The following is a 211,675-nucleotide window of genomic DNA, read 5'->3' on the forward strand; positions in this document are numbered from 1 at the left end:
ATGGGCGGAATCATGGGAAACGCTGCTTGCAACGACTGTTGCCGCGATAACGCCGGCGTTGACCTGGAAGGCCCGGACCGTCCGCAACCAGCCCGCCAGTTTCCTGGCGGGCTTCTCGTTTGTGGGGCTGGCGGTTCTGCAAGCCGCTCTGGGTGCAGGCCAGCGATGGCTGGGTGCTGGTGCCCGAGCGCTGGGACGGACGCGGCGACGGCGGCTACGGCAAGAAAGACAAGGGCTATCACTGTCCCCCGGGGCACGCCAGGAAAGGCGAGTGCTGAAGCGGGGGCGGCGCGTTTCTTGGGCGGTGAGGATTTTGATATACTCCGGCCTGCTCCGGGATCCGCGCCGCCAAGGCGCGCTCACCGATCCGGGAGTGTCTATCGTCTCGCCGTAGTTCAATGGATAGAACACGCGCCTCCTAAGCGTGAAATGCAGGTTCGATTCCTGCCGGCGGGACCACCCCACGGGTCTCAGCGGTCCATCAAAGCTCCCCCGGTTGAAACGCAGCGGCTTGCCGTCGCACGGCGCACGCGTCTCAATGCGTCCCCATCTTCGAAAACAGCTGAATCACCGCCACCCCCGCGATAATCAGCCCAATCCCCACCCAAGCCGCCAGATCCGGCACTTGCCGATACAACACGCTGGCAATCAGCGTCACGAGCACGATCCCCGCGCCGCACCAGATCGCGTAGGCGATGCCCACGGGCACGGTCTTCATGACCTGCATCAGCAGGACGAAGGCGCTGACATAGCCGGCCACGACCAGCACGCTTGGCCACAGGCGCGTGAAATTCTCGGCGGCCTTGAGGCTGCTGGTGGCAATGACTTCGGCCGCGATGGCGAGGGCCAGTAGTACATAGGCATTCATGGATGGGTCCTTGACGTTGGCTGTCGCTGGGGCCACATTTTCCCATAGCTGCCCGGCGGGCCTTGCTAGGTGTACAGTGCAAAGCATGGTCGAGGCCGCTTTGCGGGCGGACGATCCCTCCTTTCAGGTGGTTGTCCCGTGCCGGGATGCCATCTTCAATCGAGGTAGAGCGCGTTGTTCAAGCGCCGGTAGTCCGGAACATCGTTGTGGGGTGGTCGCGGTAGCCCCGACCAGCTGGCAGTTGTGATAAAGCCAGAGGCGGGTGAGTCAGGTTCGCAGGGGGGGGACGCCATGAAAGGCGAGGATGAGGTTCAGACCGTGTGGCCGCAGGTGGATGGCCAGACGACGGGTCAGGGGCTCTGGCAGAACACGATTGCCGCAGCGGATGTGGCACTGGAAGAGGCGTCGCGCATACAGCGAGGCGTGCAGCACAACCTGAAGCTCCAGCAAGAGGTGAGGGCGCTGCGCGAGGAGTTGCGCAAGGCGCACGGCGAGCTGGATCGCTACCGTGGCATGCATGCGCGCGTGGTGGTCGGCATGCGTCAGCTGGAGGAGGACAACGCGGGCGAAATTAGCCGGCTGCGCGCGGAGAGCGAGATGCTGATGGTGCGCCACCGGGTCTACAAGCTGCTCTCCGAGCACTATGCGCTCACCGCGCTGCGCTTTGATCCCGCCACGTTTGCCGAGCACCGCGACCGGGTGCTGCAGCACATCCTGTTCCAGCGGCGCAAGGGCACACCGGTTTCCGGGATCGGCGCCGCGGACATCGCTTTCCTGCTGCTGTAAGCGCTCGCGCTTATCCGGCCTTGGCGGCAGTACGCGGTCGCAAGACGATCAGCGCCAGCATGCCGCCCACCACGCCCCAGAAGGCCGACCCCACGCCGGCCAGCGTCATGCCTGAGGCGGTGATCATGAACGTCAGCAGGGCGGATTCACGCTCGGCCGGCGTTTGCATGGCCGTGGTCAGGCCACTGGCGATCGAGCCAAGCAAGGCAAACGCGGCCACGGCCACGACCAGCGCTTTGGGGAACGCTGCGAACAGCGCGGCGATGCTGGCTGCCAGCGCCCCCGCAACCAGATAGCCGATGCCGCAAACCACCGCTGCCGTATAGCGCCGGTTGCGGTCGGGATCGGCTTGCGCGCCGGTGCAGATGGCCGCGGTAATGGCCGCCAGGTTGATGCCGTGGGAGCCGAACGGGGCGAGCAGGGCGGAGGCGATGCCGGTGACGGTGATCAGCGGCGAGGCCTGTACGTGATAGCCGTCGGCGCGCAGCACCGCCAGCCCGGGAATATTCTGTGACGCCAGCGCCACGATGAACAACGGTACCGCGATGCTGACGAAGGCTTGCAGCGAGAACGCCGGCGTGGTCCACACCGGCTTGGCCAGCGCGAAATGGAACGATTCGAAATGCAGCTGGCCAAGCGCGCCGGCCAGCGCCACGCCCGCCAGCAGCACGCCCGGCACCGCGTAGCGTGGCCAGAAGCGCTTGCCCAGCAGGTACAGCGCGAACATCACCAGCAGGAGCAAGGTCTGATGCTGGGCTTGCACGAACACGTCGACGCTGATGCGGAACAGGATGCCGGCCAGCAGCGCTGAGGCAATGCTGGCCGGCAGCGCGCGCATCAGTTTGTCGAACCAGCCGGTCATGCCGGCGGCGGTCATCAGCACCGCCGCCATGACGAAGGCGCCGATGGCCTGCGCGTAGGGCACGCCAGGAAGGCTGGCGATCAGCAGTGCGGCGCCAGGGGTCGACCAGGCAACGACGATGGGCGCCCGCGTCAGCAGGGACAGTCCGATGGTGGTCACGCCCATGCCGATGGACAACGCCCAGATCCACGAGGCGACTTGCGCGTCCGACAAATGGGCTGCCTGGCCGGCCTGGATCATCAGCACCAGTGAGCTGGTGTAGCCGGTCAGCATGGCGATCAGCCCGGCGACCAGGGCGGAGACGGAGAGATCGGTCAGCTTCAGGGGCGTGGTGGATGCAGGGCTGGACATGGCACTCGACGCAACGCGTGCGGAAAAAGCGGCTGGGCCGCCATCTTCGCACGAGTTGCGCCGTTCGGGATGCGCGCTCAGTCGGCGACCTTGTCGCTAGGAAACTTGAAGGAATCGCGCAGCAGGTAGCTCATCGGGATGTCGAGGTTGACCCCTTGCGGCGGGATCGGCGACTGGAACCATTTCTTGTAGAGCTTCTGGGTATCGAGCGAATAGATGGAGGCGACCAGGGTCTTGTCGACCAGCCGCTTGAACTCGGCGTCCTGTTTCGACAGCATGATGGCGTAGGGCTCGATCGTCAGCAGCTCGCTGGTGACGGTGTAGCGGGCTGGGTCGCGCGCATTGGCGCGCAGGCCGTAGAGCAGCACGTCGTCCATCACGAAGGCGTCGGCCTTGCCTTGCTCGACCATGGCGAAGGCCTCGGCATGATCCTTGGCTTCCACCACGTGGATCTGCATGGCGCCGGAGCCGTTGATCTGGCGCACCACGGCGAGCGACGTGGTGCCCACCGTGGAGACGACCGTCTTGCCGCGCAGGTCACCCAGCTTGCGGATGCCGGAGTCGGTCTTGACCAGCATGCGGCTGCCGGCGATGTAGTGCGGAATGGTGAAAGCAACCTGCGCGCGCCGCTCGCGGTTGTTGGTGGTGGAGCCGCATTCGAGATCGGCCTTGCCGTCGACGATGGCGGCGATGCGGCTAGCCGGCGTGACAGGAACGAATTCCACTTTTAGGCCCGGGAGCCGGAGCGCGCCGCGCAGGGCGTCGGCCACCCGCAGGCACAGGTCGATGGCATAGCCGTAGGGCTTGCCGTCGGCCACGAAGGAGAACGGCACCGAGCTCTCGCGGTGGGCGATGCGCAGCACGCCGGTTTGTTCGATGCGCTGCAGCACTGGCGTGCTGCCGGACTGCGCGGCGGCGGGCATGGCGCCGGTGGCGAGCGAAAGCGAAAGCAGGGTCGATAGCACAAGCAGCAGCGGCAAGCGCTGCGCACACGGATGGATCATGGAATTCCCCGTACAAAGAAAAAGGCATCAAGCGGAATTGGCGTTGGGTCGCCTCTCACCGGTTCTGACCGGTTCTTGTAGTGCTGCCGTTGTGCTGTGGCCTGCTGGCCGCAGGCCATTGTTCCATGGGGCAAAGCGGGCCGGCAATCGTCACGGCGGGGGGTGTTGCGCGGCGCGCAACAGGCGGGTGGCAGACGCGTGGCAGACATGTAAGCGGCGCCCCGCAGGGGGCGTTGACGGGACTTTCCCTTACGGACTTGTACGACTAGAGCCAGTCCGGGGCGCTTGCTATGCTCCTTCCCGTGCCTTGCGAGCAGGGCACCGAGGAGAGACTCTTGGGCCCGCGCGAGCGCGGGCCCTTCTTTTTTTGTGGCAGTGCGCGGGCCAGGGGTTTGCGCCGCCTCCAGCGAGGGCGGGCGCCGGTGGTCTACAATGCCGGCTACCTGGCACCCCGCCGCCCGGTTGCTGTCCGACGCCGGCGCGCGGCCGCGGGTTCAAGCCGCTTGAGTTGCCGCCTTGAACGGCCTCCTTTTCGCTGTCTCCTTTCGCATTGCTCCCATGGCCCTGTTTTCGATTTCCGACGCCCAGCTTGCCTTCGGGCATGTGGCCTTGCTCGACCACGCCGACTTCTCGCTGGAAGCCGGCGAGCGCGTCGGCCTGATTGGCCGCAACGGCACCGGCAAGTCGTCGCTGCTCAAGATCGTGGCCGGCCTGTCCGCGCCGGACGATGGCCTGATCGCCCGCCAGAGCGGTGTGACCTCGGCGTATGTGCCGCAAGAGCCGCAGTTCGAGGCGGGTGTGACCGTGTTCGACGCCGTGTCCCAGGGCCTGGGCAAGATCCACGACCTGCTGGTCGCCTATGAAGCGGCGCTGGCGGGGCTGGACGATAACCATGACGAGGATTCGCTGGCCGAGCTGCACCGGCTGCAGTCGGAAGTCGACGCCGCCGGTGCCTGGGGTTTGCGCACGCGGGTCGAAACCACGCTGGCGCAACTCAGCCTGAGCGCCGATGTGCGCGTGGATGCGCTATCTGGCGGCATGCAAAAGCGCGTGGCGCTGGCGCAGGCCCTGGTGGCCGAGCCTGACATCCTGCTGCTGGACGAACCGACCAACCACCTGGACGTGGAAGCGATCCGCTGGCTGGAAGACCTGCTGCTGGCCTTCCGCGGCAGCGTGCTGCTGATCACCCACGATCGCGCCTTCCTGGACCGGGTGGCCACCCGCATCATCGAACTCGACCGTGGCCGGCTGATTTCCTTCCCTGGCAATTTCGCAGCCTATCAGGCGCGCAAGGCCGAGCTGCTGGCCGCCGAGCAGGTCGAGCAGGCCAAGTTCGACAAGCTGCTGGCGCAGGAAGAAGTCTGGATCCGCAAGGGTGTGGAAGCGCGCCGCACGCGTAGCGTGGCGCGTATCCAGCGCCTGGAGACGATGCGCACGGACCGCGCGGCCCGCCGCGACGTGCAGGGCAACGTCAAGCTGGAAGTGTCGCAAGGCGAGCGCTCCGGCAAGATCGTTTCCGAGTTGACGGATGTCAGCAAAGCCTTCGGCAGCAAGATGGTGGTGCGCGACTTCACCGGCACCATCATGCGCGGCGACAAGGTCGGCCTGATCGGCGCCAATGGCGCAGGCAAGACCACGCTGCTGCGCCTGATCCTGGGCGAGCTGGCGCCGGATGCCGGTACGGTCAAGAACGGCAGCAACATGCAGGTGGCGTATTTCGACCAGATGCGCACGCAGCTGGACCTGGAGCGCTCGCTGGCCGATACCATCAGCCCTGGCAGCGACTGGGTCGAGATCAACGGCCAGCGCAAGCACGTCATGAGCTACCTCAGCGATTTCCTGTTCGCGCCGGAACGCGCGCGCTCGCCGGTCAAGTCGCTGTCCGGCGGCGAGCGCAACCGCCTGCTGCTGGCGCGCCTGTTCGCGCGCCCGGCCAATGTCCTGGTGCTGGACGAGCCGACCAACGACCTCGACATCGACACCCTGGAACTGCTCGAGGAGCTGCTGCAGGACTACAGCGGCACGGTGTTCCTGGTGTCCCACGACCGGGCCTTCCTGGACAACGTGGTGACCTCTACCATCGCAGCCGAAGGCGACGGGCGCTGGCGCGAGTACGTGGGCGGCTACTCCGACTGGCAAGTCCAGTCGGCGCGCAGCGCGGCCATGCAGGACGCGCGCGGCGGCGAGGGCAAGGCCGCAGCGGAAAGCGCGAAGCCGCGCGAAGCCCGTGCGGCCAACCGCCTGGTCAAGCTGTCGTACAAGGAACAGCGCGAGCTGGACACGCTGCCTGAGCGTATCGCTTCGCTGGAAAGCGAGCAGAAGGCCGTTGGCGCACAGCTGGCGGACGGCTCGCTGTATGTGAGCGACGCGGGCAAGGCCGCGCAGCTGGCGGCCCGCCACGACGAGATCGACCTGGAACTGCTGGAGGCGCTGGAGCGCTGGGAAGTGCTGGAAGCCAAGACCAAGGCCGAGGCGCAGTAGGACCGCTGCGGCTGTGGCTCTGCAGGGGGCCGCAGCCGTCGTCATTACCGACGGCTTTGGCGCATCCTCACCCGCACCAGGCGAGCACCATGTTCGTCAGGTCCACCATGAAAGCCGGCCGCAGGTAGGCCATGAAGGCCAGCGCCAGCACCCCGGCCAGCGCCGTGAAGCCTGCTGCCCGTAGCGCAAGGCCGGCGGGGCGTGCCGTGATCATGCCGAGGCCCCTTGTGGCCGTGCGATCGCATGCTCGCGGATCGGCAGGTTGACCAGGGCGGCCGCTACGCCCAACCCGATCGCGATCATCCAGACCGTGTTGTAGGTGCCGGTCCGGTCATACAGGAAGCCACCCAGCCACGCGCCCAGGAAGCTGCCGATCTGGTGCGAGAAAAACACCACGCCCGACAGCATCGACAGGTACTGCACGCCAAACACCTGCGCGATGATGCCGTTGGTCAGCGGCACCGTGGACAGCCACAGGAAACCCATCATCGCGGCGAACACCCAGGTGCTGGTGGCCGTGAGCGGCAGCAGCAGGTAGCCGGCAATCACCACGGACCGGGTGATGTAGATCAGCGAAAGCAGGAAGCGCTTGGGCACGCGCTGCCCCAACGCGCCCGCGCTATAGGTCCCGAACACATTGAACAGCCCGATCAGCGCCAGCGCCACGGTCGCGATCTTCGGGTCGGTCAGGCCCCGGTCCTTGAGATAGGGCGCCAGATGCACGCCGATGAACACCACCTGGAAGCCGCAGACGAAGTAGCCCAGCGTAAGCAACTGGAAGTTGCGGTTGCCAAACGCTTCGCGCACGGCCTGGCCGATGGTCTGCTGGAAGCCGGGCGCTTGCGTCGCGCCCTGCGGCTCGCGCAGGCTGAGGGCCAGCGGCAGCATCAGGCAAGCCAGCACCGCCAGGATGAACAACGCGTTCTGCCAGCCGGCAGTCGAGATCAGCGTCTGCTCCACCGGGATCATCAGGAACTGCCCGAACGAGCCCGCGGCCGCCGCAATGCCCATGGCCCACACGCGCTTCTCGGGGCTGGCCACGCGGCCAATCACGCCGTACACCACGCTGTAGGTGGTGCCGGACTGCGCAATGCCGATCAGGATGCCGGCGCCAGAGGCGAAGGCGGTGCCGGAGGTGGCCATGGCCATCACGACCAGGCCCGCCACGTACAGCGCAATGCCGACCAGCATGATGCGCAAGCCGCCGAACTTGTCGGCCAGCGCGCCCGTGAACGGCTGGGTCACGCCCCACATCAGGTTTTGCAGCGCCAGCGCGAAGGCAAAGGTCTCGCGGCTCCAGCCGTGGGTCTGCGTGATCGGCAGGTTGAACAGGCCGAAGCCGTGCCGGATACCCATCGATAAGGTGACGAGCAGGCCACCACAAATCAATACGGTAGTGAGGGTGAGTGGTTTTCTTGGTGTGGGTTGAATCGTGTTCTGCATGGCGTCCTGCATCCTGGCTGGGTGTGCGTAGTGCTGTTTTAGTTTTGTCGGCGCGGTCCGCAACCGCCTTGGCCACGCCGGTGCGAGCGAGTGTACCCCGCATCCCGGGAGGACGTCGGGCGTCACTTCGGCGCCGCCCGGGACACCGGATGTGCCGAATCGCGCACGGCAATTGCTGGTGACGATTGGCATCAAGACGGCTACCCGCTTCCATTACAATGCAGGCTGCCCGGCCCCCCTGGCTGGCGTGCGGCAACCGCGCCCCCGCCAAGGCTGGCCGAGAATCCCACTAAGCAAGCGACTCCATGGCGAGCAAAATCAGTCAGTACAGCGAATCCTCCATCCGGGTCCTGAAGGGCTTGGAGCCGGTCAAGCAACGACCCGGCATGTACACCCGTACCGACAATCCCCTGCACATCGTGCAGGAGGTGATCGACAATGCCTCCGACGAGGCCCTGGGCGGCCACGGTTCCGAGATCATGGTCACCCTGCACCGCGACGGCAGCATCAGCGTCGAGGACGATGGCCGCGGCATCCCGGTCGGCATCCATCCCGAAGAACAGGTTCCGGTGGTGGAAATCGTGTTCACGCGCCTGCACGCGGGCGGCAAGTTCGACAAGGGCAAGGGCGGTGCCTATGCCTTCTCGGGTGGCCTGCACGGTGTGGGCGTCTCCGTGACCAATGCGCTGTCGACCCGTCTCGACGTGACCGTATGGCGTGACGGCAACTGCTCCACGCTGACCTTCTCCGGCGGCGACGTCACCGTGCCGCTGGCCACGCGCAAGCTCGAGCGCGGCGAGAAGAAGGGCGGCACGCGGGTGCAGGTCTGGCCCGATGCGAAGTATTTCGATTCGGCCGCGATCCCGATGGCCGAGCTGCAGCGCCTGCTGCGCAGCAAGGCGGTGCTGCTGCCGGGCGTCAAGGTCACGCTGCTGCAGGAGAAAAACGGCGAGCGCCAGACCTGGCAGTACGAGCAGGGCCTCAAGGGCTACCTGGTGGAAGCGCTGGCGCAGGGCAGCGGCGCCGAGCTGGTGGTGCCGATGTTCGAAGGCGAGCACTTCGCCGACCCGGACGCCAACCCGGCGGAAGATGGCTTTGCCGAGGGCGAGGGCGCTTCCTGGGTGGTGGCGTGGACCGAAGATGGCGCGCCGGTGCGCGAGTCCTACGTCAACCTGATCCCCACCCCCGCTGGCGGCACGCACGAGTCCGGCCTGCGCGAAGGCCTGTTCCAGGCGGTCAAGAGCTTTATCGAGATGCATGCGCTGCAGCCCAAGGGCGTCAAGCTGATGAGCGAAGACGTCTTCGCCCGTGCCTCGTTCGTGTTGTCCGCCAAGGTGCTGGACCCGCAGTTCCAGGGCCAGATCAAGGAGCGCCTGAACAGCCGCGACGCGGTGAAGCTGGTGTCCACCTTCAGCCGCCCCGCGCTGGAGCTGTGGCTCAACCATCACGTCGAGTACGGCAAGAAGCTCGCCGAGCTGGTGATCCGCCAGGCGCAGGCGCGCACGCGCGCGGCGCAGAAGGTGGAAAAGAAGAAGGGTTCCGGCGTGGCCGTGCTGCCCGGCAAGCTGACCGACTGCGAATCCACCGACGTCACCCGCAATGAACTCTTCCTGGTCGAGGGCGACTCCGCCGGCGGCTCGGCCAAGATGGGGCGCGACAAGGAATTCCAGGCCATCCTGCCGCTGCGCGGCAAGGTGCTCAACACCTGGGAGACAGAGCGCGACCGCCTGTTCGCCAATAACGAGGTGCACGACATCGCGGTGGCAATCGGCGTGGACCCGCACGGCCCCAACGATGAGCCCGACCTGTCCAACCTGCGCTACGGAAAGATCTGTATCTTGTCCGACGCTGACGTGGACGGTGCGCACATCCAGGTGCTATTACTGACCTTGTTCTTCAAGCATTTCCCCAGGCTGATCGACAACGGCAACGTGTGCGTGGCCCGCCCGCCGCTTTACCGGGTGGATGCGCCGGCACGCGGCAAGAAGCCGGCCCAGAAGCTCTATGCGCTGGACGACGGCGAGCTGGTGGCCATCCAGGACAAGCTGATGAAGGATGGCATCAAGGAAGGCGGCTGGCAGATCTCGCGCTTCAAGGGCCTGGGCGAGATGAATGCCGAGCAGCTGTGGGAAACCACCATGAATCCCGACACGCGCCGCCTGTTGCCGGTGGCGCTCGGCCATTTCGACCTGCCGCAGACCGTAGGCGTGATGAATATGCTGATGGGCAAGGGCGAGGCCGCGCAGCGGCGCACCTGGCTCGAGGAGCGCGGCAACGAGGTGATCGCCGATATCTAGGCGGCACGAATCGAACCGTTCGATACCCGCATGACGCAAGGAGTCCCGATGGCTAAGACCAGACCTGGCAGCACCCGCGCGCGGCAATGGATTGCCGCCGGCATGCTGCTGGCCGGCTTGGCCGGCCTGGGCTTCATGCCAGCGGCCCACGCTGCGTTGTATGGCTATATCGACGACGACGGCGTGGCGCATTTCTCGGACGAGAAACTGGACGAGCGCTACACGCTGTTCATGAAGAACGGCGGCGAGCTCAAGAACCCGCTGCCGTACCGTGCCGGAGCCGGAGCCGGCAGCCAGATCGACCTGGAGACGCACAAGCTTTACCGCTATGTCGTCAACCATCCCAATATCGCCACGGTCGAGCCCATGATCCGCCAGATCGCGGCGGCGCAGAATGTCGACCCGGCGCTGGTCAAGGCAGTCATGGCGGTAGAGTCCGGCTTCAACGCAGGCGCGGTCTCGCCCAAGGGCGCGATCGGGCTGATGCAGGTGATTCCCGACACCGGCGCGCGCTTTGGCGTGAGCGCCGATGCCCGGCGCACGGTCGAGCAGAAACTGGCTGACCCGCGCACCAATATCTCGGCCGGCGTGCGCTACCTGCGCTGGCTGATGGAGCTGTTCCCCAACGACCTCGAGCTGGTGCTGGCCGCGTACAACGCGGGCGAGGGCGCGGTGCAGCGCTACAACAACAAGATTCCGCCTTTCCCCGAGACCCAGCAGTATGTCAGCACGGTGCTGCAGTTCTATCGCTTCTACCGGCCGGGCGGCGCGCCCGCGGGGTTGGGCGGGGCGGGAGTCAATCGCGTCAAGATGGTAATCGGCGGCCGCCGCAACATGCCCTGATCCCATCCCGAACCATACGACGAACCGCATAACGAACAACATGCAACCGGCGCACCGGCCAACGATGCGGTGCGCCGTCTTCTTGCCAATCCATGGAACAACAAGACATTCCGCTTGACCCAGGTTCGCCCGACAACGGAGCGGACTCGCTGACCCTGGCGCACTATGCCGAGCGCGCCTATCTCGACTACGCCATCAGCGTGGTCAAAGGCCGCGCGCTGCCGGAAGTGGCCGATGGCCAGAAGCCGGTGCAGCGCCGCATCCTGTACGCCATGCACGAGATGGGGCTGCGCTCCGACGCCAAGCCGGTGAAGTCGGCGCGCGTGGTGGGCGATGTGCTGGGTAAATTCCACCCGCACGGCGACCAGTCCGCCTATGACGCGCTGGTGCGCCTGGCGCAGGACTTCTCGCTGCGCTACCCGCTGATCGACGGCCAGGGCAACTTCGGCTCGCGCGACGGCGACGGCGCGGCGGCCATGCGTTACACCGAAGCCCGGCTCACGCCGATCGCGCGCCTGCTGCTCGACGAGATCGATCAGGGCACGGTGGACTTCATCCCCAACTACGACGGCTCGATGGAAGAGCCCCGGCTGATGCCGGCGCGCCTGCCCTTCGTGCTGCTCAACGGCGCATCGGGCATTGCCGTGGGCATGGCTACCGAGGTGCCGCCGCACAACCTGCGCGAAGTGGCGGCAGCCACCGTGGCGATGATCCGCAACCCCAACATCACGCTGGCCGAGCTGCTGGCGCTGATGCCGGGTCCGGACTATCCGGGCGGCGGCCAGATTATTTCGCCAGCGGCCGACATTGCGCAGATCTACGAGAACGGCCGCGGCAGCCTGAAGGTGCGCGCGCGCTGGATCATCGAGGAAATGGCGCGCGGCCAGTGGCAACTGGTGGTGACCGAGCTGCCGCCGAGCACCTCGTCGCAAAAGGTGCTCGAAGAGATCGAGGAAATCACCAACCCGAAGGTCCGCGCGGGCAAGAAGTCGCTGACGCCCGAGCAGTTGCAGCTCAAGCAAGGCATGCTGGCGGTGCTCGACGCGGTGCGCGACGAATCCGGCAAGAACGCGCCGGTGCGGCTGGTGTTCGAGCCCAAGAGCAAGAACATCGAGCAGCAGGAGTTCATCCAGACGCTGCTGGCGCACACCAGCCTGGAGTCCGGCGCCTCGATCAACCTGGTGATGATCGGCACCGATGGCCGCCCGCGCCAGAAGGGCCTGGCCGACATCCTGCGCGAGTGGATCGCCTTCCGCTTTGCTACCGTCACCCGCCGCACGCGCCATCGCCTGGGCAAGGTCGAAGACCGCATCCACATCCTCGAAGGCCGGATGCTGGTGCTGCTCAATATCGACGAGGTGATCCGCATCATCCGCGAGAGCGATGAGCCCAAGCCGGCGCTGATGCAGGCCTTCGGCCTGTCGGACCGCCAGGCCGAGGACATCCTGGAAATCCGCCTGCGCCAGCTGGCCAGGCTGGAAGCGCTGCGCATCGAGCAGGAGTTGAAGAGCCTGCGCGACGAGCAGGCCGAGCTGGATGTGCTGCTCAAGTCCGAGACCATGATGCGCCGGCGCATCATCAAGGAGATCGAGACCGACGCCAAGCAATACAGCCCGGAAGACAAGGATCCGCGCCGCACGCTGATCCAGGAAGAGCGCCGCGCCAACGCCGAGGTGCGCGTGGTCGACGAGCCCGTCACCGTGGTGGTCTCCCAGAAGGGCTGGGTGCGCACGCGCCAGGGACACGGCCATGACGCGCAGCAGTTCACCTTCAAGGCGGGCGATACGCTCTATGGCACCTTCGAGTGCCGCAGCGTGGACGTGATGCTGGTGTTCGGCACCAATGGCCGCGCCTACACGGTGCCGGTGGCCGGCTTGCCGGGCGGGCGCGGCGATGGCGTGCCAGTGACCACGCTGATCGAGCTGCAGCCCGGCAGCCAGATCGCCCACACCTTTGCCGGCAGCGTCGACCAGCGCCTGCTGATCGCCACGCGCGGCGGCAATGGCTTCCAGACCAAGGTCGGCGACATGGTCAGCCGGCAGAAGGGCGGCCGCGCCTACCTGACGCTGGACGAGGGCGACGCGCCGCTGTTGCCCGCGCCGATCGGCGAGGAGGCCACGCACGTGGCCTGCCTGTCGGCCAACGGCCGCATGCTGCTGGTTGCGCTCGACGAGATCAAGTCGCTCTCGGCCGGTGGCCGCGGCGTGATACTGATGGAGCTGGAACCCAAGGAGACGCTGCAGCAGGCGATTGCCGTGGGCGCCCCTGGGCTGGTGGTGTCCGGTGCCGGACGTGGCGGCAAGCCGAGCTCGCAGAAGCTCTACGGCCAGCTGCTGCTGCCTTATGTGGGCAAGCGCGCCCGCAAGGGCCGCGCGCTGGATCTCAAGCTCAAGGAGCCTAGCATCGAGCCGGTACGGATCGTGCCGCCGGCGAGCGGCAACTAAGCCGCGTCCACCCGAACTGGCCCTGCGCGACAATGCGCGGGGCCTTTTTCTTTCCCGGCATGCCGGACCGCCCCGGCGGCCATGCCTCTCCCGTTACAAGCGATGCCAGTTACTCCCTCTCCCACCGGCGACGATCCGATGGTAGCGCTAGCACCCCCACCTACGCCGCGGCGCCTGTTTATCGAATTCGCCCGCATGGGGCTGTCCGGCTTCGGCGGCGTGCTGCCGTTCGTGCGGCGTGCCGTGGTCGACCGCAACCGCTGGCTGGGCGACCGCGAATTTGTCGAACTGCTCAGCCTCGGGCAGGTGCTGCCCGGCCCCAACGTGATCAACCTCGCCCTGATGCTGGGCTTGCGCTTTGCCGGACTGCGCGGCGCGCTGGCGGCCTTTGCGGGGCTGGTGATGGTGCCGATGGTGGGCGTGCTGGCGCTGATGCTGCTGTACGAGCACTACCGTGACGTGGCGGCGGTGCAGCGCATGCTCACGGGCATGACGGCGGTGTCGGCGGGCCTGGTGCTGTCGACCGGCTTCAAGCTGGCGCAGAGCCAGCCGCGCACCGTGCGCGGGTTGATGATCGGCGGCGCGGCGTTTGTCGGCATCGGGCTGTTGCGCTGGCCGCTGGTGCCGGTGATGGCGGTGCTGGTGCCGATGGGGCTGGTGCTGGAGTGGCGCAGCGAGCAGCTTGCGCGGCGCGCACAGGCGCTGGCTGCTATCGAGGTGTCGTCCATGCCGCCCGTGCCACCCGTGCCACCCGTGCCACCTGTACCCGGGGAGCCGCGGCAATGAGCTCACCGAACGTGCTTTCCAGCCTGCTCACGCATTTCCTGATGCTGTCGTTCCTTGCCATCGGCGGGGCCAGCACCACGATTCCCGACATGCATCGCTTCCTGGTGGAGTCGAACGCCTGGATGAGCGACGCGCAGTTCTCCGCCATGTATGCCATCTCACAGGCCGCGCCCGGGCCGAACATCCTGTTCGTTGCCTTGTTCGGCTGGCAGGTGGCCGGCCTGGCCGGCGCCATCGTCGGCATGATCGGCATCTGCGGGCCATCCAGCGTGATCGCGCTCGGCTTCGAGTATTTCGCCGGCCGCTCGCCGCAGGCGCGGTGGCCCGGCCTGATCCGGCGCGGCCTTGCCACGCTGACCATCGGGCTGCTGTTTTCCACCGGCTGGATCCTTGCCGCGAGCGTGGATCACCGCTGGACCGCCGTGGCGGTGACCGTGGTCACCATCGTGCTGATGCTCAAGACGAAGGTGCATCCGCTGGTGCTGGTGGCGTTGGGGGCTGGGGCGGGGGTGATGGGGTTGGTTTGAGGATACGGTTGTTGGCTGTTTTTTTACGGCGTTGGTTTTTGGACCCAAGAGCCGTACGACATCTCCCTTGCGGGGTTGGTTGCTGTTTCTTTGATCGGTGTTGGTTTTTGTACCCAAGGGCCATACGACATCCCCCTGCGGGGGCTGCCGGTCACTTTTCTTTGACCGGCAAAGAAAACTAACGAAAAGAAAGCCGCCCTGCCGGGAGCAGAGCAATAAGGCTGTTTTTGCCTCTATGGTTGCGTCGTACGGCCCGGAGTGCTGGCTAGCGAATCCTACCGGCCCCAAGGACATCATTTTTGCATGACCCATGGGTTACGTCGTGCAGCCCCTGACCTCGCTTGCGGTGACCATTCACACATCTGCCGTTCGCGGGGCGAAGTGCTGCGCCGTTTCGGGTGTGGCTGGTTTCGTGGTTTTGTCTCGGAGGACGAGCGCGGTGATGTCCGAACGTGTGTGTGAGCGCGGCCCTCGCGCACGGGCCACGGTGCCCACCACGAAACCAGGGGAGTTGAGAGTAAGGCACCGCTCGCGCCGGTACGGCAGGGCATCAAATAGCCGGGCGCCCGCCGCCAGAGACAAAACCACGAAACCACCAAGGCAGGCAGGATCGCGGCGCTGCGCACCGCGAACGGCAGATGCCCGAACGCGCACCGAGCAAAGCGATCAGGGGCACCACCCCGTGACCATTGGGTCATGCCGTAGCGATGACCTCCAAGCCGGTTGGACACGCCAGCCAACACTCCGGGCCGTACGACGCAACCACCGCCCCACATAAGCCTTATTGCTCTGCTCCCGGCAGGGCGGCTTTCTTTTCGTTAGTTTTCTTTGCCGGTCAAAGAAAAGTGACCGGCAGCCCCCGCAGGGGGATGTCGTATGGCCCTTGGGTGCAAAAGCCAACGCCGCACAAAGAGACAGCGACTAACCCCGCAAGGGCGATGTCGTATGGCTTTTGGGTCCAAAAACCAACGCCGCTCAAAGAAACAGCGACCAACCCCGCAAGGGCAATGCCGTACGGCACCTTGGGTGCAAAAACCAACGCCATATCAATCAACACCCCCCACATCAAACCTCTACTCCACCCCCACAAACCCCCCAGTCTGATGCGCCCACAACCGCGCATACAGCCCCCCACGCGCCAGCAACTCCGCATGCGTGCCGCTCTCGGCGATCCGCCCGTCCTCCAGCACCACCAGCCGGTCCATGCGCGCGATGGTGGACAGGCGGTGCGCGATGGCGATCACCGTCTTGCCTTGCATCAGCGTCTCCAGGTTTTCCTGGATGGCGGCTTCCACTTCGGAGTCCAGCGCCGAGGTGGCTTCGTCCAGGATCAGGATCGGTGCGTTCTTCAGCAGCACCCGTGCCACGGCAATGCGCTGGCGCTGGCCGCCTGACAGCTTCACGCCACGCTCGCCTACCTGCGCATCCAGCCCCGTTGCCCCATGCGCATCGCGCAGGCGTGGAATGAACTCGCCGGCATGGGCGTCGTTGGCCGCGGTGAGCAGTTCGGCCTCGCTGGCGCCGGGGCGGCCGTAGCGCAGGTTGTCACGGATCGAGCGGTGCAGCAGCGACGTATCCTGCGTCACCATGCCGATCTGCGCGCGCAGGCTTTCCTGCGTGACGCTGGCGATGTCCTGGCCGTCGATCAGGATGCGTCCTTGCTCCACGTCGTACAGCCGCAGCAGCAGGTTGACCAGCGTCGACTTGCCGGCGCCGGAGGGGCCGACCAGGCCGATCTTCTCGCCCGGGCGCACCACCAGGTCGATGTTCTCGATCACGCCCGAGCCCTTGCCGTAGTGAAAGCCCACGCCTTCGAAGCGCACCTCGCCGCGCGTGACGCGCAGCGCTTGCGCGTTGTCGCGGTCGCCGACCGTGCGCGGCACGGCGATGGTCTGCAGGCCATCCTGCACCTGGCCGATGTTCTCGAAGATGCCGCTGATCACCCACATGATCCAGCCCGACATGCTGACGATGCGGATCACCAGCCCGCTCGACAGCGCAATCGCACCAACGCTGACATGGCCCTGGCTCCATAGCCACAGCGCCAGTCCCGTGGTACCGGCGATCAGCAGGCCATTGAGGGAGGTCACAGTGAAGTCCATGGCGCTGACCATGCGCCCGGACAGGCGTGCCTTGTCGGTCAGGTCGGCCATGGCTTCGCGCGCGTAGTCCTCTTCATGGCGCGTGTGGGCGAACAGCTTGAGCGTGGTGATGTTGGTATAGCCGTCGACGATGCGTCCCATCAGCCGCGAGCGCGCGCCGGTGGCGGCAACCGAGCGCGCCTTCACGCGTGGCGTGAAGTACAGCATGGCGGCCACGTAGCAAGCGATCCACGCCACGAGGGGAATCATCAGGCGCCAGTCGGCTTGCGCGAACAGGTAGAGGGAGCTGGCCGCGTAGATCAACACATGCCAGATGGCATCCACGGCCTGCACCGCTGAATCGCGCAGCGAGAAGCCGGTCTGCATGATGCGCTGCGCGATGCGCCCGGCAAAGTCGTTCTGGAAAAACGACAGGCTCTGCTTGAGGACGTAGCGGTGGTTCTGCCAGCGCACCAGGTTGCCCAGGCTAGGGTTGATGACCTGGTGCACGAGGATGTCGTGCAGGCCGTTGAAGAACGGACGCAGCAGCAGCGCCACCACCGCCATCCACACCAGCTCGACACGGTGGCGCGCGAAGAAATCGGCGGGCGGCGTTGCTTGCGCCAGGTCGACCAGGCGGCCGAGAAAGCCGAACAGCGAGACTTCGATCAGCGCGCCAGCCAGCCCCACGCCCAGCAGCAGCGCGAAGACCGGCCACACTTCCCGCAGGAAATAGGCGTAGAAGCGCCAGATCTGGCTGGGCGGCTGGGTGTCGGGGAGGGCGCGGAACGGGTCGATCAGCCGTTCCAGGAAACGCATCAGCATGGGAGTCCAGGGGGGTTGCGCGGCGATCGCCTTGTCCGGGTCGCAGGCGTGCTCGCGAGGGCCGTATCGATGCCATGGGCATGCGGCGGATCAGGAACATCATACCGCGCTTGCGCATCGCCGATGTCCGTACCCGCGGGCGGGTCGTCCCCGTCGCGGTGCCTGGGTGCGTGCTCCGGAACGGCGAGCACTTTACGTCGCTCCCATCATTTTAGTAATCATAGGTGCACTTTCTTGCCCATGCATGCGGCTTGTCTCCGGGAATACCCCAATTTATCCTAGCTTGTCTATACAACACTATACATACCTAGCATGGCTGAACAGACCGGTTCGAGCCGGCCTTACTGACCCAGGGAGTTCCCGTGAGCAACACCGACCGCTTTCGCGATGTAGAGATCCGCGCCCCGCGCGGCAACCAACTGAACGCCAAGAGCTGGCAGACCGAAGCGCCGCTGCGCATGTTGATGAACAACCTCGACCCGGAAGTGGCGGAGAACCCTAAGGAGCTGGTGGTGTACGGCGGCATCGGCCGCGCCGCGCGCAACTGGGCGTGCTACGACAAGATCGTCGAGACGCTCAAGACGCTGAACGACGACGAGACCCTGCTGGTGCAGTCCGGCAAGCCGGTCGGCGTGTTCAAGACCCATAGCAACGCGCCGCGCGTGCTGATCGCCAATTCCAACCTGGTGCCGCACTGGGCCACCTGGGAACACTTCAACGAGCTCGACGCCAAGGGCCTGGCCATGTACGGCCAGATGACCGCCGGCAGCTGGATCTATATCGGCAGCCAGGGCATCGTGCAGGGCACCTACGAGACCTTCGTGGAAGCCGGGCGCCAGCACTACGACGGCAACCTCAAGGGCCGCTGGGTGCTGACCGCCGGGCTGGGCGGCATGGGCGGCGCGCAGCCGCTGGCCGCCACGCTGGCCGGCGCCTGCTCGCTGAACATCGAGTGCCAGCAGACCAGCATCGATTTCCGCCTGCGCACCCGCTATGTCGATGAACAGGCCACCGACCTCGATGACGCGCTGGCGCGCATCGCCAGGTACACCGCCGAAGGCCGCGCCGTTTCCATCGCGCTGTGCGCCAACGCCGCCGAAGTGCTGCCCGAACTGGTGCGCCGCGGCGTGCGCCCGGACATGGTCACCGACCAGACCAGCGCGCACGATCCGCTCAACGGTTACCTCCCGGCGGGTTGGACCTGGGGCCAGTACCGCGACCGCGCGCAGACCGAGCCGGCTCGTGTGGTCAAGGCCGCCAAGCAATCGATGGCGCTGCATGTGCAGGCCATGCTGGACTTCCAGAAGATGGGCGTGCCCACGTTCGACTACGGCAACAATATCCGCCAGATGGCCAAGGAAGAGGGTGTGGCGAATGCCTTCGATTTTCCTGGCTTCGTGCCCGCCTACATCCGCCCGCTGTTCTGCCGCGGTGTCGGCCCGTTCCGCTGGGCCGCGCTGTCCGGCGATCCGCAGGACATCTACAAGACCGACGCCAAGGTCAAGGAGCTGATCCCCGACGATGCGCACCTGCACCGCTGGCTGGACATGGCGCGCGAGCGCATCAGCTTCCAGGGCCTGCCGGCGCGTATCTGCTGGGTTGGCCTTGGCCTGCGCGCCAAGCTTGGCCTGGCGTTCAACGAGATGGTGCGCAGTGGCGAGTTGTCGGCACCGGTGGTGATCGGCCGCGACCACCTCGACTCCGGCTCGGTCGCCAGCCCCAACCGTGAAACGGAAAGCATGCAGGACGGCTCCGACGCCGTGTCCGACTGGCCGCTGCTCAATGCGCTGCTCAATACCGCCAGCGGCGCGACCTGGGTCTCGCTGCATCACGGCGGCGGCGTGGGCATGGGCTTCTCGCAGCATTCGGGCGTGGTGATCGTGTGCGACGGCACCGACGAAGCGGCCGCGCGTATTGCCCGCGTGCTGCACAACGATCCCGCTACCGGCGTGATGCGCCATGCGGATGCCGGCTACGACATCGCCATCGACTGTGCACGCGAGCAGGGCCTGAACCTGCCGATGCTCAACAGCAAGAAGGAAGCCTGAACGTGAACGTGCTGAACCTCAAACCTGGTCAACTGACCCTGGCGCAGCTGCGCCAGGCCTATCTGCAGCCGCTGCGCGTGAGCCTGGATGCCGGGGCTGCCGAGGCCATCGCCGCCAGCGTGGCCTGCGTCGAGAACATCGTTGCGCAAGGCCGGACCGCCTATGGCATCAATACCGGCTTCGGCTTGCTGGCGCAGACTCGCATCGCCCGCGAGGATCTGGAGAACCTGCAGCGCTCGCTGGTGCTGTCGCATGCTGCCGGTGTGGGCGAGCCGCTCGACGACGCCATGGTCCGCCTGATCATGCTGCTAAAGATCAATAGCCTGGCGCGCGGCTTTTCCGGCATCCGCCGCAAGGTGATCGATGCGCTGATCGCCCTGGTCAATGCCGAGGTCTATCCGCATATCCCGCTCAAGGGCTCGGTGGGCGCCTCTGGCGACCTGGCGCCGCTGGCGCATATGTCACTGGTGCTGCTGGGCGAAAGCCGTGCCCGGTACCAGGGCGAATGGCTGCCGGCGCGCCAGGCGCTGGCCCGTGCCGGCCTGGAGCCGCTGACCCTGGCCGCCAAGGAAGGCCTGGCCCTGCTCAACGGCACCCAGGTATCCACCGCTTACGCGCTGCGCGGCCTGTTCGAGGCCGAGGATCTGTTTGCCGCGGCCATGGTCTGCGGCAGCCTCAGCGTCGAGGCCATGCTCGGCTCGCGCGCGCCCTTCGACGCGCGCATTCATGCGGTGCGCGGCCAGCGTGGCCAGATCGACGCGGCCGCCACCTATCGCGGCCTGCTGACCGATACCAGCGAGCTGGCGCGTTCGCATGCGCAGTGCGACAAGGTGCAGGATCCCTATTCGCTGCGCTGCCAGCCGCAGGTGATGGGTGCCTGCCTGACGCAACTGCGTCAGGCAGCCGAGGTCCTGGAAGTGGAGGCCAACGCGGTCTCGGACAACCCCTTGGTGTTTGCCGCCGAAGGCGATGTGATCTCAGGCGGCAATTTCCACGCCGAACCGGTGGCGATGGCCGCCGACAACCTGGCGCTGGCCATCGCCGAAATCGGCTCGCTGTCGGAGCGCCGCATCTCGCTGATGATGGACCGGCACATGTCGCAGCTGCCGCCTTTCCTGGTAGCGAACGGCGGCGTCAACTCGGGCTTCATGATCGCCCAGGTCACCGCCGCGGCGCTGGCCAGCGATAACAAGGCACTGGCCCATCCGCACAGCGTCGACAGCCTGCCGACCTCGGCCAACCAGGAAGACCACGTATCGATGGCGCCGAATGCCGGCAAGCGCCTGTGGGCGATGGCCGAAAACGTGCGCGGCATCCTTGCCGTGGAGTGGCTGGGCGCCTGCCAGGGCCTGGACTTCCGCGAAGGCCTGAAGAGCTCGCCCAAGCTCGAACAAGCACGCAGCCTGCTGCGCGCCGAAGTGCCCTACTACGAGAAGGATCGCTTCTTCGCGCCGGATATCGAGACGGCGAGCCGGTTGCTGGCGGCCGGCACCCTGAACGCGCTGCTGCCGGCGCGGTTGCTGCCCAGCCTCTGAGGCTTGGGGCATGACGCCCGGGGGTGGGACGCCTGCCACGCAGCACCCCGCGCCCCGGGCGCGATAAAAAATAAAGATTCGGAGACAAATCAATGCAAGAGCAGTCGCAAGGCCTGCAGCGTGGCCTCAGCGCGCGTCATATCCGCTTCATGGCGCTCGGATCGGCCATCGGCACAGGGCTCTTTTACGGTTCGGCCTCGGCCATCCAGGCCGCCGGACCGGCGGTGCTGCTGGCCTACGTGATCGGCGGCGCCGCAGTCTATATGGTGATGCGCGCGCTGGGCGAGATGGCGGTGCGCAATCCGGTGGCGGGTTCGTTCGGCCAGTACGCCAGCACCGGCCTGGGACCGCTGGCGGGCTTCCTGCTTGGCTGGACCTATGCTTTCGAGATGATCGTCGTTTGCCTGGCGGACGTGACTGCCTTCGGTATTTACATGGGCTTCTGGTTCCCGGACGTGCCGCGCTGGATCTGGGTGCTTGGCATCGTGTTCCTGATCGGCGGGCTCAACCTGCTCAGCGTCAAGGTATTCGGTGAGCTGGAGTTCTGGCTTTCGCTGCTGAAGGTCGGCGCCATCGTCGCGATGATCGGCGGCGGCGTTGCCATCATGCTGTTCGGCTTCGGCATGGCCGACGGCGGCGTTGCCACCGGCATCCACAACCTCTGGGCGCACGGCGGCTTCATGCCCAACGGCATTGCTGGCGTGATCGCCTCGTTTGCCGTGGTGATGTTCGCCTTTGGCGGCATCGAGATCATCGGCATCACGGCCGGCGAGGCGCGCGACCCGGAGCGCGTGATTCCGCGTGCGATCAACGCGGTGCCCCTGCGTATCCTGCTGTTCTATGTGCTGACGCTGGCAGTGCTGATGTCTCTTTATCCTTGGCACCGCATCGGCAGCGAGGGCAGCCCCTTTGTGCAGATCTTCAGCCGGCTGGGCATTGGCTCGGCCGCGGCGTTGCTCAATGTCGTGGTCATCTCTGCCGCGGTATCCGCCATCAATAGCGACATCTTTGGCGCTGGCCGCATGCTCTACGGCATGGCGGTGCAACGGCAGGCGCCACGCATCTTCGCCAGCGTATCGCGCAAGGGCGTGCCCTGGATGACGGTGGTGGTGATGGCTTTCGCGCTGCTGGCCGGCGTGGTGCTCAACTACGTGATGCCCGAGGACGTGTTCACGCTGATCGCCTCCATCGCCACCTTTGCCACGGTCTGGGTGTGGCTGATGATCTTGCTGTCGCAGGTCGCCCTGCGCAGGCGCATGAGCCGCGCCGAGGTGGCGGCGCTGAAGTTCCCCGTGCCGTTCTGGCCGGTAGCGCCGCTCGCGGCCATCGCCTTCATGCTGTTCATCTTCGGCGTGCTTGGCTGGTTCCCGCAGACCCGCGCAGCGCTGCTGGTGGGCGCGGTGTGGCTGATGCTGCTGGTGGTGGCGTGGTGGTGCTGGGGACGGCCGCGCGGCCAGGAGGGTGCGCCTGCTTCCTCCTTTGCGGCGGACTGATACATGCGCGGGCCCTGCCTCGGCAGGGGCCGCGTTGCCTGGCATCCGTCTAGCCGGATGCCAGGGTAGCGGGCAGCGCACGCCAGCCACGCGCGCTGCCGTAGTGGCGCGACGAACACCCTGTCTGGGTTGCGCTCACCGCCCGCGTGCGGGCGGCCAGGATTATTTTGCTTCGGAGTTACTTCATGTCCATTGACAACACCATTGCCGGCATCGCGGCCCCACATGCCGCCACGGCCCAGCCGCTGTCCAGGTTCAAGTCCATCGCTGCCATTACTATCGGCAATGGCCTGGAGTTCTACGACTTCGTGGTCTACAGCTTCTTCGCCACGCTGATCGGCCGGCTGTATTTCCCGGTTTCCGATCCCACCGGGCAGTTGCTGTTGTCTTTCGCCACCTTCGGCGTTGGCTTCCTGATGCGCCCGCTGGGCGGCCTGCTGATCGGCATGTATGCCGACCGTGTCGGGCGCAAGCCGGCGGTGGCGCTGACGCTCTGGCTGATGGGCCTGAGCTCGGTGATCTTCGTGGTGACGCCGACGTATGCGCAGATCGGCATGTTCGCGCCGATCATGATCCTGCTCGCGCGCCTGGTGCAAGGCTTTGCCATCGGCGGGGAGATGGGGGCCTCCACGGCACTGCTGCTGGAGTATGCCGACGACCGCTCGCGCGGCTTCTACACCAGCTGGCAGCCGTTCAGCCAGGGCCTGGCGGCGCTGTTCGGCGCTCTGGTTGGCTTGCTGCTCAGCAACGTGCTGGAGCAGCAGGCACTGGAGGCATGGGGCTGGCGCCTGGCCTTCGTGATCGGCATCCTGGTGATCCCGGTGGGCCTGGTGATTCGCCGCCGCCTGGAAGAGACGGCGCCAGCTGCCGGCGAGTCGGAGCGCGGCTCCACGCTGCAACTGCTGCGTGAGCACGGGCGTGCGCTGGTGGCCAGCATCCTGCTGATGATCGGTGTGGCTTCGTCGACTTATATCGTGGTGTATTACCTGAGCAACTATGCCGTCAGCCAGCTGCATATGCCGCTGTCGCTGGGCATCTGGGCCGCTTGCGTGGCCGCTGCCGTGCAGGTCGTGCTGTCGCCGTTCGCGGGCTGGCTGAGCGACCGGGTGGGGCGGCGCCCGGTGGTGCTGTGGTCGCGCGTGGCCTTGCTGCTGATGATCTATCCCGCTTTCGTGCTGATCAACGCCGAGCCCGGCCTGACGCGCCTGCTGCTGGTGGTGGGCTGCCTTTCGGTGCCGATGTCGATGACTTCGCCTGCGTCGATGGTGCTGGTCAGCGAGGTGCTGCCGCAGCGCATGCGCGCCACCGGCCTGTCGATTGCCTACTGCGTGGCGATCGCCATCTTCGGTGGTTTCGCGCAGTTCTTCTCGACCGAGCTGATCCATCTCACCGCCAATCCCAACGCGCCCGCGTTCTACGTGATCGGCTGCGGTCTGGTCTCGCTGATCGGCCTGGCGATGGTGCCGGAAACCCTGGGTCGCCGCTTGTCATGAGCGGAAGGGATCCAACGGCCGCGGCGCCGGGCAGCATCTGGCACGGCCGCAGCGATGCGGGCGAGCTGGGCGACACGCGCCGGCTGTTCAATGTCGTGCGCGCGCAAGGCACCGAACGCGTGCCCGGCGCGCCCGTGCTGCTGGGCTTTTGCTGCGACGCCGGCGTGCTGCGCAACCAAGGCCGCGGCGGCGCGGCGGGTGGCCCGCGCGAGATCCGCCGCGCGCTGGCCGGCATCCCGGCCCATGGCCTGGAGGCGTTCCACGATGCGGGCGACGTCGTCTGCCACGATGGCGATCTCGAGACGGCGCAGCAAGCGTTGGCAACAGCGGTCGCAGCCGAACTGGCGCAGGGTGCATTCCCGCTGGTGCTCGGTGGTGGCCACGAGATCGCCTGGGGCACCTGGCAGGGGCTGCGCACGCATCTCGATGCGCGCGGCGACCACGGCCGCGTGCTGGTGATCAACCTCGATGCGCACTTCGACCTGCGCACCGGCCGTCCCGGCAGTTCGGGCACGCCCTTCGACCAGATCGCGCAGGCCTGCCATGAGCGCGGCGAGCGCTTCGAATACGCCTGCCTGGGCGTCAGCCGGCTCGGCAATACCGCCGCGCTGTTCGCGCATGCCAAGGCGCTCGGCGTGCACTACGTCGAGGACGTGCAGATGCAGGAACGGCACCTGGACGCGCGGCTTGCCGAGTTGCACGGGCTGATGGATGCGGTCGATCACGTCTACCTCACGATCGACCTCGACGTACTGCCGGCGGCAGTCATGCCGGCAGTCTCGGCGCCCGCCCCTTATGGCGTGCCGCTGCCCGTGGTCGAGGAGGTGGTGGCGCTGGTGCGAGCCAGCGGCAAGCTGCGCGTGGCGGACCTGGCGGAGTTCAATCCGCTCTATGACCGCGACACTTGCGGCGCTCGGGCTGCGGCGCGGCTGGCTTACCGGTTGATGACCTGAGGGCCGTGGTCATCGCCATTGCCATCGCTGTAAAGAAAACCCCCGCCTGCAAGGGGCGGGGGTTCTTCATGGCCGCTGGTTTGCCAGCTCAGTGAATCACCATCTGCGTGAACGGATGCACATACGCCTGCAGCGTAATGAACAGCCCCACCAGGATCGCCAGCGCGATCGAGTGGAAAAACACATAGCGCAGGATCTCACCTTCGTGTCCGTACCACTTGGTGGCGGTGGACGCCACCACGATGGACTGCGCATCGATCATCTTGCCCATCACGCCGCCCGAGCTGTTGGCCGAGGCCATCAGGATCGGCGATAGGCCCAGCTGCTCGGCCGTGGTTTTCTGCAGGCCGCCAAAGAGCACGTTGGAGGCGGTGTCGGACCCGGTCAGCGCTACGCCCAGCCAGCCCAGCATGGTGCCGAACAGCGGGTAGAGCACGCCCGTGTGGGCAAAGGCCAGGCCCAGCGTGGCATCCAGGCCCGAGTAACGGGTCAGGTAGCCCACGCCGAACATCGCACAGATGGTCAGCAGCGAATACTTCACCAGCTTGATGGTCTCCCAGTATTCCTTGACGAGGCGCGGCACGGAATAGCCCATCAGCAGGCCGCCGAGAATGCCGGAGACCAGGATGCCGGTGCCGGCCATCGACAACACGTTGAACGTGAAGACGGCGCCTTCGGCAGTGGCCTTCGGCACCACCGGCGGCACCTTGAACACGGCTTTGTCGAGGCCGGGGATGGGGAATTTCCATTGCCACAGGCCGTCCATCAGCTTCTTGAATTCCGGCACGCCCCAGACAAAGACGAACACGGTCAGGATCACCCAGGGCATCCAGGCCTTGACCACCGAGATGCCGGCGGAGGCGGCGCTGGCGCGGGCTTCGGCGGCTACCGCTTCAGGGTCGTCGACCTTGGAGTCGTCCTTGCGGCCGAGGATGCGCGTGGAGGTCCAGATTTCCTTGGGCTTCCAGACCTTCAGGAACAGCGTCAGGCAGCCCATCGACACCAGCGCGGCAATCACGTCCACCAACCAGGGGCCGTGGTAGTTCGACACCAGGAATTGCGGCACGGCAAAGGTGACGCCGGCCACCAGGATCGCCGGCCAGATCGCCAGCATGCCGCGCAAGCCGGCAAAGGCCCAGATCAGCCAGAACGGCACGAGCACCGAGAAGAAGGGCAGCTGCCGGCCGACCATGGCCGACAGATGCAGCAGGTCCAGGCCCGTCACCGCGGACAGGCCGATCAGCGGCGCGCCCAGCGCACCGAAGGCCACTGGCGCGGTATTGGCGATCAGCGCCAGGCCGGATGCCGCCAGTGGCGAGAAACCGAGGCCGATCAGGATGGCGCCTGTGACCGCCACCGGCGTGCCGAAGCCGGCGGCGCCTTCGAAGAAAGCGCCAAAGCTGAAGGCCACCAGCAGCAGTTGCAGGCGACGGTCTTCGGTGATGCCGGAGATTGAGTTCTGCAGCACCTTGAAGGAGCCGTTGATGGTGGTCAGCCGGTGCAGGAAGATGATGTTCAGCACGATCCAGCCGATCGGGAACAGGCCCGATGCGATGCCCAGGCCGGCAGCCTTGCCCGCCATCGCGGCGGGCATGCCGAACACCGCGGAGGCAATGACCACGCCGACCACCAGGGCCAGCCCCGCGGCCAGGTGGGCCTGCAGGTGAAAGAAGGCTAGCGCCGCCAGCAGTACGGCGACGGGAATCCCCGCTGCCAGCGTGGACAATGCCAGGCTGCCTAACGGGTCATAGACTTGAGTCCACACGATGAGTCCTCCTCTGGTTGGGGCGACAGGTTTCTTTTGTATTAGCCCAGGCTGCCGTATCGTCTTTTTGTCCGGGCGCGCATTGCCAACCTGCCCGCCGCGCGACCAGCAAACTTCGGATTTTAAGGATGGGTTCCTGCCGCGCTACCCTAAATCCGGTCACCGCCATCGTGAGCGGGATTCATGGATCAGGGTTTGCCTGGGGGCAGGTTGGCGCACTCGCTGCCTGATTGGCAGAGTACTCCAAACCACTCGATACGCAAATGTATGCTGGCCAGGCCCGTGGTGGCAGAATGTGCCGGTCGTCCTTTTGCGCCTTGGCGCTGCCGATAGGCTGACCGGCCCGGCATGAAAGGCGGCGTTCCTGTTTCCGAAGGCGCATTGCCATGCTGCACATCCTACCCGGCGGTCACGTGCTTGCCGCTTTCCTGCTGTCCAGCCTGTTGCTTGCGGTGACGCCGGGGCCGGCGGTGATCTACATCGTCGCGCGCACGCTGTCGCTAGGCCGGCTTGCCGGCCTGGCTTCGGTGACGGCCGTGGTCTTGGGCAACCTGGTCAATGTGCTGGCGGCCGCGCTGGGGCTGGCGGCGCTGTTCGCGGTGTCGTCGCTGGCCTTTGCCGTGATGAAGTACGCCGGCGCGGCCTACCTGGTCTACCTGGGGGTGCGGGCGCTGCGCGCGCGACCGGCCGCTGCTGCGCAGACGGACCCGGCTGCAGGCAGCGCCGGGCTGCGGCGGGTGTTTCGCGATGGCTTCGTGGTGGCCTTGTTCAACCCCAAGACCACATTGTTCTTCGCGGCCTTCCTGCCGCAGTTCATGGACCCGGCCATTGCGGCGCTGCCGCAGAGCGCGGCCCTGGGCGGCACCTTCGTCCTGATCGCCGCCACCACCGATTGCTGCTATGTGCTGGCCGCGGCGGCGTTGTTGCCCCTGCTCGCGCGCGCCAGGGGCGCGCAGGCCGTGGGCCGCTACCTGACGGGCGGCGCGCTGATCGGGCTGGGGGTGCTTGCGGCGGTGTCGGGCGGGCGCAACAGCAGGTAAATCAGCAGGTAAATCAGCGGGCAAATCGGCAAATAAGGGGGCGGCTCAGACCAGCGGCAGCGTCAGGATGGTGCGGGCGGCAGGCCGTGCGCGCATGGCCACTGCCCAGCGCTCAAGGTGCGGGCGGGGCTGGTGTGTGACAGGCAGGCCCAGCCAGCGGTGCGCGGCGCAGGCAACCGGGATGTCGGCCATGGTGAAGCGGTCGCCGCAGATGAATTCACGCTGCGCCAGGGCTTCGTCGAGCCGGGCCGCGAGCGGTTCGGTGCGTTCCAGGGAGCGGGCGATCAGGTCGGCGTCGCGCTGCTCGGCGGGCAGCCGCACCAAGTGGCGGAATGCGTCGACCATGGCCGGGCTGAAGGCGTTGGTCTGCCAGTCCATCCAGCGGTCGGCCAGCGCGCGCGCCTTGACGTTGCCGGGCCACAGGGTGTCCTCGCCGTCGTGCGCGCAAAGATAGCGCACGATGGCGTTGGATTCCCACAGCACAAAGGGCTCGCCGCCCACGTCGGTGCCGCGGAAATCCTCGATCACCGGGATGCTGCGGTCGGGGTTGAGCCGGACATAGGCCTCGGTGTCGAGGTCGCCCTCGCTGACGCCAATGTCGATGCGTTCGTGGTCCAGGTGCAGCTCGCGCGCGCACCAGACCACTTTTTGCACGTTGATCGATGAGAGTCGACCCCAGATACGCAGCACGAAAACCTTCTCCTCAAGGCGTGGGCCGCGCATGCGCAATGCCTGCGCGTTCGTGGCCCGGACTGACAGGCGATGGCCGTTATCTTGCCATGAAGCCCGCCAGCCCGGTATCAGCCGGCAGACGTCTGCGTGCCATGCGTGTCGTTCAAGCGACGCTCAGGCAGCCTTGGCTTGCGGCGCGTGCTTGGCGATGGCTTCGCGGAACAGCGTGCCGAGGATGGCCACGCCTTGCTCGATGCGCTCTGGCGCCACCGTGACAAAGGCCAGGCGCAGCGCATTGCGGCGCGGGTTGCTGGCGTAGAACGGCGCGCCTGGCACATAGGCCACATTGCGGTTGACCGCTTCCTGCAGGATCTCCATGCTGTCCAGGCCCTCGGGCAGCTCCATCCAGATGAACATGCCGCCTTCCGGCGCGTTCCAGGTCACGCCTTCGGGCATGTGGCGCGCAAGCGAATCCAGCATGGCCTGGCACTGCGCCGCGTAGAGCGTGCGGATGGTGGGGATGTGCGAGTCCAGCAGGCCATCGCGCACCACTTCATAGGCAAGGCGCTGGGTGAAGCTGGGCGTATGCAGGTCCGATGCCTGCTTGGCCTGGCAGAGCTTGAAGTGCAGGTCGGGCGGGGCGATCACAAAGCCCAGGCGCAGGCCGGGGGCCAGGATCTTGGAGAACGAGCCCATGTAGATCACGCCGTCGGGGTTCATCGACAGCAGGCTCGGCAGCTGGTCGCCGCAATAGCTCAGTTCGCCGTAGGGATCGTCCTCGACCAGCAGCACGCCGAGCTCGCGGGCGCGGGCCACCAGGGCCTGGCGGCGCTCCAGCGGCATGCGCCGTCCGGTGGGGTTCTGGAAGTTGGGCAGGGCGTAGAGGAAGCGCGCGCCTGCGGTCAGCTCGGGCGTGAGCGCTTCCGGCAGCAGGCTCTTGTCGTCGCCCGGCACCGAGACGAACTCGGGCTCGAACAGCGAAAAGGCCTGCAGCGCGCCGAGGTAGCTGGGCGTTTCCACCAGCACCGGGCTGCCCGGGTCGATCAACACCTTGGCGATCAGGTCCAGCGCCTGCTGCGAGCCGGTGGTGATCAGCACGCGCTCCACGTCCACGTGATGGCGCTTGGCGATGAATTCGCGCAGCGGCATGTAGCCTTCGGTGGCGGCGTACTGCAGGGCGGCTTGCGGGTTGTCGGCGAAGATCCGGGCCACCGCCTGTTCCATGGCCGCTACCGGGAAGGTGGCCGGCGACGGCAGGCCGCCCGCGAAGGAAATAACTTCCGGACGCTCGGTCACTTTCAGGATTTCGCGGATAGCCGAGCTGGTCAGCTGTTGCGCCCGGCGGGAAATGGCCCAGTTCATGATGTTCTCTTGGTGTGTGGGGAGTCGGGTTGGCTCGACTCAGTCAACAATAAAAAGCCGCGCCCCGGTCGGGGTGGACGAACGGTGCGGCTCGGCCTGGTCGGCGACCTGGTAGCTCGTGCCCGCGCGGAGCACGAAATGCCGGCCGTCTTCCAGCTCGGTATGCAACTCGCCTTCCAGCACAAAAAGGATGTGCCCTTTGGTGCACCAGTGATCGGCGAGGTACCCGGCAGAATACTCCACCATGCGAACGCGGATGTCGCCGAACTGGCGGGTGCGCCAGAGGGCTTCCCCGGTGTCGCCGGGGTGGCGGGTCGGGGTGATGTCAGACCAGTCGGTGGTGCCGAAAGGCAGGTTGTCGATGCGCATGGGTGGGAGGTGCCTTCAGCTGGTTGGGCGCAGGGCGGGGGGCGCCCCCGGTCCCTGGCCTGACTTCAATTCACTTGGTTCTGCCTTCTCGCGTCTCGCTGTCTCGCTTCTCGCCGGCTTACTTCACTTCGACGATCATCTCGATCTCGACGCAGGCGCCCAGCGGGATCTGCGCTACGCCAAAGGCGCTGCGCGCATGCTTGCCGGCTTCGCCGAAGACTTCAGCCAGCAACTCCGAGGCACCGTTGGTCACCAGGTGCTGCTCGGTGAAGTCTTCCGTGGAGTTGACCAGGCTCATCACTTTGACGATGCGGGTGACGCGGTCCAGGTCGCCGCCCAGGTGGGTGTTCAGCGTGGCCAGCAGGTCCACGGCGATGCCGCGCGCGGCAACCTTGCCGTCTTCGGTGCCCAGGTCCTTGCCCAGCTTGCCGACCCAGGGTTTGCCATCCTTGCGGGCAATGTGGCCCGAAAGGAACACGGTGTTGCCGGTTTGCGCGGCCATGACGTAGGCGGCGGCAGGTGCGCCAGCGGTCGGCAGTGCGATGCCGAGGCGGGCAAGGGTGTCGTGAACGGACATAGGGTCTCCAGTCAGAGGGATCGTGCCGTAGGGGCAGGGTGGGGTTCTTCGACGGCGGGCGCGGGCATGGGACTCGCGGGGGCGCTGCGCACGGCGGTTCGGCGGCCCAGGGCTACCACGCCGATCACCGCCACCGCAAACGCCAGGGTGACGGCATCGAGCGGCTCGGCCAGCAGCAGGGCGCCGCCCGCCAGCGTGAGGAACGGCTGCAGCAATTGTATCTGCCCGACGCGCGCCACGCCGCCTTTTGCGAGCCCGGCGTACCAGAACAGGAAGCCGATGAACATCGAGAAGACGGAAACATAGCCCATGCCGAGCCAGGCGCGCGGCGAGGCGGCTGCGATCTGGCCGGCATGCGCAAGCCCAAGCCAGGCCACCACCGGCAGCAGCAGCGGCAGCGCCACGGCCAGTGCCCAGCTGATGGTTTCCAGCCCGCCAAGCTCGCGCGACAGCTTGCCGCCCTCGGCATAGCCCAGCGCGCCCAGCACCATCGCCGCGAACAGCAGCCAGTCGGCATGCTGCAGCCCGCCGGCGCCCTGCCACAGGGCAAAGGCGACCACCAGCGCGCTGCCGGCGGCGGCCGACAGCCAGAACGCCGGCGACGGCCGCTCGCGGCCGAACCAGGCGGCGAAGACCGCCGTGGCCAGCGGCAGCAGGCCGGTAATGATGGCGCCGTGGCCGGCCGGCACTTCACGCATGGCCAGTGAGGAAAACAGCGGAAATCCCACCACCACGCCCAGCGAGGTCACCCCCAGGCGCCACCACTGGCCGCCCCGGGGACGGCGCGCGCGGGCGAATGCGCCGCGCTGCCATAGCAGCACCAGCGCCAGCAGCGCAGCCACCACCGCACGGCCGAGCGCGACGAAGGTAGCGTCCAGCTCGGCCACGGCCATGCGCGTGAAGGGCAAGGTCTGGCTGAACACGGTCACGCCGATAAAGCCGAGCAGCATGCCGCCGCTGTGGGTGTCGATGGATTGAGCAGGGGTGGTCTTGGCAGCCATGGCGTTTGAATTAGTGCAGGGTGGGCCGGCCAGCCAGCGCAATCCACAGCGCCGTGAGTGCCAGCGCCAGGCCCATTGCGCGGTTGAACCAGCGGATGCGGTGGCCCACCTGCAGCCATTGCCGCAGCGTGGCGCCGATCACGCCATACACGCCATTGCTGACAAAGCCGAACACGCCGAACACCGCGCACACCAGCATGGCCCGATGCACCGGCGACTGCGCGCCCGCCATATACGAGGCGGCCGTCGCCAGCGCCAGCATCCACGCCTTGATATTGGCGTACTGCAGCACGGCCGACTGCCACACCGACAGCGGGCGCAGCACCTGTTTGTCCGACAGCACGGTACTGCGCGCCAGTTTGAGCGCCAGCCACAGCAGGTAAAGCACGCCGGCGGCATGCACCAGCAGCGCCAGCGCCGGGCTGGCCAGGACCAGCGCGCCAATGCCCGCCGCGCACAGCGCCAGGATGCTGGCAAAGCCGAACGCGACGCCCACGCAGTGCGGCAGCGTGGCGCGCAGGCCAAAGTTGGCGCCCGTGACCGCGGCAATCGTTGTGTTGGGGCCGGGCGTGAAGGCGCCGACTGCCATCAGCGACAGCAGCGCGGCGAACTGGGCGGCCGACAGCCCGGTGAGCAGAGCGGGATCCATCTATCGTCCTGCCGCTCTCACGCCGCGAACTGCACGACCACGCGGCGGTTGGTGCGGCTCTTCTTCTCGATCTTGGTCACCAGCACGGCGCCGATCTCGCCGGTGGCCGCCACATGGGTGCCGCCGCAAGGCTGGCGGTCCACGCCGGGGATGTCGATGATGCGGATGACGCCGCTGCCCGCGGGCGGCGCCGCGCCCACCGTGCGCACCAGCTCGGGCTGCTCGGCGAGTTGCTCGGACGTGATGCGCTCCACCTGCACGCGGCTGTCGGCGTCGATCAGCGCATTGAGCTGCTCGGTGAGCACGGCCTTGTCGAGCGTGGATTCCGGCAGGTCGAAGTCGATGCGCGCCGAGTCGGGCGAGATGCCGCAGCCAGTCACTGGCGCCGGGATCAGCGAGCCCAGCAGGTGCAGGCAGGTATGCAGCCGCATCAGCCGGTGGCGGCGCTCCCAGTCGATCGTGACGGCCACGATGTCGCCCACCTCCGGCAGCGCCGTACCCGGCGCCGGGACGTGCAGGATATGGCTGCGGTCCGGGCCGTACACGGTTTCCAGCAGTTCGATGGTCGCGCCGTTGGCCAGCTTGAGCGTGCCGGTATCGCCCGCCTGGCCGCCGCTGCGCGCGTAGCACACGGTCTGGTCGAGCTCGATGCCGTCAGCGTGCACGGCTACCACGGTGGCGGTGCAGCTGCCGAGATAGGCGTCGTCGTCGAAGCGTTTGCGGGTGGCGGACATCAGAGGGGCTCCTTGGTGGTTGTTCTTGTTGTGAAAGTTCTTTTGCGTATTGCGTATTGCGTATTGCGGCGTGCGGCGTGCGGCGTGCGGTTCAGCGCAGCGTGCGCACGCCATCGGGCGTTTCTATCTCCGCGCTCAGTTCGGCGAGCGTGGATGCTTCCGGGACGAACGGGGTGCCGCCCAGCCATTGCAAGGCCTCGGCCAGCCGCGCGGCCTGCGGATGGCGTGCCCGCAGCGAGCGCAGCGCCAGGCCCTGGTTCGGCAGCCGGGACGACGGATGGGTCGATACATCCCACTGGATCAGCGTGGGGAGGATGCCATCGCCCGCCGTCGCCGCGCCGTGCGTGCCATCCGCATCGTCGGCCGGCCACGCGGGCAGGCTGCCATCTTCCGGCACGGTGATGCGCCAGCGCAGGTCGCCACGGGTCATCGGGATGACCGGCGGGATGCGCGTGGGGTACTGCGCCTGCCACAGGGACAGGTCGGTGGGGCGTTCCACCCGCGCGACCCAGTGCATCAGGAAGGGACCATGGCGCAGCCGGGCCTGCACTGCCTCGGTGTCCAGGCCAAACCAGCGCGGCCGCGTGGGGGCCGGTGCCTCGGGGTCGATGGCGATGACTTCGAGGTAGATGCCGCCGAACAGGCCGAGCAGGCAATTGTGGGTGCCCATGCCGGGGTGCGCGCCGCCCGGCTGGGGCATCACGCCGAGCGCGTCGGCGACATGCTGCGCCCCCGCTTCAAGCGTGGGGGCGGCGATCACGAGATGGTCGAGGGCAATTGTCATTGTGTGTTGATGGTAGACAAGGTTGTCGGTACAGTACCGATACAGTTATGCAGAACATTCTCAGTACAGTGGCGGGAGCAAGGCATGAACAGCAGGGAACCGGTTGCGCCAGGGCTCAAGGATAAAGGAGCCGGGGCGGGTAAACAGGAGGGCGCGGCTCCCCAGGCTGGCGAGCAGGTGCGCTCATTGCGCCTGGTCATGCCGCCCCCCACCGAGCGCATGCCCGACCCGGTGCCCTCGGCGCAGATGACGCTGGTGGAGCAGTTGACCGAGTGGGCGCGGCTGCGTATCGACGAGCGGGTCTTCCGCGCCGGCATGCGCATGCCCTCGATCCGCCAGCTCGCGCAGGAAAAGGGCATCTCGCGCTTCACCGTGGTCGAGGCCTATGAGCGGCTGGTGGCGCTGGGCTACCTCGAGTCCCGCCGCGGCTCGGGCTTCTATGTGCGCGAACGCACGCCGCTGGTGGCGGCGGTAGCGCCCGTGGCTACCGGCGCGCGCAATATCGACGTGACCTGGCTGCTGCGCAGCATGTTCCACTCCACCGAGCCGCATAAGTCTCCGGGGATGGGCTTCCTGCCCAACGACTGGCTGGACGGCGAGCTGATCGCCAGCGCGCTGCGCGGCCTGGGACGCCAGCCGGGCAGCCACTTCCTGGCCAGCGGCACGCCGCAGGGCTTCCTGCCTTTGCGCCAGCAACTGCGCAACCGCCTGGCCGAACTGGAGATCGGCGCCACCCCCGAGCAGATCGTGCTCACCTCCGGCATCACCCAGGCGCTCGACCTGATCGCCCGGCTCTACCTGCGCCCCGGCGACGCCGTGCTGGTGGGCGACCCGGCGTGGTTCGTCATGTTCGGCCGCTTCGCCGCCCAGGGCGCGCAGCTGATCGGCATGCCCTACACCGCCGAGGGACCGGACCTGGAGGCGCTGGAGCGCATCCTGCAGGCGCGCCGCCCGCGCCTGATGGTGATCAACTCGGTGCTGCACAACCCCACCGGCACCTCGCTGTCGGCCGCCAAGGCCTTCCAGCTGCTGCGCCTTGCCGAGCAGTACGACCTGCTGATCGTCGAGGACGATATCTATTGCGACCTGTGCCCGCCGGGTCACTCCGCCACCCGGCTGGCCAGCCTGGACCAGTTGCGCCGGGTGATCTACCTGGGCAGCTTTTCCAAGACGCTGGCCGCCAACCTGCGCGTGGGCTTTATCGCCGCCCACCCGGAGCTGGCCGCCAGCCTGACCGACAGCAAGCTGCTGGCGGGCCTGGCTTCGCCGGAGATCAACGAGCGCGTGCTGTACAAGGTGCTGACCGAAGGCCATTACCGCAAGCACGTGGAGCGCGTTCGCAACCGGCTCGACCGGGCGCGCGACGAGACCCGGCGCACCATCGAGCGGATGGGCCTGTCGCTCTTTCCGGGCCAGCACGCCGGCATGTACCTGTGGGCGGACACCGGGCGCGATACCAACGCCATTGCCGTTGCCGGGCATGAGGAGGGCTATCTGTTCGCCCCCGGCAGCTTGTTCTCGCCGTCGCAGATGCCGTCGGGCTGGATGCGCTTCAACGTGGCCAGCAGCCAGGACCCTGCCATGCTGGCCTACCTGGCGCGCCAGCTGGAGCGGCGCTAACCGGGTCCCAACCGTGGCCCAACCGGGCCATGTCTTGAAAACCGCTCGGATGCCCTTATGTCTCGGGTCACCGGCCTGACGCCAGCCTGCAGCCCCCCGGCTGCAGGCGCGTCACATTGCCTAGATTCCCAAATCAGCCAAGTTAGCCAAGATTGTTAAGAGGAGAACCATGACCGCACCGCACGAGACGATGAGCTTCCAGGCGGAAGTGAAGCAACTGCTGCACCTGATGATCCACTCGCTGTACAGCAACAAGGAAATTTTCCTGCGCGAGCTGGTTTCGAATGCTTCCGACGCCACTGACAAGCTGCGCTTCGAGGCGATTGCCAATCCGGCCCTGCTCGAGAACGACGCCGACCTGGCGATCCGCATCGAGGCCGACGCCAAGGCCCGCACGCTGAAGATCACCGACAACGGCATCGGCATGAGCCGCGACGAGGCGATCCGTAACCTTGGCACCATCGCCCGCTCGGGCACCAAGGAGTTCTTCCAGCAGCTCTCCGGCGACCAGCAGAAGGATGCCGCCCTGATCGGCCAGTTCGGCGTGGGCTTCTATTCGGCGTTCATCGTGGCTGACAAGGTCACCGTGGAAACGCGCCGCGCCGGCCTGCCCGCCAGCGAAGCCGTGCGCTGGGAAAGCGCAGGCGACGGCGAGTTCACCGTCGATGCCATCGATCGTGCCGAGCGCGGCTCCACCATCACGCTGCACCTGCGCGAAGGCGAGGACGATTTCCTCTCCGCCTGGAAGATCAAGGGCATCATCCAGAAATATTCCGACCACATCTCGCTGCCGATCCGCATGCCCAAGGAAGTCTGGGATGCCGAGACCAGCGCCTACAAGGAAACGGGCGAGTGGGAGAGCGTGAACCAGGCCAGCGCCCTGTGGACCCGCTCCAAGTCGGACATCACCGAAGAGCAGTACACCGCTTTCTACCAGCACATCGCGCACGACAACGAAGCGCCGCTGGCTTACACCCATAACCGCGTCGAAGGCCGCAGCGAATACACGCAGCTGCTGTACGTGCCGGCGCGCGCGCCGTTCGATATGTGGGACCGCAACCACAAGGCCGGCCTCAAGCTCTATGTGAAGCGCGTCTTCATCATGGACGATGCCGAGCAACTGCTGCCGGCTTACCTGCGCTTCGTCAAGGGCGTGGTGGATTCGGCCGACCTGCCGCTCAACGTCTCGCGCGAACTCCTGCAGGAAAGCCGCGACGTGAAGGCCATCCGCGAAGGCTGCACCAAGCGCGTGCTGTCGATGCTGGAAACGCTTGCGGACAGCGAGGACGAAGCCGAACGCGCCAAGTACACCACCTTCTGGCAGCAGTTCGGCCAGGCGCTCAAGGAAGGCCTGGGCGAAGACGCCGCCAACCTGGAGCGCATCGCCAAGCTGGTGCGCTTTGCCTCCACGCATCAGGACAGCGCCGAGCAGAGCGTGGCGCTGGCTGCCTACGTGGGCCGCATGAAGGAAGGCCAGGACAAGATCTACTACGTCACGGCCGATAGCTGGGCCGCGGCCAAGTCGAGCCCGCACCTGGAAGTGTTCCGCAAGAAGGGCATCGAAGTCCTGCTGCTGACGGACCGCGTGGACGAATGGATGCTGTCCTTCCTGCGCGAGTTCGATGGCAAGGAACTGGTCTCGGTGGCACGTGGCGACCTGGAGCTTGGCGCGCTGGCCGACGCCGACGAGAAGGCCGAGCAGGAAAAGGCCGAAGGCGACTGGAAGGACGTGCTGGAACGCGCCAAGGCCGTGCTTGAAGGCAAGGCCAAGGACGTGCGCGTCACGCTGCGCCTGACCGAGTCGGCATCCTGCCTGGTGTCGGACGAAGGCGACATGAGCGGCTACCTGCAACGCCTGCTGAAGCAGGCCGGCCAGAAGGCGCCCGACGCCCAGCCCATCCTGGAGCTGAACCCCGACCACGCGCTGGTGAAAAAGCTGCGCGCGCTGGTGGAGGCCGGTCCCACGGACGACGCCTTCGGCGACCGCGTGCACGTGCTGTTCGACCAGGCCCTGCTGGCCGAGGGCGGCACGCTCGAGGATCCGTCGATCTACGTGCGGCGCGTCAACAAGCTGCTGGCGTAAGCGCAGCGGGTTTGCTCCCTCCCCGGTCTGCGGGAGGGACCGGGTGAGGGCGGGCGCCGGCGGCAAGCATGATGCATGCAAGCCGCGCAGGCGCTTGTCCGCTCCCGGGGCCAAGTACACTCACCCCATGCCCGTCCCATCTCCCGCATCCCCTCTGGTTCTTCCCCCCGATCTACAGCAAGGCCTTGCACCGGTCATCGATCGGCATATCCGCGTGCTGGTGCTGGGCAGCTTTCCCGGGGCGGCGTCGCTGGCGGCGCAGCAGTATTACGCGCATCCGCGCAACCAGTTCTGGCCGCTGCTGGGCGCGCTGACCGGCGAGCCCCTGCCTGATTTGCCTTACGCCGACCGGTTGGCGCGGCTCCTGTCTCACGGCATCGGCGTGTGGGATGTGCTCGGCGCCTGCGTGCGCGAGGGCAGCCTGGACAGCAATATCCGCCGTCCGCAGGCCAACGACTTCGTGCGGCTCAAGGCGCTGGCGCCTGCGTTGCGCCGCGTCGGCTTCAACGGCGGTACGTCGGGTCGTTTCGCCGCGCAGTTCGAGGCGGCAGGCTATGAGACTGTGGTGCTGCCCTCATCTAGCCCGGCACATGCGGCGCGCAATTTTGAGCAGAAGCTGGCGTTGTGGCGTGCGCTGCTGAACTAAGCGCTGATATTCGTGCCGGCGGGCAAGCCGTCGGCTGCCGCAGAGGGGCAAATTACCGCAAAGCCGCTCAGGCGTCTATGATCGAAATCTCGATATGCCAACCGGCGCGAAGCCGCGCCGGGCGCCCAAGGCCGTTGTTCTGTTCGCAGTCAATTCAGTGAAGGTTCCCATGCCACGCTCTGACTGGACCCGCGAAGCGATTCGCAAGATCGAAGCCGACTTCAACCGCTGCGCCGATACGCACCTGATTCCGCTGGACCTGCCGGGATATCCGCAAATCCGCTTCTATTTCAAGGATGAATCCAGCCATCCGACCGGCAGCCTGAAACATCGCCTGGCGAGATCGCTGTTTCTCTACGCGCTTTGCAATGGCTGGCTGAACGAAAAAAGCACCGTCGTGGAGGCGTCCAGCGGCTCGACGGCCATTTCCGAAGCTTACTTTGCCAGGCTGCTCGGCTTGCCCTTTGTGGCGGTGATTCCGGCGGGTACCTCAAGGGCGAAAATCGAGGCGATCGAATTCTATGGCGGGCGCTGCCAACTGGTTGCCAATCCGGCGGACATCTATACGGAGTCGCACTGCATAGCGGTGGAAACCGGGGGCCATTTCATGGACCAGTTCACCTATGCGGAGCGTGCTACCGACTGGCGCGCCAACAACAATATCGCCGAGTCGATTTTCAAGCAGATGGCTGACGAGGAACACCCGGTTCCGACGTGGCTCGTGGCCAGCGGAGGTACCGGCGGCACTGTAGCAACATTGGGCCGCTACGTAGCCTACAGTCGACATAGAACCCGCATTCTCTGCGCCGACCCGGAGAACTCCGTATTTTTTGACTATTTCAAAAGTACGCTGGCGGGCCAGCCGGACAGCAGCCTGAGCCTGGATGTCGGATCTAGGATCGAAGGCATCGGCCGCCCGCGTGTCGAGCGCTCCTTTATTCCGACGTGCATCGATGCGATGCTCAAGGTGCCCGATGCCTTGTCCTTTGCCGCAATGCGCTATCTGGCCGCGCGCTTCGGGCGTCGCGTGGGCGGCTCGACAGGCACTAACTTCGTCGGTGTGCTGTACCTGGCCGAGCGGATGGCGGCGGCGGGCGAGCAGGGCGCCATCGTTGGCCTGCTGTGTGATAGCGGTGAACGCTACGGCACTACTTACTATGATGATGCATGGTATCGGGCGCAGGGAATTCCCGTCGCGCAGCCCGATGCCCTGATCGCTCGCGCAGTCAACGGCGAACCGCTGCTGACCCGGCAGGCTCATGCGGGGATCGAGGCTGCCGGGCTTGGGATTCGGGGCGCACCCTAGCTGCCGAGATCAACTGGCAGCGCTTCCACTCACAACGCCAGCGCAGCCATCTCCCCATACGCCCGGTTCAGCCAGACCTTGACGCGCTGGCGCTCCAGCATGCCGAGCCCGGTGGCGGCGCGATCCGGATGATTGACCGCGGCCCAGAAGCTGGTGCTTTGCTGGTCGATCTTCTGCATGGTCGTGTCGGGCAGGTGGCGCAGCGTCATCACGCTGGCGCCCAGCGCTTCGGCGCGGGCGCGTTCGCCCGAGGCTTCCAGGATCTCGAAGCGATCGCCGCGGACTTCATTGAGGACCAGCACCAGCTTGATACGGCCGCCAAACTGGTCAAGCCATTGGCGCAGCAGGTCGACCGAGTCGCGGCCCGCATCCATCACGTGCCACCAGGTGAGCGTCAGGCCATGCGCTTCGGCCAGCGCCAGTACGTCGGCATCGTCCATCCATTTTGCAAGTGCGTGCTGCGTCTGGGCCGCGAGGTCGACCAGGATGCGCCGCTGTGGATCTTCCACGGCGTGCTCGATAATGGGGTCCAGGCTGTCGTGCTTGTCCAGCACGGCGGGCGCGGCAAAGTCGGCATAGAAGCGCAGCAGGGCGCCGTGCGATTTGTCGGTGTCGAAGCCAAGGAACGGCATGCTCCGGTCGATAAAATGCTGGGCTAGCAGGCGGGCGACGAGCGATTTGCCGACGCCGCCTTTTTCACCACCGATGAAGTGGATGTAGCTCATATTTACGGATCCTTTGTCGTGGAGGGCCGGGTTGGAGGGAGCGTCTCGGGTTTTGGTGAGGCAAGCCAGGCAGGTAAGCCAGGCAGGCCGGCCGGGAAGCCAGGCGCAGAACGTAAGCGCAAGACAGCCTTACCGTAAAAGGCATTTGTGACAGTAGCAAGTAGCATGCCGCATCGGGCACCCCGGCCGCATCTGTCACAATCACGGCTATGCATGCCGGTGGGAAGTCCGCCGGCCAACGCTTTGCAGGATAGATAGACAATGCCGTATCTAGGAATTGGTTTTCACGTCATCATCGCCGTGTTCTTCGCCGTGCACGCGGTGCGCACCCAGCAGAACATGTACTGGTTGCTGATCCTGTTCGCCTTCCCGGGCCTGGGCAGCGTGGTGTATTTCCTCGCCATCTACCTGCCCGGGCTGCGCCAGACGCGGGGTGCGCGGGCCGCCAAGCGCGCCATTGGCCAGTTGGTCGACCCCAACCGCGCGGTGCGCGAGGCGCGCGACGCGTTCGACCGCGCGCCCACCGTGGATCACCGCATGCGCCTGGGCGCCGCCTTGCTCGAGGCCGGCGAGCCCAAGGCCGCGCTGGAACACTATGAGGCCGCCGCCAGCGGGCCGTTCGCCACCGACCCGGCGCTGCTGCTGGGGCTGGCGCGCGCGCAGTTCGCCACCGGTGGCCATGCCGCTGCCGTGGCTGCGCTGGAGCGCTTGTTCGCCTCCCAGCCCCAGGCCCGCCAGCAAGCGGACCCTGCATTGCTGTACGCTCGCGCGCTGGCCGCATCGGACGCGCCCGGCACGCGGGCCGCATTCGAGCAGGCGCTGACCTGCGCCAACGATGCCGCCGCGCGCTGCCTGTTTGCCGACTGGCTGACGGCCCAGGGGGAGCCAGCTGACCGCGAGCGCGCCCAGGCGCTGTACGCGGAGATCGTGCACGACGGCAAGCACTGGCCGCGCCACGCCCGCGAGCACAACCGGGAGTGGCTGCAGCGTGCCCAGGGCGCGCTCGGCAAAGCCTGATCCCGGATCGATCCGAACTGACTTACGTGCCGCCCCGCTGGGCGGCACGCTTACACGCATTCTTCCTGACCACCATGACTCTTCTCAAACGTAAATCGATTGAAGCCGTGGCCTCGCGCCGTCCCGCGCGCGGCGCGCGCAGCCCCGAGGACGGACGCGGTGCACGCGGCGCGCAAGCTGCGCAGCGCGAGGAAAAACGCATGACACCACGCTTCGCGCCGGTGACCTTCTCCGAGATGGACGGTGTGCGCTACCTGCATTTCGGCACCGAATGGGTGCAAGGCGCCATGCGCCTGCGCAAGCCCGATGCCATCGAGCTGGAGTACGCGCAGCAGATGATGGCGTGGCTGTTGTTCCTGTCGCCCTCGGCGCCGGAGTTTCACGTGACGCAGCTGGGCCTGGGCGCGGCTGCGCTCACCAAGTTCTGCCATCGCCAGTTCAGCCGCGCGCGCGTGACGGCGGTGGAGCTCAACCCGGCCGTGATCATTGCGGGCCGCAGCATGTTCGGCCTGCGTGAAGACGACGAGCGCCTTACCGTGCGGGAGCAGGATGCGTGGGATTACGTGATGGATGGCGCGCACACCGGCGCGCTGGATGTGCTGCAGGTGGACCTGTATGACGCCACCGCGCGCGGGCCGGTGCTTGACACCACGGCGTTCTACAAGGCGTGCCGCCGCGTGCTCAAGGCGCCGGGCGTGATGACGATCAACCTGTTCGGCGACCACGACAGCTTCCCGAAGAACATCGTGCGGATCTGCGAAGCGTTTGATAACCGCGTGCTGGTGTTCCCCGAAGTGCACGACGGCAATGTCATTGCGCTTGCCTTCAATGGGCCGGCGATCGATGTGTCGTGGGATGTGCTGGAGATTCGCGCGAAGGTGCTGGAGGATACGACCGGGTTGCCGGCGCGGGAATGGGTGAAAGGCTTGCGCGCGGCAAACGCGAACCAGGAAGACGGCCTGCGGATCTGATTCAAGCCGCCAGGTAGCTGGCGGCGCCGGGTTCAACGCCCGGCGCCGCCTCGCGAGACGCCGCTCTGCTCTCTCGCTTACTGCTTGTGGAAGAACTGCGCCAGCGACCATTCGTCGGTGCGCGCTTCGTATTTCAGGTCCTTGCGCATGGCCCACATCGCCAGCTGGCTGTGCGAGGGGATGATGGCGTGGTCGGCCAGGGCGAACCTGGCTGCGGCGCGGGCGTTCTCCTCGCGGGCCTTGTCGCTGGTCACCGTGGTCAGCGATTTCTCGATCAGCTGGTCGAGCTGGGTATTGCTGTATTTGCCCCAGTTCCACGTGCCGTATCCCGTCTTGGGGTTCGGCGTGCCAGTGATCGATCGCAGCGCCACGTCGGCCGCTGCCGAACCCCAGCCCAGCATCTCGAAGGCAAAGTCGCCCTGGCGTGCGCGGGTGAAGTACGCGGCGACCGGTAGCGTTTCCACCTTGGTCTGGATGCCGATGCGCGTGAGCATGCTGGCGGTGGCCTGGGCCACGGCGGCATCGTTCAGGTAGCGGTTGTTGGTGGCGTGCAGCGTCAGGCCGAAGCCATCCGGATAGCCCGCCGCGGCCAGCAGCTTCTTGGCGCCTTCGGGGTCATAGGCATCCGGCTTGGTGCCGGGGTGGCCGAAGATCTGCGGCGAGACGATCGACGAGGCCGGCACGGCCAGTCCTTCCATGATGCGGCTGACGATGGCGTCGCGGTTCAGCGCGTGGCTGATGGCGGCACGCACGCGTGCGTCCTTGAAGGGGTTCTTGCCCAGCGGCTTGCCGGCCTTGTCGGTGACGTAGGGCGGGTTGTCGCGCGACTGGTCCATCTGCCAGAAGATGGTGCGCCACGAGACCTGCTGCTCGATGCGGAACTTGGGGTTCTGCTTGAGCTTGGCCACGTCCGCGGACGGCACGCTTTCGATCACGTCGACGTCGCCGGACAGCAGCGCCGCGCTGCGCGCGCCATTGTCCGTGATGATGCGAAAGATCGCGCGATCCCATTCCGTCTTCGGGCCCCAGTAGTCGGGGTTCTTCGCCATCACGATTTCCTGCCCGCGCGCGAAGCGCACGAACTTGAACGGGCCGGTGCCGATCATCGCCTTGCCGGAGTCGAAATCCGCCTGGCTCAGCGTGGCAGCTACCTTCTTCGGCATGATCGGCACGCTGTTAAGGTCGTTGGCCAGGTTGGCATAGTTCGGCACGCTCATGGTCAGGCGCACGGTCAACGGGTCGGGCGTGTCGATGCGCGCGATCGGCTTGGTGTAGCTGGTGAAGGAGCCCGGGCTGTTGGTGAGCTTGTCGGGGCGCTCGAGCGAGGCCTTGACGTCTTCGCTGGTAAACGCCGTGCCGTCATGCCATTTCACGTTGGGGCGCAGCTTGATTTCCCAGGTGATGGCGTTGACCGGTTTCCATGACAGCGCCAGGCCGGGGATATAGCGGGCGTTCTTGTCGAGGAACACCAGCGACTCGAAGATATGCAGCGCGATGGCGTTGTTGGGGCCGGAGTTGTTCCACTGCGGGTCCATCGAGGTCACATCGGCGGACAAGCCGATGCGCAGGTCTTCGGCCTGCGCGGCATCGGCGGGCAACAGCATCAGCGCGGCACTGCCGAGCGCGAGCGCGGCACCGGCTTGCAGCAGCGCGCGGCGCGGCATCATGGCGGTGAGGCTGGAAGTGTGGCGTGTGCGGCGTGTGGCGGTCATCGGGATGCGCTCCTCGTACGGGCCGCCGCCCGGATGGGATGGCGGCGGCGGGTTCTCAGATGGGGTGGCGGGACACGCTTGGGCGGCCCGCTTGTCCACCCCGGTTGCCCGCATTGTGCCGTCAAAACGACATCTGCGTGCGACATCGACGTCATATCCTTATGCTCGCAGCAGTGGATGGCATTTGTCCACGCCCGTCGCCAGAGCCGCAATCCCCGGCAAGCCCGCGGCGCTCGGCGGCCGGGTAGAATCCCGCCCATGTTTGCTAACTCCCGCACCATCACCTCGGCCCAGGCCGATGTCCACGACCACCTCGAGGCGCGCCTTGCCCGCCACCTGGCAGAGCCCTTTCGCAAGCCCATCGGCGAGCCAAGCCGGCGCGCGCTGGATCTTGCGTTGCAGCAATGGCAGCAGGCCGGGGCGGCCCCGCTGATCCTGGACGCAGGCTGCGGCGTGGGGGAGAGCACCTTGCGCCTGGCCACGGCGTTCCCCGGGCATTTTGTGATCGGCGTGGACCAGTCGGAAAAACGGTTGACCGGGGGGAAGGACTGGTGGGATGGCCCGATGCCGGGCAATTTTGCCTGGGCGCGCGCGGACCTGGTCGACGTCTGGCGGATGCTGCAGTCCGATCGCATCGCGGTGGACCGCCACTACGTGCTGTATCCCAACCCCTGGCCCAAGATCGGGCACCTGGGGCGGCGCTGGCAGGGGCATGCGGTGTTCCCGGCGCTGGCTGCGTGCGGCCGGTACCTGGAGTGCCGCAGCAACTGGCAGGTCTATATCGACGAGTTTGCCCAGGCCCTGGCGCTGGTTGGCCGGCCTGCGCAGGTCGAACTGTGGCAGCCGGCCGAGGCCATCACACCGTTCGAGCGCAAGTACGCAGCCTCCGGCCATGCGCTGTGGCGCTGCATCAGCCCGACGGCCGCCGGCTGAAGAAAAAACAGCCCGCGCAAGGCGAGCCGTTGGTCAGGCAGGGCGAAGCGACGCAGCTTAGTGGAACAGCGGCTGCTGCGTGGGCGCGTCTTCCGGCAACTCGGCGTGGACGATCTCGCCAGAGCGGTCGGCGTAAAGCGGCGTGCCGCAGTCTTCGCAATACTCGGGGTCGAACAGCGCGGCGTGGCGGAAGATGTCTTCCACCCCGGCGTTGCGCAGTTCCTCGCAGATCTGCTCCAGCGGGTTGTCCTTCTCGCTGGCATCGATCTCGCCGGACTCACGGCCGTACACCGGCCAGACGATGCCGTAGATCACATCCTTCTCGCCGCGCATGGTGAAGCCTACACGGTATTCCTCGACTTCCTCTTCGCCGAATGCCGCCACCACGGCCGCCATCTGGCCGGCCGGCACATCCAGCGTGCCGCACAGGTAGTTGACGGCGGCGCGCACGGTCAGCGGGCGGATGCTCTTGTCGGATTCGCGACAGGACAGGAAGAAGGCGTCGGGCAGCAGCAGGTCGAACTCGCAGCCGGGCATCAGCAGCGCGATCGAGGGCTGCACCTGGGTGCGCCATTGCTCCAGGCAGACGCTGCGCTCGGCATGGTGTTCCTTGGCGTCTTCCTGCCAGCGGAACAGGGCCTGCTCGTGCGGCGCCACCACCACGGCCAGCAGATAGCGCGGATCAGCCAGGATCGGCGCGGTTTCCGGCAGGTCCCGCAGGTCGACCTTGGGCGTGGTGCCGGCCATGGCAGCCGATACCAGCTTGTAGGTCAGGGCAAAGGTGTCGCTGTGCGTGCGCGGCAGCTGGTCGATGCTGTACAGGTAGGGCGATAGCGCCATCTTGGTGTTGGCCGCCAGCACATGCGCCTGCATGTGCACAGCCAGCGTCTGCGACAGCTCGGGCTTGAGCGCGCCGGACGGGATGGCGTAGCGGGTGTGGGCCAGGATGGGCGCGGCGATCAGCAGGGCGTCGTAGCTGACGCCGTCGATTTCGACGGTAGCCGATTCGGCCAGGGTCTCGGCTTGCTCGGCAAGCACGTCGGAGGCGTCGGCGTTGTGCTTGAACAGGTGTTCGAGCGCTGCGTCGAGCGCGGATTGGCTGCCGTTCTTCAGGAGCCGGCCCAGGCGTTGCGAAAGACGCCGCTCCCAGTAGCCATCCTCCATGCGGCTGCCCGAGGCATCGAGCGCAAGCGCATCGGCCACCAGACGCTCGGCGTCAGGCGAAAGACGTTGGGTAGCCTTGGGGCGAAAACCTGCCATAAGTCGAAATCATCCGTTTTTCGGTAAAACGGTATTCTACTCGCTGCGTTGACAAAAAAAGCCGCCAGGGGGCCGGGCGGCTGTATTGCGGTGCGTCAGGCAGCGCCGCGCAGCGGCGGAACCGGCCGGGTTTTACTTCTGCGCGGGCGCTTGCGCAGCCTCCGGCGCGTGGGTTTCCACGCCGTGTTGCTCGCCGCCCATCGAGATGTCGCCGCCTTTTGACAGCATATACAGTGCGGCGCCGGCAATGACGGCGAATGCGATGAAAATCTTTGCCATGATGTCTCCTGTGCGTTTCAGGCGGGGTTGGCCGGCATGGCTGTCCCGCGCAAGGCGTTTTCTTTGTGGATGACGGGCAGTTTGGCAGGGCAGCCTTGCGTGGAACTTACACCGGTCAACACTTGGGGTAAGCCCGGTACAAGCGACGGCTGATGCGCTTTAGGGCCAGCGCGAATGGCGCCCCAAAGAAAAACGCCGCTGGCCATGGCCTCCGAAAGAGGCGCAGAGCCAGCGGCGTCACCCCTTGGCCTCGAAGGGCCAGGGGCACTCCGGTCAGGCAGCCAGCAACTGACGCAGCACGAACGGCAGGATGCCGCCGTGGTTGTAGTAGTCGACCTCGATCGGGGTGTCGATGCGCAGCAGCACCGGCACGCGCTGCACGTCGCCATTGGCGCGCTTGATCACCAGCGTCACGTCCTGCTGCGGCTTCAGGTCGCCTTCGATGCCTTCAATGTCGAAGGTCTCGTTGCCGATGATGCCCAGCGTCTGCACGCTGTCGCTGCCCTTGAACTGCAGGGGCAGCACGCCCATGCCGACCAGGTTGGAGCGGTGGATGCGCTCGAAGCTGCGCGTGATCACGGCCTTCACGCCGAGCAGCTGGGTGCCCTTGGCGGCCCAGTCGCGCGACGAGCCGGTGCCGTACTCTTCGCCGCCGAACACCACGGTGGGCGTGCCTTCGGCGATGTACTTCATGGCGGCGTCGTAGATCGACATTTCGTCGCCGGTGGGCTGGTGCAGCGTGACGCCGCCTTCCACGCGCGAGCCGTCTGCCTTGACCGGCAGCATCAGGTTCTTGATGCGCACGTTGGCAAAGGTGCCACGCATCATGACCTCATGGTTGCCGCGGCGCGAGCCGTAGCTGTTGAAGTCCGCCTTGAGCACGCCGTTGGCCAGCAGGTACTTGCCCGCGGGCGACGTTTCCTTGATGGAGCCAGCCGGCGAGATGTGGTCGGTGGTCACGGAGTCGCCGAAGACGCCCAGCGCGCGCGCATTGCGCACGCTCGACTGCGTGGCGGCCGGCTCCATGCCGAAGCCGTCGAAGAAGGGCGGCTCGGCGATATAGGTGGACTTCGGCCAGTCGTAGACCTGGCCCTTGGTGCCCTTGACCTTGGCCCACAGCTTGCTCGGCTTCTTGACCTGCTCGTAGTTGACCTTGAACACCTTCGAGTCCATCGCGTACTTCATCAGCGCGTGGATTTCTTCCGAGGTCGGCCAGATGTCGCCCAGGTAGATCTCGCGGCCGCCCTTGCCCGTGCCCACCGGCTCGGTCATCAGGTCGCGCGTGACGTTGCCGGCGATGGCGTAGGCCACCACCAGCGGCGGCGAGGCCAGGAAGTTGGCGCGGATGTTCGGGTGGATGCGTGCTTCGAAGTTGCGGTTGCCCGACAGCACGGCGGCGGCCACCAGGTCGTTCTTGGTGATGGCCTCGTTCAGTTCCGGCGTCAGGTCGCCGGCGTTGCCGATGCAGGTGGTGCAGCCGTAGGCAGTCACGCCGAAGCCCAGCTTTTCCAGGTACGGCAGCAGGCCGGCGGCTTGCAGGTATTCCGTTACCACGCGGCTGCCAGGGGCCAGCGACGTCTTGATGTGCGGCGCCACCTTGAGGCCGGCTTCCACCGCCTTCTTGGCCAGCAGGCCGGCGGCCAGCAGCACGCTCGGGTTGGAGGTGTTGGTGCAGGACGTGATGGCGGCGATCAGCACGTCGCCGCTCTTCACGTTCACGCCGTCGGCCGTGGTGTAGGTCTTGTCGAGTTCCGCGATGTCCTTGTTGAAGCCGTTCTCGGCGGTCGGCTTGGCGAACAGCGAGGCAAAGGTGGACTTGACGTTGCCGATTTCGATACGGTCCTGCGGGCGCTTGGGGCCGGCCAGCGAGGGGGCCACGGTGCCCAGGTCCAGCGTGACCACATTGGTGTAGTCGATTTCGCCGGCCTTGGGCACGCCGAACATCTTCTGGGCACGGAAGTAGCCCTCGAAGGCGGCAATTTCTTCTTCGGTGCGCCCGGTCCCCTTGAAGTAGTCGATGGTTTTCTCGTCGACCGGGAAGAAGCCCATGGTGGCGCCATACTCCGGTGCCATGTTGCCGATGGTGGCGCGGTCCGGCAGTGCCAGGCTGGCCGTGCCTTCGCCGAAGAACTCGACGAACTTGCCGACGACCTTCTCGCGGCGCAGCATTTCGGTGATGGTGAGCACCAGGTCGGTTGCCGTCACGCCTTCGCGCAGCCGGCCCTTCAGTTCCACGCCGACCACGTCGGGCGTCAGGAAATAGACCGGCTGGCCCAGCATGCCGGCTTCCGCCTCGATGCCGCCCACGCCCCAGCCGACCACGCCGATGCCGTTGATCATGGTGGTGTGGCTGTCGGTGCCGACCAGGGTGTCGGGGTAGTACACGCCGTCCTTCTTGTGCACGCCGCGGGCCAGGTACTCCAGGTTCACCTGATGCACAATGCCGAAGCCCGGCTGCACCACGCCAAAGGTATCGAAGGCCTGCATGCCCCATTTCATGAACTGGTAGCGCTCGTTGTTGCGCTGGAACTCCAGTTTCATGTTCAGGTCCAGCGCGTTCTTCTCGCGGAAGTGGTCAATCTGCACCGAGTGGTCGACCACCAGGTCCACGGGAACCAGCGGCTCGATCTTCTTGGGGTTCTTGCCCATCTTCTCGGCCACGTTGCGCATGGCGGCCAGGTCGGCCAACAAGGGCACGCCGGTGAAATCCTGCAGCACAACGCGCGCAACCACGAAGGGGATCTCGTCGACACGCTCGGCGACGGGCTTCCAGTGGGCGAGCTGCCTGACGTGCTCCTCGGTGACCTTTTTGCCGTCGCAATTGCGCAGCACCGATTCCAGCACGACGCGAATCGACACCGGCAGGCGCTCGACCGCCACGCCTAGTGCCTTGCCCAGTTGCGGCAGGGAGTAGAACTGGCCCTTGCTCGACGGGCCGGTCTTGAATTCTTTTAGCGTCTTATTGAGATTGTGGGGCATTGCCTTACTCCAATCGAAGGATGGTGCGGACTTGCTTGGACTCGTAAATCGTCTATCGCCGCCGGCTGCCGGAGAAGCAGGGTTGCCGCGCGGCGCGCGGCGCGGGTCGCGCGCCGTGTTCATGCCTACTGCTTTTCTTGCTGATCGATCTTGCAGGACTGCTTTGCTGCTGAATCGCTAAACCAAGGTACGTGCCGCGTGGATTTTAGGCCAATGCGTCAGCCGCCGTCAGCCCCCATTGGCTTTGGCGCGCGCGAATCCGCACTGTTTTTTGCTCAGGCCACCCAGTTCACTCAGATCACGTACAGGTCGACATACTCATTGACCGGCATGGCCTCCAGGCGCGCCTGGTCCAGCGACACCGCCAGGATCGCTTGCTGCTGCCTGGCCGGAAAACGGCGGGCCAGGTTGGTCTTGAACTTCTCCACCAGCAGCGGGATGCCCTCGTCGCGCCGGCGCTTGTGGCCGAGCGGGTAGTCCACCACGACTTCGGGCAGCACCGTGCCGTCGTCCAGCGTAACGGTCAGCGCATTGGCGATGGAGCGCTTCTCCGGGTCGTGGTAGTCGGCGGTGAACTGCGGATCCTCCACGCACACGATCTTGTCGCGCAGGGCGTCGATACGCGGGTCCGCCGCAATCTTGTCTTCATAGTCCTCGGCGGTCAGCCGGCCGAACAGCAGCGGCACCGCCACCATGTACTGGATGCAGTGGTCGCGGTCGGCGGGGTTGGCCAGCGGGCCCTTCTTGTCGATGATGCGGATGCAGGCCTCGTGGGTGCGGATGGTGACCTGCCCGATCTGCGCTGCCGTCTTGCCCGCGGCGGACAGCTGGCCGTGCAGGGTCATGGCGGCCTCCACCGCGGTTTGCGCGTGGAATTCGGCCGGGAAGGCGATCTTGAACAGCACGTTCTCCATCACGTAGGTGCCATACGGGCGCTGGAACCTGAAGGGCTGGCCCTTGAACAGTACGTCGTAGAAGCCCCAGCCCTTGGCGCTCAGCACCGAGGGATAGCCCATCTCGCCGGTCCGGGCGATCAGCGCCAGGCGCACCGCGCGGCTGGTGGCGTCGCCGGCGGCCCAGCTCTTGCGGCTGCCGGTATTGGGGGCGTGGCGGTAGGTGCGCAGCGCTTGCCCGTCGACCCAGGCAAGGGACACCGCGTTGAGGATTTCGTCACGGGCGAGGCCGAGCATCTGCGCAACCACGGCGGCGGAAGCCACCTTGACCAGCACCACGTGGTCCAGGCCCACCTTGTTGAATGCGTTTTCCAGCGCGATGCAGCCCTGGATCTCATGGGCCTTGATCATGCCGGTGAGCACGTCCTTCATGGTCAACGGCTTGCGCCCGGCGGCCACGTTGTTGCGCGAGAGCCAGTCGGCGGTGGCAAGGATGCCGCCGAGGTTGTCGGACGGGTGGCCCCATTCGGCGGCCAGCCAGGTGTCGTTGAAATCGAGCCAGCGGATCATGGCGCCGATATTGAAGGCGGCCTGGATCGGGTCGAGCTGGAATTGGGTGCCGGGCACCTTGGCGCCGTTGGGGACTACCGTGCCGGGCACGATCGGGCCCAGCAGCTTGGTGCAGGCCGGATACGACAGGGCTTCCAGGCCGCAGCCGAGCGTGTCGATCAGGCAGTTGCGGGCCGTGTCGTAGGCCAGCGCGCTCTTGACCTGATACCTGGTGACGTAGTCGACGATGTCGGCCAGGACCGGGTCCGGTTCGGGGCGGACGTTCGAAATAGGCGCGGACATGGGGTTCCCTCGGATGTTTGTGCTTCCTGGTGCCCATGGTGCCGTAGCCGGACAATGCCAGGCTACGGCCCCTTACTACTGATTACCGCTTACTGCTCTTGCTGCTTACAGGTTGGTGCTTACTGCTTGGGGGCGGCCGGTGCTTGGGAGGCATCGGCTGCCGGTGCCGACGGGGCGATCAGCAACGGGGTGGCTACCGGAGCGCGCAGCGCGCCTGCCTGGGTCGGGGCCGAGCCGCCAGCCTGCATGTCCGCGGTCTGGCACTCGTCGGCCAGGCGCTGGCCGGCGTTCTTGTTGAACAGCATGGCCTTGCTCGGGATCACGACCAGGTCCAGGCCGGAGCGGGCGTCGAAGTAGCGGTCGGCGCCGGTTACGGTGGACAGGCGGGGCAGGCGGTATTCCTTGCCCTCCCAGTTCACGGTGATGACTTCATCGCGTTGCATGTTGCCGCCGATGTACAGGACATGGCCCAGTTCACACTGCCATTTTTCACCGCTCGGGACGACTGCGGGTGCTGCGGCCGCGGTCTTCTTGGTGCTTTTCGCAGGGGCCTTCTTGGCGGGAGCGGCCTTCTTGGCCGGTTCCTGGGCCATCGCAACGCCAGCGGTGGTCAGCGTAAAGGCGCCGATGCAGGCGGCGAGGACAAGATGCTTCATTCTGTGGGTTCCTTCTGGAGTTGGGTCAATGGCGGTGGCTTGCCGGCAAGGCCGGCAGTCATATCCGCCGCTATTCTCTACGATTTGAAAGTCGGGGCGTAGTGCCCCTACCATCCGTTACATAATTCGCGGCAGCCCCAGGCCGGGCAAGGGGGCGCCTTCGCTACATGGCAAGCCGGTTTGCGGCCTGCCCAGCCTATTTCCGTTTTCCGATCGGCACGAACTTCAGGTTTTCCGGCCCGGTGTAGTTGGCGCTGGGGCGGATGATCTTGTTGTCGATGCGTTGCTCGATGATATGCGCAGCCCAGCCCGAGGTGCGCGCGATCACGAACAGCGGGGTGAACATGGCGGTGGGCACGCCCATCATGTGATAGCTCACCGCGCTGAACCAGTCCAGGTTGGGGAACATCTTCTTGGCGTCCCACATGGTGGTTTCCAGGCGCTCGGCGATGTCGAACATCTTCATCGAGCCGGCATCCTTGGACAGGCGCCGCGCCACTTCCTTGATCACCTGGTTGCGCGGGTCGCCGGTGGTGTACACCGGGTGGCCGAAGCCGATCACCACTTCCTTGTTCTCCACGCGGCGCGAGATGTCGATATGCGCCTCGTCCGGGCTGTCGTAGCGCTTCTGGATCTCGAACGCCACTTCGTTGGCGCCGCCGTGCTTGGGGCCGCGCAGCGCGCCGATGGCGCCGCAGATCGACGAGTACATGTCCGAGCCCGTGCCGGCGATCACGCGGCCGGCGAAGGTGGAGGCGTTGAACTCGTGCTCGGCGTACAGGTTGAGCGAGGTCTGCATGGCGCGCTCCCACAGCGCGGAGGGCTTCTGGCCGTGCAGCAGGTGCAGGAAGTGCGCGCCGATGGTGTCGTCGTCGGTCTCGACTTCGATGCGCCGTCCGTTATGGCTGTAGTGGTACCAGTACAGCAGCATGGAGCCCAGGCTGGCCATCAGGCGGTCGGCGATGTCGCGCGCGCCGGGGGTGTTGTGGTCGTCTTTTTCCGGCAGCACGGTGCCGAGCACGGACACGCCGGTGCGCATCACGTCCATCGGGTGGGCGCTGGCGGGCACCCATTCGAGTGCGGCCTTGACGTTGGCGGGCAGGCCGCGCAGGGCCTTGAGCTTGGCCTTGTAGGCAGCCAGTTCGGCGCGGGTGGGGAGCTTGCCGTGCACCAGCAGGTGGGCGATTTCCTCGAATTCGCAGGTCTCGGCGATGTCGAGGATGTCGTAGCCGCGGTAGTGCAGGTCGTTACCGGTACGGCCGACCGTGCACAGCGCGGTATTGCCGGCGGTCACGCCCGACAGGGCGACGGATTTCTTCGGCTTCGGGGCGGCTAGCGGTTGCGCTTCGGACATGGGGGAAGTCTCCTTGGGGTTGCTGTGCTCGTGTGCTCGTGTGCTGTTCGGGTGCTGCTGATGTGCTTACTTGGCCTTGCCCTGGGCAAACAGGGCGTCCAGTTTCTGCTCATAGGCGTGATAGCCGATGCTTTCGTACAGCTCGGCGCGCGTCTGCATGGTATCGACCACGTTTTGCTGCGTGCCGTCGCGGCGGATTGCAGCGTACACGTTTTCGGCGGCCTTGTTCATGGCGCGGAAAGCCGACAGCGGGTAGAGGACCATCGACACGCCGGCACCACCCAGTTCCTCGGTGGTGAATAGCGGCGTAGCGCCAAATTCGGTGATGTTCGCCAGCACCGGCACCTTCACGGCGTCAACGAACTTGCGGTACATGGCCAGGTCGGTCATGGCTTCCGGGAAGATGGCGTCGGCGCCGGCTTCCACGCAGGCCACGGCCCGCTCGATGGCCTTGTCCAGGCCTTCCACGGCCAGTGCGTCGGTGCGGGCCATGATGACGAAGTTCTCATCGGTACGGGCATCGACGGCCGCCTTGATGCGGTCGACCATTTCGCCCTGCGAGACGATTTCCTTGCCCGGACGGTGGCCGCAGCGCTTGGCGCCGACCTGGTCTTCGATATGCATCGCGCCCGCGCCGAACTTGATCAGCGACTTGGTGGTGCGCGCCACGTTGAAGGCGGAGGCGCCAAAGCCGGTGTCCACGTCGACCAGCAGCGGCACATCGCACACGTCGGTGATGCGGCGCACGTCGGTCAGCACGTCGTCCAGGTTGGAGATGCCCAGGTCCGGCAGGCCGAGTGAGCCCGCGGCCACGCCGCCGCCAGACAGGTAGATGGCGCGGTAGCCCGCCCGCTTGGCCAGCAGGGCATGGTTGGCATTGATCGTGCCGACGACCTGCAGGGGATGCTCATCGGCCAGTGCCTGGCGGAAACGGGCGCCGGCGGAGCGGGCGAGGTCGGAAGTGGAGAAGGTCATGATCATCGCTTTAGGAGTGGACGGCTGATAAGCGCAAGGGGTGTGCCAGCTTGCATTTGGCTGCGCATCGGGCCTCACCCAGGAGCGCGGGCGTAGGGCAGTGCCCTTGTCAGGCCTGGGCTGGCGGCGATTCCCGAGGCTTCGTGGCCGGCCCCTGCGTTGCGTCCCTGATGTGTGGTGAATTTCAAATTTGAAAGGATTGCATTTCAATATTGAAATGCAATCCGCGGGGGCGCACAATCTCAAGATTAGCGCCATCCGGCGTCTTTGCAGCGTTTTCCGCCTCCATGCAATCCGGCATCCTCCCGTCCATTCCCCCCTCCGGCGCCGCCACGCCGGCCCGCCCGCGGATCTGGGCGATCGGCATCAGCCGCCTGTCCCGGGCCTTTGCCGACCTGATCCCGGCCTACGCCGCGCAAGCCGAGTTCCGCATCGTGGGCAAAGGCTACGCGGCGGCGGCCAGCGCCGTCGCCCGCGAAGCGCGCGAGGGCAGGCTCGATGCCGTGGTGGCGGGCGGCTCCAATGGCGCCTACCTGCGCCAGCACGTCGATGTGCCAGTGGTGCTGGTCAAGGTGACGGGCTTCGATGTCATGAGCGCGCTGGCGACGGCGCGGCGCATCTCGCCGAAGGTGGCGCTGGTGACACACGCCGCCACCTATCCGGAGGTGGACGAATTCGTGCGGTCTTTTTCGCTGTCCATCCCCGCCTACACGTACCTGACCGAGGACGATGCCGCCGCCCGCGTGAAGGCCCTCAAGCAAGAGGGCGTGAAAGTGGTAGTAGGGCCCGGCATGGTGACCGACCTGGCGGACAAGATCGGCCTGATCGGCGTGTTCCTGTACTCAGGCAATTCGGTGCGGGGCGCGCTGGAGGATGTGATCGAAGCGGCTCGCTTGCGCCGCATCGAGTCCGGCCGGCGCGACTACGTCAACACCATCCTGGCTCACCTGAACGAAGGCGTGGCCGCGGTCGACGCGGATGGGCGCATCCAGACATACAACCCGGCCATGGAGCGTTTTCTCGGCACGGCGCCGGCCGCCGCGCTGGGCCGCAAGCTGCAAGCGCTGGCCCCCGCGCTGTCGCTCGATGGCGTGATGCAGAGCGGCAGCAAGGAGCTCGAAGCCATCCACAAGCTTGGCGACAAGATGGTGGTGGTCAACCGCATCCCCATCGTCACCGAGAGCGGCGCCACCGGCGCGGTGCTGACGCTGCAGGATGCCAATGCCATCCACCGGGTCGACCGCAACCTGCGCTCGCGCAGCCGTGCGCGGCCGGCTGGCGTGCGCTACAGCCTGGACGACCTCGCCGGCGCATCCCCTGCCATGCATCACCTGCGCGAACTGGCGCGGCGCTATGCGGCGGTGGATTCCACCGTGCTGGTGGGCGGCGAAAGCGGCACCGGCAAGGAGGTGCTGGCCCAGGGCATGCACGACGCCAGCCCGCGCCGCGTATTCCCGTTCGTGGCGGTCAATTGCGCGGCGTTCCCCGAGACCCTGCTGGAAAGCGAGCTGTTCGGCTACGAAGAGGGCGCCTTTACGGGCGCACGCCGCGGTGGCAAGGCGGGCTTGTTCGAGTCCGCCCACAATGGCACGCTGTTCCTGGACGAGGTGGGCGATATGCCGCCCGCGCTGCAGACCCGCTTGCTGCGCGTGCTGCAGGAAAAACAGGTGCTGCCGATCGGCGGCCTGGATGCCGTGCCGGTCAATGTGCGGGTGATCGCCGCCACGCACCGCAACCTGGGCGAGCTGGTCCGCCAGGGCAGCTTCCGCCAGGATCTCTACTACCGCCTCAATATCCTGCGCATCGAGATGCCGCCGCTGCGCGAGCGCGCCGGCGACCTGCCCGAGCTGGCGGAACTGCTGTACCGCCGTGCCCAGGAGCGCCTGGGGCAGCAGGCGCCGCAGCCGCTGCCGCAAGCGGTGCGGGCGAGGCTGGCGGGCTATGCCTGGCCGGGCAATATCCGCGAACTGGAAAACGTGACCGAACGCATCGCCGTGCTGGTAGCGGGGCGCAAGCTGGCACCCCGGGATTTGCTGGAGGAACTGCAGGCGGCGGCGCCGGAGTTGTTTGGCACGGAGCCGCAAGGTGATCCTGCGCCGCCGGCTGGTGGGTTGCGCGGCGCGGCGGATAAGACAGACGCGGGAGGCACGGGAGGTAGGGGGGGGCACGATTCGACTGAGGCCGGCTCGCTCGCAGGTGTGGCACGCGTCAGCCAGGCCGAGCATATCCGGCGCGTGCTGGCGCAATGCGGGGGCAACCGTGCCGCCGCCTGTCATCAGTTGGGCATCAGCGCCACGACCCTGTGGCGGCGCCTGAAAGAGGCGCCGTAGTCATGTCACTGCTGCGCTGAGTGCCGTGGCACGACGGGCTGCGGCGTCAGCCCCTTGGCCGCCAGCCAGTCGGCATTGAACAGCCGCCCGGCGTACAGGTCGCCGCGGTCGCACAGCAGGGTGACGATGGTGTGGCCCGGCCCCATTTCGCGGGCCAGCCAGGCCGCCGCCGCCACGTTGATGCCGGACGAGCCGCCCACCCATAAGCCTTCCTCGCGCAGCAGCCGGTAAACCATGTCGACGCAGGTCTGGTCGTCGATCCGGACCGCATCGTCGATCGGGGTGTCCGCCAGGTTGGCGGTGACGCGGCTGGAGCCGATCCCCTCGGTGATGGAGTTGCCCTTGGCCTTGACCTCGCGGTGCTTGACGAAGTGATACAGCCCGCTGCCGTGCGGATCGGCCAGCACGATGCGCACGGGCGGGTTGCGCTCCTTTTCCTTCAGGAAACGCGCGACGCCGGCCAGCGTCCCACCAGTGCCGGTGGCACAGACAAAGGCATCGACCTTGCCGGCGGTGTCGTGCCAGATTTCCGGGCCAGTGGTTTCGTAGTGGGCCTGGCGGTTGGCCAGGTTGTCGAACTGGTTCGCCCAGATGGCGTTTTCCGTCTCCTGGGCCAGGCGCCCGGCCACCTTCTGGTAGTTGTTGGGGTCCGCGTAGGGCGCCGCGGGCACCGGGCGCACCTCGGCGCCGAGCAGACGCAGGCGGTCCATCTTTTCCGGGGACTGGGTGTCGGGGATCACCACGATGCAGCGGTAGCCGCGCGCGGCGCAGAGATGCGCCAGGCCGATGCCGGTATTGCCGGCGGTGCCTTCCACTACGGTCCCGCCGGGCTTGAGCGCGCCGCGCCGCTCGGCGTCGCGGATGATGTAGAGCGCCGCCCGGTCCTTGACCGAGCCGCCCGGATTCAGGAACTCAGCCTTGCCGAGGATTTCGCAGCCGGTCTCCTCGCTCAGGCCTGCCAGCCGGATCAGCGGTGTATGGCCGATGGTGCCTACGAACCCATCCTTGACGTCCATGATGCACTCCGGGTGTTGCGCTCCGGATGTCTTGGAGCGTCACTCAAAGTGATAGATCGGCGTTGGGGGAATGACAAGCCGTGCCGGGGAAACCCGCATGGCGGACGGGTTCGGCCTTGGCTGGAAAAGCGGGTCTTGCACTACTTTGGGGTAGCGGCGCCAGGGTGGCCGTCAGGCAGCGTTCAGCCACCGGAAATTGATGTCGCCCTCAAGAAATTCCTGTCGGGTGGCGTGAAAGTCACGCACATATTCGCTGTTGAGGTGCGATTCCAGCGCATGCCTGGAATTCCACTCCATATAGAGCACAAACACCTCGGCATCCTCGGCATCTTCTCCCACGTGGTAGCGCAGGCAGCCGGGTTCCATGGCGCCGCGCAGGCGCAGCGCGGCCAGCTTGGCAACCAGGACTTCACGGCGGTGAGCCTTGGCGCGCGCAATTCCGACAAGCGTGTACGTCGTGGACATGGTGTGAACGGCAAGCGTGTGGCGCGCCATTGTAGCCGTGCGGCGGGGCCCTGGGCTGAATGTCCGAGGGCATTGGCCGGATAATTTAGACGGGTTGACAAGTCCCCGCCTGGGCGATAGTGGTGCGGCCAGCGGCCCCGGCAGGGGCCGGCTGGCATGCCGTCGCGCTGGCTAGTCCAGCCGTGCCTGCCGTGTGATGACCTGCCCGTTGCGCGCTCCGCTATGCGTGCCGTGCTGCCAGGTAATGGCGCCGTTGACGATCACGGTGTCGATCCCTTCGGCCGGGCGGGTGGGGGTTTCGTAGCTGGCGGCATCGCGCACGTTCTCGGCATTGAAGACGACGATATCGGCATGGTGGCCCACCTCCAGCGTGCCGCGTTGATGCAGGCCGAAGTTGCGCGCTGTCAGCCCGGTCATCTTCCAGACTGCCGTTTCGAGCGGGAACAGCCCGATCTCGCGGCAATAGTGGCCGAGTACGCGTGGGAAGGTGCCCCACAGGCGCGGATGCGGGCTTTCGCCAACGGGAATGCCGTCGGAGCCGATCATGGTGTCGTCGAAGGCGAGGATGCGCTGGACGTCGTTCTCGTCCATCAGGAAGTAGACCGCGCTGCCGGGCTGCAGGCGGCGCGCCGCCTCGTCCTTGGCCACGCCCCATTCCCTGGCGATGTCGTCGAGATCGCGCCCCGCGCATTCGGGGTGCGGCTGGCTGGCGGAGATCAGCACCCGGCCTTCGAGCATGCCGCGGTCGGTGCGGATCATGGTGGAGCCGGCCGTGTACGGGTAGCAGTCGAGCGAGACGCACTGGTGCTTCATGGTTTCACGGATGAAGGGCAGCGTGACCTGGCTCCTGCCGAAGTTCGCCGTGTTCTGCACCTTGTGGTGCGACACCACCACCGGCACGTCGAGCTCACGGCCGATGCGGAAGGTTTCTTCCAGCGACTGCATGACATGGTCGGATTCGTCGCGCATATGCGTCACGTACAGCGCCTTGCGCGCGCTGAGCGGCCGGCAGACCTCGATGATCTCCTCGGTCGTCGCCTTGGCGGCGGGCGGGTAGAAGGTGCCGGTCGACAGGCCGATGGCGCCGGCCTGCATGGCTTCCTCGACCAGTGCCCGCATGGCGGCAATCTCTTCGGCGTTGGCGGGCCGGTCGAGCGCCGGCATGGTGACCGCGCGCAAGGTCGAATGCCCGACCATCGCCGCCACGTTGACCGAGCTTGGCGTGGCGCGCAGCGCATCGAGGTAAGCCGCGAAGGTGGTGAAGCGGCCCTCGGCCGGCGAGTCGATCAGGCTTAGCGGCATGGGCAGGTCCATGTCGGGGCGCAACGGGGCGGCGCTGATGCCGCAGTTGCCGGCGATCACGGTGGTGACGCCCTGCGAGATCTTGAAGGGCATGGTGGCCTGCGACAGCACGGCCTGGTCGTCATGCGTGTGCGCATCGATGAAGCCGGGGGCGACGATCTGGCCCGCCGCGTCCAGCGTCCGGTCGGCGGTGTGCCCGGTCAGGTTGCCGATCGCCGCGATGCGGCCGCCGCGCACGCCGATATCGGCGCCGAAGCGGGGTGACTTGCTGCCGTCGATCACGGTGCCGCCAGCGATCAGCAGGTCGTAGTGCATGGAATCAGGGTTGGACATCGGGTTCCTTTTTCTGCTTTGCAGCGGGTCGGTCGGCGGGTCGGCGGGTCAGCGGGTCAGCGGAAGTGGCAGGCCACCTGATGCTCACCGCCGGCGGAGGGCCGTTCGGTGAGGGCGGGCGCCTGTTCCTTGCATACGGCTTGCGCCAGCGGGCAGCGCGTGTGAAAGCGGCAGCCCGACGGCGGGTTGGCCGGGCTCGGCGGGTCGCCTTGCAGCAGCAGGCGCCGGGCCGGCGTGCGCGGATTGGGCACTGGCACCGCGGACAGCAGGATCTCCGTGTATGGGTGGCGCGGCGCGCTGAACAAGGTGTCGCGGTTGGCCAGCTCCACGATCTGGCCGAGGTACATCACAGCGACCCGGTGGCTAATATGGCGCACCACGGCAAGATCGTGCGCGACGAACAGGTAGGCGATGCCGAGTTCGGCCTGCAGGTCCATCAGCAGGTTGACCACCTGCGCCTGCACCGAGACGTCGAGCGCCGACACCGGTTCGTCGCAGACGATCAGCTTGGGGTTGAGCGCGAGCGCGCGCGCGATGCCCAGCCGTTGCCGCTGGCCGCCCGAGAACTCGTGCGGGAATTTCCTGGCCGCCTCCGGGCGCAGCCCGACCTTGCTGAACAGCCACTGCACGCGTTCGCTGCGCTCGGCGCGCGAATGCATGCCGAAATTGCGCAGCGGCTCGCTGACGATCTCGCCGGCCGTCAGCCGCGGGCTTAGCGAAGCGTAGGGGTCCTGGAAGATGATCTGCAGATCCCGCCGGCGCAGGCGCATGGCGTTTGCCGACAGGCCCAGCAGTTCCTCGCCATCAAGCTGCACCGAGCCGGAGGTGGGCTCGACCAGGCGCAGCACCGACTTGGCGGTGGTGGTCTTGCCGCAGCCGGATTCGCCAACCAGCGAGAGCGTCTCGCCGCGCTCGACGGTGAAGGACACGCCGTCCACCGCCTGGATAGGCGGCTTGCGCGGTGCCAGCCAGCGCTGCGGCGCGATGTAGTGCTTCTTGAGCCGGTCGACCTTTAGCAGGGGCGAGGGCGGGGCAGTGGGGGTGCTCATGCAATGGCTTCCTGGGCTGGCTGGTTGCATTCGATGCGGCCTTCCTCGATCGCGAAGCAGGCCACCGCATGGTCTGCGCCGTGGCGCGTGAGCTGGGGGATCTCGCGTGCGCAGCGCGTGTCGGCATGCGGGCAGCGCGCCGCGAACGCGCAGCCGCGGCGCGCTTCCTGCGGCGATGGCACCAGCCCGGGGATTTCGGCCAGGCGCTGGCTGCTGGTGTTCATCGAGGGCATCGAGGCCATCAGCGCGCGGGTGTAGGGGTGCAGCGGGCGGTCGAACAGGTCGATGACGCTGGCTTCCTCGACCTTGCGCCCGGCGTACATCACGATCACGCGGTCGCAGCACTCCGCCACCACGCCGAGGTCGTGCGTGATCATCACTACCCCCATGCCCAGCTCTTTCTGCAAGCGGCGGATCAGGTCCAGGATCTGGGCCTGGATGGTGACGTCGAGCGCGGTGGTGGGCTCGTCGGCGATCAGCACCTCCGGGTTGCAGGCCAGCGCCAGCGCGATCATCACGCGCTGGCGCATGCCGCCGGAGAGCTGGTGCGGGTATTCGTTGACGCGGCGCTCGGGCTCGGGGATCTGCACCAGCCGCAGCATTTCCACCGCGCGCTTCAGCGCATCGGCACGGCTTGCGCCTTGGTGCAGCTGCACCGTCTCGGCAATCTGCCGGCCGATCGTGAGCACCGGGTTCAGCGAGGTCATCGGCTCCTGGAAGATCATCGAGACACGGTTGCCGCGGATGCGGCGCATCTCGCGCTCGCTGAGTTGCAGCAGGTCGGTGCCGCGCAGCCGCACGGCGCCGCGAATACGTGCCGGCGGCGTGGGCAGCAGCCGCATGATCGACAGCGCGGTCACGCTCTTGCCGCAGCCGGACTCGCCGACCACGCCAAGCGTCTGGCCGGCGCGCACGGTGTACGACACGCCGTTGACCGAGCGGGCCGGGCCGGTGAGCGTGTCGAAATGGGTGTGCAGGTCATCCACCTCGAGCAGCGGCTCCCCGGTGGCCAGGGCGACGCGGGACATTGTTGTCGTCATTGGTGAGCCCTTCATCAGAGTTGCCGCGCCAGGCGCGGATCGAGCGCGTCTCGCAAGCCGTCGCCCAGCAGGTTGATCGCCAGCACCGTCGCGGCCAGCAGGATGCCGGGGTAAAGGATGATATGGAACGCCACCGCCACGAAGTTGCGGCCCTCGGCCATCATGTTGCCCCAGCTCGGTGTCTGCCCGGGCACGCCGACGCCGAGGAAGGACAGGGCCGCTTCCGTCAGCACGGCGGCGGCGGCCACGAAGGTGGCCTGCACGATCAGCGGCGCCACCATATTGGGCACCACATGGCGCGCGAGGATCACCGGCAGGCGGGTGCCCACCGCATGCGCGGCCTCGACGTAGAGCTGCTCGCGCAGCGTGAGCGCTAGCGAGCGCACCAGCCGCACCACGCGCGGGACTTCGGGGATGGTGATGGCGACGATCACGGCCGTGAGGCTGGCTTGCGTGACGGCCATCAGCGCGATCGCCAGCAAGATGCCCGGGATGGCCATCAAGCCGTCCATCACGCGCATCACGAAGGAATCGGCCCAGCGCACGAAGCCCGCGGCGAGGCCGAGCAGCACGCCGAAACCGGTTGCCAGCAGGCCGACCGAAAGCCCGACGACCATCGAGACGCGCCCGCCCCAGACCGCGCGGCTGAACACATCGCGGCCCAGCGCGTCGGTGCCGAACCAGTGCTCGGCCGAGGGCGGCTGCATGCGCGCCAGCGGATCGATATCCAGGGGATCGAAGGTGGCGATCCAGGGCGCGCCGATGGAAAGCGCGGCAATCGCGGCCAGCAACAGCGCGCCGACGATCAGCGTGGGGTGCTTGCGCGCCCAGTGCCAGCGCGGCAGCACGAAGGGGGCGTCCTGCGGCGCCGCCGCGCTAGGGGCGGCGCCATCGGTCACGGGCAGGGAGGTGGACATGGTGGCAGCTCTCGCGGCAAGGATGGGGTTGGTACCGGATGTCAGTACTTGATGCGCGGATCGAACAGGCGGTAGCTCAGGTCGATCATCAGGTTGATCAGCACGTAGACGCCGGCCGAGATCAACAGCACGCTCTGGATCACCGGATAATCGTGGCGTTGCACCGAGTCGACTACCAGGCGGCCGACGCCGGGAATCGCGAACACCGTCTCGGTGACGACCACGCCGCCAATCAGCAGCGCGATGCCCATGCCGATGGTGGTGGCGATCGGGATTGCCGCGTTGCGCAGCGCATGGCCCAGCACCGGCAGCACGCCCAGGCCTTTGGCGCGCGCTGTGCGGATGTAGTCCTCGTGCAGCACCTCAAGCACGGTGGCGCGCGTCATGCGCGTCACCAGCGCGATATAGACCAGCGCCAGGTTGACGCAGGGCAGGACCAGGCTGCGCAGCCATTCGCCGAGGCCGTCGGCCAAGCGCGCATAACCCTGCACCGGAAACCACGGCAGCTGGATGGCGAAGGCATAGACCAGCAGGTAGCCCACCAGGAACACCGGCAGCGAAAACGCCAGCACCGCGAACAGCATCACCAGCCGGTCGATCCAGCTGCCGGCGCGGTAGGCCGCAAGCGTGCCCAGCGGCACCGCGACCAGCAAGGTCAGCAGCATGGTCAGCGCGGCAATGGAGGCCGTGGGTTCCAGCCGCTGCGCCAGCAACCGGGCCACCGGCACCTGGGTGAAGATGGAGGTGCCGAGGTCGCCGGTGGCGAGCCGGCCGAGCCACAGCACGAACTGCCGCCACAGCGGCAGGTCCAGGCCAAGCGCGCCACGCAGTCTGGCGATGTCGTCGACCGTGGCAAGGTCGCCCGCGATCAGTGCAGCCGGGTCGCCCGGCGACAAGTGGATCAGCAGGAACACCACGATGGCGACTACCGCCATCACGGGTAGCGTTGCGGCCAGGCGTCGGAGCAGGTAGCCCATCGTCGTGTCTCCTCGGTGGGTCGTTCTTCGTTTTTCGTTCGTTGCTTTTTACTTGTCGAGCATCCAGACCGTGGGCATGCCAGCCCACAGCTTGTCGACGCCCTTGAGGCTGGCGCGCGCCGCGAAGGCCGCCGAGTACTGGCCGGCATTCACATAAGGCACCGCCTCATAGGCGCGCTTCTGGAAGGCGTCGAGCAACTCCTTGCGCTTGGCCGGCACCGTCTCGCGGATCCAGGCGGTGCGTAGCGCATCGAGCGGCTTGTCGCAGGGCCAGCCCGGCAGGCTGCTGCCGCAGGCGGCGCTGAGGTAAGCGTTGGTGATCGGCGAATTCGAATCGAACTCGCCCGCCACCGTCACGTACATGCTCCAGCCGCCGGCCTCGGGCGCATCGCGCTTGGCGCGGCGCGCGCCAATGGATGCCCAGTCCATGTTCTGCATGTCCACGTTCATGCCCATGCTGCGCATGGTCTGCGCTGCCATCAGGGCCTCGGCGTTGAGCTGGGGCACGTCGGTCGGCACCAGCAGCACCACCTTCTCGCCCTTGTAGCCGGCCGCGCCGAGCAACTGCTTGGCGCGCGCCAGGTCGGCCTTGCGGTACGGCTCGGCGCCGGCCGTCGTATCGTTGGGGCCACCACAGATGAAATAGGTGGCGCAGTAGTTCATGCGCATATCCAGTGGATAGCCCATGGCCGCGGTGAAGCGCTCCTGGCTCACCGCCTGCAGGAAGGCTTGGCGGACCTTCGGGTTATTGAAGGGCGGATGGAGCTGGTTCATCACCAGCACGCCCTGGTAGGCGCCGCCCGAGCCGATCTTGATGCTGGCGTCGGCGCGCAGCGGGGCGATGTAGTCCGGCGGCACCTGCTCCACCAGGTCGACCTCGCCGCGCTTGAGCGCCGCGATGGCGCTGTTGGCGTCCGGCAGGTAGAGCCATTCCACGCGGTCGAACTGGCTCTTCTTGCTGCCGGCGAGACCGCTCGCCGGTTCGCTGCGCGCGACGTAGTTCGGGTTGCGCACGAAGACCGCCTTGTTGCCCGGTACCCATTCGTCGCGCTTGAAGACAAAGGGGCCGGAGCCCATCACCTCGGGCAGCGGCGCGGTGGCGGGCATCCTGGCCAGGCGCTCCGGCAGGATCACCGGCGGAAAGCCCGATGGCTTGGCCAGCGCATCCAGCACCATGCCAAAGGGCTCCTTGAGCGTGAGCGTGAAACTGCGCGCGTCGAGCGCCTTCCATTCGGCGCCAGCGTCGCCCATGGCGCGGCCCAGGCTGTCGCGCGCGCCCCAGCGCTGCAGCGATGCGACGGCGTCTGCCGCGGTGACTGCGCTGCCATCCGAGAACTTGAGGCCGGGGCGCAGGGTGAAGCTCCACTGCTTGCCGTCCTTGGCACTGCTGTACTTTTCCACCATCTGCGGTTGCGGCTTGCCGCTCGCGTCCTGCGCGAACAGCGTGTCGTAGACCATGTAGCCGAAGTTGCGCGTGATGTAGGCGGTGGTGAAGGTCGGGTCGAGGATCTTCAGGTCGGCATGGGCCACGACCTTGAGCGTCTTGGTCTGCGCCAGCACGGGAAGGCTGGCGCTGGCCAGGGCAAGGGCGCTCGCCGCGAGGGCGGCGCGCAGGGCGGGATTCAGTTTCATGGGCGGGTCTCCTTTCTTGTTGTCGTTGTTATGGTTGTAGCCGTTGCGAACCGGCGCGCGGCGCTCAGGCCGCCGCTGCGTCGAGCGGCCACTTGGGCCGGCGCACCTTGCGGTAGGGCAGGGTCGTGAGGTCGAGCGTCACGGCGCCGGGGGCGCCCGCGTAGATCACGTGCCTGGCCACCTTCGAGAACGAGGCGTAAAAATGCTGCGAGGACTTCACCACGATGATTTTCTTGCGCGCGAGGTCGCAGCCCAGCTGCGTGAACAGATCCGTGCCCATCGCCTGGTTGCGCAAGGTAATCAGCACGATGTCGATGCCGTTGGCTTGCACCAGCGCGCAATCGCCCATCTGCACCGGCGTGTTCGACAGGCCGGTCATCACCATGTTGGGCAGCAAGGCCTTGATCGTGCAGTCCAGGTCCAGCGGATCACCCGAGAGCGGGCTGATCTTGCCGCCGATGCGCATCGCCAGGCGCGCGCCCACACCCGCATCGAAGGCGATGCGCACCGCGATCGGGTCCCACAACGGGCCGACGGCGGCGTTGGCGATGCCGCGCTCGATCATGCGGCGCAGGATAAAGGTGGAGTCGCTCGCCGCGCCGCCCCCGGGATTGTCGGCGCCGTCTGCCAGCACCACCGGGCCGCCGTCGAAGGCCAGGGCCTCGTCGAGCGAGGTGTCGATGTCCGGATAGCGCACCGTGAGCGCCTCGCGCATGCCGATCAGCTCGTCGGCCAGCTGGCGGGCCAGCGCATCGGCCTGGGCCTGGTTGCCATCGGTGTAGACCAGCACCTTGGTGCCCATGCCGGGCACGTCTCCCCACGAGAAGCCGTGCGCGATGGAGATCGACAGTACGCCGTCGCGGCCTTCCAGCGACTGGATGCGGTCCACGAATCCGCGCGCCGGCTCGCGCGAGGTATGAATGGTCACGATCATCTCGCAGTCGACCACGGCAGCCACGGGACGGACCTTGCCTTGCACCTTGGCCGCGCACAGGTCGGCCAGTTCCAGGGCGCGTTCCAGCACGTCGGTGTGCGGGTATTCCTTGAAGGCGATCAGCACGTCGGCATGCGCCACCATCTCCGGCGTCAGGTGGCTGTGCGGATCGAGTTCCGCGCCGATCACCACCTCCGGCCCGACGATGGCGCGCACGCGCTGCAGCAAGTCGCCTTCGCAGTCGTCGTAGCCATCGGCCACCATCGCGCCGTGCAGGCCAAGCAGCACCATGTCCACGGGCAGCGCCGCGCGCAGGTCGGCCAGCAGCTCCTCGCGCAGGGTTTCGTAGGCATGGCGCGTGGTCGTGCCGCTGGGCTGCGCGCCAGCTACCATGCCTTCGGACAACTGCCAGCCGCTCTCCTTGCCGCGTAGCCGGGCGGCCCACAGCGGGCCGGAGAAGAACGTCATCTGCTCTGGGTGCTGGCCGGCCGGGAAGTAGCCGCGGTCCCTGAAGGACGCGAGGCCAGTCGGCATCGGCCCGAAGGTGTTGGTTTCGGTGGCGAGGGAGGCACTGAAGACACGCACGGTGATGAACTCCTGGTCTGGTTGGCGATTGGCGATTGGCGATTTGGTGGGCAAGTACGATTCAGGTCGAGCCAGCCAGGCGGCGCAGCCGCGCGGGCCCCAGCATCTCGGCGGTCAGGCCGAACGATGCGGGATGCGCGGGCACGGGCAAGCCGCGCGCAAGCGCGGCGCAGGTTTCGCCCATGGCGGCCGAAGTCTGGATGCCATAGCCGCCCTGGCCCGCGACCCAGAAGAAGCCGGGTGCCGCGTCGTCAAAGCCGCCGACCAGGTCGCCGTCGGCGACGAAGGAGCGCAGCCCGGCCCAGGTGCGGGTGGGGCGGCGGATCGCGAGCGAGGTGGCTTCCTCGATGCGGTGGATGGCGAGCGCGATATCCATTTCCTCGGGCTGGATGTCCTGCGGCTCGACCGGATCGGCATTGGCCGGCGAGCCCAGCAACATGCCGGCATCGGGCTTGAAGTACCAGTCCTCGTCGGCGCCGAAGACCATGGGCCAGTGGTCCGTGTCCATGCCCGCGGGCGGCGCGAAGATGAACGCGGAGCGGCGGCGGGGCTCGATTCCAAGCGGCTGCACGCCAGCCAGCCGCGCAATGGCGTCGACCCAGGCGCCGGCGGCATTGAGCAGCACGGGCGCTTCGTACACCGCTGCGCCCGCCTCCACGCGCCAGTGGTCCTGCACGCGCGCAATGGCGCTGGCTTCGGCATCGCACACCAGTTTGCCGCCGGCCTGGCGCATGCCGCGCAGATAGCCTTGGTGGATGGCATGCACATCCATGTCCGCAGCATTGGGCTCGTACACGGCGCCTAGCACCTGTTCTGGCCGCAGCGCCGGCACGCGCTCGCGTGCTTGCTCGGCGCTCAGGCGGCGCGCATCGGGGTCCATGGCGTGCAGCACTTCCCAGTGCGCTTCGAGCAACGGCAGTTGTCCGGGGCCGGCGATCATGAGCGCGCCGCGCGGGGTGAGCAGCGGATGCGCGGCAAAGCCCGGCGGCGGGTCCTGCAGGAAGGCGCGGCTTGCCATGGTCAGTGCGCGTACCTGCTGGGTGCCATAGCTCTCCATGAACAGTGCCGCCGAGCGGCCGGTCGAGTGGTAGCCAGGCTGGGCCTCGCGCTCGAGCACGATGACGCGGCCATGCGGCGCGAGCCAGTGCGCGACGGACGCGCCGGCAATGCCACCCCCGATGACAAGGTAGTCGGCTGAGATCGTCGAAGCAGCGTGAGTTGTGCGCATGATGGTGGTGGGACTGAGCGCGCTCGAGGGGCGCTGGTGCTTTGGAATGCGAGTGAGTGTATTCAAGAATTTGCGAATATGCAAATTGCGGATACGCAAATTTTGCACTAAAGTGAGCGGCATGGGATGTACCCGGCTGCGCCGTCTGATAGCATCCGCTCCAATGGAAAAAAGGACGCAGGCTTGAAAACACACATCGCCCCGGGGCGCGGCAGCGACGATAGCGAAGAGTCGCGCACGCTCGACCGCGAGACCTTTGGCAAGCGTCTGCGCAGTGCGCGCAAGGCCTTTGGCTGGACGCTGGCACATCTGGCCGAGCTGTCAGGCGTGTCGATCACCACCATCTCGCGCGCGGAGCGCGGGCAGTTGGCATTGGGCTACGAGAATTTTGCCGCGCTGGGCAAGGCGCTGCAGATGGACATGGGCTCGATGTTCGCGGGCGCCGGCGCGAAGACAGCGCCATTCCAGGGACCCGTCGTGACGCGGGCAGGCGAGGGCGTGACGTATCGGGGCGTGTCGTTTTCCTATGAGTTCCTCGGCACCGAGGCGGTGGGAAAGCAGATGATTCCGGTGGTCAGCACCGTGCACGCGCGCCGTATCGCAGGACCCGAGGATTTCGCGCGCCATCCCGGGGAGGAGTTCGTGTACGTACTCTCCGGCGAGATCGAGGTGCATTTCGACAGCGGTGAACGGGTACATCTGGCGCGCGGCGATTCGCTCTACTTCGATGCCCGCATGGGCCACGCCTACATCAGCCTCAGCCGCCAGCTCGCGCGGATCGTCGGCGTGATGACCAGTGAAAGCAGCTTCATGAAGTCCGCCCAGGCCGGGGAGACAGACGCCGCGCCGAAACCTGCCGCCAAGCGGCCGCGGGGTAAGGGTTGATGGGCTGAAGGGTTGAACGGTTGAAGTGCTATTTGTGCCTGCCCCCGGCCGCCTTGATGTCATAACCGTTCTGCATGGCGGTGGTGCCGGCCCTGGCCGAGCCGCGGGAATGCCCGTCAGCCCTAAAGTATTTCGTCTCCTTGCCGTTAAGCGGCCACGCCTTATTCAATCTGTACGCGAGGAGCTGGCATGCTGAAACGGATCAAGACCCAACAGCTTCAAGTCGGAATGTTCGTGGCCAGGGTGGGGGGGCCATGGCTGGAGCATCCTTTCTGGCGCTCCCGGTTCCTGGTGAACAGCCGGGAACAGATCGACCAGATGATCGCCTCCAAGGTCGAGGAGGTCTGGATCGATCTGCTCAAGGGCAAGGGTGTGCCGCCGCCCGTGCAACTGGCGGCGTCGGGGTCCTTGAGCGTGAAGCCCGTTGCCGACGAGCCGGCCGGCGCCGTGCCGCAGTCGGGAGTGCCGCTGGAGGTGGAGTTCGGCCTGGCCCGGGAGGTGATGAAGAATGGCAAGGCGGTGGTCGGGTCGATGTTCACGAATGCCCGCATGGGCCGGGCGCTGGAGGTGGAGGGTGCCCTGATGCTGGTCGATTCCGTATCGAATTCGCTGACCCGCCATTCGCAGGCCCTGATCGCGCTGGCGCGGCTCAAGGTGCGGGACGACTACACCTATCTGCATTCTTTCGCGGTCTGCGCGCTGATGATCGCGCTCGGGCGCACCCTTGGCCTGGACAGTGCCGCAGTGCAGCAGCTCGGGCTGGCGGGCCTGGTGCACGATATCGGCAAGATTTCCGTGCCCACGCACGTGCTGCACAAGCAGGGCGAGATGAGCGCCGCCGAGGTAGCGATGGTGCAGCGCCATCCTTCGGTGGGCTACCGCGTCCTCAACGAGGCCAAGCTCTACAGCAATATTCCCCTCGATGTCTGCATGCACCACCACGAGCGCATCGACGGGCGCGGCTACCCGTTTGGCCTGCATGGCAACGAGATCAGCGTGCACGCCAAGATCGCTGCGGTGTGCGATGCCTATGACTCCCTGACCTCCAACCGGCCCGGGCACCAGGCGTGGACGCCAGCGCGGGCGCTGGAGTACATGGCGGTGCGGGTGGATACGCTGTTCGATCGTACCGTGTTCCAGGCCTTCACCCGGTCCATTGGCATCTATCCGCTGGGCACGGTGCTGCGCTTGCGTTCCGGACGGCTGGCGGTGGTCTTCGCGCAGAACGACAACGAGCCGCTGCGCCCGCAGGTCAAGGTGTTCTACTCGGTGAGCGAGGCTGCCCACCTCGGCCCCGAGACGCTCGATCTGCGCGAGACGCAGGACACCGTGGTCGGGTTCGAGGATCCGGCGCAATGGGGCTTTCGCGACGAGCAGTTGCTGGAGCTCTGCGCGGCTTGATCCCAGCCACGGTGCGGCAATGCCATGCTGGCATTTGTTACAGCGGTATGCCGCTTGCGCAAATGAAAACCGGCGCCATCGGCGCCGGTTTTCCCGTCACGGCAAGCCCGAGTCCACTTACTGGATCTTGGCCTTGTCCTTGAGCGACTTCATCATGGCCTGGAACTGCTCGCGCTGCCAGTTCTGGTCGCCCATCAGCATCTGCACCAACTGCGGCTTGACTTCCTCGAACGTCGGGATCTTGGCGTCGCGGGTGTCGTCGAGCTGGATGATGTGCCAGCCGAACTGGGTCTTGACCGGGGTTTCGGTCATCTGGCCCTTCTTCAGCGCGGTCATGGCGGCCGAGAATTCCGGCACGTAGCTGCTGCTGTTGGCCCAGTCGAGGTCGCCGCCGTTGGCTGCTGAGCCCGGGTCCTTGGACGAGGCCTTGGCCATGTCTTCGAACTTGGCGCCGGCCTTGATCTTGGCGATGATGGCGCGCGCGTCGGCTTCCTTCTCGACCAGGATGTGGCGGGCGTGGTATTCCTTGCCGCTGCCGAACTGGGACTTGATCTTGTCGTACTGCTTGCGCAGTTCGTCGTCGCTGGCGCCGTGGGTCTTGACGTAGTCCTCGAACACGGCACCGGCCAGCACGTTCAGCTTGGCTTGTTCCAGTTGTTCCTGCAGGTCGTCGCGCTGGGTCAGGCCGCGCTTGTTGGCTTCCTGCAGCAGCAGCTCACGGTCGATCAGCATGGTGCGGGCACGGTCGCGCAGTTCTGCGCTGGGAGGCTGTCCGGTGCCGGCTACGAGCTTGTCCAGCTTGGCCGAGGGGATCGCCTTGCCATTCACGACGGCAGCGTTCTGGGCGAGGGCGGGCAAGCTGCCAGCGGCAAGCACAGCCGCCAGGCTGAACGAGAGGACTGTGGTCTTCATGGAATCAGATCTGAGAGTTGCTCGAGGAATCGCGGGAGGTTTCGCGGGATTCAAGTTCTTGGTCAGTCAGCGCGGTCACCGCCAGCGCGTGGATTTGCGCGGGGAATAGATCGCGCAGCGCATCATACACCATGCGATGGCGCGCCACCCGGGTGCTGCCGGCAAATTGCGCGCTGACGATGGTGACGTGGTAATGCCCGCCGCCGGAGGCGGCACCGGCGTGGCCGGCGTGCAGCGCGCTGTCGTCGCGGACTTCGATGCTGGAGGGCGAAAGGGCTGCGCGCAGCAGGGCTTCGATTTGTGCGGGTTCTGCGGCCATCGGTGAATGCGTATCCTGGTGGGGGCCGGCCGGAGCCGGGAGATCAATCGAGGCAGGCGCGGCGGGCAGGGCCCGCCGGTGCGCTTACTCGGGGGTGTTTTCCTGCATGTGGCGGGACAGCCAGACGCTTTGTGCCAGGATGAACACCAGCATCAGGCCCATGCTGCCGAACAGCTTGAAGTTGACCCAGGCGTCGGTGGAGAACTGGTAGGCCACATAGAGGTTGACCACGCCCATCACGGCGAAGAAAGCGGCCCAGGCGGCGTTGAGCTTGCCCCAGGCGGCTTCCGGCATGGTGACCTGCTTGCCCAGCATGGCGCGGATCAGGTTCTTGCGCCAGATCAGCGCCGACAGGGTCAGCGTGGCGGCAAACAGCCAGTACAGCACGGTGGGCTTCCACTTGATGAAGGTCTCGTTGTGCAGCAGCAGCGTGGCGCCGCCGAACACCGAGATGATCGCCAGGCTGACCCACTGCATCGGCTCGACCTTGCGGTGGCGCAGCCAGACCCAGCCGATCTGCACTACGGTGGCGGCAATCGCCACGCCGGTGGCGGCATAGATGCCAGCGAACTTGAAGGCGACGAAGAACAGGATGACCGGAAACAGGTCGAACAGGAATTTCATGCGAACAGGATTGAGCGACGCAAGGTCGAAGGCTTGGTTGGCGGCGAACCGCCGCGCGGGCGGTTCGGGCTTAGCGCGGCGTGTCGGGCGATGTCGGCGCGGCGTCACCCGCGTTGAGGTCGGCAGGGTCGCGCTGGTCGAATTTTAGCGCAGCCGAGTTGATGCAGTAGCGCAAACCGGTGGGCGCGGGGCCATCTTCGAAAACGTGGCCAAGGTGGCTGCCGCATTCCTTGCAGCGAACCTCCACCCGGACCATGCCGTGCGTGTGGTCGGTGTGCTCGTCGATCACCTCGCCGTTGATCGGGCGGAAGTAGCTTGGCCAGCCGCAACCGGCGTCGAACTTGGTGCTGGCTTCGAACAGCGGCGTGCCGCAGCCGACACAACGGTAGGTGCCGCGCTCCCAGTGATCCCAGTAGCGGCCGGTGAAGGGCCGCTCGGTGGCGGCTTCGCGGGCAACACGGTACTCGATGTCGGAGAGTTGCTCGCGCCACTCGGCTTCGGTCTTGTGCGTGGTCATAATCGGCTTTCCTTTTTCGTTGGCCGGGAGACTTGGCCAGCGCACAACTTGTTGCGCAGCCCGCGCTTCGTCACCCAAGGCCGGTTGGTCGTTTCTTGCCTGTCAAACCTTACAGTGCTTGCAGTGGCGCCGCGCCTTCACGACGAGCAGCTCACTTCCAGCCCGGCCGCCCAGTCCGGCGGCAGCGCGGCATAGGTCTCTGCCTCCGGCTGCTCGTCGAACGGGCGCGACAGCACGGCCAGCAAGCGGTCCACCTCGCTGAAGTCGTTCTCGCGCGCGCGCTGGATGGCGGTTTCGGCCAGGTGGTTGCGCAGCACGTACTTCGGGTTGACCGCCAGCATGGCCACGGCGCGCGCAGCGTCAACGGAGTTCTCGGCACGCAGGCGGGCGCGGTAGGCCTCGGCCCAGGCATCCCACGCCGCGCGGTCCAGGAACAGGTCACGCACCGGGGCATCCTGGCTGCCATCGGCGCAGGAGATGCGGGCGAGGTTGCGCCAAAACAAGGTGTAGTCCACGCGCTGGGCATGCAGCAGCTGGAACAGGTCGGTCAGCAGCGGCTCGTCGTCGGCATCGGGGCCGCCCGTCGGGCGCAGGCCGAGCTTGTCCCGGTATTGCTGGAAGAAGGCCGCGGCATAGCGTTCGCGGAACGGATCCAGCGCGGCGCGCGCGGCTTCTACCGCGGCGTCGGTGGCCGCTTTGCTGGTTTCGGCGTCGGCCTTGCCATCGCCCTCTCGCCACAGCGGCATCAGGGCCTGGGCCAGGCAGTGCAGGTTCCAGAATGCAACCTGCGGCTGCTGGCTGTAGGCGTAGCGGCCTTGCGAATCGGAATGGTTGCAGATGTGGTTGGCATCGAACGCATCGAGGAAGCCAAAGGGCCCGTAGTCGATGGTCAGTCCGAGGATCGACATATTGTCGGTGTTCATCACGCCATGGCAAAAGCCCACGGCCTGCCACCTGGCCATCAGGTCGGCGGTGCGCAGGGAGACCTCACGCAGCAGCGCCTGGTAGGGCTGCTTGTCGTCGCGGCACTCGGGCATGAAGCGGTCGATCACGAAATCCGCCAGCTGGCGCAGCGAGGCGAGGTCCTCGCGGGCCGCGAAATGCTCGAAATGGCCAAAGCGGATAAAGGACGGCGCCAGGCGCGTCACCACGGAGGCAGTCTCGATGGTCTCGCGGCGCACCGGGGCGTCGGAGCCGATGATGCACATGGCGCGCGTGGTGGGCACGCCCAGCGCCTGCATTGCCTCGGAGCACAGGTATTCCCGGATCGAGGAGCGCAGCACGGCGCGGCCATCGGCCATGCGCGAGTAGGGCGTCATGCCGGCGCCCTTGAGCTGGATTTCCCAGGGGCCGGAGGCGGTGCGCGCCTCGGCCAGGCGTATCGCCCGGCCATCGCCCAACTGGCCCGCCCAGACCCCGAACTGATGGCCGGAGTACACGCTGGCGAGGGGATCGGCCCACTCGGGCACGTGATTTCCTGCAAAAGTTTCGATGAAGCTACGCTGCGTTGCGGCATCCGCATCCCAGCCCAGCAACCCGGCTGCGGAGGCTGACACGCTGACCAGCCTGGGGGAGGGTAGCGGCGTCGGCGCGAGCCGTGTAAAGAAGCGCGGGCCGAGCTCGGCAAAGCCAGGCACGGCAGTGAACGGCGGCCGCGGCTCGGCCGCATTCAATGGGGCGGGGCCGGCGGCGTCTGGCAAGGCTTGGGGGGCGTCGGTTGGCTCGGGAGAGTTCACTGGGGCATCACTATGGGTGGCTGGGCGGTGCAGCGCCGGCATGTCGGATTTCGCGCAAGTGCGCTTGCAGGCTAGGGAAAACGACATGTTGAGGTGCAACATGGCAGGCGTTATTGTACTTCCACGCCGTCATTCGCATCTCTGACCGTCGTTGTCACCACAATGTTTCCGGATATCCCTTGAATCCTGCCCCTGGTGCACCGCCATGGGGCCATGGGTGCAGCCCGCCGGCCTCCCGGATATGGCGCTGCACAACGGATTCCCGTTGACGTTTCATCAATGGATGGCAACAATCGGCCCAAAAATAGAACGGTTGTTCGTTTTTTGATGGATTTCGAAAACTACAGGAGACTATTCCATGGCATTGATGGGTCAAATGATGAGCGAACCCCTGCTCATTTCCTCCATCATCAAGCACGCCGCACGCCACTATGGCGGCACGGAAATCGTCTCGCGACGGACCGAAGGCGATCTGCACCGTTATACCTACCGCGATTGCGAGCTGCGCTCGCGCAAGCTGGCCCAGGCCATCGCCGCGCTGGGCGTGCAGTCGGGCGACCGTGTCGGCACGCTGGCCTGGAATGGCTATCGCCACCTGGAGATCTACTACGGTGTATCGGGCTCGGGAGCGGTATGCCATACCGTCAACCCGCGCCTGTTCCCCGAGCAGGTTGCCTACATCATCAACCATGCCGAAGACCAGTACGTGTTCTTCGATGCCACCTTCCTGCCGCTGGTCGAAGGCGTGGCGGCGCACTGCCCGGGCGTGAAGGGCTGGGTGATGATGAGCGACCGCTCGCACATGCCGGCGCAAGCAAAGGTGCCGCTGCTGTGCTACGAGGACCTGATCGACGCGCAGGACGGCAACTACACGTGGCCGCAGTTCGATGAGAACACGGCCTCCAGCCTTTGCTACACCTCCGGCACCACCGGCAACCCCAAGGGCGCGCTGTATTCGCATCGCTCCACCGTGCTGCACTCCTACGCATCGGCGCTGCCGGACGCGCTGGGCTGCTCGGCGCGTGACGTGATCCTGCCAGTCGTGCCAATGTTCCACGTCAACGCCTGGGGCCTGCCGTATTCGGTGCCGCTGGTGGGCGCCAAGCTGGTGCTGCCGGGCGCCAAGCTGGACGGCGCCTCGGTCTACGAGCTGTTCGAGAACGAGAAGGTGACCTTCTCGGCCGGCGTGCCCACGGTATGGCTGGGCCTGCTGCAGTATGTGCAGGCCAACAATCTCAAGTTCTCCACCTTCAATCGCACCGTGATCGGCGGCTCGGCGGCGCCGCCCGCCATGATCCGCGCGCTCAAGGCGCTCGGCGTGGAGACCATTCATGCCTGGGGCATGACGGAGATGTCCCCGCTGGGCACTTCCTGCAAGCTGCTGGCGCGCCACAACGACCTGCCGGAAGACGAACAGCAGAAGATCCAGGAAAAGCAGGGCCGCGTGATCTACGGCGTGGACATGAAGATCGTCGACGGCGACGGCAACGAGCTGCCCTGGGATGGCAAGGCGTTCGGCGACCTGCACGTGCGCGGCCCCTGGGTGATCGAGCATTACTACCGCAACGACGCGTCGCCGCTGGTGGATGGCTGGTTCCCCACGGGCGACGTGGCCACCATCGACCCCGACGGCTACATGCAGATCACCGACCGCAGCAAGGACGTGATCAAGTCCGGCGGCGAGTGGATCTCCTCGATCGATATCGAGAACGTGGCGGCCGCCCACCCGGCGGTGCACATGGCGGCCTGCATTTCCTGCTATCACCCCAAGTGGGACGAGCGCCCGCTGCTGGTGGTGATGAAAAAGCCCGGCGCCGAGGTCACGCGCGAGGAATTGCTGAAGTACTTCGAGGGCAAGGTCGCCAAATGGTGGATTCCCGACGACGTTGCCTTTGTCACCGAGATTCCGCTCACCGCTACCGGCAAGATGCAGAAACTCAAGCTGCGCGAGCAGTTCAAGGACTACCGCCTGCCGGCGGCCTGACCCCAAGGCGGCCGTAGAGCCGCCAATGCTTGCCGGCCGTTGATGCCGGCGATTGCAGGACAGGTTTGCGGCGCGCGCGGTCTTGGGAGAGGGCGCCACCGCGAATCGGGATCAACCACAGCCAACAATAAGACAGAAGGAGACAAGCATGATCAGATTGCGTCCGCTCGTGGCCGCCACGGCCATTTTCGCGGCAATGGGTTCCGGGGTTGCGGCTGCCGATACGGTGAAGATCGCCTTTATCGACCCGCTGTCCGGCCTGATGGCGCCGGTGGGGCAGAACCAGCTGAAGAGCTGGCAGTTCGTCGCGGACATCGCCAACCAGAAGAACTGGGGGGGCGGGAACAAGTTTGAAGTGGTTGGCTTTGACAACAAGCTCTCGCCACAGGAAAGCCTGACCATCCTCAAGCAGGCGGTGGACCAGGGCATCCGCTATATCGTGCAGGGCAACGGCTCCTCCGTGGGCCTGGCGCTGGAAGACGCGGTGGCCAAGCACAATGAGCGTAATCCGGGCAAGGAGATCGTCTACCTGAACTACGCCGCGGTGGACCCGGACATGACCAATAGCAAGTGCAACTACTGGCATTTCCGGCTCGACGCCAACTCCGACATGAAGATGGAGGCGCTGACCACCTTCCTGGCCAAGGATCCCAACGTCAAGAAGGTCTACCTGATCAACCAGAACTACTCCTTCGGCCACCAGGTGGCGCGCGCCGCCAAGGACTACCTGAAGCGCAAGCGTCCGGACATCCAGATCGTCGGCGACGACCTGCACCCGCTGGCCCAGGTCAAGGACTTTGCCCCGTACGCGGCCAAGATCAAGGCCTCCGGCGCCGACACCGTGATCACCGGCAACTGGGGCAGCGACCTGGCCCTGCTGATCAAGGCCGGCAAGGACGCGGGCCTGACCACCAACTACTACACCTACTACGGCGCCACCACCGGCGTGCCGACCGCCATGGGGCCGACGGAAGCCGGACGTGTCAAGTACGTCGGCTACTACAACCCCAACAACAAGGGCTTCAAGGGCGGCGATGTCATCGAAGGCTTCAAGAAGAAGTACAACGACGACTTCTATGTGATGGCTGCCTACACCGGCATCGCCATGCTGGGCAAGGCGTTCACGGACACCAAGTCGACCGATCCGGTCAAGGTGGCCAAGGCGCTCGAAGGCATGAAGGCCGACAGCCTGAACGGTACGGTGGAGATGCGCGGCTCGGACCACCAGGCCCAGCAATCGCTGGTGGTGGCTACCTGGACCAAGGTTGACGGCAAGGAGGTCAAGTTCGACCAGGAAAACACCGGCTTTGGCTGGAAGACCGATGCGCTGTTGGACCAGTATGTGGCAGCGCAGCCGACTTCCTGCCAGATGAAGCGCCCGGGCTAAGCCCGCGCGCGGCGGATGGCGCGGCCAGTTCCAGCGCGCCACCTGATCCTGCATACTTCGGTCGGCCCGGCGCGGTCCATGCCGCGTTCGGGTGGGCCGCGCTCACCCGCGCGCGCCCGTTGTCCGACCGGCCGATTGGTGGCCGCCAGCTGGCCACGTGCGTCAGAATGAAGGATAAGTTGTGGAATTCTTCGTCATTTCCCTATTGAACGGCGTCAGCTACGGGCTGTTGCTGTTCATGCTCTCTTCCGGGCTTACGCTGATCTTCAGCATGATGGGCGTGCTGAACTTCGCGCACGCCAGCTTCTACATGCTGGGCGCGTACTTTGCCTACACCATTGCCAGCAAGATCGGCTTCTGGCCCGCGCTGATCTTCGCGCCGCTGCTGGTGGCCGGCGCTGGCGCGCTGGTGGAGCGCTTCGGGCTGCGCACCGTGCACAAGTACGGGCACGTGGCAGAACTGCTGTTCACCTTCGGCCTGGCTTACCTGATCGAGGAAGGCGTGAAGCTGGTATGGGGCCTTGCCGCCGTACCCTACCGCATCCCGGCAGAGCTGGACGGGCCGTTGTTTACCGTATTCACGTCCTCGTTCCCCAAGTACCGCGCCTTCATGATGGTGGTGTCGCTGGCCATGCTGGTGGCGATCTACCTGGTGCTCACCCGCACCCGCATCGGGCTGGTGATCCAGGCCGCGCTGACGCATCCGGAAATGGTCGAGGCGCTTGGCCATAATGTGCCGCGCGTGTTCATGATGGTGTTCGGCGGTGGCGCCGCGCTGGCGGGGCTGGCCGGCGTGATCGGCGGCAATGCCTTTATCACCGAGCCGTCGATGGCGGCGGCGGTGGGGTCGATCATCTTCGTGGTGGCGGTGGTGGGCGGCATGGGGTCATTAGTGGGGGCGTTCATTGCCTCGCTGCTGATCGGCGTGCTGCAGACCTTTGCCGTCACGCTTGACGCCTCGCTGGCTGGCCTGCTGGGCTCGATCGGCCTGCAGGTTACCGACAGCACGCCGCTGTCTTCGCTATGGAAGCTGACGGTGGCGCAGGTTGCCCCGGTACTGCCGTATCTGTTGCTGGTGGTGATGCTGATCTTCCGCCCGCGTGGTTTGATGGGCACCAGGGAGGGTTGATAGCATGAGCATGGAGACGACAATGCAACAACGCCGCGAGACGGTTGTGACCGGCAGCACCATGCGCTACCGCCCGATGAACCTGGCGCGCTGGGCGATCTGGGGCCTGACCGCGGCCCTGATGCTGGTGATGCCGCTGTTCTTCACCGGCGGGTTCGCCATCACGCTGATGTCCCAGATGGGCATCATGATTATTTTCGCGCTGTCCTACAACATGCTGCTCGGGCAGACCGGCATGCTGTCGTTCGGCCATGCGGTGTACGCGGGCCTGGGCGCCTTCATCGCCATCCACGTGCTCAATATGGTGGGGGCGGGCAAGGTATGGCTGCCGGTCTCGCTGCTGCCGGTGGTTGGCGGCCTGGCCGGCGCCTTCTTCGGCGTGCTGTTCGGCTATGTCACCACCAAGAAGTCCGGCACCACCTTCGCGATGATCACCATGGGCATCGGGGAAATGGTATTTGCCAGCTCGCTGATGTTCCCGGATTTCTTTGGCGGCGAGGGCGGTATCTCCACCAACCGCATGGTGGGAGACCCCGTGTTCGGCATCACCTACGGCCCCGGGCGCCAGGTGTATTACCTGATCGCAGTGTGGTGCCTGCTGTCGATGGTGGCCATGTACGCCTGGACCCAGACGCCGCTCGGCCGCATTGCCAACGCGGTGCGCGACAACCCGGAGCGGGTGGAATTCATCGGCTACAACACGCAGCGCGTGCGCTACCTGGTGCTGATCCTGTCGGCGTTCTTCGCCGGCATCTCGGGGGCGCTGTCGGCCATCAACTTCGAGATCGTGTCAGCCGAGAACGTCAGTGCGGTGCGCTCCGGCGGGGTGCTGCTGGCAGCCTTCATCGGCGGCGCGGGCGTGTTCTTCGGGCCGGTGATCGGGGCGGTGGTGTTCATCTTGTTCGCGGTCGCGCTGTCGGACCTGACCAAGGCCTGGCTGCTCTACCTTGGCTTGTTTTTCGTGCTGATGGTCATGTTCGTGCCGGGCGGCATCGCCAGCTTGCTGATGATGCAGGTGCCGCTGCTCGCGCGCGGCAAGCTGCGCGCCATGTTGCCCGACTACGGCCGCGCCGCGGCTGCCGGGCTGGTGCTGCTCGCCGCGGTGATCCTCACCGTGGAGCTGGTCTACAAGGTGCAGGTGGATAGCGCCAACGGGACCGAGATGTCGCTGTTGCGCATCGGCTTTGACGCCGCGACGGTGAAGCCGTGGCTGGTGGCCGCGGCGTTGTGGGTGGCCGGCCTGCTGGCTTGCCGCGCCGCGCGCGCGCGGGTGCGCGCCACGTGGGACAAGGTACAGGCCGAAATGGCGGGAGGCACGGCATGAGCGCCGCACTGGAACTGAACGACGTACGCAAGAAATTCGGCCAGACCGAGATCATCCGGGGTGTCAACCTGAGCATCCCCAAGGGGGAGCGGCATGCGCTGATCGGCCCCAACGGCGCCGGTAAATCGACAACCTTCAACCTGATCTCGGGGCGCTTCGCGCCGAGCTCGGGCACGGTCAGGCTGAATGGCCAGGAGATCGGCGGGCTGCAGCCATTCGTGATCAACCGCATGGGGCTGTCGCGCAGCTTCCAGATCACCAATATCTTTCACCGCTTGTCGGTGTTCGAAAACCTGCGCTGCGCGGTGCTCTGGTCATTGGGTTACAAGTATTCGTTCTGGCATCGCCTGTCCGAGCTGCGCGACGCGCGCGAGCGGGCGGACGAAGTGCTGGAGCTGATCGGCCTGCAGCACCGCCATAGCACCCAGGCCAGCCTGCTGACCTATGCGGAACAGCGCGCGCTGGAGATCGGCATCACCATCGCCGGCGGCGCCGAGGTGATCCTGCTGGACGAGCCCACGGCCGGCATGAGCCGCTCGGAGTCCGACCATGCGGTGGAACTGATCCGCCGCGTCACCGTGGGCAAGACCCTGGTGATGGTGGAGCACGACATGAGCGTGGTGTTCGGGCTGGCCGACCGGATCTCGGTGCTGGTCTACGGCGAGGTCATCGCCACCGACACGCCCGAGGCCATCCGCGCCAACCGCAAGGTCAAGGAAGCTTACCTGGGCACGACCCTGGACGAACCTGCTACTGAGGGAGCGCACTGATGGGCAAGCGCATGCTGGACGTGCAGGGCCTGCACGCCTACTACGGCAAAAGCCATATCCTCCACGGCGTCGACGCGCATATCGACGAAGGCGAGATCGTCGCGCTGCTGGGCCGCAACGGGGTGGGGCGCTCGACCATGGCCAAGGCCATCCTCGGCATGGTCAAGGCGGAAGGATCGGTGCGCTTTCGCGACGAAGAGATCCTCGGGCGGCGCACCTTCGAGATCGCCCACCTGGGCGTGGGCTACGTGCCGGAGAACCGCGATATCTTTCCCACGCTCACGGTGCGCCAGAATCTGCAGCTCGGCGAGAAGCGCAATCCGCGCCAGTCCAAGCCTCGCTGGACGGTGCAGGACATGTACAACATGTTTCCGCGCCTGAAGGAGCGCGAGAATACGTCAGCCGGCGTGCTCTCCGGCGGCGAGCAGCAGATGCTCACGCTGTGCCGCACCCTGATGGGCGACCCCGACCTGGTGTTGATCGACGAGCCTACCGAAGGGCTGGCTCCGATGATCGTCGCGCTGGTGGGCGATTACCTGAAGGTCCTGAAGGAGCGTGGCGTGTCGGTACTGCTGATCGAGCAGAAGCTGGCTATCGCGCTGGATATTTCGCAGCGGGTCTATGTGATGGGGCACGGGCATATCGTGTTCGAGGGCACCCCCGGGGACCTGAAGGCCAATGCCGCCGTTCGCAAGGAATGGCTGGAGGTGTAGGCCGGATGGGTGTCCTCGTGAGCCCGGGACACCCATCCATGCCGGCTCGTGCGCCGGCACTGCCCTGAAGCCAATTACTTCGCCCTCAGGAACTCACCGACCTCAAGCAGCACCAGTTCATTGTCGTCGGCCTTGTTAGGCTCGCGGCTGCTGGAGAAGGGCAGGTTGTTGTCGTTGCCGACCACGATATGGGTCGGGTCGACCACATCCACGTTCTCGATGGTGAAGAACGGGAACTTGAGCACGCCTTCGTTGAGCGGCTTGCGGGCCAGCTTGTCGGGGTCGGCGATATTGAGCAGGTCGATGTAGCCGATCTTGCGCACCGGGCCGCCCGCATTGGCGTCGCTCAGCTCGATCTTGTAGATGCGCTTGAACTTGGCGATATCCGAGAAGCAGTCGTTGCGCTTCTGGCCTTCGGGGCAGGCTTTGTCGGCCGTGCCTTCGCCGTTGTCGCGCTCGATGATGAGGCCGGTGCTGGCGTCGATCATGTTGAAGTCGCCGATGGCGTTGCCATTGGCTTCCAGCGGGTACTTCCATGAGCGGCCCGTCCACTTGCCGGCCTGGGTGTCGAACTCCAGCACCCGCAGGGCTTCCTTGCCGCCGATGCGTTCAAAATCCTTGGCTTCGGCGTTCCACACGGGGCCTTCCAGCAGCGCGTAGAGCTTGCTGCCGTCCGGGGACGAGGCCATGCCTTCGAAGCCCTTGGAGCGCTTGACCTGGAAGTCCACCGCGCCGCCCGGCACGCCCGGCGTGGTCACGGCGGGATGGTCCGGCGAGCGGACGACCTTGCCGTCGACCAGCGTGTCGTACACGGCCAGCACCTTGCCTTGCAGGTCGGCCTTGATCAGGAAGGGCCCGAACTCGTCGCCGATCCACAGCGCGCCGCCGGCGAACTGGAAGCTCTCCGTGTCGAAGTCTGAACCGGTCAGGTAGCGTTGCCTGGTGCCTTCGTGGACGACGCGGAAGGGCACCTTCTTGTCCGGATCGTGCAGGAACACAGTGCCCAGGCGATGGAGCTTGCCGCTTTTGAAGTCCACCTTGTAGTGATTCAGGTAGAGCATGAAGTCCGGTGAGTTGGCCTTGCTGCCGGCGCCATTGTCGGTCAGCACCCAGAAGCTGCCGTCCGCCATGTGCTTGATGCCGGAATGGCCTTGCAGCGGCTGGCCCTTGAAGGGCAGTGACACACCCGTCGGCCGGTTGTTCGACTGGCCTTCCACCGCACCGATCTTTTCCACGCGCGCGCCGGTGGTGAACTTGCCGCTCTCCTGCAGGTCCTGCGGCGCGTCCTTGGGCGCGGCGATATAGCTCTGCGCGGGCAGGATGGCGTGGCCGGCGAGGGTGGCGGGGTAGGCGGCGGGGGCTGTGGCCTGGGCCGCGGCGGGCAAAGCCCAGGCCGCAGCGGTGACGGCGATAACGGCAATGACGGTCGCGGACGGGATGATGCGCATGTAGGAGAAGAGTGGTGTCGAAAGACCGCTACGATGCATGGTCTACGTGACGGTGGCGTGATGAAGGCGTGACGCTCGCGTGACAGATAAGTGTCTCGGTCTGACAACAGCCGCACGCGCTGATCTGATCGTCAACATTGCCAGATCACGCCATTGCGCATTACGATCGTTCCCCTTCATTCATCAACCGCACTGCAAAGGAGAGCACACCATGAAAACGTCGATGCATCTTTGCAGGCCGCGCCAGGTTTAATCGTTCCGCCCCGCAAGCGCATCGCCAAATTGGCATTGCGTTGCGCGGTGAGTTGCATTGCCCGGCTCCGGCCTGCCACATCAGATTCTTTCTCTTATCTGGATGGTATATGGGCAATTTCAATTGCATCAAGCATCTGTCCGAGCGCGTATCGCTGATCGCGTCGGACCACACCTGGATCGAAGGCAACGCGATCCAACAACTTCATCACACCGCTAGTCTCGCCGACATGGAGCGCGTCGCCGGCATGCCGGACTTGCATCCTGGCCGGGGATATCCGGTGGGTGCGGCCTTTTTCTCCAGCGGCCGGCTCTATCCTGCGCTGGTCGGCAATGACATCGGCTGCGGCATGGCGCTGTGGCGCACGGAGCTGGACGCGACCAGGATCGGCGCGGACCAGCTGGAGAAGCGGCTCGGCAATATCGATGGGCCGCTCGACGCTTCATGGGACGAGGCCGTGGCGCAGGTCGTGGCCAGCCAGTCGCTGCAGGGCGTTGGCCACGAGCACGCGCTGGGCACGATCGGCGGGGGCAATCACTTTGCCGAAGTGCAGCAGATCGACGAGATTCTTGACCAAGCCGCGGTGGCGGCGCTCGGGCTGGAGCGCCGCCGGCTGGTGCTGCTGGTGCACAGCGGCTCGCGCGGGCTCGGCCAGGCAATCCTGCAAGACCATATCGAGCGCTTCGGCCACAGTGGCTTGAGCGGCGCCAGCCAGGATGGCGCCGACTATCTGGCCCGGCACGCGCAGGCGCTGCGTTTCGCTCAGGGCAACCGCGAGCTGGTCGCGCGCCGCATGCTGGACCGGCTGCATGGCGGTGGGGAGCGGGTGCTCGACGTTGACCACAACTTCCTGGCGGCGGCCACGATCGACGGCATTGCCGGCTGGCTGCACCGCAAGGGCGCCACGCCGGCCGATGCTGGCCCGGTGGTCATCCCGGGTTCGCGGGGAGATTACAGCTACCTGGTCGAGCCGGTAGCCGATGCGCGCAGCTTGTTGTCGCTGGCGCACGGCGCGGGCCGCAAATGGATGCGCGGCGAGTGCAAGAGCCGCTTGTCGGGGCGCTTTACCGTCGAGCAACTGAGCCGGACACGTTTTGACAGCCGCGTGATCTGCCGTGACCGGCAGTTGATTTACGAGGAGGCGCCGCAAGCCTACAAGCCGATCGACAGCGTGGTGGCGGCGCTTTGCGACGCGGGCCTGGCAAGGCCGCTGGCGCGCCTGCGCCCCGTGCTCACGTACAAGACCAGCGGGGAGTGCTGCCGATGATCCTGCTACAACTTTCCGCGGCGCAAGGGCCATCCGAATGCTGCCTGGCGGTCAGCCGGGCGCTCCGGCGCCTGCTGCACGAGGCGGCGCTTTGCAGCGTGCAGATCGAGATCATTGGCGAGGAGGGCGGCGAGCGAGCCGGCACCCTGCGCTCGGTGCTGGTGAGCCTGGACGGCGAGCGGGCGCCGGACCTGGCGCGCCAGTGGGAGGGCACTGTGCAATGGACTTGCCAGAGTCCTTACCGGCCCAGGCATGCGCGCAAGAACTGGTTTATCGGCGTGGCGCGTTGCGCTGCGCCGTCACCAGCCCTGGCGGGCGAGATCCGCTTTGAGACCTGCCGGGCCTCCGGGCCAGGCGGGCAGCACGTGAACCGAACCGAGTCGGCCGTGCGCGCCATCCATGTGGATACCGGCATTAGCGTCAGGGTGCAGTCCGAGCGCAGCCAGCATGCCAACAAGCGCATTGCCACGTTGCTGATCGCGCATAAGCTGGCGCAGCAGGCGGACCAGAGCATGCTCGCCCAACGCGCCCAGCGGCGGATGCTGCACCATCAGGTGGAGCGTGGCACGCCGGTGCGGGTATTCAAGGGGGAGCGCTTCGAGCCGGCCTGAGGCAAGCACATGACGCGGCGCCTGCATTGCGGGCGCCGCGTCATGTGCCTGGTTGTGATCAAACCTGATATTGACGAATTGTCTACATTTGGATAACCTGTCTATATGAAAAAACGCACACCAGAACGCACACCCGAGCAGCAAGCGCTGCTCGAGCAACTCAAGCAGGTGGCCCAAGGTTTGAGCGAGACCTTCGCGCCCTTTTGCGAGGTGGTTGTTCACGATCTGCTGGACCCCAAGCACGCCATTCTCGCCATCCATAACAACCTGTCGGGCCGCCAGGTGGGAGACCCCGCAACCGAGCTAGGCCTTGCCCGGATCGCCGACCCCGAGTATCCGCAGGTGATCGCCAATTATGCGAATCAGTTCGCCGACGGGCGGCAGGCCAAGAGCACGTCGATCGGCATCAAGGATTCGACCGGGGGCTATGTGGCAGCCCTGTGCATGAACGTCGACCTGACGCTGTTCCGCAGCTTGCAGAACGTGCTCGGCCAGTTCGGCAGCGTGGACGCCGGCGCGGGGATGAAGGAGTCGCTCGACCCGGCCGGCGCAGATGCCATCCGGGCCCGCATCGACCAGTTCGCCGCGCGGCTGGCCACCACGCCGCGATCCCTCAAGGCCGAAGACAGGCGCGCATTGCTGCGCGAGCTCAAAGAGGCGGGGTTCATGGAGGTGCGCCGCGCCATGGAAATCGTGGCGCTGCATCTCGGCGTGTCGCGGGCTACGGTGTATAGCTATGCCAAGTGAAGCGCGCTTGCTCCTGCTCGACAAGAACCAGGTCGAGTCACTGCTGCAGCCGGCAGATGCCATGGAGGCGGTGAGCGAAGCCTTTGCCCTGCATAGCCAGGGCGAGGGCCGTGTCTTTCCGCTGGTTCGGGAGCCGCTGGCGACCGGTGGCGTGTTCGGCATCAAGTCCGGCGACGTCCAGTCGCAAGGCCTGCTGGGTTTCAAGGCGGCCGGATTCTGGCCAGCCAACCGCGAGGTGGGCGGCGAGCCGCATCAGGCCACGATCATGCTGATCGATCCGGCAACCGGGCGGCCAGTGTGCATGATCGATGGCAACGCCGTCACCACGATGCGCACCGGTGCCGCCGGCGGCCTTGGGCTTCAGTGGCTGGCACGCCAGGACAGCGAGCGCCTGTGCCTGTTCGGCACCGGCGTGCAGGCGCGGATTCAGTTGACGTTTGCCCTTGCGCTGCTGCCCTCGCTCAAGCAGGTTCAATACGTTACGGTGACGGGCCAGCACGACGCGGCGTTCGAGCGCGCCTTTGCCGAGCGCTGTGAGATATCCCATGCCCCCGAGCGCAATGCGGCAGTGGCGGGCAGCGACGTAGTGATCACGGCTACGCCGGGCGGCGGTGCGCTGTTCGACCTGCAAGCCGTGCAGCCAGGCACGCACCTGAATTGCGTGGGCGCGGACACACGCGGCAAGCGCGAGTTGCCCGACGGCCTGCTGGCGCGCGCGCGATTGTTCGTCGACGATCGGGCCCAGGCCCGCCAGATCGGCGAGACGCAGTGGGCGCCGGACACGCCTTGCACGGAAATCGGCGACGTGCTGGGCGGCAAGGTGCAAGTTGAGCGCCACGACACCGACATCACCGTCTTTGATATGACAGGCCTGGCGTTGCAGGACCTGACGGTGGCTCGCCTGCTCCAGCGGCGAGCCGCCACCGCGCAAACTGGCACCAGCATCCACTGGCCCTGGTAGCCTTTTTACTCAAACGAGAATGACGACCATGTTTAATCTACCGACCTTTGATGATGTGTCAGCCGCCGCTGCGCGGATTGAGGGCTACGCGCACCGCACCCCCGTCATGCGCTCGCGCACCGCGGACAAGGAAGTGGGCGCGGAGCTGTTCTTCAAGTGCGAGAACCTGCAGCGCATGGGCGCCTTCAAGTTTCGTGGCGCCTTCAACGCGTTGTCGAAGTTCGACGAAGGCCAGAGGCGGGCGGGGGTGGTGGCCTTTTCCTCGGGTAACCACGCGCAGGCCATCGCGCTGTCGGCCTCCCTGCTCGGCATGCCGGCGACGATCATCATGCCGCATGACGCGCCGGCCGCGAAGGTTGCCGCGACCAAGGGCTACGGCGGCAAGGTGGTGATCTATGACCGCTATACCGAGGACCGCGAGGCAATCGGCCGCAAGCTGGCCGAGGAACAGGGCCTGACGCTGATCCCGCCGTATGACCACCCGGACGTCATCGCCGGCCAGGGCACCGCCGCCAAGGAATTGTTCGAGGAAGCCGGCGAGCTGGATGCCCTGTTCGTCTGCCTTGGCGGCGGCGGGCTGCTTTCCGGGTCCGCGTTGTCCGCGCGCGCGCTGTCTCCCCAATGCAAGATCTACGGCGTGGAGCCTGCTGCCGGCAACGACGGCCAGCAGTCGTTCCGCACTGGCTCGATCGTGCATATCGAGACCCCCAAGACCATCGCCGACGGCGCGCAGACGCAGCACCTTGGCAACTACACGTTCGAGATCATTCGCCGCGATGTCGATGACATCGTTACCGCGACCGACGACGAGCTGGTCGACTGCATGCGCTTTTTCGCGTCGCGCATGAAGCTGGTGGTGGAACCTACCGGCTGCCTCGGCTTTGCCGCCGCGCGTGCCATGAAGGCCGAGCTGCAAGGCAAGCGCGTGGGTGTCCTCATCAGCGGCGGGAACGTCGATATCGACCGGTTCGCGGCGTTGCTTGCTGGCTGATTGGACCGATCCGCGGCATGGCTGGCCGGTGCGCGTGGCACCGGCCAGCCATGCCTGCGTGGCGCAGGTGATGTTGGCGCCGGCGGAATAACAGCCAGGAACAGATTCGACTATTCCCACCGATCGTCATTCGTGTGAGCCTGTCCATCAGGCCGCGCGCGATGGCCTTTGCCTTCACCGGGGATCCCCCCCCGGTATCGCTATTGCATGCCTGGCCTCGCTCTGGCCATCCCCTCCATTGTTTCCGCTTTGCTGCCGTTGCCGGGAGGTGTGCGCCTGCCACCGGCGTTGTGCACTCAGCTTGCCGAAATACTTCGGGTTTTCATCGTGTTGACGTTTTGTCTAGTACTAGATAATCTGTCTTATCGACATCGGCAGGATGCATTGCGCGTCGATATTGGAAAACGGCCAGGAGGCGAAGCTTTGAAAACCACTAACAAACTTACCCGCTGGATCATGCTCAGCATGGTCCTGGGTGTCATCGTCGGCTATGCCTGTCACCGCATGGCGGCAGACGCGGCAGCAGCCAAGGCGATTGCCGGGAATTTCTCGATCATCACCGAGATCTTCCTGCGCATGATCAAGATGATCATCGCCCCGCTCGTATTTGCCACCCTGGTCTCAGGGATCGCGAGCATGGACGACACCAAGGCGATTGGCCGCATCGGCGCCAAGGCCTTGACATGGTTCATCCTCGCGTCACTCGTGTCGCTGAGCATCGGCCTGCTGTTCGTGAACCTGGCGCAACCCGGTGTCAGCCTGAACCTGGTTCTGCCGGACGCTGGCGCAAGCACGAATCTCAAGACCAGCGCACTCAACCTGAAAGAGTTCGTCACGCATATTTTCCCGAAAAGCATCTTCGAGGCCATGGCGACCAACGAGATCATGCAGATCCTGATCTTTTCGCTTTTCTTCGGCATTGCGCTGGGCAAGACGACCGGTGGCTCGGGCCAATTCCTGAAGCGGTCCGTCGACGAACTGATGCACGTGATGCTGCGCATCACGAATACGGTGATGTTGTTCGCGCCGGCCGGCATCTTTGCGGCGCTTGCCGCGGCCATCACCGTGCAGGGTCTTGACGTACTGGTGACCTATGGCAAGTTCATCGGCGCGTTCTATCTCGCTTTGCTGGCCCTGTGGGCCGTGCTCTTTATCGCGGGATATGTGGTTCTCAAGGGGCGCATGTTCGATCTGGCAAAGGGTATCCGCGAGCCCATGATGATTGCCTTTTCCACCGCCAGCAGCGAGGCGGCTTACCCGAAGATGATCGAGCGGCTGCAGCGCTTCGGGGTGAAGAAGCGCCTGGTCGGTTTTGTCCTGCCGCTGGGATACTCCTTCAACCTCGACGGTTCCATGGTGTATCAGGCGTTTGCGGCGGTCTTTATCGCGCAGGCCTTCGATATCCATATGTCGCTCGGGCACCAGATCACCATGCTGCTGATCCTGATGGTCAGCAGCAAGGGCATGGCCGCGGTTCCGCGCGGCTCGCTGGTGGTGGTAGCCGCCATCTTGCCGATGTTCGGCTTGCCGGAGGCCGGGCTGTTGCTGGTGATGGGAATCGATCAGTTCCTGGATATGGGGCGCACGGCAACCAATGTCCTGGGCAATAGCATCGCCACTGCCGTCGTTGCCAAATGGGAGGGGGAGCTGGGGACAGAGGAAGAGTTCGACCCGGTCTGCGTCGATGTGGCCGCCGGTCACGGCGAAGCGGTCGCACCAGCGATACCTTCCCCGGCGCGCATGGCTTGATCGCAAAAAAAGCAATTTTCTTATGAGAATGCCGGGCATGTTCTTATAAGAAAGATATTGTTTCGCTGGGGCGGAGTGCGCAATACGCTACGCACTTTGCCCGAGCACCTGCCATGTCCTTTCCTGCCTCTTTCACAGCGCGCGCATTCGCCGCGCTGACTGCCCTCGCTGCTTTGGCCAGCCTCCAGTCCGCGCGCGCCCAGAGCCCGATCCTGGAGCAGATCCGGGAATCCGGCACGATCGCGATGGGCTATCGCGAGGGCGCGCTGCCGTTCTCTTTCTCCGACATCAAGGGCCAGCCTTCGGGCTACGCCGTGGACTTGTGCCTGCGCGTGGCCGAGGCCGCGCGCCAGAAACTCGGCCTGAAGGACCTGAAGGTGCGCTGGCTGCCGCTGACGGCGCAGAGCCGCGTGCCGGCGGTGATGAACGGCCTGGTGACCGTGGACTGCGCGCCCAACACCAATACGGTCGAGCGCCAGAAGCAGGTCGCATTCAGCGTATCGCACTATGTGTCGGTGGTCCGCATGCTGGTTCGCGAGGATTCCGGCATTCAATCCCTCAACGACCTGCGCGGCAAGGTCGTGGTCACCAGCGCGGGCTCCACCGGCGATCGCCACGTGCGCCGGCTCAGGACGCAGTACGCCTACAACGACGTGTACGCGAAGGACCATAACGAGTCCTTCCTGTTGCTGGAGACTGGCCGCGCCCAGGCCTTCGTGCTGGATGATGTGGTGCTGTATGGCCTGCGCGCCAATTCAAAGGCCCCGTCGCATTACACGGTCGTGGGGCCGGCGCTGTCCACCGAACGCAATGCGCTGATGCTGCCGAAATCCGATCCGGAGTGGAAGCAACTGGTCGACCAGACGTTGACTTCGGTCTTCGCGGGCCCGGAGGTGGTGGCATTGCACAAGCGCTGGTTCCAGCAGCCGATCGGCACGCGCGGCATCGACCTCGCGCTGACGCCTTCGCCTGAGGTGCTGGCCGCGTGGAAGCGTCCCACCGACGAGGCCGCGGAGTGAGCCGGTCGATGTGCGCGGCCCTGCCGGCCTATGACGATGTGGTGGCCGCCGCCAGCCGCCTGGCCGGGCACGCGCGGCGCACACCGGTGCTGCGTTCGCCCGCGATGGACACCTGGGTGGGCGCCGAGCTGTTCTTCAAGTGCGAGAACCTGCAACGTACCGGCGCCTTCAAGTTTCGCGGCGCCTTCAATGCGCTGGCGCGCTTCGACGCCGGGCAGCGCCGCCGCGGCGCGGTTGCGTTCTCCGGCGGCAACCACGCGCAAGGCATTGCGCTAGCCGGGCAGGTGCTTGGCATTCCGGTGGTGGTGGTGATGCCTCGTGACGCGGCGGCGTCCAAGGTGGAGGCGACTCGTGCCTGCGGCGCGCAGGTGGTCTTGTACGACCGCCAGGTGGACGACCGCGAAGCGATCACGCGGCGCCTGGCGGAAGAACGCGGGATGACCCTGATCCCGCCCTACGACCATGCCGATGTCATTGCCGGGCAAGGCACGGTCACGCGCGAGTTGCTGGAGGAAACCGGCCCGCTCGATGCCCTGTTCGTTTGCCAGGGGGGCGGGGGGCTGCTCGGGGGCGCCGTCCTGGTGAAAGAACAGCTCTCGCCCGGCTGCCTGCTGTACGGCGTCGAGCCGCAGGCCGGCAATCATGGGCAGCAGTCGCTTCGCCGTGGCGCCATCGTGCATATCGAGCCGCCCGACACGATCGCCGACGGCGCGCGCGCCCAGCATCTTGGGGCGCTGACGTTCGGGCTGATCCACCGCGGCGTGAGCGACATTGTCGCCGTGCCGGACCACACGCTGCGCGAATGCATGCGCATGTTCGCGCAGGCGATGAAGCTGGTGGTCGAGCCGACCGGCTGCCTTGGCCTTGCGGCCGCGCGCTATGCGGGGCTACCGCTGCAGGGCAAGCGGGTTGGCATCATCATCAGCGGCGGCAATGTGGATCTGGCGTGTTATGCGGCATTGCTGTCGGTGGACGATTGCCTTGGCAGTGAAGCTGCAGCCGGCCCTGCCTCGGTGGCCCGCTTGCAGTTGAACGGCATATCTTCGTAGTCGATCAGCCGCGTCTTCTTGACCAGCCGATAGCCAAGCCAGAGAACCAGGAACAGCGGCACGCCGATATAGGTGCCGACAATCTCCAGCCAGCGCCCGCGCACGTCGGAGAAGGCCTGGTAGTTCTGGCCGAGCACGATCACCACGCACAGCACGATGGCAAAGATGGGGCCAAACGGGTAGAGCGGCGAGCGGTAAGCCAGGTCGGACGGCTTGTAGCCCTGGTGCACCAGCCCGCGGCGAAAGCGGTAGTGGCTGATGGCGATACCAAGCCAGGCGATAAAGCCAGTCATGCCGGACGTGTTCAGCAGCCACAGGTAGACCGCCTTGTCGCCAAACAACGAGCTGAGAAAGCACAGGGCGCCGACGGCGGTGGTGGCGAACAGCGCCACGTAGGGCACGCCGCTGGCGGAGAGCCGCGCCAGCGCGCGCGGCGCCCGCCCGCTGACCGCCAGCCCGTAAAGGATCCGGGTGGAGGCGTACATGCTGGAGGTGCCGGCGGAGAGCAGGGCGGTCAGCACCACGGCATTCATCAGGCCGGCGGCGAAGGCCAGGCCGGCGTGGCGGAACACCAGCGCGAAGGGGCTGACACCGATGTCGGTGACGTCGTTGCGCAGCAGGCTGGGGTCGGTGTAGGGGATCAGCACGCCGATGATCAGGATCGCCAGCACGTAGAACAGCAGGATGCGCCAGAAGGTCTGGCGGATGGCGCGCGGGATGGTGCGTGCCGGGTCGGCGGCTTCGCCGGCGGCCACACCGACCGTTTCCGTGCCCTGGAAGGAGAACCCGGCGATCATGGCCACCCCGAACATGGCGGGGATGCCGCCAACGAAGGGCGCATCGCCCAGCGTGAAGTTGTGCCAGCCAGACTGCGGGCCGCCCTGCATGATGCCGAAGATCATCATCAGGCCAGCCGCCAGGAAGATCAGGATCGTGGCCACCTTGATCAGCGCGAACCAGTACTCGGCCTCACCGAAGCCGCGTACCGAAAAGGCATTGAGGCCAAACATCAACAGCAGGAATCCTGCGCTCCACACTACGCCGGAGACGTGCGGAAACCAGTACTGCATCACCAGCTGCGCCGCCGCCAGCTCCACGGCAATCGTGACCGCGAGGCTGAACCAGTAACTCCAGCCGAGCGCGAAGCCAAAGCCTTCTTCTACGTACAGCGCGCTGTAGGTGACGAAAGAGCCGGCCACCGGCATATGCACGGCGAGCTCGCCCAGGCTGGTCATCAGGCAGTACACCATCAGGCCGATCAGGCAGTACATCAGCAGTGCGCCACCAGGCCCCGCCTGGGAGATCGACGCGCCGGAGGCTACGAACAGCCCGGTGCCGACCGCGCCACCGATGGCGATCATGGTCAGGTGGCGGGCTTTGAGCTTGCGCTGCAGGTCGTCGTGCTCGACGACGGGGTGCTGGTGAGGATGGGGGTGTGGATGGGAAGACATCAGGGTCACTGGAACTTCGGCGGGCGGAGCCGCGGCTTCGGCACGGGCGACGCCTTGTGGGGCGCCCGTGCGGGCAAAGGGCGCGAGTTTACCGGGTTATCCGGGTAAATCCGAGGATTGCGGCGGTTTATGTCAGGAAAGTCGCCTACTGTGACTAGAGGTAATCCTCGGGGCCGGGGAAATGTGCTGCATGGGCCATGAGACTCCGGACTTACCCTAGTCTTTTGGTGGCCTTTGGCAACCTTTTGGCAGCCTGAATGCACGCGGGCGAGATCCGCCATGAACGAGGCGCATGGGAGTGCCAGCGAAGCCCCAAAATGAAATTGAACGACCGTGCTATTTTGTGTATGCTTGATCCGCTCGCGATAGGGTGGGCACCGGCCGAGGGGGCAAGTACAGTGCTTCCCCGGTGGCCAGGCGGTGGTTTGGAGCCCCGCGGAAAAACATAATTCGAGAATTCGAATCCCGAGACAACTTCTAGTTCTAGTTACCAAAGGAACCAGCATGACAGCGCAGTATCAGGTTCAGGACGGCGTCGCCGTCATCACGCTCGACAATCCCCCCGTCAATGGCCTGGGTCTCAGCACCCGGCTTGGCATCGTCGAAGGCATGACCCGTGCGCTGGACGATGCGGCCGTCAAGGCCATCGTCATTACCGGCGCCGGCAAAGCCTTCTCGGGCGGCGCCGACATCCGTGAATTCAATACGCCCAAGGCCACCCAGGAGCCGACGCTGCACTCGGTGATCAAGGTCGTGGAAGGTTCGAGCAAGCCCGTCGTGGCGGCGATCCATTCCGTCGCCATGGGCGGTGGCCTGGAACTGGCGCTGGGTTGTAACTACCGTGTGGCTTCGAAGGGCGCGCAGATCGCCCTGCCGGAAGTGAAGCTGGGCCTGCTGCCCGGCGCCGGCGGCACGCAGCGCCTGCCGCGCGTGATCGGCCTGGAAGCCGCCCTGAACATGATCGTGTCGGGCAACGCCATCCCCAGCGAGAAATTCGCCGGCACCAAGCTGTTCGACGAGATCGTCGACGGTGAAGTGCTGCCCGCAGCCGTGGCGTTTGCCAAGACGGCGGCGGCCAACCCCGGCCCGTATCCCAAGGTGCGCGACCTGAAGGTCAAGCACGAGAACGCGGAAGGCTTTATCGCTTTCTCGCGCAATACCGTGGCAGCCGTTGCCAAGAACTTCCCGGCGCCGCTGAAGTGCGTGGATGCCGTGGCCGCCTCGCTCAAGCCGTTCGAAGCTGGCCTGAAGGCCGAGCGCGAAGGCTTCATGTACCTGATCACCACGCCGGAATCGCGCGCGCTGCGCCACGCCTTCTTTGGCGAACGCGCCGCCAGCAAGATTCCTGACGTGCCGGAAGGCACCGCAACCCGCAAGATCGAGAAGGTCGCCGTGATTGGCGCCGGCACCATGGGCGGCGGCATCACCATGAACTTCCTGAACGCCGGCGTGCCGGTGATCATGCTGGAAACCAAGCAGGAAGCACTGGACCGCGGCGTGGCCACGATCCGCAAGAACTACGAAAACAGCGCCAAGAAGGGCAAGCTCACGCAAGAGAAGGTCGAGCAGCGCATGGGCCTGCTGACCACCACGCTGTCCTATGACGAGATCAAGGACGCGGACATGGTCATCGAGGCTGTGTTCGAGGAAATGGGCGTCAAGGAAATCGTCTTCAAGAAGCTGGATGAAGTGATGAAGCAGGGCGCGATCCTGGCTTCGAACACCTCCACGCTGGACGTCAACAAGATCGCCTCCTTCACCAAACGTCCGCAAGACGTGGTCGGCATGCACTTCTTCAGCCCGGCCAACGTGATGAAGCTGCTGGAAGTGGTGCGCGGCGAAAAGACCGGCAAGGATGTGCTGGCAACCGTCATGCAGCTCGCCAAGAAGATCAAGAAGACCGCTGTGGTATCGGGCGTGTGCGACGGCTTTATCGGCAACCGCATGATCGAGCAGTACAGCCGCCAGGCTGGCTACCTGCTGGACGAAGGCGCGCTGCCGGAGCAGGTGGACAAGGCCATCGAGAAGTTCGGCTTTGCCATGGGCCCGTTCCGCATGGGCGACCTGGCCGGCAACGACATCGGCTGGGCGATCCGCAAGCGCCGCGCTATCGACAAGCCGGAAATCCAGTACTCGAAGACCGCCGACCTGCTGTGCGAACTGGGCCGCTATGGCCAGAAGACCGGCGCGGGCTGGTACGACTACAAGGCGGGCGACCGCAAGCCGTACCCGAACCAGCAGGTCAACGACATGATCGTGCAGCATTCCAAGGACCTGGGCATTACCCGCCGCAAGATCTCCGATGAGGAAATCGTCGAGCGCCTGGTGTTCGCGCTGGTCAACGAAGGCGCCAAGATCCTGGAAGAAGGCATTGCCTCCAAGGCCTCGGATATCGACATGGTCTACCTGACCGGCTACGGTTTTCCGCTGTTCCGCGGTGGCCCGATGCTGTACGCGGACCAGGTTGGCCTGTTCAATGTGGCGCAGTCGATGGCGCGTTATGCCAAGGGCTACCACGGCGAAGCCTGGCAGGCGGCCCCGCTGCTGCTCAAGCTGGCAGGCGAAGGCAAGGGCTTCAACGGCTAAGCACAGCCAAGGCGATTTCGCGCGGCGCAGTCAGGCCGCGCGGGGTTCTCATCACTGATCGCAAACCGGTCACCAAGCGAGGAGTAGCGGCATGGCCAAGCAATACGGCCCCGAAGATTGCCTGCTGGTCATCGACGTGCAGAACGACTTCATGCCGGGCGGCGCGCTTGCCGTGGCGCATGGCGATGAAGTCGTCCCCGTGATCAACCGCCTCTCGCAGGCGTTTGCGCGAGTGGTGCTGACCCAGGACTGGCATCCCGCCGATCACGTTTCGTTTGCCGCCAACCATGCCGGCACGCAGCCGTTCCAGACCGTGGCGTTGCCCTATGGCCAGCAAGTCCTGTGGCCCACGCATTGCGTGCAGGGCACCCACGGCGCGGCGTTGCATGCCGGGCTGGAAGTGCAGCATGCGCACATGGTGATCCGCAAGGGCCATCACCGCGAGGTGGATAGCTACTCGGCCTTCATGGAGGCCGACCGCGCCACCCCGACGGGGCTCGCGGGCTATCTGCGCGAGCGTGGCGTGCGCCGGGTGTTTTGCGTGGGACTGGCAACGGATTACTGCGTTGCCTGGAGCGCGCTGGATGCCCGCGCGGCGGGGTTCGAGGCCGTCGTGGTCGAGGATGCCTGCCGTGCCATCGACCTCGACGGGTCGCTGGCGCGTGCGTGGCAAGACCTGGAATCCGCGGGCGTGCGACGCGTGCAATCGGCCGCGCTGCTGTCCTGAAACCGAAGAATCGCCAAGCCAACCCGAGCTGACACGGCTGAACCCAGCCAACGACATATTGCATGACACTGCCGGACGTGAACGCACGCCGCAGGTCACCAGATACCAGAGATACCGAGGAGCAAGACATGAAAGAGGCAGTCATCGTTTCCACCGCACGTACCGGCCTGGCCAAAAGCTGGAAGGGTGCTTTCAACATGACCCACGGCGCGACCCTGGGCGGTCATGCGGTCCAGCACGCCATTGCGCGCGCCAAGATCGACGCCGGCGAAGTGGAAGACGTGCTGATGGGCTGTGCCAACCCGGAAGGCGCCACCGGCGCCAATATCGCGCGCCAGATCGCGCTGCGCGCGGGCTGCCCGGTTACCGTGCCCGGCGCCACCGTGAACCGTTTCTGCTCGTCCGGCCTGCAGACCATCGCCATGGCCGCGCAACGCGTGATCGCCGATGAAGGCGATATCTTCGTGGCCGGTGGCGTGGAGAGCATCTCCTGCGTGCAGCAGGAAATGAACCGCCACATGATCCAGGAAAACTGGCTGACCAAGAACAAGCCGGAAATCTACTGGAATATGCTGCAAACCGCCGAGAACGTGGCCAAGCGCTACAACATCTCGCGCGAGCGCCAGGACGAATACGGCGTGCGCAGCCAGCAGCGCGCCTTCGCCGCCCTGGAAGCCGGCAAGTTCAACGATGAAATCGTGCCGATCACGGTGCTCGCCGGCGTGGCCGACAAGGCGACCGGCCAGCTGATGACCAAGGAAGTCACGGTCTCGGCCGACGAAGGCATCCGCGGCGATACCACGCTGGAAGCCGTGTCGAAGATCCGCACCGCCATGCCCGGCGGCGTGGTCTCGGCAGGCAATGCATCGCAGTTCTCCGACGGTGCTTCGGCGGTCGTGGTCATGGATTCGAAGGTGGCCGAGGCCCGCGGCCTGCAGCCGCTGGGCGCGTTCCGCGGCTTTGCCGTGGCCGGTTGCGAGCCTGACGAAATGGGCATCGGCCCGGTGTTCGCGGTGCCCAAGCTGCTGAAGAAGGCCGGCCTGACGGTCGCCGACATCGGCCTGTGGGAGCTGAACGAAGCCTTCGCCGTGCAGGTGCTGTACTGCGCCGACACCCTGGGCATCCCCATGGACCGCCTGAACGTCAATGGCGGCGCCATCGCGGTGGGTCACCCCTATGGTGTGTCGGGCGCCCGCCTGGTCGGCCACGCGCTGATCGAAGGCAAGCGCCGTGGCGCGAAGTACGTGGTGGTGACCATGTGCATCGGCGGCGGCCAGGGTGCGGCCGGCCTGTTCGAAGTCTTCTGAGGCGGCACGGTACCGTGAGCGATCCGGCCGACCCGATGCTGGCCCATGGCCGGGAGGTGCTGGCCAGCCAGCCCTTCCCGGTGCTGGCCGGCGCCGCGCCGGTGGCAACCTCCGAGTACAAGATCAACTGCCTGCGTGCGGCGATCGGCGACACGCTGATCGCCCGCCTGGGCGAAGGCAGCCAGGCACGGCAGGCAAGAGACGGGCGCGAGAGCGCCTTTTTCTTTCCCCGCGCCATTTAAAGATACAGAAATTGCGGTGCGCCATGAGAGCGCGCCGTTGTGGAGACAGCGACGATCCCCGCCGCGAGGCTTGCAGTTGATGCAGCCGCCGACGGGTCGCGCATCTTTGATTTTCCCTTTCAGTCTGGGAGCCGTTTCCTGCCATGTCGCTGATCCTTTCCCGCCGTGACCTGAACTTCGTGCTGTACGAATGGCTCAAGGTCGAGGGGCTGACCCGCATTCCGCGCTACGCCGACCATTCCCGCGAGACCTTCGACGCCGCGCTCGATACCTGCGAGAAGATCGCCGCCGACCTGTTCGCGCCGCACAACAAGAAGAACGACCAGCAAGAGCCGCATTTCGACGGTGAGACCGTCAGCATCATCCCCGAGGTCAAGACTGCGCTGAAGGCCTTCTGCGAGGCCGGGCTGATGGCCGCCGGGCAGGACTACGACATCGGCGGCATGCAGCTGCCCGTGGTGGTGGAGAAGGCCGGCTTTGCCTACTTCAAGGGCGCCAACGTCGGCACCAGCTCCTATCCCTTCCTGACCATCGGCAACGCCAACCTGCTGCTCGCGCACGGCACGCCGGCGCAGGTGGAGACCTTCGTCAAGCCGGAGATGGAAGGCCGCTTTTTCGGCACCATGTGCCTGTCCGAGCCGCAGGCCGGCTCGTCGCTGTCCGACATCACCACGCGCGCCGACTACGAGGGAGAATCGCCGCTCGGCCAGCAATACCGCCTGCGCGGCAACAAGATGTGGATTTCGGCCGGCGAGCATGAGCTCTCCGACAATATCGTCCACCTCGTGCTGGCCAAGATTCCCGGCGCGGACGGCAAGCTGATCCCGGGCGTGAAGGGCATTTCGCTGTTTATCGTGCCGAAATACCTGGTCAACGCCGACGGCAGCCTGGGCGAGCACAACGATGTGGTGCTGGCCGGCCTGAACCACAAGATGGGCTATCGCGGCACCACCAACTGCCTGCTGAACTTCGGCGAAGGCATGAAGTACAAACCGGACGGCAAGGCGGGTGCCATTGGCTACCTGGTGGGCGAGGCCCACAAGGGCCTTGCCTGCATGTTCCATATGATGAACGAGGCCCGCATCGGCGTGGGCCTGGGCGCGGTCATGCTGGGCTATACCGGCTACCTGCACTCGGTCGACTACGCGCGCAACCGCCCGCAGGGCCGCCCGATCGGCCCCGGCGGCAAGGATCCGGCCAGCCCGCAGGTGCGGCTGGTGGAGCATGCGGACATCCGGCGCATGCTGCTGGCGCAGAAGAGCTATGTGGAAGGCGGGCTGGCGCTCAACCTGTATTGCGCGCAACTGGTGGACCAGGAGCGTGCGGCGCAGGGGGCCGAGCATGAGCGCCTGGCACTGCTGCTCGATATCCTCACGCCGATCGCCAAGAGCTGGCCGTCGCAGTGGTGCCTGGAAGCCAACAACCTGGCCATCCAGGTGCATGGCGGCTACGGCTACACCCGCGAGTACAACGTCGAGCAGTTCTACCGCGACAATCGCCTCAACCCGATCCATGAAGGCACGCATGGCATCCAGGGCCTGGACCTGCTGGGCCGCAAGGTGGTGATGAAGGACGGCGCGGCCTTCAAGGTGCTGGGCGAAGAGATCCAGGCCACCATCGGCCGCGCCCTGGCCAGCGGCGATGCCGCGCTGGGCAGCCACGCGAAGGCGTTGGGCGCCGCCGTCACGCGCGTGGCGCAAGTCACGCAGGCGCTGTGGGCGGCGGGCGACGCCACCGTGACGTTGGCCAACGCCTCGGTCTACCTGGAAGCCTTCGGCCATGTCGTGCTGTCGTGGACGTGGCTGGAGCAGGAACTGGTGGCGCAGGCCGCACTGGCTGGAGCCAAGAGCCAGGAAGACCAGGACTTCTATCGCGGCAAGCTGGCCGCGGCGGCGTACTTCTTCCGCTGGGAGTTGCCCAAGGTGGGCCCGCAGCTCGACCTGCTGGCCTCGCTCGACCGCACCACGCTGGACATGCAGGACGCCTGGTTTTGAGCGGCATCCAAGCAAGATGAACGAGCGCGCGCACCGATCTGCGCGCGCCCAACACCAAATCGGGAGACACCATGAACACCATCCAGCAATTGTTCGACCTGAAGGGCAGGACGGCGCTGATCACCGGCGGCTCGCGCGGGCTTGGCCTGCAGATCGCCGAAGCGCTTGGCGAGCAGGGCGCGCGCATCGTGCTGTCGGCGCGCAAGGCCGATGAGCTGCAAGCGGCGCAAGCTCACCTCAAGGCGCTTGGCATCGATGCCGAGTGGATCGCCGCCGACGGCGCGCGCGATGCGGATATCGTGTGCCTGGCCGACGAGGCACTGGCCAAGCTGGGCCATATCGACATCCTGGTCAACAATGCCGGCGCCACCTGGGGAGCGCCTGCCGAAGATCACCCGGTAGAAGCGTGGGACAAGGTGATGAACCTGAATATCCGCGGCGTGTTCCTGCTGTCGCAGCGCATCGGCAAGCTGTCGATGATTCCGCGCCGCTATGGTCGCATCATCAACGTGGCCTCCATCGCCGGCCTGGCGGGCAACCCGCCGGGATCGATGGAAACCATTGCCTACAACACCTCCAAGGGCGCGGTGGTGAACTTCACCCGCACGCTGGCGGCCGAGTGGGGCGAGCACAACATCACGGTGAACGCGCTGGCGCCGGGCTTCTTCCCCTCCAAGATGACGCAGGGCTCGCTGGACCGCCTTGGGGTGGATGCCATGTGCGCATCGGTGCCGCTGCACCGGCTGGGTGACGACGAAGACCTGAAGGGCGCGGCGCTGCTGTTCGCCAGCGCCGCCGGCAAACACATCACCGGCCAGGTGCTGGCGGTGGATGGCGGCGTGAGCGCGGTATAAAGTCCATGCTCCAATGCGGTTGGCCCGTGCAGGGCGGGACGTTCCGCCTTGCCAGCCGGCCACCCGTACCGTCTTCGCCTCATTAGCAACTATGACCAAAACCAACGGATTTCCCCTCAAGATTCCCTTCCTTGCCGATCTTGGCGTGCAATGCACCCGCATGGACAAGGAGGGCAGCGAGATCGAACTGGCGCTGGAAACGCGTCACCAGAACAGCTGGGACATGGCCCATGGCGGCGTGCTGATGACGCTGCTCGACGTGGCCATGGCCATCGCCGGCCGCGCCGCCGATCCCGATGGCCGCGGGGTGGTGACCATCGAGATGAAGACCAGTTTCATGGCGCCTGGCCGCGGCAAGCTCGTCGCGCGCGGCCAGTGCGTGCACCGTACCAGCACCATGGCCTTTTGCGAGGCGGAGATCGTCGACGCCGACGGCAAGACCGTGTCGCGCGGGTCGGGCACGTTCAAGTTCGTCAAGCGCGTGCCGCCGCAGCGGGCGGCAAGCGGCGCTTCGGATACCGGCGCGGACGGCTGAGTGCCGCGGGACAGGGAAGGGACAGGGAAGGGACAGGGAAGGGATATTAGCCACAAGACCGGCAGGGTCACCGGAGCCGGCGGCGCGCAGCAGCTGTAAAACAAAAAATGGAGACAAGATGCTGTTTGAACGGATTGCCGCCACGCGGCGATTGAAACTGACCGTGCTCGCCGCCTTCGGCGCAGGAGCCCTTGCCATGTATCAGCCGGGCCAAGCCCAGAATGCACCTGTTCCTTCTGCCGGCGCGCCGGTTGCGGCACCTGCCGCGCCGGTGTTCCCGGACGCGGCCGCCACCGATCCCGTTGCGGCGGGCTGGATGCAGGGCTTTCCTCCCGCAGCCGCCAAGGTCATCAGCTTCACCCCTGCCAGCAACGGCTTCCCGCGCACGCGCTGGAGCTTTTCGCATATCCGCGAACTGGTCCCGACAGCCTCGGTCTGGCACGGGCGCGGCCCGGTTTCGGCACTGCCGCGTGCCGAGCGCGATATCGGTGGCGTGCCGTTTACCGATGCCGACGGCACCCGCCGCACGTTCAGCGACATGCTTGGCCTGACCTATACCGACGGCATCCTGGTGATGCACAAGGGCCGGGTCGTCTACGAGAAGTACTTCGGCGCGCTGGACGACCATACGCCGCACATCGCCATGTCGGTCACCAAGTCCTTCGTCGGCACGCTGGCTGCCATGCTGGTGGCGGACGGCAAGCTGGACCCCGCCGCGCCCGTTACGCGCTACCTGCCGGAGATGGCGGGCACCGCCTACGGCGATGCGACCGTGCGCGAAGTCATGGACATGACGGTGGGCGTCAAGTACTCCGAAAACTACGCCGATCCCAAGGCCGAGATCTGGGACTACAGCCGCGCCGGCGGCATGATGCCGCGCGAACCCGGCTATGCCGGACCCAAGACGTTCTACGAATTCCTGGCCACCTTGAAGAAGGAAGGCGAGCATGACCAGGCCTTCGCCTACAAGACCGTCAATGCCGAAGTCCTGGCCTGGATCGTCAAGCGCGTGTCCGGGCAGTCGCTGGCCAAGTTGCTTTCCGAGCGCGTCTGGCAAAAAATGGGCGCGGAGAACGATGCCTACTTCATGGTGGACAGCATCGGCAGCGAGTCCGGCGGCGGCGGCCTGAACACCACGCTGCGCGACCTGGCCCGCTTTGGCGAGACCATGCGCAACGGCGGCCGCTTCAATGGCCAGCAGATCATCCCGGCCGAGGTGGTGGCGGACATCCGCCGCGGCGGCGATCCCGCCAAGTTTGCCAAGGCTGGCTATGCGACCTTGCCCGGCTGGAGCTACCGCTCGATGTGGTGGGTCTCGAACGACGACCACGGCGTGTTCGAGGCGCGCGGCATCCACGGCCAGCGTATTTACGTCGATCCCAAGGCAGAACTCACCATCGTGCGCTACGCCTCGCATCCTATCGCCGCCAACGGTGCCAACGACCCCGTCACGCATCGCGCGTATCGGGCACTGGCGCTGTCATTGATGAAATAACAAAACAAGCCGGCAAGCCGACCAGCTAGCTGGCAACTACCCACAACGACCGACAAAGGGCGAGTGTCCTTGTCCATTTCACTGTAAGGAAGCCATCATGTCGAACACCTACAAGCGCATCGTCCTGGCATCGCGTCCCACCGGCGCCGTGACCCCTGACAACTTCCGCCTGGAAGAGGTGCCTGTGCCCGAGATCGGCGAAGGCGAGGTGCTGGTCCGCAATCATTTCCTGTCGCTCGATCCGTATATGCGCGGCCGCATGAACGAAGGCAAGTCGTACGCGACCCCGCAGCCGCTGGGCGACGTGATGATCGGCGGCACGGTTGGCGAGATCGTGGCGACGAAGAACCCCAAGTACGCAGTCGGCGACAAGGTGGTCGGCATGTTCGGCTGGCAGGAAATGGGCGTCACCAATGGCATCGGCATCCAGAAGGTCGATACCACCCATATTCCGCTGTCGGCCTACCTCGGCTCGGTCGGCATGCCTGGCGTCACGGCCTGGTATGGCCTGAACAAGATCATCCAGCCGAAGGCCGGCAAGACCATCGTGGTGAGCGCGGCCTCCGGCGCGGTCGGCAGCGTGGTGGGCCAGCTGGCCAAGCTCCAGGGCTGCCGCGTGGTCGGCTTTGCTGGCGGCAAGGACAAGTGCGACTACGTGGTCAATGAACTCGGCTTCGATGCCTGTGTTGACTACAAGGCGGCCAAGGACAGCAAGGAGCTGTACACGATGTTCAAGGAAGCCACCCCGGACGGCGTGGATGGCTACTTCGAGAACGTCGGCGGCGAGATCCTCGACACCGTGCTGGCCCGCATGAACGCCTTTGGCCGCATCGCCATCTGCGGCATGATCGCCGGCTACGATGGCCAGCCGATGCCGTTGAAGAACCCGCAGCTGATCCTGGTGTCCCGCCTGACCGTGGAAGGCTTCATCGTGTCCGAGCACATGGACGTGTGGCCGCAAGCGTTGCAAGAGCTGGGCACCGCGGTGGCGCAAGGCAAGCTCAAGTTCCGCGAGAGCATTGCGCAAGGCCTGGCGAGCGCGCCGGAAGCGTTCATGGGCCTGCTCAAGGGCAAGAATTTCGGCAAGCAACTGGTCAAGCTGGTTTAAGTCCGTAGCTGCCGCGCGCCGCTTCGATACCCGCGCGCGGCAGCGGAAAAACAAGGAGATTCCCCATGAACGCCCCTGTAGCAAGCACCAGGCCCCAGGCCGACCAGGACGAAATGGCCGCTGGCCTGTCCGAAGAGGTCAAGGCCAAGTACCGCGTACTGCCGCGCCCGCCGAAGTTCGATACGCCGGCGGAGGAGCGCCTGCACCGCAAGCAGCGGCTGGCCGCGGCTTTCCGTCTGTTTTCCAAGTTCGGCTTCGACGAGGGCGTGGCCGGCCACATCACCGCGCGCGATCCCGAGTTCCCGGATACGTTCTGGGTCAACCCGTTCGGCGTGCATTTCAGCCAGGTCAAGGTGTCCAACCTGATCCGCTGCGATCACCATGGCGACGTGGTGGAAGGCGATTACCCGGTCAACGCCGCGGCCTTCGCCATCCACTCGCGCGTGCACCAGACCCGTGAAGACGCGGTCGCCGCCGCGCACTCGCACAGCACCTATGGCCGCGCCTGGTCCACGCTGGGCCGCACGCTCGACCCGCTGACGCAGGACGTGTGCGCTTTCTACAACGACCATGCCCTCTATGACGATTTCGGCGGCGTGGTGGTGGAGCTGGACGAAGGCCAGCGCATCGCCAACGCGCTGGGCAGCAACAAGGCCGCGATCCTGCAGAACCATGGCCTGCTGACGGTGGGCAAGACGGTGGACGAGGCTGCCTGGTGGTTCATCACCATGGAGCGCTCGTGCCAGGTGCAGTTGCTGGCCGAGGCCGCCGCCGCGCGCACCAATGCGCCGCTGAAGGTGATCTCCGACGCTGCGGCACGCCAGGCGTATTCGATCGTCGGCACGGCGCAGGCGGGCTGGTTCCAGTTCCAGCCGCTATACGCCCGCATCGTCAAGGAACAGCCCGACCTGCTGGATTGAAGTCATGGCCGCCTTTGCTCCCTTCACTGGCAAGGTCGTGCTGATCACCGGCGCGTCCGACGGCATTGGCGCCGAACTGGCCTTGCTGCTGGCGCAGCAGGGTGCGCGGCTTGCGCTGGCGGCGCGCCGTGTCGACCTGCTGCAGGCGCTGGCGGAGCGCATCCGCCGCCAGCACCCGGCGGCCGACGTCGGCGTGTGGCGCGTCGATGTGTCCGACGAGTTCGACTGCCGGCGGCTGGTGGCCACGGTGGTGGCGCAGTATGGCGGGCTCGACGTGCTGGTCAATAATGCCGGCGTGTCCGCCCACGGCTACTTCGAACAGGTATCGGACTACAGCTACTACGAGCAGGTCATGCGCGTGAACTACTTCGGCGCCATGTGGTGCACGCGCGAGGCGCTGCCGCACCTGCGCGAGCGCGGCGGCCTGATGGTGGCGGTGTCCAGCCTGGCCGGCAAGATCGGCGTGCCGGGCCGCACCGCCTACTCGGCCAGCAAGTTCGCACTGGCGGGATTCTGCGAGGCGCTGCGGGCGGAGCTGCGCGGGTCTGGCGTGGATGTGTGCGTGGTGTTCCCCGGCGTGGTGGCGACCGATACGCGCATCAATGGCTTCGGCCCCGACGGCCGCCCGCTGGGCGAGAGCCGGCTGCGCGAGGAGGGGGCCATGAGCGCGCAGGAGTGCGCGCGCCAGATGCTGGCGGCCATGGCCGCGCGCAAGCGCGAACTGGTGATGACCAGCAAGGGCCGGCTTGGGCTGTGGCTCAAGCTGCTGGCGCCGCGCCTGGTCGAGAACATGGCGCTCAAGGCGCTCAAGCAAACGGGGCGGTAGTGCGGTTGACAGCGTGAGAGCGTGGCGGCATGACGGCGTGACAGAAGAGATCGAGCAATAGCAGGCACGCGCCTTGCTGATACCCGTGGCGGCATCCGCCCGATGCACCGGCAGCAGGCATAAGAGAAATTTCAGGCTGAGTTCAATCTGGCTATAGATTGGCTTCAGCCTGGCAACACAAGCGATTCCGACACCATGGCAGACCTTATCCTTCACCAGTACGCAACGTCGCCGTTCTCCGAGAAGATCCGCCTGCTGATGGGCGCGAAGGGACTGGCGTGGCAAGCGGTGGAAATCCCGCCCATCATGCCAAAGCCGGACGTGGTGGCGCTGACCGGCGGCTATCGCCGCACGCCGATCCTGCAGGTGGGGGCCGACATCTATTGCGACACCGCGTTGATCTGCGAGGTGATCGACAGCGCGGCGCCCGCGTGCCCGCTCTATCCCGCGGCGCAGGCCGCCACTACGCGCCTGGTCGCTGGCTGGATCGATACCGCGCTGTTTACCGCCGCCGTCACCTACCTGTTCCAGCCGGCCGGCGCGCAAAGCATGCTGGGCCACCTCACGCCGGCGCAAATGCAGGCTTTCTCGGCGGACCGCAAGGCCATGCGTGGCGAGACCAATGCGCTGCGCATGCCCTTGCCCGAGGCCATCGCCATGCTGCATGAAACCTTCGGGCGGCTCGAGCAGCAATTCAAGGCGGGCGTGGCGCATGTGGCCGGGGCCGAGCTGTCCGTGGCGGATTTTTCGCTGTACCACAATGTCTGGTTTATCCGGCGCGCCAGCGAGCTGGCCAAGCTGCTGGATGCGTATCCGGCGGTGCAAGCCTGGTATGCGCGCATGAAGGCCTTTGGCCATGGCACGGTGCGGGTGGTCAGCGCGGAGTCGGCGCTGGAGGTGGCGCGGCACGCCGATCCGGCCGCGTTGCCTGGCGGGGTGGCTGCCGGCAGCGGCTTCGAAGCGGGCGACGCGGTCACCGTAACGCCAACGGACTACGCGCGCGATCCCGTGGCCGGCGTGCTGGTGGCGCTGGACGCCCACCGTGCCACATTGCGCCGCCAGGACCCGCGTGCGGGCGCGGTCAACGTGCATTTCCCGCGCCAAGGTTATCAAGTGCAGCGCGCGGGCTAAGACCCGCGCGCGGCAAGGCAATCCCATAACAACGACAGCAACGTGAGGCAGACAACATGAAGCAATTCCAGGGCAAGGTGGCAGTGATCACTGGCGGTGCATCGGGCTTCGGCAAGGAATTCGCCAAGCTGGGTGCGGGACTCGGCATGAAGCTGGTGCTGGCCGACGTGCAGGAGGACGCACTGGATGCCGCCGTGGCGGAGTTCAAGGCGCAAGGCGTGCCGGTGATCGGCGTGCGCGTGGATGTGTCCAAGGCCGAGCAGGTGCAGGCGCTGGCCGATGCCGCCATCGCCACCTTTGGCCAGGTCAACCTGCTGTTCAACAACGCCGGCGTGGGCGCGGGCGGCCTGATGTGGGAAAACACCGAGCGCGACTGGGAGTGGGTGCTGGGCGTCAACCTCTTTGGCGTGATCCACGGCGTGCGCATCTTTACCCCGCTGATGCTCGCGGCCGCGGCCGAGGACCCGTCGTTCGAAGCCCATATCGTCAATACGGCCTCCATGGCCGGCTTGCTCAGCCCGCCCGCGATGGGCGTCTACAACGTCTCCAAGCACGCCGTGGTGTCCTTGTCGGAATCGCTGTACCAGGATCTCAGCCTGGTCAGCGAGCAGGTCCGCTGCTCGGTGCTGTGCCCGTATTTCGTGCCGACCGGCATCACGCAATCGGGCCGCAACCGGCCGGCCGGGCTGGCCAACGACGCGCCGCCCACGCGCTCGCAACTGGTGTCGCAAGCCATGTCGGACAAAGCGGTCAGTTCGGGCAAGGTCACGGCCGCCGAAGTGGCGCAGCTTACCTTCGACGCCATCCGCGACAACGGCTTCTATATTTACTCGCATCCGCAGCAACTGGATCCCGTGCGGCAACGCTTCGAAGATATCATTAGCCAACGCAACCCAAGCGACCCGTTCGCCGACAAGCCGGAAGTGCGCGCCGGGCTCATCGCAGCCTTGCGCGGATAATGCGCGGATAAGCGAGGGGGAGCCGCCAGGTGCGGCCAGCAGCAAGTCCACCAGAGACAGCCATTGCGGCAAGGGAGGAATTCATGACCAAACCTGCAGTCATTCGCCATCTGCAGTACGCCACCTTGCCCAATGGCACGCGCCTGCATTACGCCAGCGCCGGCGAGCGCGGCAAGCCGCTGGTGCTGTTCGTGCATGGCTTTCCCGAGTTCTGGTACGAGTGGGAAGCCCAGCTGGCCGAGTTCGGCAAGACCCACTTCGCCGTGGCGCCGGACCTGCGCGGCTTCAACCTCTCAAGCAAGCCCGCGGAAGTCGAGGCCTACCGTCCCCGCCATATCGTCGAGGACCTGGTCCAGTTCATCAACGCGCTGGGCTACTCGCATTGCGTGGTGGTGGCGCACGACTGGGGCGGGGCAATCTGCTGGAACCTGGCCATCCAGTTTCCGCAGATGGTGGAGCGGCTGGTCATCATCAACTCGCCGCATCCCTATTTGTTTGCCAAGGCGCTCAGCGGCGATCCCCAGCAGCAAGCCGCCTCGGCCTATATGAACTGGCTGCGCGAGCCGGGATCGGAACAAGCGCTGGCGGCGGAAGGCTTCGCCAAGCTGGAGGGTTTCCTGAACGGTCAGGGCAAGCAGCCCGCGCCCTGGTTTACCGGCGAGACCCGCGAGAAATACCACGCGGCCTGGTCGCAGCCCGGCGCCGGCGGTTCTCACTCGCTGACGGGCGGCGTGAACTATTACCGCGCATCGCCCATGCATCCGCCGGGCCCTGGCGAGACGCCTCCCGATATCTCCAGGCTCGATCCCGCCGCCTTCGCCGTGCGCGTGCCAACGCTGGTGGTCTGGGGCGAGCGCGACACCGCGCTGCCCAAAAGCCTGCTGGATGGCCTGGACAAGTTCATCCCGGACATGCGGCTGGAACGCATCCCGGATGGCACCCACTGGGTCATCCACGAGCAGCCGGAGCGCATCAACCTGTTGATCCGGAGCGCCTTGCCCTGATTTGCTGTGCGTGCCAGGCCGCATCAGGCATGCGCGCCTGCGCCGGCCCGGTCGGAAACCGCCGCACTGTGCATGGGGCGGGGTGGCGCCTGCTGCTACATTGACCTGATTCGACAGCGCCGGTGCGCAAGGAAGGTCAAGATGAAGACGATCGGACTGATCGGCGGCATGAGCTGGGAATCCTCGGCCGAGTACTATCGCCTGATCAACCAGGACATGAAACAACGTCTCGGCGGCCACCATAACGCGCGCAGCGTCATGGTCACGGTCAGCTTCGAGCAGATCAAGGCACTGCAGCACGCGCAACGCTGGGACGAACTCGGCGAAGCCATGCGGCAAGCCGCCCTGCAAGTGCAGGCCGCCGGCGCGGATTTCGTGCTGCTCTGCACTAACACCATGCACCGCGTGGCCCCTATCCTGGAAGCCGCGCTCGACATTCCCTTTCTCCACATCGTCGATCCCACCGCGCAAGCATTGCGCGGTGCCGGCATCCGGCGCGTGGGCTTGCTTGGCACGGCCTTCACCATGGAGCAGGATTTCTATCGCGGCCGCATGCAGGACAAGCACGGCATCGAAGTCGTGGTCCCTGACGCCGCCGACCGCGCGCTCGTCCACGGGATCATCTACGACGAGCTATGCCACGGCATCGTGCGCGACGCCTCGCGCGATGTGTACCGGCGCATCATCGGCGGCTTGCAGGCGCAGGGCGTGGGCGGGGTGATTCTGGGCTGCACCGAAATTGCGCTGCTGATCGGGCAGGATGACGTGGCGCTGCCGGTGTTCGATACCACGGCTTTGCATGCGCAGGCTGCGGTGGGGTTGGCGCTGAAGGGGGTGGTGGTGGTGAATTAGCCCAGGTGCGAGCAGCACACCCGGAACGAGGGCGGGGACAGCGAGGAAAACAGCAAAACGAGAAACCGCAAGAGAATGCGGGTTTCCCGTCAGCCTCGATCCTGTTGATGGCCCTCGCAAAAACCCTGCGAAGGCCGTCGGCGACTCAACTCAACCTGTGCCGATACAACCGGTAATTCTCGTCATCGAAGCAGACAAAACTGACCTGCTCGATGGTGGGTGCGGCCACCAGGGCCTTGCGTACCGCCTCGATGGCAATATCCACGGCGCGCTCGCGCGGGAAACCGTAGATGCCGGTGCTGATATTGGGAAAGGCGATGGTGCGCAGCTTGTGCTGCGCGGCTAGCGCGATGCTGGACTGGTAGGCGCCGGCAAGGAGGGCGTCTTCGCCGTGGTCGCCCCCTTGCCAGACCGGGCCGACCGCGTGGATGACGTAAGGCGCGGGCAGCAGGCCACCGGTGGTGATCACCGCCTGGCCGGTGGGGCAGCCGCCCTTGGTTTCGCGAATGCCGCGACAGGCGGCCATGATGGCGGGACCGCCAGCGCCGTGGATGGCGCCGTCGACACCGCCGCCACCGAGCAAGCCGCTATTGGCGGCATTGACGATGGCGTCGACTTCCATGCGGGTGATGTCTCCGTGCAAGACCTGCAGGTGTTCCCCTGTCATGACCTCTTCTCCGTGCTGGGTGGTAAAGCTGGATCGCCCCGGCTGTTCCGCGCACCTGTGCTGCCGGCCCGCCGCGGCACTTACATGGATTCCGCCAGCATACGCCGATAATCCGCGGCGCTGGCCTCTTTCGGGTTGGTCTTGTGGCAATGGTCGACCAGTGCGCCGGCGATCACCTTGTCGAACATGTCTTCGGTGACACCCATCTGGCGCAGGCCGGTGGGCAGCCCGAGGCGCGCGGTCATGTCGTGCACGGCCTGGGCCAGGTCGGCATCCTGGGGCAGGCCCATGGCGTGGCGCAGGCGGGCGTAGCGGTTGTCACGCACCACGCTGGGCGCGTCGGCGTTAAAGCGCAGCACCGCCGGCATCACCACGGCATTCAGGGTGCCGTGGTGCAGGCCGGTCTTGCCGTCCACCTTGAGGCCGCCGAGCGGGTGTGATAGCGAGTGCACGCAGCCCAGTCCCTTCTGGAAGGCCATGGCGCCCTGCATGGAGGCGCTCATCATGTTCAGGCGCGCGTCGCGGTCCTGGCCGTCGCGGGTGGCGCGCTCGATATGCTTCCAGCCGCGCTCCAGGCCGTCCAGGGCGATGCCGTCGGCGGGCGGGTTGAAGGCTGGCGCCAGAAAGGTCTCCACGCAGTGTGCGATGGCGTCCATGCCGGTGGCGGCGGTCAGGCCGGCCGGCAGGCCGAGCGTGAGGCCCGGGTCGCAGATGGCGGATTTGGGCAGCAGGTGCCAGGAGTGGAAGCCGAGCTTGCGGCCGTCTTCCAGGATGATGATGGCGCCGCGCGCCACCTCGCTGCCGGTGCCCGAGGTGGTCGGCACGGCGATCAGCGGCGCGGCGCGCTCGGTGATCCTGGTGCTGCCGCCTTCGATGGTGGCGTAGGTGGTCAGCTCGCCGGGATGGGTGGCGAGGATGGCGATGCCCTTGGCCAGGTCGATGGAGGACCCGCCGCCGACCGCGATCAGCCCGTCGCAGCCGCTATCCCGATACTGCGCCGCGGCCTTCTTGACCATGGCTTCGGTCGGATTGGAGGGGGTTTCGTCGAAGATCTCGTGCGGCAGGCCGCCCAGGGCCACGACGGCCTGCTGGGCCACACCGGCGGCAACCACGCCTTTATCGGTGACGACCAGCGGGCGCCGCATGCCGATGCGTTCGCACTCTGCCTTGAGCTGGCTGATGGTGCCGAAATCCAGGTGGATGTTGGTCAGGTAATAAATGAAGGCCATCTATGCTGTCTCCGTCGATGAGGGTTTTCTATGTCTTCTGGCTTCTGGCTTCTGGCTTTTCTGACGATGGTCGATGATCGCGCAAAACCTGCCGCCCTGACCAGCCCCAGGGAAATTTCATATGCTTTGCTGCAGAAACATCTGGAATCATACTAAAATCGAACGATCGTTCACAATTCGAACGCCAGTGGCGCTGACGCCACTGGAGATTCGGCTGCCGCCGAAGGTTCGTTGCTACTGATTCTGAGTGTCCATGCCCGCTGTCCCGCCCGATTCCACCGCTGCGCCCGCCCAGCCTGCGCCTGCCTTACCCGGCATGCCGCCGGTGCCGCTGGACCCGCAGGTGGCGGCGTTGCTGGCGCTGATCGGGCGCGTGAAGCGTCCGTCCATCCATGAACTGGACCCGGCCGACGCCAAGACCGCGTACGAAAAGAGCGCGCCCATCATGGATATCGCGCCGCTGGCCGTGCACAGCGTGGAAAACCTGACGGTAGCCGCGCGCGATGGCTACGGCATCCCGGTGCGGCTGTATGCGCCGCGCGAGGCCAGTTGGGCCGAGCCGTTGCCGTTGCTGGTGTACTTCCATGGCGGCGGCTTCACGGTGGGCAGCGTCAACTCGCACGATCCCCTGAGCCGGCTGCTGTGCATGCAGGCGGATTGCATGGTGCTGTCGGTGGACTACCGGCTTGGCCCGCAATGGAAGTTTCCTCATGCGGCGAACGATGCGTTCGATGTCATGGCATGGGTGTTCGCCGAGGCCGCGCGCCTGGGTGCCGATGCCAGCCGTATCGCCCTGGGTGGCGACAGCGCGGGCGGCACCTTGGCCAGCGCCTGCGCCGTGCACGCGCGCGATCTGGGCCTGGAGCCTGTTCTGCAGATGCTGATCTATCCCGGCACCTGCGCCCGCCAGGACACGCCTTCGCATCGCGCGCTGGCCGAAGGCTATCTGCTGACCGCGCCGATGATCCAGTGGTTTTTTTCGCAATACCTGGACAGCGAAACCAGCCGCGACGACTGGCGTTTTGCCCCGCTGGACGGTGGTGGCACGGGTGCCGACGTGCGCGGCTGCTGCCCGGCCTGGATCGCCGTGGCGGGCTACGACCCGCTGCACGATGAAGGCGTGGCCTACGCGGCCAAGCTGCGCGCCGCGGGCGTGCCGGCGCAAGTGGCCGACTACCAGGGCATGATCCACGATTTTTTCAAGCTAGGACGTTTCGTCCCGGCGGTGGCCGGCGCCCATGGCGACGCGGTCGCCGCCTTGCGTGCTGCCTTCGACGGTTGAGCGAGGCTTGCCGGCAAGGGCCGGCAGCCAGATCGAAGCGGTCGCAGAACCCCCGGTTTCATTGGCTTTACGTGTAGTGCATTACTTGTAGCAGTAGCAAAAGGAGACACAGACTCATGCAACGCCGCCATTTCCTCGCCCATGCGGGCGCGCTCGCCGCCACCGCGGCTACCCTGGGGCTGGCCAGCGCGCCGGCCCTGGCGCAGGCGGACAATTTCCCGCAACGGCCGATTCGCCTGATCATCGGCTATACCGCGGGCGGTTCCACCGACCTGCCGTTCCGCGTGCTGGCGGAAAACGCTTCCAAGATCCTCGGCCAGCCGGTGATCATCGAGAACAAACCTGGCGCTGGCGGGGTATTGCCCGCACAGCTGATGCAATCGACCCAGCCGGACGGCTACACGCTGGCGCAGGTAGCCATGCCGGTCTACCGCCTGCCGTACACCACCAAGATCAATTGGGATCCGGTCAAGGACTTGTCGTACGTGATCAACCTGGCCGGCTACTCGTTTGGCCTGGTTGTGCCCGTGGATTCGCCGATCAAGACCATGCAGGACTACATCGCCTACGCCAAGGCCAACCCGGGCCGCCTGACCTACGGCTCGCCGGGCTCGATGACCACGCTGCACCTGACCATGGAAGAGCTGGCCATGAAGCAGAATGTGCAGTTCTCGCATATTCCGTACAAGGGCAACTCGGAATCGATGCAGGCCCTGCTGGGCGGGCACGTGATGTCGGTGGCGGACACCCCGGCCTGGGCACCGTACGTGGAGTCCGGCAAGCTGCGCCTGCTGTCGACCTGGGGCGACAAGCGCTCGGCGCGCTTCCCCAATGTGCCGACGTTGAAGGAGCTGGGCCTGGGCATCGTGCAGACCTCGCCGTTCGGCGTGGTGGCACCCAAGGGCACCGATCCCAAGATCGTCAAGAAGCTGCACGACGGCTTCAAGAAGGCCATGGAAATGCAGAACTATCGCGATGCGCTGGCCAAGTTCGACATGGAGCCGTTCTACATGAGCAGCGAGCAATACGCGCACTTCGCCGCCGATACGGTCAAGAAAGAGAAGGCCATTATCGACAAGCTGGGGCTGAACAAGCCGCAATAAGCGTGGCTTAGCCGCTTTATGCCGGCGCCGCCCTGTCCGGGGCCGGCGCCGTTTTCATATCGGGCCGATATCTGGCCGGCAACCAAGGGGGAACGCCGACATGGCGAAGGAAGATTTCCGTCACAGCATGCCGCTGCGCGTGCGTTGGGCCGAGGTGGATCCGCAGTCGATCGTGTTCAATGCGCACTACCTGACCTACTGCGATATCTGCGTGACGGAGTACTGGCGGGCGGTGGGGATCCGGTATCCGGAGGATGTGCTGCACGCGCACGGCGTGGATATCTTCGTCGTGAAATCCACGCTGGAGTATCACGCGTCCGCGCGCTTTGACGACATCCTGGAGATCCGGGGGCGGATTGCGCGCCTGGGCCGCTCCAGCATGTTGTTCCGCGTGGAGATGTACCGCGGCGACGAGCACCTGGTCACTGGCGAGATCGTCTATGTCTGCGCGGATCCCGCGACGCAGAAGTCGGCGCCGATTCCGGGGCCGGTGCGGGAAACGATCACGGCGTATGAAGTGGTGAAACCGGACGCTTGATCCGTCCGGTTTCCGTCGTTTCAGGTGCGGCGGCGCTGGCCTGCGTGCAAGCCAGCGCCGCCAAAACGCGTCTGCGGGTTCAACGCGCCGCTATGCCCGCATCCTCGATATAGGCCCGGATCACCGCATCGAAATCTTTGTCCCCCTGGAACCCCAGCGCCAGCGCGCGCTCCGTGTTCCACGCGGCAGGCCAGGTGCCGACGATATTCTCGATGCGCGCCTCGCGCTCCCAGCTCACGCGATCCGCCACGGCGTCGCCGGCCACGCGCCGCAACGCCGCCACCATCTCCTTGGGCGTGACCGACAAGCCGGGCAGGTTCACCGTCCGGCGTTCGCCAAACCTGGCACCATCGATCTCCATGCCCCGCACCAGCGCGGCAATCGCCCCGCGCGGGGACAGCAGCCACAGCGGCGTTTCCGGCGAGACCGGGCAATTGGCGGCGACGCCTGCCAGTGGCTCGCGGATGATGCCGCTGGCGAACGACGAAGCCGCGGCATTGGGCTTGCCTGGCCGCACGCTGATGGTCGGCAGGCGCAGCACGCGGCCGTCGACAAAGCCGCGGCGGCTGTAGTCCGACAGCAGCAGCTCGCCGATGGCCTTTTGCGCGCCGTAGGAGGATTGCGGATTGAGCGCGGTATCGTCCTGCACCACAGCGGGCAGGGTGCCGCCGTACACCGCCACCGAACTGGTGAACACCACGCGTGGCCGGCTGCCATGTTTCACGTGAAGCGCCCGGCAGGTTTCCAGCAACGCGCGCGCGGCATCCAGGTTCACGCGCATGCCCAGGTCAAAATCAGCCTCGGCCTGGCCGCTGACCACCGCCGCCAGGTGGAACACCGCGCCGGTGTGTTCATCGATGGCCTGCGCCAGCACGGCGGGGTCCGACAGGTCGCCGGTGACCACGCGCACGCGCGCGTCGTTCAGCGGGGGCGGCGCGACCACGTCGAGCAGCGTCAGGCCCGCGATGGCGACGGGCTTGCCGTCGATGTCCAGGGTGCCGCGTTTTAGCAGCTGGCGGGCCAGTTGCAGGCCGAGAAAGCCGGCCCCGCCGGTGATCAGTACTTGCATGTTCGTTTTCCTGTTGTGCCGCCATGGGCGGCATGGAGACAGCGGCCGCTCAGGCCTTCAAGTAAGGCTTGAGCCAGCCCAAACCCGCCGAGGTACCGGCGCGCGGACGATACTCGCAGCCGATCCAGCCGTCATAGCCAAGGCCATCGATCACGTCGAACAGGTAGGGGTAGTTCAGCTCGCCCAGGTCCGGCTCGTGGCGCTCGGGCACGCCGGCAATCTGGATGTGGCCGATGCCGGCAAAGTCGCGCTTGAGCTTGACGGCAAGGTCGCCTTCCACGATCTGGCAGTGGTAGCAGTCGAACTGCACCTTCAGGTTGGCCGCGCCCACTTCCTTGCAGATGGCCTGGCCGTCGTCCTGGCGGTTGAGGAAGTAGCCGGGCATGTCGCGTCCGTTGATCGGCTCGATCAGGACCGTGATGCCCTGTGCCGCCGCGGCCTGCGCGGCATGCGCCAGGTTTTCCAGGTAGCAGGCGCGATGACGCCCGTGGTCCGCGCCGGCCGGCACCAGGCCGGCCATCACGTGGATCTTGTCATTGCCGATCACGGCAGCGTATTCCAGCGCGCGGCCGAAGGCGTCGCGGAATTCGGCCTGGCGCCCGGGCAGGGCGGCCATGCCGCGCTCGCCGGCGGCCCAGTCGCCCGGCGGCGCGTTGAACAGCGCTTGCGCCAGGCCGTTGGCGTCGAGCCGCGCGCGGATTTCCGCGGCAGCGTGCTCGTACGGGAAGAGATACTCCACGGCCTTGAAACCGTCTGCCGCTGCGGCGGCGAAGCGATCCAGGAAGGCGTGCTCGGTGTACATCATCGACAGGTTGGCGGCAAAACGCGGCATGCGGTGCTCCAGGAGAAGTGCGTTGTTCTTGGGTTCTTGTGTTTCTGTGTCTTTGTGTTCTTTGTCTAGCGGTTGACCAGCTTGGCCGGCGTGAGCCAGACCAGCCCGGCGCCGAGCACCAGCATGGCCGACAGCACATACATGCTCGACTGCGTGCTGTGGGTGAGGTCGGTCAGGTAGCCCACCATGTACGGTGCCACAAAGCCCGCCAGGTTGCCCACCGAATTCACCACCGCAATGCCCGAGGCAGCGGCCAGCCCGGACAGGAAGGCGGTGGGCAGCGACCAGAACAGCGGGGCGCAGGTCAGCACGCCGGCGGCGGCGAGCGACAGCGCGGCAATGGCCACCACGGTATTGTGGGTATACGAAGCGGCAATGGCAAAGCCCACCGCGCCCATCAGCGCCGGCACGATCAGATGCCAGCGGCGTTCGCGGCGGGCGTCGGCGCTGTGGCCGAGGAAGTTCATCACCACGATGGCGCAGATAAACGGAATCGCGCTGAGCAGGCCGATATTGAGGTTGCCGGTAACGCCGCTGGTCTTGACCAGTGTGGGCATCCAGAACGTCAGCGCATATTGCCCGGTGACAAAGCAGAAGTAGATCATGCACATCCACCAGACGCGGCTGTCCTTGAACACGGCGCCCAGCGAGTGGCCGGTGCCCGAGGCGCCAGCCTGGCGTGCGTCTTCCTCGATATTGCGCTTGAGCACGCGCTTCTCGTTGGCGTCCAGCCACGGCGCCTGGTCGATGCCGTTCTTGAGCACGAACACGGTGACGATGCCGATCAGCAGCGCGGGCAGGGCCTCGATCAGGAACATCCACTGCCAGCCGCGCATGCCGCCGTAGTCATGGAAGGCATCCATGATCCAGCCCGACAGCGGGTTGCCGAACATGCCGGCCACCGGGATGCCCGACATGAACAGCGCGATCATCTTGGCGCGCCGGTTGGCCGGATACCAGTAGGTCAGGTAAAGGATCACGCCGGGATAGAAACCCGCCTCGGCCAGGCCGAGCAGGAAGCGCATGATGTAGAAAGTGGTGGGTGTCTTCACGAAGACGAACAGCGCCGAGATGATGCCCCACGTGATCATGATCCGCGCGATCCAGACGCGCGCGCCGAGCTTGTGCATCAGCAGGTTGCTGGGGACTTCGAACAGGAAGTAGCCGATGAAAAACAGCCCGGCGCCAAGGCCGAACACGGTTTCGGAAAACGCCAGGTCCTGCGCCATCTGCAGCTTGGCGAAGCCCACGTTGACGCGGTCCAGGTAAGCGATGACGTAGCACAGCATCAGGAACGGCATGATGCGCCAGAACACCTTGCTGTAAGCGCGTTTCTCGATGTCGCGGTCGATGTCTTGGCCGGCGCCGGTTAGCGCGGCCTGAGTGGATGCATGCATGGTTGTCTCCGTGTATCGGTTTGGTCCCGGTTTGGTCCCGGCTTGGTTCCAGCTTGATATCCGCTGTTGGCGGCAAACCGGGGGCGAACGCTGCCCTTGCCGCGGCCCGGGCGTTAGCGAGGGCGGGCGGCGGGCGGTTCTGCCTTGCTTGTGTTTTTGTTGTTAGGGCTTTGTCGTACCTGCGCGCGTGGTTCCTACCAGCGCGCCTTGAACGTATCGCGCAGTTCGGCCAGCGCTTGCTCGTCGAGCGGCTCAGGCTTGTCCTTGAGCATCAGCCAGAGCTTGGCGGTCTCTTCAAGTTCCTCGAGCGCGAAGGCCGCGCGCGAAACGGTGGCCTCCCACACCACCGGGCCAAGGCGCGCGAGCAACACGCCACGCACTTCGGCGGCAAGCTGCGCGACGCGCGCCGCCACCGCCGGGTCGCCCGGGCGATGGTAGGGAATCAGCGGGATATGCCCGACTTTCATCACGTAGTAAGGCGTGATCGGCGGCAGCACATCGTCCGGCTGCCATGCGCCCGCCAGGCTCAGCGCCACCAGGTGGGTGGAGTGCGTATGCACCACGCCATGGGCCTGGGGGTTGTTGTCGTAGATGGCGCGATGCAGGGTCAGCGTCTTGGACGGCTTGTCGCCGGCCACCCAGTTGCCGCCGCTGTCCACCTTGGCAATGGCGGCCGGGTCCAGCATGCCCAGGCAGGCATCGGTCGGCGTGATCAGCCAGCCGTCCTCCATGCGCGCGCTGATGTTGCCGGCGCTGCCGACGGTGTAGCCACGCTGGTAGAGGCTGGCGCCGATGCGGCAGATTTCTTCGCGCAGGCTGGATTCTGTGCTCATGCTTGCCCTCCAAGCTGGCGCAGCGCTTCGTCAAAGAAGTCGATGCCGCCGAAATTGCCGGACTTGAGCGCCAGCGCCAGCGGCTGCGCATCCAGCGTGACGGTGGCGGGCACGCCCGGCGCGATCTGCGTGCCGATGCGCAGGGCTTGCACGCCCAGCGCCTGCACCACCGCGCCCGAGGTTTCGCCGCCGGCCACCACGAAGCGGCGCGTGCCGCGTGCTTTCAGGGCGGCGGCGATATCCGCCAGCGCCTGCTCGACCAGATGGCCGGCTCGCTCCACGCCGAGGGCGGCCTGCACCGCTTTGACCTCCTCCGGCGTGGTGGTGGCGTAAAACAGCACAGGTTCGGCATGGGAGCCAGCCAGGGCCAGCGCCTCCTCAACCACGGGCGCGCCTTGCGCTAGCGCGAGCGGGTCGATGCGCAGGGCGGGGCGCTTGGCCACGAGCCACTGCGCCACCTGCGCATTGGTTGCCTTGGACGCGCTGCCGGCCAGCACCACGGCTGGCCCGGTCACGGGCGCTACGCTGTCGGCATCCGCGCGCTGCGGCAGCAAGCCGGCGCGGCGGAAGTTGGCTGGCAGGCCGAGCGCCAGGCCCGAGCCGCCGGTGAGTAACGGCAGGTCGGCGCACGCCTCGCCTAGCGTATGCAGGTCGGCATCGCTCACCGCGTCGGCAATCGCCAGTTTCACGCCATCGCTGCGCAAGGTGGCCATGGCCTGGCGGGCCGCGTCGCTGCCGCGCGCCACGGCGTCGTAGCGCAGCAGGCCCACCTTGGCCTGGCTCTGGCGCTGCAGCACGCGCACCAGGTTGGCGTCATGCATCGGCGTGAGCGGGTGGTTCTCCATGCCCGACGCATTGAGCAGGACATCGCCGACGAACAGGTGGCCGCGGAAGATGGTGCGGCCGTTCTCCGGAAATGCCGGGCAGGCGATGGTGAAGTCGCCGCCAAGCGCCGCCAGCAGGGCCTCGGTCACCGGCCCGATATTGCCGGCGTCGGTGGAGTCGAAGGTGGAGCAGTACTTGAAAAAGAACTGGCGGCAGCCCTGGGCCTGCAACCAGCGCAGCGCGGCCAGCGATTGCGCGATGGCATCGGCCGCGGGGATGGTGCGCGACTTGAGCGCGACCACCAGCGCATCGGCCTGCTCCACGCCGGGCAGCGCCGCGCCGCCCGCCGGTACGCCGATGGTCTGCACCGTGCGCATGCCGTTGCGCACCAGCGTGTTGGCCAGGTCGGTGGCACCGGTGAAGTCGTCGGCGATGCAGCCGAGCAGGGCGCGCGAGGAAGGGGTCTGTGCAGTCATGCTGGCTTGCCTCACTCGGCCTTCTTCGCCGGCAGCGCAATGCCGGGAAATATCTTGATCACGGCGGCATCATCCTCGCCGCCATGTCCCGCGCTGGACGCCATCATGAACATCTGGTGCGCCGCGGCCGACAGCGGCAGGGGGAACTTGCTGGTGCGCGCGGTATCGAGCACCAGGCCGAGGTCCTTGACGAAGATATCGACCGCGGACAGCGGCGTGTAGTCGCCCGACAGGATATGCGGCACGCGGTTCTCGAACATCCACGAATTGCCCGCGCTGTGGGTAATGACCTCATACAGGGCATCGGCATCCACGCCTTCACGCAGGCCCAGCGCCATGGCTTCTGCCGCCGCGGCGATATGCACGCCAGCCAGCAGCTGGTTGATGATCTTTACCTTGGACCCGGCGCCATGCGCGTCGCCCAGCCGGTAGACCTTGCCGGCCATCGCAGCCAGCACGTCCTCGGCCAGTGCGTAGGCCTCGGCCGGGCCCGAGGTCATCATGGTCATTTCGCCACTGGCGGCACGGGCGGCGCCACCGGAGACCGGTGCGTCCAGCAGCAGGATGCCGCGCTCGCCCAGCCGCTTGCCCAGTGCCTCGGCGAAGCCCGGCGGCACGGTCGCGCTGGCGATCACCAGCGTGCCGGGGCGCAGGCTGCTTGCCGCGCCTTGTTCGCCGAACAGCACGGCCTCGGTCTGCGCGGCGTTGACCACCAGCGTGACCACCACATCGCATTTGCCGCCGAGCTCGGCCGGGCTGGCGCAGGGGATGCCCCCCGCATCGGCAAAGCGCTGCAATACATCGGGCCGCAGGTCGCAGGCATGTACCTTGAAGCCGGCGCGCAGCAGGCTGTGCGCTACGCCGTTGCCCATCGCGCCGAGGCCGATGACGCCAATTGATTTGCTCATGAAGACTCCTGCCAGGAGGGCGGTGATCAGCGGATCAGTCGATCAGTGGGAAAGGCCGCGCGCGGGCGCGTCGGCATGGTCGGCGGCGGTCTCGGGCTGCCCGCCATGGGACAGGCGCCGCGCCGCGTTGTACATATGGGTCTCGGCCGCATTGCGCGCGGCCAGCGCGTCGCCGGCGCGGATGGCGGCCACAATGGCCTGGTGTTCCTCGCGCACCTGGCGCGAGAAATCCGCGCGGCGTGCCTCGTTGGTACGGGTCACGCGGGTGGCGGTTTCCAGGTACTGGCTCAGGAACGCCAGCGTCTTCAGGAAGAACGGGTTGCCGGTGGCTTCGGCGATCGTCCGGTGAAAGGCCACGTCGGCGGTTACGCCGTCGCCGCCGGCGGCCTCCTCAGCGTCAATGCCGGCGAGTGCGGCGTCGATGGCCGTCATGCTGGCGTCGGTGCGGTCCCGTGCCGCCTGTGCGGCCACCTCGGCCTCGATGGCCCGGCGCAGCTCCACGATATGCAATACCGATTCGAGCGTGGCCACATCGGTGTAGTCGATCCGCAGCGGCCGGATGCCGGCCTGCTCGGTGACGAACACGCCGCTGCCCTGGCGCGATTCCACCACGCCCTCGTGGCGCAGCCGGGCGATGGCTTCGCGGATCACGGTGCGGCTGACGCCGAACTCCTCGGACAGTACCGCCTCCGTGGGCAGCTTGTCGCCACGGCCGAAGGCCCCGCTTTCGATCTTCTCCAGCAGTTGTTCAGCAACGGTGTCTGTCAGGGCTCTGGCCGGGACTTTCTGGAACACGGGAGGCCTCAGGTGATTAGGTAATATGGTCATCATACAAATTTTCCGGGAAGAATGCGGATCGGGAATTACCCCTATCCCTTTCTCCATGCGGCGCCGCAGCAATGGCCGGCATCGCTTGCCCTCGCCGTGGCCGGAGTATCATGACGGCCGCCCTCAGGCCGTTTTTTCACCGCTTTGCGCCTTGCGCATCGAACAACTATGACAATCACCATCCGCCTCGCCCCCTGGTCCGAAGCCCGCGATACCGCGCGCGCCATCCGCTATGCCGTCTTTGTCGAAGAACAGGGCGTGCCGGTTGAGCTGGAATGGGACGAATGGGATGAGCCGAGCTGGCACGCCCTGGCGCTGGCCGAGGATGGCAGCGCGCTGGCCACGGGCCGCCTGCTGCCGGATGGCCACATCGGCCGCATGGCGGTGCTCAAGCCCGCGCGCGGCAGCGGCGTCGGCGCCATGGTGCTGGATGCGCTGATGGCCAAGGCCGCGGAGCTTGGCTACCCTGAGCTGGTGCTCAATGCGCAGCGCTATGCCGCACCGTTCTATGCGCGCGTGGGCTTCGAGCAGGTCGGTGAGGAATTCGAGGAGGCCGGCATTCCTCACGTGGAGATGCGCAAATTGCTGCGCTGAACGCAACGGGCGGCTTGTCGTCAGGCGCGGGCCTGACGCGCAAACAAGGGCCGCGCCAATAGCGCGCTCGCGCTGGCCGCCAGCCACACGGCCGCCCAGCCATGGTCGGCAGCCATCGCCGGGATCGCCAGCGGCACCAGGAAGAAGCCCGAAAACGCAAAGGTGTTGCCCAGCCCGAGCGCGGTGCCGGCGCGGCTGGCGCCCGCGATCGTCGCCAGTTCGGTGAAGGCCACGCCATGCCAGGCCGACGTGCAGATGCCGCCCAGCACCAGGCATGCCACCAGCACCGGGGTCAGCAAGGCGTGCCAGCCCGGCGCGGCTGCGCACAGCCAGGTCAGCCCCGCCAGCGTGGCGAACACAAGCAAGGTCAGCAAGCTGCAGGCGCGCAGATAGGCGCGGCGGTTGCCATGGCGATCGGTCCAGCGGCCGCTCCACACCCGCATGACGGCGGCGCCTGCCTGCACTGCCGCCACGGCCATGCCCGCCGCGGCAATGCCGATGTGGCTGAAATCGTGCAGGAAGATCGTTGCGAACGTCAGCACAGCCACTTGTGGCACGCACATCAGGCCCATGCCGCTCACCAGCCGCCAGACCCGCGCGCTTCGCAGCGGGCCGGGCCCTGCCTTGCCGGCCACGCCACTTGCCGGCAAGGTAGCGTGCGCCGGCTCGGCCGGCGGCTCGTGCATCCAGTGCCAGGCAAAGGCCGCGGTGACGCCGCAGAACACGGCCAGCGCGCCGTAGACGGCGGCAAAGCCAAAGGACTGCGCCAGCATCGGCAGCATCAGCGCGCCAATCCCGCCGCCGGCGGGCACCGCGGTCTGGCGGATGCTCATGGCCAGGCCCCGTTCGCCTTCGCGGAACCATGCCATCACGGCCCGGCCGCTGGAGCCGTTGACGCTACCGCCCAGCAGGCCTAGCCCCAACAGGCCCAGCGCTAGCATCGCGTTGCCCGGGATATGGCCGGGCAGCGGCGCCACGAACACCGCCATCAGCGCCAGCCACAGCGCAGTGGCCATCAAGCCGGTCAGCAGCACGCGGCGGTCACCCCAGCGGTCGGTCAGCAGGCCCCACGGCACTTCGCTCACCGCAATGCCGAGGCCCATCATGCCCAGGCAAAAACCCAGCTCGCCATCGCCGATCCGGTAGCCGGCGCGCATCAGCACCGCCGTGGTGGGAATGCCCGAGAACGCCGCGGCAAAGCTGGCATTGGCTGCGACGCCGAGGGACAGCACTTTCCAGCGATGGCCCGGGCCATGGCGTGGGGCGAGGGCTGCGCCGGCAGGGCCAGGCACAGCGGCAAACGGGAGGGGGGCGGGAACGCGGGGCACGGGATCATCCTTGGGAAAACGGCATCTGCAAGCCTTGACGCCCTGATTCTGCCGCCGCAGAATGATCCTGAATATCAGATAATTATTGATTAAACATCCCAAATAACAGGATGATTTCACATGGCAGCGGTGAACTTCGACCTTGATGTACTGCGCAGCTTCGTCGTGGGCATGGAGCTCGGCAGCTATGCCCGGGCCGCCGATCGGCTGGGCCGCTCCACCTCGGCGGTCAGCGCGCAACTCAAGAAGCTGGAGGAGCAGGCGGGCACGGCAGTCTTTCGCAAGGCCGGGCGGGGACTGGCGCTGACGGAGGCGGGCGAGACCATGCTGGCCTATGCCCGCCGGCTGCTGGAACTCAACGACGAGGCCGCGGCCGCCGTGCACGGTGTGGCGCTGGAAGGCTGGGTGCGGTTCGGCCTGCAGCAGGACTTTGGCGAGGTGCTGCTGCCCGAGGTGCTCGGCCGGTTCGCCCGCGCGCACCCCAAGGTGAAGATCGAGGCACGCGTGGCGCGCAACATCGAGCTGTTGGACAGCGTGGCCGCCGGCCGGCTGGACCTGGCGCTGGCTTGGGACGATGGCGTGCGCATGCCGCATGTGGAGCAGGTGGCGATGTTGCCGATGCGCTGGATCGGGCCCGCCGCCGCGCGTGCGCCGTGGCAAGGCGACGGACCGCTGCCCCTGGTGGCATTCGAGCCGCCATGCCGTTTCCGCTCCGCGGGCACGGCCGCCCTGGACCGTGCCGGCATTGCCTGGCGGGTGGCTTTCAGCAGCGCGAGCCTGGGCGGCTTGTGGGCAGGGGCGGCGGCCGGGCTGGGGCTGACCATCCGCACCGGCATGGGCTTGCCGCCGTCCGTGCGGGCCTGGGAGCCGGGAGAGGGCGGGCTGCCTGCGTTGCCCTCGCTGGCGCTGGCGCTTTACCGCAAGGATGCCGAGCTGGAGGCACCCGCCACCCGGCTGGCAGGCATCGTGAGCGAGGCGGTTCGGGCTGCATTGCCGGCCAGGCTGGCGGCTTTGGCCTGAATGGAGCGATGACTTGCGGGGCTTGCAGCCAGCCGCCTACGCTGTACCATCGCGGTCTTTGTTTTTGCCGTCGCTTTCGCGTTGATCTTGTCTATGTCTGAAATCCGTTCCCGCCTGCTCCAGGCCCTGGCCGATGCCACCCCCGCCCTAGACCTCGATCGCGCGCCGCCGGGCGAGCCGCCCGCCGGCGAAGGCCTGCTCTCGGCATGGTTGCAGCCCTGGCTGGCGGAGCATTGCCTGGTAAAGGTGGATTGGCGGGATTTCAGCACGCTGGGCGTGCAGGCCGTGGCGCGCCTCGCCACGCTGCGCGCGGCGGGTGTCTCGGCCATCGACGTCGACGACCTCTACGACGAAGACGGCATTCCGCTAGGTGGCGACGATAACGATTTCGATATGGAACCCGCCGCGCTCTACCTGGCGCACGTCAACCGCGAACTGGCGCCGCACGGCATGCAACTGCTGGAGATCGGGCATTTCGAGGATGCATGGCTGCTGGCGGTGCGCAATGACCCCGCCGCGATCCGGGCGCTGAACGTGGCATTGCGCCCGACCGGCTTGGCAGCCCAGCAGTACTGAGCGCGCCCGACTTAGCGCGGCGCTTGCACCGAGCCGGCGTCGCGGGCAACCCGCAGGTGCCCGCGGTAGGACACCTCGCCGGTGCGGCCGTTGGCGTCGAAGCTGCGTTCGCTGAGTTCGAAGCGGCCGTCATGGCGCACGCGCAGCACGGTGCTGGCACGGGTGCCATAGCTGGGCGAGCGGATAAAGGCTGAGGACAGCAGCTTTTCCCACTCGGGGGCCACCCCCGTGCGCGGAAGCTCGAAATCCAGGGCCTGCCGATCGTTGGCCAGCAGGTCGAGATAGGGTTCGATGCTGGCGCCGGCCAGGCCGGTGTCGGCCGCAAGTGTCTCGGCGAGCGCGCCGACGCGGCTGCGCACCTTGGGCCACGGCGTATCCAGCAAGGCGTTGGACAGGCCATAGATGCCGGGCTTGAGGCGCTGCGGATGGGGCGAGGCGCCGCGGTTGCTGTACCACCAGAGCTCGCGCAGGTCGCACGCCAGCAAGTTGAAGCCGTTGTAGGCGCCGGTGCGGGGCACCAGCCCGGACAGATAGGATTGCGGATGGCTGTCGCCACGCAGGAATCCGGCCACCAGCTCACCGCGCGAGCGCGCATCGGTGCGTTTCTCGGACGGGGCGCGGTAATTGGTCAGGGCGGCAAAGCGGCCGTCGCCAGCCAGGCCCATCCAGGTGCCTGGCTCGCCGATCACTTCCGCCATGTCGCGGCCGGCCAGCACCTGGGGGGCGTCTTCCCACCAATGCACGGGCGCCGCCGGGCGGGCATAGAACTCGTCGCGGTTGCCGGCCACCACCAGGGCATAGTCCGGGTGCGATTGCCAGGCCACCAGAATCAAGCACATAGCGCTTCCTTTGCTGCATTCACTGCGGTTGCCGCATTCACTGCATCGACTGCGATTCGATCGTCGGCTTCGTTACCCAGGGACCATGGCGGCGGGGCCGCTCCTCGGCCACCCTCAGAGCTGGTCGATATCGACAAAGCGCTCCACCTGCCGCTCGCCGCTGATCCACTGCTGCAGCCCGCTCTGCCGCCACAGCCCGTCGAGCAACTGGTCGAAGGCTGGCGGCACATCGGCGTAGGCTTCCATCCACGTCTGCATGCCGTCACGCGCCTCGGGCCTGCGTAAGAGCGTACCACCAATTCCGCTTGCTTCGGCAACGGTCTCCATCCAGCGGTGCCAGTGCGCGATAGCCTCATCGGCACGGGCTTCCGGCACCCGGAAATAGACGTACAGGTGGTCGCTCATGGCTATTCCCAGTGTTCCCGGTGTTGCCAGGGGTTCAGGCGGCGTCGCCGAAGGGGACCGCATAGGGCAGCTCGCCCACGCGCACCGGGCTGCCGGCAGCGCTGCCCAGGTGCAGGGCGCCACCCGCCGCATCGATCTTCAATTCGGCCAGGCCGTCCCAGCCGCCTTGTGGCGAGGCGGCGGCATTGACCACCATGCCGCAGGGCTGCTCAGGATCCTCGGGGCGGAAGATCTCCGTGGCCGCGCCCGGCACTTCGCCTTCTCCATGGATCAGCCACATGCGTCGTTTGAGCGTGCCGCGGTACTGGCTGCGCGCCACGATTTCCTGGCCCGGATAGCAGCCCTTGCGAAAGCTCACGCCGCCGACCAGTTCCAGGTTGATCATCTGAGGCACGAATTGCTCCTGCGTGGCAGCGGCGATGCGCGGCACGCCGGCTTGTACCTCCAGCCAGTCCCACACCACGGCATCCACCGGCACCAGCTGCGCCGACAGCGCAGCCTGGACTTCGTCGGCCTGTTCGGCCGGCAGCACCACCTGCCAGCGCGGCAGTCCGGCGCCGTCGGGCAGCCGGATCACGGTGGCGCGGGCGGCCGCGGCGCTGGCCCAGGGCTCGGCCGGGGCGGGCAGGCCGGCCGCCTGCAGGGCGGCGGCGCCACTGGCACCTGCCACGCCCAGCACGGCGCGGGCCGGCGTGAGATCGGACAGCTTGGCCTTGGCGCGCAGCACGAACATCGACAGGCGCTTCTGGATAGCGGGCTGCAGGTCCGCGGACAACTGGAGGACGATGCCTTCCTCGTCACGCCATATCAGGAAGCTGGCCAGCAGCCGTCCCTTGGGCGAGCAGTAGCCGGCCAGGCGGGCGGTGCCGGCGTCCAGGTCATCCACGGCATTGGTCAGCTGGGTATGCAGGAAACTGCCGGCGTCTTCGCCGGCAACCCGGATCAGGCCCAGGTGCGCGGGTCGGCAGACGACTCCGCTTTGGCGCACGGCTTCGAACTGGGTGGCACGGTCTGGGGCAGGGGCATTCATGGCAGGTATCGCAAGCAAGGGGCGCACGGGCGCGCCGGATGGAAGGTGCAAGGAGCTACAAGCGGCTAAAGGTGCAAGGCTCCCGGTATTATATGAGGCTGTCGCCATTTCAGCCGGGATGCCCATGGTCGACACTGGGTGACCCCGGCTTTGCCGCGGTGCATTGTGCGCCGCTACTTTCTCTTTTACATGAAACGTCTTTTCCTGCGGCTGCTGCTGGTCACCGTGATCTTTTCGATCGCCGCCGCCGGCGCCTTTGCCTGGTGGGCCAATCGCCCGCTCGCGCTTACAGCCTCGCCCATCGAGGTGGTGATCAAGTCCAATTCCAGCGTGGCCAGCGTTGGCCGCCAGATCCAGCGTGGCGGGGTGCAGATGGACCCCCGCCTGTTCGCGCTGCTGGTGCGGCTTACCGGCCATGGCGCCGACCTCAAGGCCGGGGGCTATGAGTTCGACAGCAGCGCCACGCCGCTGTCGGTGATCGGCAAGATCGCCCGGGGCGAGGTCAACCACTATGTGCTGACCGTCATCGAAGGCTGGGAATTCCGCAAGATGCGCGCCGCCGTGGATGCGCATCCGGCGCTCAAGCACGATAGCCGCGGCTTGTCGGACGCGGAGCTGATGAAGGCCATCGGCGCGCCGGAGCCGGCACCGGAGGGCCTGTTTTTCCCCGACACCTACCTGTTTGCCCGCGGCAGCAGCGATCTCGAACTGTACAAGCATGCCTATCGCGCCATGCAGCGGCGCCTGACCGACGCCTGGAACGCCAGGGCACCCGACCTGCCGTACAAGTCGCCCTATGAGGCGCTGATCATGGCCTCGATCGTGGAGAAGGAAACCGGCCAGCAGGCCGAGCGAGCGCTGATTGCGGCCGTGTTCGTCAACCGGCTCAAGAAGGGCATGATGCTGCAGACCGATCCCACGGTGATCTACGGCATGGGCGAGGCGTTCGAGGGCAATATCCGCAAGCGCGACCTGCAGTCCGACACCCCTTACAATACCTACACGCGCAACGGCCTGCCGCCCACCCCGATCGGATTGCCCGGGCTGGCCTCGCTGGCCGCCGCCACCGCGCCGGCCCCGTCCGACGCACTGTATTTCGTGGCGCGCGGCGACGGCAGCAGCCATTTCTCCAACTCGCTTCCAGAACACAACCGCGCGGTAGATAAATACCAGCGCGGCAAATAAGTCTCCCCATGCGCGGAAAATTCATCACATTCGAAGGCATCGACGGTGCCGGCAAGAGCACCCACGTGGAGTGGGTGGCGCAGCGCCTGCGCGCCCGCCTGGCAGGTCAGGCATCGGTCGTTACCACCCGCGAGCCCGGCGGCACTCCGCTTGGCGAAGATCTGCGGCAGTTACTGCTGCACCGCAAGATGCATCTCGAAACCGAGGCCTTGCTGATGTTCGCCGCCCGCCGCGAACATATTGCCGAAGTCATCGAACCCGCGCTGACGCGCGGTGACTGGGTGGTTTCCGACCGCTTCACCGATGCCACCTTTGCCTACCAGGGCGGTGGCCGGGGCCTGCCGCGTGCACGGCTCGAAGTGCTGGAGACCTGGGTGCAGGATGGCCTGCAGCCCGATCTGACGCTGTTGTTCGATGTGCCGCTGGAAACCGCCAGCGCGCGCCTGGCCGGCGCACGCGAGCCCGACAAGTTCGAGGCCGAGTCGCGTGCCTTCTTCGAGCGCACGCGGCAGGAATACCTGCGCCGCGCGGCGGAGTCCGCGCAGCGTTTCCGGGTCATCGACGCGACCCGGAGCATTCCCGAGATTCAGGTAGAACTTGAGAAAATCCTCGCAACACTTTGAATCGGCTGCAGGATTCGGGAATATCGATAGGGATGGGGGCTAGCCGAGCCTTCTGTCCTCTATCTCTCGCGCCATGCGCATAGTTACACGAAGTTTCACCCCTAACCCACTGATCCGCATGCTTTATCCCTGGCAGAAAGAAGACTGGCAACGGCTGAACGCGCTGCGCGAGCGGCTCCCGCATGCCTTGCTCATTCACGGCCAGCAAGGCATCGGCAAACGCGACCTGGCGCTGCATTTTGCCCAGGGACTGCTGTGCGAGAAGCCGCGCCCCGACGGGCAGCCTTGCGGCACATGCCCGGCCTGCCACTGGTTCAGCCAGGGCAACCACCCGGACTTCAGCGTGGTGCGCCCGGAGGCCATGGAGGCGACGGACGACGCGCAGACGGATGAAAGCGGCAAGAAGAAGGCGCCCAGCAAGGTCATCCGCATGGAGCAGGTGCGGGCCCTGATTGAAACGGTCGGCATCGGCACGCACCGCGCCGGCTTGCGCCTGGTGGTGGTGTATCCGCTCGACGCCTTGCAGCATGAGGGCGCCAACGCCTTGCTCAAGACGCTGGAGGAGCCGCCGCCGTCCACCGTGTTCCTGCTGGTGACCGACCGGCTGGATCGTGTGCTGCCCACCATCCTGTCGCGCTGCCGCCAGTTTTCCGTGCAACGGCCCACGGCCGATGCGGCCATGAGCTGGCTGAGCAGCCAGGGCGTGGGAGACGCCGAGGCGCAGCTGGCGCTGGCCGGCGGCTCCCCGCTGACCGCGCTGCATGCCGCCGAGGCCGAGGAGCAGCCGATGCAGCGCTGGCTGGTGAGCCAGCTTGGCGCAGGCGCCGGCTTCGATGCGCTGGCGGCGGCCGAGCAGGTGCAGAAGCTGCCGGTGCCGTCGGTGCTTGGCATCCTGCAGCGCTGGACGTACGATCTGCTGTCGGCCCGCTTGGCCGCAACGCCAGGGCCGCGTTATTTTCCGCGCGAGCAGGCAGCCCTGGCACGTTGCGCACAGGCAACCGATGCACACCGGTTGCAGGCGTTCTCCACGCGGCTGGTGGGCCATCGCCGCAGCGAGAACCATCCGCTGGCGGCTCGGCTGGTGATGGAGGCCGTGTTCCTGGAGTACCGGCAGTTGTTTCAGTAAGCCGAGGACGTTGAACAAATCCAATATGGCCTGAAGGCCAACAGTCAGTAACAAGGGGTCAGTCATGAATACAGAGGTGACAGGGGCACGGGGCGCCAGCGTTCCCGGAGCCGCAGGCATGGCCGCCGCCGGCGGTATCGGGGCGCCGACGGTCCCGGGTGCAGCTTCCCGGCCCAACGTGCTTTCGCTGTCGATCAAGGACCAGGCGGGCCTCTATGCGGCCTACATGCCGTTCCTGCACCGCGGCGGCATCTTTGTCCCGAGCAACCGGCCTTTCCGGCTGGGCGAGCAGGTCTTCCTCGTGCTTTCACTGGTGGACCGGCCGCAGAAGTACCAGATTGCCGGCCACGTGGCATGGATTACCCCGGTCGGCACGCCCAACAAGACGCCCGGCATCGGGATTCACCTGCCGGATGACGACAACGGCCGCAACCTGCGCCGCGCGGTGGAAGAGATCCTGGGCAAGACCATCGAGTCCGGTCGGCCCAGCCAGACGTTATAACTGGCGTCAGCTTTGTGGCTTAAGTGTTTGATATGGTTGATTTTTACCAAGTTTTCTAGCCCGTCCGAGAAGAAATTCAACAATGAGTGATTCCGCCTTTACCGTGCGGCCCGCGCTGCAGCGTGACCTGGCCAACATCGTCGCCATCTACAACAGCACCGTCGCTTCACGCATGGTCACTGCGGACACCGAGCCCGTGGCGGTGGAATCGCGCCAGGCTTGGTTCGATGAGCATCAGCCGGAGCGGCGTCCGCTGTGGGTGGCCGAGGACGGTGAAGGGCGCATGGCCGGGTGGCTCAGTTTTTCCGACTTCTACGGACGCCCGGCCTACGGCGCCACCGCCGAAGTCTCGATCTACCTGGACGCCACCCGCCGCGGGCAGGGCCTGGGGCGCTACCTGCTGCAGCAGGCCATCGCGCATGCGCCGCAGATCGGGGTCAATACGCTGCTGGGCTTCATCTTTGGCCATAACGCGCCCAGCCTGGCGCTGTTCGCCTCGCTGGGCTTCGAGCGCTGGGGCAACCTGCCGCGCGTGGCTGTGCTCGATGGGGTCGAGCGCGACCTGGTCATCCTCGGGCGGCACCTGACCAAGCCGGCCGAGTAAGAGCGGCCGCGAGCCAGGCGCCGCCAGGCAGTGGGCACGCTGGCTCGCTGGCACGAACGGCTACAATGGCGGGTGGCGCCGCCCGCGGCGGCGTCTCTATCCGGAAACCGCCCCAATGTTTGTCGATTCCCACTGTCATCTAGATTTCCCCGACCTGGCCGCGCGCCTGCCCGAATTGCTGGAGAACATGCGCGCCAACCAGGTGTCGCATGCCCTGTGCATCTCGGTCACGCTGGAAGATTTTCCGCGCGTGCTGGCACTCGCCGAGCAGCATCCGCACCTGTACGCCACCGTCGGGGTGCATCCCGACTATGAGGAGGGCGAGGAGCCCACGCTGGAGCGCCTGCTGACGCTGTCGGCGCATCCGCGGGTGGTCGGTACCGGCGAGACCGGGCTCGACTACTACCGGCTCGAAGGCCGCAGCATCGCGGACATGGAATGGCAGCGGGAGCGTTTTCGCACCCATATCCGCGCCGCGCGACAGACAGGCAAGCCCCTGATCATCCATACCCGTTCGTCCGCAGAAGACACCTTGCGCGTGATGCGCGAGGAGAGCGCGGGCGAAGCCGGCGGGGTGATGCATTGCTTCACCGAGAACTGGGAGGTCGCCCGGCAATCGCTGGACGAGGGCTTCCACATCTCGTTCTCCGGCATCGTCACCTTCAAGAATGCGGTGGAGTTGCAGGAAACGGCGCGCAAGATCCCGCTGGACCGCATGCTGATCGAGACCGATTCGCCGTACCTGGCACCCGTGCCGTATCGCGGCAAGACCAATCAGCCCGCATGGGTGCGCCATGTGGGTGAGTTCATCGCCAACCTGCGTGGCATGCCGGTTGAGGCGCTCGCGGAACATACGTCGGATAATTTTTTTCGTCTTTTCAAGCATATAGATAGGAAATCTCATGCTTAACGTGAATACTGTCCGACGCCTCGCCGCCGTTGCGGCCATGCTGGTGGGCGCCGCGGCCTGGGCCGGGCCTGTGGACGATATGCGTCATGCGGTGGAGTTCGATGACGTCAAGGCCGCCCAGAAGATGCTGGCGCGCGGGGTCGATCCCAACCTGGTGGATGCCAAGGGCAATCCCATGCTGGTGGTGGCATTGCGCGAGAAGTCGCTGAAGGTGGCAGAGGCGCTGATCCGCGCCAAGGACATCGATTTCGACAAGACCAATGCCGCCGGTGAGACGCCGCTGATGATGGCCAGCCTGCAGAACGAACTGGACCTGGTCAAGCTGATGGTCGACCAGATGGAGGTCGAGATCAACAAGACCGGCTGGACGCCGCTGCATTACGCGGCGACCAACGGCAACAACGAGATCGTCAAGTTCCTGGTCGACCACGCCGCCTATATCGACGCGGAAAGCCCCAATGGCAGCACGCCGCTGATGATGGCGGCGCGCGGCGGGCATATCGAGACGGTCAAGTTGCTGCTGGACGAAGGTGCCGACATGCGCCTGAAGAACCAGCAGGGCATGACCGTGATCGATTTTGCCGAGCGCTATCACCAGAAGGAGATCGCGGAGGGGCTGAAGTCGCGCTGGCAGAAGCTGTATCCGCAGACGCCGTTAAGCGCGCAGCCTCCACAAAAGGGCTGGAACTGATTTAATGAAAACGCGCCGGGCCAAAACCCGGCGCGTTTTTGCCAGCTTCCTGCTCAGGCGATCAAGCGTTAAGGTGCTCAGGCGTCGTCGGCCAGGCGCACGCCGGTGAACTGCCAGCGCTGGTGCGGGTAGAAGAAGTTGCGGTAGCTGGCGCGGATATGCGACTCCGGCGTGACGCAGGAGCCGCCGCGCAGCACCATCTGGCTGCACATGAATTTGCCGTTGTATTCCCCCACCGCCCCGGCGCTGGGCCGGAAGCCCGGGTAGGGCTGGAAGGGGCTGGCAGTCCATTCCCACACGTCGCCGAACATCTGCCGCAGCACGCCGGAGGTATTCTGGCGATCGGGCAGCGGCCGCAGCACGCGTCCCTCGACAAAATTCCCGGTAGCGGGCAGGTTGCGCGCGGCGTGCTCCCATTCCGCCTCGGTTGGCAGGCGGCGCTCGGCCCAGCGGGCAAAGGCATCGGCCTCATAGAAGCTGATATGTGTGACCGGGCTATCCGGATCCACCGGCTGCATGCCGCGCAGGCTCATTTGCCACCAGGTGCCTTCGCGTTCCTCCCAGTACAGCGGTGCCTCGATGCCGTGTTCGCACACCCAGCGCCATCCATCCGACAGCCACAGTCCGGCAGTCCGGTAGGCGCCATCCTCGATAAATTCAAACCACTGGTGATTGGTGACCGGGTGCGAGCACAACTGGTAAGGCTGCAGGAGCACGTTGTGCCGTGGACCTTCGCAATCGAAGGCAAAGCCGTCGCGGTCATGGCCGATGGCGACCACGCCACCGGCAAAGTGGATCCATTCCGCCGCCGGGCGCGGATCGGCGATCACGGGCGCCAGCAGCTCCGGCGCGAAGGCCGGCTTCAGCGGGTTTTGCGCGAACAGATGCAGGATATCGGTCAGCAGCAGTTCCTGGTGTTGTTGCTCGTGGTTCAGGCCAAGCTCGATCAGCGCCGCCTCGGCATCGGTCTGCGCGCTGGTCAGCAGCCCGAGCATGGTTTCGTCGACCGCCTCGCGGTAGGCCAGGATCTCGTCGAGCGACGGCCGCGACAGCAGGCCGCGGCGTGGCCGCGGGTGGCGGGCGCCGACGGATTCGTAATAGGAGTTGAACAGGTAGCGATACTGCGGATCAACCGGCTCGTAGTCCGGGATACGCGCCGTCAGCACGAATTCCTCGAAGAACCAGGTGGTATGCGCCAGGTGCCATTTGGCGGGGCTGGCGTCGTCCATGGATTGCACCGTGGCATCGGCGTCGGTGAGGTCGGCGACCATGGCTTCGGTAGCGGCGCGCACGTGACGGTACTGGGACAGCAGGGCCGGCTCGTGCGGACGATGCACGGCGCTGGCAGGCAGCAGGGCAGAGGACATGCGGGCTCCCGGATCGGACTATGCATCTGCCACGGATACCGCTTTGGGCAGCGGCTGGCCGAGGCGTGTGGATTGCGGACAGGTTCCGCCCAGGCCTGCACAACAAGGCCGCACGGGCTTCCCCCTGGATGGACATGCACCGAAACCGCTCAGGCGTTCGCAACCATCATAGACCCGATCGCGCGATGGGCATAGCCGGCTCGCGCCTGCAAGAATCCGTGGCAGGGCGCAGCGCTGCAAGGTGCGCGGGCTGAAACGCAGGAAGGCAAAACGCCCGCCGGCATGGCTGCGGGCGGGCGCTTTGCGCTGGGCTGGGCGGCGCGAGGCCGCCATGCCGGGATCAGGCTGCCAGGGCTGCCACGGCGCCGTTGGCGGCGACCAGGCTGGCTTCGCGGGCTTCGGGGCCCATTGCCAGGCCGTGGGCGCGCACGTACGTGATGTCGGTGATGCCCAGGAAGCGGAACACCACGTCCACGGTCTGCTCATGCAGGTCCAGGGCGTTGGCGTCCTGGCGCACGCCGCCGCGCGACGACACCACGATCACGCGCTTGCCGCCGGCCAGGCCGACCGGGCCGGTCTCGGTGTACTTGAAGGTGCGGCCAGCCTGGGCGATGCGGTCGATCCAGGACTTGAGCTGGCTGGGGATGCCGAAGTTGTATTGCGGCACACCGACGACCAGCACGTCGGCTTCGAGGAATTCCTTGAGGAAGGCTTCGGTGCGTTGCAGCTCGCTTTCCTGCACGGCGTTGAGGCCATCCTTCGGGCCGCCCAGCACGGGCAGCAGCGCGCCGGACAGGTGCGCCGGTGCGTCCTGGTCCAGGTCGCGCACGGTCAGGGTGGCTTCGGGGTGCTTGGCGCGCAGGTCGGCGACCACCTTGGCGGTCAGGCTGCGGGAAGCGGAATGGTCGCCAAGTACGCTCGAGTCGATTTGCAAGATCTTCATGTTCATCTCCACTGGGGTTCGGGTTGGATGAATGAAAGATAGCGGTCTGCTATTGATGCCGGTAGTGGGGCAAAATAGAACTTATTGTTCCAGGCGCAGAACGCAGGCGGGCTGCTACCCTGGCACGCTCCTACCGCCAAGGATGACCCATGCAAGACCTGAACGATCTTTCGCTGTTTGCCCAGGTGGTCCAGCACGGCAGTTTTTCGGCTGCGAGCCGTGCCAGCGGCGTGCCGAAGTCCCGGCTCAGTCGGCGCATTGCCCAGCTGGAGCGCGACCTCGGGGTGCAATTGTTGCGCCGGACCACCCGGCAGGTGCGCGTGACGCCCATCGGCGAGGCCTACTATGAGCGCTGCCGCGCCATGCTGGCGGAGGCCGAAGCGGCGCGCGAAGTGATCGAGCAGGCTCGCGACCAGCCCGGCGGCACCTTGCGCGTGAGCTGCCCCGTGGCGATCGCCCAAAGCCTGCTGGCGCCCGCCATCGGGCATTTCATGCAGGCCAATCCCGGTGTGCGCATCGAACTGGAAGCCACCAACCGCCGCGTGGACGTGATTGCCGAAGGCTTCGACCTGGCGCTGCGGGTACGCGAGGTGATGGACGACTCGTCGCTGGTGGTGCGCACCTACGGCGAGAGCCCGCTCATGCTGGTAGCCAGCCCGGCGCTGCTGGACAGCATCGGCCGCCCGCGCACGCCCGAGGCGCTGGACGGCATGCCGGGCGTCAACCAGAAGCCGCACGACGGCAAGCATGTCTGGACGCTGACCTGCAACACCGGGCAGTCGATCCACGTGCCGTACGATCCGCGTCTTGTCACCGACGAATTCGCCTTGCTGCGCGCGGCCGCCATCGCAGGCGTCGGCGTGGCGATGCTGCCGCGCATGTTCTGCCGCGATGCCATCGAGAGCGGGGAACTGGAGGTGCTGCTGCCGCAGTGGATCATGCCGGTCGGGACGTTGCACGCGGTCTTTCCCTCGCGCAAGGGCATGCCGCCGGCGCTGCGGCGCTTCCTGGACTTCCTTGCCGACATCCTGCCCGAGACGGCCTGCAAGGCGGGCATGCAGCCGCCGCGCCAGCCGGGCATGCACCGGCCCGTCGGCCAGATCTGAGTCGCGTCCGCGCAACTTGTGCCTTTACCTTCACCGCGCGGCGCACTAAGGTAAATATGCGTGCCGCGCGTGGAGCCAAAGGCGCTTCGGCTGCGGACGGCGCATTCGCGCTTTCGTTTTCTGATCCGGACAAGGAGTGACAACCATGAGTGGTTCTCAGCCATCGCAGGACCTGGGCAAGGCGGTACTGCGCATCGTGCTCGGCGTGCTGATCTTGCTGCATGGGATCTCCAAGCTCATCGCCGGGCCGGGGTTCGTGACGCAGGTGGTGACGCAGGCCGGCCTGCCCGTGGTGCTGGCCTATGGCGTCTACATCGGGGAAGTGGTGGCGCCGGTGCTGCTGATCCTTGGCTTATGGACCCGGGTCGCCGCGCTGATCGTCGCCGTCAACATGCTGGTGGCGGTGGGCCTCGTCCATATGAAGCAGCTAGGCATGATGGCCGACACCGGCGGATGGGCGCTGGAATTGCAAGCGATGTTCCTGGCCGGCGCCCTCGCGGTCGCGCTGCTCGGCGCGGGGCGCCTGAGCGTGGGCGGCATCAACGGCAAGTGGAACTAGCGTAGCTGCCGCTCGGATGCGTCCTGAGGGTGTCCTCAGGGCGTCCAGCGGCCCAGCGTTTCGGCCACGAACATGTCGGGCGGCAGCGCGGGGGACCACAGGTAGCCCTGGCCAAGGTCGCAGCCCAGGGCTTGCAGCGCGTCGCGCTGCGCGGGGGTCTCGATGCCCTCGGCCACACATTCCAGCTTGAGGTCTCGCGCGAGGTTGATGACGTTGCGGCAGATCGCCGCGCGCTGGCTGTCGCCGGGCACCGCTACCACGAACGAGCGGTCGAGCTTGATCTGGGTGAAGGGCAGGTCCGCCAGCAGCTTGAGGGTGGCAATGCCGATCCCGAAATCGTCGATAGCCACGCCGTAGCCTAGCAGGCGCAGGCGGTTCAGCGCGATCGACAGGGCTCGGGTGTCGTAGACCGGGTAGCCCTCGGTCAATTCGATATTCAGCAACTGGCGCGGCATGCCGCTGGCTTCCACCATGGCGTCGAAGGCGTCGAGCACGCCGGGCCGGCACAGCGTCTGCGCGGATGCATTGATGCTCAACGAGATGCGCACGCCGCGCGCCAGCAACTGGCGCTGCACCGACAGGCATTGCTGGCCCGCCAGCTGGAGGATGGCATCGGCCTCGCCCAGCGTCTCGAGCCTTGGGATGAAGAGGTCGGGCCGGATCAGGCCCATGGTCGGATGGCGCCAGCGGCAAAGCGCTTCCGCGCCGGCCAGCGCGCCGGTGCTGATCCTGAACTGCGGTTGCAGCATGATGAAGATGGCGCCGGGCGTGCGCACCGCGGCCAGCAGCTCGCGGTCATCCGGCTGGCTTGGAGCCGTCGCCGGGGCTGCGGTGGTGAGGTCACGCTCCAGCGCATCCTGCAGGATTTCTTCCAGCACCACCGCCGAGATCGGTTTGCGCACCGCGCGCACGTGGGCGAGCCCAACCGAGTCGGCCAGGCTCACATGGGAATCGATGATGTCGTCCTGCAGCGCGGACACCCATACCCACAGGGGCTGGGCGCCGGCGAAGGCGTGGTCCTTGCGCCGGGTCAGCTCGTCCATCATGCCGGGCCCGTTGAGCCCCGGCATCTCGATGTCGCAGAGCACGAGGTCGACCTTGCGCGCGGCAAGCAGGTCCAGCGCAACGCGGCCGTCCGCGGCGCAATGCACATCGCTGACGCCCAGCTGTGTCAGCAACTGTTCCGCCGCCAGCAACTGGAACGGGTGGTCATCGACCACCAGGGCGGACAGTCCGGCGTAGCGCGTCTGCATGGTTGGCTCGGGATTGGGTCGATGGAAATCGGCCGGTGAGAACGGGCAGCGTGGATTCGAGGCAGGCTTCGTCCATAGTAGCGCACATGCCGCACGGTGGGCACGCCTTTGCGCGGGCGGATACCGACGCCGGCGCACAGGGTTCGCGCGGCGGGGAGGGTGCCAGGCGCCGCAAAGCAGGCGATATTCCGTTGCGCGTGCCATGTTGGGCGGAAACGCCGCGCCCAGACCCGCTACAATCGTCGCCCGAGGTATTTGATGATGGCGTTTCGATAATGGGTTTTGGCTGGTTCGGATTTTCGACCTTGTGGCTTGTGCCGCTGGTGTGGCGCCAGGTGGCGCGCCTGCTCGCCGGCGAGCGCCGGTTCTTCAGTGGACGCGGCACGCTGCGGGTATGGCTTGGCACGTTGATCGTGCTGTGCGCAAGCGCGTCGCTCGAAGCGCTGACCGGCGCGGCGGGCGAGGGCGGCATGGCAGGCAGCACGTCGGGTGGCAGCGCCGGGCGCGCGCTGGGCACCCTGGTTTCCGGCATGCTCGGCTGGAGCGCCAGCCTGCTGGTGATGTTGGGCGTGCTGGCCCTGGCCGCGCCGATGGTCTTCGGCGAAACCTGGCGCAGCCTGTTCCTGCGCAAGCCCAGCTTGCCGGAGCCTGACGAGGCCGAGCTGGCGCCCCAGCGCCCGCCCGCCCGCGCCGCGCGCGAACCGGACAGCTGGGAGACCACTCACCTCGGTGCCACGCACACCGCCGTGCCGGGCTCGACCGACTATGTGCCGCGCCACAAGGGCATCGAAGCCGTATCGGCGCGGCGCCAGCCGGTCTGGCAGCCGCCGGCGCGCACCCGCAATTCGCCGCCGCAGCCGGGCGAGATCTGGCTGCAGCAGGCCGGGCCGCCGGGCGCCGCCAAGCCGGAGGCCCCTGCGCCCGCATCGCCACCGCCTGCAGCCAAGCCGCCCGCCAGGCCGGCGCCGCTGCGCACCCCCAGCCAGCCGCAAGCGACTAGCCCGGCAGCCGCACGCTCTGCGTCCGTCGCTGCTGCTGGTGCCGCGGCGGCGGTGCAGGCCCGAGCAGCCAGTCCTGCCCCGGCTGCGGCTGCACGCGCGACCATGGCCAGCAGCCCGGTGCGCCAGCCGCAGATGAGCGCACGCTCTGCCATCACGACACTGCCGCAAGCCAATGTGCGACCGAGTGCGCAACACAGTGCGCAACCCGCCCAGCCCGTTGCAAAGAGCGGGACGACAGCTGCCGCGGTGCGGCCGCTCGTCACGCCGGTTGTCACGCCGGTTGTCATGCCGGTCGGGCAGGACGACGATGCGCGCAAGCACCGAAGCGAACAGGTTGCCACCGTGCCAGCGGCGCCGGCAGAGCCTGAAGAGCTGTCCGGCCAGGCGCAGGAAACGCAAGTGCTGGAGGCCGAGGCCGCCCCCGCTGTGGCGCCCGCCGAGCCGCGGCCTATGGCGGTGCTGTCCACCGAGGACATTGCCATTCCCGCCGCTGCAACCGCTGACGCCCCGCAGATTGCGCAGCCGCGCGCGGAATCCGCCGGCGAAGGCGCGACGCCCTCCGTGACGCTGGATGAACTCCGCCTGGAAGCCGAGGCGCTGATGGCGGAGCTGAGCGCACTGGCCAGCGCCTGGAAGTCGACGCGGCCTGCTGCTCCGGCGGCCGACGCGCAGCCGCAGCCGGAAGCCGCTCCTGCAGTTGCCGCGGTTGTCGCCGAGGCAGGCACCGATGTTGTCACCGGTGCCGCAAGCGAGGTAGCAGCGCCGGTTGTGGCTGAAGCCTCGATCGAAAGCCCGGCCGACGCAATCACCGAAGCAACAGCCGAAGCCAGCGACGAAGTCGTTGCCGAACCGTCCGCCGTGGATACCGAAGCAGCTGTCCCGGCCGGGCCCGAGGCGGTTGCCTTGCCAGAGGTTGTCCTGGCGCCCGAGGTGGACGAACCGGCAAAGCACCAGGAGCCGGAAGGCGCCGCTGAGCCGGCCGCGCGGGCCGAAGCAGAGCCGGAAGTAGAAGCACAAGCACAAGCCGAAAATATCCTGTTCGTTCAGGATGCCGAAGCTGACCTGAGGCTCGCAGGCGATCCCGAACCTGAAGCCGCAACTGAAGCCGAATCTCAAGAAGCCACGGAAGAGATCGCCGAAGGCGTTCTCGATGCCAACCTGCTGGTCGAGCACCGCAGCGAGGTTGGCGCTGCCAGCCCCGCGCCTGCGATAGAAGAAGCGCCGGCTCCGCTGCCCGAAGCACTGCCAGCTACGCCGCCGGCGCCCAAGCCGCGCATCGTGCTTCCGGCCGTGGTCGGCAAGGTGGTGGCGCTCGACGCGCCGGCAGCCGCCGTACCCGCCGCATTCGCCGTATCCACGGCACCCGCGGCCAGCGCCGTGCCGGCGTCGCAAGTCATTGCCGTCACGCCGCCGCCGTCCCGTATTTCGGACTACCGTTTGCCAGACCTGGCCCTGCTGGAATCCGCCACGGCAGACATCCAGCAGGTGACCGAGGAGCAGTTGCAGGAAACCGGCAACCTGATCGCGCAGCGCCTGGCGGAATTCAAGGTACCGGTGTCGGTGGTTGGCGCCTCGGCCGGCCCTGTCATCACGCGCTTCGAGGTGGATCCCGCCATGGGCGTGCGCGGTGCGCAGGTGGTCGGCCTGATGAAGGACCTGGCGCGGGCGCTGGGCGTGACCTCGATCCGCGTGGTCGAGACCATTCCCGGCAAGACCTGCATGGGGCTGGAGCTGCCGAACGCGCGGCGCCAGATGATCCGCCTGTCCGAGATCGTGGCCGCCTCATCGTTTCTCGCGCACAACTCGCACCTGGTGCTGGCGATGGGCAAGGACATCACCGGCAAGCCGGTGGTGACCGATCTCGCGCGCGCGCCGCACCTGCTGGTGGCCGGCACCACCGGCTCGGGCAAGTCCGTGGCGGTCAACGCCATGATCCTGTCCTTGCTGTACAAGGCCACGCCGGACGATGTGCGCCTGATCATGATCGACCCCAAGATGCTGGAGCTGTCGGTCTACGAAGGCATCCCGCACCTGCTGTCGCCGGTGGTGACCGACATGAAGCAGGCCGCGCACGCGCTGAACTGGTGCGTGGGCGAAATGGAAAAGCGCTACCGCCTGATGTCGGCGCTGGGCGTGCGCAACCTGGCTGGCTTCAACCAGAAGATCCGCACCGCCGAGGCCGCGGGCGAGCACGTGCCCAATCCGTTCTCGCTCACGCCCGATGCGCCCGAGCCGCTGCGCGCGCTGCCGTTCATCGTGGTGGTGATCGATGAGCTGGCCGACCTGATGATGGTGGCTGGCAAGAAGATCGAAGAACTGATCGCGCGGCTGGCGCAGAAGGCCCGCGCCGCAGGCATCCACCTGATCCTGGCCACGCAGCGCCCGTCGGTGGATGTGATCACCGGCCTGATCAAGGCCAACATCCCGACCCGGGTGGCTTTCCAGGTCTCGTCCAAGATCGACTCGCGCACCATCCTTGACCAGATGGGCGCCGAGAGCCTGCTGGGACAGGGCGACATGCTGTTCCTGCCACCGGGCACCGGCTATCCGCAACGTGTGCACGGCGCCTTTGTGGCCGATGACGAAGTGCACCGCGTGGTGGAGCACTGGAAGCAGTTCGGCGAGCCCGACTACGACGAGGCCATCCTCGCGGGCGATCCAGCCGAGGCCGCGGCGTCGGACCTGTTCGGCGAAGGTGGTGGCGATGTGGAAGCCGACCCGCTATACGACGAAGCGGCTTCCTTCGTGCTGACCAGCCGGCGGGCCTCGATTTCCGCCGTGCAACGCCAGTTGCGCATTGGCTACAACCGTGCGGCGCGCCTGATCGAGCAGATGGAAGTGGCGGGACTGGTCTCGCCGATGGGCCGCAACGGCGCGCGCGACGTGCTTGCGCCGGGCTCGGGCGATTGACGTTGGCGGCAGGCGTGCCGCCCAACCGGAGACGATGATGGATGCCAAGGGCAACCCGCCGCCTGTGCCACAGGGCAACCTGCTGGCACAGGTGCCGGTCGACCGGACTGCCGAGCGCTTCGAAGCCTTGCTGGAGCGGCCCGGCCTGAAGATCGAGCGCATTGTCTCGAACGGCCAGGCCAGCCCAGAGGGCTTCTGGTACGACAGCGCGCAGGATGAATGGGTGCTGCTGGTCAGCGGCAGCGCAGGCCTGCACCTGGATGGCGAGGCCGAGCCGCGCACGCTCGCGCCCGGCGACTACCTGCATCTGCCGGCGCATTGCCGGCATCGCGTGGCGTGGACGGATGCCGCCCAGTCTACGGTCTGGCTCGCGGTGCATTGCGAGCCGGCCGCGCAGGGCTGACCAGCGTCAGCGCCCTGCGTTAACTCTCCACAACCGGAAACACCGGCTCCCCCAGATTCAGCATCAACCGGTTTGCCCACGCAAAGATGGCGATCGAGTGGATCAGGTCGAGGATTTCGGCATCGCTCACGCCCACCTCGCGCAGCGCGCGCAAGGTATCGGCATTCACCGCATCCGGCCGCTCGGTCAGCGCGATCGAGAACTTCGAGATCGCCTGCTCGCGCGCGGTGGTGCCCGCCGTATGCGGGTCCTCGAACACCTGCGTGATCACATCGTTGCGCTTGGCCAGTTGCTCGAAGCGCTGGGCATGCACCGACGCGCAGTACACGCAGCCGTTGATGCGCGACACCACCGTGCTGGCCAGCTCACGCTCGGCGCGCGCCATGCCGCCGGGGGCGTACATGATGGCGTTGAAAGCAGTGGAGCGCTGGCGCAGGATTTCGGGCTGATGCACCAGGAACAGGTAGTAGTCCGATACCTTGGCCTTGGGATGGCTTTCTTCCAGCACCGCGATCTGCTCGGGCGTGGCCTGGTCCACCTGGACCACGTCCAGCCAGGCTTTCCAGTCGAGCACTTCGTTGGTGAAGCCGTTTGCCTTGATGGGTGCGCTCATGCTGCGGCCTCCTGGGATTGCAGGGTGTTCAGGGCCTTCAGGCCGGCTACCAGGCGCACCTGGTAGGACAGGAAGGCGATCAGCTGCGCCAGCGTTACCACCTCGGGCGTGGCCAGGCCGGCGGCGGGCAGGGCCTTGAGGGCGGCTTCGTCGCCCGCTACCGGGTTCTCGATCAGCGTGCGGGTGAAGGCGAGGATGGCACGCAGGCGCGGATCGGCCAGCGAATCCGGATTGCCTTGCCCGGCCACGGTGACCAGGGCGGCATCGGCGCCGGCTTGCGCCAGGCGCGCGCTGTAGTGCGCAACCAGTTCCGGCGCGGGCGTGAGGCGCGCGGCGTACAGCGCCACCAGCAGGCGCTCGGTCAGCGGCAGGCCGGGCAGGGCCGGGTCGAACAGCGCGTCATAGCTGCCTTGCGTGGCGGCGGCGACCTTCTCGCGCTGATGGCGCAGGGCGTGGGTGGCCGAGCCGGCGGCTAGGCCGGCTACGTTGTCCACCACGTCGGCGGTGACTGGATTGGTTTGGGTCATGATGGGGTTCTCGGTCTTGACTCAGTGATTTTGTTGTTCGGCAACTCAGGCTTGGCCTGTGTGGCGGGCCACGGCGCGCGCCAGGAAATCGCGCACGCCGATCCACGATTGCTCGTCCGCCACGGCATTGGCCGCCGCCGTGCCGCCCGTGGTGCTGATGCGTCCGGATACCGGATGCGCATAGACCATCTGGGTGGTCGGCACATACGGGAAGAGGATGGCGTGGCCGGCTTGCTCGAAATCAAGGTGCCTGACGTCGTGCGCATGCCCCGCTTCGGCCAGCTTGTCCGCTACCATGCGCGCATACAGGCTGGAAGGCCAGGAGCCGTCGTCGGTCCCCGACAGCAGCATCACCGGCCCGCGGATGGCCTCCACGCGGATGCGGGCGCGCGCCACTGCGTCGGGGTCTTGCAGCGCGGTCAGGATGGCGCGTTCATGCCGGTGGGGTGCCGGGCCCTCGTCAAAGGGCGCCCAGCTTGCCGTGCGGTTGCTCTCCCACACATGCGGCAGCGGCTTGCCGTGGTGCAGCCAGGCGGGGCCTTCGCGGCCGATGGCGGGATCGGCGGCGTTCTGGGCGCTGTGCACCACCGCGCCGGGCACGTAGCCGATCACAGCCGAGACCAGCTCGGGGAAGGTTGCGCCCAGCAGCAGCACAAGCTCGCCGCCGCGCGACTGGCCCGACAGCGCGATGAAGTCGCGCGCAGGCCGGACGTGCTCGCGGATCCAGTGCAGGCCGCGCTCGAAGTACTCCAGCGGCGTGTTGGAGATGTAGTCCGATAGGCCCGGCGCCTTGAAGTAGGCCAATGCCAGCGCGGCATACCCGCGCGAGGCGTAGAGCGCGGCGCGCGGTTCGTTGATGCCGCCGCCCGAGCCGTTGAGCACCATCACCGCCGGATGCGGGCCGGGGCCCGCGGGCAGGTAAAGCGTGCCGACCAGCCCGTCCTCGCGCACTTCCCGACGGGTCACGCCGGCAGCCGCCAGGCGCTGCACCAGTTCGCCGCGTGCTTGCGCGCCATCGGCCCGCACCGTGATCTCGGTCACCAGCGCCCGGGTGGCGTCAGCATGGAACTGCTCGCGGCTGTCGCTATCGACCGGGCGCTGCGACCACAGCAGGCCCATGGGGCTCACGCCCGCGTAGCTGCCCGACAGCGGCGCGTCGCGCTCCAGGTCCACGGTGCCGGTGGCGTCCGCCGCGAACGTGGCTTCGCTGGCCCAGGCAAGCTCCCGGCCCCGCAGCGTGCGCGTGGCGATGGCAATGGTTTCGCCGGGACGCAGTCCCGACACGGAAATCCGCCGCGCGACGTCGATCAGGTCGTCGGCCGGGGTGATATGAAGCTGTGCCATGTGCGCCCCGTCTTACTTGCCGTCGCGCGTGACCATCATCGCCGCGGTGCGGTCGCTGGTCATCGGCGCCACCTTCAGGCCCTTCCTGGCGGCCCAGATGTTCTGGTAGTGGTAGAGCGGCAGCACGCCCACGTCGTCCGACACCAGCTTGACCGAGCGGCGCAGCATGGCCTCGCGCTTGGGCACATCGAACTCGGCGGTGGATTCGTCCAGGGCCTTGTCCACGGCCGGGTTGCCGTAGTGGCCCCAGTTGGAGGCGCCCAGGCCTTTCTTGGCATCCACGGTGGCCAGCACGTTGACCAGCGCATAGCTGGCCTCGCCGGTGCCGTTGCCCCAGGCCAGCATGCTGACCGCATATTCGTTCTTGTTGGCGCGGCCAGAGTAGACCGACCAGGGCACCACTTCCACCTGGGTCTTGATGCCGATGCGGGTCCAGAACTGGGCAACCGCCTGCGCGGTCTCCGGGCCTTGCGGATAGCGGTCGTTGGGTGCATGGATGGTCAGCTTGAAACCATCCTTGAACCCGGCCTCGGCCAGCAGCTTCTTGGCTTGCTCCGGATCAAAGGGGATGTCCTTGACCTCCGGGTTGTAGCCGAAGGTGTTTTTCGGCATCCACTGGTTGGCCACGCTGGCGGTGTTCTGCAGGATGCGGCCCACCACCGCCTGCCGGTTGATGGCGAGCGACAGGGCGCGGCGCACACGTACGTCCAGCAGCGGGTTCTTTTCCAGCGGTTTGCCGGCGTTGTCAGTGATGTACGGATTGGGGCCGGGCTTGAAGCTCGGCTGCAGCAGCATCACGCGCAGGCCGGCATAGGGAAACACGCTGATGTTGGGCGATTGCTTGAGCTTGGCCAGGTCCGACACCGAGACTTTGTCGATCACATCGACGTCGCCGGACAACAGCGCGGCGGTGCGCGCCGGGCCGTTGTTGATGTAGCGGTAGCTGACTTGCTGCCAGGCCGGCTTGCCGCCCCAGTAGCCATCATTGCGCGCCATCATCACGCGATCGCCCGGCGTGTAGGAGATGAACTTGTACGGACCGGTGCCGACCACGGCGCGGCCGCTGTTGTAGTCCTCGGTGCTGGACTTCTCGCCGACGTGCTTGCTGACGATATGGATCGAGGCCAGGTTCAGGGGCAGATCCGGGTTCGGGATATTGGTCTTGATGACCAAGGTGTACGGATCCTTGGCATTCATCGACTCGATGGTGCGCAGGTAGCCCGCGTACGACGCCACGCTGCCCGGCACATTGCGCGCGCGCTGGTAGGAGAAGATCACGTCCTCCGCGCCGAAGGGCTTGCCGTCCTGCCATTTCACATCGCGGCGCAGCTTGAACTCCCAGGTCTTGTCGTCCAGCGCTTTCCACGACAGGGCCAGCCCCGGCTGCAGCTTGTTGTCCTTGTTCTCGATCAGCAGGTCCCAGAAATGCAGGTCGACGGAGCGGTCGCCGGCATGGTTGTTGAGCTGCGGGTCCAGCGAAGAAAGCGGATCGGCAAAAGCAATCGACAGGGACTGCGCGCAGGCCGCGCCGGCGCAGAGCATGGCGGCAACGGCGGCGCTGATCGAGAGGGACAGCAGGCGTTTCATGGGCAGGTTTCCTCGGGGCGTGAGAAGGGTTGAGAGGTGTGGCGCGGATTAGCCAACAGTTAGTCAACAGATGGCCAACCGTTAGCCACCCTCGTTAAGGTGGCAGGCGCTGACATGGTTCACGGCGATGCCGCGCAGGCGCGGCACCTCGGTCCGGCAGCGCGCCATGGCATGCGGGCAGCGCGGATGGAAGTGGCAGCCCGGTGGCGGTGCCAGCGGGCTGGGGATCTCGCCTTTGATGGCGGTGAAGGTCTTGTGGCGCGCGTCCAGGCGCGGGATTTCCGCCAGCAGCGCCTGTGTGTACGGGTGGTTGGGCTGCCGGAAGATGTCTTGCGTCGGCGCGCTCTCCACCACGCGGCCCAGGTACATGATGACCACGCGGTCCGATACATGCTCGACCACGCCAAGGTCGTGGCTGATAAAGAGATAGGTCAGGCCAAGCTGCTCGCGCAGGTCCATGAACAGGTTGAGCACCTGCGCCTGGATCGACACGTCCAGCGCGGCCACCGCTTCGTCGCACACCAGCAGTTCCGGCTGCACGGCCAGCGCGCGTGCAATGCCGATGCGCTGGCGCTGCCCGCCGCTGAACTGATGCGGGTAGCGCTGGCGCAGGGCCGGGTCCAGCCCGGCGCGCTCCAGTTGGGCGCTGACGTAGTCGTCGAAGCCGGCCGCGTCCACCAGGCCGTGCAGGCGCGCGCCTTCTCCGACGATGCGGTCCACGCGCAGGCGCGGGTTGAGGCTGGCGTACGGATCCTGGAACACCATCTGGATCTTTAGCCGCAGTGCGCGGCGGGCGCTGGCGTCCAGGCCCTCGATGCTCTGGCCGTCCACGCGGATTTCGCCCGCTGAAGGTTGCAGCAGGCCGGCCACCATGCGGCCAAGCGTGGACTTGCCGCAGCCGGATTCGCCGACCAGGCCGACCACTTCGCCACGGCGGATCTGCAGGTCCACGCCATCCACGGCGTGCGTGACCGGCGCGGGTGCCGACCAGCCCATGCGCTGCAGCGCGCGGCCAATGCGGCCGGGATGCTGCTCGCCAAAGCGCTTGGCGAGATGGCGGGCATCGATCAGGGCGGGCAATTGCGGCTGCTCGGCGGCAGCGTGTTCAGTCGGCTTCATGCGAACTCCGCGGCAATGGCCGGTTGGCCCGGATGGAAGCAGCGCACCTGGCGCAGGGCCTGCGGCGAGGTGATGGCGGGCGCCTGCGCGCACGCCTCGGAGACGCGCGGGCAGCGCGCCGCGAAGGCGCAGCCGGGCGGCATCGTCAGCAGGTTGGGCGTCATGCCGGGGATCTGGCGCAGCCGCTGGCCGCGCTGGTTCAGGCTGGGCAAGCTGCCGATCAGGCCGGCGGTGTAGGGGTGCAGTGGATGGTCCAGCACGGCATCGACCGGCCCTTGCTCGACGATGCGGCCGGCGTACATCACGGCGACCTCATCGGCCAGCCCGGCCACCACGGACAGGTCGTGCGTGATCCAGATCAGCGCGGTGCCATGCTGGCGCGCCAGCTTCTGCACCTCGGACAGGATCTGTGCCTGGATGGTGACGTCCAGCGCGGTGGTGGGCTCGTCGGCAATGATCAGGTCGGGCCGGTGCAGCATGGCGATGGCAATCGCCACGCGCTGGCGCATGCCGCCGGAGAGCTGGTGCGGATAGGCGCGCAGGCGCTCCTCCGGGCTGGGGACGCCCATCATGCCTAACGTGTCGCGCGCCAGTTCGCGCGCCTGTTTGTGGCTCGCCGGGCTATGCGCGCGCACCGCCTCGATCATCTGGGCGTCCACCCGCATCACCGGGTTTAGCGTCATCATCGGGTCCTGGAAGATCATCGCGATGCGGTTGCCCTGCAACTGGCGCAGCTGCGCAGGCCGCATGCTGGTCAGCTCGCGACCCTGGAACAGGATCTCGCCGCCGACAACGCGTCCCGGCGGATCCACCAGGCCCATGATGGAAAACCCCGTGACCGATTTGCCGGAGCCGGATTCGCCCACCAGCCCGAGAATGCGGCCACGCGGCACGGTGAAAGAGACGTCGTCGACTGCCGGCAGCACGCCGGCGCGGGTTTCGAAGTGCGTGCGCAGGTGGCGGACCTCCAGCGTCGGCACGGCGTTGTTGATGTCCGGCGCCGTCATTTCTGCAACCTCGGGTTGAGCACGTCGCGCAGGCGGTCGCCCACCAGGTTGATGGCCACCACCGTGACCAGCAGCGCGATGCCGGGGAAGAAGCTGATCCAGTACTCGTCAGACAGCATGAACTGGTAGCCGTTGGCAATCAGCAGGCCCAGCGAGGGCTCGGTCACCGGCACGCCCAGGCCAAGGAACGACAGGGTGGCCTCCAGCGTGATGGCACGTGCCACCTGCAGCGAGGCAATCACGATCAGCGGTGGCAGGCAGTTCGGCAGGATATGGCCCACCACGATGCGCCAGTTGGAAATACCCTGGCCGCGAGCGGCTTCCACGTACTCGCGCCGGCTTTCCACCAACGCCTGGCCGCGCGCGGCGCGGGCGTAGTAGGCCCACTCCAGGATCACGAGCGTGAGCACCACATTGGTCACGCCCTTGCCGAGGAAGGCCAGGATCATCATCGCGACCAGGATCGACGGGAACGACAGCAGCAGGTCCACGGTGCGCATGATCATGCTGTCCACGCGGCCGCCTGCATAGGCCGCCAGCAGGCCAAGCAGGGTGCCGATGACGCCGGCGATCAGCGCCGAGCCCACGCCCACGCTCAGGCTGATGCGCAGGCCGTAGAGGATGCCCGAGAAGATGTCGCGCCCCTGGCCGTCGGTGCCGAGCCAGTAGCTGTAGGTGCCAGTGCCGCTGGGCGTGCCGGGCGCGAGGCGCGCGTCCATGACGTCGAGCTGGAGCAGGTCATACGGATTCTGCGGCGTGACCAGCGGGGCAAAGACCGCGGCCAGCACCAGGGTCCCCAGCAGCACCAGGCCAAACACAGCGGTGCGCGAGGCGAAGAAATCCGCCGCCATCCGGCGCCACGGCGATTCGCGGCGCAGCGCCTGGGGCGCCGCCGGGGTGGTGGCAACGGGGTTGTCGATGGCGCTCATGTGGCGGCCTCCAGCCGCACGCGCGGGTCGAGCAGCTTGTAGAGAATGTCCACGATCAGGTTCAGCGTGACAAACAGGCACACCACCACGATCAGGTAGGAAACGATCACCGGGCGGTCGAGCGCGTTGATACTGTCGAGGATCAGCTTGCCAGCACCCGGCCAGGCGAAGATGCTCTCGGTTACCACCGCGAACGCGATGGTCGAGCCGAACTCCAGCCCCAGCACGGTGACCAGCGGAATCATCGTGTTGCGCAGCACATGGCCCAGCACCACGCGGATCGGCGACAAGCCCTTGGCGCGCGCGAACCTGACCCAATCCTGCGGCAGCACCTCGCGCACGCCGGCGCGGGTCAGCCGCAGCACCAGCGACACCTTGAACAGCGACAGGTTGATGGCCGGCAGGATCAGGTGGCGCAGGCCGTCGGCGGTCAGCCACGACCACGGCACGCCCAGCCACTCGGCGGTGGCGCCGCGCCCACCCGAGGGCAGCCAGCCCAGCCGCACGCTGAAGGCCATGATCAGCATCAGCCCGACCCAGAAGGTCGGCAGCGAGAAGCCGACGATGCTGCCTGTCATCAGCAAGCGCGACACCGGATGCTCGGGATACAGCCCGGCAAACAGGCCGCAGGGCACGCCCACGAGCACCGCCAGCAACAGCGCCGCCACGGCGAGCTCCAGCGTGGCGGGCAGCCGCTGCAGGATCAGCTCGATGGCGGGCACGTTATAGACAAAGCTGTTGCCCAGGTTGCCGTGCAGGGCGCCTTGCAGGAAGGCGAGATACTGGCGCCAGAGTGGCTGGTCCAGCCCCAGCCTGGCGATGATGCGCGCGCGCTCGACCTGGTCCACGTCCTGGCCGATCAGGATATCGACCGGGTTGCCGATCGCGTGCAGGCCGGCGAACACGATCACCGTCATCGCCAGCACTACCAGCAGCGATTGCGCCAGCCGCTTGGCCAGCCATCGGATCGGCCAGCGGCTCATGATGCGTTCGCCGCGTCGTTGGGCAGCGCCGGGGGTGGCCCGGCGGGGACCCACTCATCGCCGAACACCTCGGGCTCGTCGAAGGCTTCCATATTGGCGTAGTGCAGCGCCACGTCCTCCTGGTAGAGCAGCGCGGCGATGCCTTGGCCGAGGCGCCTGGCGCCGTCGCTGATGGCGGGGATGTCGCCCGATACGGTGCCGTGCGTCAGCGCGGCCGGATAGCAGAAGCAGTGGATGCGCGACAGGCCAGGGCATGCGTGCGTCGTCTTTTCCAGGAATTCGAAGGCTGGGCCGAGGTCCGGCGAGTCCGACAGTTCCTGGTCTTCCTGCCCCGCGGCCGGCGTGTAGCGGTCGCGCCAGTAGCGGATATGGCGGGCGAAGGCGCTGAACTCCTCGCGCGTTTCCAGCGCGATGCGAAAGCCCGTGGAGAAGATCAGGAAGTCCAGCTCGAACGCGCCCTTGGGCGTATGCACCAGCAGCGCGTCGCCGGCCTGTTCGATGCGCTCGATGGGGCAGGCGAGGTTGAAGCGCGCGTTCTCGTGCCGGGAGACGCGCAGCGTGCTGCCGCGCGGCGGTGGCACTTGCTGCGCGTTGATGTAGTGGCGGATGCGCCATTTCCAGTCATCCGGCAGGCTCGGGTGGCCATGCGTGAGGCCGGGGTTGCCCGCGCCCTTGCCCTTGTTGACGCGCGGGATGTCGGCACGCCGGATCAACAGGTCCACGCTGGCCGCGCCCGCTTCCAGCGCGGTGGCGGCGCTGTCCATGGCCGACGCGCCGGCGCCGATCACGCCCACGCGCTTGCCACGCAAGGTGTCGTAGTCGAACACATCGCTCGAGTGCGCCCAGCGCGAGCGCGGCAGGTCCTGCGCGAAGGGCGGCACATGCGCGCCGCCCAGGCCGTCACGGCCGGTGGCCAGCACCACGCGGCGCGCCAGCACGCTCAGCGCGCCGGCGGGCGAGCGGATTTCCAGTGCCACCATGCCATCGGGGCGGGGCACCACACGCTCGACCACATGTTCGTTGCGCACGTCCAGGTCCAGCACCCGGCGGTACCAGCGCAGGTAATCCATCCATTGCAGGCGTGGGATCTTGTCCAGCGCTTCCCAGGCGTTGGTGCCGAACTGCGCCTCGAACCAGGCGCGGAAGGTCAAGGCGGGCAGGCCGAGCGCGGGGCCGGTGAGTTGCTTGGGCGAGCGCAGCGTTTCCATGCGCGCGGTGGTGGCCCATGGGCCTTCGAAGCCTTCCGGCGAACGATCGAAGATGCGCGCGTTGATGCCCAGGTGCTTGAGCGTAGCCGCCGCGGCCATGCCGGCCATGCCGCCGCCGATCACGGCAACGTCCAGCACCGGCTCGCCGTCATGCGTGCGCGCCACGGTCCAGCTTTTGGCCGGGAGTTCCAGCCAGGACAGGTCTTGGCGCAGGCGCGCTTCCAGGGCGGCAAGGCCGGCGGCGTTGGCGGCGGCGGCCGGGAAGGTGTCAGCGGGCGAGTTCATAGGTCGGTGTGTTCCGTGTCGTAGGGCGTGCCGGCGGCCGGCTCGGTGGCGGTGGCGTCGCCATACAGTGCTTGCAGCAGCGCGCCGTGCTGTTCCGGGCCGCGCTGGGCGAAATCCGGCAGCAGCGCGCGGGCCGCGTCGGCCAGCGTGTCGATCAGCGCCAGCACCGCCGCGCTGGCCGGCCTGGCCTGCGGGGTGATCACGCCAAAGTAAAAGGGAATGTCGGCATCGATCGGGCGCACCACGATATCGGCCAGTGGCACGCCGCGCGCGGTCACTGGCTCCAGCACGGCGATGCCCAGCCCGGCGCGCACGGCGGTGAGCGCATTGAGCGAGGAGTTGGTGTCGATCAGCGCGGCCGGCTCCACCCCGGCGCGTGCAAACGCCTCGTCCAGGCGGCGGCGCAGCCGGTAGGGATTCTGCATGGTGACGATGCGCCGGCCGCTGCAGGCGGACAGCGGAATCGTGGCCAGCGCCGCCAGGGGATCGTCGGCACGCACCGCGGCCACGCAGGCAGCCTGTCCGATCCAGTGCACGGTGACGCCGCGATGCTCCAGCGGCAGGCTGGTCAGGCCGATCTCGGCCGCGCCGGTCAGCACTGAATGCACGACCTTTTCGGGGGAGGCGCTATTGATATGGATGTGGCTGGCGTGGGCTGCCCCGCTTGCCGAGCCGGCCGTCGCATGGTCCGGCTGATGGCCGGCCAGGGCCAGGGGCAATAACCCGGCCGCAAGGGCTGGCGTGGCCGCGATCTGCAGCGAGCGGTTTTCCTCGCGGGCGATTTCGGCGGCGCGGGCGCGGATCTGCTGCAGGCCAACCAGCGCGTGCTCCACGTCCTCGTACAGCAGGAAGCCGCGCTCGGTCGGGCTGACGCGCGGCCCGCTGCGGGCGAACAGGGCAAAGCCGATCTCGCTTTCCAGCTCCTGGATCAGGCGCGTGATGGCCGGCTGGGAGCGCCCCAGCAGGCGCCCGGCGGCGGTCACGCTGCCGCTGGTCATGACTGCCGCGAAGGCTTCCAGTTGCCGGATTTCCATGGGGGCCCGAGTTGCTGATGCTATGTATGTGTTTTGTGGATTCTCACCCCGCCAGCATTCGGATTGCAAATACTATTTTCGTATGTGCTCATGCGGCACAAAGTGGGTGCGCGCCGGCGTCGCCGTCGCGGCCATGCACGTATCATGTGATGAACCGGCCCAGCAGTCCGCGTGCCATGCACCATGCTCAGGAGAGCGCTTCATTTGACCTTGCAACCCGGAATCCCCCGCCGTACCGAGCCTCGGCTGGCCTTGCTCCTGTGCTGGGCATTGGCCTGTCTGTCGCTGCTGGCCACAGCCGGCACGGCCCGCGCCGATACCCTGCGGGTCGGCTCCAAGCGCTTTACCGAGTCCTACATCCTCGGCGAGGTGCTCACCCAGACCGCCGCGGGCAAAGCCAGTGCGCAGCACACGCCCGGCCTTGGCAATACGGCGATCGTGTTCGAGGCGCTCAAGGCCGGCAGCATCGACCTCTATCCCGATTACACCGGCACCGTTTCCAGTGAAATCCTCAAGCTGCCCGCCGGCGCCAGCCTGGCGCAGATCAACCAGGCGCTGGCGCCGCTGGGCCTGGCGGCGGGGATTCCGCTTGGCTTCGAGAACACCTATGCGCTTGCCATGGAGGAGCAAAAGGCCCGGCAGCTCGGGCTGGCGGCGCTGGGCGACCTGGCCACGCAGCCGCAATTGCGCCTCGGGCTGTCGCATGAATTCCTGGGCCGGGCGGACGGCTGGCCCGGGCTGGCACGGCGCTACGGCTTGCCCCAACGGCCCTTGGGGCTGGACCACGGCGTGGCCTACGAAGCCCTGGCCAACGGGCAGGTCGACGCCATCGATATCTATTCCACCGATGCGAAGATCCGCAAATACGGTCTGCGCGTGCTGACGGACGACCGCCATTACTTCCCCCGCTATGACGCCGTGGTGCTGTACCGACTGGACCTGCCGCAGCGCTTCCCGGCCGCCTGGCAGGCATTGACGGGGCTGGCCGGCAAGGTGAGCGCGGCGGACATGATCGCCATGAATGCCGCGGCGGAACTGGACGGGCAGTCCTTTGCAACCGTGGCGCGGGCTTTCCTGGCGCATGGCAACGCTGGCGTGGCGGATGCAACGGCGGGCGCGCGGGCAGGCCTCGCCGGCACCTTGTTCGGGCGCGATACCTTGCGGCTGACCTGCCGTCACCTGGCCCTGGTGCTGGGCGCGGTTGGCGCGGCCACCTTGCTGGGCGTGCCGCTGGGCATCATCGCTGCACGCCGGCAGCGGCTGGGGCAGGTGCTGATGGCCACGGTGAGCGTGCTGCAGACCGTGCCGTCGCTGGCCTTGCTGGCGATGCTGATCCCGCTGCTGGGGCGCATCGGCGTGTGGCCGGCAATGGTGGCGTTGTTCCTCTATGCGCTGCTGCCCATTGTGCGCAACACGCTGACTGGCCTTCAGCAGGTGCCAGCCGGCATGCGCGACGCGGCGCGTGCCCTGGGCTTCACGCCCGGCCAGGTGCTGCGCTATGTGGAGCTGCCGCTGTCGATGCCCGTGCTGCTGGCTGGCATCAAGACCGCCGCCATCATCAGCGTGGGTACCGCCACCATAGCCGCCTTCGTCGGTGCCGGCGGCTATGGCGAGCGCATCGCCACCGGGCTGGCGCTGAACGACCATGTGCTGCTGATGGCGGGCGCCATCCCGGCGGCGGTGCTTGCGCTGCTGGTGCAAGCCGGCTTCGAGCTGGGGGAATGGTATCTGGGCAGGCATGCCCGGGGTGGAACGGTAACCTGACGCGCCCTATTGCAATTGCGCCTTCGCCAGTTCGCCCAGCTTGGCCACGGCGGCTTCCATGGCATCGCTCCACAGGTGGCCATAATTCAGCCGGATGCAGTTGCGGTAGCCTTGGCGCGCGGAGAAGATCGGGCCCGGCGCGATGCCGATGCCATGTTCCAGCGCGGCGCGATGCAGCGCGAGCGCATCGAATCCGGCCGCAAACTCCACCCACAGGAAGTACCCGCCGGCGGGCTGCGAGACCCGCACGTTCTCCGGGAAATGCCGGCCGATGGCCGCGATCAGCTGGCCCTGCTGCATCTCCAGCAGATGGCGCAGGCGCCGCAGGTGCTTGTCATAGCCGCCGTTCTGCAGGTACTCGGCCAGCGCCACCTGCGTGGGCACGCCCGCCGACAGCGTGGTCATCAGCCGCAGCCGCTTGATCGCCTCGCCATACCGCCCGGGGGCCACCCAGCCCACCCGGAAGCCTGGCGCCAGTGTCTTGGAAAACGAGCTGCAGTGCATGACCAGCCCTTCCTGGTCGAAGGCCTTGGCGGGCAGGGGGCAGCGATTGCCGAAATACAGCTCGCCGTAGACGTCATCCTCGATCAGCGGTACGCGGTGGCGCGCCAGCAAGGCTACCAGCGCCTGCTTCCTGGCCTCGGACATGCTCGCGCCCATTGGATTCTGGAACTGCGTCATGAACCAGCAGGCCTTGATCGGATGGCGCTGGAGCGCGGCATCCAGCGCGTCCAGGTCGATGCCTTCGCGCGGGTCTACCGGGATCTCCACCGCCCGCAGGCGCAGCCGCTCCAGCGCCTGCAGCGCGGCATAGAAGCCGGGGGACTCGATCGCCACCACGTCGCCGGGCTGGGTCACCGCCATCAGGCACAGATTCAGCGCTTCCAGGGCACCGTTGGTGACGATGATCTCGTCGGTGGGCTGCGGCGCGCCCGCGCCGAGATAGCGCAGGCCGATCTGCTGGCGCAGGGCAAGGTGCCCGGCGGGCATGTCGTTGACGGAATACCAGGGATCGAGCTCGCGCCCGGCCCGGGCCAGCGATTTGCCCAGCCGCTCCCAGGGGTACAGCTCGGGCGAAGGGAAGGCGGAGCCAAGCTGGACGAGCTGGGGATCGCGCGCGGCGTCCAGCACGGAGAAGACCAGCTTGGAAATATCGACGTCGGTCGAGACCTGGTGCGAGGGGCGCGCGGCCGGTTGCGGCAGCGGCCGGCCGACCTGGCCGGTCACGTAATAGCCGGAGCGCTCGCGTGCCCGCACCAGGCCGCGCTCCTCCAGCCGGTAGTAAGCCTGGAACGCGGTGGCGGGGCTCACGCCGAATTGGGTCACCGTCTTGCGGATCGACGGCATCTTGGTGCCGGGCGGCAGGTTGCCGTTGCGGATGTCCTTGGCCAGCGTTTCCGCCAGTTCTTCGTAGCGCTTCATTGGGGCAGGGGGCGTTGCCGTGGCGTAGCGATGAGCGCAGTATCAGGCGCACAAACTGATACGCAAAATTATCGCAGATCTGATTCTGTTATTCCTTGCCAGCCGACGCCATAATCCTCCGTAACTACCAAAAGCCAAAGCGCCGCAAGGTCACGCGGCGGTTGGCAAGCATGTAAGGAAGAGCGAAATGAACCCCTTGAGATTGGTGCTGACGGTGTTGTGGGGATTCTTTGGCCTGCGCAAGGGCCAGGAACATATGCGTGACCTGCAGGCGGTGCGGCCGGTGCCGTTGATCCTGACGGGGGTGGCGCTGGCGGCGGGGCTGGTGCTGCTGCTCGTGTCGCTGGCGCACTGGGCGGTGACCCACGCCTGAGCCGCGAGCCCGCCAATTTCTACCGTGCCCAAGGGGCCATCCAGGCCCGCCATCACGAAGTACAGCCCGCCGCGTGCGGGCTGTGCGCGTTCGCCGTACTGAATGCCATTGCGGCGCTTAAAACGATAAACAGCCCCATGAGCCTTGCCACAAGGCGGTTTTCCGCTACCGTTGCCTTTGCTGTCCTATTGCTGGCGCCATGCTTCGCGGCGGCGGCTGACGCCTCCGGTGCCGCGCAGATCGAGCGCGGCCGCTACCTGACCAAGGTTGCCAATTGCGCGGCCTGCCACACCAGCGCCGGCGGCGCGCCGTTTGCCGGCGGCTTGCCGTTGAAGACCGGCGTCGGCACCGTCTACTCGACCAACATCACGCCGGACGTGGACAGCGGCATTGGCGCTTACTCGTTCGAGGAATTCGACCGCGCGCTGCGCGAGGGCGTGGCCAGGCATGGCAAGCGGCTGTATCCAGCCATGCCTTACCCGTCCTACGCCAAGCTCGCCGAGCCGGATGTGCAGGCGCTATACGCTTATCTGCGCACCGAAGTGAAAGCCGTGCGGCAACAAACCGCCGAGCCCGAGATGCGCTGGCCGTTTGGCATGCGCTGGCTGCTGCGCGTCTGGAACTGGCTGTTCCTGGAGTCCGGCCCGGTTCCTGCCAATGCGGGTCAGAGCGTCGCGTGGAATCGTGGGGCTTACCTGGTCCAGGCGGTGGCCCACTGCGGCGCATGCCATACGCCGCGCGGCATGCTGATGGCCGAGAAGGGACTGGACGAGCGCAGCCGGCACTTCCTGGCCGGTGCCAGTGTGGAAGGCTGGGCCTCCACCAACCTGCGCGGCGATCCGCGCACCGGGCTGGGCAGTTGGTCGCGCGAGGACATTGCCGAATACCTGCATACCGGCCGCAATGCGCATGCGACTTCCTTCGGGCCGATGTCCGAGGTGATTGCGTCGTCCACGCAGTTCATGACACGCCCGGACCTCGATGCCGTTGCGGTGTACCTCAAGTCCGTGCCCGGCGCGCGCAGCGACGAAACGCCGTATGCCTATGACGCCAATACCGCCGACACGCTCGCGCAGGGCCGTTTCGATGCCACCGGCGCGCGTCAGTACGCCGAGTTCTGCATGCCTTGCCATGGCGCCAACGGCAAGGGCTTTGCCCGCGTTTTCCCGCCGCTGGCGGGCAATCCCACCGTGGTGGATCCCGATCCGGCCTCGCTGGCCAACCTGCTGCTCGATGGCGCCGTGACAGCGCACGTGGGCACCGCGGCCACCGATTACCACATGCCCGGCTATGGCTGGACGCTGGACAACCAGGAACTGGCGAATGTGCTGACCTTTATCCGCACCGGCTGGGGCAACCAGGCCAGCCCGGTCACGGAAGCAACTGTCGCCGCCCGCCGCGCCGCGCTCGGGCGCCAGCGCGACGCCGCCGAATCCCGTTGAGCCCGCGCGCCACCTACATCAAGCGAATCCTATTGCCATGACCATCACGCGCAGAGATTTCCTCAACGGCGCTGCACTCACCATTGCCGCGGGGCTGGCGCCGTCCCAGCTATTGCAAGCCGCCGAACGCAGTGCCGGCTACCCGCCCGCGCTGACCGGGCTGCGCGGCAACCATGCGGGCACCTATACGCTCGCGCACAGCCTGGCGCGTGAGGGCGCGAAGTATCCCGCCGTCATGGCGCGCGAAGCCTACGACCTGGTGGTGGTGGGTGGCGGGCTCAGCGGGCTGGCAGCCGCGTGGTTCTACCAACGCCGCTTTGGCGCCGGCAAGCGCATCCTGATCCTGGACAACCACGACGATTTTGGCGGGCACGCCAAGCGCAACGAGTTCACCGTGCGCGGGCAGAAGCTGGTGACGTACGGCGGCAGCGCCGAGATGCCATCGACCGCGCTGGACAGCCGCGCGGTGGCCACGCTGCTGGCCGGCCTAGGTGTAGACGCGAAGCGCCATCAAGCCGCCGAACGCGACCCTTACCGCGAACTGGGCATGGGCCGCTCGGTGTTCTTCGACCAGGAGCATTTCGGCCGGGACCAGTTGCTTGCCGGCGATCCGTTTGCGGGGCTGATCGATGGCCGCAATGGGATAGCTGCGCAGGGGATAGGCACGCAGGCTGTCGATGCCGCCGCCTTCAAAGCCTTCCTCGACAAGGCGCCGTTGCCCCAGCAAGACCGCGCCGCGCTGGCGCGGCTGGCCGACGGCGGCACGGATTACCTGGCCGGCATGAGCGAAAGCGAGCGGCTGGCCTACCTGAAGCGCACCAGCTACGCGGCGTTCCTGCGCGAGAAGGCCGGCCTGGGGCTGGATGGCCAGCGCTTTTTCCGCAGCCGCAGCAACGATGCCTATGCGCTCGACGCCGACGGCGTATCCGTGTTCGACGCGCTGGCCATCGGCCTGCCGGCGGGCAAGAACATGCCACCGCCGAGCCTGAATCCGCGCCTTGGCAAATCGCCCGCGTCAAAGCTCTGGTTTGCCGATGGCAACGCCACGCTAGCGCGGCTGCTGGTGCAGAACCTGATCCCGGGCGTGGCAAGCATCGCCAGCCCCAATGCCATCGGCGCGGCCAGCTTCGACTACAGCCGGCTCGATGCCGAGGATGCAAAGGTGAGGGTGCGGCTGAACAGCACAGCCATCGCCATCGAGCCCGACCAGCGCATCACGCGCGTGACCTACGGCTGGAACGGGAACCTGCACCGGGTCGAAGCCGCGCATGTGGTGCTGGCGGGCTACAACATGATGATCCCGTTCATCATGCCCGGCCTGCCGGACGCACAAAAGCAAGCTTTACGCTCCGACGTGAAGGCGCCCGTGGTCTACACCAAGGTGGCGCTGGACAACTGGCGTGCCTTCGAGGCGCTCAAGACCAGCCGCATCCACGCGCCGGCCATGGCCTACACCGATCTGTGGCTGGAGAAGCCAGCCGGCGCGCGTGCGGCCGATCCGGTGGTGCTGCATATGCTTTATGTGCCCACCGTGCCGGACAGCGGCATGCAGGCGCGCGAGCGCTTTCGCGCGGGGCGCGCCTTCTTGCTGGGTACGCCGTTCAGCGAGCTGGAGAAGGGCGTGCGCAGCCAGCTCGATCGCATGCTGGCGCCAGGTGGCTTTGCCGGCAAGGACGTCATCCGGGGCATCACCGTCAACCGCTGGGCGCACGGTTACAGCTATATGCCCAATAGCTTGTTCGAGGAAGAGGCGGCGGCGCAGGCCGTGCTGGATCGCTCGCGCGCCCGCGCTGGCAATGTGGTGATCGCCAATAGCGATAGCGCGGGCAGCCCGTCGTTGACGTCCGCCATTGATCAGGCGTGGAGGGCGGTGGGCGAGCTGGCTGGCTGATGGGGGACGCGCGGCAGCGGTGGTTCAGCGCTGCCGTGGTCGCGACGCGAGGTAGTCGCGCTGGAATGCGCACATGCGTAGCGCGTTGTGATACGCGCCATAGCTGAAGAATTCTTCCCGCAGCTCGCCCTCACGCTGGAAGCCGCATTTCTCGTAGATGTGGATCGCCTTTTCGTTCTGCACGTCCACGATCAGGAACAGCTTGTGCAGGTTCAGCACCATGAAGGCGTAGTCCATGGCAAGCCGTGTGGCCGTGCTGGCATAGCCGCGGCCCTGGCTGGCGGGTGCCACGATGATCTGGAACTCGCCGCGCCGGTGGATATGGTTCAACTCCATCAGCTCGACCAGGCCGACGGCCTCGCCGTCCAGGTTCTCGCAGATAAAGCGGCGCTCGCGCTGGTCGTGCACGTGGCGGTCGTATAGCTGCGACAGCTCGGTGAAGGTCTCGTACGGTTCCTCGAACCAGTAACGCATGATCTTGGCGTCGTTGTTGAGGCTGTGGACGAAATGCAGATGGCTGCGCTCCAGCGGGCGCAGGAGCAGGTTTTGGCCGGTTTCGGTCACCATCGGTGGGCCTTTCTTGATTGTTCTTCGATTGATGGGTCGGCCCAAGCCACCGTGAATCGGTCGGAGAAACAAGACTGGCCGGGCGAAGGCCTTTTGGACTCGCCCGGCTATGGGCGGGTTCCAGTGTAATGCGGGCACGTTCAGGCGCAAAGCTTGAAGTGACTGGTGTGGGGCGGAGCGGATCAGGCCGGAATGCCAAACAGGCGGCGGCTGTTGCGGGTGCACTGTTCCGCCACTTCGCGCATGCTCAGTCCCTTCAACTCGGCAACCGCTTGCGCGATCCACGGAAGATTGGCGGGCTCGTTGTAAGGCCGCCGGTTCTTGTGGTTTTTCGGGCCGAGATAGGGCGCGTCCGTCTCCAGGTGCAGGTGCTCGAGCGGGATGGCTTGCACGGCCTCCCGCAGCGCCTGGCCGCGCTTGATATCCGTGACCCAGCCGGTGATGCCGATGTCCAGGCCTAGCGCGACGAAAGTGGCTGCTTCATCGGCTGCGCCGGTGAAGCAGTGCACCACGCCATGGGCGCCCGCGCGCACGGCGGGTGCGACCATGGCGTAGAAATCGTCGAAGGCGTCCCGGCAATGGAGGAACAGTGGCTTCTTCCAGCGCACCGCCGCCTCGAGCTGTGCCTCGAAGGCGTGGCGCTGGTCGGCTGGCGTAGAGAAGTTGCGGTTGTAGTCCAGCCCGCATTCCCCGATCGCCACCACGTCAGGGCTCTCCCAAAGCGCCTGGAGGGACTGCAGGGCCGTTGGCGACCAGTCCTTGGCGCTGTGCGGGTGAATGCCGGCCGTGGCAAAGAGGAAATGGGGATGCCGGCTGGCCAGGTCGCGTGCCTTTCGGCTTGATTCCAGCGAGGTGCCGGTGGCAAGGATGCCGACCACGCCCGCTGCCGTGGCCCGCTCCAGGATCACGGCGGTGTGCGGCGCAATCTGAGAGGAGTGGAAGTTCACGCCAATGTCGATCAGGTGCATGTCTCTGGCTAAGGGATGGGGTGGCTGGTGGTTCAGCAGGTATGCAGTCTAACCTCTTGAATATCATGTCCGTGCGCCCTTCTTAATGTTCCACATACGGAACAATATTAGAATAATGGCAACCACTGTTCTCTCTGCGGCACATTATCTTGATCGATCTTTCTGTTTCATATAAAGTACATTAAATGCATTTCAAGCTTTAATGTTTTATAGGTGGCATATGAATCTCGCCGAACTGGGGGAGGCCTTTAAGCACGCCAGGCTTCTTGCCAACAAAACCCAGCAGGAAGTCGCGGACTCCAGCGGGGTGCCGCGTGCGCGGATCAGCCGGTTCGAGACCGGCGGCTTGCCGGAGCTGGGCGCCGTGAAAATGCTGAACCTGTTTGAGGCCGTTGGGCTAGAGCTGCTCGCACGGCCTGCCGGCCACCGAAGGACCCTTGACGACGTGCTGGCAGAGTCCGAGGCAGGCAATGCCGCTGCGGGAGACCTCCGCCGGCGGGTCAGGCACGCCCATGCCAAGCCCCAGGCGGCCACGGGGAGGGCGGATGAGCGCTAAGGTACTGGACGTCTACGTGAATGCAACGCCAGTGGGCACGCTGGTCGAAGAGGCGCGCGCGAGCGTTTTCACCTACCTGCCAGACGTACAGGCGCACGACCTCGTCTCACTCCTGCTGCCAGCGCGGGCAGAGTCATATAAATGGGCTGCCGGATTGCTGCCTTTTTTTCAGATGAACCTGCCCGAGGGGTACAAAAAAGACCTGGTGCGCCGAAAACTTGGCGCCCATGCCGACGTGAGCGACCAAGGCCTGCTGGCACTGACCGGCGCGAACGGGATCGGCCGGGTCAGGGTGGTGCCCCGTGGCGTATCGGTGGACGCCCCCGCCTCCAACCTGGACATGGCGAGCCTGCTTGCCGCAACAGGCTCACGGGACAACCTGTTGCGGCAGCTGGAAGCCGGCATTACCGAAGGTGTCTCTGGCGTCATGCCGAAGATGCTTGCCAGGCCAGAGGACAAAGCCACGGTCTGGACCGACGAGTTCATCCTGAAAACCGGCCCGGCCGACTTGCACGGCCTGTCTGTCAATGAATTCCTGTGCCTGGAGGTCGCGCGGCATGCCGGGCTGGAGGTCCCCGAGACACAACTCTCGGAGGATGGGCAGGTGCTGGCCATCCGGCGTTTTGATCGGCTGGCCAACGGGGGCCGCCTGGCGGTCGAAGATTTCTGCGCACTCAAGGGGCTGGATCCCGTCAATAAGTACAAGGGCAGCCTTGAGGACCTGGCCAAACTGTCGTCGATTTACGTCAGTGCCCCGCATCGCAAGGACAGCGCAAGGCGGCTGTTTACGCTGTCGCTCGTGAACTATGCGCTGCGCAATGCAGACGCGCACTTGAAAAACTTCGCGGTGGTCTATACCTCCGTAGAGGACGTGCGGCTGGCGCCGGTTTACGACATTGTCACGGTGACGGCCTACCCCGAGTACCAGGCAGATATTCCGGGGCTGCCATTGGCCGGCAAGCGGACCTGGGCATCCGGGCAGTGGTTGACCCAATACGGCGGTGCCCGCTTGTCGCTGTCCCGGACCGACATGGCGGCGTGCGTGGCGCAGGTGACCGAGGCGGTTCGAAAGGTGCTGCCGATGGTGGCCGAGTGCGCTGGCCGCTACCCGGAATTCCGGGAAATCGCCAAGCGGATGCTGGCGGCATGGGCGCAAGGGCTGGAGGACATCAAGCCGGATGCACGGCCGGGGAAGTCGGCGCCCGCTCCATTAAGAGAGGAAGCCGGCCTTTCCGGGCCCGGTAGCCTGGCTGGCAAGAAAAAAACAAATCTGTATGTAAATCCTGACGGTGCTTTTGGTCACAAGGCCCGATGAGGTCATATGGAATCTTTGCGTCACATATTGCGGGTGATTCGCCCATTTTGTGCGTAAAAATTGGGCTATTGCCTAGCATGGAGTGACATGGCAACGCAAATTTAAGAGGGGCCGAAGGGCCTCGGCGATGCGGTAAAAAACTTTTAGCACGTGCTGCGTCGCACCAACGAATGTAGAATATCGCCCTTTGGCCTAAACGAGTGCGGACCACCATACTGGAAGAACCCGGTAGTGGTGGCGTCAGCCATGCATCGCTCGACAGGTATCCATCCTGTGACGGCTTTGACAGCCAAAGGTGCGTTGGGTGTACCCTCGTATGGGGCAACAGCAACAGTTAAGAAGTAATTCAGCAAGGGAGCAGCAGTTAATGGCGAGTGGCGCACAACGGACGGTGGCAGAAACAAAGACAGCATTGACCGGCAAAAAGCCTGTCGGCAGGGGTGCGGCGTCCACGACTCAAGCTGATCCCGCAACCGAAGCAACGGAACGCAGCCAGCAGCTGCGCGCGCTGATCCAGCTGGGCAGGGAGCGAGGCTACCTGACGCACGCGGACATCAGCGACCATTTGCAGGGCAATTTCACGGACACCGCGGCGATGGAAAGCATCGTCAGCACGTTCGCCGAAATGGGCGTGACGATCTACGAGCAGACGCCGGATGCCGAAGCGCTGCTGCTGCGCGACAGCGCGGTCGCCGCATCTGACGACCAGGCCGATGAAGAGGCGGAAGTCGCGCTCTCGACGGTCGACTCGGAATTCGGCCGCACCACCGATCCGGTGCGGATGTACATGCGGGAAATGAGTTCGGCAACGCTGCTGACCCGCAAGCAGGAAGTCGAGATCGCCAAGCGCATCGAGGACGGCCTGAACCGCATGGTGCACGCCATCGCTGCCTGCCCGTCCACCATTGCGACGATTCTTGAACTGTCGGAGCGGGTCGCCCGCGACGAAACGCGTATCGATGAGCTCGTTGACGGCCTGATCGAAGGGGAAGGCGAAGTCGCCGAAGCCGAGGATGACACCAGCCGCGACGAAGTCGTCGCCGAGGATGAGAGTGCCTCGGACGAGCCCGTCGACGAAGGTGCGGCCGCGCAAGCCAACGAAACCGCCAGCCTGGCCAAGCTGCGTGACGATTGCCTGACCCGCTTCGCTCGCGTCGCCAATCATTTCGAAGCCATGCGCAAGGCCTACACCGCGCACGGCGTGGAGTCCGAAGGCTTCCTCGTGGCACAGCTCGCGGTTCGGGAGGAACTCAAGTCGATCCGCTTTACCGCAAAGACCATCGAGCGCCTGTGCGCCGATGTGCAGACGGTGGTGGAAGAAGTGCGCGTGGTCGAGCGCCAGATCCTGCAACTGATGGTCGAGCGTTGCGGCATGCCCCGTGAGGAGTTCATCGAACGCTTTCCGGGCAACGAGACCAATCTCGCCTGGGGCCGTGCGATTGCCGGCGAGTCGCGTTCGTACAGCGACTCCGTTTCCCGCAGCTTGCCGGACCTCGAAGCGCATCAGCAAAAGCTGATCGACATCCACGCACGCGTGGTGCTGCCGCTGTCTGAACTGAAGCTGGTGAATCGCCAGATGCTGGCAGCCGAGCGGCAGATGCGCCAAGCCAAGCACGAGATGACGCAGGCCAACCTGCGCCTGGTGATCTCGATCGCCAAGAAGTACGTGAACCGCGGCATGCAGTTCCTGGACCTGATTCAGGAAGGCAACATTGGCTTGATGAAGGCGGTCGACAAGTTCGAGTACCGTCGCGGCTGGAAATTCTCCACCTATGCAACCTGGTGGGTTCGCCAGGCCGTGACGCGCGCGATTGCCGACCAGGCCCGGACCATCCGGGTGCCGGTGCACATGATCGAGACGATCAACAAGCTCAACCGGATCTCGCGCGAAATCATGCAGCGCACTGGCAAGGCTGCGGATCCCGCCGCCCTGGCCGAGCGCATGGAGATGCCCGAAGAGAAGGTCCGCTCGATCATGAAGATCGCGAAGGAACCGGTTTCGATGGAAACGCCGGTTGGCGAAGACGGCGACACGAGCCTGGGCGACATGATTGCCGACTCCGACACCGCATCTCCCGCCGAAGCCGCGTTGCATGCTAGCCTGCGCGCCACCGTGCGCGAAATGCTCGACGACCTGACGCCGCGCGAGGCCAAGGTGCTGCGCATGCGTTTTGGCATCGACATGTCGACCGACTACACGCTGGAAGAAGTCGGCAAGCAGTTCGATGTGACGCGCGAACGGATTCGCCAGATCGAAAGCAAGGCGATGAAGAAAATGCGCCATCCCAGCCGCGCGGACCATCTGAAGGCCTTCCTGAAGGAAGGCTAAGCAGGGTTGCGGCCCTGGCTCGCAGGCGCGCCAGGCGAGGGCAAGACGAAGGGGGTTACGGCAAAGTTAAAAGCCGTAACCCCCTTTGTTGTTTCAGCCGGGCAAATACGTCTTCCACATGACGAGGGCGCCAAGGTTCAAGGCAACGGTGCCACAGAAAACCAGCTGGAACGCTTGCTTCCGATTCTTGTGGCGCAGCAGGTGCTGCGCGGCAAGCGCGCCCGGCCAGCCGCCGCACAGTGCAAGGAAGTGCAGCCTGGCCTCGGGTGTGCGCCAGGCATCGCGTTTGGCGCTGTTCTTGTCGAACGCGTAGGCAAGGAACGCAACGGCACTCATCACAAGGCTGACAAGGCCGGCATATCGTGGCAGGTATCCGCCAAGGGCGCCGCCCGCAATGGCCATCAGCGCCGTTGCCGCCAGGAAGGCAGGCAACAGGTTCGGCCGGCTCACCTGGCTTCGCCCCTTCGGCGCGCCCAGTATCGAGACGCAGGTGGCTCGCATGCGGCCGTCCTTGTCCTTGCCCAGTTCAAACGTCACGCGGTCGCCGGCCTTGGGCTGGATGGCTCGTTGCTGCAACTCGGTGATGTGAAAGAATATGTCTTTCACATCGGCATGGGTGTCGATGAAACCGTAGCCCTTGTCGGCATGCCAGGATTTGATGCGGCCCGCTTTTTTCATTTTTTTGCTTTGTTATCTGCGATGCGCATTCTAGCTGCCCCGTGACGTGCATGGCCATCGATCCTGCTTTGCCCAGTCCAGCTGGTGGCGCTCCGGCCTGTATCGTGCCAGCGCTAGTCTCCCCGCCAGCTTTGCCTCTCTGCGGTAAATATCAGGGATTATTCACCGCACCAGGTGCGGTGAATAATTTGCGTTTGCGGAGAAGGCAGATCATAATCTCCGCATGGAAAGCGGGGATTACACATACATCTGGCAGGCTAGTGACTGGCCACGCTGGCACTACGATCTGGCTGCCCTGGCAGGGCAGATGGCCGAGGTTAGCCGCGCCCAAGGGCTGCTGATGGGGCGCCTGACTGATGTCGGCATGGCTCTGCGCGATCAGGCGAGGCTAGCGGCCCTCACCGAAGACGTGGTCAAGACCAGCGAGATCGAGGGCGAACAGCTCAGCGTCGCATCCGTGCGCTCGTCCATCGCCCGCCGCCTGGGCGTGAATATCGGCGCACTGGGCCCGGTCGATCGTCACGTCGAAGGCGTGGTTGAAATGGTGCTCGACGCGACCGCCAATTGTCAGGCACCGGTCACCCGGGAGCGATTGTTCGGCTGGCATGCCGCGTTGTTTCCCACCGGCTACTCCGGCCTTGCCCGGATCAAGGTCGGGGGCTGGCGTGACGACACCGGCGGGCCGATGCAGGTGGTGTCCGGCCCCATCGGCCGACAACGTGTGCATTTCGAAGCGCCGCCAGCCAATCGCCTGGAAGCCGAAACAAGCCGATTCCTCGACTGGGCCAACGGTGCATCGAACGATCCACCTCTGCTCAAGGCAGGTCTCGGCCATTTGTGGCTCGTCACATTGCATCCGTTTGACGACGGCAACGGCCGTATCGCCCGTGCGATCGGCGACCTGCTGCTGGCGCGCGCCGATGGCAGCCCACAGCGTTTCTACAGCCTGTCGGCGCAGATCCAGCGGGAGCGCAAGGCCTACTACGATATCCTGGAGCGGACCCAGAAGCGGTCGATGGATGTCACCGAGTGGCTGGCCTGGTTCCTTGATACGCTGCATCGCGCCCTCGATCAGGCGCAGCACACCCTTGATGCCGTGCTGATCAAGACGCGCTTCTGGCAGCGCTGGGCGCCCACGGCATTGAACGAGCGGCAAGTGAAACTGCTCAACCGACTGCTCGATGGCTTCGAAGGCAAGCTCACCAGCTCGAAGTGGGCGGCGATCGCCAAATGCTCGCCAGACACCGCGCTGCGCGACATCACTGATCTGCTCGCACGTGGCGTCTTGCGGAAATCGGATGCAGGCGGGCGCAGCACCAGCTATGAGTTGAACGATCTATCCGAGTAGGCCCGCGTGCGGGAAATGACATGGCTCATGGGTGGAGCAGCACCTTCATGGACTCTTGCCAACACTATCGGGAGGAGACAAAGAGGGGCTTCGTTCACCTCAAGGGAGTGGCCAAAGAACGGGGAGGGCAAATGCCATGGTCTAATCACAGGCAGGCCCCAGGCTGCTGCTACGCCGCATCCGTCTTTTGGACAACAGGTAGGCTCCAGGAATAGCGCAGGGCAAGCAGGCGGATTGCGAAGCAGATCGACGCCGCAAACCAAGGCGTGACTGCTACCTTCCATTCCATGAATTGTCCAAGCACTTGTATGGCTGCGCCAACCAGTGCGGCGAGCGCATAGATTTCCTTTTGCAGGATGATCGGTACGCGATTGAGCACCACATCCCTCACCACGCCTCCGCCGACAGCAGTCACCATGCCGAGCACGATGGCAACCTCGATGTTGTGGCCAAGCAGCAGCGCCTTGTGTGCGCCAACGACCGCGAAGAAGCCCAGTCCAAGCGAGTCGAAAAAAACGACAGGATGCTTGAGGTGGTCAACGAGTGGACGCGCCCAGATAGCCATTGCCGAGGCAAACACCGAGGTCGCGAGATACCGCCAATCTGAAATGCCCACCGGCGGCAGCGAGCCTAGGCAGAGATCCCGAACGATTCCTCCGCCGCAGGCCGTCATATAGCTGATCGCGACGACACCGAATAGATCGAGGCGCTTCTGTTCAGCGGCAAGAGCACCGCTGACTGCAAAAGCGAAGGTACCGAACAGGTCGACCAAGACAAAGAGACTGTGCTCCATCATGCCGCTTGCTGATTGCAAAGCCAGGCAGACGCCGCCGTCAGCATTGCCTGCAGCCCCGTTTCGAGCGTCGGGTGGATGACTGGTGCGAACTTGGGCGAATGATTGCTCGGTATCTTATTGATTTGCTTTTCCTTCTTGGCCTGTGCATACACACTGGGGTCGGTACCGCCGACGAACCAGAAAACATATGGCACATTCCACGTACGCCCGAAGATGCTGAAGTCCTCGCTTGCCGACGCCGGAGAAGTCTCGAAGGCCTTGTCGCCAAACTGTGCTTTGAAGGCTGCCGCGATCTTCTGGGTCGAGGCATCGTCGTTTTCGGTTAGCGGGTAACTGCTGAGCGTGGTGAACTCGGGCGCCCGCTCGGCATTGGAGGCATCGCACTCGGCGCAGCAAATGCGTTTGACGGACGACAGCATGTACTCGCGCACATCTTCGTCGAAGGTGCGCATATTGAGCTTGATCGTGGCATCGTCCGGAATGATGTTTTCCTTGGTGCCGGCCTGCAGCGAGCCAATGGTCAACACTGCATTGTCCAGCGGCGAGATTTCACGCGAAACGATGGTTTGCAGGCGCAATGTGGTGGCGGCAGCCATGATCACCGGATCGATGGCGGTCTGCGGTTGTGAGCCATGTGACCCGCGACCGAATAGCTTGATCTTCAAGCTGTCACCGGCTGACAGGATGACACCTGGGCGGTAGCAGACTGTTCCACTCAGTCCTACCATTACGTGCTGCCCCAAGATAATGTCTGGCTTGGGGAAGCGCCCCTCCCCCCAATCCTGAACCATGCTCGCTGCACCCCGGCCCACTTCCTCGCCGGGCTGGAACACGAGCATGACAGTGCCTTTCCAGGCGTCGCGATGCTCTGCAAAAATGCGCGACGCCCCCATCAGCCAGGTCACGTGCAGGTCGTGTCCACAGGAGTGCGCGACGCCTACCTCCACACCGTCCTCATCTTTTGCCTTGACGGTACTGGCATAGGGCAAGCCGGTATTCTCCGCCATGGGTAGTGCATCCATGTCGGCACGCAACATCACGGTAGGGCCTTCGCCATTGCGCAACACGCCAACGACGCCTGTGACGCCCACCGCGCGCGTCACCTCGTAGCCCAACGTTTCGATGTAATCGGCCGCGAGCTTGGCGGTGCGAACCTCCTGCATCGACAGTTCCGGGTGCTGGTGGATATCCTTGTAGATCGTTTCGAGTTCGCCCAGCAGTTTCGCGCTACAGATAGTCAGGGCTTGGCTGAGCGGATTCATGGCGACCTCCAGATCGTGAATATGTAGGATACCTCATGCCATCGCGCTAGCGACTAGCAGGTGCGTGTGATCACTTCATCGCAGCGCATGCTGGACAACGGCTATTGCGGCAATGACAACGCAGGTGAATGCGAGCAGCGCAAACAGATTGCTGGTGGAAACTAGCGTCGCCTGCTGGTCGATCAGTTGCGACAACCGTGCAAGCTCGGTCTGGTCGATCCCCTGTGGGAAGTCAAACGGCGTCACCTTGGCAATCAGTTGCGTGCGGGCCAGGACCTCGCCAAATTGCAGCCAGAGGCTTGCAAGTCCTGTTCCTCCTGCTGAGGCGATCTGTCGCACGATGTTCTTGAACTGGTAGCCATGGGCGAAATCGTCCACGTTAAAGTCCGCCCACGTCAGGCCTGCTACTAGCATCAGGATGAACGGGACCGTCAGGCTTTGCATTGCGAGCGCGGGCAGAAGCACTGCAATGGATGCGCCAGGCATCATGCGCTGAGAGAGCAGCCAGGCGGAACCCGCGAACAACAGATAGCCAATCGCAATATAGCGCCTTGTCCCGACCAGTAGCGTGCTGCCGAAAGTGAAGGCCATGGCTGCGGCAAAGCCGATCAGGCCAGTTGTTGTCAGTACCGTGCCGGTGGTCTGGAATGTGAAACCTAGCCCGCCCTGTAGCATTGTGGACACCACATAGGTCCACAGCCCGTTCAGGAAGTAATAAATCGCGTAAAACGTCAGCCCGACCAGAAAGCGGCGACCTAGCAGCAGCTTGGGGTCAAGCCAGGGGTCGGGATGCCCGTGCAAGTGAGCGAAGGCGGCTGCGAAGAAGATCAGGCCGACAATCGGGGTCAGGACAACCGAGGGCGAACTGGTCAGTTCATAGAAGCGCAGGTCGCCCAGTCCGTGCAGCAAAACTAGCGCACCGGCGCCGAGCAGGACGACCGTCACCCAGTCCATGTCCTGGACATCGACCTCCCATGGCGCACGTGTGGCGGTAAGCCGCTTCGGATAGGTCGCCAGCACAAAGATCAGCGTCAGCAACGAGATCCCCCCCTGCAGAACAAAGACCATCTGCCAGTCCGCACTTTCTACGAGTTTTGCCGTAATCCATGGAGCCAGGGCGACCAGGCCCATGGAGCCAATACTGAAGCCGATAAAGAGCGGGCGCCGCTCCTCGCGCGCCGCAGCGATCTGAATGATGATGCGCGAGGCGGCAAACAGGCCCCCCGCCCCGAACCCCTGGACGGCACGCGCAAGGCTCAATTCCAGCGAATTTCGAGAGAGTGCGCACAACACCGCGCCGAAGCCGGCTATTGCCAGGCCCGCAAGCGTGAAACCGCGATAACTAATGTCGCGGGCCAGGCGGCGCAGCATCAGATTGGCGACTACCGCAGCCGCGGCATAGGAAGTCATGCTCCAGAGAAAATCCTCTGGCGAGGCATGTACCCCACCGCGAATGTGGGTGCCCGCGACCCCCATCATCGCCGACGCCCAAAAGTCGACGCCGGTCGCGCAGCCGAGCGCCAGTCCGATCAGATAGACACGCACCGAGGAGAGCTCCGGATGCATGCTCAGCAGCGGCTTGCTACGCGTCATGGCGGTGGGAGAATCAGCGTGAGTGATTTTTGAATCAATTCAGAGAAGAAGCGCGCGTTGGTGCCGAACTGGTACGCCATGACCAGGGCGCGGCTCACTGCCGTGTGCAACAGTCACTTCACCCAGAGGGCTTTGATTGATCTCCATTTGGTGTTGGCCGGCCTGCCTGTTCCGACAGAATGTGTTGGGCTGTCCGCAAGGCCACGGCGAGGCCGTTCTCCGTCGAGTTACAGGTACCTGCGGTCGGTAACACCCCGGTGCTCGCGAGGAACAGGTTCTCATGGTCGTACGTGCGCCCCCATTGGTCGCAGACGAACTTTGCGGGGTCGTTACCCATGCTCAGCGTGCCGCAGATGTGCTGGTTATTGGCGAAATCACCGTCTTTGCTTTGGCGCAGATTTGTGCCCCCCATCAGTTCGGCAACCCGCTTGAAATCATCTTTCGAACGTTCGGCTCCTCGGCGTGTGTAGTCGTCGATGGAATAGTGAGCCTGTGGTTTCGGGATACCCATGGCATCTTTCTGGTCGCTCAGGGTAATCCGGTTTTCCGGGTGCGGAAGCACTTCCAGGACGTTCTTCAGGCTCATCTCCCGTGCCGCGCTGTAACGCAAGCGCTGTTCGAATTCCGCGCCATAGACTCCCGCACTGATCAATGCTCTCGTGGTGCCATCGACGCGGGAGATATTCGTGAAGTCCAGCCGGTATGGGGCGTGCTCGGAACGGAAGGCGCCATCGCGCAGGGTGTTGATGGAGGTGGGGCTCTGTGGTCCCCGTCCCAGCCACAGGTCTTCATCGGCGTCGAATGTGAGCGAGGTGCTCGGGTGATCCATCAGGTTCCTGCCGACCATGTCGCTGCTGTTCGCCAGGCCCTTGGGGAACTTGTCGCTCGCCGAGAGCAGTAACAGCCTTGGGCTTTCGATCCCGTTGGCCGCGACGACAAAGATCTTGCCGGTGACACGATGAGATCGCTTGTCCGGATCATAGTAGAGGGCTGCGGTGATTCGCCCTTTGTCGTCGTGCTCCAGCTTGTAGACGTTTGCACTTGTCAGGATGGTGACGCCAGCAGCCTCCGCCGAGGCTGCGGCGACGCCGCCATTGTATTGCGCGTCGATCGGGCAGATCGGCTGGCAACTGTTATTGCCGCAACACGGCGGTCTGCCGTCGTAGGTTCGGCTGTTGCGTGCTGTGGTGTTGCTGACTACTGCATAGGCGGGGGCGAGCCGCTCCCGAATCCGGCGCATGGCCCATGCTTCCGCTACTGGCTCCATCGGAAACGGTTTGGAGCGTGGCGAGCCGGTATTGGGCGCTCCCGAGACGCCCATGATTTCCTCTGCTTCCTGGTAGAACGGCTCGAGCTCTTCATAGGTGATAGGCCAGTCGACTCCGACGCCATACAAGCTCTGTATCCGGAAGTCGTTCGGTACGTTGCGCCAGGCTTGTGCCGCCCAGTGCCAGGTGCTGCCACCGTAGATCCGCACGTATTCGGCGGGATATGGGTAGGGTCCGGCTTGTATCAGATGCCCATTGTCCTTAGGCTGGTAGATCGGGTGCGGTGCCCATGGGGCGGGCGGATAGGGCGACAGCCAGTCGCTCCTGCGCGTGGAGTTCCGAAATCGTGCAACGATTTCGGCGCGAGTGATACGCGGCCCCGCCTCCAGGATCAGCACGGAGGCGCCACTCTTGACCAGCTTTCGCGCGGTCAGAGAACCGATGATTCCCGATCCAATGACGACAAAATCAGCAGATGACTGGTCAGCCATTCTTCGCTCCTGCGTTCGGCTTCGCTGCCCAGCTGCCATAGACGCCATAACAGTAGGTCGGGGGTTTCAAGACATCCGAGACGATGACGGCATTGAGTGCGTTTTCATAGGCGATAGTCCGCACGTTGTCGCCACTGCCAACCATGCCCATGAACCACGCCGTCGCAATCTTGCGCGGTAAGGTGGCCAGCGGCGACTGCTCACTGTCGAGCACCTGCTGTAATTGAAGTGGGTCGATCTTGCGCTCGTCGATGAGGGCCAGCAACTGGCGTGCCTCCGCGGGGAATTTGGCATCGTCGTCGGTCAGCGCCTGATACAGGCGCTTTGCCAGTGCGCCGTCAAGTGTCTGTCGCCCCGCAATGATGGCGGAGAGCGCGAGAAACGCACCCTGATCGCCATTGGCTACGGGCTGGGCCAGCGCCCAGGGAATCAGCGAAGCTGTATAGGTGGAGAGCAAGCCGGCCAGCAACGCCCGGCGCGCGCAATTTGGCTCAGCGTCCTTGGTCGATATTTGTTCGCGAGATTCCATAGCGATACCCGTCCAGGAAAGAAATGCCTTCGCCTCCAGCGGAAGCGATTGACGCCCGGTCTGCTCAAAAATTATGCACGATGCCAAACATGCCAACAAACTGATTGCTGCCAGAAGCCGGCGTACTATTTTGCGAATCGCCCACGGTCGCCGTCGCGTTGACGATTTGCGCACCGCCGGCGGCACCGAGCGTCTGCCCGCTTGCGTGCTGGTAGGCCTGCAGCGCGTATAGCGCAGTGCGCTTCGAGAAGTGATAGGACTCCTTGAGCGACACCTGGTGATAGCGGGCGCTATCGGAAATGCCGTTTGAGGTACTGGCGCGCGTGAAGCTATAGCCGACGGCGGCGTCGAACTGCGGGGCGATATCGAAGTGGGCGATGGCGCCGTAAGTGTTGAATACAGCGGTGTCGGTAAATAGCGAACTATTGCCTGGCTTGAACCGCACGTTCGTGTAATTAAGTCCAAGGAGCGCCAGCCCCAGCTTGTACGTAGCCGCCGCGCCAACGTGCTGGACATCATGCGCGGACACAAAGCCGGTAGTGACCGATGAGGAACCATAGCTGCCACTCGCATTGGGATCGAGCGCCCGCACGTTTCCGGTATTGTACAAACGCAGATAGGCTGCGCCGATGGTAAACGGTCCATTTGCGTATTTGATGCCCGAACTGAAGGAACTGCCGCGCTGCAAGGTTCCAGGTATCTCCCCAAAGGCGTATTGCACGGCTGCGCTAAAGCCGGAAAGCAGCGGGGTGACGTACTGGACAGAATTGTTGAGGCGGACCGTGGTATCCAGGGCGTCGAGATCGCCAGGGTGTGCGCCCGTCGCGCCGGTCAGATACCCAACGGGCCCGATCCCGCCGAGTATTTGGTAATAGGCTGAGTACTGGCGACCCAATGTCAGCGTCCCGGCACGTGTGTCCTGCAGGCCGACAAAGGCCTGCCGGTTAAATATCAGGCCGGAACTGGATTCCTTGCCCGAGTCGATATCAAAACCCTCCTGCAGATCGAAGATGGCTGAGGTTGTCCCGCCGAGGGGTTCGCTACCGCGCAGGCCGAAACGCGAAGCCGAGACATTGCCGCTTCGGGTATAGAAATTGGAGTGGCCTTGCTGATTGTTCGCATAGACAAGCGCATCGTCCACGATGCCGTACAGCGTGACGCTGCTTTGCGCGCTGGCCGACGCGCCAGCAAGCCAGAACAACGGGATAGCTGTGGCCTTGAGAAAATGGGATGGCTTCATCATCTCTCCAGGTGGCTGCGCAAACACGCCAGTTTCAGGTCGACGGTTCGTCCCACTGCCGACATGCCGGCCCTGCATCCGCTTAGGTTGACCTTCTGCGCTTGCGTCGGACGACGAAAAATACCAGGCCAATGACGACAACCAGACCTACCGCCATGCCGGCACGGGCGAGGGCTACAAGATTCGACGGCGCTCCGCCCTGCCGCAGCGATTTGACTTCATCGGCCGTGACGATCACCTTGGGATTACCGTAGCGTTGCGTCAGGTAGGACGCCAGCGTCGCGATTTGCTGGTCGGTGAGTGAATGGGCAAATCCGGGCATACGCAGTTCAGGCGGATCGACCTGGCGTTGAACGCCGTCCAGTATCACCATGACCAGGTTGTTAGCCTTGGACCTGCCAAGCGCCGCATTGTGAAACAAAGAGGGCAACCCTCCGTCAAAACTGCCCTCCGCGTGTGCCTGGTGGCAAGTCGCGCAATGGGCGTCATAGAGTTGGGGGCCGCTCATCCGGTTCAGGTCAGTGGGCAACGCAACCCCGCGAATACTGATCAGATCGTCCGCCTTGGCACCCCATGCAGAGGCTGCACGGGTATCCGCGACATCGTGAATCGGGGGCACGCTCTTCAGATAGATCGCGATAGCATGCAGGTCGGCGTCGTTCAGATGTCTCAGGCTGTGATCAATGGCTTCGGCCATTGGCCCGGCGGCCTGTGATTTATTCACGGCATCACCGGTGCGCAGATAGCCGGCAATCTCCTGCTCGTTCCAACTCCCGATGCCACTGATCGCATCCGAAGTGATATTCGGCGCATACCATGTCCCCACATCCCCTCCACCGAACTCACGAGCGCTATCTTCGGCCATCATGACATTACGTGGGGTATGGCAGGCGCTGCAGTGCGCCAGCCCGCGGCTCAGGTAGGCGCCGCGGTTCCACTCAGCGCTCTTGCTCGGGTCGGTGCGGAATGGCTTGTCGCTGAGGAATAGCAGATTCCAGGCCGCCATCGACGTACGGATATTGAAGGGGAAGGGCAGGGCAGTGGCATTGGGCGCGGCATCTACAGGCGCTACGCCATGCATGAAATAGGCATAGAGCGCTGCCGCATCTTCATCGGTCACCAGCGCATAGGACGTGTATGGCATGGCCGGATACAGACGTTGCCCGTCTGCACGCACGCCCTTGCGCAACGCGTCGGTAAACTGTGCAAGCGTATAGTTGCCGATGCCGTGGGTTTTCGACGGAGTGATATTCGTCGAAACAATGGCACCCAGGGGCGTTGGAAGTGACAGCCCACCTGCATAAGGCTTCCCGGTTGGCGCACTGTGGCAGGCCACACAGTCGCCTGCCGTTGCCAGGTATTGGCCTCTTTTGACCTGATCGGCATCGACGGTGTCCTGTGCCTCGCTTTGCGACGCATAGAAACCTGAGAGCGAAGCCATCACGTAACTCAGGGCAAGGATAAAGCGAGGCATCCATCGGGTTGAGTGCACGCTGATCGATCTCGCTTCCAAGCGAAGAGTGTAAGCTCCTCAATTCGATTGAGCCTAGTGTAAAGAACGAAACTGTGCAACGTAGATTCCTCATTGCGGCGTCCGGTGTGTGATCAGTAGTAAGCATCAAGTGATGCGGACGCACGGCGGACGGGCAGCGGACGCGCGCCACGCGGTTGAGCACTCCCGCACGGACAGCCCTTTGGTTGCCTGGGAACTGAAGTGGCGAGCCCGGAGGCGATCGCAGGTAAGCGTCTCGAGTCGGTACGTGCGGTGATTGACGCGCGAGGCCCGATGGTAGCCGCTTTGAGTACGCGTTCGTCGACCCACATCGTCACGTCACCTCTGGCGATCAAGGCCGCTGCCCGATCCACCGCTGCGCAGTCGGCTTGCGCTACCTTGAGCGGGAACATTTCAAGCGGCGCCTCGGGCTGCGCGCCGTCACGCTACGGCGTCTCAGCCTATGTTGCCAAACAACAGGCCGATGCCTGATGACACGGCCATGGCCAAGGCACTCCAGAAGACCACGCGGATAACACCCGGGCCGACTTTCGCACCGCCGGTCTTTGCGGCCAGACCGCCCAGCGCAGCCAGCGATATCAACGCCGAGATGACTATGCACGGGATCACCCCCGATTCGGGGGCAAGCGCGGCGACGGTAGCCGGCAGGGCTGCGCCCACCGAAAAACTGCAGGCGGAAGCCAGCGCGGCTTGCAAAGGCCGGGCAGAGGTCGCAGTCGAAAGACCCAGCTCATCGCGTGCATGCGTGCCAAGCGCGTCGTGCGCCATCAGCTTTTCGGCAACCTGCCTGGCAAGCGAAAGATCCAGGCCACGATGCATATAAATGGCGGTCAGTTCTTGCTGCTCGCGTGGAAAATCGGCGTCGAGTTCAGCCTGCTCCTCGGACAGGGCCGCCGCTTCGGTATCCGCCTGAGATGAAACTGATACGTATTCCCCTGTTGCCATCGACATGGCCCCTGCGACCAGACCCGCTACGGCCGTGAGCACGATATTTTCGTGAGCGGTGTGTGCCGATGCGACGCCGATAACGAGGCTTGCGGTCGATACGATGCCGTCATTGGCGCCGAGCACCGCGGCACGCAACCACCCAATGGCCTCCACACGATGCTGTTCCTTATGTCGCCTGGGCATATTTCCTCATCTGGAGGGTTGGCAGAAGCGCCTGGACGGCGGCAAAGGGGATCGTCGAAGTCGCGGCTGGCCGCCCCATCCGCTCAACTTGACGCAGCGCAAGCTTTTGCGTCGAAATCCCTGTTCAAAGGCTACTTGATTTTCTAGGCTTGGAAAAAATGCCAGCCTAAGAGCGGAATCCGAGGCGCAGGCGGGGGACATGATGAGAGCTTACACAAGGTACGCCGTAGCGGCGCTGTTGACGCTTGCCTGCGTGGTCGCTCTGCAGCCGAAGGAGGCGGAGGCGGTTCCCGCCTTTGCCCGCCAGACAGGCATGGCCTGCATGGCCTGCCATGTGAATTTTCCCGAACTGACTCCGTTCGGCCGCTTCTTCAAGTTGACTGGCTACACCTTGACGAACAACACCACCATTCCGGTCTCGGCAATGGTGCAGGTATCAAAAACACATACCCGGACCCTTGACCGGGCCAACTACGATTTTCTCCGTGATGGCGACACTACGCTGCAGCAGGCGAGCATCTTTTATGCAGGCCGCATCGTTGACCACGTGGGCGCCTTTACGCAGTGGACCTACGATGGCATCGCCCACCATGCCGGGCTCGACAACACCGATATCCGTGCCGCATGGCATCTGACAGATAACGATGTCGACTTCATCTATGGCATGACCGTCAACAATAACCCGACGGTCTCCGACGTGTGGAACAGCACGCCAGCCTTCGGCTATCCCTACGCGTCGAGCAGTGTTTCGCTCACGCCAATGGCGAGCACGCTCATCGATGGCGGGTTGGATCAACAAGTGGCGGGCGCGTCCGCGTACCTCTTCTGGCAGCGCAGCCTCTATATCGAATTTGGCCTCTATCGGACAGCTGACCAGGCATTCTCGGTATTCCGGACCGGACAAGATAGCAACACACCCGGGGGCGTGGCACGCCTGAGTGGCGCGAACCCATATTGGCGCGTTGCGTACAACCGGGAGTGGGGCGCGCACTCCATCATGGCGGGCACCTTTGGCCTGATAGCCAGCCGGTATCCGGACAATACCTTGCCCGGAACGCCCACGGACCGCTTCAGCGACTATGCGCTGGACGCGCAGTACCAGTACCTCACGCTACCGCATGCCTTTACTGCCCAGGCAGCCTGGATCTACGAGAAACAGGACTGGCGCGCGAGCTTTCCCAGCGGCGGCATAGGCGCTGGCCCCACACCGGCGAACCCGACCGACCACCTCACGACCTTCAAGGCCAAGGCATCCTATATCTACCAGCGCAAGTATGGTGGCACACTGGCCTATTTCTCGACCACCGGAAACGCGGACACGGGCTTGTACGCTCCGGCGCCGGTCACAGGCAGCGCCAATGGATATCCCGACACGCGCGGGCTGATCTTCGAGCTCAACTATCTGCCTCACCCGCAAGTCAAGTTTGCGGTGCAGTACACGTGGTTCCTTAAATTCAATGGTGCACGCTCCAACTACGACGGTAACGGCAGGAATGCCGGCGATAACAACACGCTATATCTGCTCGGCTGGTTTATGTTCTGAACGAGCCACCGGCAACATCTGCCGCTGGAGATTTTCGGGGCCTGGTACGACTATGAAAATGACGCAGACCATCCGTGTACTGTTGATCGCGCAGCTGACCTTCACCGGCATGAGCATGACGATCATCCAGGCTTATGGCGAGGATGGCGCCAAGCTCGCTGCCCAGCTATGCGCAACATGCCATGGCATTCACGGGCGAAGCGAGTCGCCAATGTTCCCCCGGCTCGACGCTCAGACACCTGAATACCTGGAGGCGCAGCTCAAAGGTTTCCGGGAGCATGCGCGTGGCGAAACGGAGGCGCGTTCATTCATGTGGGGCATCGCGTCACAACTTGACGACGCAACCATACGATCGCTGGCCGAATACTATGCAGGTCAAACCGCGGCACCCGGTGCGGCCGGAGACACGGCACTGATGTCCAAGGGGCAGACCATTTTCGAGCATGGCGCTGCCGATGACGGGGTGCCAGCCTGCGCGTCCTGTCATGGCGCGCAGGGACAGGGGGCTGCGCAATTCCCGCGACTTGCCGGGCAGCATAAATCCTATCTATTACGTCAGATCGAGGCTTTCAGGGACAAGTCGCGCGGCAATGCACCGGTCATGAGTGCGGTCGCGCACAATCTGAATAACGATCAAGCCAACGCCGTTGCCACCTATCTGCAATCCAAGTGAGTCCGATTCCGATTCCGATTCAGTCATATTTTGTTTGTGATTGTTGGGTAGGCAAAGGAATCGGACCCGACGTTCGTAGGTCGATGACCGATTTGCGCGCGAAGGCGCCCAGGCTCATGAGCCTCCCGGCGCTAATCCCGGTACTTATCCCGGCGATGTCTCTTCTCAGGGCTGGCGGGTCAGGAGAACGGTATCTCGAAGATCCATTTCAGTGTCCAGCGGTCAGCTGCCTGGGATAGCCCGCGGCCTATGCCGAAATTGAAGACCAGGGGGCCGCGACTCACATCGAAAGCAAGATAGATGGTCTGTGCCTGCCCAGGCCCCGTGGCTGGATGATTGACGCGGCCCAGATCCATGTAGTACTCGGCCCCCGCGCGCAATCCTGGCAATACTGTTCGGGCCACCTTGAAGCTAGGGGTTGCGCTGGGGACAGCGCTTTTGTCCGGGCCGGCAAGATCCCATCCCAGCACGGGGTTAAAGGCAAAGAGCCAATTACTGTCCTGATAACCGATGATTGGCCGCAGCTCCAGGGTCTTGGTCGCGCTCTCGAATTTCTGTCCAACGCGCGCGAGTTCAACGTTGGCGCCAGCGAAGTATCCAGCGCCATCGACAGTGCGGATCGGCATCCACTTCACACGAAGCTTGGGGCCGGTCACGTAGTAGGTGTTGTCTCGCGACAGCATGGTGGGGATGTAAAACCCAAGCTCCCAGGCAGGCGCGAGGCCATAGGAGAACTCGGCGGTCGCGCGCCAGCCGTGCGGCGTGGTGACTTCGCCGGGATAGGATGGCTGCGAATGGCCGCTTGGCGTGGTGTTGAGATGCAGTTCGAGTCCGAACTCTCCCGGCGCGTTGATATCGCCGGTGTACACCTGGATTTCATCCGGTAGCACCGCCGAGGCCGGTGCGCTCAGGAAACCGAGCAACGCGGAGCACAAGCAAAGGGCGGCGCACGAGTGGGACTTGGAGCGCATTCCGGGCAGCCCCGTTGGTAGCTTGCGGTCACACTGCCGGGATTTCAGGCGCGCGCGGCGCGTCTTTTTCATGAGTTGCTGCATATTCCGTATTGCTGCAGATCGAGTCAGGAGCGAAGCCGGCCGATGCGGCTGCGCGATTCCGAGATTTGCCAGGCAAGCAGCCCGGGCAGGTAAATCATCAAGTCCCGGATGCGACGGGCACCGGCCAGCGCAATGCAGGTCGTGGGCTCAAGACCCAGCGCGGTCCCGATCAGGACAAAGCCACCTTCCTGAACCCCCAGTGCCGCAGGCACGAAAAAAGCCGCGCTGCTGAGTGCCTGAACCAGGGCTTCGAGCACCAGGGCATCCATCATGCTCACCGGCTCCCCAAGGAAATATAGTGCTAGCCACAGCTCCAGCGCAGTCGCCATGTACTGCAGCGGCTGCCAGAAGAACAGGTAGCGAATGACGACGGCGCGGCGGCGCCAGACAAGCTTGATCGATTGATCGATCCTGGCCGACTGGCCAGTCAGCGCGGCAAGTTTGCCGCTGGTCAACCGGCTCAGAGCACGACTGGCCCGTTCGAATGGACTGGCGTGCTGCACCAGTACGAACAACACCAGCAGCGGCATCAGCACGACTACACCCCAGGCGAGATTGCCGGCGAGATGGAGTGCCTTCGAGTCTGAATGTGCCGAGAGCAGGAAGCCGATCCCCACCATCGTGAAAATCAGTTGGCTGATCAAGGTCAGTTGCATATCGACGATCAGGCTGGCCGATGCCGTCGACGCGCGCAGTCCCCAGTGCCGCATCAGCCGGAACGAGACGATCTCGCCCCCTACGCGGGCGACAGGCAGCAAGCCGTTCACCGACTCCCGGATCCAGACCAGCCGCAGCATCGCGCCAAGTCCGGGCCGTTTCGTTTCTGGAATCAGTGTCTGCCAGTCGCACGCGTTGAACAGCATGGGAAGCCAATGCGCAAGCCCGGCGATAACAAGTCCGCCGCCCGCGGCGCGCATCAAGGAGAGCACCTGGCCGGGGTCTTCGTGCCAGACGAGCCAGAGCGCAGCCACCAGGCCGACAAAGGCCGTTATGGAACCGAGATACTTCATGATGCGAGTGCCGCTCCGAGGATGAATCGCGTCAATGACGACAGGAGGAGCGAAATCGGATGCCGCCGCCTGGCGGGACGCACCTGTTCGTCCCGGACAAGGCACCGGCATCGAGAATCAGTCCTTCTTGACCGGGTGCAGCAGGCCATTGCCACTGACCTCGAAACTGAATCCACGCCACACCACGCGCCTGGAGAAAAAGCTGGCAACAAAGATGCAGAATGATAGAAAGTCCCAGATCGGTAGCAGCCAGGCGTCGCGGTATGGCTGGCACGTGGCATGGTCGATTTGCCATTTGAGCAGCAGCCTTGCCAATACCGCCGTCAGTACCAGCGCCAATGACCAGGCCGCGCCGCCGGATGCGAACGTGGCGAGCGCGGAAAAGATCAGAGGATAGGTCAGCACGGAACCCAGATGTCCAATCGGGTCGATGGTCCGAATCGTTCGGCTCCAGCGCAGTTCGTGCGCCAGAAGCTCGGTTGCGTCGGCTTCGACACAGGCATGCGTGACGAAAAATGGCGGGATGGCGACTTTCTCGCCTGCCTCCCGCACGGCCTTGCCGATGGCGTGATCTTCGGCCAGGTGATGCGCGAATTGCAAGAAACCACCGATCCTCTCCACGGTCGCCCGGCGCGTTGCGATGGTCTGGCCAAAGCAGGGGCGCGCGAGCCCGAGCGCGAGGCCGGTCACCACAGCGGGAACAAACTGATAGTTGGTGGCCATTGCCGATAGCCGGGGCCAGAGGCCAGGGGAAGGCCGCCCCCGGTAGAGACAGGTCACGAGCCCAACGTCCGGTTTTTGCAGTTCGCCGACGACATGGCGAAGGTAGCCAGGTTCGACGCCAACATCGCTATCTGCGAACACCAGCACGTCGTGCTGCACCTGCGGCAGCATATTGAGGATGTTGCTCATCTTGCGGTTGGCGCCGGACAAGCGGGAATCGCTTACCACCGTGATCTGGGCTTCAGGGTGCACAAGCCGAAGCTGATTCAGTATTTCCAGCGCGGGATCGCCTGAGTCCTGCACGCCGAACAGGAACTGCACGGGGCCCGGGTAGTCCTGTCTGCAGAAGCTCGACAGGTTATCGAGCAGCATCCGCTCTTGGCCACGGAGCGGCTTGATGATGGTAACCGGCGGGAAGCTATCGGGCTCTGCTGGTGCGCGAGCGAAGAACCGCCGGATGAGGACACCTGCCGACACCATATAGACAATGCCGAAGACCGCGGCGGCGGCGCAGAACAGCGAGAGTCCCACATGGATGACGTGGACGACGTGCGGCACGTTTCCGGGCGATGCCAGCACGACAAGCGGCAACAAGGCGAACGGCGTGGCGAGTAGTGCAGCACGTTTCATGTTTGACCTTTGTGGCGACGTATGTACCGAAGCCCGTGACGGCCCTGATGCCCTAAGCGCCGCCTCAATCATATGTCACTGGAAAGAAAAGACACTCTGCCTGATCAGGAAAATTATGCAATCCATTGAAATGAAACTGTAAGCTACTCACCAGGGATCTGCAGATATTGACGATTTACTGCAGGAAATACGTCATGTATTGATAATGATTGTTATTTAAATATCTGAGGTGAGTGGAAGAAAGGAGCAGTGCAAGTGCACGGAAGCAGATCGGCATGCGTGCGAAACAGGAGTGAGGAAGAGGCAAGGATTGGTGTTCCATGCCTTGGTGGGGTAAGGTGATCCATTAAATTGGCTTCTTAAATATGACATTGGAAGTGCTGTCATGTTTGGTTTGAATTGTTGATCCAATAATTCTAAAAAAAGATCTAGGCTTGGCTATAAGAAGCAAGATTCTGCCGCGTGCTGGATATGCCACGGCCGCGTTTAGCGGCCAGGCAAAGGCGGCATCGGAAAATTGGCCACCACGATGCGCCGCGGGTCTTGCGCAACCAGGTGCATGGGCACCTGGCGCGTGGTCAGCTCGCGGTAGGTATCGGCGGACATGATCGCCAGTGCCGGCGGCCCCTCGCGCCAGCGGGCGATAAAGCTGTCGAGCGTGGGCAGCCATTTCTGCGGCTCCTGCTGGGTGCCGAACTCCAGCTCGTCGGGGTGTTCCACCATCACGGTGGTGTGGCGCAGATAGTACGGCAGGGTGTGGTCCAGCGTGCGCACGCCGTAGATCGGCATGTCGTCCTTGAGCACCGCCCGGATGGCCGGCACCAGGCTGGCGCCCGAGGCTGGGCCGCCGATCGTTTCGTGCCCGAGCAGCGCGGCGGTAAAGCCCGTGAACAGCGCTAACGTGTAGACCACGATGCTCGGCATCAGGCCGTGGGTGCGCAGCAGCCGGCGCGCCAGCCACGTGCCCGCCAGCATCACGACAAACGCGGCGGCCACCCAGACCGCGTAGCGGCGGTAGTCGGCGGTTGCGGTGTGGTTGGAATGCAGCGTGGCCACCACCGGGCTGGCCAGCAACCCGATCGCCATGATCACCAGCATGGCGTTGAGCTGCTGGCGCCAGCCGCGCTCGCCGATGCGCTCCAGCGCCATGGCTGCCAGCATGCCGAGCGCCGGGAAGACCGGCACGATATAGCCGGGCAGCTTGGAGTCGGACAGGCTGAAGAAGACAAAGATGGCGATGGCCCACACAGCCAGCAACAGCGCTGGCCGGAGCCGCCGAACCGTCGCCACGCGCGCTGCGGCGCCATCGTCGCGGACCACCTCCCACATGCGCGGCGCCAGCCCCAGCCAAGGCACGAAGCCCGCCACCAGCAACGGCACGAAGTACCAGACCGGCCCGCCGCGCGAGTGCACCGTCGAGGTGTAGCGCTGCCAGTGCTCGTGGATAAAGAAGAAGCTCGGGAATTCGGGGTTGCGCGTCGACACCAGCCAGAACCAGGGCACCGTGACGATCAGCATCAGCACGATGCCGGAGATCAGGTGCAGGCGCCGCCACAGGCCAAAGTCGCGCGAGATCAGGGTGTAGATGACCAGCACGAGGCCGGGCAGGGCGATGCCTACCAGGCCCTTGCTCAGGATTGCCACGCCCATGGCCGCCCAGCAGGCCCACATCCAGTAGCGGCGGGCCGCAGGCGTGGCGTCGGGATGCTGTGCTACCAGCATGAAGGCCAGCACGCAGGCCATGGCGCCGGACAGCGTCATGTCCAGCGAGTTGAAGTGCGAGGCCACGCTCCACATCGGTGCGGCCACCAGCACCAGGCCGGTCAGCAGGCCAGCGCGAATGCCATACCAGCGCGTTGCCGCAAACATCGTCGCGACGAGTCCAACCATGCCGGACAGCGCCACGCACAGCCGGGCCTGCCAGTCGCCCACGCCGAACAAGGTATATGACAGCGCCGTCACCCACATGTGGAAAGGCGACTTCTCGAAGTACTTGAGCGCGTTGTAGCGGATCGTTACCCAGTCCCCGCTGGCGAACATCTCGCGCGAGATCTCGGCGTAGCGGCCTTCATCGGAGCTGAGCAGGTGGCGAAAATCCAGCGTGCCGAACCACAGCAGCAAGATCAACAGGCCGGCGAGCAGCCACAGGGCTGCGGGCAGGCCGGCCACCCGCCGGGCGAAGAACGCAGGGGCGCGAGAGTCGGTTTGGGGATGCATCGGAGCTCCGGATAAGAATGCAGTCTAGCCGTGCACGACCGGCGTTGCCTTTCACGCACCGTTTTGCGCCGGGAACACCACGGCCACCATGAGCCCGCGGCCCGCCGGGCCATCCTCCAGCAACACCGTGGCGCCATGGCGCGCGGCGATGCTTTGCACGATCGCCAGGCCCAGTCCGCTGCCATGCGCGTCGCTGGCGTCGCCGCGATGAAAGCGGCGGAACACATTGTCGCGCTCGGCCGGCGCGATGCCCGGGCCGGTGTCGCTCACGCCCAGCATGGGCGCGCCGTTGCGCCATTCGATGCGCAGGTCGACCCGGCCACCTGGGCTGGTGTAGCGGATCGCATTGTCGGCGAGGTTGCGCAGCAGGATGAAGAGATCGCCATCCACGCCGCGCACCTGGCATTCGGGCGCGCTCGCATCCAGGCCGAGGTCCACATCCTTGGCTTCGGCCATGGGCAGCAGCTCACGCACCACCTGCACCGCCACGTCGCGCAAGCGCACGTCGGCAAGCGGGGCCTGGGTGGCAGGGGTGCCGTCTTCGCTGCGTGCCAGCGTCAGCAACTGCGCTACCAGGTGAGTGGTGCGGTCCAGGCGCTCGCCCAGCTTGGCGAGCGCCAGTTTCTGCTTGTCTTCGCTGTCGGCGCGCAGGGCCAGCTGCAGCTGCAGCTTGAGTGCGGTGAGCGGCGTGCGCAGTTCGTGCGCGGCGTCGGCGACAAAGGCACGCTGGGTGTCCATGGATTGCTGCAGGCGGGCCAGCAGGGCATTGAGGGCGTCCACCACCGGCACCAGTTCCGGCGGCCAGCCGTGCGCGTCCAGGGGCGCCAGGGTGTCTGCCGAGCGGCTGCCGACCGCGTGCGCGATCTCCTCGACCGGGCGCAGCGAGCGCCTGACCACCAGGTGGATCAGCAAGCCAAGCGCAGGCACCAGCGCCAGGATGGGCAGCAGCGCGCCAAGCGACAGCGAGGCCGCCAGCTTGCGGCGAAACACCACCGATTGCGCGGCCTGCACATAGCGATCCCCGGCGAGCACGCCGTAGATGCGCCATTCGCTGCCGTGCGCCTGCAGGTCATGAAAGCCGGGCAGGTCCGCGCGCGGCAGCGTGACCGGGTGCGAGGCGTAGATCTGGCGGCCCTGCACATCCCAGGCCTGCACCACGATCTCCTCGTCGAGTTCGCTGCCGTCCAGCGCCGGCTTGGCATCGCGCTCCAGGTGTGTCGGCAACATGCGTGTCGCTTGCTGCAGTTGCGCATCGAAGACCTCGTTGGCTTCGCGGCGCACCTTGAAATAGGCGGCCGCGCCCGCCACCAGGGCGCATGCGAGCATGGCCCCGAGCAGGCCGGCCAGCAACTGGGCGCGGATCGTTCTCATGCCGGGCCGCCCAGCTTGTAGCCGACGCCGCGCACATTGCGGATAAAGTCGGCGCCGAGCTTCTTGCGCAGCGCATGGATATGGACTTCCACCGTATTGCTGCTGATTTCCTCGTTCATGTTGTAGACCGCCTCGCGCAGGCGCTCGTGGGTCACAACGTGGCCGGGCTGCTCCATCAAGGCCTGCAGCACCATGAACTCGCGCATGGACAGCGCCACGATCTCGCCGGCGCAGCGCACCTCGCGCGTGGCGGGGTCCAGGCGCACCGGGCCATGCGCCAGCTCGGTGCTGACGCGCCCGGCGCTACGGCGCAGCAGGGCCCGGATGCGCGCAAACAACTCGTCGAGGTCGAACGGCTTGACCAGGTAATCGTCGGCGCCGGCATCGAGGCCGCGCACGCGGTCGGCAGTGGCGTCGCGCGCGGTCAGGATCAGCACCGGCAGTGCCAGCCCGCGGGCGCGCAGTTGCCGCAGCACCGCCTCGCCGGAGCGGCCGGGCAGGCCAAGGTCGAGCAGCACGGCGTCGTAGGTGCCGGGCGCGTTCGCGGCCAGCGCGGCATCGGCGAGGCGGCCATCCCTGACCCAGTCGACCGCATAGCCTTCGGCCCGCAGGCCTTCCTCTACGCTTTCGCCGATCATCGGGTCGTCTTCCACCAGCAGCAGGCGCATGGCATGGGTTCCTTGGTTGGTGATGAGTGGGTGCCCTGGGTTCAACGGCGTTGCAGCCGGTCCAGGCGCAAGCGGTGGCGGTGGTCGGTCAGGCGCCGGACCGCCAGCGTGGCGGCCAGGATCACGCCTAGCATGCTGCCGCCGGCGAGCAGGAACATCAGCAGGATCTGGTACCGGGCCGCCGCGATCGGGTCCATCCCGGCCAGGATCTGGCCGGTCATGATGCCCGGCATGGTGATGATGCCGGCCGCCGCCATGGTGTTCATGGTGGGCAGCATGCCGCTGCGCACCGCCTGGCGCACGATCACGCGCAGCGCCGCCTGGCGGTCGTCGCCAAGCGCCAGGCGCGCATCGATGGCGGCACGCTGGTGCCAGACCGCGGTAAAGGCGCCGTTGAGCGCCAGGCTCGCGGCGTTCATCACATTGCCCAGGATGATGCCGGCCAGCGGGATCGCGTGGCGGGCGTCGTACCAGGGCGTCGGGCGCAAAGCCGTGGTCAGCGCCAGCACGGTCACCAGCAGCGTCGGCAGGCTCACGGCGGCGGCGCCGATCAGTGCGTGCCAGGGCCCCGCCAGGCGGCGCTCCTGCCGGCTGCCTACCTCGCGGGCGGCTGCCGCGATCATGGCGGCCACCGTCAACGCGGTCACCAGCGGCGACGACAAGCCAAACACCGTGCGCAGCACCAGGCCGACCAGCAGCAGTTGCACCACCATGCGGCCCGCGGCCCAGAGCAGGCTGCGGTGCACGTCCAGCGACATCGCCAGCGAGGCGCCCGCGCCGGCCAGCACCAGCAGGCTGGCCAGCGCCAGGTCATAGGCTGTGAGCGGGATCGGGCTCATGCCGGCACCGCTTCCAGCCCGGCGGCGCCGAGGCGGTAGTGCCGGTCCTGCAGGCGCGCCGCCTGCGCGGAATTGTGCGAGACGATCAGCAGCCCGAGCCCCTGTGCCTTGCAGTCGTGCAGCAGCGCTTCGACGGCCAGCGTGGTCTCGGCGTCCAGCGCCGAGGTCGGCTCATCCAGTAGCAGGAAGCGCGGACGGCGCACCAGCGCGCGGATCAGCGCGAGGCGCTGGCGCTCGCCGGTGGACAGGCGGCTCACGGGCGCCTGCAGGATGTCCGCGGGCAGGCGCAGCCGCGCCAGCAGCGCCTGGGCGGCCGGCACGTCCGTCATATGTTCGAGCACGTCGTCGCCCCACCAGCCTGACTCGGCTGCCACGTACATGACCTGGCCCCGCCAGGCCGGCCCGCTCATGCTCTCGCGCGGGGACTGGCCTAGCCTGACCTGCCCGCGATTGGGATCGAGATCGGCAATCATGCGCAATAGCAGGCTCTTGCCCGCGCCGGACGCGCCGGACAGGATCACGCAAGTGCCGGGCGCGATGGTGAGGCTGAACGGCCCGCGGCCGGCACCTTCAAGCCCCACGATGGCCAGGCTGGCGTCGGCATCGCGCATGGACGGCAGTGCGCCAGCGGTGGCAAGGGGCGGCATCGTGTCAGCCGTTGTCATGGGTTGAGCCATCCGCGTGCGATAGGGTAGGCCAGCAGGTGCCGGTAAAGCTGCTCCGCGCGCACCGTGACAGCGGCAAGCAGCGGGTGCGTGAAGGCAGACGTAGCCACGGCCGCGCAGAATGCCGCTATCGCAAATGCGCCGGCGATGTCCAGCGGAAAGTGTACGCCGAGGAAGACGCGGGCCCAGCCCGTTAGCGCAGCGGCTACCAGCAAGCCGGTCCCGCTCAGGCGCTGGGCCCTGCCGGGCGCGCGCAGCAGGACCAAGGCCAGCGTCGCCAGCAGCGTGACGTGGTCGCTCGGAAAGGAGGGGTCGGCGGCATGCGCCAGGTAGGTATGCCCGATGCCCGCCATGAAGGGCCGCGGCATCGGCAGCAGCAGGCCGAACAGGGTCGAGCAGAGCCCGCCCAGCGCCACGGCCGCCAGGGCGCTCATCACCAACTGGCGCTCGCCCGGCCGCGCGCGCAGCCAGCCCGCGGCCAGCACCAGCGGCGCGGTTGCGATCAGCCCTTCGGCAAGGAAAGCGGCCACCCAGAGGCCGGCGCCAGACAGCTCTGCGGGGGCGTTCAGGCGCTGGAACAGCGTGAGGTTCAGGGCAAGGAGCGTCGACATCGGGAACGTTGGATTCTGGCGATGCGACAAGGATAGGGCACAGCGGCTTAAGGAACGCTTAAGGCCAGCTGGCTGGCCGGCCCGCTCCATGCCGACGTCGTGGACCTGGGGAAATCATGCGGGTCGCGCAAGGCAGCGCGCGTGGCCGAAGGGACGGGCAGTTTTGGCTACAACGCGGCGACGGGCGAATATGGTGACCTGGTGGAAGGTGGGGTGGTTGACCCGACCAAGGTCACAGGCGCCGCTTTGCAGAATGCTGCTTCGGTTGGGGCATCCAAGGGATTGCGCGACAGCGATAGGCGATCGCGACGGCAATGCGGTGGGGAAGCGGAATCTCAGATGCCATGCCCTTCCTGGGCGGCGCTATCAGGCGGCGTGGAACTTGCCGCCAACGATCGCAGGATGTCGCGCCAACTCACGATGCCGACCGGCCGAAACTGCTCGTCGACGATGGGAATGCACGAGACCTGGTGGGCGAGAAATAGTGCAATGGCATCAGCAATCCCGGCCTCGGGGCGCAGCGTTACCGGCTTGCGCGTCATGATCTGGTGCACGCGCTTCTTGAGGGTATTGACGTCCCTGGCCGACTCTACCGTGCTGCCAATAAACGGGCTCATCGCGCGCAGCAGATCGCGGTCCGATACAACACCATGCAGCTTCCCGTCCTCTACGACGAGCAGGTGGTGGAACTTCGCCTCGTCGAAGATGTTCTTGATCGTTGCCAACGTGTCGTCGAACACGACGGTGACGAGCTTTTTAGACATGATGCTATCAATGCTCACTACTAGCTCCATGTTTGTCTTTTCCCATGATCGTAAGCGATCCGCATGCACGTGCGCGCGCCTGGCCGGCCGGCCACAGACCGAAGCCGTGATCCTTTCTATCGACCACCCGAGGGGAAACTTGACCCTACTATGGGAGGGTATTTCTGTATGTGCCAGTAACAGGCTCGGCAACGCCGAGTTCCTGGCCATTTCAGTGCAGAGCGCCCGCGCCTTCTCGGATGTCCTGCTCCACAGCTAGCGTAGTCGCCACCATTACCCGGACGCCGGCAATCAGCGTATCGAGCGCAAGGCTGGGAGCGCCCGGATGGCGAGCCGCCATTTCAGGCAGATACGGCACGTGGACGAAGCCGCCGCGCAGGCTGGGCCGGCACTCGGCAATGTAGTGCGATAGCCCATAGAAAATCGCGTTGCAGTTGTACGTGCCGGCGGTTTGCGACACAGAGGCGGGCACGCCATGTTGACGAAGCGCGCTGACAATGGCCTTGATCGGCAGGGTGGAGAAATAGGCCGCAGGCCCGCCGCTGACGACCGGTTCGTCGACAGGCTGGCGCCCTTCATTGTCGGGGATCCGTGCATCGACCACATTGATCGCGACGCGCTCTATCGAGATATCGCTGCGGCCGCCGGCCTGTCCGAGGCAAATGACCACGGCCGGATCAAGCTCCTCGATGGCGCGCTGCAAGACCTGGTTCACCTTGCCGATCACGCACGGCAGTTGACGGGAGACGATGCCTGCGCCATCGATGGACTGGCCGTCGAGCGCACGCGTCGCTTCCCATGACGGATTGATTGTTTCGCCATCGAAGGGCTCGATGCCGGTGAGCAAAATCTTGGTCATTGCAGGCTCCAAACCTGGTTAGCTGGTAGATCCGCAAGCTGCCATCTACAAGCAACTGGATGAAGGCGTGCTTGACATGGCCATCGGCGGGCACCTGGCGCCGCCAAAACGCATGCTTGTCACCCATCTGTATGAGGAGCAATTCGTTTGCATCGCTGACCGCCGCCATCCGCGCCTACGCCGGCACCCGCTGGATCTGCAGACCTTCATCGCGTTGCCGCATGCACTGTTCGTGCCGAGCGATGACGGTTCCACCCGCGGCGTGATCGATGAGAACCTGGCCAGGCTGGGAGTCAGGCGACGCGTGGCGGCAACCTTCGCCCACATCATTGCGTTGCCCTATGCCGTGCAGAACACCGACCTCGTCGCAACGCTTGCGCGGCGAGCGGCGTTGCAATTGGCAGGCCGGCAGATCGCGCTGCATGTGTTGCCGCCGGAACTCGGCGACAACGCGTTCAGCATAGACATGGTCTGCAGTCGCCGCGTGCTGGGTAATGCGGCGCTTGAGTGGCTACGCCGCATCGTCGGCGAAGCGGTGGGCGATATGGACGGGAAAGGCGCGGTCTAGCTGCCGCGCATGCGGCCGTGAGCCAGCTTCGCATCCGTCCCGGCCTGGCCTCGGGGATTGGGGATCGTGGGTCCATTCCGGTTCAAGTTCTCGTGGCCGTTCTGCTGGCGCTTCATGGAGAAAAGTGAAGAAAGCGCTATCTCGATGTGGTCGGTTGGCAGGCCGTCTCCATCTGGGCTTGGGGCAGGATGGCACACGCCGGAGGCAATGCACTTGCATTGACGTGGTAAGGCAACTGCATTACCATACAAGGCATCCACCCCTTTGACCGGAGAGCCCCATGGCTGCCACCCTCGAAGTTGAATCCACGCTGACCGACCGCTACCAGACCACGGTGCCGGAAACCGTGCGCCGCGCCCTGCGGCTGGGCAAGCGCGACAAGATCCACTACACGATCCGCCCCGGCGGCGAGGTCGTGCTGACGCGCGCCGAGGCTTCCGAGGGAGACGATACGGTGCTGGGCAACTTCCTGAGTTTCCTTGTCAGCGACATCGCCAGCCATCCGGAGCGCCTGCAGGCCGTCGATGCCAGCTTTGTGCGGCGCATCCAGTCGCTGGTCGGTGGCATTGAAGTTGATCTTGATGCCGCCCTTTCGGCAGACGATGAATGAGCGCGAGTCAGCCTGCGCCTTTGGTCATCAACGGTTGGACCGTTTTCGCCCATCCCCTGTTTCTCGCTCAACTTGAGGGGCTGACCCAACAAGTCGAAGCGCTTAAGCAAAGAGACCCAACCGGGTACGTAAAGAAGAACGCCAGCAAGCGGCTGGCGGCGATCACCAGGTTGGCGTTCGAGGTGATCGTGCAGGACCCGGCACGGCCGGAATACCGGCAGGGCGGCACTCTCGGCGGCGATCACAAACATTGGTTCCGGGCCAAGTTCTTTCAACAGTACCGGCTGTTTTTCCGCTACCACGCGCAAAGCAAGGTCATCGTATTTGCCTGGGTTAATGACGAAGACACCAAGCGCGCCTTCGAGAGCAGTGACGTCGCCTACCGCGTGTTCCGCAAGAAGCTGGAAAATGGCCACCCTCCGGACGATTGGCATCAGCTACTAGCCGAGGCGCGCGCAGAAGGTCTGCGCTTGCAGCGGATGGCTGCGGGAGCAGCGCAGGTGCAGCCTTGAATCGCCGGAAGGCTTGGCTTGTGAGGCGGGCTCAGCGCGAATCGGTGGTGCCGCGCGGCGCTGGTGGTATGTCGTTGCGGGCCGCGGCCAAGGTTGCCGGGGGCGGTGTGCCAGTGATCTTGGGTACGCACTCCGCGTGAAACCAGGCGGCGGTGACGGGCTCACCGGCCAGCATGCGCTTGATCGGCGGCACGACCTGCTCGCCGATCAGCATGCCGAGCAGCCCGATCAGCGCGACCACGGGCGGGGCGGGCGAGCGGACCTGCAGCAAGGCGTAGATGATGCCGACGAGGATGCCGGCGCCAAGCGAAACGATATAGAGCTTCATCGCATTTCCAGTGTTCTGTGTTCAGTGATCAATGATCAGTGTTCAGCGTGGGTTGCCGGGCTCGCGGCATGCCCAGCCTCATGCCGTTTGCCCGGCGGCGCGGCGGGAGAGGTCTTCCCACGCCACCAGTACAAAGCCGCCGACCAGGCCGATATGCTCGAAAAAGGCGTTGGCCATCATGAACTGCTCGGCTGGTGGCGCCGCCCAGAAGCGGTTGGCCAGCAGGGTCGCCAGCAGCGTGAAGGCCGCCAGCGCCAGCGCGCCGAGCCAGCGGTAGACGCCGCACAGGATCATCAGCGACGCGCCCAGCTCCAGCGCGATCACCCCGACGGCCAGCGGCGCCGCCGGCGCGAGGCCGAAGTGCTGCATCTCGCCGATGGCGCCGGCGAAGTCCATGGCCTTGACCAGGCCGCCTTGCAGGTAGGCGGCGCACAGCGCCAGCAGCGCAAGCCAGCGCAGCCAGGACGGGAGCGGGACGGCGCCCGCCGCGCGAGGGTGGGTGGAGGCGGAAGGGCGCATATTGGAGTCTCCCTGGCAGGATGCGTGGATCGGTCGCGCGTCTCAGAAGGCCCAGCAGGAACAGCCGAGCGCGCCCCAGAATGTGCTTTCGTCCGACGCAGGCACGCCGGCCGTCCACGCGTTGGCATGGCCGTGGCCGTGCACGCCGCAGGCGCTGGCGCAGGCGCAGGCCGTGTTGAGCGCGAGCGCTTTGGCCTGCGGCCGCGGCTGGTAGCCGCCAGCGTGGCGCACCGGCGACCAGTCCGGCATGGCGGGCGGCAGCGCCGGCGCGAGCTTGTCGAAATCGCCGTCGCCGTACACCACCTTGCCGCCCAGCACGGTCATCACCGAGGTGATGTCCTGGATATCGTCTCCGGGCACGCTGAAGTAGTCGGCGGACAGTACGGCCAGGTCGGCCAGCTGGCCGGCCTTGATCTGGCCCTTCTTGCCTTCCTCGGAGGAGAACCAGGTGTTGGCTTCGGTCCACAGCCGCAGCGCCGTTTCGCGGTCGAGCAGGTTGGCTTGCGGATACATCGACAGCCCGCCCACTGTCTTGCCGGTCGTCAGCCAATACAGCGACACCCACGGGTTGTACGAGGCCACGCGGGTGGCATCGGTGCCGGCGCCGACCTTGACACCGCGCTCAAGCATGCGCTTGATCGGCGGCGTGGCCTCGGCCGCGCGCGCGCCGTAGCGCTCGACGAAATACTCGCCCTGGTAGGCCATGCGGTGTTGCACGGCGATGCCGCCGCCCAGCGCCGCGATGCGGTCGATGTTGCGGTCCGTGATGGTCTCGGCGTGGTCGAAGAACCAGTGCAGGCCGTCGAAGGGCACGTCCTTCGCCACCTTCTCGTAGACATCCAGCGCGCGCGAGATGGTCTCGTTGTAGGTGGCGTGCAGGCGCCAGGGCCAGCGGTTTTCGGCCAGCAGGCGTATCACCGGCTCCAGGTCGCCCTCCATCGACGGCGGCATGTCGGGCCGCTCCACGCGGAAGTCCTCGAAGTCGGCGGCGCTGTAGACCAGCATCTCGCCGGCGCCGTTGTGGCGGTACAGGTCGTCGCCCTGGCCGGGCTTGATCTGCTTGGACCAGCCGCTGAAATCGCTGAGCTCGTCCTTGGGCTTCTGCGTGAACAGGTTGTAGGCCAGGCGCACCGTGAGCTGCCCGTCCTTGTGCAGCTCCTCGATGATGTGGTAGTCCTCGGGGTAGTTCTGGTAGCCGCCACCAGCGTCGATGACGCCGGTCACGCCCAGACGGTTTACCTCGCGCATGAAATGGCGCGTGGAATTCTTCTGGTATTCGGGAGGCAGCTTCGGGCCCTTGGCCAGCGTGGCGTAGAGGATGGTGGCGTTTGGCTTGGCGAGCAGCAGGCCCGTGGGATTGCCAGCCTTGTCATGCACGATCTCGCCGCCCGGCGGGTTCGGCGTGTCCTTGGTATAGCCCACGGCGCGCAGGGCGGCGCCGTTGAGTATGGCTCGGTCGTACAGGTGCAGGATGAATACCGGCGTATCCGGCGCCGCCGCATTCAGCTCCTCGATGGTCGGCAGGCGTTTTTCGGCGAACTGATGCTCGGTGAAGCCGCCGACCACGCGTACCCACTGCGGCGCGGGCGTGCGCGCCACCTGGTCCTTGAGCATGCGCATGGCGTCGGCCAGCGAGCGCACGCCGTCCCAGCGCAGCTCCATGTTGTAGTTCAGCCCGCCGCGAATGATGTGCATGTGGCTGTCGATCAGCCCGGGAATCGCGCGGCGGCCTTGCAGGTCGACCACCTTGGTGGCGTTGCCGGCCAGTTGCATGATCTCGTGCCGGGTGCCGACGGCGATGAACTTGCCGTCGCTGATGGCCACGGCTTCGGCCTGCGGATTGGCGCGGTCGAGCGTGGCGAACTTGCCGTTGACGAGGATGAGCTCGGGCGTGCTGGTTTGGGTCATGGCGAAACTCCGGCCGGCAGCCGCCGCGCCGAGCGCGGCGGCGCCGGCGATGAACTGGCGGCGGGTCAGTGAGACGGAAGGCGAGGAGGACCGGGAGGCATCGGATGCAGGCATGCCGTCCCGGCCTGTCTGCTGGTCGCGGGACGGCGTGCTCATCAGGCCGAGAGGAAGGCCAGCAGGTCGGCGTTGACCTTGTCGGCTTGCACCACGCACATGCCGTGCGCGCCACCCGGGTAGACCTTCAGCGTGGCGTTCTTGACGATCTTGGCGCTGAGCTTGCCCGCATCGTCGATCGGCACGATCTGGTCGTCATCACCATGCAGGATCAGCGTCGGCACGTCGATCTTCTTCAGGTCCTCGGTGTAGTCGACTTCCGAGAATTCCTTGATGCACAGGTACTGGCCCAGGATGCTGCCGGTCATGCCCTGCGCCCAGAACGCATCGATGGTGCCTTGCGAGACCTTGGCGCCGGGACGGTTGAAGCCGAAGAAGGGCACCGCCAGATCCTTGAAGAACTGCGAACGGTTTTCTGCCGTGTTCTTGCGGATGCCGTCGAACACGTCCATCGGCAGGCCGCCGGGGTTGGACGGGGTCTTGACCATGATGGGCGGCACCGCGCCGATCAGCACGGCCTTGGCCACGCGCTTGGTGCCGTGGCGGCCGATGTAGTGGGCCACCTCGCCACCGCCGGTGGAGTGGCCGACCAGCGCCGCACCCTTCAGGTCCAGCGCTTCGATCACCGCGGCCAGGTCGTCGGCATAGGTGTCCATGTCGTTGCCCTTCGCGGGCTGGTCGGAGCGGCCATGGCCACGGCGGTCATGCGCGATCACGCGGAAGCCGTGCTGCACCAGGAACAGCATCTGGGCGTCCCAGGCGTCGGCGTTCAACGGCCAGCCGTGCGAGAACACGACCGGGCGGCCGGTGCCCCAGTCCTTGTAGTAGATCCGGGTGCCATCCTTGGTGGTGACGGTGTTCATGCTACGTGCTCCGGTATGGTGGGATGCGGCGTGGTCCTGCGGCTTGCCGGCGGCAACGGCGGCGGTGCTGCCCAGGGCCGCGAGGGCGGCGGCACCGGCTGTGCTGGCGCCGGAAACCAGCAGCTCGCGCCGCGATGGGTTCTGGGCCATGCCTTGCTGATTGGATTGCGCGCTCATGCTTGTCTGCCCGAAAGATAAGGGTGGTAATGTGGGCGCATCAGCGGGCCGGTACCGGCGCGAGCGACTCGTGCGGCGTGGCGGTGCGTTGCTCGGCCTTGTGCACCATGGTGTAGGCATAGTCCACGCCCATGCCGTAGGCGCCCGAGTGTTCCTTGACGAGTTTCATCACGGCGTCATAGGTATCACGGTGCGCCCAGTCGCGCTGCCATTCGAGCAGCACCTGCTGCCAGGTCACCGGTACCACGCCGGCCTGCACCATGCGCTGCATGGCGTAGTCATGCGCTTCCTTGCTGGTGCCGCCGGAGGCATCGCCAACCATGTAGATCTCATAGTCGCCTTCGAGCATCGCGCACAGGGCGAAGGTGGTGTTGCAGACTTCGGTCCACAGGCCGGCGACGACGACCTTCTTGCGGCCGTTGGCTTTCAGCGCGTCGCGCACCTTCTGGTCGTCCCACGAGTTCATCGAGGTGCGTTCCAGCGTCTTCTGGCCGGGGAATACGTCGAGCAGTTCGGGATAGGTGTAGCCCGAGAACGACTCGCTCTCCACCGTGGTGATGGTGGTGGGGATATTGAAGATCTTGGCCGCCTTGGCCAGCCCAACCGCATTGTTCTTCATGGCCTGGCGATCCATCGACTGCACGCCGAAGGCCATTTGCGGCTGATGATCGATGAAGATCAGCTGGCTGTTCTGAGGGGTCAGCACCTCTAGCTTGGGATTGGTCATGATTCTCTCCTGAAGTTGGGTTGGCAGGATCGTGCAGGCATGGCGCGGCACAGGCGACGGACGGCCGATCCCTTGTCGGGTGCAGCGCGGGAGTGTGGCGGAGCTCCGCGCAAGCACCTCGAACGAAGGTTAAAGCTGCATGGTGCTCATCGCCATTGTCTCTTCGTATTAGTCAGCCGTTGCGGGGCGTTATGGGCAGGGCGCGGATCAACGCGCCCGCGTTCGAGAATCCCGTGGGATTCCCGTCCTTTGACGCCGATATGGCCAAGGCCCCGCAAGGAGAGGGGCGCGGCGCCGGGCCAAGCGCCGTTCTGCGCTGCGCCTGGGGCCAGGAATATCTGCCGCCAGTTCAGCGCAAGGCTAGGCGCAGGGGCAGGGGGCGTCTATTGCCCTTTGGTATGAGGCGATCATACCGGCGAGCCCCGCCAGAACCTGGCCTGCCTTGGTGCGGAGGTTACAGCGGGAGAGGGCGAAGGTCAGCCGCGTTGCGGCAATGCACTTGCGACTGCCTGTGAGGTTTGCTTCCAGCTCGACACCGTCATGCCAAAGTGCTTTCTGAACCAGAAGGCAAAAGCGCTGGGGCTTGAGAAGCCAAGCAGATCGGCGAGTTCGGCGAGCGAGCGATCGCTGTCGAGGATCTGGCGGGAGGCGAGTTCCGCCCGGACCGCCTGGAGCAGTGACAAAAAGCTCGTGCCTTCCGCCACGAGCCGGCGATGCAAAGTTCGGCGATCCACGCCAAGGTGCTTCGCCACCTGGTCCGACGTACACCTGCCCCCGGGCAGCATGGCAACCACGACCTGCCGGACGGTGTGCGTCGCACTCTCATCGGATCCAGACAAGGCCTGGTCGAGAAAGCGACGAACATATGGCGTCATACGGTAGTCATTGGCCGGCATGGGCGCGGCGAGGTCCTTTGCGGCACAGACGATGCCATTGAAACTCGCATTGAATTCAACCACCGAGCCGAACAGCGCTTTGTGACATGTAGCACCGTGCGGTTGACGATGCTCGAAACAGACGCTTCGGGGCCGCCAGGTTGGCCCCAATAGTTCCTGGATCGTGCGGTATAGCACGCCCACGGCCATTTCAATGGACTGCCGCACCGGGTACTTGCCGGTGGCCAGGATCTCTTCGCGAATCAAAACGGCGCCACCGAAGTCTTCGATGCTAGTCAGCAGCGCCGCATTGATCAGGCGCATATAGCGACACAGGTTGTCCAGCGCCTGCCGGGCATTCGGTGCTTCACGCATCACAAAGCTGATCGGGCCCAGGTTGGCCAGCCGCCGGTCCATGGCCAGCCGCAAGCCGAAGTCTTCCACGCGCGCCATCGATGCGCTGTCCTCCAGCAGCTGGCGTACCGCCATGGAAGTGACCGGCATGTCGGGATCGAGAAGGCTTCGAGGACTCAACCCCACCGAGCGCAGCATCGCCTCAGGGTTCAGTCCATGGTGGCGCGCCAGTTCCGTGTAGCCGGTCAGACTGGCGCTTCGGATCAAGGGCGTGTAGCCGGGCATGGGTGTGTCCCAATTTAGACATTGAATGTCCCAAATAATACATCACATTTGGTCTTGCAGAGATAGTCTTCCGATGTGGGGCCGATGTGGGGCCGATGTGGATCTGATGCCCCGATCGCTGTTGACAGACCCGAGTTCCAGCACAACCTCAAATCGAAATCCATTATGACAATGTCCACTGTGCTTATCGTCCCCGGCCTGCGTGACCAGGTTGCCGACCATTGGCAGACATTACTGGCCGAGCGCATGCCCGGTGCACGCACAGTGCCCCCGATGGGACGCGAGAACCTGGACTGTTCTCGCCGCGTCGCGGCAATTGAGGAGGCGGTGGCAGACATTGGCGGCCCTGTACTGCTGGTCGCTCACAGCGGTGGCTGCATCATGCTTGCCCACTGGGCCCTGACAACCGCATACGCAGCACGCATCAAGGGCGCATTGCTGGCATGTCCGCCTGACTTTGAACGCCCCATGCCGGAAGGTTATCCGACACTTTCCACGATCCAGTCCAGCGGCTGGCTCCCGGTACCACGCCAGCGGCTGCCGTTTCCCAGCCTGGTCGCTACCAGCCAGAACGATCCACTGGGCGATCTGTCGAGGGTGATCGAACTCGCCCAGGCCTGGGGCAGTGACACCGTGGACCTGGGCAAGGTCGGTCATCTGAACCCGGCATCTGGCTATGGGCCCTGGCCGATGGCCTCACAGTTGATCGAGCGGCTTGACACAGGGCGCCTCTCTAGCCGTTCCGAGCCCTCTTTGCACCACTGACCGAGCATGCATTGGCGGCAGCTCTCAACGCAAGAGCGGCCCGACCAGCGCAACGCGCCGCATGTAGCAGGGCGTGCCCACCGTGACCTCGAGTCCCGCATGACGACGGGCCCGTCCGTCGTGGTGATCTAAACAAAAAAGAAGGAGACAAACCATGCATATCGAACCGCTGACCTGCGCCATCGGTGCCGAGCTCGTGAACGTGGACCTGGCAGACGCCGTGCACGACGATGGGCTGTTCGCCGAGATCAGGGCCGCGCTGCTCAAGCACAAGGTGCTGTTCCTGCGCGACCAGGACATCACGCGCGCCGAGCATGTGGGCTTCGCGCGCCGCTTTGGCGAGCTCGAGGACCACCCCGTGGTCGGCAGCGACCCGGATCACCCGGGCCTGGTGCGCATCTACAAATCGCCAGAGGCTCCCAACGACCGTTACGAGAACGGCTGGCACTGCGACGCCACCTGGCGCGAGACACCGCCAATGGGCTGCGTGCTGCGCTGCGTGGAATGCCCGCCGGTGGGCGGCGACACCATGTGGGCCAATATGGCGCTGGCCTACGAGAAGCTGCCCGACCAGGTCAAGCTCCAGATCGCCGGCCTGCGTGCGCGGCACAGCATCGAAGCCACGTTCGGTGCGGCCATGCCGACTGAGAAACGCCTGGCACTCAAGGCCCAGTACCCGGATGCCGAACATCCCGTGGTGCGCACCCATCCCGAGACCGGCGAGAAGGTGCTGTTCGTCAACGGCTTCGCCACCCATTTCACGAACTTCCACACAGCGGCCAACGTGCGCTACGGCCAGGACTTCACCCAAGGCGGATCGGCGCTGCTGCAGTACCTGATCGGCCAGGCCTTGATCCCCGAGTATCAGGTGCGCTGGCGCTGGAAGCCGAACAGCATTGCCATCTGGGACAACCGCTCGACGCAGCACTACGCCGTGATGGACTACCCGCCCTGCCATCGCAAGATGGAGCGCGCCGGCATCATCGGCGACAAGGTGTTCTGACTTGGTGCTCTGACCCTCACTCCCGCTAACCCTATTCCCTTTCTTCTTCCCCCTGGAGGCACGCCATGAACTTTCTCGACGGACACCTGTTCCCCGAAAACCAGCAGCCGCTCATCATCACGGCCGCGCCCTACGCGCCGTCCTATGTCCCCTCTGACTTTCCCGAGGACATCCCGGTGACGATGGAGGCGCAGATCCAGAAGGCCGTGGACTGCTACAACGCGGGTGCCACGGTCCTGCACCTGCACGTACGCGAACTCGATGGCCGCGGCTCCAAGCGGCTGTCCAAATTCAACGAACTGGTCGCCGGCGTGCGCAAGGCCGTGCCCGAGATGATCATCCAGGTGGGTGGTTCGATCTCCTTCGCGCCAGAGACCGATGGCGCTGCCGCCAAGTGGCTCTCCGATGATACGCGCCACATGCTGGCCGATCTCGACCCCAAGCCCGACCAGGTCACGGTGACCGTGAACACCTCGCAGATGAATGTGCTGGAGCACTTCGACTACGAAGACCTGCGTGGCACGTCGATGGAAGATCCGGCCACCTTCCAGGCTTACAAGGAAATGACGGTGCCCTCGCAGCCGGGCTGGGTCGAGGAGCACATCCGCCGCCTGTCGGCTGCCGGCATCCAGAGCGCCTTCCAGTGCTACAACATCAACAGCTTCGAGTCGGTCGAGCGCCTGATGCGCAGAGGCATCTACAAGGGCCCGCTGGTCATGAACTGGGTGGCCATCAGCGGCGGCATGGACGCGCCCAACATCTACAACATGGCCAACATCGTGCGCGCCGTGCCCGATGGCGCAGTGCTGACGGTGGAAAGCTCCGTGCTCAACGTGCTGCCGATCAACATGATGGGCATCGCCATGGGCCTGCACGTGCGCTGCGGCATCGAGGACAACCTCTGGAACCAGCAGCGCTCCAGCAAGTTCAGCACGGTCCAGCAGATCGAGCAACTGGTGCGTATTTCACGTGAGTTCGGCCGCCCGATCGCCACCGCGCAGCAGGCGCGCGAGATTTCCAAGATCGGCGTGTTCTACGACACCGTGGAAGAGTCCCTGGCCGCCAACGGCTTCGCACCCAACCGCATCGGTCGCCAGCAAGGCCACCTGCGCAAGGTCGCCTGAGCGCGGCCACGCCCTGGCTCAACTGAGTCGGCGGCGCCAAGCCCCACAGAACATACACAGGAAGACAAGCATGTCAAAAGCCATTCGCTTCTACGAAACCGGCGGCCCGGAAGTGCTGAAGTTCGAGGACGTCGAGGTCGGCGAGCCCGGCCCCGGCGAGGCCCGTGTGCGCCACAGCTACATCGCGCTGAACTTTATCGATATCTATTTCCGCACCGGCCGCTACCCGCTGGCGCTGCCCAACGGGCTGGGCTCCGATGCGGTCGGTGTGGTCGAGGCCGTGGGTTCCGGCGTGACGGACATCCGCGTGGGTGACCGCGTCGGCTACCTGATCGGTCCGCAGGGCGCTTACTCCCAGGTGCGCGTGATGCCGGCCGCGGTGCTGATCCCGCTGCCCGAAGGCATTTCCGAGCGCACCGCCGCCACGCTGATGATGAAGGGCATGACGGCGCAATACCTGTTCCGTCAGGTCTACCCGCTCCAGGGTGGCGAGACCATCCTCTACCACGCGGCTGCGGGTGGCGTGGGGTTGATCGCCTGCCAGTGGGCGAGGGCGATGGGCGTCACCATGATCGGAACCGTGAGTACCGACGAGAAGGCCGCGATCGCCAAGGCCAACGGCTGTGCGCACACCATCGTGACCTCGCGCGAGAACATCGTGCAGCGCGTCAAGGAGATCACCGACGGCAAGGGGGTTCCGGTGGTCTATGACTCGGTGGGCAAGGACACGCTGGAAGCGTCCCTGGACTGCCTGCAGCCGCGCGGTTCGCTGATCAGCAACGGCACCTCGTCGGGCGCGGTGATTGTCGACTCACAGATGTTGGCCGTGAAAGGATCGATCTGGTTCACGCGGCCGGCCATGATGCACTATATCCAGCCGCGCGCGCACATGCTGGACATGGCCAAGGAACTGTTCGACCACGTGCTGGCCGGGCGCATCGCGAGCGAACCCCAGCAGACCTTTGCCCTGGCCGATGCCGCCGACGCGCATCGTGCGCTCGAGTCGCGCAAGACAGTGGGCTCCACCGTCCTGGTGCCCTGACAGGGCATTGTCACGTTGCAGAAGCACACGCGGCACGCATCAAGAGCGCATTGTTGGCGTGTCCGCCTGACTTTGAACGCACCATGCCGGAAGGCTGCCGGCAATGTCAGTGGCACGTAGCAGACTGTGCAAGCATCAGAGGTGGCTCTCAATGCAAGAGCCAACCCACCATGGAGACACGCATGAACCCGCACACCCCGCATTCCGGAGCAGATGATCGCGACGACTATCTGGTCAGCCGGCCCCAAGCCTGGTTTGCCTTTGCCATGACCTTTGCGCTGATGCTGTTCGACTACATCGACCGGCAGGTCATTGTCTCGTTGTTTCCCCACTTGAAGGAGGCGTGGAGCTTGTCGGACAAGCAGCTTGGCGCACTGGTGTCGATCATCTCGATCGTTGTCGCGCTGGGCGGCCTGCCTGTCGCTCTTCTGGCCGATCGGATGAGCCGGGTCAAGAGTGTCGCCGTGATGGCAACGGTATGGAGCGTAGCGACCATCTCATGCATGTTTACTCGTAACTACAGTCAGCTATTTGCCGCACGCGCCATGGTCGGCGTTGGCGAAAGTGGCTATGGTTCCGTCGGTGCGGCACTGATTGCAAGCCTGTTTCCTAAGCGCATGCGCTCCATGTTGCTGGGAGCGTTCTTTGCCGCCGGCTCCATTGGCGCTGTCCTCGGCGTCATGCTGGGCGGCGTGATCGCCCAGCGCTGGGGCTGGCAGGCGGCGTTCGGCGTGGTGGGCTTCCCGGGACTGGCAATCGCGCTGCTGTACCTGCTCGTGCCTGACTACAAGACCGTGGAACTGACATCCCGACTGCACAAGGCGAAGGCGTCGCCATGGAACTTCATCAGGCACGTCGCAAGCGCGTTGTCTGACTCGCGTACGGTTTGGTGGACCTGCGTCGGCGCAGCGTTTCAGCTCATCGTGGTGTCTACCGTCTGGGCCTGGCTCCCCAGCTACTTCAACCGGTTCCACGGCGCAGCCCCGGATGTTGCAGCCAAGCAGGCGGCACTAATCGTGTTGTGCGGCGCGCTGGGGGCCTTCATATGGGGGCTCGTGGTAGACAAGGCGGCTGCTCGCCGGCCACGCAACAAGCCTCTTGCCGTGGCCTTCCTGTGCGTGGCGACGCTGCTGGTTTTTGTGGTTGCCTTTACCGTTACGATGCCAGCCAGCCGGCAGTTCCTGCTGATTGCGTTCGGCGGGTTCCTGATGACGTGTACGGTAGGGCCGGCGGCGGGTATTGTGCTCGACGTCGTTCACCCGGGCGTCCGTTCCACCGGCGCCGCACTACTGTCGCTCTTTCAGAACATGTTTGGCCTTGCGGTTGGGCCTTTCGTCGGGGGGGCGATTTCTGACGCCCTTGGCCTGCAGACGGCCCTTGCGGTGATGCCGGCATTCGGCCTGGTCGCCGCCGCTTGCTTCCTTTTGGCGGCGCGCCAGTATGAATCGGATCTGCGTCGGGCCGACAACCGCCTGCAGACTTACAGCGAAGTCCCGCTCGCATCTGCATCCGCCTGATGGGTTCTTGAAGCGTCATTCTTTGGGGTAGCCAACTTGGACGGAGTCGGATCCAGGGTGGCTCAACGCGTCGCGCCGATCGCCCCGGTCGCGAGCGCCAGCGTGGCGGCGGCGGCCAGCGCGCCGCTATACGCATCGGTCGACGCATTCCATGCCAGCAGCAACTGCGTCTGCGCCAGGTTGGCTTCGGTTACCGATCCCACGCCCTTGCTATATGCGGCAAAGGCCGCGTTGTAGGTGACCTGGGCCGCGTCGGCCAGCGCCTTGGCCGCGTCGTACGCCGCCAGGCTCGATTCGAGCGCGCTTTGGCTGACCACCACTTGCCGCACCGATTCTTCCTTGGCCCGCGTCAGCCGGGCCGATGCGCTGTCGACGTCATTGCGCGACTGCGCGACCACTGCCGAGCGCACCCCACCGTCGTAAATGGGCACGGTAACGCCAAGGAATACGCTGGCGCCATAGCGATAGCCGTTGAGGTTCAGCGTCGGCGGCTGCTGGCCGATTGGCGGAATCGCCGAGATGGACGATCCACCCGAGGCGTATGACGTGTACGCGGACAGGAACACCTTGGGCAGGAACGCCGCCTCGGCCGCCTTGACCTTGGCCTGGCTGGCGCGCTCGGCCGCGTAGGCGCTCAGCACGTCGGGGCGCTGCGCGATTGCGCTTTCGACGATCTGCTCGATGGAGCCGCGCAAGGCGGGCGACAAGGGCCGCACGGGCATTTCGGCGATGCGTGGCTTCGACAGCGGCGAGATACCGATGGCCGTGAGCAGGGCCAGATACGCGTCGGTCTCGGCGCCCTGTGCTTGCACCATCGCAAGGTTGGTCTGCGCACGATTCTGGGTGGCCTGCGCCACCTCCACGACCGTGCCGATGCCGCGCTGGTAGCGAGCTTTGGCGGCCGCGAGCACGGCATCGGCGTTGGTCATGGCCTGCTGCACCGTGCCGCCGCGCGACCGGGCAGCCTGATAGCGGTAGAACGCCACGCTGACATCGTGCACGATGCGCTGGTGAACGGCCGTGAACGCAATATTGACGGCGATCGAAGTTTGCTCCGCGGCATCGACAATCTCCGCGCGTTCACCGAAATCGAACAGCAGCCATTGCAGCGACAGAACCGACACCGCGCCGTGGTTGGATGTGTTCGTGCCGGCCGCTCCCAAGGGCGTGCTGGTGGACAGATGCCCGTTCTGGTAGCCGCCCATGGCCGCGGCCGAGATGTGCGGCAGGTAGCTGGCCTTGGCGATGCCCGCGGCCAGCGCTGCATTGCGTGCGTCGTTCCACGCGATGCGCGTCAGTGGGTTGGCGGACGCGGCCATGTCGATCAGTTCCGGCAGCGAGTACGCGTGCGCCGGATCGAGTACGGGCGGCGGTGCGATCGACGCCAGCGCCGAATTGGCGGGCAGCGTGTAGTCGGAAGGCCCCAGCGCGGGTGCGGCCCTGGCCGCGGCGCCGGGCACGATTTCTCCGGATGCCGTGGTGGCGGGCTGCCACGGCCGATCGGCTTGCGCAGGCGCGAGATTCAGCGACGACGTGGCACAACCGGCCAGCGTCGCAGCAATCAGCGATAGCGGAATCACCAGCGAATCACGTTTGCGCATGGATGGGGCAAGGGTGGGCCGTCTGCGCGGCGTCGGCAACGGAGGCGGTCAGGCGTTTGTCGATGAGGGCCAGCAAGGCCTTGCGGGCGGAGACGTCGGGACCGGCGGCGTCAATGGCCTCGGTGGTGGCATTGGTGGCCTCAGTGGCGTGGGCGGGCTGCACCGGCTGCGGCGCCGTATCGTGGGCCTCCAGCGTGCGAAGCCGCTGCGTGAGGTCAGGGTCGCCGGGGAACCGCTCGGCGAACAGGAACGCCGGACCGGCAATCGCGTCGAGCGAGCGCAGGCGCCGCTGGCGGTCTTCGACCCACGCGGGCGCCGGGCCCACGGACGCAGGCTCGTAGCGCGCGAGGATCAGGTCCTGCGCGATATCGCCCTGCAAGGCCAGCGCAGCCGTGGCATGCCCGCGCCGGTCGTCGGGCCGCCTGGCATGCGCCAGTTGCTGCCATTGCTCGACCAGCCGGCCCAGCGCCGCTTCGATGCGCGCGGCAATGCTGACCGGCCAGATGCGCGTGAACACCAGGTACACCATCAGGTTGCCAAGCATGATGCCGATGACCCGGTCACGCGCGATGGTCAGGTCAAAGCCTGGGCCCGCGCCCTGGATGACACACAGGTAGAACGCGAACGCGATCTGGAAGCCCGCGTAGGCGATGCGCGCAGAGCCTTGCGCAACCCAGGCCGATATCCACGAGCCGGCGAAGACGAGCAACATGAGCCCGCCCACCGACGACAGCGAAGGCACGACATACACGAGGGCAGCCGTGCCGATGACCGCGCCGGCCAGGCAGCCGGCCAGCCGCAGCGAGAGCTTCTCCACGGTCTCCGCGGTGGTCCCGAGCGACACGAGATAACACGTGATGAAGCAGGTATGAATGCCTGGCCAGTTGAGCTGCTGATAGAGCAGGTAGCAGAACATGGCCGCGCCGGTGGTCTTGAGCGCGTAGTGGATATGGTCGCGATTGCTGAAGGCATCCGCGTCGAGGAAGCCGCCGCGGCGGGTTGCGGGCATCGGGGCTGTCGCAGGGTCCGTCGCGGTGTCCGCTTCCGGGGGCTCGGCAAAGCCGTTGATGGCTGTGTGCAGTTTCCTGGCAACCGCCGCCTGCGCCGGCGCCAGCTGGCTGGCGTCCGGTGGGCTCAGCCCGATCTCCACCGGATAGCCGCCCGCATCGAGCATGCGCGCCATCGCGTCAAGCGTGTTGGCGACCAGATCGGCAACCGGGGCGGGCAGGGGAGCGCCCGGCTGCCGGCGGGCGACATCGACCGCCAGCAGGATCGCCATGGTTGACGCCGCGGCATGACGTAGCGCGGCGACGTCGCTGGCATTGGCCGAGCCTTCGATTCTTGCCAGCTTCAGCCAGCCCGCCACCGGCTGAACGCCGGCGTGCAGCGCCGCCTGCAGCGCGGCGCCGTCCGCTGGCGGATCGCGCAGGCAGGCTGCCGCCACGCGCAGGCAATGGGCCAGCCGGTCGCAGGCCAGCCGGCGCGGCGCTGCCCCCAGCATCAGGTTGACCGCCACGTTCACGCCAATTGGAATCGCCACCATCAGCCAGGCATAGAGCAGGGCGCGCGTGGCGATCTCACCGCCGGGCACCAGGCCGAGTTCGTCGAGCCCGAACCCGATGATCATGGCGATGATGGCGCCCACCGGGCGCAACTTGCTGGCCGAGGTCAGGAAGAGCAGGGCGGCCGACAGCACGGCCATGCATGCTACCCGGCGCAGTGGGTCATCGACGCTGAAATCGGCCAGCAGCATCACGAGTCCGATGATGATGCTGAGCAGCACCAGCGCTGCCACGCTCATCACGATGCTGGTGGTGCGATCCGCCCGGTTGATGAAAAAGACGATATAGGCGGAGATGGCCGCCTCCGGCGTGCCATAGATGCTGGTAACGAGCACCGTCAACGTGCAAGCCACGGCAATGCGCGTGGTGGCCGATGCGCGGCCCGGAAACGGTGCCAGCAGGGCGCCGAGACCGGCCAGCCCGAGACGCGGCTTGTCAGCGGCAGGCTGCGCCATGCCGGATCTCGACGGTTGCACTCGCGCCCACCCGGGCCAGCGTTTCCGGCGGCTCTTCCAGCTTGATCCGCACCGGGAATCGCTTGGCCACATGCACCCAATTCACCGACGGCTGGACATAGGGCAAGGAACGCGGCAGGTTCAGGCGCTCGGTGTCGGTGATGCCAATGCCAATGCCCTCGACCTTGCCGCGCATGGCATGGCTGCGGTCGATCATCGAATAGACCGTGGCGCAATCGCCAAGACGGATATCGGCCAGCTGGGTTTCGCGGAAATTGGCGACGGCGAACCATTCGCCGGTGTGGACTAGCAGGAAGAGAGACTGATTGGGAATCACGACTTCGCCGGACAGCACGGTCAGGCCGCTCACGCGGCCATCATGCGGGGCGCGAACCACGGTGTCGTCCAGTGCCCGCTGGGCGATGGCCAGCGCCGCCTCGCGCGCTCGCACGGTCGCCGTGGCGTCATCCTCTGTGCCCACCGCCTTTGCCGCCGCGGCACGCTGCACATTGGCCTGTTTCAGCGATACCGCCGCGTCGCGCTGCGCCACCTCGGCCTGGTCGAGCTGCTGCTTCGGCACGTAGCCATCTGCGGCCAGCGGGCGCAGACGCTCCACGGTGCGCGCGGTCAGCGCGTAGTTCTGCTCGGTGCGGGCGGTCTGCTCCGAGGCAATCGCCGCATTGGCGTGTTCAGTGGCAATCGTGCGTCTGCGCGTGCCCAGCGCAGCCTGCGCCAGTTCCAGATCGGCAGTCGCCTGGGCCACGGCTAGCCGGTATGGCACAGGATCGATCTCGAACAGCACATCGCCCTTGGCCACGTGCTGGTTCTCGCTGACAAGGATCCTCGATATCCTGCCGCCCACGGGCGAGGCCACATGCACCATGTCGGCATCGAGCCCGGCATCGTCGGAAGACGGAAACCGCACGGTGCGATGCCAGGCAAAGATGGAGAGCAGGATGGCCAGAACAACGATCGCCAGGGCGATCAATTTCCCGCGCAGCGGCCTTTTGCGAACGCCGGCCATTTTCATAGGATGTGTCCCGTAGCCGATAACCAGACGATTTCAGCGATCATCAGGCCGATTGCCGTGTTCACCAGCAGCGGGAAGCCGACGATATCCGCCCAGCCGGCCAGGATAAGCAGCCGCCAGGAAATGACGGCGCCCACGATGCCGATCAGGGCGCTCAAGAGCCAAAGCGGAAAATAGGCGCCAAACAGGCTGAAGGACGGGGCACCGGCGCAACCATAGAGCGAAGCGGCCAACACGACGAGCACAAGCGAGCGTGCCATGGGATCTGGGGCAGGATTGGTTCACGCAATATAGCAGCGAGTATTCGCGATTGTCCAAGGGACAAGGAAAACTTGGCCAACACCGGGCTGACGATGCGCGGCGCTACTGGGGGCCAAGGATCGGGGGGATGGACGTTCTGCCAGTCCGCGTCTCAGGCGTGGATTTAGAATTTTACTGATTTAACATAACAATGATTATGCGCGACGCGAACTGTAAAGGCCAAATCAGAATGTCCGCTTCCAGCCACATCAGAATGTCCTCTGGATAGACCTATACTGGTAGCGCCTGGGTTGGACGGGAGCGCGCCGTGAAGGATCGAGGGTTGATCACCATGAGTCTGCGTGAAGTTGACCGCTTCAAGGTCATTCAGGCAACGGCCGAGGGCCTGCTGGCGCAATGGCGCGCCGCAGAGCGCCTGGATTTGACCGCGCGGCAAGTCCGGCGGCTGGTCCAGCGCTGGCGAGCCGATGGCCCGATGGGCTTGCTGTCGCGCCAGCGTGGGCAGCCAGGCCATCGCCAGCTGCCACGGATGCTCGAAGCGCAGGCACGCGCGCTAATCCAGCAGCACTACGCCGATTACGGCCCCACGCTGGCCTGCGAGAAGCTGCGCGAGCGCCATGGCATCGCGCTGGCCAAGGAGACGGTGCGGCGGATCATGATCGACGCCGGATTCTGGATCCCCAGGAAGCTGCGTCCGCCCAAGCTGCACCAGCCGCGCAAGCGCCGCGCTTGCCTGGGTGAACTGGTGCAGATCGATGGCAGCGAGCACGCGTGGTTCGAGGAGCGTTCGCCCATGTGCACGCTGCTGGTCTATGTCGACGATGCCACCAGCCGCCTGATGCAGTTGCTGTTCGTGCCGACCGAATCGACTTTCGCCTATTTTGCCGCGACGCGTGCTTACATCGAGCGCCATGGCAAGCCGGTGTCCTTCTACAGCGACAAGGCCAGCATCTTCCGGGTCAATGCCAAAGGCGTCACCACAGGGCGAGACCATACGCAGTTCGGGCGCGCGCTGTACGAGCTGAATATCGAGAGCCTGTGCGCCAACAGCAGCCAGGCCAAGGGCCGCGTGGAGCGAATGAATGGCACGCTGCAGGACCGGCTGGTCAAGGAGTTGCGCCAGCGCGGCATCTCGACGCTGGCCGAGGCCAATGCCTTTGCCCCGATCTTCCTGGCGGACTTCAATGTGCGGTTCGCCAAGATGCCCAGAAGCGACTTCAATGCGCACCGTCCCGTACGGCCCGACGAGGACCTCGAGCGCATCTTTACCTGGCGCGAATGGCGCAAAGTCTCCAACCGGCTGACGCTGCAGTACGACCGCAAGCTGTATCTCATCACCGACCAACCCGAGCGGCGCCCCCTGATTCATCGCTATATCGAAGTAGCCGAGTATCCGGACGGCCGTATCGAGTTGTGGGCCGATGGCGCTGCCCTGCCCTACGTCCTCTATGACCGGCTGTCCGAGATCAATCAGGGTGCGGTGGTGGAGAACAAGCGACTGGGGCACGTGCTGGAGATCGCCCAGCGCGTGCAGGCCCAGCGCGACAATCGTCGCACCCTAGCGACACCGTCGCGCACGCTGACCGGTCAAAAACCGCGGCAACGGCCCGAACAGGCGGCCCCGGGCACGAAACCACAACGGCAGCTGAATGCGGAAGACTTGCGTCGCGCCATCGATGAACTGACGCAACCGCCCCACCCTGTAGATACCTTACCGCCTCAGGCCAGCTCGACTGCCTTACGGAAACAGCCAGGAAAAAGACGTAAAAGAATCAAAACCATCCTGCATTAAACCGGACATTCTGATCTGGCCAAAGAGAGGACATTTGAATTTGGCCTAGACA

At 65.8% G+C, this 211,675-nt stretch carries 189 protein-coding genes, 1 tRNA gene and 1 pseudogene; 90 read left to right on the forward strand and 101 right to left on the reverse strand.

Translation table 11 applies throughout. The annotated features are described in order from the left end of the window. Positions 1–119 precede the first annotated feature (119 nt). Both A9975_RS32455 and A9975_RS32460 read left to right on the forward strand, forming a co-directional pair. Entirely contained in the window at positions 120–278 is a 159-nt protein-coding gene (locus tag A9975_RS32455; RefSeq protein ID WP_183036313.1) for a hypothetical protein, read from the forward strand. Between the two features lie 106 nt (positions 279–384). Next, positions 385–459: transfer RNA gene (locus tag A9975_RS32460), tRNA-Arg, on the forward strand. A gap of 76 nt (positions 460–535) precedes the next feature. Here the strand turns inward: A9975_RS32460 and A9975_RS32465 are convergent. Further along, positions 536–868, reverse strand: a complete 333-nt coding sequence (locus A9975_RS32465; RefSeq protein WP_183036314.1) for a multidrug efflux SMR transporter — start codon at positions 866–868, stop codon at positions 536–538. A 291-nt stretch (positions 869–1,159) separates the two neighbouring features. Between A9975_RS32465 and A9975_RS32470 the strand changes: the two genes are divergently transcribed. Then, positions 1,160–1,654 (forward strand): hypothetical protein, encoded by a 495-nt coding sequence (locus tag A9975_RS32470; RefSeq protein WP_150990765.1) that lies wholly within the window; start codon positions 1,160–1,162, stop codon positions 1,652–1,654. Between the two features lie 10 nt (positions 1,655–1,664). Here A9975_RS32470 and A9975_RS32475 read toward each other — a convergent pair whose 3' ends face one another. Further along, positions 1,665–2,867, reverse strand: a complete 1,203-nt coding sequence (locus tag A9975_RS32475; protein ID WP_183036315.1) for a benzoate/H(+) symporter BenE family transporter — start codon at positions 2,865–2,867, stop codon at positions 1,665–1,667. 77 nt (positions 2,868–2,944) lie between these two features. After that, entirely contained in the window at positions 2,945–3,871 is a 927-nt protein-coding gene (locus A9975_RS32480) for an amino acid ABC transporter substrate-binding protein (protein ID WP_183036316.1), read from the reverse strand. A 558-nt stretch (positions 3,872–4,429) separates the two neighbouring features. Between A9975_RS32480 and A9975_RS32485 the strand changes: the two genes are divergently transcribed. After that, on the forward strand, positions 4,430–6,352 hold the full coding sequence (locus tag A9975_RS32485) for an ATP-binding cassette domain-containing protein (protein ID WP_183036317.1): 1,923 nt from the start codon (positions 4,430–4,432) through the stop codon (positions 6,350–6,352). Positions 6,353–6,419: 67 nt separating this feature from the next. On the opposite strand, the gene A9975_RS32490 is transcribed toward A9975_RS32485, so the two are convergent. Both A9975_RS32490 and A9975_RS32495 read right to left on the reverse strand, forming a co-directional pair. Next, positions 6,420–6,566, reverse strand: coding sequence for a hypothetical protein (locus A9975_RS32490; RefSeq protein WP_173430684.1), 147 nt, complete (start codon positions 6,564–6,566; stop codon positions 6,420–6,422). Beyond that, positions 6,563–7,795: an MFS transporter gene (locus tag A9975_RS32495; RefSeq protein WP_183036318.1), complete on the reverse strand. Its 1,233-nt coding sequence runs from the start codon at positions 7,793–7,795 to the stop codon at positions 6,563–6,565. The genes A9975_RS32490 and A9975_RS32495 overlap by 4 nt, the downstream gene beginning before the upstream one ends. Positions 7,796–8,100: 305 nt before the next feature. Here A9975_RS32495 and A9975_RS32500 point away from each other — a divergent pair, with 305 nt between their 5' ends. From A9975_RS32500 to A9975_RS32520, 5 genes and pseudogenes are all read left to right on the forward strand, one after another. After that, on the forward strand, positions 8,101–10,092 hold the full coding sequence (locus tag A9975_RS32500) for a DNA topoisomerase IV subunit B (protein ID WP_183036319.1): 1,992 nt from the start codon (positions 8,101–8,103) through the stop codon (positions 10,090–10,092). A 48-nt stretch (positions 10,093–10,140) separates the two neighbouring features. Next, complete coding sequence (locus tag A9975_RS32505) at positions 10,141–10,935, forward strand: lytic transglycosylase domain-containing protein (RefSeq protein WP_370565954.1); 795 nt, start codon at positions 10,141–10,143, stop codon at positions 10,933–10,935. Positions 10,936–11,027: 92 nt separating this feature from the next. Then, positions 11,028–13,379: a DNA topoisomerase IV subunit A gene (gene parC, locus A9975_RS32510; protein ID WP_150990753.1), complete on the forward strand. Its 2,352-nt coding sequence runs from the start codon at positions 11,028–11,030 to the stop codon at positions 13,377–13,379. A 102-nt stretch (positions 13,380–13,481) separates the two neighbouring features. Beyond that, positions 13,482–14,054, forward strand: a pseudogene (locus tag A9975_RS32515) (chromate transporter); the annotation flags it as partial. 107 nt (positions 14,055–14,161) lie between these two features. After that, positions 14,162–14,692, forward strand: coding sequence for a chromate transporter (locus A9975_RS32520; RefSeq protein WP_183036321.1), 531 nt, complete (start codon positions 14,162–14,164; stop codon positions 14,690–14,692). Between the two features lie 1,073 nt (positions 14,693–15,765). On the opposite strand, the gene A9975_RS32525 is transcribed toward A9975_RS32520, so the two are convergent. After that, positions 15,766–17,598: an ABC transporter ATP-binding protein gene (locus A9975_RS32525; RefSeq protein ID WP_183036322.1), complete on the reverse strand. Its 1,833-nt coding sequence runs from the start codon at positions 17,596–17,598 to the stop codon at positions 15,766–15,768. Between the two features lie 362 nt (positions 17,599–17,960). Here A9975_RS32525 and hutU point away from each other — a divergent pair, with 362 nt between their 5' ends. From hutU to hutG, 5 genes are all read left to right on the forward strand, one after another. Next, on the forward strand, positions 17,961–19,646 hold the full coding sequence (gene hutU / locus A9975_RS32530; protein WP_183036323.1) for a urocanate hydratase: 1,686 nt from the start codon (positions 17,961–17,963) through the stop codon (positions 19,644–19,646). Positions 19,647–19,654: 8 nt separating this feature from the next. Then, a complete protein-coding gene (hutH, locus tag A9975_RS32535) occupies positions 19,655–21,181 on the forward strand; it encodes a histidine ammonia-lyase (protein ID WP_183036459.1) in 1,527 nt (508 codons plus the stop codon). Between the two features lie 92 nt (positions 21,182–21,273). Further along, a complete protein-coding gene (locus A9975_RS32540) occupies positions 21,274–22,674 on the forward strand; it encodes an amino acid permease (protein WP_183036324.1) in 1,401 nt (466 codons plus the stop codon). A 185-nt stretch (positions 22,675–22,859) separates the two neighbouring features. Beyond that, positions 22,860–24,167 carry an MFS transporter gene (locus A9975_RS32545; protein ID WP_183036325.1) on the forward strand — a complete coding sequence of 436 codons (1,308 nt, stop codon included), beginning with the start codon at positions 22,860–22,862 and terminating at the stop codon, positions 24,165–24,167. Continuing rightward, complete coding sequence (hutG, locus tag A9975_RS32550; RefSeq protein WP_183036326.1) at positions 24,164–25,120, forward strand: formimidoylglutamase; 957 nt, start codon at positions 24,164–24,166, stop codon at positions 25,118–25,120. The genes A9975_RS32545 and hutG overlap by 4 nt, the downstream gene beginning before the upstream one ends. Positions 25,121–25,208: 88 nt before the next feature. Here hutG and A9975_RS32555 read toward each other — a convergent pair whose 3' ends face one another. Continuing rightward, positions 25,209–26,885, reverse strand: a complete 1,677-nt coding sequence (locus tag A9975_RS32555) for an L-lactate permease (protein WP_183036327.1) — start codon at positions 26,883–26,885, stop codon at positions 25,209–25,211. A 386-nt stretch (positions 26,886–27,271) separates the two neighbouring features. Between A9975_RS32555 and A9975_RS32560 the strand changes: the two genes are divergently transcribed. Next, positions 27,272–27,925 carry a LysE family translocator gene (locus A9975_RS32560; RefSeq protein ID WP_183036328.1) on the forward strand — a complete coding sequence of 218 codons (654 nt, stop codon included), beginning with the start codon at positions 27,272–27,274 and terminating at the stop codon, positions 27,923–27,925. A gap of 45 nt (positions 27,926–27,970) precedes the next feature. On the opposite strand, the gene A9975_RS32565 is transcribed toward A9975_RS32560, so the two are convergent. From A9975_RS32565 to A9975_RS32600, 8 genes are all read right to left on the reverse strand, one after another. Next, positions 27,971–28,615 (reverse strand): glutathione S-transferase, encoded by a 645-nt coding sequence (locus tag A9975_RS32565; RefSeq protein WP_183036329.1) that lies wholly within the window; start codon positions 28,613–28,615, stop codon positions 27,971–27,973. A gap of 156 nt (positions 28,616–28,771) precedes the next feature. Then, positions 28,772–29,959 (reverse strand): PLP-dependent aminotransferase family protein, encoded by a 1,188-nt coding sequence (locus A9975_RS32570; RefSeq protein WP_183036330.1) that lies wholly within the window; start codon positions 29,957–29,959, stop codon positions 28,772–28,774. 39 nt (positions 29,960–29,998) lie between these two features. Next, entirely contained in the window at positions 29,999–30,328 is a 330-nt protein-coding gene (locus tag A9975_RS32575; RefSeq protein ID WP_043348099.1) for a DHCW motif cupin fold protein, read from the reverse strand. A gap of 118 nt (positions 30,329–30,446) precedes the next feature. Then, entirely contained in the window at positions 30,447–30,905 is a 459-nt protein-coding gene (locus tag A9975_RS32580) for a RidA family protein (protein WP_035873879.1), read from the reverse strand. A gap of 11 nt (positions 30,906–30,916) precedes the next feature. Next, positions 30,917–31,906 carry a DMT family transporter gene (locus A9975_RS32585; protein WP_255504154.1) on the reverse strand — a complete coding sequence of 330 codons (990 nt, stop codon included), beginning with the start codon at positions 31,904–31,906 and terminating at the stop codon, positions 30,917–30,919. A 10-nt stretch (positions 31,907–31,916) separates the two neighbouring features. Continuing rightward, a complete protein-coding gene (locus tag A9975_RS32590) occupies positions 31,917–32,555 on the reverse strand; it encodes a LysE family translocator (protein WP_183036331.1) in 639 nt (212 codons plus the stop codon). Positions 32,556–32,572: 17 nt separating this feature from the next. Then, positions 32,573–33,289 carry an alanyl-tRNA editing protein gene (locus A9975_RS32595; RefSeq protein ID WP_183036332.1) on the reverse strand — a complete coding sequence of 239 codons (717 nt, stop codon included), beginning with the start codon at positions 33,287–33,289 and terminating at the stop codon, positions 32,573–32,575. A gap of 91 nt (positions 33,290–33,380) precedes the next feature. Next, positions 33,381–34,073, reverse strand: a complete 693-nt coding sequence (locus tag A9975_RS32600; protein WP_183036333.1) for a VOC family protein — start codon at positions 34,071–34,073, stop codon at positions 33,381–33,383. A gap of 198 nt (positions 34,074–34,271) precedes the next feature. On the opposite strand from A9975_RS32600, the gene A9975_RS32605 reads away from it, so the two are divergent. The 4 genes from A9975_RS32605 to A9975_RS32620 all read left to right on the forward strand — a co-directional run bounded on the left by A9975_RS32605 (position 34,272) and on the right by A9975_RS32620 (position 39,728). Then, positions 34,272–35,693, forward strand: a complete 1,422-nt coding sequence (locus A9975_RS32605; RefSeq protein WP_241754535.1) for a PLP-dependent aminotransferase family protein — start codon at positions 34,272–34,274, stop codon at positions 35,691–35,693. Positions 35,694–35,862: 169 nt separating this feature from the next. After that, positions 35,863–37,776, forward strand: a complete 1,914-nt coding sequence (gene htpG, locus A9975_RS32610) for a molecular chaperone HtpG (protein ID WP_174428148.1) — start codon at positions 35,863–35,865, stop codon at positions 37,774–37,776. A gap of 127 nt (positions 37,777–37,903) precedes the next feature. Further along, positions 37,904–38,422 (forward strand): DNA-deoxyinosine glycosylase, encoded by a 519-nt coding sequence (locus tag A9975_RS32615; RefSeq protein WP_183036335.1) that lies wholly within the window; start codon positions 37,904–37,906, stop codon positions 38,420–38,422. 169 nt (positions 38,423–38,591) lie between these two features. Then, on the forward strand, positions 38,592–39,728 hold the full coding sequence (locus A9975_RS32620; protein WP_183036336.1) for a PLP-dependent cysteine synthase family protein: 1,137 nt from the start codon (positions 38,592–38,594) through the stop codon (positions 39,726–39,728). Between the two features lie 29 nt (positions 39,729–39,757). On the opposite strand, the gene A9975_RS32625 is transcribed toward A9975_RS32620, so the two are convergent. Next, entirely contained in the window at positions 39,758–40,453 is a 696-nt protein-coding gene (locus A9975_RS32625; RefSeq protein ID WP_150986351.1) for a mobilization protein, read from the reverse strand. A 261-nt stretch (positions 40,454–40,714) separates the two neighbouring features. Here A9975_RS32625 and A9975_RS32630 point away from each other — a divergent pair, with 261 nt between their 5' ends. Together A9975_RS32630 and A9975_RS32635 are read left to right on the forward strand one after the other, a co-directional pair. Beyond that, a complete protein-coding gene (locus tag A9975_RS32630) occupies positions 40,715–41,470 on the forward strand; it encodes a tetratricopeptide repeat protein (protein WP_183036337.1) in 756 nt (251 codons plus the stop codon). A 74-nt stretch (positions 41,471–41,544) separates the two neighbouring features. Beyond that, on the forward strand, positions 41,545–42,441 hold the full coding sequence (locus tag A9975_RS32635) for a spermidine synthase (protein ID WP_150986349.1): 897 nt from the start codon (positions 41,545–41,547) through the stop codon (positions 42,439–42,441). A 77-nt stretch (positions 42,442–42,518) separates the two neighbouring features. Here the strand turns inward: A9975_RS32635 and A9975_RS32640 are convergent, their stop codons facing one another. Further along, the gene (locus tag A9975_RS32640; protein ID WP_255504156.1) at positions 42,519–44,153 is read right to left on the reverse strand and encodes an ABC transporter substrate-binding protein; all 1,635 of its coding nucleotides are present in this window, start codon (positions 44,151–44,153) and stop codon (positions 42,519–42,521) included. A 258-nt stretch (positions 44,154–44,411) separates the two neighbouring features. Between A9975_RS32640 and A9975_RS32645 the strand changes: the two genes are divergently transcribed. After that, entirely contained in the window at positions 44,412–45,086 is a 675-nt protein-coding gene (locus A9975_RS32645; RefSeq protein WP_183036338.1) for a tRNA (guanosine(46)-N(7))-methyltransferase TrmB, read from the forward strand. Between the two features lie 57 nt (positions 45,087–45,143). On the opposite strand, the gene A9975_RS32650 is transcribed toward A9975_RS32645, so the two are convergent. The 7 genes from A9975_RS32650 to prpB form a co-directional block, all read right to left on the reverse strand. Beyond that, positions 45,144–46,346, reverse strand: coding sequence for a DUF2863 family protein (locus A9975_RS32650; protein ID WP_183036339.1), 1,203 nt, complete (start codon positions 46,344–46,346; stop codon positions 45,144–45,146). A gap of 132 nt (positions 46,347–46,478) precedes the next feature. Beyond that, positions 46,479–46,625 carry a hypothetical protein gene (locus tag A9975_RS32655; RefSeq protein ID WP_183036340.1) on the reverse strand — a complete coding sequence of 49 codons (147 nt, stop codon included), beginning with the start codon at positions 46,623–46,625 and terminating at the stop codon, positions 46,479–46,481. A 273-nt stretch (positions 46,626–46,898) separates the two neighbouring features. Continuing rightward, positions 46,899–49,604 carry an aconitate hydratase AcnA gene (acnA, locus tag A9975_RS32660; protein WP_183036341.1) on the reverse strand — a complete coding sequence of 902 codons (2,706 nt, stop codon included), beginning with the start codon at positions 49,602–49,604 and terminating at the stop codon, positions 46,899–46,901. 293 nt (positions 49,605–49,897) lie between these two features. Then, positions 49,898–51,349 (reverse strand): bifunctional 2-methylcitrate dehydratase/aconitate hydratase, encoded by a 1,452-nt coding sequence (locus A9975_RS32665; RefSeq protein WP_183036342.1) that lies wholly within the window; start codon positions 51,347–51,349, stop codon positions 49,898–49,900. 119 nt (positions 51,350–51,468) lie between these two features. Further along, entirely contained in the window at positions 51,469–52,005 is a 537-nt protein-coding gene (locus tag A9975_RS32670) for a hypothetical protein (protein ID WP_183036343.1), read from the reverse strand. A gap of 196 nt (positions 52,006–52,201) precedes the next feature. Continuing rightward, positions 52,202–53,359 carry a 2-methylcitrate synthase gene (gene prpC, locus A9975_RS32675; protein WP_183036344.1) on the reverse strand — a complete coding sequence of 386 codons (1,158 nt, stop codon included), beginning with the start codon at positions 53,357–53,359 and terminating at the stop codon, positions 52,202–52,204. A gap of 66 nt (positions 53,360–53,425) precedes the next feature. Beyond that, positions 53,426–54,334 (reverse strand): methylisocitrate lyase, encoded by a 909-nt coding sequence (gene prpB, locus A9975_RS32680; RefSeq protein WP_174428721.1) that lies wholly within the window; start codon positions 54,332–54,334, stop codon positions 53,426–53,428. A gap of 287 nt (positions 54,335–54,621) precedes the next feature. Between prpB and prpR the strand changes: the two genes are divergently transcribed. After that, entirely contained in the window at positions 54,622–56,664 is a 2,043-nt protein-coding gene (gene prpR, locus A9975_RS32685) for a propionate catabolism operon regulatory protein PrpR (RefSeq protein ID WP_183036345.1), read from the forward strand. 5 nt (positions 56,665–56,669) lie between these two features. Here the strand turns inward: prpR and A9975_RS32690 are convergent, their stop codons facing one another. The 10 genes from A9975_RS32690 to A9975_RS32735 form a co-directional block, all read right to left on the reverse strand. After that, complete coding sequence (locus tag A9975_RS32690; RefSeq protein WP_183036346.1) at positions 56,670–57,680, reverse strand: cysteine synthase A; 1,011 nt, start codon at positions 57,678–57,680, stop codon at positions 56,670–56,672. 171 nt (positions 57,681–57,851) lie between these two features. Continuing rightward, the gene (locus tag A9975_RS32695; protein WP_253931705.1) at positions 57,852–58,175 is read right to left on the reverse strand and encodes a putative quinol monooxygenase; all 324 of its coding nucleotides are present in this window, start codon (positions 58,173–58,175) and stop codon (positions 57,852–57,854) included. 141 nt (positions 58,176–58,316) lie between these two features. Then, positions 58,317–59,780, reverse strand: a complete 1,464-nt coding sequence (locus A9975_RS32700) for an amidohydrolase family protein (protein ID WP_183036347.1) — start codon at positions 59,778–59,780, stop codon at positions 58,317–58,319. A gap of 56 nt (positions 59,781–59,836) precedes the next feature. After that, positions 59,837–60,829, reverse strand: coding sequence for an ABC transporter ATP-binding protein (locus A9975_RS32705; RefSeq protein WP_183036348.1), 993 nt, complete (start codon positions 60,827–60,829; stop codon positions 59,837–59,839). After that, on the reverse strand, positions 60,826–61,869 hold the full coding sequence (locus A9975_RS32710) for an ABC transporter ATP-binding protein (protein WP_183036349.1): 1,044 nt from the start codon (positions 61,867–61,869) through the stop codon (positions 60,826–60,828). The genes A9975_RS32705 and A9975_RS32710 overlap by 4 nt, the downstream gene beginning before the upstream one ends. 14 nt (positions 61,870–61,883) lie before the next feature. After that, the gene (locus A9975_RS32715) at positions 61,884–62,786 is read right to left on the reverse strand and encodes an ABC transporter permease (RefSeq protein WP_183036350.1); all 903 of its coding nucleotides are present in this window, start codon (positions 62,784–62,786) and stop codon (positions 61,884–61,886) included. A gap of 41 nt (positions 62,787–62,827) precedes the next feature. Further along, positions 62,828–63,763 carry an ABC transporter permease gene (locus A9975_RS32720; protein WP_183036351.1) on the reverse strand — a complete coding sequence of 312 codons (936 nt, stop codon included), beginning with the start codon at positions 63,761–63,763 and terminating at the stop codon, positions 62,828–62,830. Positions 63,764–63,811: 48 nt separating this feature from the next. After that, the gene (locus tag A9975_RS32725) at positions 63,812–65,395 is read right to left on the reverse strand and encodes an ABC transporter substrate-binding protein (RefSeq protein ID WP_183036352.1); all 1,584 of its coding nucleotides are present in this window, start codon (positions 65,393–65,395) and stop codon (positions 63,812–63,814) included. Positions 65,396–65,459: 64 nt separating this feature from the next. After that, a complete protein-coding gene (locus A9975_RS32730) occupies positions 65,460–66,914 on the reverse strand; it encodes a M81 family metallopeptidase (protein ID WP_183036353.1) in 1,455 nt (484 codons plus the stop codon). Between the two features lie 61 nt (positions 66,915–66,975). After that, a complete protein-coding gene (locus A9975_RS32735) occupies positions 66,976–68,142 on the reverse strand; it encodes an FAD-binding oxidoreductase (protein WP_183036354.1) in 1,167 nt (388 codons plus the stop codon). Positions 68,143–68,325: 183 nt separating this feature from the next. Between A9975_RS32735 and A9975_RS32740 the strand changes: the two genes are divergently transcribed. Both A9975_RS32740 and A9975_RS32745 read left to right on the forward strand, forming a co-directional pair. Next, a complete protein-coding gene (locus tag A9975_RS32740; RefSeq protein ID WP_183036355.1) occupies positions 68,326–69,027 on the forward strand; it encodes a helix-turn-helix domain-containing protein in 702 nt (233 codons plus the stop codon). Positions 69,028–69,216: 189 nt separating this feature from the next. Continuing rightward, positions 69,217–70,428 (forward strand): HD-GYP domain-containing protein, encoded by a 1,212-nt coding sequence (locus tag A9975_RS32745; RefSeq protein WP_183036356.1) that lies wholly within the window; start codon positions 69,217–69,219, stop codon positions 70,426–70,428. A gap of 117 nt (positions 70,429–70,545) precedes the next feature. Here the strand turns inward: A9975_RS32745 and A9975_RS32750 are convergent, their stop codons facing one another. The 5 genes from A9975_RS32750 to A9975_RS32770 all read right to left on the reverse strand — a co-directional run bounded on the left by A9975_RS32750 (position 70,546) and on the right by A9975_RS32770 (position 74,578). Next, positions 70,546–71,340: a peptidylprolyl isomerase gene (locus A9975_RS32750; RefSeq protein ID WP_150990285.1), complete on the reverse strand. Its 795-nt coding sequence runs from the start codon at positions 71,338–71,340 to the stop codon at positions 70,546–70,548. A gap of 4 nt (positions 71,341–71,344) precedes the next feature. Then, on the reverse strand, positions 71,345–71,659 hold the full coding sequence (locus tag A9975_RS32755; protein WP_150990287.1) for a BolA family transcriptional regulator: 315 nt from the start codon (positions 71,657–71,659) through the stop codon (positions 71,345–71,347). A gap of 84 nt (positions 71,660–71,743) precedes the next feature. Continuing rightward, positions 71,744–72,283 (reverse strand): septation protein A, encoded by a 540-nt coding sequence (locus A9975_RS32760; protein WP_174426400.1) that lies wholly within the window; start codon positions 72,281–72,283, stop codon positions 71,744–71,746. A 70-nt stretch (positions 72,284–72,353) separates the two neighbouring features. Continuing rightward, the gene (gene msrB, locus A9975_RS32765; RefSeq protein WP_043346672.1) at positions 72,354–72,800 is read right to left on the reverse strand and encodes a peptide-methionine (R)-S-oxide reductase MsrB; all 447 of its coding nucleotides are present in this window, start codon (positions 72,798–72,800) and stop codon (positions 72,354–72,356) included. Between the two features lie 137 nt (positions 72,801–72,937). After that, positions 72,938–74,578, reverse strand: coding sequence for a YdiU family protein (locus A9975_RS32770; RefSeq protein WP_183036462.1), 1,641 nt, complete (start codon positions 74,576–74,578; stop codon positions 72,938–72,940). 316 nt (positions 74,579–74,894) lie between these two features. Here A9975_RS32770 and A9975_RS32775 point away from each other — a divergent pair, with 316 nt between their 5' ends. From A9975_RS32775 to A9975_RS32800, 6 genes are all read left to right on the forward strand, one after another. Beyond that, entirely contained in the window at positions 74,895–76,520 is a 1,626-nt protein-coding gene (locus A9975_RS32775; protein WP_183036357.1) for a 3-(methylthio)propionyl-CoA ligase, read from the forward strand. A 148-nt stretch (positions 76,521–76,668) separates the two neighbouring features. Next, positions 76,669–77,907 (forward strand): branched-chain amino acid ABC transporter substrate-binding protein, encoded by a 1,239-nt coding sequence (locus tag A9975_RS32780; protein WP_183036358.1) that lies wholly within the window; start codon positions 76,669–76,671, stop codon positions 77,905–77,907. A gap of 181 nt (positions 77,908–78,088) precedes the next feature. Continuing rightward, complete coding sequence (locus A9975_RS32785) at positions 78,089–79,036, forward strand: branched-chain amino acid ABC transporter permease (protein ID WP_150990296.1); 948 nt, start codon at positions 78,089–78,091, stop codon at positions 79,034–79,036. 10 nt (positions 79,037–79,046) lie between these two features. Next, positions 79,047–80,360 (forward strand): branched-chain amino acid ABC transporter permease, encoded by a 1,314-nt coding sequence (locus A9975_RS32790; RefSeq protein ID WP_043351905.1) that lies wholly within the window; start codon positions 79,047–79,049, stop codon positions 80,358–80,360. Beyond that, on the forward strand, positions 80,357–81,130 hold the full coding sequence (locus A9975_RS32795) for an ABC transporter ATP-binding protein (protein ID WP_043346660.1): 774 nt from the start codon (positions 80,357–80,359) through the stop codon (positions 81,128–81,130). Before A9975_RS32790 ends, A9975_RS32795 begins: the two co-directional genes overlap by 4 nt. Next, on the forward strand, positions 81,130–81,843 hold the full coding sequence (locus tag A9975_RS32800) for an ABC transporter ATP-binding protein (protein ID WP_150990302.1): 714 nt from the start codon (positions 81,130–81,132) through the stop codon (positions 81,841–81,843). Before A9975_RS32795 ends, A9975_RS32800 begins: the two co-directional genes overlap by 1 nt. 74 nt (positions 81,844–81,917) lie before the next feature. Here the strand turns inward: A9975_RS32800 and A9975_RS32805 are convergent, their stop codons facing one another. Both A9975_RS32805 and A9975_RS38370 read right to left on the reverse strand, forming a co-directional pair. Next, positions 81,918–83,291, reverse strand: coding sequence for an esterase-like activity of phytase family protein (locus tag A9975_RS32805; protein WP_150990394.1), 1,374 nt, complete (start codon positions 83,289–83,291; stop codon positions 81,918–81,920). Positions 83,292–83,467: 176 nt separating this feature from the next. Next, positions 83,468–83,602: a hypothetical protein gene (locus A9975_RS38370; protein WP_255504158.1), complete on the reverse strand. Its 135-nt coding sequence runs from the start codon at positions 83,600–83,602 to the stop codon at positions 83,468–83,470. A 51-nt stretch (positions 83,603–83,653) separates the two neighbouring features. On the opposite strand from A9975_RS38370, the gene A9975_RS32810 reads away from it, so the two are divergent. The 8 genes from A9975_RS32810 (at position 83,654) to A9975_RS32845 (ending at position 91,938) form a co-directional block, all read left to right on the forward strand. Next, positions 83,654–84,811: an RNA ligase RtcB family protein gene (locus A9975_RS32810; protein ID WP_183036359.1), complete on the forward strand. Its 1,158-nt coding sequence runs from the start codon at positions 83,654–83,656 to the stop codon at positions 84,809–84,811. After that, positions 84,808–85,422, forward strand: a complete 615-nt coding sequence (gene prfH / locus A9975_RS32815) for a peptide chain release factor H (RefSeq protein WP_183036360.1) — start codon at positions 84,808–84,810, stop codon at positions 85,420–85,422. The genes A9975_RS32810 and prfH overlap by 4 nt, the downstream gene beginning before the upstream one ends. Positions 85,423–85,527: 105 nt before the next feature. Further along, positions 85,528–86,169, forward strand: coding sequence for a transcriptional regulator (locus A9975_RS32820; protein ID WP_183036361.1), 642 nt, complete (start codon positions 85,528–85,530; stop codon positions 86,167–86,169). Continuing rightward, complete coding sequence (locus A9975_RS32825) at positions 86,159–87,130, forward strand: ornithine cyclodeaminase family protein (protein WP_183036362.1); 972 nt, start codon at positions 86,159–86,161, stop codon at positions 87,128–87,130. Before A9975_RS32820 ends, A9975_RS32825 begins: the two co-directional genes overlap by 11 nt. A gap of 19 nt (positions 87,131–87,149) precedes the next feature. Further along, positions 87,150–88,121: a threo-3-hydroxy-L-aspartate ammonia-lyase gene (locus tag A9975_RS32830; RefSeq protein ID WP_183036363.1), complete on the forward strand. Its 972-nt coding sequence runs from the start codon at positions 87,150–87,152 to the stop codon at positions 88,119–88,121. Between the two features lie 207 nt (positions 88,122–88,328). Beyond that, on the forward strand, positions 88,329–89,870 hold the full coding sequence (locus A9975_RS32835) for a dicarboxylate/amino acid:cation symporter (protein WP_370565955.1): 1,542 nt from the start codon (positions 88,329–88,331) through the stop codon (positions 89,868–89,870). Between the two features lie 113 nt (positions 89,871–89,983). Continuing rightward, positions 89,984–90,889, forward strand: coding sequence for an amino acid ABC transporter substrate-binding protein (locus A9975_RS32840; protein WP_183036364.1), 906 nt, complete (start codon positions 89,984–89,986; stop codon positions 90,887–90,889). 8 nt (positions 90,890–90,897) lie between these two features. Next, complete coding sequence (locus A9975_RS32845; protein ID WP_183036464.1) at positions 90,898–91,938, forward strand: threo-3-hydroxy-L-aspartate ammonia-lyase; 1,041 nt, start codon at positions 90,898–90,900, stop codon at positions 91,936–91,938. Here the strand turns inward: A9975_RS32845 and A9975_RS32850 are convergent. Next, positions 91,839–93,389: an amino acid permease gene (locus A9975_RS32850; protein ID WP_183036365.1), complete on the reverse strand. Its 1,551-nt coding sequence runs from the start codon at positions 93,387–93,389 to the stop codon at positions 91,839–91,841. The two genes, A9975_RS32845 and A9975_RS32850, sit on opposite strands and share 100 nt — an antisense overlap. 504 nt (positions 93,390–93,893) lie before the next feature. Between A9975_RS32850 and A9975_RS32855 the strand changes: the two genes are divergently transcribed. From A9975_RS32855 to A9975_RS32925, 15 genes are all read left to right on the forward strand, one after another. Next, positions 93,894–95,975, forward strand: coding sequence for a 3-hydroxyacyl-CoA dehydrogenase NAD-binding domain-containing protein (locus A9975_RS32855; protein WP_183036366.1), 2,082 nt, complete (start codon positions 93,894–93,896; stop codon positions 95,973–95,975). A 91-nt stretch (positions 95,976–96,066) separates the two neighbouring features. Further along, positions 96,067–96,702, forward strand: coding sequence for a bifunctional nicotinamidase/pyrazinamidase (pncA, locus tag A9975_RS32860; RefSeq protein WP_183036367.1), 636 nt, complete (start codon positions 96,067–96,069; stop codon positions 96,700–96,702). Between the two features lie 128 nt (positions 96,703–96,830). Then, on the forward strand, positions 96,831–98,009 hold the full coding sequence (locus tag A9975_RS32865; protein WP_043346629.1) for an acetyl-CoA C-acyltransferase: 1,179 nt from the start codon (positions 96,831–96,833) through the stop codon (positions 98,007–98,009). A 14-nt stretch (positions 98,010–98,023) separates the two neighbouring features. Further along, positions 98,024–98,251, forward strand: coding sequence for a hypothetical protein (locus A9975_RS32870; protein WP_183036368.1), 228 nt, complete (start codon positions 98,024–98,026; stop codon positions 98,249–98,251). Positions 98,252–98,394: 143 nt separating this feature from the next. Next, positions 98,395–100,245 carry an acyl-CoA dehydrogenase gene (locus A9975_RS32875; RefSeq protein ID WP_183036369.1) on the forward strand — a complete coding sequence of 617 codons (1,851 nt, stop codon included), beginning with the start codon at positions 98,395–98,397 and terminating at the stop codon, positions 100,243–100,245. A gap of 71 nt (positions 100,246–100,316) precedes the next feature. Next, entirely contained in the window at positions 100,317–101,099 is a 783-nt protein-coding gene (locus A9975_RS32880) for an SDR family oxidoreductase (protein ID WP_183036370.1), read from the forward strand. 91 nt (positions 101,100–101,190) lie between these two features. After that, positions 101,191–101,634 carry a PaaI family thioesterase gene (locus A9975_RS32885; RefSeq protein ID WP_183036371.1) on the forward strand — a complete coding sequence of 148 codons (444 nt, stop codon included), beginning with the start codon at positions 101,191–101,193 and terminating at the stop codon, positions 101,632–101,634. 118 nt (positions 101,635–101,752) lie between these two features. Beyond that, entirely contained in the window at positions 101,753–103,129 is a 1,377-nt protein-coding gene (locus tag A9975_RS32890; RefSeq protein ID WP_183036372.1) for a serine hydrolase, read from the forward strand. A 97-nt stretch (positions 103,130–103,226) separates the two neighbouring features. Then, the gene (locus A9975_RS32895; RefSeq protein ID WP_174426383.1) at positions 103,227–104,237 is read left to right on the forward strand and encodes an NADP-dependent oxidoreductase; all 1,011 of its coding nucleotides are present in this window, start codon (positions 103,227–103,229) and stop codon (positions 104,235–104,237) included. A 65-nt stretch (positions 104,238–104,302) separates the two neighbouring features. After that, on the forward strand, positions 104,303–105,157 hold the full coding sequence (locus tag A9975_RS32900; RefSeq protein ID WP_183036373.1) for a class II aldolase/adducin family protein: 855 nt from the start codon (positions 104,303–104,305) through the stop codon (positions 105,155–105,157). A gap of 4 nt (positions 105,158–105,161) precedes the next feature. After that, complete coding sequence (locus A9975_RS32905; protein ID WP_183036374.1) at positions 105,162–105,983, forward strand: SDR family oxidoreductase; 822 nt, start codon at positions 105,162–105,164, stop codon at positions 105,981–105,983. A gap of 195 nt (positions 105,984–106,178) precedes the next feature. Continuing rightward, the gene (locus tag A9975_RS32910) at positions 106,179–107,114 is read left to right on the forward strand and encodes a glutathione S-transferase family protein (RefSeq protein WP_183036375.1); all 936 of its coding nucleotides are present in this window, start codon (positions 106,179–106,181) and stop codon (positions 107,112–107,114) included. 56 nt (positions 107,115–107,170) lie between these two features. Then, complete coding sequence (locus tag A9975_RS32915) at positions 107,171–108,073, forward strand: SDR family oxidoreductase (RefSeq protein ID WP_183036376.1); 903 nt, start codon at positions 107,171–107,173, stop codon at positions 108,071–108,073. An 83-nt stretch (positions 108,074–108,156) separates the two neighbouring features. Next, entirely contained in the window at positions 108,157–109,077 is a 921-nt protein-coding gene (locus A9975_RS32920; protein ID WP_183036377.1) for an alpha/beta fold hydrolase, read from the forward strand. Between the two features lie 141 nt (positions 109,078–109,218). Next, complete coding sequence (locus A9975_RS32925) at positions 109,219–109,929, forward strand: aspartate/glutamate racemase family protein (protein WP_183036378.1); 711 nt, start codon at positions 109,219–109,221, stop codon at positions 109,927–109,929. 145 nt (positions 109,930–110,074) lie between these two features. Here A9975_RS32925 and A9975_RS32930 read toward each other — a convergent pair whose 3' ends face one another. After that, positions 110,075–110,596: an O-acetyl-ADP-ribose deacetylase gene (locus A9975_RS32930; RefSeq protein ID WP_183036379.1), complete on the reverse strand. Its 522-nt coding sequence runs from the start codon at positions 110,594–110,596 to the stop codon at positions 110,075–110,077. An 80-nt stretch (positions 110,597–110,676) separates the two neighbouring features. Then, positions 110,677–111,825 (reverse strand): iron-containing alcohol dehydrogenase, encoded by a 1,149-nt coding sequence (locus A9975_RS32935; protein ID WP_183036380.1) that lies wholly within the window; start codon positions 111,823–111,825, stop codon positions 110,677–110,679. 253 nt (positions 111,826–112,078) lie between these two features. On the opposite strand from A9975_RS32935, the gene A9975_RS32940 reads away from it, so the two are divergent. From A9975_RS32940 to A9975_RS32950, 3 genes are all read left to right on the forward strand, one after another. After that, positions 112,079–113,107, forward strand: coding sequence for an alpha/beta hydrolase (locus A9975_RS32940; protein WP_370565956.1), 1,029 nt, complete (start codon positions 112,079–112,081; stop codon positions 113,105–113,107). 116 nt (positions 113,108–113,223) lie between these two features. Then, entirely contained in the window at positions 113,224–114,210 is a 987-nt protein-coding gene (locus tag A9975_RS32945) for a tripartite tricarboxylate transporter substrate binding protein (RefSeq protein WP_183036381.1), read from the forward strand. Between the two features lie 100 nt (positions 114,211–114,310). Then, entirely contained in the window at positions 114,311–114,748 is a 438-nt protein-coding gene (locus tag A9975_RS32950; RefSeq protein ID WP_183036382.1) for a YbgC/FadM family acyl-CoA thioesterase, read from the forward strand. Positions 114,749–114,827: 79 nt separating this feature from the next. On the opposite strand, the gene denD is transcribed toward A9975_RS32950, so the two are convergent. The 7 genes from denD to A9975_RS32985 all read right to left on the reverse strand — a co-directional run bounded on the left by denD (position 114,828) and on the right by A9975_RS32985 (position 121,883). Further along, positions 114,828–115,817, reverse strand: a complete 990-nt coding sequence (gene denD, locus A9975_RS32955; protein WP_183036383.1) for a D-erythronate dehydrogenase — start codon at positions 115,815–115,817, stop codon at positions 114,828–114,830. A 49-nt stretch (positions 115,818–115,866) separates the two neighbouring features. Beyond that, positions 115,867–116,649 carry a 2-oxo-tetronate isomerase gene (otnI, locus tag A9975_RS32960; protein ID WP_183036384.1) on the reverse strand — a complete coding sequence of 261 codons (783 nt, stop codon included), beginning with the start codon at positions 116,647–116,649 and terminating at the stop codon, positions 115,867–115,869. 65 nt (positions 116,650–116,714) lie between these two features. Continuing rightward, the gene (locus tag A9975_RS32965; RefSeq protein WP_183036385.1) at positions 116,715–118,046 is read right to left on the reverse strand and encodes an MFS transporter; all 1,332 of its coding nucleotides are present in this window, start codon (positions 118,044–118,046) and stop codon (positions 116,715–116,717) included. Between the two features lie 194 nt (positions 118,047–118,240). Continuing rightward, positions 118,241–118,879 carry an aldolase gene (locus A9975_RS32970; protein ID WP_183036386.1) on the reverse strand — a complete coding sequence of 213 codons (639 nt, stop codon included), beginning with the start codon at positions 118,877–118,879 and terminating at the stop codon, positions 118,241–118,243. Continuing rightward, entirely contained in the window at positions 118,876–120,180 is a 1,305-nt protein-coding gene (gene otnK, locus A9975_RS32975; protein ID WP_183036387.1) for a 3-oxo-tetronate kinase, read from the reverse strand. The genes A9975_RS32970 and otnK overlap by 4 nt, the downstream gene beginning before the upstream one ends. An 11-nt stretch (positions 120,181–120,191) precedes the next feature. Continuing rightward, a complete protein-coding gene (gene ltnD, locus A9975_RS32980) occupies positions 120,192–121,088 on the reverse strand; it encodes an L-threonate dehydrogenase (RefSeq protein ID WP_183036388.1) in 897 nt (298 codons plus the stop codon). Between the two features lie 42 nt (positions 121,089–121,130). Continuing rightward, on the reverse strand, positions 121,131–121,883 hold the full coding sequence (locus tag A9975_RS32985) for a FadR/GntR family transcriptional regulator (protein WP_183036389.1): 753 nt from the start codon (positions 121,881–121,883) through the stop codon (positions 121,131–121,133). Between the two features lie 201 nt (positions 121,884–122,084). Between A9975_RS32985 and A9975_RS32990 the strand changes: the two genes are divergently transcribed. After that, the gene (locus A9975_RS32990; RefSeq protein WP_183036390.1) at positions 122,085–122,510 is read left to right on the forward strand and encodes a GNAT family N-acetyltransferase; all 426 of its coding nucleotides are present in this window, start codon (positions 122,085–122,087) and stop codon (positions 122,508–122,510) included. 20 nt (positions 122,511–122,530) lie between these two features. On the opposite strand, the gene A9975_RS32995 is transcribed toward A9975_RS32990, so the two are convergent. Continuing rightward, positions 122,531–123,802: an MFS transporter gene (locus A9975_RS32995; RefSeq protein WP_183036466.1), complete on the reverse strand. Its 1,272-nt coding sequence runs from the start codon at positions 123,800–123,802 to the stop codon at positions 122,531–122,533. A gap of 156 nt (positions 123,803–123,958) precedes the next feature. Between A9975_RS32995 and A9975_RS33000 the strand changes: the two genes are divergently transcribed. Together A9975_RS33000 and A9975_RS33005 are read left to right on the forward strand one after the other, a co-directional pair. Continuing rightward, positions 123,959–124,858, forward strand: coding sequence for a LysR substrate-binding domain-containing protein (locus tag A9975_RS33000; RefSeq protein ID WP_183036391.1), 900 nt, complete (start codon positions 123,959–123,961; stop codon positions 124,856–124,858). A 93-nt stretch (positions 124,859–124,951) separates the two neighbouring features. Further along, positions 124,952–125,434 (forward strand): hypothetical protein, encoded by a 483-nt coding sequence (locus tag A9975_RS33005; RefSeq protein ID WP_183036392.1) that lies wholly within the window; start codon positions 124,952–124,954, stop codon positions 125,432–125,434. 11 nt (positions 125,435–125,445) lie between these two features. Here A9975_RS33005 and A9975_RS33010 read toward each other — a convergent pair whose 3' ends face one another. The 3 genes from A9975_RS33010 to A9975_RS33020 form a co-directional block, all read right to left on the reverse strand. After that, positions 125,446–126,273, reverse strand: coding sequence for an NRDE family protein (locus A9975_RS33010; RefSeq protein WP_183036393.1), 828 nt, complete (start codon positions 126,271–126,273; stop codon positions 125,446–125,448). 114 nt (positions 126,274–126,387) lie between these two features. Further along, complete coding sequence (locus A9975_RS33015) at positions 126,388–126,678, reverse strand: DUF4936 family protein (RefSeq protein ID WP_150990383.1); 291 nt, start codon at positions 126,676–126,678, stop codon at positions 126,388–126,390. A 34-nt stretch (positions 126,679–126,712) separates the two neighbouring features. Beyond that, the gene (locus A9975_RS33020) at positions 126,713–127,708 is read right to left on the reverse strand and encodes a folate-binding protein YgfZ (RefSeq protein WP_183036394.1); all 996 of its coding nucleotides are present in this window, start codon (positions 127,706–127,708) and stop codon (positions 126,713–126,715) included. A gap of 189 nt (positions 127,709–127,897) precedes the next feature. On the opposite strand from A9975_RS33020, the gene mltG reads away from it, so the two are divergent. From mltG to A9975_RS33055, 7 genes are all read left to right on the forward strand, one after another. Continuing rightward, positions 127,898–128,893, forward strand: a complete 996-nt coding sequence (mltG, locus tag A9975_RS33025) for an endolytic transglycosylase MltG (RefSeq protein WP_183036395.1) — start codon at positions 127,898–127,900, stop codon at positions 128,891–128,893. 8 nt (positions 128,894–128,901) lie between these two features. Continuing rightward, positions 128,902–129,516: a dTMP kinase gene (gene tmk / locus A9975_RS33030; protein ID WP_183036396.1), complete on the forward strand. Its 615-nt coding sequence runs from the start codon at positions 128,902–128,904 to the stop codon at positions 129,514–129,516. A gap of 118 nt (positions 129,517–129,634) precedes the next feature. Continuing rightward, positions 129,635–130,642: a DNA polymerase III subunit delta' gene (locus tag A9975_RS33035; RefSeq protein WP_183036397.1), complete on the forward strand. Its 1,008-nt coding sequence runs from the start codon at positions 129,635–129,637 to the stop codon at positions 130,640–130,642. Positions 130,643–130,706: 64 nt separating this feature from the next. Further along, complete coding sequence (locus A9975_RS33040) at positions 130,707–131,144, forward strand: PilZ domain-containing protein (protein WP_370565957.1); 438 nt, start codon at positions 130,707–130,709, stop codon at positions 131,142–131,144. An 82-nt stretch (positions 131,145–131,226) separates the two neighbouring features. Then, the gene (locus A9975_RS33045) at positions 131,227–131,748 is read left to right on the forward strand and encodes a GNAT family N-acetyltransferase (RefSeq protein WP_183036398.1); all 522 of its coding nucleotides are present in this window, start codon (positions 131,227–131,229) and stop codon (positions 131,746–131,748) included. A 115-nt stretch (positions 131,749–131,863) separates the two neighbouring features. Further along, positions 131,864–132,658 carry a TatD family hydrolase gene (locus tag A9975_RS33050; RefSeq protein ID WP_183036399.1) on the forward strand — a complete coding sequence of 265 codons (795 nt, stop codon included), beginning with the start codon at positions 131,864–131,866 and terminating at the stop codon, positions 132,656–132,658. Then, complete coding sequence (locus A9975_RS33055; RefSeq protein ID WP_183036400.1) at positions 132,651–133,349, forward strand: ankyrin repeat domain-containing protein; 699 nt, start codon at positions 132,651–132,653, stop codon at positions 133,347–133,349. Before A9975_RS33050 ends, A9975_RS33055 begins: the two co-directional genes overlap by 8 nt. Before the next feature lie 77 nt (positions 133,350–133,426). On the opposite strand, the gene egtB is transcribed toward A9975_RS33055, so the two are convergent. Both egtB and A9975_RS33065 read right to left on the reverse strand, forming a co-directional pair. Next, on the reverse strand, positions 133,427–134,716 hold the full coding sequence (gene egtB / locus A9975_RS33060) for an ergothioneine biosynthesis protein EgtB (RefSeq protein WP_183036401.1): 1,290 nt from the start codon (positions 134,714–134,716) through the stop codon (positions 133,427–133,429). 340 nt (positions 134,717–135,056) lie between these two features. Next, entirely contained in the window at positions 135,057–135,659 is a 603-nt protein-coding gene (locus A9975_RS33065; RefSeq protein WP_150993260.1) for an FMN-dependent NADH-azoreductase, read from the reverse strand. Between the two features lie 149 nt (positions 135,660–135,808). Here A9975_RS33065 and A9975_RS33070 point away from each other — a divergent pair, with 149 nt between their 5' ends. Together A9975_RS33070 and A9975_RS33075 are read left to right on the forward strand one after the other, a co-directional pair. Further along, complete coding sequence (locus A9975_RS33070) at positions 135,809–136,765, forward strand: LysR family transcriptional regulator (protein WP_150993262.1); 957 nt, start codon at positions 135,809–135,811, stop codon at positions 136,763–136,765. Positions 136,766–136,910: 145 nt separating this feature from the next. After that, entirely contained in the window at positions 136,911–137,324 is a 414-nt protein-coding gene (locus A9975_RS33075) for a DoxX family protein (protein ID WP_150993264.1), read from the forward strand. 35 nt (positions 137,325–137,359) lie between these two features. Here A9975_RS33075 and A9975_RS33080 read toward each other — a convergent pair whose 3' ends face one another. After that, positions 137,360–138,577 (reverse strand): EAL domain-containing protein, encoded by a 1,218-nt coding sequence (locus A9975_RS33080; protein ID WP_183036402.1) that lies wholly within the window; start codon positions 138,575–138,577, stop codon positions 137,360–137,362. Positions 138,578–138,852: 275 nt separating this feature from the next. Between A9975_RS33080 and A9975_RS33085 the strand changes: the two genes are divergently transcribed. Together A9975_RS33085 and A9975_RS33090 are read left to right on the forward strand one after the other, a co-directional pair. Next, positions 138,853–142,488, forward strand: coding sequence for a DNA translocase FtsK (locus tag A9975_RS33085; protein WP_183036403.1), 3,636 nt, complete (start codon positions 138,853–138,855; stop codon positions 142,486–142,488). Positions 142,489–142,522: 34 nt separating this feature from the next. Then, positions 142,523–142,891 carry a cupin domain-containing protein gene (locus A9975_RS33090; RefSeq protein WP_255504160.1) on the forward strand — a complete coding sequence of 123 codons (369 nt, stop codon included), beginning with the start codon at positions 142,523–142,525 and terminating at the stop codon, positions 142,889–142,891. Between the two features lie 19 nt (positions 142,892–142,910). Here A9975_RS33090 and A9975_RS33095 read toward each other — a convergent pair whose 3' ends face one another. The 10 genes from A9975_RS33095 to A9975_RS33140 all read right to left on the reverse strand — a co-directional run bounded on the left by A9975_RS33095 (position 142,911) and on the right by A9975_RS33140 (position 153,527). After that, positions 142,911–143,504, reverse strand: coding sequence for a peroxidase-related enzyme (locus A9975_RS33095; RefSeq protein ID WP_183036404.1), 594 nt, complete (start codon positions 143,502–143,504; stop codon positions 142,911–142,913). Continuing rightward, on the reverse strand, positions 143,501–144,031 hold the full coding sequence (locus A9975_RS33100) for a CMD domain protein (protein ID WP_183036405.1): 531 nt from the start codon (positions 144,029–144,031) through the stop codon (positions 143,501–143,503). Before A9975_RS33100 ends, A9975_RS33095 begins: the two co-directional genes overlap by 4 nt. Positions 144,032–144,076: 45 nt before the next feature. After that, positions 144,077–145,375, reverse strand: a complete 1,299-nt coding sequence (locus A9975_RS33105) for an acyl-CoA thioester hydrolase/BAAT C-terminal domain-containing protein (protein ID WP_183036406.1) — start codon at positions 145,373–145,375, stop codon at positions 144,077–144,079. Between the two features lie 12 nt (positions 145,376–145,387). Continuing rightward, a complete protein-coding gene (locus A9975_RS33110; protein ID WP_183036407.1) occupies positions 145,388–146,962 on the reverse strand; it encodes an ABC transporter substrate-binding protein in 1,575 nt (524 codons plus the stop codon). An 81-nt stretch (positions 146,963–147,043) separates the two neighbouring features. Beyond that, complete coding sequence (locus tag A9975_RS33115; RefSeq protein ID WP_183036408.1) at positions 147,044–148,081, reverse strand: ABC transporter ATP-binding protein; 1,038 nt, start codon at positions 148,079–148,081, stop codon at positions 147,044–147,046. Continuing rightward, complete coding sequence (locus tag A9975_RS33120; protein WP_183036409.1) at positions 148,078–149,088, reverse strand: ABC transporter ATP-binding protein; 1,011 nt, start codon at positions 149,086–149,088, stop codon at positions 148,078–148,080. Before A9975_RS33120 ends, A9975_RS33115 begins: the two co-directional genes overlap by 4 nt. Further along, positions 149,085–150,017 (reverse strand): ABC transporter permease, encoded by a 933-nt coding sequence (locus tag A9975_RS33125; RefSeq protein WP_183036410.1) that lies wholly within the window; start codon positions 150,015–150,017, stop codon positions 149,085–149,087. Before A9975_RS33125 ends, A9975_RS33120 begins: the two co-directional genes overlap by 4 nt. Next, on the reverse strand, positions 150,014–151,000 hold the full coding sequence (locus A9975_RS33130) for an ABC transporter permease (RefSeq protein ID WP_183036411.1): 987 nt from the start codon (positions 150,998–151,000) through the stop codon (positions 150,014–150,016). The genes A9975_RS33125 and A9975_RS33130 overlap by 4 nt, the downstream gene beginning before the upstream one ends. Continuing rightward, positions 150,997–152,493, reverse strand: a complete 1,497-nt coding sequence (locus tag A9975_RS33135) for an NAD(P)-binding domain-containing protein (RefSeq protein ID WP_183036412.1) — start codon at positions 152,491–152,493, stop codon at positions 150,997–150,999. Before A9975_RS33135 ends, A9975_RS33130 begins: the two co-directional genes overlap by 4 nt. Continuing rightward, entirely contained in the window at positions 152,490–153,527 is a 1,038-nt protein-coding gene (locus tag A9975_RS33140; protein WP_183036413.1) for a LysR family transcriptional regulator, read from the reverse strand. Before A9975_RS33140 ends, A9975_RS33135 begins: the two co-directional genes overlap by 4 nt. 258 nt (positions 153,528–153,785) lie before the next feature. Between A9975_RS33140 and A9975_RS33145 the strand changes: the two genes are divergently transcribed. Next, the gene (locus A9975_RS33145) at positions 153,786–155,291 is read left to right on the forward strand and encodes a glycine betaine ABC transporter substrate-binding protein (protein ID WP_183036468.1); all 1,506 of its coding nucleotides are present in this window, start codon (positions 153,786–153,788) and stop codon (positions 155,289–155,291) included. Positions 155,292–155,297: 6 nt separating this feature from the next. On the opposite strand, the gene A9975_RS33150 is transcribed toward A9975_RS33145, so the two are convergent. Next, positions 155,298–156,713: a PLP-dependent aminotransferase family protein gene (locus tag A9975_RS33150; RefSeq protein WP_183036414.1), complete on the reverse strand. Its 1,416-nt coding sequence runs from the start codon at positions 156,711–156,713 to the stop codon at positions 155,298–155,300. A gap of 187 nt (positions 156,714–156,900) precedes the next feature. On the opposite strand from A9975_RS33150, the gene A9975_RS33155 reads away from it, so the two are divergent. The 3 genes from A9975_RS33155 to A9975_RS33165 all read left to right on the forward strand — a co-directional run bounded on the left by A9975_RS33155 (position 156,901) and on the right by A9975_RS33165 (position 160,419). Beyond that, positions 156,901–157,086, forward strand: coding sequence for a DUF2970 domain-containing protein (locus tag A9975_RS33155; RefSeq protein ID WP_150990214.1), 186 nt, complete (start codon positions 156,901–156,903; stop codon positions 157,084–157,086). Positions 157,087–157,223: 137 nt separating this feature from the next. Continuing rightward, a complete protein-coding gene (locus A9975_RS33160) occupies positions 157,224–158,528 on the forward strand; it encodes a cytochrome c (protein ID WP_183036415.1) in 1,305 nt (434 codons plus the stop codon). Between the two features lie 37 nt (positions 158,529–158,565). Then, positions 158,566–160,419: an NAD(P)/FAD-dependent oxidoreductase gene (locus A9975_RS33165; RefSeq protein ID WP_183036416.1), complete on the forward strand. Its 1,854-nt coding sequence runs from the start codon at positions 158,566–158,568 to the stop codon at positions 160,417–160,419. A 24-nt stretch (positions 160,420–160,443) separates the two neighbouring features. On the opposite strand, the gene speG is transcribed toward A9975_RS33165, so the two are convergent. Continuing rightward, positions 160,444–160,986 carry a spermidine N1-acetyltransferase gene (speG, locus tag A9975_RS33170; protein WP_183036417.1) on the reverse strand — a complete coding sequence of 181 codons (543 nt, stop codon included), beginning with the start codon at positions 160,984–160,986 and terminating at the stop codon, positions 160,444–160,446. Between the two features lie 182 nt (positions 160,987–161,168). Beyond that, positions 161,169–161,954, reverse strand: coding sequence for a TatD family hydrolase (locus tag A9975_RS33175; protein ID WP_220810964.1), 786 nt, complete (start codon positions 161,952–161,954; stop codon positions 161,169–161,171). A 220-nt stretch (positions 161,955–162,174) separates the two neighbouring features. Between A9975_RS33175 and A9975_RS33180 the strand changes: the two genes are divergently transcribed. The 3 genes from A9975_RS33180 (at position 162,175) to rpoD (ending at position 166,154) form a co-directional block, all read left to right on the forward strand. Beyond that, a complete protein-coding gene (locus A9975_RS33180) occupies positions 162,175–162,510 on the forward strand; it encodes a helix-turn-helix transcriptional regulator (RefSeq protein WP_183036418.1) in 336 nt (111 codons plus the stop codon). Next, positions 162,500–163,825: a type II toxin-antitoxin system HipA family toxin gene (locus tag A9975_RS33185; protein ID WP_183036419.1), complete on the forward strand. Its 1,326-nt coding sequence runs from the start codon at positions 162,500–162,502 to the stop codon at positions 163,823–163,825. Before A9975_RS33180 ends, A9975_RS33185 begins: the two co-directional genes overlap by 11 nt. A gap of 367 nt (positions 163,826–164,192) precedes the next feature. Further along, positions 164,193–166,154, forward strand: a complete 1,962-nt coding sequence (gene rpoD / locus A9975_RS33190; protein ID WP_150990202.1) for an RNA polymerase sigma factor RpoD — start codon at positions 164,193–164,195, stop codon at positions 166,152–166,154. Positions 166,155–166,247: 93 nt separating this feature from the next. On the opposite strand, the gene A9975_RS33195 is transcribed toward rpoD, so the two are convergent. Continuing rightward, the gene (locus tag A9975_RS33195) at positions 166,248–166,832 is read right to left on the reverse strand and encodes a cold shock and DUF1294 domain-containing protein (protein ID WP_183036420.1); all 585 of its coding nucleotides are present in this window, start codon (positions 166,830–166,832) and stop codon (positions 166,248–166,250) included. Positions 166,833–167,055: 223 nt separating this feature from the next. On the opposite strand from A9975_RS33195, the gene A9975_RS33200 reads away from it, so the two are divergent. Further along, positions 167,056–168,180 carry a Fic family protein gene (locus tag A9975_RS33200; protein WP_183036421.1) on the forward strand — a complete coding sequence of 375 codons (1,125 nt, stop codon included), beginning with the start codon at positions 167,056–167,058 and terminating at the stop codon, positions 168,178–168,180. Positions 168,181–168,349: 169 nt separating this feature from the next. Here the strand turns inward: A9975_RS33200 and A9975_RS33205 are convergent, their stop codons facing one another. The 8 genes from A9975_RS33205 to A9975_RS33240 form a co-directional block, all read right to left on the reverse strand. After that, complete coding sequence (locus tag A9975_RS33205) at positions 168,350–168,976, reverse strand: trimeric intracellular cation channel family protein (protein ID WP_183036422.1); 627 nt, start codon at positions 168,974–168,976, stop codon at positions 168,350–168,352. After that, complete coding sequence (locus A9975_RS33210; protein WP_183036423.1) at positions 168,973–170,238, reverse strand: M20 family metallopeptidase; 1,266 nt, start codon at positions 170,236–170,238, stop codon at positions 168,973–168,975. Before A9975_RS33210 ends, A9975_RS33205 begins: the two co-directional genes overlap by 4 nt. Positions 170,239–170,313: 75 nt before the next feature. After that, positions 170,314–171,831, reverse strand: a complete 1,518-nt coding sequence (locus tag A9975_RS33215) for an MFS transporter (protein ID WP_183036424.1) — start codon at positions 171,829–171,831, stop codon at positions 170,314–170,316. 118 nt (positions 171,832–171,949) lie between these two features. Continuing rightward, positions 171,950–173,590 carry a GMC family oxidoreductase gene (locus tag A9975_RS33220; protein WP_183036425.1) on the reverse strand — a complete coding sequence of 547 codons (1,641 nt, stop codon included), beginning with the start codon at positions 173,588–173,590 and terminating at the stop codon, positions 171,950–171,952. Beyond that, complete coding sequence (locus A9975_RS33225; RefSeq protein WP_183036426.1) at positions 173,583–174,119, reverse strand: sugar dehydrogenase complex small subunit; 537 nt, start codon at positions 174,117–174,119, stop codon at positions 173,583–173,585. Before A9975_RS33225 ends, A9975_RS33220 begins: the two co-directional genes overlap by 8 nt. Before the next feature lie 64 nt (positions 174,120–174,183). After that, positions 174,184–175,362, reverse strand: a complete 1,179-nt coding sequence (locus A9975_RS33230; protein ID WP_255504166.1) for a porin — start codon at positions 175,360–175,362, stop codon at positions 174,184–174,186. Positions 175,363–175,441: 79 nt separating this feature from the next. After that, a complete protein-coding gene (locus A9975_RS33235) occupies positions 175,442–176,800 on the reverse strand; it encodes a cytochrome c (protein ID WP_255504168.1) in 1,359 nt (452 codons plus the stop codon). 507 nt (positions 176,801–177,307) lie between these two features. Beyond that, complete coding sequence (locus A9975_RS33240) at positions 177,308–178,003, reverse strand: VIT family protein (protein WP_183036428.1); 696 nt, start codon at positions 178,001–178,003, stop codon at positions 177,308–177,310. A 334-nt stretch (positions 178,004–178,337) separates the two neighbouring features. On the opposite strand from A9975_RS33240, the gene A9975_RS33245 reads away from it, so the two are divergent. Together A9975_RS33245 and A9975_RS33250 are read left to right on the forward strand one after the other, a co-directional pair. Next, on the forward strand, positions 178,338–179,546 hold the full coding sequence (locus A9975_RS33245) for a cytochrome C (RefSeq protein WP_183036471.1): 1,209 nt from the start codon (positions 178,338–178,340) through the stop codon (positions 179,544–179,546). Positions 179,547–179,655: 109 nt separating this feature from the next. After that, positions 179,656–180,219, forward strand: coding sequence for a cytochrome c (locus tag A9975_RS33250; protein ID WP_255504179.1), 564 nt, complete (start codon positions 179,656–179,658; stop codon positions 180,217–180,219). A 179-nt stretch (positions 180,220–180,398) separates the two neighbouring features. On the opposite strand, the gene A9975_RS33255 is transcribed toward A9975_RS33250, so the two are convergent. The 11 genes from A9975_RS33255 to pcp form a co-directional block, all read right to left on the reverse strand. Continuing rightward, positions 180,399–181,190: a hypothetical protein gene (locus A9975_RS33255; protein ID WP_183036472.1), complete on the reverse strand. Its 792-nt coding sequence runs from the start codon at positions 181,188–181,190 to the stop codon at positions 180,399–180,401. Positions 181,191–181,297: 107 nt separating this feature from the next. Next, a complete protein-coding gene (locus A9975_RS33260) occupies positions 181,298–182,284 on the reverse strand; it encodes a lysylphosphatidylglycerol synthase domain-containing protein (RefSeq protein WP_183036430.1) in 987 nt (328 codons plus the stop codon). Positions 182,285–182,401: 117 nt separating this feature from the next. Beyond that, complete coding sequence (hpnI, locus tag A9975_RS33265) at positions 182,402–183,637, reverse strand: bacteriohopanetetrol glucosamine biosynthesis glycosyltransferase HpnI (protein WP_183036431.1); 1,236 nt, start codon at positions 183,635–183,637, stop codon at positions 182,402–182,404. Between the two features lie 486 nt (positions 183,638–184,123). Continuing rightward, positions 184,124–185,854 carry a glycosyltransferase family 39 protein gene (locus A9975_RS33270; protein ID WP_183036432.1) on the reverse strand — a complete coding sequence of 577 codons (1,731 nt, stop codon included), beginning with the start codon at positions 185,852–185,854 and terminating at the stop codon, positions 184,124–184,126. A 51-nt stretch (positions 185,855–185,905) separates the two neighbouring features. Continuing rightward, positions 185,906–187,225 (reverse strand): ATP-binding protein, encoded by a 1,320-nt coding sequence (locus A9975_RS33275; protein ID WP_183036433.1) that lies wholly within the window; start codon positions 187,223–187,225, stop codon positions 185,906–185,908. After that, positions 187,222–187,893: a response regulator transcription factor gene (locus A9975_RS33280; RefSeq protein WP_183036434.1), complete on the reverse strand. Its 672-nt coding sequence runs from the start codon at positions 187,891–187,893 to the stop codon at positions 187,222–187,224. The genes A9975_RS33275 and A9975_RS33280 overlap by 4 nt, the downstream gene beginning before the upstream one ends. A 41-nt stretch (positions 187,894–187,934) precedes the next feature. Continuing rightward, positions 187,935–188,732 carry an iron export ABC transporter permease subunit FetB gene (fetB, locus tag A9975_RS33285; RefSeq protein WP_183036435.1) on the reverse strand — a complete coding sequence of 266 codons (798 nt, stop codon included), beginning with the start codon at positions 188,730–188,732 and terminating at the stop codon, positions 187,935–187,937. Continuing rightward, positions 188,729–189,397 (reverse strand): ATP-binding cassette domain-containing protein, encoded by a 669-nt coding sequence (locus A9975_RS33290; protein WP_370565958.1) that lies wholly within the window; start codon positions 189,395–189,397, stop codon positions 188,729–188,731. The genes fetB and A9975_RS33290 overlap by 4 nt, the downstream gene beginning before the upstream one ends. Further along, a complete protein-coding gene (locus A9975_RS33295; protein WP_183036436.1) occupies positions 189,394–190,008 on the reverse strand; it encodes a phosphatase PAP2 family protein in 615 nt (204 codons plus the stop codon). The genes A9975_RS33290 and A9975_RS33295 overlap by 4 nt, the downstream gene beginning before the upstream one ends. Before the next feature lie 335 nt (positions 190,009–190,343). Then, a complete protein-coding gene (locus tag A9975_RS33300; protein WP_183036437.1) occupies positions 190,344–190,790 on the reverse strand; it encodes a CBS domain-containing protein in 447 nt (148 codons plus the stop codon). A 193-nt stretch (positions 190,791–190,983) separates the two neighbouring features. Next, positions 190,984–191,631: a pyroglutamyl-peptidase I gene (pcp, locus tag A9975_RS33305; protein ID WP_183036438.1), complete on the reverse strand. Its 648-nt coding sequence runs from the start codon at positions 191,629–191,631 to the stop codon at positions 190,984–190,986. A 43-nt stretch (positions 191,632–191,674) separates the two neighbouring features. Here pcp and A9975_RS33310 point away from each other — a divergent pair, with 43 nt between their 5' ends. The 3 genes from A9975_RS33310 (at position 191,675) to A9975_RS33320 (ending at position 193,321) form a co-directional block, all read left to right on the forward strand. Then, positions 191,675–192,199, forward strand: a complete 525-nt coding sequence (locus A9975_RS33310) for a LysR substrate-binding domain-containing protein (RefSeq protein WP_370565960.1) — start codon at positions 191,675–191,677, stop codon at positions 192,197–192,199. Between the two features lie 280 nt (positions 192,200–192,479). Then, complete coding sequence (locus A9975_RS33315) at positions 192,480–192,809, forward strand: type II toxin-antitoxin system PrlF family antitoxin (RefSeq protein ID WP_183036439.1); 330 nt, start codon at positions 192,480–192,482, stop codon at positions 192,807–192,809. After that, complete coding sequence (locus A9975_RS33320; RefSeq protein WP_183036440.1) at positions 192,806–193,321, forward strand: type II toxin-antitoxin system YhaV family toxin; 516 nt, start codon at positions 192,806–192,808, stop codon at positions 193,319–193,321. Before A9975_RS33315 ends, A9975_RS33320 begins: the two co-directional genes overlap by 4 nt. Positions 193,322–193,352: 31 nt before the next feature. On the opposite strand, the gene A9975_RS33325 is transcribed toward A9975_RS33320, so the two are convergent. The 6 genes from A9975_RS33325 to A9975_RS33350 all read right to left on the reverse strand — a co-directional run bounded on the left by A9975_RS33325 (position 193,353) and on the right by A9975_RS33350 (position 199,471). After that, positions 193,353–193,649, reverse strand: coding sequence for a XapX domain-containing protein (locus A9975_RS33325; protein WP_183036441.1), 297 nt, complete (start codon positions 193,647–193,649; stop codon positions 193,353–193,355). A gap of 78 nt (positions 193,650–193,727) precedes the next feature. Continuing rightward, positions 193,728–194,168 (reverse strand): DoxX family protein, encoded by a 441-nt coding sequence (locus A9975_RS33330; RefSeq protein WP_183036442.1) that lies wholly within the window; start codon positions 194,166–194,168, stop codon positions 193,728–193,730. 42 nt (positions 194,169–194,210) lie between these two features. Then, positions 194,211–196,076 (reverse strand): amidohydrolase, encoded by a 1,866-nt coding sequence (locus A9975_RS33335; RefSeq protein ID WP_150984690.1) that lies wholly within the window; start codon positions 196,074–196,076, stop codon positions 194,211–194,213. Positions 196,077–196,231: 155 nt separating this feature from the next. Beyond that, complete coding sequence (locus A9975_RS33340) at positions 196,232–197,053, reverse strand: alpha/beta fold hydrolase (RefSeq protein ID WP_183036475.1); 822 nt, start codon at positions 197,051–197,053, stop codon at positions 196,232–196,234. Positions 197,054–197,270: 217 nt separating this feature from the next. Further along, on the reverse strand, positions 197,271–197,957 hold the full coding sequence (locus tag A9975_RS33345; protein WP_183036443.1) for a hydrolase: 687 nt from the start codon (positions 197,955–197,957) through the stop codon (positions 197,271–197,273). Between the two features lie 476 nt (positions 197,958–198,433). Further along, positions 198,434–199,471, reverse strand: coding sequence for an AraC family transcriptional regulator (locus tag A9975_RS33350; RefSeq protein ID WP_183036444.1), 1,038 nt, complete (start codon positions 199,469–199,471; stop codon positions 198,434–198,436). 165 nt (positions 199,472–199,636) lie between these two features. Between A9975_RS33350 and A9975_RS33355 the strand changes: the two genes are divergently transcribed. The 5 genes from A9975_RS33355 to A9975_RS33375 all read left to right on the forward strand — a co-directional run bounded on the left by A9975_RS33355 (position 199,637) and on the right by A9975_RS33375 (position 204,922). Beyond that, positions 199,637–200,236, forward strand: a complete 600-nt coding sequence (locus A9975_RS33355) for an alpha/beta hydrolase (protein ID WP_183036445.1) — start codon at positions 199,637–199,639, stop codon at positions 200,234–200,236. Positions 200,237–200,390: 154 nt separating this feature from the next. Beyond that, positions 200,391–201,239, forward strand: a complete 849-nt coding sequence (locus tag A9975_RS33360; RefSeq protein ID WP_183036446.1) for a TauD/TfdA family dioxygenase — start codon at positions 200,391–200,393, stop codon at positions 201,237–201,239. A gap of 65 nt (positions 201,240–201,304) precedes the next feature. Further along, positions 201,305–202,363 (forward strand): 3-keto-5-aminohexanoate cleavage protein, encoded by a 1,059-nt coding sequence (locus A9975_RS33365; RefSeq protein ID WP_150984578.1) that lies wholly within the window; start codon positions 201,305–201,307, stop codon positions 202,361–202,363. Between the two features lie 70 nt (positions 202,364–202,433). After that, positions 202,434–203,405, forward strand: coding sequence for a quinone oxidoreductase (locus A9975_RS33370; RefSeq protein WP_183036447.1), 972 nt, complete (start codon positions 202,434–202,436; stop codon positions 203,403–203,405). 182 nt (positions 203,406–203,587) lie between these two features. Next, positions 203,588–204,922, forward strand: a complete 1,335-nt coding sequence (locus A9975_RS33375) for an MFS transporter (RefSeq protein WP_183036448.1) — start codon at positions 203,588–203,590, stop codon at positions 204,920–204,922. Between the two features lie 62 nt (positions 204,923–204,984). Here A9975_RS33375 and A9975_RS33380 read toward each other — a convergent pair whose 3' ends face one another. From A9975_RS33380 to A9975_RS33395, 4 genes are read right to left on the reverse strand one after another with little or no spacing between them, the layout of a single operon-like run. Next, the gene (locus A9975_RS33380; protein ID WP_183036449.1) at positions 204,985–206,523 is read right to left on the reverse strand and encodes a TolC family protein; all 1,539 of its coding nucleotides are present in this window, start codon (positions 206,521–206,523) and stop codon (positions 204,985–204,987) included. Next, complete coding sequence (locus A9975_RS33385) at positions 206,510–208,540, reverse strand: FUSC family protein (protein WP_183036450.1); 2,031 nt, start codon at positions 208,538–208,540, stop codon at positions 206,510–206,512. Before A9975_RS33385 ends, A9975_RS33380 begins: the two co-directional genes overlap by 14 nt. Then, a complete protein-coding gene (gene mdtN / locus A9975_RS33390) occupies positions 208,521–209,570 on the reverse strand; it encodes a multidrug transporter subunit MdtN (RefSeq protein ID WP_183036451.1) in 1,050 nt (349 codons plus the stop codon). Before mdtN ends, A9975_RS33385 begins: the two co-directional genes overlap by 20 nt. After that, positions 209,567–209,830, reverse strand: a complete 264-nt coding sequence (locus tag A9975_RS33395; RefSeq protein ID WP_183036452.1) for a hypothetical protein — start codon at positions 209,828–209,830, stop codon at positions 209,567–209,569. The genes mdtN and A9975_RS33395 overlap by 4 nt, the downstream gene beginning before the upstream one ends. Positions 209,831–210,162: 332 nt before the next feature. Here A9975_RS33395 and A9975_RS33400 point away from each other — a divergent pair, with 332 nt between their 5' ends. Next, on the forward strand, positions 210,163–211,623 hold the full coding sequence (locus tag A9975_RS33400) for an ISNCY family transposase (RefSeq protein ID WP_220810805.1): 1,461 nt from the start codon (positions 210,163–210,165) through the stop codon (positions 211,621–211,623). The last annotated feature ends 52 nt before the right edge of the window (positions 211,624–211,675 follow it).

Origin of the sequence: Cupriavidus sp. UME77, assembly GCF_014170355.1 — a bacterium.
Classification (GTDB): Bacteria; Pseudomonadota; Gammaproteobacteria; order Burkholderiales; family Burkholderiaceae; genus Cupriavidus; species Cupriavidus basilensis.

What these genes read in the sequence shown, in the direction of transcription:
- A9975_RS33325 (WP_183036441.1), bottom strand. Translation starts at nt 193,649, where the DNA reads ATGAAGCTCTATATCGTTTCGCTTGGCGCCGGCATCCTCGTCGGCATC.
- A9975_RS33205 (WP_183036422.1), bottom strand. Translation starts at nt 168,976, where the DNA reads ATGATGGAGCACAGTCTCTTTGTCTTGGTCGACCTGTTCGGTACCTTC.
- otnK (WP_183036387.1), bottom strand. Translation starts at nt 120,180, where the DNA reads ATGACTGCACAGACCCCTTCCTCGCGCGCCCTGCTCGGCTGCATCGCC.
- A9975_RS33225 (WP_183036426.1), bottom strand. Translation starts at nt 174,119, where the DNA reads ATGGAATCTCGCGAACAAATATCGACCAAGGACGCTGAGCCAAATTGC.
- A9975_RS33085 (WP_183036403.1), top strand. Translation starts at nt 138,853, where the DNA reads ATGGGTTTTGGCTGGTTCGGATTTTCGACCTTGTGGCTTGTGCCGCTG.
- A9975_RS32940 (WP_370565956.1), top strand. Translation starts at nt 112,079, where the DNA reads ATGCCCGCTGTCCCGCCCGATTCCACCGCTGCGCCCGCCCAGCCTGCG.
- denD (WP_183036383.1), bottom strand. Translation starts at nt 115,817, where the DNA reads ATGCAAGTACTGATCACCGGCGGGGCCGGCTTTCTCGGCCTGCAACTG.
- A9975_RS32540 (WP_183036324.1), top strand. Translation starts at nt 21,274, where the DNA reads ATGCAAGAGCAGTCGCAAGGCCTGCAGCGTGGCCTCAGCGCGCGTCAT.
- A9975_RS33275 (WP_183036433.1), bottom strand. Translation starts at nt 187,225, where the DNA reads ATGAGAACGATCCGCGCCCAGTTGCTGGCCGGCCTGCTCGGGGCCATG.
- A9975_RS32630 (WP_183036337.1), top strand. Translation starts at nt 40,715, where the DNA reads ATGCCGTATCTAGGAATTGGTTTTCACGTCATCATCGCCGTGTTCTTC.
- A9975_RS33295 (WP_183036436.1), bottom strand. Translation starts at nt 190,008, where the DNA reads ATGTCGACGCTCCTTGCCCTGAACCTCACGCTGTTCCAGCGCCTGAAC.
- A9975_RS32800 (WP_150990302.1), top strand. Translation starts at nt 81,130, where the DNA reads ATGGGCAAGCGCATGCTGGACGTGCAGGGCCTGCACGCCTACTACGGC.
- A9975_RS33230 (WP_255504166.1), bottom strand. Translation starts at nt 175,362, where the DNA reads ATGATGAAGCCATCCCATTTTCTCAAGGCCACAGCTATCCCGTTGTTC.
- A9975_RS33005 (WP_183036392.1), top strand. Translation starts at nt 124,952, where the DNA reads ATGTCTGAAATCCGTTCCCGCCTGCTCCAGGCCCTGGCCGATGCCACC.
- A9975_RS32465 (WP_183036314.1), bottom strand. Translation starts at nt 868, where the DNA reads ATGAATGCCTATGTACTACTGGCCCTCGCCATCGCGGCCGAAGTCATT.
- A9975_RS32480 (WP_183036316.1), bottom strand. Translation starts at nt 3,871, where the DNA reads ATGATCCATCCGTGTGCGCAGCGCTTGCCGCTGCTGCTTGTGCTATCG.
- A9975_RS32620 (WP_183036336.1), top strand. Translation starts at nt 38,592, where the DNA reads ATGCCACGCTCTGACTGGACCCGCGAAGCGATTCGCAAGATCGAAGCC.
- A9975_RS33200 (WP_183036421.1), top strand. Translation starts at nt 167,056, where the DNA reads ATGGAAAGCGGGGATTACACATACATCTGGCAGGCTAGTGACTGGCCA.
- A9975_RS32695 (WP_253931705.1), bottom strand. Translation starts at nt 58,175, where the DNA reads ATGGCGCGCCACACGCTTGCCGTTCACACCATGTCCACGACGTACACG.
- A9975_RS33400 (WP_220810805.1), top strand. Translation starts at nt 210,163, where the DNA reads ATGAGTCTGCGTGAAGTTGACCGCTTCAAGGTCATTCAGGCAACGGCC.
- A9975_RS32635 (WP_150986349.1), top strand. Translation starts at nt 41,545, where the DNA reads ATGACTCTTCTCAAACGTAAATCGATTGAAGCCGTGGCCTCGCGCCGT.
- egtB (WP_183036401.1), bottom strand. Translation starts at nt 134,716, where the DNA reads ATGTCCTCTGCCCTGCTGCCTGCCAGCGCCGTGCATCGTCCGCACGAG.
- A9975_RS32850 (WP_183036365.1), bottom strand. Translation starts at nt 93,389, where the DNA reads ATGTCTTCCCATCCACACCCCCATCCTCACCAGCACCCCGTCGTCGAG.
- prfH (WP_183036360.1), top strand. Translation starts at nt 84,808, where the DNA reads ATGATCCTGCTACAACTTTCCGCGGCGCAAGGGCCATCCGAATGCTGC.
- A9975_RS32580 (WP_035873879.1), bottom strand. Translation starts at nt 30,905, where the DNA reads ATGTCCGTTCACGACACCCTTGCCCGCCTCGGCATCGCACTGCCGACC.
- A9975_RS33180 (WP_183036418.1), top strand. Translation starts at nt 162,175, where the DNA reads ATGAATCTCGCCGAACTGGGGGAGGCCTTTAAGCACGCCAGGCTTCTT.
- A9975_RS32690 (WP_183036346.1), bottom strand. Translation starts at nt 57,680, where the DNA reads ATGGACGTCAAGGATGGGTTCGTAGGCACCATCGGCCATACACCGCTG.
- A9975_RS32895 (WP_174426383.1), top strand. Translation starts at nt 103,227, where the DNA reads ATGTCGAACACCTACAAGCGCATCGTCCTGGCATCGCGTCCCACCGGC.
- A9975_RS32845 (WP_183036464.1), top strand. Translation starts at nt 90,898, where the DNA reads ATGTGCGCGGCCCTGCCGGCCTATGACGATGTGGTGGCCGCCGCCAGC.
- A9975_RS33115 (WP_183036408.1), bottom strand. Translation starts at nt 148,081, where the DNA reads ATGAAGCCGACTGAACACGCTGCCGCCGAGCAGCCGCAATTGCCCGCC.
- A9975_RS33020 (WP_183036394.1), bottom strand. Translation starts at nt 127,708, where the DNA reads ATGAATGCCCCTGCCCCAGACCGTGCCACCCAGTTCGAAGCCGTGCGC.
- A9975_RS32905 (WP_183036374.1), top strand. Translation starts at nt 105,162, where the DNA reads ATGGCCGCCTTTGCTCCCTTCACTGGCAAGGTCGTGCTGATCACCGGC.
- A9975_RS32735 (WP_183036354.1), bottom strand. Translation starts at nt 68,142, where the DNA reads ATGCGCACAACTCACGCTGCTTCGACGATCTCAGCCGACTACCTTGTC.
- A9975_RS33345 (WP_183036443.1), bottom strand. Translation starts at nt 197,957, where the DNA reads ATGACCAATCCCAAGCTAGAGGTGCTGACCCCTCAGAACAGCCAGCTG.
- A9975_RS32965 (WP_183036385.1), bottom strand. Translation starts at nt 118,046, where the DNA reads ATGCATGCATCCACTCAGGCCGCGCTAACCGGCGCCGGCCAAGACATC.
- A9975_RS33075 (WP_150993264.1), top strand. Translation starts at nt 136,911, where the DNA reads ATGAGTGGTTCTCAGCCATCGCAGGACCTGGGCAAGGCGGTACTGCGC.
- A9975_RS33055 (WP_183036400.1), top strand. Translation starts at nt 132,651, where the DNA reads ATGCTTAACGTGAATACTGTCCGACGCCTCGCCGCCGTTGCGGCCATG.
- A9975_RS33350 (WP_183036444.1), bottom strand. Translation starts at nt 199,471, where the DNA reads ATGCCCGGCTACACGCCCTTGATCCGAAGCGCCAGTCTGACCGGCTAC.
- hpnI (WP_183036431.1), bottom strand. Translation starts at nt 183,637, where the DNA reads ATGAAACGTGCTGCACTACTCGCCACGCCGTTCGCCTTGTTGCCGCTT.
- A9975_RS33340 (WP_183036475.1), bottom strand. Translation starts at nt 197,053, where the DNA reads ATGAACACCGTCACCACCAAGGATGGCACCCGGATCTACTACAAGGAC.
- tmk (WP_183036396.1), top strand. Translation starts at nt 128,902, where the DNA reads ATGCGCGGAAAATTCATCACATTCGAAGGCATCGACGGTGCCGGCAAG.
- A9975_RS33000 (WP_183036391.1), top strand. Translation starts at nt 123,959, where the DNA reads ATGGCAGCGGTGAACTTCGACCTTGATGTACTGCGCAGCTTCGTCGTG.
- A9975_RS32605 (WP_241754535.1), top strand. Translation starts at nt 34,272, where the DNA reads ATGCCGCCCCCCACCGAGCGCATGCCCGACCCGGTGCCCTCGGCGCAG.
- A9975_RS32755 (WP_150990287.1), bottom strand. Translation starts at nt 71,659, where the DNA reads ATGGCCGCAGAACCCGCACAAATCGAAGCCCTGCTGCGCGCAGCCCTT.
- A9975_RS32525 (WP_183036322.1), bottom strand. Translation starts at nt 17,598, where the DNA reads ATGCTGATGCGTTTCCTGGAACGGCTGATCGACCCGTTCCGCGCCCTC.
- A9975_RS32935 (WP_183036380.1), bottom strand. Translation starts at nt 111,825, where the DNA reads ATGGCCTTCATTTATTACCTGACCAACATCCACCTGGATTTCGGCACC.
- A9975_RS32650 (WP_183036339.1), bottom strand. Translation starts at nt 46,346, where the DNA reads ATGGCAGGTTTTCGCCCCAAGGCTACCCAACGTCTTTCGCCTGACGCC.
- A9975_RS33240 (WP_183036428.1), bottom strand. Translation starts at nt 178,003, where the DNA reads ATGCCCAGGCGACATAAGGAACAGCATCGTGTGGAGGCCATTGGGTGG.
- A9975_RS33035 (WP_183036397.1), top strand. Translation starts at nt 129,635, where the DNA reads ATGCTTTATCCCTGGCAGAAAGAAGACTGGCAACGGCTGAACGCGCTG.
- acnA (WP_183036341.1), bottom strand. Translation starts at nt 49,604, where the DNA reads ATGCCCCACAATCTCAATAAGACGCTAAAAGAATTCAAGACCGGCCCG.
- A9975_RS32490 (WP_173430684.1), bottom strand. Translation starts at nt 6,566, where the DNA reads ATGATCACGGCACGCCCCGCCGGCCTTGCGCTACGGGCAGCAGGCTTC.
- A9975_RS32890 (WP_183036372.1), top strand. Translation starts at nt 101,753, where the DNA reads ATGCTGTTTGAACGGATTGCCGCCACGCGGCGATTGAAACTGACCGTG.
- A9975_RS33360 (WP_183036446.1), top strand. Translation starts at nt 200,391, where the DNA reads ATGCATATCGAACCGCTGACCTGCGCCATCGGTGCCGAGCTCGTGAAC.
- A9975_RS32770 (WP_183036462.1), bottom strand. Translation starts at nt 74,578, where the DNA reads ATGCCGGCGCTGCACCGCCCAGCCACCCATAGTGATGCCCCAGTGAAC.
- A9975_RS33235 (WP_255504168.1), bottom strand. Translation starts at nt 176,800, where the DNA reads ATGGCTTCGCTCTCAGGTTTCTATGCGTCGCAAAGCGAGGCACAGGAC.
- A9975_RS33155 (WP_150990214.1), top strand. Translation starts at nt 156,901, where the DNA reads ATGAACCCCTTGAGATTGGTGCTGACGGTGTTGTGGGGATTCTTTGGC.
- A9975_RS33105 (WP_183036406.1), bottom strand. Translation starts at nt 145,375, where the DNA reads ATGGCACAGCTTCATATCACCCCGGCCGACGACCTGATCGACGTCGCG.
- A9975_RS32820 (WP_183036361.1), top strand. Translation starts at nt 85,528, where the DNA reads ATGAAAAAACGCACACCAGAACGCACACCCGAGCAGCAAGCGCTGCTC.
- msrB (WP_043346672.1), bottom strand. Translation starts at nt 72,800, where the DNA reads ATGACCACGCACAAGACCGAAGCCGAGTGGCGCGAGCAACTCTCCGAC.
- A9975_RS33365 (WP_150984578.1), top strand. Translation starts at nt 201,305, where the DNA reads ATGAACTTTCTCGACGGACACCTGTTCCCCGAAAACCAGCAGCCGCTC.
- hutG (WP_183036326.1), top strand. Translation starts at nt 24,164, where the DNA reads ATGAGCGGAAGGGATCCAACGGCCGCGGCGCCGGGCAGCATCTGGCAC.
- A9975_RS33040 (WP_370565957.1), top strand. Translation starts at nt 130,707, where the DNA reads ATGAATACAGAGGTGACAGGGGCACGGGGCGCCAGCGTTCCCGGAGCC.
- pcp (WP_183036438.1), bottom strand. Translation starts at nt 191,631, where the DNA reads ATGACCAAGATTTTGCTCACCGGCATCGAGCCCTTCGATGGCGAAACA.
- A9975_RS33375 (WP_183036448.1), top strand. Translation starts at nt 203,588, where the DNA reads ATGAACCCGCACACCCCGCATTCCGGAGCAGATGATCGCGACGACTAT.
- A9975_RS32920 (WP_183036377.1), top strand. Translation starts at nt 108,157, where the DNA reads ATGACCAAACCTGCAGTCATTCGCCATCTGCAGTACGCCACCTTGCCC.
- ltnD (WP_183036388.1), bottom strand. Translation starts at nt 121,088, where the DNA reads ATGAGCAAATCAATTGGCGTCATCGGCCTCGGCGCGATGGGCAACGGC.
- A9975_RS33355 (WP_183036445.1), top strand. Translation starts at nt 199,637, where the DNA reads ATGACAATGTCCACTGTGCTTATCGTCCCCGGCCTGCGTGACCAGGTT.
- A9975_RS33015 (WP_150990383.1), bottom strand. Translation starts at nt 126,678, where the DNA reads ATGAGCGACCACCTGTACGTCTATTTCCGGGTGCCGGAAGCCCGTGCC.
- A9975_RS33045 (WP_183036398.1), top strand. Translation starts at nt 131,227, where the DNA reads ATGAGTGATTCCGCCTTTACCGTGCGGCCCGCGCTGCAGCGTGACCTG.
- speG (WP_183036417.1), bottom strand. Translation starts at nt 160,986, where the DNA reads ATGGTGACCGAAACCGGCCAAAACCTGCTCCTGCGCCCGCTGGAGCGC.
- A9975_RS33320 (WP_183036440.1), top strand. Translation starts at nt 192,806, where the DNA reads ATGAGCGCGAGTCAGCCTGCGCCTTTGGTCATCAACGGTTGGACCGTT.
- A9975_RS33335 (WP_150984690.1), bottom strand. Translation starts at nt 196,076, where the DNA reads ATGACCCAAACCAGCACGCCCGAGCTCATCCTCGTCAACGGCAAGTTC.
- A9975_RS32500 (WP_183036319.1), top strand. Translation starts at nt 8,101, where the DNA reads ATGGCGAGCAAAATCAGTCAGTACAGCGAATCCTCCATCCGGGTCCTG.
- A9975_RS32505 (WP_370565954.1), top strand. Translation starts at nt 10,141, where the DNA reads ATGGCTAAGACCAGACCTGGCAGCACCCGCGCGCGGCAATGGATTGCC.
- A9975_RS33270 (WP_183036432.1), bottom strand. Translation starts at nt 185,854, where the DNA reads ATGCATCCCCAAACCGACTCTCGCGCCCCTGCGTTCTTCGCCCGGCGG.
- A9975_RS32625 (WP_150986351.1), bottom strand. Translation starts at nt 40,453, where the DNA reads ATGAGCTACATCCACTTCATCGGTGGTGAAAAAGGCGGCGTCGGCAAA.
- A9975_RS32910 (WP_183036375.1), top strand. Translation starts at nt 106,179, where the DNA reads ATGGCAGACCTTATCCTTCACCAGTACGCAACGTCGCCGTTCTCCGAG.
- A9975_RS32760 (WP_174426400.1), bottom strand. Translation starts at nt 72,283, where the DNA reads ATGAAATTCCTGTTCGACCTGTTTCCGGTCATCCTGTTCTTCGTCGCC.
- A9975_RS33385 (WP_183036450.1), bottom strand. Translation starts at nt 208,540, where the DNA reads ATGGCGCAGCCTGCCGCTGACAAGCCGCGTCTCGGGCTGGCCGGTCTC.
- prpR (WP_183036345.1), top strand. Translation starts at nt 54,622, where the DNA reads ATGCAATCCGGCATCCTCCCGTCCATTCCCCCCTCCGGCGCCGCCACG.
- A9975_RS32970 (WP_183036386.1), bottom strand. Translation starts at nt 118,879, where the DNA reads ATGAGCACAGAATCCAGCCTGCGCGAAGAAATCTGCCGCATCGGCGCC.
- A9975_RS33110 (WP_183036407.1), bottom strand. Translation starts at nt 146,962, where the DNA reads ATGAAACGCCTGCTGTCCCTCTCGATCAGCGCCGCCGTTGCCGCCATG.
- A9975_RS32560 (WP_183036328.1), top strand. Translation starts at nt 27,272, where the DNA reads ATGCTGCACATCCTACCCGGCGGTCACGTGCTTGCCGCTTTCCTGCTG.
- A9975_RS33395 (WP_183036452.1), bottom strand. Translation starts at nt 209,830, where the DNA reads ATGGCACGCTCGCTTGTGCTCGTCGTGTTGGCCGCTTCGCTCTATGGT.
- A9975_RS33160 (WP_183036415.1), top strand. Translation starts at nt 157,224, where the DNA reads ATGAGCCTTGCCACAAGGCGGTTTTCCGCTACCGTTGCCTTTGCTGTC.
- htpG (WP_174428148.1), top strand. Translation starts at nt 35,863, where the DNA reads ATGACCGCACCGCACGAGACGATGAGCTTCCAGGCGGAAGTGAAGCAA.
- A9975_RS32925 (WP_183036378.1), top strand. Translation starts at nt 109,219, where the DNA reads ATGAAGACGATCGGACTGATCGGCGGCATGAGCTGGGAATCCTCGGCC.
- A9975_RS33215 (WP_183036424.1), bottom strand. Translation starts at nt 171,831, where the DNA reads ATGACGCGTAGCAAGCCGCTGCTGAGCATGCATCCGGAGCTCTCCTCG.
- parC (WP_150990753.1), top strand. Translation starts at nt 11,028, where the DNA reads ATGGAACAACAAGACATTCCGCTTGACCCAGGTTCGCCCGACAACGGA.
- A9975_RS32810 (WP_183036359.1), top strand. Translation starts at nt 83,654, where the DNA reads ATGGGCAATTTCAATTGCATCAAGCATCTGTCCGAGCGCGTATCGCTG.
- A9975_RS33165 (WP_183036416.1), top strand. Translation starts at nt 158,566, where the DNA reads ATGACCATCACGCGCAGAGATTTCCTCAACGGCGCTGCACTCACCATT.
- A9975_RS38370 (WP_255504158.1), bottom strand. Translation starts at nt 83,602, where the DNA reads ATGCAACTCACCGCGCAACGCAATGCCAATTTGGCGATGCGCTTGCGG.
- A9975_RS33260 (WP_183036430.1), bottom strand. Translation starts at nt 182,284, where the DNA reads ATGAAGTATCTCGGTTCCATAACGGCCTTTGTCGGCCTGGTGGCTGCG.
- A9975_RS33125 (WP_183036410.1), bottom strand. Translation starts at nt 150,017, where the DNA reads ATGAGCGCCATCGACAACCCCGTTGCCACCACCCCGGCGGCGCCCCAG.
- A9975_RS32930 (WP_183036379.1), bottom strand. Translation starts at nt 110,596, where the DNA reads ATGACAGGGGAACACCTGCAGGTCTTGCACGGAGACATCACCCGCATG.
- A9975_RS33210 (WP_183036423.1), bottom strand. Translation starts at nt 170,238, where the DNA reads ATGAATCCGCTCAGCCAAGCCCTGACTATCTGTAGCGCGAAACTGCTG.
- fetB (WP_183036435.1), bottom strand. Translation starts at nt 188,732, where the DNA reads ATGAGCCCGATCCCGCTCACAGCCTATGACCTGGCGCTGGCCAGCCTG.
- A9975_RS32830 (WP_183036363.1), top strand. Translation starts at nt 87,150, where the DNA reads ATGACGACCATGTTTAATCTACCGACCTTTGATGATGTGTCAGCCGCC.
- A9975_RS32655 (WP_183036340.1), bottom strand. Translation starts at nt 46,625, where the DNA reads ATGGCAAAGATTTTCATCGCATTCGCCGTCATTGCCGGCGCCGCACTG.
- A9975_RS33255 (WP_183036472.1), bottom strand. Translation starts at nt 181,190, where the DNA reads ATGCGCTCCAAGTCCCACTCGTGCGCCGCCCTTTGCTTGTGCTCCGCG.
- pncA (WP_183036367.1), top strand. Translation starts at nt 96,067, where the DNA reads ATGGCCAAGCAATACGGCCCCGAAGATTGCCTGCTGGTCATCGACGTG.
- A9975_RS32875 (WP_183036369.1), top strand. Translation starts at nt 98,395, where the DNA reads ATGTCGCTGATCCTTTCCCGCCGTGACCTGAACTTCGTGCTGTACGAA.
- A9975_RS32900 (WP_183036373.1), top strand. Translation starts at nt 104,303, where the DNA reads ATGAACGCCCCTGTAGCAAGCACCAGGCCCCAGGCCGACCAGGACGAA.
- A9975_RS33315 (WP_183036439.1), top strand. Translation starts at nt 192,480, where the DNA reads ATGGCTGCCACCCTCGAAGTTGAATCCACGCTGACCGACCGCTACCAG.
- A9975_RS32865 (WP_043346629.1), top strand. Translation starts at nt 96,831, where the DNA reads ATGAAAGAGGCAGTCATCGTTTCCACCGCACGTACCGGCCTGGCCAAA.
- A9975_RS32665 (WP_183036342.1), bottom strand. Translation starts at nt 51,349, where the DNA reads ATGTCCGCGCCTATTTCGAACGTCCGCCCCGAACCGGACCCGGTCCTG.
- A9975_RS33185 (WP_183036419.1), top strand. Translation starts at nt 162,500, where the DNA reads ATGAGCGCTAAGGTACTGGACGTCTACGTGAATGCAACGCCAGTGGGC.
- A9975_RS32750 (WP_150990285.1), bottom strand. Translation starts at nt 71,340, where the DNA reads ATGAAGACCACAGTCCTCTCGTTCAGCCTGGCGGCTGTGCTTGCCGCT.
- A9975_RS32705 (WP_183036348.1), bottom strand. Translation starts at nt 60,829, where the DNA reads ATGAGCACCCCCACTGCCCCGCCCTCGCCCCTGCTAAAGGTCGACCGG.
- A9975_RS33175 (WP_220810964.1), bottom strand. Translation starts at nt 161,954, where the DNA reads ATGCACCTGATCGACATTGGCGTGAACTTCCACTCCTCTCAGATTGCG.
- A9975_RS32855 (WP_183036366.1), top strand. Translation starts at nt 93,894, where the DNA reads ATGACAGCGCAGTATCAGGTTCAGGACGGCGTCGCCGTCATCACGCTC.
- A9975_RS33195 (WP_183036420.1), bottom strand. Translation starts at nt 166,832, where the DNA reads ATGAAAAAAGCGGGCCGCATCAAATCCTGGCATGCCGACAAGGGCTAC.
- A9975_RS32725 (WP_183036352.1), bottom strand. Translation starts at nt 65,395, where the DNA reads ATGAAACTGAATCCCGCCCTGCGCGCCGCCCTCGCGGCGAGCGCCCTT.
- A9975_RS32645 (WP_183036338.1), top strand. Translation starts at nt 44,412, where the DNA reads ATGTTTGCTAACTCCCGCACCATCACCTCGGCCCAGGCCGATGTCCAC.
- A9975_RS33065 (WP_150993260.1), bottom strand. Translation starts at nt 135,659, where the DNA reads ATGAAGATCTTGCAAATCGACTCGAGCGTACTTGGCGACCATTCCGCT.
- otnI (WP_183036384.1), bottom strand. Translation starts at nt 116,649, where the DNA reads ATGCCGCGTTTTGCCGCCAACCTGTCGATGATGTACACCGAGCACGCC.
- prpB (WP_174428721.1), bottom strand. Translation starts at nt 54,334, where the DNA reads ATGACCTTCTCCACTTCCGACCTCGCCCGCTCCGCCGGCGCCCGTTTC.
- prpC (WP_183036344.1), bottom strand. Translation starts at nt 53,359, where the DNA reads ATGTCCGAAGCGCAACCGCTAGCCGCCCCGAAGCCGAAGAAATCCGTC.
- A9975_RS32950 (WP_183036382.1), top strand. Translation starts at nt 114,311, where the DNA reads ATGGCGAAGGAAGATTTCCGTCACAGCATGCCGCTGCGCGTGCGTTGG.
- A9975_RS33150 (WP_183036414.1), bottom strand. Translation starts at nt 156,713, where the DNA reads ATGAAGCGCTACGAAGAACTGGCGGAAACGCTGGCCAAGGACATCCGC.
- A9975_RS32805 (WP_150990394.1), bottom strand. Translation starts at nt 83,291, where the DNA reads ATGCGCATCATCCCGTCCGCGACCGTCATTGCCGTTATCGCCGTCACC.
- A9975_RS32945 (WP_183036381.1), top strand. Translation starts at nt 113,224, where the DNA reads ATGCAACGCCGCCATTTCCTCGCCCATGCGGGCGCGCTCGCCGCCACC.
- A9975_RS32670 (WP_183036343.1), bottom strand. Translation starts at nt 52,005, where the DNA reads ATGAAGCATCTTGTCCTCGCCGCCTGCATCGGCGCCTTTACGCTGACC.
- A9975_RS33220 (WP_183036425.1), bottom strand. Translation starts at nt 173,590, where the DNA reads ATGGCTGACCAGTCATCTGCTGATTTTGTCGTCATTGGATCGGGAATC.
- rpoD (WP_150990202.1), top strand. Translation starts at nt 164,193, where the DNA reads ATGGCGAGTGGCGCACAACGGACGGTGGCAGAAACAAAGACAGCATTG.
- A9975_RS32615 (WP_183036335.1), top strand. Translation starts at nt 37,904, where the DNA reads ATGCCCGTCCCATCTCCCGCATCCCCTCTGGTTCTTCCCCCCGATCTA.
- A9975_RS33250 (WP_255504179.1), top strand. Translation starts at nt 179,656, where the DNA reads ATGAGCATGACGATCATCCAGGCTTATGGCGAGGATGGCGCCAAGCTC.
- A9975_RS33135 (WP_183036412.1), bottom strand. Translation starts at nt 152,493, where the DNA reads ATGAACTCGCCCGCTGACACCTTCCCGGCCGCCGCCGCCAACGCCGCC.
- A9975_RS33280 (WP_183036434.1), bottom strand. Translation starts at nt 187,893, where the DNA reads ATGCGCCTGCTGCTGGTGGAAGACGACCCGATGATCGGCGAAAGCGTA.
- A9975_RS32470 (WP_150990765.1), top strand. Translation starts at nt 1,160, where the DNA reads ATGAAAGGCGAGGATGAGGTTCAGACCGTGTGGCCGCAGGTGGATGGC.
- A9975_RS32595 (WP_183036332.1), bottom strand. Translation starts at nt 33,289, where the DNA reads ATGTCCGCCACCCGCAAACGCTTCGACGACGACGCCTATCTCGGCAGC.
- A9975_RS33095 (WP_183036404.1), bottom strand. Translation starts at nt 143,504, where the DNA reads ATGAGCGCACCCATCAAGGCAAACGGCTTCACCAACGAAGTGCTCGAC.
- A9975_RS32590 (WP_183036331.1), bottom strand. Translation starts at nt 32,555, where the DNA reads ATGGATCCCGCTCTGCTCACCGGGCTGTCGGCCGCCCAGTTCGCCGCG.
- A9975_RS32790 (WP_043351905.1), top strand. Translation starts at nt 79,047, where the DNA reads ATGGAGACGACAATGCAACAACGCCGCGAGACGGTTGTGACCGGCAGC.
- A9975_RS32885 (WP_183036371.1), top strand. Translation starts at nt 101,191, where the DNA reads ATGACCAAAACCAACGGATTTCCCCTCAAGATTCCCTTCCTTGCCGAT.
- A9975_RS32700 (WP_183036347.1), bottom strand. Translation starts at nt 59,780, where the DNA reads ATGTCCAACCCTGATTCCATGCACTACGACCTGCTGATCGCTGGCGGC.
- A9975_RS32780 (WP_183036358.1), top strand. Translation starts at nt 76,669, where the DNA reads ATGATCAGATTGCGTCCGCTCGTGGCCGCCACGGCCATTTTCGCGGCA.
- A9975_RS32475 (WP_183036315.1), bottom strand. Translation starts at nt 2,867, where the DNA reads ATGTCCAGCCCTGCATCCACCACGCCCCTGAAGCTGACCGATCTCTCC.
- A9975_RS32840 (WP_183036364.1), top strand. Translation starts at nt 89,984, where the DNA reads ATGTCCTTTCCTGCCTCTTTCACAGCGCGCGCATTCGCCGCGCTGACT.
- A9975_RS32880 (WP_183036370.1), top strand. Translation starts at nt 100,317, where the DNA reads ATGAACACCATCCAGCAATTGTTCGACCTGAAGGGCAGGACGGCGCTG.
- A9975_RS33290 (WP_370565958.1), bottom strand. Translation starts at nt 189,397, where the DNA reads ATGACAACGGCTGACACGATGCCGCCCCTTGCCACCGCTGGCGCACTG.
- A9975_RS32485 (WP_183036317.1), top strand. Translation starts at nt 4,430, where the DNA reads ATGGCCCTGTTTTCGATTTCCGACGCCCAGCTTGCCTTCGGGCATGTG.
- A9975_RS32585 (WP_255504154.1), bottom strand. Translation starts at nt 31,906, where the DNA reads ATGGCTGCCAAGACCACCCCTGCTCAATCCATCGACACCCACAGCGGC.
- A9975_RS32575 (WP_043348099.1), bottom strand. Translation starts at nt 30,328, where the DNA reads ATGCGCATCGACAACCTGCCTTTCGGCACCACCGACTGGTCTGACATC.
- A9975_RS33130 (WP_183036411.1), bottom strand. Translation starts at nt 151,000, where the DNA reads ATGAGCCGCTGGCCGATCCGATGGCTGGCCAAGCGGCTGGCGCAATCG.
- A9975_RS33050 (WP_183036399.1), top strand. Translation starts at nt 131,864, where the DNA reads ATGTTTGTCGATTCCCACTGTCATCTAGATTTCCCCGACCTGGCCGCG.
- A9975_RS32495 (WP_183036318.1), bottom strand. Translation starts at nt 7,795, where the DNA reads ATGCAGAACACGATTCAACCCACACCAAGAAAACCACTCACCCTCACT.
- A9975_RS33330 (WP_183036442.1), bottom strand. Translation starts at nt 194,168, where the DNA reads ATGCGCCCTTCCGCCTCCACCCACCCTCGCGCGGCGGGCGCCGTCCCG.
- A9975_RS33070 (WP_150993262.1), top strand. Translation starts at nt 135,809, where the DNA reads ATGCAAGACCTGAACGATCTTTCGCTGTTTGCCCAGGTGGTCCAGCAC.
- A9975_RS32710 (WP_183036349.1), bottom strand. Translation starts at nt 61,869, where the DNA reads ATGACGACAACAATGTCCCGCGTCGCCCTGGCCACCGGGGAGCCGCTG.
- A9975_RS32570 (WP_183036330.1), bottom strand. Translation starts at nt 29,959, where the DNA reads ATGAACTGGGCCATTTCCCGCCGGGCGCAACAGCTGACCAGCTCGGCT.
- A9975_RS32745 (WP_183036356.1), top strand. Translation starts at nt 69,217, where the DNA reads ATGCTGAAACGGATCAAGACCCAACAGCTTCAAGTCGGAATGTTCGTG.
- A9975_RS33140 (WP_183036413.1), bottom strand. Translation starts at nt 153,527, where the DNA reads ATGGAAATCCGGCAACTGGAAGCCTTCGCGGCAGTCATGACCAGCGGC.
- A9975_RS33090 (WP_255504160.1), top strand. Translation starts at nt 142,523, where the DNA reads ATGATGGATGCCAAGGGCAACCCGCCGCCTGTGCCACAGGGCAACCTG.
- A9975_RS33010 (WP_183036393.1), bottom strand. Translation starts at nt 126,273, where the DNA reads ATGTGCTTGATTCTGGTGGCCTGGCAATCGCACCCGGACTATGCCCTG.
- A9975_RS33080 (WP_183036402.1), bottom strand. Translation starts at nt 138,577, where the DNA reads ATGCAGACGCGCTACGCCGGACTGTCCGCCCTGGTGGTCGATGACCAC.
- A9975_RS32835 (WP_370565955.1), top strand. Translation starts at nt 88,329, where the DNA reads ATGCCTGGCCTCGCTCTGGCCATCCCCTCCATTGTTTCCGCTTTGCTG.
- A9975_RS33370 (WP_183036447.1), top strand. Translation starts at nt 202,434, where the DNA reads ATGTCAAAAGCCATTCGCTTCTACGAAACCGGCGGCCCGGAAGTGCTG.
- A9975_RS32720 (WP_183036351.1), bottom strand. Translation starts at nt 63,763, where the DNA reads ATGGGCTACCTGCTCCGACGCCTGGCCGCAACGCTACCCGTGATGGCG.
- A9975_RS32825 (WP_183036362.1), top strand. Translation starts at nt 86,159, where the DNA reads ATGCCAAGTGAAGCGCGCTTGCTCCTGCTCGACAAGAACCAGGTCGAG.
- A9975_RS32715 (WP_183036350.1), bottom strand. Translation starts at nt 62,786, where the DNA reads ATGTCCACCTCCCTGCCCGTGACCGATGGCGCCGCCCCTAGCGCGGCG.
- A9975_RS33380 (WP_183036449.1), bottom strand. Translation starts at nt 206,523, where the DNA reads ATGCGCAAACGTGATTCGCTGGTGATTCCGCTATCGCTGATTGCTGCG.
- mltG (WP_183036395.1), top strand. Translation starts at nt 127,898, where the DNA reads ATGAAACGTCTTTTCCTGCGGCTGCTGCTGGTCACCGTGATCTTTTCG.
- mdtN (WP_183036451.1), bottom strand. Translation starts at nt 209,570, where the DNA reads ATGAAAATGGCCGGCGTTCGCAAAAGGCCGCTGCGCGGGAAATTGATC.
- A9975_RS33100 (WP_183036405.1), bottom strand. Translation starts at nt 144,031, where the DNA reads ATGACCCAAACCAATCCAGTCACCGCCGACGTGGTGGACAACGTAGCC.
- A9975_RS32775 (WP_183036357.1), top strand. Translation starts at nt 74,895, where the DNA reads ATGGCATTGATGGGTCAAATGATGAGCGAACCCCTGCTCATTTCCTCC.
- A9975_RS32520 (WP_183036321.1), top strand. Translation starts at nt 14,162, where the DNA reads ATGAGCTCACCGAACGTGCTTTCCAGCCTGCTCACGCATTTCCTGATG.
- A9975_RS32600 (WP_183036333.1), bottom strand. Translation starts at nt 34,073, where the DNA reads ATGACAATTGCCCTCGACCATCTCGTGATCGCCGCCCCCACGCTTGAA.
- A9975_RS32915 (WP_183036376.1), top strand. Translation starts at nt 107,171, where the DNA reads ATGAAGCAATTCCAGGGCAAGGTGGCAGTGATCACTGGCGGTGCATCG.
- A9975_RS32795 (WP_043346660.1), top strand. Translation starts at nt 80,357, where the DNA reads ATGAGCGCCGCACTGGAACTGAACGACGTACGCAAGAAATTCGGCCAG.
- A9975_RS32640 (WP_255504156.1), bottom strand. Translation starts at nt 44,153, where the DNA reads ATGACCGCCACACGCCGCACACGCCACACTTCCAGCCTCACCGCCATG.
- A9975_RS33120 (WP_183036409.1), bottom strand. Translation starts at nt 149,088, where the DNA reads ATGACGGCGCCGGACATCAACAACGCCGTGCCGACGCTGGAGGTCCGC.
- A9975_RS32990 (WP_183036390.1), top strand. Translation starts at nt 122,085, where the DNA reads ATGACAATCACCATCCGCCTCGCCCCCTGGTCCGAAGCCCGCGATACC.
- A9975_RS32545 (WP_183036325.1), top strand. Translation starts at nt 22,860, where the DNA reads ATGTCCATTGACAACACCATTGCCGGCATCGCGGCCCCACATGCCGCC.